At 65.4% G+C, this 230,686-nt stretch carries 195 protein-coding genes, 2 tRNA genes and 1 other RNA gene (2 of these 198 only partly in view); 87 read left to right on the top strand and 111 right to left on the bottom strand.

Features of this window, described 5'->3' with window-relative positions; all coding sequences use genetic code 11:
- The 8 genes from V6Z91_RS13630 to V6Z91_RS13595 form a co-directional block, all read right to left on the bottom strand.
- Nucleotides 1–1,631 carry the 5' portion of a TonB-dependent receptor gene (locus V6Z91_RS13630; protein WP_338771133.1) on the bottom strand. It extends 862 nt beyond the left edge of the window, so the window shows 1,631 of its 2,493 coding nt (coding positions 1–1,631); its start codon is at nt 1,629–1,631; its stop codon lies beyond the left edge, outside the window.
- Between the two features lie 148 nt (nt 1,632–1,779).
- Entirely contained in the window at nt 1,780–3,159 is a 1,380-nt protein-coding gene (locus tag V6Z91_RS13625; RefSeq protein ID WP_338771835.1) for a TAXI family TRAP transporter solute-binding subunit, read from the bottom strand.
- A gap of 429 nt (nt 3,160–3,588) precedes the next feature.
- Nucleotides 3,589–6,726 carry a transglycosylase domain-containing protein gene (locus V6Z91_RS13620; protein WP_338771131.1) on the bottom strand — a complete coding sequence of 1,046 codons (3,138 nt, stop codon included), beginning with the start codon at nt 6,724–6,726 and terminating at the stop codon, nt 3,589–3,591.
- Nucleotides 6,727–6,917: 191 nt separating this feature from the next.
- Nucleotides 6,918–7,721, bottom strand: a complete 804-nt coding sequence (locus V6Z91_RS13615; protein ID WP_338771129.1) for a molybdopterin-binding protein — start codon at nt 7,719–7,721, stop codon at nt 6,918–6,920.
- Nucleotides 7,718–8,545, bottom strand: coding sequence for an EI24 domain-containing protein (locus tag V6Z91_RS13610; RefSeq protein ID WP_338771127.1), 828 nt, complete (start codon nt 8,543–8,545; stop codon nt 7,718–7,720). The genes V6Z91_RS13615 and V6Z91_RS13610 overlap by 4 nt, the downstream gene beginning before the upstream one ends.
- A complete protein-coding gene (locus V6Z91_RS13605; RefSeq protein WP_338771126.1) occupies nt 8,545–9,543 on the bottom strand; it encodes a sterol desaturase family protein in 999 nt (332 codons plus the stop codon). Before V6Z91_RS13605 ends, V6Z91_RS13610 begins: the two co-directional genes overlap by 1 nt.
- Nucleotides 9,540–10,355, bottom strand: a complete 816-nt coding sequence (locus V6Z91_RS13600; protein WP_338771125.1) for a polysaccharide deacetylase family protein — start codon at nt 10,353–10,355, stop codon at nt 9,540–9,542. Before V6Z91_RS13600 ends, V6Z91_RS13605 begins: the two co-directional genes overlap by 4 nt.
- 5 nt (nt 10,356–10,360) lie before the next feature.
- A complete protein-coding gene (locus V6Z91_RS13595; protein WP_338771124.1) occupies nt 10,361–11,335 on the bottom strand; it encodes a cytochrome D1 domain-containing protein in 975 nt (324 codons plus the stop codon).
- Nucleotides 11,336–11,557: 222 nt separating this feature from the next.
- On the opposite strand from V6Z91_RS13595, the gene V6Z91_RS13590 reads away from it, so the two are divergent.
- A complete protein-coding gene (locus V6Z91_RS13590; protein ID WP_338771122.1) occupies nt 11,558–11,914 on the top strand; it encodes an FKBP-type peptidyl-prolyl cis-trans isomerase in 357 nt (118 codons plus the stop codon).
- On the top strand, nt 11,914–12,147 hold the full coding sequence (locus V6Z91_RS13585; protein WP_338771121.1) for a hypothetical protein: 234 nt from the start codon (nt 11,914–11,916) through the stop codon (nt 12,145–12,147). Before V6Z91_RS13590 ends, V6Z91_RS13585 begins: the two co-directional genes overlap by 1 nt.
- 83 nt (nt 12,148–12,230) lie before the next feature.
- Here V6Z91_RS13585 and V6Z91_RS13580 read toward each other — a convergent pair whose 3' ends face one another.
- Complete coding sequence (locus tag V6Z91_RS13580; protein WP_338771118.1) at nt 12,231–13,031, bottom strand: hypothetical protein; 801 nt, start codon at nt 13,029–13,031, stop codon at nt 12,231–12,233.
- Between the two features lie 202 nt (nt 13,032–13,233).
- Between V6Z91_RS13580 and V6Z91_RS13575 the strand changes: the two genes are divergently transcribed.
- Together V6Z91_RS13575 and V6Z91_RS13570 are read left to right on the top strand one after the other, a co-directional pair.
- Entirely contained in the window at nt 13,234–13,521 is a 288-nt protein-coding gene (locus V6Z91_RS13575) for an HU family DNA-binding protein (protein ID WP_050409188.1), read from the top strand.
- A gap of 148 nt (nt 13,522–13,669) precedes the next feature.
- Entirely contained in the window at nt 13,670–13,924 is a 255-nt protein-coding gene (locus tag V6Z91_RS13570; RefSeq protein ID WP_338771082.1) for an acyl-CoA-binding protein, read from the top strand.
- 45 nt (nt 13,925–13,969) lie between these two features.
- Here the strand turns inward: V6Z91_RS13570 and V6Z91_RS13565 are convergent, their stop codons facing one another.
- Both V6Z91_RS13565 and V6Z91_RS13560 read right to left on the bottom strand, forming a co-directional pair.
- Nucleotides 13,970–14,245 carry a polyhydroxyalkanoic acid system family protein gene (locus V6Z91_RS13565; protein WP_338771080.1) on the bottom strand — a complete coding sequence of 92 codons (276 nt, stop codon included), beginning with the start codon at nt 14,243–14,245 and terminating at the stop codon, nt 13,970–13,972.
- 38 nt (nt 14,246–14,283) lie between these two features.
- Nucleotides 14,284–15,540, bottom strand: coding sequence for a putative Na+/H+ antiporter (locus V6Z91_RS13560; protein WP_338771077.1), 1,257 nt, complete (start codon nt 15,538–15,540; stop codon nt 14,284–14,286).
- Nucleotides 15,541–15,643: 103 nt separating this feature from the next.
- On the opposite strand from V6Z91_RS13560, the gene V6Z91_RS13555 reads away from it, so the two are divergent.
- The 5 genes from V6Z91_RS13555 (at nt 15,644) to phaZ (ending at nt 19,403) form a co-directional block, all read left to right on the top strand.
- On the top strand, nt 15,644–15,844 hold the full coding sequence (locus V6Z91_RS13555) for a hypothetical protein (RefSeq protein ID WP_338771076.1): 201 nt from the start codon (nt 15,644–15,646) through the stop codon (nt 15,842–15,844).
- 110 nt (nt 15,845–15,954) lie between these two features.
- The gene (locus tag V6Z91_RS13550) at nt 15,955–16,245 is read left to right on the top strand and encodes a protealysin inhibitor emfourin (RefSeq protein WP_338771075.1); all 291 of its coding nucleotides are present in this window, start codon (nt 15,955–15,957) and stop codon (nt 16,243–16,245) included.
- A gap of 188 nt (nt 16,246–16,433) precedes the next feature.
- Nucleotides 16,434–16,757, top strand: a complete 324-nt coding sequence (gene fdxA / locus V6Z91_RS13545) for a ferredoxin FdxA (protein WP_338771074.1) — start codon at nt 16,434–16,436, stop codon at nt 16,755–16,757.
- A 99-nt stretch (nt 16,758–16,856) separates the two neighbouring features.
- Nucleotides 16,857–17,924, top strand: coding sequence for an NAD(P)/FAD-dependent oxidoreductase (locus V6Z91_RS13540; RefSeq protein ID WP_338771073.1), 1,068 nt, complete (start codon nt 16,857–16,859; stop codon nt 17,922–17,924).
- A gap of 255 nt (nt 17,925–18,179) precedes the next feature.
- A complete protein-coding gene (gene phaZ / locus V6Z91_RS13535; protein WP_338771071.1) occupies nt 18,180–19,403 on the top strand; it encodes a polyhydroxyalkanoate depolymerase in 1,224 nt (407 codons plus the stop codon).
- A gap of 135 nt (nt 19,404–19,538) precedes the next feature.
- Here the strand turns inward: phaZ and V6Z91_RS13530 are convergent, their stop codons facing one another.
- Nucleotides 19,539–20,351, bottom strand: coding sequence for a transporter substrate-binding domain-containing protein (locus V6Z91_RS13530; protein WP_338771069.1), 813 nt, complete (start codon nt 20,349–20,351; stop codon nt 19,539–19,541).
- A gap of 121 nt (nt 20,352–20,472) precedes the next feature.
- Here V6Z91_RS13530 and rsxB point away from each other — a divergent pair, with 121 nt between their 5' ends.
- Both rsxB and nth read left to right on the top strand, forming a co-directional pair.
- On the top strand, nt 20,473–21,243 hold the full coding sequence (rsxB, locus tag V6Z91_RS13525) for an electron transport complex subunit RsxB (RefSeq protein WP_338771068.1): 771 nt from the start codon (nt 20,473–20,475) through the stop codon (nt 21,241–21,243).
- Nucleotides 21,240–21,887 carry an endonuclease III gene (nth, locus tag V6Z91_RS13520; RefSeq protein ID WP_338771067.1) on the top strand — a complete coding sequence of 216 codons (648 nt, stop codon included), beginning with the start codon at nt 21,240–21,242 and terminating at the stop codon, nt 21,885–21,887. Before rsxB ends, nth begins: the two co-directional genes overlap by 4 nt.
- A gap of 316 nt (nt 21,888–22,203) precedes the next feature.
- Here the strand turns inward: nth and proB are convergent, their stop codons facing one another.
- The 4 genes from proB to rplU form a co-directional block, all read right to left on the bottom strand.
- Nucleotides 22,204–23,337, bottom strand: a complete 1,134-nt coding sequence (gene proB, locus V6Z91_RS13515) for a glutamate 5-kinase (protein ID WP_338771064.1) — start codon at nt 23,335–23,337, stop codon at nt 22,204–22,206.
- A gap of 193 nt (nt 23,338–23,530) precedes the next feature.
- Nucleotides 23,531–24,640, bottom strand: a complete 1,110-nt coding sequence (obgE, locus tag V6Z91_RS13510) for a GTPase ObgE (RefSeq protein ID WP_338771061.1) — start codon at nt 24,638–24,640, stop codon at nt 23,531–23,533.
- Nucleotides 24,641–24,741: 101 nt separating this feature from the next.
- On the bottom strand, nt 24,742–25,005 hold the full coding sequence (gene rpmA / locus V6Z91_RS13505; protein ID WP_338771059.1) for a 50S ribosomal protein L27: 264 nt from the start codon (nt 25,003–25,005) through the stop codon (nt 24,742–24,744).
- Between the two features lie 36 nt (nt 25,006–25,041).
- On the bottom strand, nt 25,042–25,353 hold the full coding sequence (rplU, locus tag V6Z91_RS13500; protein ID WP_107144413.1) for a 50S ribosomal protein L21: 312 nt from the start codon (nt 25,351–25,353) through the stop codon (nt 25,042–25,044).
- A gap of 262 nt (nt 25,354–25,615) precedes the next feature.
- Between rplU and ispB the strand changes: the two genes are divergently transcribed.
- The 4 genes from ispB (at nt 25,616) to V6Z91_RS13480 (ending at nt 30,314) form a co-directional block, all read left to right on the top strand.
- Complete coding sequence (ispB, locus tag V6Z91_RS13495; protein WP_338771833.1) at nt 25,616–26,545, top strand: octaprenyl diphosphate synthase; 930 nt, start codon at nt 25,616–25,618, stop codon at nt 26,543–26,545.
- A 138-nt stretch (nt 26,546–26,683) separates the two neighbouring features.
- Nucleotides 26,684–27,379: a FadR/GntR family transcriptional regulator gene (locus tag V6Z91_RS13490; RefSeq protein WP_338771053.1), complete on the top strand. Its 696-nt coding sequence runs from the start codon at nt 26,684–26,686 to the stop codon at nt 27,377–27,379.
- 300 nt (nt 27,380–27,679) lie between these two features.
- The gene (locus V6Z91_RS13485) at nt 27,680–29,083 is read left to right on the top strand and encodes a glycoside hydrolase family 88 protein (protein WP_338771052.1); all 1,404 of its coding nucleotides are present in this window, start codon (nt 27,680–27,682) and stop codon (nt 29,081–29,083) included.
- 10 nt (nt 29,084–29,093) lie between these two features.
- Nucleotides 29,094–30,314: a DUF4861 domain-containing protein gene (locus V6Z91_RS13480; protein WP_338771051.1), complete on the top strand. Its 1,221-nt coding sequence runs from the start codon at nt 29,094–29,096 to the stop codon at nt 30,312–30,314.
- A gap of 32 nt (nt 30,315–30,346) precedes the next feature.
- Here V6Z91_RS13480 and arsC read toward each other — a convergent pair whose 3' ends face one another.
- The gene (gene arsC, locus V6Z91_RS13475; RefSeq protein WP_338771049.1) at nt 30,347–30,694 is read right to left on the bottom strand and encodes an arsenate reductase (glutaredoxin); all 348 of its coding nucleotides are present in this window, start codon (nt 30,692–30,694) and stop codon (nt 30,347–30,349) included.
- A 125-nt stretch (nt 30,695–30,819) separates the two neighbouring features.
- On the opposite strand from arsC, the gene V6Z91_RS13470 reads away from it, so the two are divergent.
- A tRNA-Pro gene (locus V6Z91_RS13470) sits at nt 30,820–30,896 on the top strand.
- A gap of 109 nt (nt 30,897–31,005) precedes the next feature.
- Here V6Z91_RS13470 and V6Z91_RS13465 read toward each other — a convergent pair.
- Nucleotides 31,006–32,883 (bottom strand): ABC transporter ATP-binding protein/permease, encoded by a 1,878-nt coding sequence (locus tag V6Z91_RS13465; protein ID WP_338771046.1) that lies wholly within the window; start codon nt 32,881–32,883, stop codon nt 31,006–31,008.
- A 285-nt stretch (nt 32,884–33,168) separates the two neighbouring features.
- Here V6Z91_RS13465 and V6Z91_RS13460 point away from each other — a divergent pair, with 285 nt between their 5' ends.
- The gene (locus V6Z91_RS13460; RefSeq protein WP_338771044.1) at nt 33,169–34,848 is read left to right on the top strand and encodes an AMP-binding protein; all 1,680 of its coding nucleotides are present in this window, start codon (nt 33,169–33,171) and stop codon (nt 34,846–34,848) included.
- A gap of 38 nt (nt 34,849–34,886) precedes the next feature.
- On the opposite strand, the gene V6Z91_RS13455 is transcribed toward V6Z91_RS13460, so the two are convergent.
- Together V6Z91_RS13455 and V6Z91_RS13450 are read right to left on the bottom strand one after the other, a co-directional pair.
- A complete protein-coding gene (locus V6Z91_RS13455; protein WP_338771042.1) occupies nt 34,887–35,687 on the bottom strand; it encodes a hypothetical protein in 801 nt (266 codons plus the stop codon).
- Nucleotides 35,688–35,781: 94 nt separating this feature from the next.
- Nucleotides 35,782–37,539, bottom strand: coding sequence for a glycoside hydrolase family 9 protein (locus tag V6Z91_RS13450; protein ID WP_338771041.1), 1,758 nt, complete (start codon nt 37,537–37,539; stop codon nt 35,782–35,784).
- 179 nt (nt 37,540–37,718) lie between these two features.
- On the opposite strand from V6Z91_RS13450, the gene V6Z91_RS13445 reads away from it, so the two are divergent.
- Nucleotides 37,719–37,795: transfer RNA gene (locus V6Z91_RS13445), tRNA-Pro, on the top strand.
- A gap of 235 nt (nt 37,796–38,030) precedes the next feature.
- Here the strand turns inward: V6Z91_RS13445 and V6Z91_RS13440 are convergent.
- The 6 genes from V6Z91_RS13440 to V6Z91_RS13415 all read right to left on the bottom strand — a co-directional run bounded on the left by V6Z91_RS13440 (nt 38,031) and on the right by V6Z91_RS13415 (nt 44,943).
- Entirely contained in the window at nt 38,031–39,239 is a 1,209-nt protein-coding gene (locus tag V6Z91_RS13440) for a nitrite reductase (protein WP_338771039.1), read from the bottom strand.
- Between the two features lie 153 nt (nt 39,240–39,392).
- Nucleotides 39,393–40,823: a Gfo/Idh/MocA family oxidoreductase gene (locus V6Z91_RS13435; protein WP_338771038.1), complete on the bottom strand. Its 1,431-nt coding sequence runs from the start codon at nt 40,821–40,823 to the stop codon at nt 39,393–39,395.
- Nucleotides 40,802–42,097 (bottom strand): Gfo/Idh/MocA family oxidoreductase, encoded by a 1,296-nt coding sequence (locus V6Z91_RS13430; RefSeq protein ID WP_338771037.1) that lies wholly within the window; start codon nt 42,095–42,097, stop codon nt 40,802–40,804. The genes V6Z91_RS13435 and V6Z91_RS13430 overlap by 22 nt, the downstream gene beginning before the upstream one ends.
- Nucleotides 42,090–42,926, bottom strand: coding sequence for an FAD:protein FMN transferase (locus V6Z91_RS13425; protein ID WP_338771036.1), 837 nt, complete (start codon nt 42,924–42,926; stop codon nt 42,090–42,092). The genes V6Z91_RS13430 and V6Z91_RS13425 overlap by 8 nt, the downstream gene beginning before the upstream one ends.
- 13 nt (nt 42,927–42,939) lie before the next feature.
- On the bottom strand, nt 42,940–43,749 hold the full coding sequence (locus V6Z91_RS13420; protein WP_338771034.1) for a DUF1080 domain-containing protein: 810 nt from the start codon (nt 43,747–43,749) through the stop codon (nt 42,940–42,942).
- A 162-nt stretch (nt 43,750–43,911) separates the two neighbouring features.
- Nucleotides 43,912–44,943, bottom strand: coding sequence for an AraC family transcriptional regulator ligand-binding domain-containing protein (locus V6Z91_RS13415; protein WP_338771033.1), 1,032 nt, complete (start codon nt 44,941–44,943; stop codon nt 43,912–43,914).
- Nucleotides 44,944–45,141: 198 nt separating this feature from the next.
- Here V6Z91_RS13415 and fabF point away from each other — a divergent pair, with 198 nt between their 5' ends.
- The 9 genes from fabF to V6Z91_RS13370 all read left to right on the top strand — a co-directional run bounded on the left by fabF (nt 45,142) and on the right by V6Z91_RS13370 (nt 56,202).
- A complete protein-coding gene (fabF, locus tag V6Z91_RS13410; RefSeq protein WP_338771830.1) occupies nt 45,142–46,389 on the top strand; it encodes a beta-ketoacyl-ACP synthase II in 1,248 nt (415 codons plus the stop codon).
- Nucleotides 46,390–46,575: 186 nt separating this feature from the next.
- Nucleotides 46,576–47,868, top strand: a complete 1,293-nt coding sequence (locus tag V6Z91_RS13405) for an MFS transporter (RefSeq protein ID WP_338771032.1) — start codon at nt 46,576–46,578, stop codon at nt 47,866–47,868.
- A 207-nt stretch (nt 47,869–48,075) separates the two neighbouring features.
- A complete protein-coding gene (locus tag V6Z91_RS13400) occupies nt 48,076–49,854 on the top strand; it encodes a sugar-binding domain-containing protein (RefSeq protein ID WP_338771031.1) in 1,779 nt (592 codons plus the stop codon).
- Between the two features lie 274 nt (nt 49,855–50,128).
- Nucleotides 50,129–50,995 carry an STAS domain-containing protein gene (locus tag V6Z91_RS13395; protein ID WP_338771028.1) on the top strand — a complete coding sequence of 289 codons (867 nt, stop codon included), beginning with the start codon at nt 50,129–50,131 and terminating at the stop codon, nt 50,993–50,995.
- A gap of 7 nt (nt 50,996–51,002) precedes the next feature.
- Nucleotides 51,003–51,359, top strand: a complete 357-nt coding sequence (locus V6Z91_RS13390) for an STAS domain-containing protein (RefSeq protein WP_338771026.1) — start codon at nt 51,003–51,005, stop codon at nt 51,357–51,359.
- A 38-nt stretch (nt 51,360–51,397) separates the two neighbouring features.
- Complete coding sequence (locus V6Z91_RS13385) at nt 51,398–51,790, top strand: anti-sigma regulatory factor (protein ID WP_338771827.1); 393 nt, start codon at nt 51,398–51,400, stop codon at nt 51,788–51,790.
- On the top strand, nt 51,775–52,833 hold the full coding sequence (locus V6Z91_RS13380; RefSeq protein WP_338771025.1) for an ATP-binding SpoIIE family protein phosphatase: 1,059 nt from the start codon (nt 51,775–51,777) through the stop codon (nt 52,831–52,833). The genes V6Z91_RS13385 and V6Z91_RS13380 overlap by 16 nt, the downstream gene beginning before the upstream one ends.
- Before the next feature lie 82 nt (nt 52,834–52,915).
- Nucleotides 52,916–54,673 (top strand): ATP-binding protein, encoded by a 1,758-nt coding sequence (locus V6Z91_RS13375; RefSeq protein ID WP_338771022.1) that lies wholly within the window; start codon nt 52,916–52,918, stop codon nt 54,671–54,673.
- Complete coding sequence (locus V6Z91_RS13370) at nt 54,670–56,202, top strand: response regulator (RefSeq protein WP_338771020.1); 1,533 nt, start codon at nt 54,670–54,672, stop codon at nt 56,200–56,202. The genes V6Z91_RS13375 and V6Z91_RS13370 overlap by 4 nt, the downstream gene beginning before the upstream one ends.
- Nucleotides 56,203–56,371: 169 nt before the next feature.
- Here V6Z91_RS13370 and V6Z91_RS13365 read toward each other — a convergent pair whose 3' ends face one another.
- Nucleotides 56,372–57,589 carry a urate hydroxylase PuuD gene (locus V6Z91_RS13365; RefSeq protein ID WP_338771019.1) on the bottom strand — a complete coding sequence of 406 codons (1,218 nt, stop codon included), beginning with the start codon at nt 57,587–57,589 and terminating at the stop codon, nt 56,372–56,374.
- A 110-nt stretch (nt 57,590–57,699) separates the two neighbouring features.
- Here V6Z91_RS13365 and V6Z91_RS13360 point away from each other — a divergent pair, with 110 nt between their 5' ends.
- Nucleotides 57,700–58,641 (top strand): LysR substrate-binding domain-containing protein, encoded by a 942-nt coding sequence (locus tag V6Z91_RS13360; protein WP_338771016.1) that lies wholly within the window; start codon nt 57,700–57,702, stop codon nt 58,639–58,641.
- Between the two features lie 158 nt (nt 58,642–58,799).
- On the opposite strand, the gene V6Z91_RS13355 is transcribed toward V6Z91_RS13360, so the two are convergent.
- On the bottom strand, nt 58,800–59,519 hold the full coding sequence (locus V6Z91_RS13355) for a sulfite exporter TauE/SafE family protein (protein ID WP_338771014.1): 720 nt from the start codon (nt 59,517–59,519) through the stop codon (nt 58,800–58,802).
- 95 nt (nt 59,520–59,614) lie between these two features.
- On the opposite strand from V6Z91_RS13355, the gene V6Z91_RS13350 reads away from it, so the two are divergent.
- Together V6Z91_RS13350 and V6Z91_RS13345 are read left to right on the top strand one after the other, a co-directional pair.
- Nucleotides 59,615–60,532, top strand: coding sequence for a LysR substrate-binding domain-containing protein (locus V6Z91_RS13350; RefSeq protein WP_338771012.1), 918 nt, complete (start codon nt 59,615–59,617; stop codon nt 60,530–60,532).
- Nucleotides 60,533–60,542: 10 nt separating this feature from the next.
- Nucleotides 60,543–61,187, top strand: a complete 645-nt coding sequence (locus tag V6Z91_RS13345) for a CatA-like O-acetyltransferase (protein ID WP_338771010.1) — start codon at nt 60,543–60,545, stop codon at nt 61,185–61,187.
- Here V6Z91_RS13345 and V6Z91_RS13340 read toward each other — a convergent pair.
- The 8 genes from V6Z91_RS13340 to V6Z91_RS13305 form a co-directional block, all read right to left on the bottom strand.
- Nucleotides 61,184–62,446, bottom strand: coding sequence for a Zn-dependent hydrolase (locus tag V6Z91_RS13340; protein WP_338771825.1), 1,263 nt, complete (start codon nt 62,444–62,446; stop codon nt 61,184–61,186). The genes V6Z91_RS13345 and V6Z91_RS13340 overlap by 4 nt on opposite strands.
- Nucleotides 62,447–62,457: 11 nt before the next feature.
- Nucleotides 62,458–63,852, bottom strand: coding sequence for a dihydropyrimidinase (hydA, locus tag V6Z91_RS13335; protein ID WP_338771009.1), 1,395 nt, complete (start codon nt 63,850–63,852; stop codon nt 62,458–62,460).
- On the bottom strand, nt 63,849–65,342 hold the full coding sequence (locus V6Z91_RS13330; protein ID WP_338771005.1) for an NCS1 family nucleobase:cation symporter-1: 1,494 nt from the start codon (nt 65,340–65,342) through the stop codon (nt 63,849–63,851). Before V6Z91_RS13330 ends, hydA begins: the two co-directional genes overlap by 4 nt.
- A 96-nt stretch (nt 65,343–65,438) precedes the next feature.
- Nucleotides 65,439–66,740: an NAD-dependent dihydropyrimidine dehydrogenase subunit PreA gene (gene preA, locus V6Z91_RS13325; RefSeq protein WP_338771003.1), complete on the bottom strand. Its 1,302-nt coding sequence runs from the start codon at nt 66,738–66,740 to the stop codon at nt 65,439–65,441.
- Nucleotides 66,740–68,107 carry an NAD(P)-dependent oxidoreductase gene (locus V6Z91_RS13320; RefSeq protein WP_338771000.1) on the bottom strand — a complete coding sequence of 456 codons (1,368 nt, stop codon included), beginning with the start codon at nt 68,105–68,107 and terminating at the stop codon, nt 66,740–66,742. The genes preA and V6Z91_RS13320 overlap by 1 nt, the downstream gene beginning before the upstream one ends.
- Before the next feature lie 159 nt (nt 68,108–68,266).
- Complete coding sequence (locus V6Z91_RS13315) at nt 68,267–69,769, bottom strand: CoA-acylating methylmalonate-semialdehyde dehydrogenase (protein WP_338770998.1); 1,503 nt, start codon at nt 69,767–69,769, stop codon at nt 68,267–68,269.
- 29 nt (nt 69,770–69,798) lie between these two features.
- Nucleotides 69,799–70,914, bottom strand: a complete 1,116-nt coding sequence (ald, locus tag V6Z91_RS13310) for an alanine dehydrogenase (RefSeq protein WP_338770995.1) — start codon at nt 70,912–70,914, stop codon at nt 69,799–69,801.
- Between the two features lie 133 nt (nt 70,915–71,047).
- Complete coding sequence (locus tag V6Z91_RS13305) at nt 71,048–72,358, bottom strand: aspartate aminotransferase family protein (protein ID WP_338770993.1); 1,311 nt, start codon at nt 72,356–72,358, stop codon at nt 71,048–71,050.
- Between the two features lie 147 nt (nt 72,359–72,505).
- On the opposite strand from V6Z91_RS13305, the gene V6Z91_RS13300 reads away from it, so the two are divergent.
- Complete coding sequence (locus tag V6Z91_RS13300) at nt 72,506–73,978, top strand: PLP-dependent aminotransferase family protein (protein ID WP_338770990.1); 1,473 nt, start codon at nt 72,506–72,508, stop codon at nt 73,976–73,978.
- On the top strand, nt 73,975–74,643 hold the full coding sequence (locus tag V6Z91_RS13295; protein WP_338770988.1) for a TetR/AcrR family transcriptional regulator: 669 nt from the start codon (nt 73,975–73,977) through the stop codon (nt 74,641–74,643). The genes V6Z91_RS13300 and V6Z91_RS13295 overlap by 4 nt, the downstream gene beginning before the upstream one ends.
- A gap of 7 nt (nt 74,644–74,650) precedes the next feature.
- On the opposite strand, the gene V6Z91_RS13290 is transcribed toward V6Z91_RS13295, so the two are convergent.
- Nucleotides 74,651–75,871, bottom strand: a complete 1,221-nt coding sequence (locus V6Z91_RS13290) for a collagen-binding domain-containing protein (RefSeq protein WP_338770985.1) — start codon at nt 75,869–75,871, stop codon at nt 74,651–74,653.
- A 254-nt stretch (nt 75,872–76,125) separates the two neighbouring features.
- Here V6Z91_RS13290 and V6Z91_RS13285 point away from each other — a divergent pair, with 254 nt between their 5' ends.
- From V6Z91_RS13285 to V6Z91_RS13270, 4 genes are all read left to right on the top strand, one after another.
- Nucleotides 76,126–76,398, top strand: coding sequence for a hypothetical protein (locus tag V6Z91_RS13285; protein ID WP_338770982.1), 273 nt, complete (start codon nt 76,126–76,128; stop codon nt 76,396–76,398).
- Between the two features lie 7 nt (nt 76,399–76,405).
- Nucleotides 76,406–77,317, top strand: coding sequence for a histidine kinase (locus tag V6Z91_RS13280; protein ID WP_338770979.1), 912 nt, complete (start codon nt 76,406–76,408; stop codon nt 77,315–77,317).
- Nucleotides 77,314–78,072, top strand: a complete 759-nt coding sequence (locus V6Z91_RS13275; RefSeq protein ID WP_338770976.1) for a LytTR family DNA-binding domain-containing protein — start codon at nt 77,314–77,316, stop codon at nt 78,070–78,072. Before V6Z91_RS13280 ends, V6Z91_RS13275 begins: the two co-directional genes overlap by 4 nt.
- A 134-nt stretch (nt 78,073–78,206) precedes the next feature.
- Nucleotides 78,207–78,662 (top strand): VOC family protein, encoded by a 456-nt coding sequence (locus tag V6Z91_RS13270; RefSeq protein ID WP_338770973.1) that lies wholly within the window; start codon nt 78,207–78,209, stop codon nt 78,660–78,662.
- 205 nt (nt 78,663–78,867) lie between these two features.
- On the opposite strand, the gene V6Z91_RS13265 is transcribed toward V6Z91_RS13270, so the two are convergent.
- The 7 genes from V6Z91_RS13265 to xapA form a co-directional block, all read right to left on the bottom strand.
- Nucleotides 78,868–80,118, bottom strand: a complete 1,251-nt coding sequence (locus V6Z91_RS13265) for a nucleoside deaminase (RefSeq protein ID WP_338770971.1) — start codon at nt 80,116–80,118, stop codon at nt 78,868–78,870.
- Between the two features lie 22 nt (nt 80,119–80,140).
- Complete coding sequence (locus V6Z91_RS13260; protein WP_338770968.1) at nt 80,141–80,548, bottom strand: cytidine deaminase; 408 nt, start codon at nt 80,546–80,548, stop codon at nt 80,141–80,143.
- A gap of 163 nt (nt 80,549–80,711) precedes the next feature.
- On the bottom strand, nt 80,712–82,034 hold the full coding sequence (deoA, locus tag V6Z91_RS13255) for a thymidine phosphorylase (protein WP_338770966.1): 1,323 nt from the start codon (nt 82,032–82,034) through the stop codon (nt 80,712–80,714).
- A gap of 165 nt (nt 82,035–82,199) precedes the next feature.
- Nucleotides 82,200–84,578, bottom strand: coding sequence for an aldehyde dehydrogenase family protein (locus tag V6Z91_RS13250; protein ID WP_338771824.1), 2,379 nt, complete (start codon nt 84,576–84,578; stop codon nt 82,200–82,202).
- Nucleotides 84,579–84,630: 52 nt separating this feature from the next.
- Nucleotides 84,631–85,593 carry a deoxyribose-phosphate aldolase gene (gene deoC / locus V6Z91_RS13245; RefSeq protein ID WP_338770964.1) on the bottom strand — a complete coding sequence of 321 codons (963 nt, stop codon included), beginning with the start codon at nt 85,591–85,593 and terminating at the stop codon, nt 84,631–84,633.
- Nucleotides 85,590–86,783, bottom strand: coding sequence for a phosphopentomutase (locus tag V6Z91_RS13240; RefSeq protein WP_338770963.1), 1,194 nt, complete (start codon nt 86,781–86,783; stop codon nt 85,590–85,592). The genes deoC and V6Z91_RS13240 overlap by 4 nt, the downstream gene beginning before the upstream one ends.
- A gap of 51 nt (nt 86,784–86,834) precedes the next feature.
- A complete protein-coding gene (xapA, locus tag V6Z91_RS13235) occupies nt 86,835–87,665 on the bottom strand; it encodes a xanthosine phosphorylase (RefSeq protein WP_338770962.1) in 831 nt (276 codons plus the stop codon).
- A 227-nt stretch (nt 87,666–87,892) separates the two neighbouring features.
- Here xapA and V6Z91_RS13230 point away from each other — a divergent pair, with 227 nt between their 5' ends.
- From V6Z91_RS13230 to V6Z91_RS13220, 3 genes are read left to right on the top strand one after another with little or no spacing between them, the layout of a single operon-like run.
- Nucleotides 87,893–88,990: a carbohydrate kinase gene (locus V6Z91_RS13230; protein WP_338770961.1), complete on the top strand. Its 1,098-nt coding sequence runs from the start codon at nt 87,893–87,895 to the stop codon at nt 88,988–88,990.
- Nucleotides 88,991–88,992: 2 nt separating this feature from the next.
- The gene (locus tag V6Z91_RS13225) at nt 88,993–89,913 is read left to right on the top strand and encodes a pseudouridine-5'-phosphate glycosidase (RefSeq protein WP_338770960.1); all 921 of its coding nucleotides are present in this window, start codon (nt 88,993–88,995) and stop codon (nt 89,911–89,913) included.
- Between the two features lie 16 nt (nt 89,914–89,929).
- The gene (locus V6Z91_RS13220; protein WP_338770959.1) at nt 89,930–90,832 is read left to right on the top strand and encodes a LysR family transcriptional regulator; all 903 of its coding nucleotides are present in this window, start codon (nt 89,930–89,932) and stop codon (nt 90,830–90,832) included.
- A gap of 431 nt (nt 90,833–91,263) precedes the next feature.
- On the opposite strand, the gene V6Z91_RS13215 is transcribed toward V6Z91_RS13220, so the two are convergent.
- Entirely contained in the window at nt 91,264–93,516 is a 2,253-nt protein-coding gene (locus tag V6Z91_RS13215) for a TonB-dependent receptor (protein WP_338770958.1), read from the bottom strand.
- A 470-nt stretch (nt 93,517–93,986) separates the two neighbouring features.
- On the opposite strand from V6Z91_RS13215, the gene V6Z91_RS13210 reads away from it, so the two are divergent.
- The 4 genes from V6Z91_RS13210 (at nt 93,987) to V6Z91_RS13195 (ending at nt 98,647) form a co-directional block, all read left to right on the top strand.
- The gene (locus tag V6Z91_RS13210) at nt 93,987–94,982 is read left to right on the top strand and encodes a BMP family ABC transporter substrate-binding protein (protein WP_338770957.1); all 996 of its coding nucleotides are present in this window, start codon (nt 93,987–93,989) and stop codon (nt 94,980–94,982) included.
- Between the two features lie 91 nt (nt 94,983–95,073).
- Entirely contained in the window at nt 95,074–96,600 is a 1,527-nt protein-coding gene (locus V6Z91_RS13205) for an ABC transporter ATP-binding protein (protein WP_338770956.1), read from the top strand.
- Entirely contained in the window at nt 96,597–97,679 is a 1,083-nt protein-coding gene (locus tag V6Z91_RS13200; protein ID WP_338770955.1) for an ABC transporter permease, read from the top strand. Before V6Z91_RS13205 ends, V6Z91_RS13200 begins: the two co-directional genes overlap by 4 nt.
- Complete coding sequence (locus tag V6Z91_RS13195) at nt 97,676–98,647, top strand: ABC transporter permease (protein WP_338770954.1); 972 nt, start codon at nt 97,676–97,678, stop codon at nt 98,645–98,647. The genes V6Z91_RS13200 and V6Z91_RS13195 overlap by 4 nt, the downstream gene beginning before the upstream one ends.
- 72 nt (nt 98,648–98,719) lie before the next feature.
- On the opposite strand, the gene V6Z91_RS13190 is transcribed toward V6Z91_RS13195, so the two are convergent.
- Complete coding sequence (locus tag V6Z91_RS13190; protein WP_338770952.1) at nt 98,720–99,025, bottom strand: c-type cytochrome; 306 nt, start codon at nt 99,023–99,025, stop codon at nt 98,720–98,722.
- A gap of 150 nt (nt 99,026–99,175) precedes the next feature.
- Nucleotides 99,176–99,757, bottom strand: a complete 582-nt coding sequence (locus tag V6Z91_RS13185; protein WP_338770950.1) for an NUDIX domain-containing protein — start codon at nt 99,755–99,757, stop codon at nt 99,176–99,178.
- Nucleotides 99,758–99,828: 71 nt separating this feature from the next.
- Here V6Z91_RS13185 and V6Z91_RS13180 point away from each other — a divergent pair, with 71 nt between their 5' ends.
- Nucleotides 99,829–100,584: a DeoR/GlpR family DNA-binding transcription regulator gene (locus tag V6Z91_RS13180; RefSeq protein WP_338770948.1), complete on the top strand. Its 756-nt coding sequence runs from the start codon at nt 99,829–99,831 to the stop codon at nt 100,582–100,584.
- 163 nt (nt 100,585–100,747) lie between these two features.
- On the opposite strand, the gene V6Z91_RS13175 is transcribed toward V6Z91_RS13180, so the two are convergent.
- The 13 genes from V6Z91_RS13175 to V6Z91_RS13115 form a co-directional block, all read right to left on the bottom strand.
- On the bottom strand, nt 100,748–101,812 hold the full coding sequence (locus V6Z91_RS13175) for a S1/P1 nuclease (RefSeq protein ID WP_338770946.1): 1,065 nt from the start codon (nt 101,810–101,812) through the stop codon (nt 100,748–100,750).
- On the bottom strand, nt 101,809–103,035 hold the full coding sequence (locus V6Z91_RS13170) for a phospholipase D-like domain-containing protein (RefSeq protein ID WP_338770944.1): 1,227 nt from the start codon (nt 103,033–103,035) through the stop codon (nt 101,809–101,811). Before V6Z91_RS13170 ends, V6Z91_RS13175 begins: the two co-directional genes overlap by 4 nt.
- Before the next feature lie 10 nt (nt 103,036–103,045).
- On the bottom strand, nt 103,046–104,740 hold the full coding sequence (locus V6Z91_RS13165) for a bifunctional metallophosphatase/5'-nucleotidase (protein WP_338770943.1): 1,695 nt from the start codon (nt 104,738–104,740) through the stop codon (nt 103,046–103,048).
- A gap of 149 nt (nt 104,741–104,889) precedes the next feature.
- Nucleotides 104,890–108,246: a TonB-dependent receptor gene (locus V6Z91_RS13160; RefSeq protein WP_338770942.1), complete on the bottom strand. Its 3,357-nt coding sequence runs from the start codon at nt 108,244–108,246 to the stop codon at nt 104,890–104,892.
- A 732-nt stretch (nt 108,247–108,978) separates the two neighbouring features.
- Nucleotides 108,979–110,460: an adenosine deaminase gene (locus V6Z91_RS13155; RefSeq protein WP_338770941.1), complete on the bottom strand. Its 1,482-nt coding sequence runs from the start codon at nt 110,458–110,460 to the stop codon at nt 108,979–108,981.
- A gap of 29 nt (nt 110,461–110,489) precedes the next feature.
- The gene (gene guaD / locus V6Z91_RS13150; protein ID WP_338770940.1) at nt 110,490–111,800 is read right to left on the bottom strand and encodes a guanine deaminase; all 1,311 of its coding nucleotides are present in this window, start codon (nt 111,798–111,800) and stop codon (nt 110,490–110,492) included.
- 1 nt (nt 111,801) lies between these two features.
- Nucleotides 111,802–112,806 (bottom strand): xanthine dehydrogenase accessory protein XdhC, encoded by a 1,005-nt coding sequence (gene xdhC / locus V6Z91_RS13145; RefSeq protein WP_338770938.1) that lies wholly within the window; start codon nt 112,804–112,806, stop codon nt 111,802–111,804.
- A 186-nt stretch (nt 112,807–112,992) separates the two neighbouring features.
- A complete protein-coding gene (xdhB, locus tag V6Z91_RS13140) occupies nt 112,993–115,338 on the bottom strand; it encodes a xanthine dehydrogenase molybdopterin binding subunit (protein WP_338770937.1) in 2,346 nt (781 codons plus the stop codon).
- 9 nt (nt 115,339–115,347) lie between these two features.
- Nucleotides 115,348–116,808 (bottom strand): xanthine dehydrogenase small subunit, encoded by a 1,461-nt coding sequence (gene xdhA, locus V6Z91_RS13135; protein ID WP_338770935.1) that lies wholly within the window; start codon nt 116,806–116,808, stop codon nt 115,348–115,350.
- Nucleotides 116,809–116,946: 138 nt separating this feature from the next.
- Nucleotides 116,947–118,479 carry a carboxylesterase family protein gene (locus tag V6Z91_RS13130; RefSeq protein WP_338770934.1) on the bottom strand — a complete coding sequence of 511 codons (1,533 nt, stop codon included), beginning with the start codon at nt 118,477–118,479 and terminating at the stop codon, nt 116,947–116,949.
- A 19-nt stretch (nt 118,480–118,498) separates the two neighbouring features.
- Nucleotides 118,499–119,713, bottom strand: coding sequence for a glutamate carboxypeptidase (locus V6Z91_RS13125; RefSeq protein WP_338770932.1), 1,215 nt, complete (start codon nt 119,711–119,713; stop codon nt 118,499–118,501).
- Between the two features lie 111 nt (nt 119,714–119,824).
- Nucleotides 119,825–120,319 carry an NADH-quinone oxidoreductase subunit B family protein gene (locus V6Z91_RS13120; RefSeq protein WP_338770930.1) on the bottom strand — a complete coding sequence of 165 codons (495 nt, stop codon included), beginning with the start codon at nt 120,317–120,319 and terminating at the stop codon, nt 119,825–119,827.
- Nucleotides 120,320–120,399: 80 nt separating this feature from the next.
- The gene (locus V6Z91_RS13115; RefSeq protein WP_338770928.1) at nt 120,400–121,254 is read right to left on the bottom strand and encodes a helix-turn-helix domain-containing protein; all 855 of its coding nucleotides are present in this window, start codon (nt 121,252–121,254) and stop codon (nt 120,400–120,402) included.
- Nucleotides 121,255–121,535: 281 nt separating this feature from the next.
- Here V6Z91_RS13115 and pilB point away from each other — a divergent pair, with 281 nt between their 5' ends.
- Nucleotides 121,536–123,221 (top strand): type IV-A pilus assembly ATPase PilB, encoded by a 1,686-nt coding sequence (gene pilB / locus V6Z91_RS13110; protein WP_338770927.1) that lies wholly within the window; start codon nt 121,536–121,538, stop codon nt 123,219–123,221.
- 23 nt (nt 123,222–123,244) lie between these two features.
- Complete coding sequence (locus V6Z91_RS13105) at nt 123,245–124,474, top strand: type II secretion system F family protein (RefSeq protein WP_338770925.1); 1,230 nt, start codon at nt 123,245–123,247, stop codon at nt 124,472–124,474.
- A 7-nt stretch (nt 124,475–124,481) separates the two neighbouring features.
- On the opposite strand, the gene V6Z91_RS13100 is transcribed toward V6Z91_RS13105, so the two are convergent.
- The 5 genes from V6Z91_RS13100 to V6Z91_RS13080 form a co-directional block, all read right to left on the bottom strand.
- Complete coding sequence (locus tag V6Z91_RS13100) at nt 124,482–125,822, bottom strand: MFS transporter (RefSeq protein WP_338770923.1); 1,341 nt, start codon at nt 125,820–125,822, stop codon at nt 124,482–124,484.
- A gap of 42 nt (nt 125,823–125,864) precedes the next feature.
- Nucleotides 125,865–126,821, bottom strand: coding sequence for a PfkB family carbohydrate kinase (locus V6Z91_RS13095; protein WP_338770922.1), 957 nt, complete (start codon nt 126,819–126,821; stop codon nt 125,865–125,867).
- Nucleotides 126,822–126,851: 30 nt separating this feature from the next.
- Complete coding sequence (locus V6Z91_RS13090; protein ID WP_338770921.1) at nt 126,852–128,675, bottom strand: alpha-amylase family glycosyl hydrolase; 1,824 nt, start codon at nt 128,673–128,675, stop codon at nt 126,852–126,854.
- A 55-nt stretch (nt 128,676–128,730) separates the two neighbouring features.
- A complete protein-coding gene (locus V6Z91_RS13085; RefSeq protein ID WP_338770920.1) occupies nt 128,731–131,016 on the bottom strand; it encodes a TonB-dependent receptor in 2,286 nt (761 codons plus the stop codon).
- A 221-nt stretch (nt 131,017–131,237) separates the two neighbouring features.
- Nucleotides 131,238–132,323: a LacI family DNA-binding transcriptional regulator gene (locus V6Z91_RS13080; RefSeq protein WP_338770919.1), complete on the bottom strand. Its 1,086-nt coding sequence runs from the start codon at nt 132,321–132,323 to the stop codon at nt 131,238–131,240.
- Nucleotides 132,324–132,519: 196 nt separating this feature from the next.
- Here V6Z91_RS13080 and V6Z91_RS13075 point away from each other — a divergent pair, with 196 nt between their 5' ends.
- From V6Z91_RS13075 to yacG, 4 genes are all read left to right on the top strand, one after another.
- Entirely contained in the window at nt 132,520–133,395 is an 876-nt protein-coding gene (locus V6Z91_RS13075; protein WP_338770917.1) for an A24 family peptidase, read from the top strand.
- Entirely contained in the window at nt 133,392–134,024 is a 633-nt protein-coding gene (gene coaE, locus V6Z91_RS13070) for a dephospho-CoA kinase (RefSeq protein ID WP_338770915.1), read from the top strand. The genes V6Z91_RS13075 and coaE overlap by 4 nt, the downstream gene beginning before the upstream one ends.
- Before the next feature lie 73 nt (nt 134,025–134,097).
- Nucleotides 134,098–134,853, top strand: a complete 756-nt coding sequence (gene zapD, locus V6Z91_RS13065) for a cell division protein ZapD (protein ID WP_338770913.1) — start codon at nt 134,098–134,100, stop codon at nt 134,851–134,853.
- 2 nt (nt 134,854–134,855) lie between these two features.
- On the top strand, nt 134,856–135,035 hold the full coding sequence (gene yacG, locus V6Z91_RS13060) for a DNA gyrase inhibitor YacG (RefSeq protein ID WP_338770911.1): 180 nt from the start codon (nt 134,856–134,858) through the stop codon (nt 135,033–135,035).
- Nucleotides 135,036–135,333: 298 nt separating this feature from the next.
- Here the strand turns inward: yacG and mutT are convergent, their stop codons facing one another.
- From mutT to argJ, 3 genes are read right to left on the bottom strand one after another with little or no spacing between them, the layout of a single operon-like run.
- Nucleotides 135,334–135,729 carry an 8-oxo-dGTP diphosphatase MutT gene (gene mutT / locus V6Z91_RS13055; RefSeq protein ID WP_338770909.1) on the bottom strand — a complete coding sequence of 132 codons (396 nt, stop codon included), beginning with the start codon at nt 135,727–135,729 and terminating at the stop codon, nt 135,334–135,336.
- On the bottom strand, nt 135,726–136,619 hold the full coding sequence (locus V6Z91_RS13050; protein ID WP_338770907.1) for an ATP-binding protein: 894 nt from the start codon (nt 136,617–136,619) through the stop codon (nt 135,726–135,728). Before V6Z91_RS13050 ends, mutT begins: the two co-directional genes overlap by 4 nt.
- Nucleotides 136,619–137,857 (bottom strand): bifunctional glutamate N-acetyltransferase/amino-acid acetyltransferase ArgJ, encoded by a 1,239-nt coding sequence (gene argJ, locus V6Z91_RS13045; protein ID WP_338770905.1) that lies wholly within the window; start codon nt 137,855–137,857, stop codon nt 136,619–136,621. Before argJ ends, V6Z91_RS13050 begins: the two co-directional genes overlap by 1 nt.
- A 314-nt stretch (nt 137,858–138,171) precedes the next feature.
- Between argJ and V6Z91_RS13040 the strand changes: the two genes are divergently transcribed.
- A complete protein-coding gene (locus tag V6Z91_RS13040) occupies nt 138,172–139,389 on the top strand; it encodes a hypothetical protein (RefSeq protein ID WP_338770903.1) in 1,218 nt (405 codons plus the stop codon).
- 9 nt (nt 139,390–139,398) lie between these two features.
- Nucleotides 139,399–139,806, top strand: coding sequence for a hypothetical protein (locus V6Z91_RS13035; protein ID WP_338770902.1), 408 nt, complete (start codon nt 139,399–139,401; stop codon nt 139,804–139,806).
- Between the two features lie 130 nt (nt 139,807–139,936).
- Here the strand turns inward: V6Z91_RS13035 and V6Z91_RS13030 are convergent, their stop codons facing one another.
- Together V6Z91_RS13030 and secA are read right to left on the bottom strand one after the other, a co-directional pair.
- The gene (locus V6Z91_RS13030) at nt 139,937–140,806 is read right to left on the bottom strand and encodes a hypothetical protein (RefSeq protein ID WP_338770901.1); all 870 of its coding nucleotides are present in this window, start codon (nt 140,804–140,806) and stop codon (nt 139,937–139,939) included.
- Between the two features lie 48 nt (nt 140,807–140,854).
- A complete protein-coding gene (secA, locus tag V6Z91_RS13025) occupies nt 140,855–143,617 on the bottom strand; it encodes a preprotein translocase subunit SecA (RefSeq protein WP_338770899.1) in 2,763 nt (920 codons plus the stop codon).
- Between the two features lie 217 nt (nt 143,618–143,834).
- On the opposite strand from secA, the gene V6Z91_RS13020 reads away from it, so the two are divergent.
- Complete coding sequence (locus V6Z91_RS13020) at nt 143,835–144,311, top strand: DciA family protein (RefSeq protein ID WP_338770898.1); 477 nt, start codon at nt 143,835–143,837, stop codon at nt 144,309–144,311.
- A gap of 160 nt (nt 144,312–144,471) precedes the next feature.
- On the opposite strand, the gene V6Z91_RS13015 is transcribed toward V6Z91_RS13020, so the two are convergent.
- Together V6Z91_RS13015 and V6Z91_RS13010 are read right to left on the bottom strand one after the other, a co-directional pair.
- Entirely contained in the window at nt 144,472–144,945 is a 474-nt protein-coding gene (locus V6Z91_RS13015) for an AtaL-like protein (RefSeq protein WP_338770896.1), read from the bottom strand.
- A gap of 12 nt (nt 144,946–144,957) precedes the next feature.
- Nucleotides 144,958–145,821, bottom strand: coding sequence for an NmrA/HSCARG family protein (locus tag V6Z91_RS13010; RefSeq protein WP_338770895.1), 864 nt, complete (start codon nt 145,819–145,821; stop codon nt 144,958–144,960).
- Between the two features lie 104 nt (nt 145,822–145,925).
- Between V6Z91_RS13010 and V6Z91_RS13005 the strand changes: the two genes are divergently transcribed.
- Nucleotides 145,926–146,810 carry a LysR substrate-binding domain-containing protein gene (locus V6Z91_RS13005; RefSeq protein WP_338770894.1) on the top strand — a complete coding sequence of 295 codons (885 nt, stop codon included), beginning with the start codon at nt 145,926–145,928 and terminating at the stop codon, nt 146,808–146,810.
- Between the two features lie 4 nt (nt 146,811–146,814).
- On the opposite strand, the gene lpxC is transcribed toward V6Z91_RS13005, so the two are convergent.
- Nucleotides 146,815–147,750, bottom strand: coding sequence for a UDP-3-O-acyl-N-acetylglucosamine deacetylase (lpxC, locus tag V6Z91_RS13000; RefSeq protein WP_338770892.1), 936 nt, complete (start codon nt 147,748–147,750; stop codon nt 146,815–146,817).
- A 75-nt stretch (nt 147,751–147,825) separates the two neighbouring features.
- Nucleotides 147,826–148,668 (bottom strand): DMT family transporter, encoded by an 843-nt coding sequence (locus tag V6Z91_RS12995; RefSeq protein WP_338771821.1) that lies wholly within the window; start codon nt 148,666–148,668, stop codon nt 147,826–147,828.
- 135 nt (nt 148,669–148,803) lie between these two features.
- On the opposite strand from V6Z91_RS12995, the gene V6Z91_RS12990 reads away from it, so the two are divergent.
- Nucleotides 148,804–149,304 carry an SET domain-containing protein gene (locus V6Z91_RS12990; RefSeq protein ID WP_338770891.1) on the top strand — a complete coding sequence of 167 codons (501 nt, stop codon included), beginning with the start codon at nt 148,804–148,806 and terminating at the stop codon, nt 149,302–149,304.
- 103 nt (nt 149,305–149,407) lie between these two features.
- On the opposite strand, the gene V6Z91_RS12985 is transcribed toward V6Z91_RS12990, so the two are convergent.
- The gene (locus V6Z91_RS12985) at nt 149,408–152,158 is read right to left on the bottom strand and encodes a TonB-dependent receptor (RefSeq protein ID WP_338770890.1); all 2,751 of its coding nucleotides are present in this window, start codon (nt 152,156–152,158) and stop codon (nt 149,408–149,410) included.
- A 746-nt stretch (nt 152,159–152,904) separates the two neighbouring features.
- On the opposite strand from V6Z91_RS12985, the gene V6Z91_RS12980 reads away from it, so the two are divergent.
- Together V6Z91_RS12980 and V6Z91_RS12975 are read left to right on the top strand one after the other, a co-directional pair.
- Entirely contained in the window at nt 152,905–153,231 is a 327-nt protein-coding gene (locus V6Z91_RS12980; RefSeq protein WP_338770889.1) for a DUF2628 domain-containing protein, read from the top strand.
- Nucleotides 153,232–153,411: 180 nt separating this feature from the next.
- On the top strand, nt 153,412–153,852 hold the full coding sequence (locus V6Z91_RS12975) for a DUF2628 domain-containing protein (RefSeq protein ID WP_338770888.1): 441 nt from the start codon (nt 153,412–153,414) through the stop codon (nt 153,850–153,852).
- Nucleotides 153,853–153,901: 49 nt separating this feature from the next.
- Here the strand turns inward: V6Z91_RS12975 and V6Z91_RS12970 are convergent, their stop codons facing one another.
- The 16 genes from V6Z91_RS12970 to mraZ all read right to left on the bottom strand — a co-directional run bounded on the left by V6Z91_RS12970 (nt 153,902) and on the right by mraZ (nt 171,730).
- Nucleotides 153,902–154,405: a peroxiredoxin gene (locus V6Z91_RS12970; RefSeq protein WP_338770887.1), complete on the bottom strand. Its 504-nt coding sequence runs from the start codon at nt 154,403–154,405 to the stop codon at nt 153,902–153,904.
- A 178-nt stretch (nt 154,406–154,583) separates the two neighbouring features.
- Nucleotides 154,584–155,792 carry a cell division protein FtsZ gene (ftsZ, locus tag V6Z91_RS12965; RefSeq protein WP_338770886.1) on the bottom strand — a complete coding sequence of 403 codons (1,209 nt, stop codon included), beginning with the start codon at nt 155,790–155,792 and terminating at the stop codon, nt 154,584–154,586.
- Between the two features lie 120 nt (nt 155,793–155,912).
- Nucleotides 155,913–157,145 (bottom strand): cell division protein FtsA, encoded by a 1,233-nt coding sequence (ftsA, locus tag V6Z91_RS12960; RefSeq protein ID WP_131147587.1) that lies wholly within the window; start codon nt 157,143–157,145, stop codon nt 155,913–155,915.
- Between the two features lie 34 nt (nt 157,146–157,179).
- Complete coding sequence (locus tag V6Z91_RS12955; protein WP_338770885.1) at nt 157,180–157,941, bottom strand: cell division protein FtsQ/DivIB; 762 nt, start codon at nt 157,939–157,941, stop codon at nt 157,180–157,182.
- Nucleotides 157,942–157,948: 7 nt separating this feature from the next.
- The gene (locus tag V6Z91_RS12950) at nt 157,949–158,905 is read right to left on the bottom strand and encodes a D-alanine--D-alanine ligase (protein WP_338770884.1); all 957 of its coding nucleotides are present in this window, start codon (nt 158,903–158,905) and stop codon (nt 157,949–157,951) included.
- Complete coding sequence (murC, locus tag V6Z91_RS12945) at nt 158,902–160,296, bottom strand: UDP-N-acetylmuramate--L-alanine ligase (RefSeq protein WP_338770883.1); 1,395 nt, start codon at nt 160,294–160,296, stop codon at nt 158,902–158,904. The genes V6Z91_RS12950 and murC overlap by 4 nt, the downstream gene beginning before the upstream one ends.
- Nucleotides 160,297–160,312: 16 nt before the next feature.
- Nucleotides 160,313–161,380 carry an undecaprenyldiphospho-muramoylpentapeptide beta-N-acetylglucosaminyltransferase gene (gene murG, locus V6Z91_RS12940; RefSeq protein WP_338770882.1) on the bottom strand — a complete coding sequence of 356 codons (1,068 nt, stop codon included), beginning with the start codon at nt 161,378–161,380 and terminating at the stop codon, nt 160,313–160,315.
- Between the two features lie 44 nt (nt 161,381–161,424).
- On the bottom strand, nt 161,425–162,636 hold the full coding sequence (gene ftsW / locus V6Z91_RS12935; RefSeq protein ID WP_338770881.1) for a putative lipid II flippase FtsW: 1,212 nt from the start codon (nt 162,634–162,636) through the stop codon (nt 161,425–161,427).
- Nucleotides 162,636–164,150: a UDP-N-acetylmuramoyl-L-alanine--D-glutamate ligase gene (gene murD / locus V6Z91_RS12930; RefSeq protein ID WP_338770880.1), complete on the bottom strand. Its 1,515-nt coding sequence runs from the start codon at nt 164,148–164,150 to the stop codon at nt 162,636–162,638. Before murD ends, ftsW begins: the two co-directional genes overlap by 1 nt.
- Nucleotides 164,151–164,154: 4 nt before the next feature.
- Nucleotides 164,155–165,324: a phospho-N-acetylmuramoyl-pentapeptide-transferase gene (gene mraY, locus V6Z91_RS12925; protein ID WP_338770879.1), complete on the bottom strand. Its 1,170-nt coding sequence runs from the start codon at nt 165,322–165,324 to the stop codon at nt 164,155–164,157.
- Between the two features lie 2 nt (nt 165,325–165,326).
- Nucleotides 165,327–166,715: a UDP-N-acetylmuramoyl-tripeptide--D-alanyl-D-alanine ligase gene (gene murF, locus V6Z91_RS12920; RefSeq protein WP_338770878.1), complete on the bottom strand. Its 1,389-nt coding sequence runs from the start codon at nt 166,713–166,715 to the stop codon at nt 165,327–165,329.
- Nucleotides 166,715–168,268 (bottom strand): UDP-N-acetylmuramoyl-L-alanyl-D-glutamate--2,6-diaminopimelate ligase, encoded by a 1,554-nt coding sequence (locus V6Z91_RS12915; protein WP_338770877.1) that lies wholly within the window; start codon nt 168,266–168,268, stop codon nt 166,715–166,717. Before V6Z91_RS12915 ends, murF begins: the two co-directional genes overlap by 1 nt.
- Nucleotides 168,269–170,047 (bottom strand): penicillin-binding protein 2, encoded by a 1,779-nt coding sequence (locus tag V6Z91_RS12910; protein ID WP_338770876.1) that lies wholly within the window; start codon nt 170,045–170,047, stop codon nt 168,269–168,271. It lies immediately after the preceding gene.
- Nucleotides 170,044–170,316 carry a cell division protein FtsL gene (gene ftsL, locus V6Z91_RS12905; RefSeq protein ID WP_338770875.1) on the bottom strand — a complete coding sequence of 91 codons (273 nt, stop codon included), beginning with the start codon at nt 170,314–170,316 and terminating at the stop codon, nt 170,044–170,046. The genes V6Z91_RS12910 and ftsL overlap by 4 nt, the downstream gene beginning before the upstream one ends.
- Nucleotides 170,313–171,290 carry a 16S rRNA (cytosine(1402)-N(4))-methyltransferase RsmH gene (gene rsmH, locus V6Z91_RS12900; RefSeq protein WP_338770874.1) on the bottom strand — a complete coding sequence of 326 codons (978 nt, stop codon included), beginning with the start codon at nt 171,288–171,290 and terminating at the stop codon, nt 170,313–170,315. The genes ftsL and rsmH overlap by 4 nt, the downstream gene beginning before the upstream one ends.
- 11 nt (nt 171,291–171,301) lie before the next feature.
- Nucleotides 171,302–171,730 (bottom strand): division/cell wall cluster transcriptional repressor MraZ, encoded by a 429-nt coding sequence (mraZ, locus tag V6Z91_RS12895; RefSeq protein ID WP_338770873.1) that lies wholly within the window; start codon nt 171,728–171,730, stop codon nt 171,302–171,304.
- A gap of 805 nt (nt 171,731–172,535) precedes the next feature.
- Here mraZ and tssE point away from each other — a divergent pair.
- From tssE to V6Z91_RS12860, 7 genes are all read left to right on the top strand, one after another.
- Nucleotides 172,536–172,988, top strand: coding sequence for a type VI secretion system baseplate subunit TssE (tssE, locus tag V6Z91_RS12890; protein WP_338770872.1), 453 nt, complete (start codon nt 172,536–172,538; stop codon nt 172,986–172,988).
- Between the two features lie 11 nt (nt 172,989–172,999).
- Nucleotides 173,000–174,835, top strand: coding sequence for a type VI secretion system baseplate subunit TssF (tssF, locus tag V6Z91_RS12885; RefSeq protein ID WP_338770871.1), 1,836 nt, complete (start codon nt 173,000–173,002; stop codon nt 174,833–174,835).
- Nucleotides 174,799–175,785: a type VI secretion system baseplate subunit TssG gene (gene tssG, locus V6Z91_RS12880; protein ID WP_338770870.1), complete on the top strand. Its 987-nt coding sequence runs from the start codon at nt 174,799–174,801 to the stop codon at nt 175,783–175,785. The genes tssF and tssG overlap by 37 nt, the downstream gene beginning before the upstream one ends.
- Before the next feature lie 14 nt (nt 175,786–175,799).
- Nucleotides 175,800–178,553, top strand: a complete 2,754-nt coding sequence (locus V6Z91_RS12875) for a type VI secretion system Vgr family protein (protein ID WP_338770869.1) — start codon at nt 175,800–175,802, stop codon at nt 178,551–178,553.
- Between the two features lie 22 nt (nt 178,554–178,575).
- Nucleotides 178,576–180,798, top strand: a complete 2,223-nt coding sequence (locus V6Z91_RS12870) for a hypothetical protein (RefSeq protein ID WP_338770868.1) — start codon at nt 178,576–178,578, stop codon at nt 180,796–180,798.
- Between the two features lie 140 nt (nt 180,799–180,938).
- Complete coding sequence (locus V6Z91_RS12865; RefSeq protein ID WP_338770867.1) at nt 180,939–182,285, top strand: hypothetical protein; 1,347 nt, start codon at nt 180,939–180,941, stop codon at nt 182,283–182,285.
- A 9-nt stretch (nt 182,286–182,294) separates the two neighbouring features.
- Complete coding sequence (locus V6Z91_RS12860) at nt 182,295–182,558, top strand: PAAR domain-containing protein (RefSeq protein ID WP_338770866.1); 264 nt, start codon at nt 182,295–182,297, stop codon at nt 182,556–182,558.
- Nucleotides 182,559–182,573: 15 nt separating this feature from the next.
- Here the strand turns inward: V6Z91_RS12860 and glpK are convergent, their stop codons facing one another.
- The gene (gene glpK / locus V6Z91_RS12855) at nt 182,574–184,061 is read right to left on the bottom strand and encodes a glycerol kinase GlpK (protein WP_338770865.1); all 1,488 of its coding nucleotides are present in this window, start codon (nt 184,059–184,061) and stop codon (nt 182,574–182,576) included.
- A 9-nt stretch (nt 184,062–184,070) separates the two neighbouring features.
- Nucleotides 184,071–184,430: RNase P RNA component class A (rnpB, locus tag V6Z91_RS12850), an RNA gene on the bottom strand.
- A gap of 142 nt (nt 184,431–184,572) precedes the next feature.
- Between rnpB and V6Z91_RS12845 the strand changes: the two genes are divergently transcribed.
- Complete coding sequence (locus tag V6Z91_RS12845) at nt 184,573–186,273, top strand: thiamine pyrophosphate-binding protein (protein WP_338770863.1); 1,701 nt, start codon at nt 184,573–184,575, stop codon at nt 186,271–186,273.
- A gap of 3 nt (nt 186,274–186,276) precedes the next feature.
- Here V6Z91_RS12845 and V6Z91_RS12840 read toward each other — a convergent pair whose 3' ends face one another.
- The 3 genes from V6Z91_RS12840 to V6Z91_RS12830 all read right to left on the bottom strand — a co-directional run bounded on the left by V6Z91_RS12840 (nt 186,277) and on the right by V6Z91_RS12830 (nt 189,950).
- A complete protein-coding gene (locus V6Z91_RS12840; RefSeq protein WP_338770862.1) occupies nt 186,277–186,813 on the bottom strand; it encodes a hypothetical protein in 537 nt (178 codons plus the stop codon).
- 245 nt (nt 186,814–187,058) lie between these two features.
- On the bottom strand, nt 187,059–188,141 hold the full coding sequence (locus tag V6Z91_RS12835; protein ID WP_338770861.1) for a porin: 1,083 nt from the start codon (nt 188,139–188,141) through the stop codon (nt 187,059–187,061).
- A 168-nt stretch (nt 188,142–188,309) separates the two neighbouring features.
- Nucleotides 188,310–189,950 (bottom strand): methyl-accepting chemotaxis protein, encoded by a 1,641-nt coding sequence (locus V6Z91_RS12830; protein WP_338770860.1) that lies wholly within the window; start codon nt 189,948–189,950, stop codon nt 188,310–188,312.
- A 341-nt stretch (nt 189,951–190,291) separates the two neighbouring features.
- On the opposite strand from V6Z91_RS12830, the gene V6Z91_RS12825 reads away from it, so the two are divergent.
- The 11 genes from V6Z91_RS12825 to V6Z91_RS12775 all read left to right on the top strand — a co-directional run bounded on the left by V6Z91_RS12825 (nt 190,292) and on the right by V6Z91_RS12775 (nt 205,273).
- Nucleotides 190,292–191,266, top strand: a complete 975-nt coding sequence (locus tag V6Z91_RS12825; RefSeq protein ID WP_338770859.1) for a TauD/TfdA family dioxygenase — start codon at nt 190,292–190,294, stop codon at nt 191,264–191,266.
- A 22-nt stretch (nt 191,267–191,288) separates the two neighbouring features.
- Nucleotides 191,289–192,206 carry an AEC family transporter gene (locus tag V6Z91_RS12820; protein WP_338770857.1) on the top strand — a complete coding sequence of 306 codons (918 nt, stop codon included), beginning with the start codon at nt 191,289–191,291 and terminating at the stop codon, nt 192,204–192,206.
- Between the two features lie 231 nt (nt 192,207–192,437).
- Complete coding sequence (locus tag V6Z91_RS12815; RefSeq protein WP_338770856.1) at nt 192,438–193,391, top strand: MerR family transcriptional regulator; 954 nt, start codon at nt 192,438–192,440, stop codon at nt 193,389–193,391.
- Between the two features lie 314 nt (nt 193,392–193,705).
- On the top strand, nt 193,706–194,764 hold the full coding sequence (gene ftsY / locus V6Z91_RS12810) for a signal recognition particle-docking protein FtsY (protein WP_338770855.1): 1,059 nt from the start codon (nt 193,706–193,708) through the stop codon (nt 194,762–194,764).
- 15 nt (nt 194,765–194,779) lie between these two features.
- A complete protein-coding gene (locus V6Z91_RS12805) occupies nt 194,780–195,439 on the top strand; it encodes an ATP-binding cassette domain-containing protein (RefSeq protein ID WP_338770854.1) in 660 nt (219 codons plus the stop codon).
- On the top strand, nt 195,436–196,350 hold the full coding sequence (gene ftsX / locus V6Z91_RS12800) for a permease-like cell division protein FtsX (RefSeq protein WP_338770853.1): 915 nt from the start codon (nt 195,436–195,438) through the stop codon (nt 196,348–196,350). The genes V6Z91_RS12805 and ftsX overlap by 4 nt, the downstream gene beginning before the upstream one ends.
- Nucleotides 196,351–196,821: 471 nt before the next feature.
- Nucleotides 196,822–197,721, top strand: coding sequence for an RNA polymerase sigma factor RpoH (gene rpoH / locus V6Z91_RS12795; RefSeq protein ID WP_338770852.1), 900 nt, complete (start codon nt 196,822–196,824; stop codon nt 197,719–197,721).
- 474 nt (nt 197,722–198,195) lie between these two features.
- Nucleotides 198,196–200,565, top strand: coding sequence for an ATP-binding protein (locus tag V6Z91_RS12790; protein WP_338770851.1), 2,370 nt, complete (start codon nt 198,196–198,198; stop codon nt 200,563–200,565).
- A 275-nt stretch (nt 200,566–200,840) separates the two neighbouring features.
- Entirely contained in the window at nt 200,841–201,299 is a 459-nt protein-coding gene (locus tag V6Z91_RS12785; protein WP_338770850.1) for a hypothetical protein, read from the top strand.
- Nucleotides 201,296–203,041, top strand: a complete 1,746-nt coding sequence (ggt, locus tag V6Z91_RS12780) for a gamma-glutamyltransferase (protein WP_338770849.1) — start codon at nt 201,296–201,298, stop codon at nt 203,039–203,041. Before V6Z91_RS12785 ends, ggt begins: the two co-directional genes overlap by 4 nt.
- 105 nt (nt 203,042–203,146) lie before the next feature.
- A complete protein-coding gene (locus V6Z91_RS12775; RefSeq protein WP_338770848.1) occupies nt 203,147–205,273 on the top strand; it encodes a TonB-dependent siderophore receptor in 2,127 nt (708 codons plus the stop codon).
- Between the two features lie 8 nt (nt 205,274–205,281).
- On the opposite strand, the gene V6Z91_RS12770 is transcribed toward V6Z91_RS12775, so the two are convergent.
- Both V6Z91_RS12770 and V6Z91_RS12765 read right to left on the bottom strand, forming a co-directional pair.
- Nucleotides 205,282–205,626 (bottom strand): antibiotic biosynthesis monooxygenase, encoded by a 345-nt coding sequence (locus V6Z91_RS12770; RefSeq protein ID WP_338770847.1) that lies wholly within the window; start codon nt 205,624–205,626, stop codon nt 205,282–205,284.
- Nucleotides 205,623–206,678, bottom strand: a complete 1,056-nt coding sequence (locus tag V6Z91_RS12765) for a cytochrome P450 (RefSeq protein ID WP_338770846.1) — start codon at nt 206,676–206,678, stop codon at nt 205,623–205,625. Before V6Z91_RS12765 ends, V6Z91_RS12770 begins: the two co-directional genes overlap by 4 nt.
- A gap of 74 nt (nt 206,679–206,752) precedes the next feature.
- On the opposite strand from V6Z91_RS12765, the gene V6Z91_RS12760 reads away from it, so the two are divergent.
- The 5 genes from V6Z91_RS12760 to V6Z91_RS12740 are packed head-to-tail and all read left to right on the top strand — an operon-like array spanning nt 206,753 to nt 212,287.
- Nucleotides 206,753–207,493, top strand: coding sequence for a helix-turn-helix domain-containing protein (locus V6Z91_RS12760; RefSeq protein ID WP_338770845.1), 741 nt, complete (start codon nt 206,753–206,755; stop codon nt 207,491–207,493).
- 49 nt (nt 207,494–207,542) lie between these two features.
- Nucleotides 207,543–208,223: a signal peptidase I gene (gene lepB / locus V6Z91_RS12755; RefSeq protein WP_338770844.1), complete on the top strand. Its 681-nt coding sequence runs from the start codon at nt 207,543–207,545 to the stop codon at nt 208,221–208,223.
- A 34-nt stretch (nt 208,224–208,257) separates the two neighbouring features.
- Nucleotides 208,258–208,998: an ABC transporter ATP-binding protein gene (locus V6Z91_RS12750; RefSeq protein ID WP_338770843.1), complete on the top strand. Its 741-nt coding sequence runs from the start codon at nt 208,258–208,260 to the stop codon at nt 208,996–208,998.
- Nucleotides 208,995–211,310 (top strand): CPBP family intramembrane glutamic endopeptidase, encoded by a 2,316-nt coding sequence (locus V6Z91_RS12745; protein WP_338770842.1) that lies wholly within the window; start codon nt 208,995–208,997, stop codon nt 211,308–211,310. Before V6Z91_RS12750 ends, V6Z91_RS12745 begins: the two co-directional genes overlap by 4 nt.
- A gap of 47 nt (nt 211,311–211,357) precedes the next feature.
- On the top strand, nt 211,358–212,287 hold the full coding sequence (locus V6Z91_RS12740) for an alpha/beta hydrolase-fold protein (RefSeq protein WP_338770840.1): 930 nt from the start codon (nt 211,358–211,360) through the stop codon (nt 212,285–212,287).
- 27 nt (nt 212,288–212,314) lie between these two features.
- Here V6Z91_RS12740 and V6Z91_RS12735 read toward each other — a convergent pair whose 3' ends face one another.
- The 12 genes from V6Z91_RS12735 to V6Z91_RS12680 form a co-directional block, all read right to left on the bottom strand.
- On the bottom strand, nt 212,315–212,608 hold the full coding sequence (locus tag V6Z91_RS12735) for a hypothetical protein (RefSeq protein ID WP_338770838.1): 294 nt from the start codon (nt 212,606–212,608) through the stop codon (nt 212,315–212,317).
- Nucleotides 212,609–212,838: 230 nt separating this feature from the next.
- Nucleotides 212,839–213,420, bottom strand: a complete 582-nt coding sequence (locus tag V6Z91_RS12730; protein WP_338770836.1) for a TerD family protein — start codon at nt 213,418–213,420, stop codon at nt 212,839–212,841.
- A gap of 37 nt (nt 213,421–213,457) precedes the next feature.
- Nucleotides 213,458–214,156 (bottom strand): TIGR00266 family protein, encoded by a 699-nt coding sequence (locus tag V6Z91_RS12725; RefSeq protein ID WP_338770835.1) that lies wholly within the window; start codon nt 214,154–214,156, stop codon nt 213,458–213,460.
- A 3-nt stretch (nt 214,157–214,159) separates the two neighbouring features.
- Nucleotides 214,160–214,735, bottom strand: a complete 576-nt coding sequence (locus V6Z91_RS12720) for a TerD family protein (protein ID WP_338770833.1) — start codon at nt 214,733–214,735, stop codon at nt 214,160–214,162.
- Nucleotides 214,736–214,844: 109 nt separating this feature from the next.
- The gene (locus V6Z91_RS12715) at nt 214,845–215,891 is read right to left on the bottom strand and encodes a DUF475 domain-containing protein (protein ID WP_338770832.1); all 1,047 of its coding nucleotides are present in this window, start codon (nt 215,889–215,891) and stop codon (nt 214,845–214,847) included.
- Nucleotides 215,892–216,012: 121 nt separating this feature from the next.
- Nucleotides 216,013–216,921, bottom strand: a complete 909-nt coding sequence (locus V6Z91_RS12710; protein ID WP_338770830.1) for an HpcH/HpaI aldolase/citrate lyase family protein — start codon at nt 216,919–216,921, stop codon at nt 216,013–216,015.
- Complete coding sequence (locus V6Z91_RS12705; protein ID WP_338770829.1) at nt 216,914–218,014, bottom strand: cysteine protease StiP domain-containing protein; 1,101 nt, start codon at nt 218,012–218,014, stop codon at nt 216,914–216,916. Before V6Z91_RS12705 ends, V6Z91_RS12710 begins: the two co-directional genes overlap by 8 nt.
- Nucleotides 218,011–218,763, bottom strand: coding sequence for a hypothetical protein (locus V6Z91_RS12700; protein ID WP_338770827.1), 753 nt, complete (start codon nt 218,761–218,763; stop codon nt 218,011–218,013). The genes V6Z91_RS12705 and V6Z91_RS12700 overlap by 4 nt, the downstream gene beginning before the upstream one ends.
- Nucleotides 218,756–219,916, bottom strand: a complete 1,161-nt coding sequence (locus V6Z91_RS12695) for a phosphoribosyltransferase domain-containing protein (RefSeq protein ID WP_338770825.1) — start codon at nt 219,914–219,916, stop codon at nt 218,756–218,758. Before V6Z91_RS12695 ends, V6Z91_RS12700 begins: the two co-directional genes overlap by 8 nt.
- On the bottom strand, nt 219,916–220,935 hold the full coding sequence (locus tag V6Z91_RS12690; RefSeq protein WP_338770823.1) for an ATP-grasp domain-containing protein: 1,020 nt from the start codon (nt 220,933–220,935) through the stop codon (nt 219,916–219,918). The genes V6Z91_RS12695 and V6Z91_RS12690 overlap by 1 nt, the downstream gene beginning before the upstream one ends.
- A gap of 166 nt (nt 220,936–221,101) precedes the next feature.
- Nucleotides 221,102–221,683 (bottom strand): TerD family protein, encoded by a 582-nt coding sequence (locus tag V6Z91_RS12685; protein WP_338770821.1) that lies wholly within the window; start codon nt 221,681–221,683, stop codon nt 221,102–221,104.
- A 47-nt stretch (nt 221,684–221,730) separates the two neighbouring features.
- Nucleotides 221,731–222,306 (bottom strand): TerD family protein, encoded by a 576-nt coding sequence (locus V6Z91_RS12680; RefSeq protein ID WP_338770819.1) that lies wholly within the window; start codon nt 222,304–222,306, stop codon nt 221,731–221,733.
- Between the two features lie 193 nt (nt 222,307–222,499).
- On the opposite strand from V6Z91_RS12680, the gene V6Z91_RS12675 reads away from it, so the two are divergent.
- Nucleotides 222,500–223,402, top strand: coding sequence for a LysR family transcriptional regulator (locus V6Z91_RS12675; protein WP_338770817.1), 903 nt, complete (start codon nt 222,500–222,502; stop codon nt 223,400–223,402).
- 194 nt (nt 223,403–223,596) lie between these two features.
- On the opposite strand, the gene V6Z91_RS12670 is transcribed toward V6Z91_RS12675, so the two are convergent.
- Nucleotides 223,597–224,259 carry a CerR family C-terminal domain-containing protein gene (locus V6Z91_RS12670; RefSeq protein WP_338770816.1) on the bottom strand — a complete coding sequence of 221 codons (663 nt, stop codon included), beginning with the start codon at nt 224,257–224,259 and terminating at the stop codon, nt 223,597–223,599.
- A gap of 74 nt (nt 224,260–224,333) precedes the next feature.
- On the opposite strand from V6Z91_RS12670, the gene V6Z91_RS12665 reads away from it, so the two are divergent.
- The 5 genes in view from V6Z91_RS12665 to V6Z91_RS12645 are tightly spaced (at most 16 nt apart) and all read left to right on the top strand, a layout consistent with a single transcriptional unit that may run on beyond the window.
- Complete coding sequence (locus V6Z91_RS12665; RefSeq protein WP_338770814.1) at nt 224,334–225,350, top strand: HlyD family efflux transporter periplasmic adaptor subunit; 1,017 nt, start codon at nt 224,334–224,336, stop codon at nt 225,348–225,350.
- A complete protein-coding gene (locus tag V6Z91_RS12660; protein ID WP_338770812.1) occupies nt 225,347–227,065 on the top strand; it encodes an ATP-binding cassette domain-containing protein in 1,719 nt (572 codons plus the stop codon). Before V6Z91_RS12665 ends, V6Z91_RS12660 begins: the two co-directional genes overlap by 4 nt.
- The gene (locus V6Z91_RS12655) at nt 227,062–228,240 is read left to right on the top strand and encodes an ABC transporter permease (protein WP_338770810.1); all 1,179 of its coding nucleotides are present in this window, start codon (nt 227,062–227,064) and stop codon (nt 228,238–228,240) included. Before V6Z91_RS12660 ends, V6Z91_RS12655 begins: the two co-directional genes overlap by 4 nt.
- Nucleotides 228,241–228,256: 16 nt before the next feature.
- Nucleotides 228,257–229,384, top strand: a complete 1,128-nt coding sequence (locus tag V6Z91_RS12650; protein WP_338770808.1) for an ABC transporter permease — start codon at nt 228,257–228,259, stop codon at nt 229,382–229,384.
- Between the two features lie 8 nt (nt 229,385–229,392).
- Nucleotides 229,393–230,686: the 5' portion of an efflux transporter outer membrane subunit gene (locus tag V6Z91_RS12645; protein WP_338770807.1), read on the top strand. Its footprint extends 161 nt past the window's final position; 1,294 of the gene's 1,455 nt are visible here — the first part of the coding sequence; the start codon lies at nt 229,393–229,395; its stop codon lies beyond the right edge, outside the window.

Genomic DNA, 230,686 nt, shown 5'->3' with positions numbered 1-230,686 from the left:
AAGCCGTTCTGCACCGAGCCGCGCAGGCCGAAGTTCGGAGTGAAGTCGTAGCGGCCCGCGAGCTTGCCGGACCAGTTGCTGCCGAAGTCCGAGTAGTGCTCGCCACGCACCGCGAACGATGCCAGCAGGGACGGCAGCACGGTCGCCTCGAAGTCGGCAAAGACGCTGTAGGCAGTGCGGTGGCTGTCCGATTCGTCGGTGGGGCGGAAGCCGGGGAACACCTGGGAACCCGATGCCGTCGGCATGCCGTTCGGCAGCAACGCATTGCCGTTGCGCCACGAGTCCGGTTCGCCCGCCTCCAGCTTGTAGCCTTCGCGCCGCGCCTCGCCGCCCAGCGCCACGTTCAGCGGCGACGCCAGGCCGACATCGAACTGGCGCACGGCCGACAGGTTGTAGGTCAGCTGGTCATACGAGAAGCCGCCGGCCTCGAACTCGGTCTTGCTGGCCGTGCCGAGCGAACGGTTCAGCGTGTTCTTGATGGTGAAGTCCATCTTGTTCTTGCCGTAGCTGAACGAGGAATCCATGTCCCAGCCGCCCGTCGTCCAGGTGAAGCCGGCGGCCGCGGAGAAGTCGTCCACCTCCGGCGCGATGATCGGCAGGAAGCCGTTCGGGTAGATCTCGATCGTGTTGTTGTCCTGCAGGGCACGGCGGAAGAAGCCGCCCGACTCCGCCTCGCGCTTCTGGTAGCTCGCCCAGCCATACCATTTCACGTTCTCGCTGACCTGGCCGCCCGCGTTGGCGAACACGGTCGACTGCTTCAGCTCCGGCTCGCCGTACCAGGCGTTGAAACGGTTGATCGTCGCCTCGCGCGGGTCGAACTGCCCGTTCACCAGTGGGTACTGCTGGCGCGTGTCGTAGCCGCTGCGCTCCGTGTGTTCCTGGTCCTTGTACTCGGCGGCGATCGTGAGGAAGCCCGTCTCGCCCAGCGGCAGGCCCTTCCAGAGGCTGACGGTGGCGACATCGCCGTCGCGCCGCTTGCGCTCGTCCTGCGTGCCCCAGTTCGCGCCGGCCACCGGCGGCGTTACCGCGAATTCGTATTCGGTGATGCGCTTGCCGTAGCTGACGGTCGCCTCGCCGCCGCTCCTGTCATTGCGCAGGCGGATGTTGACGACGCCGGCGATGGCATCCGAACCGTATTGCGCCGAGGCGCCATCGCGCAGCACCTCGATATTCTTGACGATGCCGGTCGGGATCGTGTTCATGTCGACGGCGGCCGAGCCGCGGCCGATCGTGCCGTTCAGGTTCACCAGCGAGGACGCATGGCGTCGCTTGGAATTCACCAGCACCAGCGTCTGGTCCGGCGCCAGGCCGCGCAAGGTGGCCGGGCGGACCGTGTCGGTGCCGTCGGCCAGGCCGGGGCGCGGGAAGTTCAGCGACGGCAGCGCGACGGACAGGGCTTGCGTGATTTCCGGCACGCCCGCATTCTTGATCGTGTCGGCGGAGATCACGTCGACCGGTGCGGCCGTGTCGAGCACGGTGCGGTTCGAGACGCGCGTGCCGGTGACGACCACTGTGGCCTGGTTGTCTTCGGTGGAGGTGGCTTGCTGGGCTTGCGCGGCGGCGGAGCCGGCAAAGAGGGAGGCGATGGCGCCGGCGAGCAGCGCCCTGGCTGGTAACGTATTGCGATGCATCCTGGTCCCTTATCTGATGATGAAGTCGAATGACGGGACTCATCATCGGGGCCGGAGCGGCGGGATGTCAATTTTGTAACGCTATCGTGGGCTGATTATGTCGCAATATTTACACGGTATTATCACGTAATTGCCGCAAACAAAGTCCTTACGCGACCGGCGCCGGGTTTCCCATCAACCCCTCGATGCGCTGCCGCACGAAGTGCACGTGGCTGCGCAGGCCGTACAAATCGTCGGCGAACGACAGGGGGATCGACAGGTGGTTCACGCGGTCCTCGATTTCGTTCAGGCGTTCGAGCTGCATGGCATAGATGGCGCCCCGCTCCGCCGGGGGCACCTCCACCGCGTCCTCGATCGCGCCTTCCACGGTGCGCAGCTGGCCGTACCAGCGGTAGATGCGCGAGCGCACGCGCCATACGTACAGCGGCGGCACGATCTTCGACAGCGGCAGGATCAGCGCCGATAGCGCCAGCAGCAGCACCCACATGCGGTCCAGGAAGTTCGCCAGCCAGAAGCTCATGTAGCGCTGCAGGAAGGGCGGGCCATCCTTGTAGAACTTGGCCGCCTCGTCGGCCACGGGAATCTCCGTGTACTTCGCGGACGGGAACTGGCCCTGCTGCTGGAACCAGCCGGCGCCGCCATGGATCTTCGCCGCGGCCTGCACGAACAGTTCGATGAGGGCGGGATGCAGGTCGTCGCGCGCGACGAGCGTGGCGGTGGGCGCGATCAGGTGGTAGTCATGCGCCGGCAGGTCGCGCCCCAGGTCGACGATGCCGCGCGGGAGCGTCACGTTGGTGAGGAAAGGCAGGCGGCGCGTATAGGCTTCCGCCTGGGCGAAGTCGAACAGGTAGATGCCGGGCGTCTGCAACAGCATCTGGATCAGCGGATCGTCCGGCGCCGCCGCGAACACGAGGCCGTCGATACGGCCTTCCAGCAATTCCACCGTGGCCGGCGTGTTATCGAGTTGCGTAGTTTGCAGTTCCTCGCGCTCGATGCCGTTGACCGCCAGGATCTGCCGCACCAGCCGCGGCGTGCCGCTGCCGCGCGCGCCGATATTGATCTTCATGCCGCGCAGTTGGGTGAGCTGGGTGAGCCTTGCGCTGCCTTCCTTCTCTCGCAGGAACAGCCACACGGGTTCCGTGAACAGGCTGCCCAGCGACACGAGGCCGCGGCGCTCCGCCTCCGCCTGGTCGGTCGAGCCGCTTTGCACGAAGGCGATGTCGGCCTCCTGTTCGCCGAGGGCTTTCAGGTTGTCGCGCGAGCCGTGCGAGCCTTGCAGCGTGACGGCAATGCCCTCTCCTTTCAGGAGTTCCTGGTACTTCTTGCCGAACACGTCGTAGGCGCTGTTCTGCTGGCCGGTACCCAGCACCACCTTGCGCGGCGGTGCCGGATCGACGATCAGGTAGGCCGCGATGCACACGGCGGCGATGGCAAGGATGGTGGGGCCGGCGGAAGCCAGCAAGTCGCGCGGCGAAAAGCTGGTGAACTTCTTCAGGCGGGTCATCGTGGAGCGGAGGACTGGTTTCATCATGGGTGGCAAGATGCCAACAAATGGTGAAACCTGCAAGTGCCGGAGCTTCCCGGAGCTTCGGTGTCGTACACCATTTCGAGCTTGCTCGAAATGGTGTACGACACCGGTGCTCTCATGAGGCGCAGGCGAGCGCGGGGGAAAACCGCTGGATCAACAAATGTTTGCACTTGCAAGTGCGGGAGTTTTGGTGTCGTACACCATTTCGAGCTTGCTCGAAATGGTGTACGACACCGGTGTTCTTATGGGGCGTAGGCGAGCGCGAGGGAAAACCGGTGGCTGGACAGGGGTTTCGCGGAGCATGCTCCGCGCCTGTCCAGCGGCGATGGCTTGCAAGCCATCGCTCTTTTCGTACACTTTTTCCGGAAGAGGCACCCGGAAAAAATGTCCGACACCTGTGCGGGCCGGTGGGTCTCTAAGTCAAGGAACTCACCCGCCGCAGGCTTTCAGGGGGGCGCCCAGCGCCGCGGCGGCGGCGGCGACGGAGGAGTCGGCGGGCAGCGCGGCCTGGTTCGGCTCGATCAGCGGCATCAGGCTGGGGGCCAGCACCGTGAGCAGTTGCACGGGCAGCGCGCTGGTGAAGTCGTAGTTCTTCGACTCAGGGCCGCGCACATAGGCCGTCATGCTGCCGAAGAAGCGCTCGCCGATATTGAACACGAACGTGGCCGAGCGGTTCACGTAGCGCGATTCGATCAGCCGGCCGCCGGCCGCATACACGTCGAAGCGCTGGTCGCCGGTACCGGTCTTGCCGCCCACCGCGATGTTGGTGCCGTCGGCGGCCACGAAGGCGGTCTTGGCGCGCTTGGCGGTACCGTCGGACACCACGCCGCGAATTTCATCGGCCACCACGCGCGCCACTTCCGGCGACAGCACCTGTTCCGCGCCGACCTTGGCGGCGCGCGCCACCTTCGTGTCGTACGGCGTGCCGGCCGCGAAGTGCAGCGATTCCACGCGTTCGGTCGGCTTGCGCACGCCGCCGTTGACGATGATGCCCATCATCTCGGCCAGCGCGGCCGGCCGGTCGGCCGAGGCGCCCAGCGTGGTCGCGTACGACGGTACCAGGGAGCCGAACGGATACCCCATCTTCTTCCACTGGTTGTGGATGCCGATGAAGGCTTCCATCTCCAGCAGGCCGGCAATGCGGCGGTCCTGCGCGTGCTTGCGGTGCGTCTTGAACAGCCACTGGTAGACTTCCTGGCGCTCCTTCTCGGAAGCGGCCACGATCTGCGAATACGTGGCGCCCTCGTGCTGGCGCAGGTAGGCCACCAGCCACAGTTCCAGCGGGTGCACATTGGCCAGGTAGCCGCGGTCGGCCAGGTTCCACTTGTCCATCGCGTACTGCTCGTACATCTTTTCCAGGCGTTCCTGCGGCACTTCGCTCTGCTCCGTCAGGTTGCCGTTCACGAACTTCGAGAACTCGGCAAGCGTGGCCTTCGGGAACACCGTGCGGTGGATATTGGCCAGGCGCAGCGGCGTCGGGCGGATGCTGTCGACCAGGATCCTGTCCAGCTCCTTCCTTGGCTTGCCCTTGTACTTGGCATAGAAGCGGGCCAGGAATTCCTTGCCTTCCTTGTCCGCGAAGCGGGCCAGGTACTGGGCGCGGCGCGGGTCGTCGGCATCGGCCAGCAGGCTGGCCGAGGAACCCGGCATCTGGAACATGTAGTACTTCACCACGTCGCGCATCAGCCGCACGAACAGCAGGTTCGTGGAGCGGCGCAGGCCTTCGCGCACGGTCAGGATGCGGCCATTGTCTTCCTTGGAGAAGTTGCCGAAGTAATGCAGGCCGCCGCCCGTGAAGAAGCCCTCGCCCGGGTTGCCGGAATAGGTGCGCTCCATCGCCGCGTGGAGGATCGCCGTCAGGTCGCGCTTGTCCATCGGCGTGATCGACAGCCATTCGATGGCCCAGGCCGTGAGCCGGTCCTTCGGATCGAATTGCACCTTGCCCAGTTCATCGGCGCTCATGCGGCCGTACTTCTTGTACAGCTGGTCGATGATGTCGAGGTAGGTCACCAGCGTGCGCAGCTTCGCCGTCGAGCCCAGGTCAAGCTTGGCGCCGTCGTTGATGTCCAGCGGCTGGTCGTAGTTATCGGTCTGCACGCGCAGGTAGTTCACCTTGTCGCCCCGCTCCAGCAGGGTGAAGCTGTAGACGACGTTGGCCGGGTCGCCGTTGCCCAGCATGCCCTTGCCCGTCAGGCCCGCCTGCTCGGCGACGCTGGCATCCTTCAGGTCGCGCAGCATGGCGGTCACGGCGCGCTGCGCGTTCGCGTCCAGCGTGCTGACCACCGAAAGGTCGAGGCGGTCCACGTTGTACATGCGGTTGTCGCCAAGCAGGCTGGCCAGGTGCACGCGCACCACATTGGCGGCCTTCTTCGTGACGTAGCTGACCGGCGGCGCCGCCTGCAGGCCGTTGCCCTTGGCCGGCCGCAGTTTTTCCTTCAGCGCGGCGTCGCGCAATGCCGGCGTGATGACGCCGGCCTGCGCCAGCAGTCGCAGGTGGCTGTTGGCCAGTTCTTCCAGGTCCTGGTCGCCGTCGCCCAGGTAATACGTGGGACGGCGCTGGGCGATCAGCAGCGATAGCGCTTCCTTGAACACGAGCGCGCTGCCCGGCTGGTCCATGCGGCCGGACAGCAGGCGGTTGACTTCGTTGAAGTCGCGGCCGTACCAGACCCACATACCGTCGCCGATGCCGTTCACCTCGCCATAGCCGGGCTTGGCCGAGAGCGGCACCGTGTTCAGGTAATCGACCACGATCTGGCGGCGCACCCCCGTCGTGTCCTCGCCCTGCTGGTAGGCACGCAGCGTGGCCGAAACCATCTGCTGCAGCTTGTCCTTCATCGAGCCGGTGCGGCCTTCCGGCGAGTGGCGGTACTTCTCGATCTGCGTGGCCAGCGTGCTGCCGCCGGCGGCGCGGCTACTGCCCAGGCCCACGGCGCTGGCGGATTTTTCCAGGATCGCCTTCGACAGGCGGTCCCACTCCACGGCCGGGTTGCGCTTTGGATAAGTGTTATCCAGCAGCTCGCGGTTCTCGATGAACAGCAGGCTGTGCACCAGTGCCGCCGGCGCCTGCTCGAAGCCCGGATAGATGCGTTCCGGGTAGCTGGCCGAGAACAGCGGCTGGGCGCGGCAATCGTAGATCGTCAGGCCAGTGCGGGTCTTTTCGCGGTACGTGGTGAACACGCCCATGTCCGCCAGCTGCACCATCTTCGGCGAGAAGCGCGACTGCGCCAGCACCTGGTAATCGCGCTGCTTCAGGCGTTCCAGGTAGTCGGGGATATTGGCGTAGCCGAGGCGCTCGTCGTACGGGCTGTCCTGCGGGAAGCGGATGGCCTTGCTGGGCCCCGGCTCGACCTTGTAGTGGAGCTGCTTGACGACGCCGGTGAAATACTTCGCCTGCATCGTGGAGGTTCGCGATTCGTGGATCATCCACCAGATAGCCAGCGACAACAGCACCAGCATCAGCACGATGAACGCGTTTCGGGAGCGCTTGCCCTTGGGCTCCGAGGGCGGCGGCGTGGCCGCCTGCTCGTCGTCCAGGCCTTGCCTTTCTTGATCGTATTGGGAAGACATAATTTGCTATCTTTACTGCATTGCTTTACACCGCCGGCGCGAGACTGCGCAGCTTATTGCCATTGCACCACATCGCGTGCATGCGCACGGGTCAGCCGGGCGAATAAATGATGTGGGGGCGAGATTTTCGCAAAAAAACAACGAGTCTGATCTGCAAGCAATAGGCGGCCCCCGGCGCCGTCATGCACTTGTCACACGATCCGCTCGTATTCGGCCTGTTGTTCGTCCAGCCCGGCACACAGGCGCTCGAACGCCGCCGCCACCTGCTCCGGCTCGCCCTTCACGCCCAGCTCGATATGCCGGCGCGTTTGCGCATCCCCCACGCTGGGCAGGCTGAACACTTTCACGCCCGGCCACGCGGCTTCGATTTCTTCCATCAGCGGCGTCAGCGCCGCCTCGGCGCCGTCGAACACGAGCACGGCCTGTTCCGCGTGCTGCTGGCGGTTGAACAGGTGCGCGTAATGCGTGTCGAGCACCCATTCGATCATCGGCCAGGCCATCACGGGAAAGCCCGGCACGAAGTGATGCGTGCCGAGGGAAAAGCCCGCCACGTTGTTGTACGGGTTCGGGATCAGCTCGGCACCTTCGGCGAATTCCGCCATCTTCAGGCGCTGCAGGTTGTCCGGCGCGTTCAGGTCCGCCTCGCGGCCTTCCTCGCGCGCCACCTGCAACACGCGCTGGCGGATGTTTTCCGCACCCTGCGGATGCAGCACCAGCGGCCGGCCGAGCGCGGCCGCGGCGGCCTGGCGCGTGTGGTCGTCCGGCGTAGCGCCGATGCCGCCGGTCGAGAACACGATATCGCCGCCGGCGAAGGTGCGCTTCAGCGTGGCCGCGATACGCTCGGGATCGTCGCCGATATACTCGGCCCAGGCGAGCTGCAGGCCGCGCGCGGCCAGCAGCTGCACCACTTTCGGCAAGTGCGCATCGGTGCGCTTGCCCGACAGGATCTCATCGCCGACGACGATCAGGCCGATCTTCTTCTCATCTGTGCTCATGTCTGTTCCAACTCCTGGATGGGTGCGCTGCGCCCGCGCAGCTGCGCCAAGGCTTCGAGACAATAATACTGGAACCACAAGCCGGTAAAAATGAAGATCAGGACATAGATCCACACGGCCGCGGCCAGCAGGAACGGGAACAGCACGACCGACAGCGCGGCCCCGCCGATCCACACGATCGCCGGCAGCGAGCCGGCCGCGCCGGACGCCACGCCGATCGCCAGCAAACCCCATTTCTTCTCGCGCTGGATGGCCTCGATCTCCTCGGCGCTGGCGTGCTCGGACAGCGCGTCGTAGCTCATCACGCGCGAGGTGAGCCAGCCCCACAGCAGCGCCGACGCCATGATGGCCAGCGGCGGTATCGCATACAGCGGCAGCAGGCACACCCAGATGACGACGAATACGAGGAACAGCGAGATCGCCTTGCCGATGCCCTTGACCAGGCTGCCGCCCTGCCGCTTTTCCAGATGCGGGTAGTGGCGGTCGCCCACGTGCTTCACGATGGCCGGCACGGCCGCCACGCCGATGAAGATCAGCGCCGTGAGGATCATCAGCGGCAGCAGCAGGAGCATGGCGAACAGCGGCACCACCACCGTCTTCAGCACGGCAAGCCCGATGGTCTCCAGCCAGGCGCTCGAGTACTCGTACAGTTCGAATTCGAAGAAGTGGCCCGTCAGCCAGTCGAGCAGCGGCTGCAGCGTGAAGAACAGCACCACGCCCCAGACGGCGACGGACAGCAGGAACGGCACCGCCGACAGGATCAGCATGCGCCCGTGCAGCTGCGACAGCACCGCACGGCCATAGGCATTCAATACGCCACGCATCAGTTGGCCCTCCGGCTGCGCGAGAATTCGACCATGCGCCGCATGCCCAGCCACTGCTGGCGCCAGAAGCCGCGGCCATAGTCGCGGCCCGGCACCTCGGTGCCGTCGGCACGGGTGCGCGGCAGCTGGTCGCGCACGCCGGTGCGGGCGTACGCGGGCGTGAAATTGGCGGTGCCGAACAGCATGTCCCACACGGGGAGGATCACGGCGAAATTGCAGCCGCCCAGGGAACCCTTGCCGTGCGATTCATGGCCAATACCGGCCGCATGGTGCAGCCGGTGGTAGCGCGGCGACACCAGCAGCCGCTCGCCCAGCGATCCGAAATGGATGCGCACGTTGGCGTGCTGCAGGCTTTGCAGGATGCGCGAGGCCGACACCAGCAGCACGTACTGGCCCGGCGGCACGCCGATCGCCAGCGCGATCAGCGCCAGCCAGAAGTCGCGCAGCAGGTCGTCCAGCACGTGGTTGCGGTCGTCGCTCCACAGGTTCATGTCCTGCTGGCTGTGGTGCAGGCTGTGCAAGCCCCACCACCAGCCGAAGCCGTGCTGGGCGCGGTGGAACCAGTAATCGCAGAAATCCAGTACCACGAAGTACACGAGGAAGCTGGCCAGCGGGTGCATGTCCGTGACCAGGTTTTCCAGGTTGAACGGGCTCACGTTCTCCAGCCTCAGCCAGCCCGCCGCCGTGTCCATCATGGGGTCGAGCGTGAAGAAGACCAGCAGCGGAAACAGGCCGATGCGGTGCAGGAAGGTGTAGGTGAAGTCGTTCCAGCGCGCGCGCCGGTCGGAGAAGGCATGCACGGGAATGGCCGCTTCCAGCGGCCGCAGCACGAGGAACACCAGCGCCATCTCGAGGATGCCGATGAGGAACCATTCGGTGCCTTCGAAGGCGTCTTCGAGCAGGTCGCCGAAGCCGGCCTGGTACATCACGGGTTCGATGGCGGCCTGGAACAGCCAGCCCTGCGCCTGGGCGAACCAGTCGGTCAATAATTGGATCATTTCTTTATTTTATTCGAGTGATCGTGCAAATAAGCAGGATGCTCCGGCACCGTGCCGAAGCAGAAACCCTTGCGCTCCAGTCCCGCGATCAGCGGTTCCAGGTTGGCCGGCGCCCACGGATCCTTGCGCGACCAGATCCCCATGTGGGCCATGAAGATGTCGCCATCCTTCAGGCCCGCCAGCGATTGCTGGAGCAATAACGCATTCGGGTAGCGGCTGGAGGACAGCTCGTCGCCGGAAAATCCGGCCGGCGACCAGCCCACGTGCGCATAGCCGCACTCCCGCGCCGCCGCCAGCGTGCGCGGCGACGTCTTGCCGCCCGGCGCGCGCCAGATGGAGTCGAGGCGCCGGCCCGTCAGCGCCATGAAACGTTCGTCGACACGGCGCAGCTCGTCGCAAAACTGCGCAGCGCTCCAGCTGGCCTGCTTGCCGGCGCCGGCGCCGAACTGCGGCTTCACCACGATCGCGCCTCCGGCGCCATCCTTCACGTAGTACACGTGGTCGAAGGTGTGCGACCCGAAGGCGTGGCCTTCGGCCACGCGCGCGCGCCAGAACGGCGCCCACGAAGGGTCGAGCGACCAGTCGCCGCGCACCGTCTTCTCGTTGGCGAGGAAGAACGTGGCGCGGATGCCGTGGCGCTTGAGCGTCTGCGCGATCAGTTCGGCCTGCGACTGGCTGCCGGTATCGAAGGTGAGGTAGATGGTGCCGCGGCATGCCGGCGCGCCCGTTGATGGTGCATCGGTTGCCGATCCGACGGCGGCCGGCAGCAAGGCCGCCAGCGCCGCGGCGGCCAATAGCGAAGCGGGCGACATGCGCTCTACAGGCGGTTGGAGGAATTGGCGAAGAATACGCCGTGCGGCGAGCGGCCCACCGGGATCATCTTGACCACCTTGCGGCTGGCCAGGTCGATCACGGCCACCTTCTTGATCCAGCGCAGCGTGACCCACATGGTCTTGCCGTCGGCCGTGATTTCCATGCAATCGGGCCCGCCGGGCACATTGATCTGGCCGACGTTCTCCAGCGTCTTCTGGTCGATGATGTTGATCGAATTGGCCACCCGGTTCGACACATAGGTGTACCGGCCGTCGCCCTGTGCGCGGAAGTTGTGCGCGCCGGCACCGGCCTTGATGCGCTTGACCGTCTTGCGCGCGCGCCAGTCGATCACTTCCACGTAGTCGCTGCCCATGATGCCGACCAGCAGGTAGCGGTCGTCCGGCGTCATGGCGATGCCGGCCGGCAGCTTGCCGACGGGGAGCGTCCAGCGCACGGTGCCGCTGGCCAGGTCGATCGCGCTGACCTGGTCGCTGCCCTGCTGCGTCACGAAGGCCGTGGTGCTCTTGGCATCGAAGGCCACGTGGCTCGGCAGCTTCGGCAGCGGGATGCGCCGGGCCAGCGTGAAGTCGCGGCCGTTGTAGCGGTACAGGTCCACGTGGTCCAGGCGCAGGGCTGTCGAGACGAAATACTTCTGGTCCGGCGTGAAACCGATCTGGTACGGGTCGAGGATATCCTTGATGCGGCGCTGCACCTGGCCCGTCTTCGGGTCGAGGAACACCAGCTCGTTGCCCATCGAGCTGGCCACGATCAGCGATTTGTTGTCCGGCGTGGCCATCAGGTGGTGCGGTTCCTTCCCGACCGGGAAGGTCTGCAGGCTCTTGTGGGAACCCTGGTCGAGCAGCTGCACGGTGGCGTCGCGCGAATTGAGCACGACCACGACATTCGCGTGGGCGGCTTCCGTGACGGCCAGCATGCCGATCAGGCCGGTTGCAAGGAGGCGGCGGATACTGCGGAACATGGAGACTCGCGGCACAGTGATAAAGGCTTTATTCTACGGCCATTGCCGCGCTCGCCGAGAGACCCGCCCATTTGCATGGGCATTCATTGCTTCCTGTGAGGAAGGAAAACAACGGCTTTACAGAACGTCATTGCCGGGTTGGCCACGCACCTTAACAACTAGCTTATGGACGGCGCCTTGCACTACAATCGTCAGCCCGAACCAACATGTAAAGGAACGCCCATGTCCATCACCACCACTCCTTCCGGCCTGCAGTACGACGACGTCAAGGTCGGCGACGGTGCCGAGGCCAAAGCCGGCCAGAACGTCACCGTGCACTACACCGGCTGGCTGCAGAACGCCGACGGCAGCAAGGGCGCCAAGTTCGACTCCAGCAAGGACCGCAACGACCCGTTCGAATTCGCGCTCGGCGCCGGCATGGTCATCCGCGGCTGGGATGAAGGCGTGCAGGGCATGAAGGTCGGCGGCACCCGCCAGCTGATCATCCCGGCCGACCTGGGCTACGGCGCGCGCGGCGCGGGCGGCGTGATCCCGCCGAACGCCACGCTGATCTTCGACGTCGAACTGCTGGGCGTGTAATGCGCCTGCCGGTATCGACACGCTGGCCGCTGCTGGCGGCCGCCCTGCTGATGGCGGCGGCGCTGTCCGGCTGCGCCGTGGTGGCCGTCGGCTCGGCCGTCGTGGGCGCCGGCGTGACTGTCGCCTCGACCGCGGTCGACGTGGGTGTCGCTGCCGGCAAAGGCGTCGTCTACGTGGGCAAGGCTGCCCTCGGCTCGGACGATGACGAGGAAGACGAGGAAAAGAAGAAGTAAGAAAGAAGTACGGAAGAATCCGTCACGAAGCCCGGCGACCGCCGGTACGGCAAAGGCGTCCTCGCGGCGCCTTTTTTTTATCGTTAGCGCTGCCAGCCGCGCTGCATGGCTTCCTGCTCCGCCTTCGCATCGAGCGGATCGCCGGAAATGCGCTGCTCGATGGCCGTTTCCACCGGCGGCGCGATCTCGCCGGCCGGCTCGGAAGCGGCGCCGGCGCGCGCCGGCCGCGGGTTCTGCATGACCAGCGGCAGGCGCCATTCCTGGCCGACCTTGCAGGCCAGGCCGTCGATCTCGACCGTGCCGATGCCGCTGGCAAAGCTGCGGCAGTAGCTGCCATCGGCCGAGACGAACGACATGCCGATCCGCACCGCGCCGGCCGCCCGCGCCGCCGCGTTGGTGGCCACGCCGGCGGCGCCGGACGGCGCCGATGCCTGCTGCTCGAGCGCGGTAACGAGCCGGCCCTGCGCGACCAGCGTGCCGTCGCGGCTCGCGACCAGGTCGACCGGGCCTTCGTCCGCCTGGAAATACGACAGCCCGAACGTGCCGGCCAGCACGCCCACGACGAGCACCCCGCCCAGCGCCGTCCATTCCGGCCACGACCAGCGCCGCTCGCGCGTGGCCTTGCGCGCTGCCAGCTGCACCGCTTCGCGCCGGGCCCGCACCGCATCCAGGCTCACGATCGTGGCCTGGCGCGCCGGGCGCACCCGCTGTCCTTCGTCGCCCGTGGCGAAGCCGGCGAAGACATTGCTGCGCCGCGTTTTATAGTAGGCAACGCGCCGGGCCAGCGCCAGGTCCGTGGAACACGCCTGTTCCACCGCGCGGCGCGTAGCCGCGTCCAGTTCGCCATCGGCATATGCCATCAGGGTTTCGTCGGAAAAGCTCATGATGTGGCCCGCCTGTGTTCAAGCAACGATGCTTCATATTAGCACCGGGCCGCGCAGGCCCAGCGTCCGCCTCGAACCGCCGCGCCGCCGGCACGCCAGCGGCGCGGCAACCCAGCATCCATATGGGTTCCTGTTGTTCCAAAGGATTACTTTCGGCAAATATTGTGCTAATCTGCGGCCTCTATTAACCACGGAGGTAGTAATGAAAAAAGGCGAACTGATTGCAGAATTTGCGAAGCGGACCGAAATGTCCGGTGCCGCCGCCAACGACGCAGTGAACACCCTGATTGCCATCGTTACCGAACGCCTGAAAAAGGGCGACACGGTCGGCATCACCGGCTTCGGCACCTTCTCGGTTGCCAAGCGCGCTGCTCGCAAAGGCCGCAATCCTGCAACCGGCGAAGCGATCAAGATCGCCGCGTCCAAGACGCCGAAATTCTCGGCCGGCGCGACGCTGAAGGCGGCAGTGAATCCGACCAAGAAGAAGTAACACCCGATCACGCCAAAACGGCGGGCAGGATCCGGTCGCCTCGGATCCTGCCCGCCGTTTCCGCTTTTGGAGGGGGTGCTCTACAGTTTCCCCTTCCGGCCGGCCGCGGGTTTTGTATGATGCGCCATCTCAACCCAACGAGGACACCATGAGCTTGCAAGAACAGTTCGACCAGGCGGTCGCCGATTCGAAGAACCTGCCGGAACGCCCGGACAATATGACCCTGCTGAAGATCTATGCCCTGTTCAAGCAGGCTTCCGCCGGCGATGTGACTGGCGAGCGCCCGGGCATGACCGATTTCGTCAACCGCGCCAAGTACGACGCCTGGGCTGCCCTGCAAGGCACCGCGCAGGATGACGCAAAGCAGCAGTACATCGACCTGATCGAGGAATTGAAAGGCTGATACCGGCCTGATGTTTCCTGGGCCGGCAGGCGCCGGCCCTTCCCGTCATTCCGGCGCAAACACCTTGCGCATCTTCTCGGCGACCTTGCTCTGGATCGCCGGCGCGAACGCGCCATACAAGAATCCCAACTTGATCTGCATGTGCGCCTGGTTGTCCAGCAGCGTGAGCGTGCCTTCCACGCCGCTCTTGCCGAAGCGCAGCACGTCGCCCTGCCACTGGCAGGAAAGGTCCAGTTCGCGGGCGAGCTTGTCCGCCACCTGCTGGGCGGCGGCGCGCGCCGCTTCCGGCGGCAGGTTGTGGGGTTGGGTGATATTGATCATTCTTGCGCCCGGCAAAAAGGCGCCATCATGCCATAACGCTACAGCAGGCGGAAGGCGGCGACCGCCACGGCGGTGGGCAAGGCCGCCGCGAGGAACAGGGGCAACGCGGCCACCGTCTGCAGCGCGAAGTGTTCCTTCAGGATCGACATGCCCGCCGGGTTCGGCGCGTTGGCGATCACCGTGAGCCCGCCACCGGCCACGGCGCCCGTCACCAGCGCGTACTTGAACTCGTCGGTCAACCCTTCCACCAGCGAACCCAGGTAGGTGAGCGCGGCATTGTCGGTGATCGCCGTGAGCGCCGTCGCGCCATAGAACACGGCTTCGCTGCTCATGCTCATCAACACCGGCTGCAGCCACCACTGCTGCTGGCCGCCGAGCACGACGAGCCCTGCCAGGAAGAATGCGACCAGCAGGCCCTCGCGCAGGATCAGCCGGTCCTGGAAGCGTTCATAGGCATGGGCCACGCCGAGGAAGAACAGGAACAGGCCCATGAATGCCGCCGGATGGTGGGCGAACACCACCACGCCGGCCAGGAACGCCAGGTGGACGAGCACCAGGGGCAGCGGTACCGGTGCGGCCGGGGCGCCCGGAGCGGGCCGGTGCGCCGCCAGTTCGCGGGCGAACAGCAAGGTGGCGCCGGCGGCATTCACGAAGACGGCCAGCGCCGCCTTCCAGCCGATGTGGGCCAGCATGAATGGCAGGTCCCAGCCCCATTTCGCCGCGACCATCAGCACGGGCGGCGCTGCATAGGGCGTGAGCGTGCCGCCGATCGACACGTTGACGAACAACACGCCCAGGGTGGCGTATTTCAACCGTTCCGAAATGCCACCCGCGAAGATGCGCTCCGAGAGAATCAGCGCGGCCAGCGTCATCGCGGCCGGTTCCGTGATGAACGAACCCAGCAACGGCACCACGGCCAGCACGATGAAGTACGTGGCCATGCTGCCGGGCAGCGGCAGCGCGCGCGCCAGCAGCGCCACCGCGGCCTTCGTGCTCTGCAGGATGGGCCGCGTGGCGGCAATCACCATGATCACGAAGACGAACATGGGCTCGGTGAAGTTGCGGCTGTCCAGGTAGGCCACCGCCTCGCCGCGCCCGGCCGCGGCGGCCATGAAGCCCACCAGTACCAGCGCCCAGAAGCCGAACACCACTTCCACTTCGCCCAGCAGGTGCCAGACGCCCGCGTGCGCGGGGAAGCGGTACGCCAGCCGTTCGAAAACCTTGGCCGTGAACGTGTGGACGATGGCGGCGGCGAATAGGACCGCGCCTGCGATCTCGATGGTGCTGGGCGTCATGCAGGGCTCCGAAAAGACGATCTCGACATTGTAAGCGGGCAAGGAATGCGTGACTGTCACGTCCGAAGTTTGAGCCGGATCAAACTTACGGCGTTCGCACGGGATGACCATCATTTCTCAGGTGGCGATGCAGGACCGCCGTGCCTGCTGCGGCACGCTGAACAATGCCCAGTATTTCGACCTGGAGGATGTGCTGGAAGTGGAACGGCAGGCGCTGGCGCGATGGTGCCAGGGGTATGCGGCAAGGCACAGCACCATCCATCGGCGGCCGGCGCGGCGGCGGGTGGGGATGAGCTGGCGGTGAACAAGTAGCGCCCTTCGTTCCACTCGCGGACTGATCACATCGACTGCAACCGTTGGCCGGCGAACACCGGTCGGCGGCCAATACAAGCTGCGCCACGCATCGGAGACCCCATGAAAATCATCGCGACCAAAAGTGGCGGCTTCGCCGGCCTTACCCAGACCCATGAAGTCGACACGGCCACCAGCCCGGCCGGCCAGGCGCTGGAGGCGGAACTCGCCTCCAGCGCCTTGTTCAGCACCATGCGCGGCGCCGCCGAGGAACCGGTCGGCGCCGACATTCCCCGCTGGACCATCACGCTCGAAGGCCGCGACGGCGAACGGCGCAGCGTGAGTTTCGCCGAGGATGGCAGCCCGGCGAGCGCGCGCTGGCGGCCCTTGCTGGACCGTATCCTGGCCGCCTGATCCGCGCCCCGATCCCGCGATTCGAGCGGCTCGCGCCGCGCCCCGGCAACGGCGCGCGGCGCATTTGCTTATATGTATTGTGTCTAAGCCTGAATTGTGAGAAAGGGCGAATTGCCCTAAAATACAGTGCTTTGCTGAAGTTGGGATTGTGTCATCGACCGCTTCACACCAACATTGATAGGACTGCTATGACCCACGTTGTCACCGAATCTTGCATCGCCTGCCGGTATACGGACTGCGTCGATGTTTGCCCGGTAGATTGTTTCCGCGAAGGCCCGAATTTCCTGGCAATTGATCCCGACGAATGCATCGACTGCGCCGTGTGCGTGGCCGAGTGCCCGGTCAACGCCATTTTCGCGGAAGAAGATGTGCCGTCCGACCAGCAGCAGTACATCAAGCTCAATGCGGACCTTTCCCGCAACTGGCCTTCGATCACGAAGACCAAGCCAGCCCTGCCGGAAGCCGAGCAGTTCAAGGACGTCAAGGAAAAGCTCCACCTGCTGGTGCGCTAAACGGCAGCCTCCGGCACCTTGCGCCGGGTCGCCCTACCCTGGAGCCGACCTTCGGTTTCGCGAGCGTGCCGCATTTGAATTCACAGGATAGAAATCGTCATGAATATCGTCAGCACCCCTCCCGGTGGCTTCCATGAAACGGATGCCGTCATCATCGGCGCCGGTCCGGTCGGCCTGTTCCAGGTCTTCGAACTCGGCCTGCTGGAAATCAAGGCCCACGTGATCGATTCGCTGGCTGCCGTGGGCGGCCAGTGCGTGGAACTGTATCCGGACAAGCCGATCTACGATATTCCCGCGATCCCCTCCTGCACTGGCCAGGAATTGACCGACGGCCTGCTCAAGCAGATCGAACCGTTCGGCCCCACGTTCCACCTGGGCCAGGAAGTGACCGTCGTGCAGAAGCGCGAAGACGGCCGCTTCGACGTGGAAACCAGCCTGGGCACGAAGTTCATCACGAAGACCATCTTCATCGCGGCCGGCGTGGGTTCGTTCCAGCCGCGCACGATGAAGGTCGACGGCATCGAACAGTTCGAAGGTTCGCAGGTGTTCTACCGCGTGAAGGATCCTTCGCAGTTCGAAGGCAAGAACATCGTCGTCTGTGGCGGCGGCGACTCGGCGCTGGATTGGGCGCTGAACTTCGTCGGCAAGGCCGAATCCGTGGTGCTGCTGCACCGCCGCGAGGACTTCCGTGCCGCCCCGGCTTCCGTGGCGAAGATGAAGCAGCTGTGCGAAGACTACGAGATGCAGCTGATCATCGGCCAGGTGTCGGGCATCGAGCAGAAGGATGGCAAGCTGTCCGAACTGCGCGTGACGGGCGCCGACGGCGTGACCCGCCGCGTGCCGCTGGACATGCTGCTGGTGTTCTATGGCCTGTCGCCGAAGCTGGGCCCGATCGCCGAGTGGGGCCTGGACATCGAGCGCAAGCAGCTGAAAGTGGTGTCCACCGAGAAATTCGAAACGAATGTGCCGGGCATCTTTGCCGTCGGCGACATCAACACCTATCCGGGCAAGAAAAAGCTGATCCTGTCGGGCTTCCACGAAGCCGCGCTGGCCGCCTTCGGCGCCGCGCCATACATCTTCCCGGACAAGAAGATCCACATGCAATACACCACCACGTCGCCGAAGCTGCACAAGGTGCTGGGCGTGGAAACGCCGGTCTTCGACTGATAGAGCCGTCTTACCTGGTCTTCGGACCTGTCCTACAGAAAAGCAGCGGAAACGCTGCTTTTTTTGTTTCAGCGGCACTATTATCGTAGGTACCAGAGGCTTAGATCCGGCGTTTTGTTGCTTTTCTGCCCGTTTCTCGGGGCACCAGAAAAATGCTTTACGTCAAGAAGAAACGGCCTATAATGGGCTAATGATTTCCGCGCTGCACGCTTCGCCTCGGCGTTCAGACGCAGCGCACATGACCCGGGAACACCTATGCTTTACCAACTCCACGAGATGCAACGGACCTTCCTGAACCCGCTCATGCAGTGGGCCGAAGCGTCCTCGAAACTGTTCAGCAACCCGGTATCGCCATTGGCGCACACGCCGTTCTCGCAGCGGATCGCCGCCGGGTACGAGCTGCTGTACCGCCTGGGCAAGGATTATGAAAAGCCGGCCTTCGGCATCGACACCACCACCGTCGACGGCAAGCCGGTATCGATCATCGAGCACGCGACAGTCACGAAACCGTTCTGCCGCCTGATCCATTTCCGCAAGGACGTGCGCGAACCGCTGAAGCAGCCTACCGTGCTGCTGGTGGCGCCGCTTTCCGGGCACCATTCCACGCTGCTGCGCGATACCGTGCGCGGCCTGTTGCCGGAACACGACGTCTACATCACCGACTGGACCGATGCGCGCATGGTGCCGCTGTCCGAAGGCCCGTTCCATCTCGACGACTATATTTTCTACGTGCAAGATTTCATCCGCCACCTGGGGCCGGATGTGCACGTGATCTCCGTCTGCCAGCCGACGGTGCCGGTGCTGGCCGCGATCTCGCTGATGGCGACCAATAACGACCCGAAACTGCCGAAGACGATGACGATGATGGGCGGTCCGATCGATCCCCGCAAATCGCCGACGGCCGTCAACAACCTGGCCACCGAGAAGCCGTTCTCGTGGTTCGAGAACACCGTGATCTACCCGGTGCCGCCGAACTACCCGGGCTTCGGTCGCAAGGTCTACCCCGGTTTCCTGCAGCATGCCGGCTTCATCGCGATGAATCCGGGCCGCCACGCGCAATCGCACCGTGAGTTCTACATGCACCTGGTGCGCGGCGACGACGAGTCGGCGGAAAGCCACCGCAAGTTCTACGACGAATACAACGCCGTGCTGGACATGCCGGCCGAGTACTACCTGGACACGATCAAGACCGTGTTCCAGGAACACCGCCTGCCGAACGGCACGTGGGAAGTGGGCGGCCAGCTGGTGCGCCCGCAAGATATCAAGACCGTGGCGCTGCTGACGGTCGAGGGCGAGCTGGACGATATTTCCGGCGCCGGCCAGACGCAGGCCGCGCACGACCTGTGCAGCGGCATCCCGGCCGACATGCAGGAAGACTACGTGGTGCCGCAGGCCGGCCACTACGGCATCTTTTCCGGCCGCCGCTGGCGTGAACTGGTGTGCCCGAAGATCACCTCGTTCATCCGGCAGCATTCCTGAACCGATATCTCCTCGAAGATTAGCCGCCCACCCGGGCGGCTTTTTTTTCGTGCTTGCCGGGGAAACAGGCGCTGAAGCATATGGTGTCGTACCCTATTTTCCTCCGGAAAATAGTGTACGACACCGGTTTTCCCTTCAATCCCCTGCTACCCCCACCTCGCCGATCCTTTTCCAGTACTCCCGCTCCACCGCCCCGAAATCCACCCCCTTGGCCGCGTCATTGAACGCCCGCTGCTGCACCAGTCCGGCCTGTGTGCGCTTGAAGCAGATGTGCACCGTGCGACCGGCGAACAGCCTTTCGTTGACGGCGATGCGCTCGCGGTCCTCCGTCTTGAACCGGGTCGTCAGCAGGTGCCGCAGCACGCGCCGCTCCACCAGGACCGCCGGATAACGCCGGGCCAGCAGCTTGCGCAGGTTGGTCTCGTCGTTGACGCCCTCTTCCACGCTGAGCCCGCCCTGCCGCACCAGCGTGTCGAACGCCTCGCCGTTCGAAAAACCGGACACGGTGCCGATGCGCACGCCGCGCAACTCGGCCAGTTGCGTGGCGCGCACGGGCTTGTCCTTCAGATAGGCCAGCACGATGCGCGTGTCGCCGACCGGTGTCGAAAAATGGCACAGTTTTTCCCGCTCGGGCGTGCGCCAGACGGCCAGGAAGCCGGCATAGCGACTGTCGTGCAAGCCCAGTTCCATCGCGCGCTTCCACGGGAAATAATCGATGCGGGCGGTATAGCCGAGGCGGTCGAGCACGGCGCGCAGCAGGGCGCCGGACAGGCCATCGTCGGGCAGCCCATCGCTGACGAACGGCGGCCACTCCTCCGCGGCGAAACGGATCGTTAGCGGCGTTTGCGCATGCGCCGGCGCACTGCCGACTGCCCAGCACAGCGCGCAGATTAATGTCCGGTGAAATGCGCGACGGAACGCGCGGCCCAGCAGGCGGCGCGCGCTCATGCCGGCACGGTCTCCATGACGATAGGATTGTCTTCCATGATGCAATGCTCCCACAAGGCGGCGGCAAAGCCAAGCGTGGGCGGCCATGACGCCGATGACGATACAGTACGAATGAAGGATAATGCGTCTTTGCCGCCGCGCCTTTTGCTTCCACTTCGCCGTGACCGCCACCTTGACCGAACCGAAAACCCTCGCCGACCGCATCGAAAATGTCTTGCCGCAAACGCAATGCACGAAATGCGGCTATGCCGGCTGCCGGCCCTATGCCGAGGCGATCGCGGCGGGCGAGGCGCGCATCAACCAGTGTCCGCCCGGCGGCCACGAGGGCATCGCGCGGCTGTCCGCCGTCACTGGCTACCCTGTCATTCCCTTGAATCCCGAGAACGGCCTGGAGCGCCCGCGCGCTCTCGCCTACATCGACGAGGCGCTGTGCATCGGCTGCACGTTGTGCATCCAGGCTTGCCCGGTCGACGCGATCATGGGCGCGGCCAAGCAGATGCACACGATCCTGCCCGAGCTGTGCACGGGTTGCGACCTGTGCGTGAAGCCCTGCCCCGTCGACTGCATCGTCATGTACCCGGTGACGGAAACCACCGGCTGGGATGCCTGGTCGCAGGAGGCCGCCGACGCGGCGCGCAGCCGCCATGATTTCCGCATCGCCCGCCTGAAGCGGGAACGGGAAGAAAACGATGCGCGGCTGGCCGCCAAGGCGCAGGCCAAGCTGGAAGCGGTGAACAACCTCGCGCCGGAGAATGCCGCGGAACTGGCCGAGAAGGAACGCAAGCGGGCGATCATCGCCGCCGCGATGGAGCGGGCACGCTTGAAGGCCGAGGCGGCCAAGGCGGCCGCGGCCGCCCAGAGCAAGGACGAGAACACCAAGCCCGAACAATGAACGCAGCCAAACGCTACGAAATCTTTCGCCGACTGCGCGAAGCCAATCCGCACCCCACCACCGAACTCGAATACACGACCCCGTTCGAATTGCTGATCGCCGTGCTGCTGTCGGCGCAGGCCACGGACGTGGGCGTGAACAAGGCCACCCGCAAACTCTACCCGGTGGCGAACACGCCGCAGGCGATCCTCGACCTGGGGCTGGAAAAGCTCGTTACGTACATCCAGACCATCGGCCTGTTCAACACCAAGGCCAAGAACGTGATGGCCACTTGCAAAATCCTGGTCGAGCAGTACGGCGGCGAAGTGCCGCGCGACCGCGAGGCGCTCGAAGCACTGCCCGGCGTGGGCCGCAAGACGGCCAACGTGGTACTCAATACCGCGTTCGGCGAGCCGACGATCGCCGTCGACACGCACATCTTCCGCGTGTCGAACCGTACCAATATCGCACCTGGCAAGACCGTCGATATCGTGGAACAGAAGCTGCTGAAGTTCGTGCCGAAGGAATTCCTGCAGGATGCGCACCACTGGCTGATCCTGCACGGGCGCTACACATGCGTGGCGCGCAAGCCGCAGTGCTGGAACTGCATGATCGTGGATTTGTGCGAGTACAAGCAGAAGACGCCGGCACCGGCGGTTGTGTGATGGGCCGGCATTTGCAGGCGCTGATCGAAGCAGGTAGCGTTTGAGCAGCAGGGGTCTGTCCCCGGTAAGTGTGAACTTCTGCGCTTGCCGCTTGCTCGTCGAGGGGACCGACCCCGGTTTTTCGCAATGCCGCTGGGGCGCTGGCAAAAAAGGGGTCAGTCCCCTCGATCCATGCTGGCGTCTGCGTTCATTGCCTACAACTGGCGGGGACAGACCCCTATGCTGGCGACTGGCGGCGAGGAAAACCGGTGTCGGACACTATTTCCCGCTCGCGGGAAATAGTGTCCGACACCAGAGGCAAAGGCCAGCGCTGCCTTTACAGCAGCACCAGGTTATCCCGATGAATCAACTCCGGCCCCTCGACAAACCCGAGGATGCCTTCGATCTCCGCTGACGGCTTGCGCAGGATGCGCCGCGCTTCGCCGCTCGTGTAGTTGGTCAGCCCGCGGGCGATCGGCACTCCCTTCTCGCTGATGCAGGTGATGACGGCGCCGCGGCCGAATTCGCCGCGCACTTCGAGCACGCCGATCGGCAGCAGCGACTTGCCTTCGCGCGACAGCTTCTCCACCGCCCCCGCGTCGATCACGACCTGGCCCGCCGTGTGCAGGTGGTCGGCCATCCACTGCTTGCGGGCCGTGAGGTGGCCGGTCTGCGCCTGCAGTTCGGTGCCGATCGCCTCGCCCTCGGCCAGGCGCGTAAGCACGTCCGGCTCGCGGCCGAAGGCGATCACGGTGTGCGCGCCGGATTTCGCGGCGCGCTTGGCGGCCAGGATTTTCGTCAGCATGCCGCCGCGGCCCAGGCTCGAGCCGGCGCCGCCGGCCATCGCTTCCAGTTGCGGATCGCCGGAGATGGCGTTCGTGATCAGGAAGGCCGCCGGGTCCTTGCGCGGGTCGGCCGAGAACAGGCCGCGCTGGTCGGTCAGGATGATCAGCGCGTCCGCTTCGATCAGGTTGGCGACGAGCGCGCCCAGCGTGTCGTTGTCGCCGAACTTGATTTCATCGGTGACCACCGTGTCGTTCTCGTTGATGATCGGGACCACGCCCATCGACAGCAGGGTCGTGAGGGTGGAGCGCGCGTTCAGGTAGCGTTCGCGATCGGCCAGGTCGGCATGCGTGAGCAGCACCTGTGCCGTGCCGATGCCGTGCGCGCGGAAGCTCGTTTCATAGATCTGCGCAAGGCCCATCTGGCCGACGGCGGCGCAAGCCTGGAGTTCATGCACGTCGGTGGGGCGATGCTCGAAACCCAGGCGCAGCATGCCTTCGGCAATCGCGCCGGAGCTGACCAGCACGACCTGCTTGCCCAGGCCGCGCAGCGCGGAAATCTGGGCGGCCCAACGGGCGATCGCCGCCTGGTCGAGGCCGCGGCCATCGTTGGTAACGAGCGAAGAGCCGACCTTGACGATAATGCGGCTGGCTTTCTTGATGACGGAGTGTGTGGCGCTGGAATTCATGGGCGGCAAATCGTTTCAGGAAAAATGGACTTGTTGTCGCAAGGCTGGTTGCCCTGCTTTGCCGCTGACGCTGCCCGGCCCCGGGATGGCGGGTCGAACAGGTAACAGTTGGAAGAATTTTAACCGGTAACGCCGCTCTTTACCGAATCGGATATGGAAAAGGCCCGCATGGCGGGCCTTTTGTTTAGAAACCTCAGTCGAGCACCTTGAAGCGGGGATCGTCGGGGTCGATCGAAGAGATGCCGCGCGCTTCTTCCGTCATCTGCGTTTCCTCGGCGCGCTGCTCGCTGTGGCGCTTCTCTTCCAGGTACTGGTAGATGGCCGTCACGAGTTCCTGCGTGCCCTCGCGGGACAGCGCGGAAATCTCGAACACGGGGCCTTTGAAGCCGAACTTCTTCACGAAGTCCTTCACGCGCTTGGCGCGCTCCGCTTCCGGCACCACGTCCAGCTTGTTGAGCACCAGCCAGCGCGGCTTCTCGGCCAGCGCCGGATCGTACTTCTCCAGTTCCTTCACGAGCGCCTTGGCTTCCTTCACGGGATCCACGGTCGACTCGAAGGGCGCGATGTCCACGATGTGCAGCAACAGGCCCGTGCGCGACAGGTGGCGCAGGAACTGGTGGCCCAGGCCCGCGCCTTCGGCGGCACCTTCGATCAGGCCGGGAATGTCGGCGATGACGAACGACTTTTCATGCGACACCCTCACCACGCCCAGGTTCGGGTGCAGCGTGGTGAACGGATAGTCGGCGATCTTCGGGCGCGCGTTGGACACGGCCGTGATGAACGTCGACTTGCCGGCGTTCGGCATGCCGAGCAGGCCCACATCCGCCAGCACCTTCAGTTCCAGCCGAAGTTCGCGGCGTTCGCCTTCCTTGCCGTCCGTCTTCTGGCGCGGCGCGCGATTCGTGGACGTCTTGAAGTGGATATTGCCCCAGCCGCCCTCGCCGCCCTTGGCGAGCAGTTCGACCTGGCCATGCTCGGTCATGTCGGCGAGGATCTCGCCGGTCACATCGTCGATGATGAGCGTGCCGACCGGCATGCGCAGCGTGACGTCGTCGGCACCCTTGCCGTAGCAATCGGAGCCGCGGCCGGGTTCGCCGTTCGACGCCCGGTGCATCTTGGAGTAGCGGTAATCGACGAGCGTGTTGATGTTACGGTCGGCCACGGCCCAGATGGAGCCGCCCTTGCCGCCGTCGCCGCCATCGGGACCGCCGAACGGACGGAATTTCTCGCGCCGGAAAGAGGCGCAGCCGTTGCCGCCGTCGCCAGCGATGACTTCGATACGTGCTTCGTCGATGAACTTCATGATAATCGCCCTTACTAAGGCCTGAAAATGAAAAAGGCTCCACCGTCGGCAGAGCCTTTAGTTTCGAAAGGCTTGCGCCTTAAGTCACTGTACTGTCCGGATTACTGAGCAGCCGGAACGACCGTGACGAACTTGTTGTTGCCCGCGCCCTTGGTCACGAACTTGACCACGCCGTCCACCAGTGCGAACAGGGTGTGGTCCTTGCCGGTGCCCACGCCTTCGCCTGCGCGAACCGGGGTGCCACGCTGGCGAACGATGATGCCGCCGGCGTTGATCGTTTGACCGCCGTAAACCTTAACGCCCAGGCGTTTTGATTCGGAATCGCGGCCGTTGCGGGTAGTACCGCCACCTTTTTTGTGTGCCATGTATTGCTCCTTGGATGACTAAATTCAGATCAGCGATCAGCCGTTGATCGAAACGATTTGGATTTCGGTGTAGTTCTGGCGATGGCCCTGGTGCTTCTGGTAGTGCTTACGACGGCGCATCTTGAAGATTTTCACCTTGTCGTGACGACCTTGGGAAACCACTTTCACCAGAACCTTTGCACCTTCAACCAGCGGAGCACCAAACTTGATGCTGTCGCCCGCGCCAACGGCGAGGACTTGATCGATGGTGAGTTCGGAACCAATGTCAGCCGGTATCTGTTCTACTTTGAGTTTTTCGCCAGCGACAACTTTGTATTGCTTGCCACCGGTTTTTATGACCGCGTACATGATTGAAACCTCATCAAATGTTAAGAAAATTCCCTGCCTCGACGCATCGATACGGCCATGCGGAGCTCAGGGAACCAACGATTATACATGCATGCCAAAAACACGTCAAAAAGTATTCACAAAGCCTGGCGCTCGTGGTATGTCGGCAACGGGCGGCGTGCATGTCGTATAATCGCGGCACTTCAAACCCGACCGAAGCAGGCTTGCCTTGTCCACCCCACCCACCAGCCAGAACAACATCATCAGCACCATCGCGGCCGACATGGAAGCCGTCAACGGCGTGATCCGCCAGCGACTGCACTCGGAGGTGGCGCTGGTCAACCAGATCGCTGAATACATCATCAGCGCTGGGGGCAAACGCATCCGCCCTGTCCTGGTGCTGCTGGTGGCGAACGCCTACCGGTACGAAGGCGCGGCCCACCACGAACTGGCCGCCGTGGTCGAATTCATCCACACCGCCACGCTGCTGCATGACGACGTGGTCGACGAATCCTCGCTGCGCCGCGGCCGCGCCACGGCCAATGCGCTGTTCGGCAACGCCGCCTCGGTGCTGGTGGGCGACTTCCTGTATTCCCGCGCGTTCCAGATGATGGTCTCGCTGGACAATATGCGCGTGATGCAGATCCTGTCCGACGCCACCAACGTGATCGCCGAAGGCGAAGTGCTGCAGCTGTTGAACATGCACGATCCCGATGTTTCCGAGGACAGCTACCTGAAAGTGATCCGCTCCAAGACGGCCAAGCTGTTCGAGGCGGCCGCCGAACTGGGCGCGCTCGTGGCCGGCGCCAACGACGAACTGATCGCCGCCGCCGGCGAATACGGCCGCTCGCTGGGCACGGCCTTCCAGCTGATCGACGACGTTCTGGATTACGCGGGCGACGCCACCGAGATCGGCAAGAACGTGGGCGACGACCTGCGCGAGGGCAAGCCGACGCTGCCGCTGATCTACCTGATGGAACACGGTACCGAGGAGCAGCGCCAGCTGGTGCGCTCCTGCATCGAGACGGGCGACGAACAGCATTTCGACGCCGTGCTGGCCGCCATCACCTCCAGCGGCGCGCTCGACTACACCCGCCGCGCCGCCGAAGTGCAGGCCGATCGCGCCACCGCCGCGCTGGCCACGATGCCGGAGAGCCGCTACAAGGAATCGCTGCTGCAGCTGGCCCGCTTCGCGGTGGACAGGACGCACTGAGCGCCCCTTGCCACGCCTCGCGGCCGGCGCCGCGCAAGATGGTGATCGTTTCCAATCGCGGCGGCCCAACCTGCCGGCCGCTGCCCGCATTGGCTGGAACACAACTATAATCGGCGTTCCCACAGAGGACATCCACCCATGAAAAAGAACTCCGCCAATAGCGAGACCCCCACCGCCGAACCGCGGCTGTACCGCGTCGTTGCCGAGCGCGTGCAGCAGATGATCCAGGACGACAAGATCGGCCCTGGCGAGCGCCTGCCGGCCGAGCGCGAGCTGGCCGCCCGGCTGTCCGTCAGCCGCGCCTCGCTGCGTGAAGCGTTGATCGCGCTGGAGCTGGGTGGCGTCGTCGAGGTGCGCGGCGGTTCCGGTGTCTACGTGTGCGAACAGCCCTTGCCGGCGGACGTGCCGGAAACGGGCCCGGGCCCCTTCGAGGTGCTGGCCGCGCGCCGCATGATCGAATCCGAGATCGCCGCCATCGCGGCCAAGGCCGCCACGGGCGCCGCCGTCGACGCGATCCTGCGCGCCGTCGAACAGATGGAGCGGCACCACGAGGACCGCGCCAGCAACGAGCAGGCCGACCGCAACTTCCACCTGGCGATCGCCCGCGCCACCGGCAATACGGCCCTCGTCGGCGTGGTCGAATACCTGTGGAACAACCGCGGCTCGCTGTGGCACAAGCTGAAGGAACACTACCAGACCGAGGAACTGCGCCTGCAAACGCTGCCGGACCACCGCAAGATCCTCGAAGCCATCGCCGCCCACGACCCCGCCGGCGCCCGCCACGCCATGCGCTCCCACCTCGAGCGCGTCACGCGCACGTTCTCGCGCGGCTGAAGCGGCACCACTGGCTGCTGCTCCGCTGGGGTCTGTCCCCGCCGGTTGTTGGCCGAGACCATCGTTGCCAAAGTAGATCAAGGGGACTGACCCCGGTTTTTTGCATGCCTCTCGAACGCTCACGCAAAAAACCGGGGTCAGTCCCCTTGTCGCTTGCCGCTGACTGAGCGGCATGCCCCGGACTGGCGGGGACAGACCCCAGGGGCCTCAGCCATTGTAGTGGTCGCCCACCTTGCTTAAGTGGCCAGACCAATCTAGAATGGCCTGACCAAAAGCCACGCCAACCCTGACGGAGACAAGGTGAAAAACTCGACCAAACTGCTGGCCGCCCTGGCCTGCTGCACGCTGCTGGGCGCCGCCCATGCCGAAGGCCCGTTCCGCAATCCGGACAACAAGAACCTCAAGGACCTCTCCGAGGGCACGTATCCGGTGCCGTACAAGATGCCGGTGGAGGCCGAGATCACCGAGCAGCTGAACCGCATCCGCGCGTACATGGACAAGGCGACGCCCACCCACGTGGTGAACAAGCAGACCGGCGCCGAGATCACCGACTTCAAGAATCCCGTCAAGGAAGCCGCGATCGCCGAAGCGGCGGGCGACTACGGCGTGATGGTCTACGAAATGGGCGTGGTGCACGCGGGCCTGATGAACGCGGCCGACGCCACCGGCGACAGGAACTTCACGGCGATGACGAAGCGCCACTTCGACTTCTTCGGCAAGACGCTGCCCTACTTCCGCGCCCAGGAAGCGAAATTCAAGCTGGAGCGCCAGAACAGCTTCGCGCGCTTTATCGACCCGCGCTCGCTGGACGACACCGGCTCCATGTGCGCCGCGCTGATGCGCGCCAAGGCCAGGAAGATCGGCCCGGACCTGAAGTGGATGATCGACAGCTGCAGCGACTGGGTCGCCAACAAGCAGTTCCGCCTGGCCGACGGCACGATGGCCCGCAAGCGCCCGCAAGCCGTCTCGCTGTGGGGCGACGACATGTACATGAGCATTCCCGCGCTGGCGGAGATGGGCCGCATGACGGGCGAGCGTAAATATTACGACCTGGCCGTGGCGAACGTGCTGGGCATGTCCGAGCGCCTCTACAACCCCCAGCTGAACATCTTCACGCATGGCTGGCACGAGCACGTGCCGAACTCGCCGCGCTTCTACTGGGCGCGCGCCAACGGCTGGGCCGTGCTGGCGATGAGCGACCTGCTCGACGTGCTGCCGAAGGACCACCCCGGCTACGACAAGGTGCTGAACCAGCTGAGGAGCGCAATCAAGGGCATCGCCGAGCTGCAATCGGGCACCGGCCTGTGGCACCAGATGATCGACCGGAACGACTCCTACCTGGAGACTTCCGCCTCGGCCATGTTCACCTACGTGATCGCCCACGCGATCAACCAGGGCTGGATCAGCCCCACCACCTACGGCTCGATCGCGCAGGCCGGCTGGGTGGGCGTGTCCACCAAGATCAACGCGCAGGGCCAGGTCGAGGGCACGTGCGTGGGCACCACGCTGGCGTCGGACCAGATCTACTACTACAACCGCCCGGTCAGCGTGCACGCGCTGCACGGCTACGGCCCGGTGCTGCTGGCCGGCGCCGAGATAATCAAGTTGCTGAAGAACCCGAACGTGAGCGTCGAATACAAGCTGCGCACCTATCACTACCAGCCTAAAGACGGCGGCAAGACCGACTACCGCGAACATCAATGAAAGGATGACGATGACCCGCTCGACCTTCAAACTGGCGACGATCTCCGCGCTGCTGCTGGCCGCCAACCTGTGCAGCGCGGCGAGCCTGCGCGTGATGCTGTCGCATGACCTGGACAGCGCCCGCCCGTCCGAGACGGTGACGGTACCGTGGAAGGACGTGAACGCCGCCCTGCCCGGCGCGCTGATCCAGCGCATCGTCGTCAAGGACGCGGGCGGCAATCCCGTGCCGTTCCAGGTCACGAACGTGGCGCCGCAGGCGAAGGACCCGCACAACGTGGGCGCCGCCTACGGTGAGCTGATCTTCCAGCACAGCTTCAAGGCCGGCGAGAAGAGCGCCACGTACACGGTGGAGAAATCGGACGCCATCGCGCCAGTCTTCCCCACCAGGACGACCGCGCGCTACATCCAGGAACGCCTGGACGACTTCGCGTGGGAAAACGACAAGCTGGCGCACCGCACCTACGGCCCCGCGCTGATGGCGCCGGCCGCGCCGGGCAGCGGCAAGGAAGTGCTGCAGACTTCCGGCCTGGACCTGTGGTTCAAGCGCGTGCCGTATCCGATCGTCGACCGCTGGTACAACAAGGGCCATGACCATTACCACAAGGACGAAGGCGAAGGCATGGACTTCTACAACGTCGGCAAGTCGCGCGGTGCCGGCGGCACCGGCGTGTGGGATGGCAGGACGCTGCACGTCTCCACCAACTACGCGGGCTGGAAGGTCCTGGCCAACGGCCCGGTGCGCTCGATCTTCGAGCTGCGCTACGACGCCTGGGATGCGGCGGGAACACCGGTCACGGAAGTCAAGCGCTTCACCGTCGACGCGGGCCACCAGCTCGATCGCATCGAGAGCACCTTCGAGTTCAAGGGCCCGTCCACGCTCACGGTGGCCATCGGATTGAACAAGACGCCGACCGACAAGGGAGAAAATGGCGTGGTCGACGTCAAGCGGGACAAGGATACCGGCACGCTGCTGCAATGGATCGAGCAGCGCAGCAAGGGCGCGTTCGGCACCGCCGTGATCCTGCCGACCGCGCGGGACTTCGCGGACGATGCGTTGAACAACCTGGTGCTGGCCCAGGTGAAATCCGGCGAGCCGCTGCGCTACTACGCCGGCGGCGCGTGGAGCGGCGCGGGTGAGATCACCAGCGCGGCGCAGTGGCAAGCGTATGTGGCCGATTTCGCGAAGCGCGCCGCGCATCCGGTCAAGGTGAGCGTGCAAGCGCAGCCTTGATTCGGAGGGCCGGCACATGCCGGCCCTTTCCTTTACAAGATCTCCTGCACGAGCGCCGGCGGCCGGCACAGCCGCACGCCCTTGTCCGTCACGACGAATGGCCGGTTGATCAGCGCCGGATGCGCGCTCATTGCATCGAGCAGCTGGTCGTCGGTCAGCGTTGGATCGGCGAGGTTCAGCTGTTCGTACACCTCCCCCTTGTCCCGCATGGCGCCGCGCGGCGTCAGCCCTGCACGGGCGATCAGGTCCGCCAGCTCGGCGCGCGTGGGCGGGTTCTTCAGGTAATCGATGATCACTGGCTCGATGCCCGCCTCGCGGATCAGCGCCAGCGCGCCGCGCGAGTTGCTGCACGCGTTGTTATGGTAGATGGTGACGGCCATGGATGCTCCAGCATTGTTGTTGGCAAGGCCGGATAGTAATTGAAGTCGTCGGGAATCCAAAAATTCCGGCCGGAACAGTTGCCACAGCAATCGAAATCTGGTTTAATCATGCCTCTTCACCAAATCGGGGTGTAGCTTAGCCTGGTAGAGCGCTACGTTCGGGACGTAGAGGCCGGAGGTTCGAATCCTCTCACCCCGACCAGAATTCATGAAAAACGGCGAACTCCGGTTCGCCGTTTTTCGTTCGATTCACCGTTTCTCGTTCGTTCACCGTTTCTCGTTCGGTTCGCCGCTTATCGTTCACCCGTTCTTCACGCGGCCGATTTCACACCACCCGCGGCCGCCACCACGCGCGGCTGCTGCGCCGGCTGCACACCGCTGCGCAAGGCCGTCACCGGCGCATCGAACTCGAACCCGTCCGCCTCATGCAGTTCCCACTTCCCATCGCCCAGCAAGTGCAGCACGTGCGTATGGTGCTGCAGCACCGCCGGCCGGTGGGCAATGCTGATCAGCGTGGTGCCGCTGGCGCGCAGGCGCGCGTATAGCGAGGCTTCGTTGCCGCTGTCGAGCGCGCTGGTCGCTTCATCCAGGATGACGATGCTTGGCCCGTGCACCAGCACGCGCGCGAAGGCCAGGCGCTGCTGCTCGCCCACCGACAACAGCTTGGCCCAGTCCTGCACCGCGTCCAGGCCGCCCACCCGTTCGGCCAGGCGCGGCAGGTGCACCTGGTCCAGGATCTCCAGCAGCGCATCGTCGTCCAGGTCGCACTCGGCGCTCGGATAGATCAGCTGGCTGCGCAGCGTGCCCGGTTGCAGGTAGGGTTGCTGGGGCAGGAAGAAGAATTGCTCGATGGGCGGATGGTGGATCACGCCGCTGCCCGTGTGCCACAGGCCAGCGATGGCGCGCAGCAGCGAACTCTTGCCGCAGCCGCTTTCGCCGGTGATGAGCAGCGCATCGCCGGGCTTCAAGACCAGGTTCAATTCCTTGATGAGCACCCGCTCGGATTGCGGCGGATGCAGCGTGAGCGCTTCCAGCGCCAGGTGCTCGCCGGGGCGCTTCTCGATGCGCGGACGCGGCTTGTCGGTGGCGGCCTTCGGCTCCGCGTCGGGCAGCAGCAGGTTCGACAGCGCTTGCAAGCGGCCGATGCCCGCCACGAAGCGGCTCAGGCTCTCGAAGTTGTCGACGATGATGCCCACCGCCGTCAGCACGGCCGTGAAGGCGCCGGCCGCCTGGACTGCCCGCCCCACTTCCAGCTCGCCCGACAGCACGCCCTTGGCCAGGATGACGAAGGGCAGCACCAGCGTCAGCTGGCTGAACGTGCGCTGGAACAGGTTGAGCGAACGCTGCTTCTTGATCAGGCGTGAGAAATTGTGGATGACCTTCTCGAACCTGCCATCGATGTGCGCGCGTTCCTGTGCCTCGCCCCGGTAGAAGGCGATCGATTCGGCGTTTTCGCGCAGGCGCATGAGGCTGAAGCGGAAATCGGCCTCGCGCCGCAATTGCCAGAAATTCAGGTGGATCAGCGGCGTGCCGAAGATCCACAGGGCGATCACGGTTCCGGCCAGCGCGTACACCGCCAGCACGGCGACCAGCACATGGGAGATCGACCACAGCACGGCGGAAAACGCCACCAGTTGCATGATCGAGCCCAGGAAGATCAGCAGGAAGTGGGTAGACCGGCCCGTGAAGGTGTTGATGTCTTCGCTGATGCGCTGGTCGGGATTGTCGATCTCGCTGTCGTAGCCCAGCTTGTAGTACTTACGCCCTTTCAGGTAGCCGTCGAGGAAGCGGCCGGTGAGCCAGCGCCGCCACTGGTTGGCGAACAGGTCGCGCATGTAGTAATAGAAGGCGTAGACCGGCACCGCCACCGCCAGGATATACAGGCAGGCGCGCACCGACGTCCAGAAGCGGTCGCCATCCCTGCCGGCCAGCGCCGACGTCATCTCGCCTGCCTGGTCGTTCAGCATCACGGCGAGCTGGGTCTCCACCAGCATCAGCACGATCAGCAGCAGGAGCAGGGCCCAGGCCTGCTTCTTCTGGTCTTCCTGCCAGTAGGGCTTGGCCACGCCCACGAATTGTTTCCAGGCCGCGAGCGACAGGCGCGGCACGCGCGGCCGCTTCTTCGGCGCGGGGGTGTCATCGACCACGGGCTTGGCCCGCTTGACGGAATCGAGGGTAGGCTTGGTCATGATCGTATTTCCAGTAAACGGCTCGGTTCGAACTCGTGGGTTCGCTTTATTGTTGCTTTTTTGACCAGTTCAGCCTGGTGGTTGCAAAGATTTCGTTGCCCCGGCAGGCCAGGCAAGCCGGGACCACGCTTTCAGCTTAAAAGCAGTCATGGAACCGTTCAGTGCGGAAACGGACATAACGCCGCTGCTGATCCATAAAGCCCGGGCGGGCTGCCTACGAGGTCCCATATCGCCGTGAGTTCTTTACAATGGCCCAGGCATAGACCACAACGACATGGAGACAACATGCAGCAAAGCCTGAGCTATGTACACGGAGCACACGACGTTCCGCTCATCGGTGAAACCATCGGTTCCTTCCTCGCCGGCGTGGCCGCGCGGTACGCCGACAACGAAGCGCTCGTCGTGCCCCATCAGGGCGTGCGCTGGACCTACTCGGAACTCGACGAGCGCGTCACGCGCCTGGCCATCGGCCTGCTCGAGCTGGGCTTGCGCCCCGGCGACCGGGTCGGCATCTGGTCCCAGAATTGCGCGGAATGGGTGCTCGTGCAGTTCGCCACGGCGCGCGCGGGCCTGGTGATGGTGAACATCAACCCGGCCTACCGCCGCGCCGAACTCGAATACGTGCTGGACAAGGTGCAGTGCGCCGCCCTGGTCCTGTCGCCGGCATTCAAGTCGAGCGACTACCTGGCGATCCTGGGCGACGTGGTGCCGGAGCTGCGCGTTAGCGTCCCCGGCAAACTGCGATCAGGGAAGCTGCCGCACTTGCGGCACGTGATCCGGCTCGGCGCGGACAAGACGCCGGGCATGCACAATTTCGATGATCTGCTGCCGGAACCCGATGCAGCGGCGCGCGCAAACCTCGCGGACATCGCGGCCGCGCTGCAATTCGACGAGCCGGTCAACATCCAGTTCACATCGGGCACCACCGGTTCGCCGAAAGGCGCCACGCTCACGCACCACAATATCCTGAACAACGGCTTCTTCGTCGGCGAAGCGATGCGCCTCACGAGCGGCGACCGGCTGTGCATTCCGGTGCCCCTGTACCACTGCTTCGGCATGGTGCTGGGCAACCTGGCCTGCGTGACGCATGGCGCGGCGATGGTGTTTCCGGGCGAAAGCTTCGAACCGAAGTCGGTGCTGGAAACCGTGCAGGCCGAGCGCTGCACGGGCCTGCACGGCGTGCCCACGATGTTCATCAGCCTCCTCGACCATCCGGATTTCGGCCACTACGACCTGTCCACGCTGCGCACCGGCATCATGGCCGGCTCGCCCTGCCCGGCCGAGGTGATGAGCCGCGTCATCGACAAGATGCACCTGGCCGAGATCACGATCGCCTACGGCATGACGGAGACGTCGCCGGTCAGCTTCCAGAGTTCCGTGGACGATCCGGTGCCGCTGCGCGTCTCGACCATCGGCCGCGTGCACCCGCACCTGGAGGTGAAGATCGTCGATGCCGAAGGCAGGATCGTGCCGCGCGGCGTGAAGGGCGAACTGCTCACGCGCGGCTATTCGGTGATGCTCGGCTACTGGGGCGACGAGGAAAAGACCCGCGAGGCCATCGACGCGGCGGGCTGGATGCATACGGGCGACCTGGCGGTGATCGACGAACAGGGTTTCGCCGCCATCGTGGGTCGCGCCAAGGACATGGTGATACGGGGCGGCGAGAACATCTACCCGCGCGAGATCGAGGAATTCCTGTATCGCCACCCGAAGGTGCTGGACGTGCAGTGCGTGGGCGTGCCGGACGCAAAGTACGGCGAGGAGCTGTGCGCCTGCATCGTGCTGCGCCCCGGCATGGAAGCGGCGGAAGACGAGATCCGCGAATTCTGCCGCGGGCAGATCGCCCACTACAAGATACCCCGCTACGTGCGCTTCGTGGAGGGCTTCCCGATGACGGTCACCGGGAAGATCCAGAAGTACGTGCTGCGCCGGCAGGTGGCGACGGACCTCGGCCTGGCAGAGTAAGGTGGCGGGACAGGGCGTGGCCGCGTCCCGCTTCGCGATCAGCCGCGCCTGGAACGCAGCGCGCCGGCCAGCAGCAACAGGCCACCAGCCAGCATCGCCCACTGGCCGGGTTCCGGCACGGCGGGCAGCGGCCCGATCGCCTCCGTGTACACGGTCAGCACGGGGTTGGCGTAATGGATCTCGGCATTGCCCCAGGTCTTGCCCTCCAGCGGGAAAGGCTCGCTCGGATCGGGGTTGGTGGTATAGACGAAGGTCGATTCCACACGGGAGGAGCCGAATACGTCGAGGCCGAAGTCGAACACGCTCAGGCCCTGCGTATTGTGCACGATACCGCCCAGCGCAACGGGTGCCGAGACCTGGGTCGTGCTGTAGAGCTGCGTGGGCTGCTGGGTGGCACCGGCCGGCGAAATGCCCGCGTAGGCATGGGCGTAGTTCAGGGAATCCCCATAGTCCACGGCGATGACGTCGGGCCCGCTGACATCGGGCAGTTCCAGCACGCCGTTCACGGTGGCGGAAAACGAAATACCGGTGATCCGATACCCGCTTGCCGCCTCGAAGCGGATCGTGGATGCCACCTCGGCCACGCCCGGAGCCGACCCCAGGCTCTTCGTGTGCAGCAGCTGTTCGAAGCTGTCCAGGCTGATGACGGTCGACGTCGCGCTGGCGGACACCAGGCCGATCGCGGCAGGCGCGGCCGCGTCGCCATAGACGATGGAATAATCCGTGAACTGGAGCGAGAACGTGGGCACGGACAGTGAAGGCAGCGACTTGGCCTGGACGGCGGGTACGGCAAAGAACACTGCCGCCATGACGGCGGCGACGGATGTGGGACGGGGCATGGCGTTCCTTTCGACTGTTGACAAGAAGATCATTATTCGTCGTTTCGCGACGAACCGCCATGCGGATTCACGGGCACGCAACACTAGCGGATCGCTAGTGTTGCGTACTAGCCCCGCCCGGTGTCAGCGCCTGTATCGCGGCGGTGACGTACACCAGCGGCGCATTCCAGTTGATGGCCACCTCGTTGCTGGCATACGAACAGCCGTGATCCAGCCACGATTTCGCCGGCAGCGCCGAGAGGTACGCCACCGGGCAATCGTTCTTGTCCTGCTGCCCGGGCTGCGGACCGCCGACCAGCCAGCCCGGCACCGGCGCCGCGATGCCGTCGGCTTCCGATGGCCGGTGATGCGGGTGCAGCGGCAACTTCGTGCCAAAGCCGGTAACGAACGAGGTGCCGAGCGCATTGCGCCCCAGCGCATAGTCGAGCCCCGCCTGCGCTGCGTCGAGGTATTCGCGCTTGCCGGTCAGGCGATAACCGTGCGCCAGCACCATCGCCTGGTTCAGCGCCACGGCACTGCTGCCCCAGACGTAGTCCGCCGGCTGCATCGTGATCCCGTAGGCCGACGCCTTCCAGCCCCTGGCCAGGCTGGCGGACAGCGTATCGATGCGATTCGCCACCAGCGCCTGGTCCACCGCGGAGCCGAGCGTCTTGCGATGCCGCGCCAGCGACATCCACGCCAGGCCGTCGACCTGCGCCCAGGACGGCACGGTGGCCTTCAGCGCTGGCGCCTTCATCGCCCCGTAATAGGCGGGGTCCTTCGTGGTGATGAACAGCTCCGCCGCGGCCCAGCCGAATTCGTCGCTCACATCCTTGTCGCCGTATTCGCCGGTGGCCACGTCCTTCGGCTGCTGGTAGTAGACGCCCGGGTTGGCCCGCGCCCACTGCCACGCGGCCTTGGCCGCGGCGAGCATCTTCGCGGACAGGCCCGGCACGTGCTGTTCATAGGGTGCGAACACGCGGCTGGCAGTCGCCATCACGGCGGCGAAATTCAATGCCGCGGCCGTGGTCTTCTGCACCACGTAGCGCGGCTCCCTGGCCTGGTCCGGCATCACCATGCCGTCGAACTTCAGGTTGGTCAGCTTGTGGTACACGCCGCCGTCCGCGGGGTCCTGCATCGTCAGCATCCACTCCAGGTTCCACAGTGCCTCGTCGAGCAGGTCCGGCAGCGCATTGCCGCTTTCCGGAATGTTCAGGTCCTGCCCCTTGAACAACTCGGGAAAGTCCTCGAAGGCCGCCAGCAGCGTGTACGTGGTGATGCCGGAATTGACGATGTACTTGTTGTAGTCGCCCGCGTCGTACCAGCCCTTGGGGCTGGAGATCACGGTGCCCGCCGGCCGCGCGGGCGAGGCGGCCGATGCGTGAACCAGTACCCGCGTGTCCGGATGGCCCGCCGCGCGGGCGTACGCGCCCGCGTGCTTTTCATCCAGCGCGGTGCTGTTCCGGTTGAAGTAGAAAGCCTTGATCGCGGCCGCGTTCACGGGCTGGAAAACGGCCGGGCCGATGTCGAACGGCGGCGAGTCGGGCAAGCCGGCCACGCGCACCTGGTAGCGGCCCGGCGTGGCCAGGCCCGTGAAGTCGGCCAGCCGCACCTTGTCGCCGGCTTCGGGCGCTGCCTTGCCCGGCGCCAGCGTGCCGGTCTTGACCACCGTATCGGTGCCCGCCTGGACGACCGTGAAGCTGGCCGCCTTGCCGTCGGGGACGACGGCGAATTTCGCGGCCCCAGGCAGGAAGCCGAGCTGGTTGACCTTGATCGTGGCGCTTGCCGCCTGGGGCGCCGCCGCCCATGCCGCGCAGGGCAAGGCCAGGCAGGCGAGCGGCAGCAGCGACTTCAGGGAACGTCGTGGTGTCATATTGTCTCCGGTTGTGAAATCGTTTTCATTTTTTATTCCGCCATAGTGGCGCAATTCGGCCGGAAGATCAATGCATGAGCTTGCCGGGGTCGCAACGAGCGGCCGCGCGCGGCCGGGATGGCCTAACTCGACGGGAAATGCTAGAATCGCCGGCTGTGTGCTGTCGAGCACACGCACCGCGGGGTGTAGCTTAGCCTGGTAGAGCGCTACGTTCGGGACGTAGAGGCCGGAGGTTCGAATCCTCTCACCCCGACCAGTCTTAACGACCGATTCTCCTTGTTGGGCTTCCGCTTTCCTCCCTGCCGACATTTCGACGGGACTAGAAGCGCCCGAGAGAGCCTTCATGGCTGTGTTGCAGCGCCTCGCTGTACAGTCGTACCATCCGCGACGCCGCGCCTTACCCTGAAGGTTCGGTCAGACCTTCGATCCCTGCAAAAGGTGGGAATTTCCCTGTCCGGCCACTGCTTGACAGCGTTCGCCACGGACTGTGACTACGGCTGCTCGTCGGTGCACAGGGCACGCTCATCACCATCGAGGAGGATTCTCACGATGCTTCCGTGGTCGAAGAACGGAACCTCCGGGCAATAATGCGTTTGTCCACCGTCCAGTACCGGCCGCCAGTGAACCGTTTCCGTGCGCGCGATGCGCAAAGCGCCGCCAGGACCGCGCTGCCAGATATCGATGCGTGTGTCCCGAGCGATCCCGTAGGATTCCTCGCAGGCGCCGACGTCGGCAACGGTGAACGCCAGGCGTCCTTCGCGCTCCTCGACGCGGTCCTTGAAGACGATCTGCCCGTCGATATACGAGGGCGATGAATAGCAGTAACGGCGTTTGCCGTCGTCGGCCAGCACCGGGAGCGCATGGCTCTGCAAGGTCTGATCCTCGACGAGCGTGCTTCCGTGCCAGCGGTACGTCGTCACGCCGTGCGAGCAGCAGCCGTCGCGCCAGAAGGACGCAATCATCTTGTGCTCGTAATCGTACTCGGGCGAGGTGATTTCCTGGAGCAGCTCCGGGCCTGGTGCGAACCGCCGCGTGCGCGGGTCGAACAGCCAGGTCTGGTGGGGAATATTCGGCGATGCAGGCAGGAACAGCGGGATCGTGATGTCAGGTCTGCCGTCGAAGTTCGCGTCGATGGCCCGGGGCAGGAAAACTTGGCAGGTACCCTGGGAATCAGTCGCGAGCCGCTGCACAAGGCGGCGCCCACGATACAGCTTGATCGCCACGACACGCGGCTGCGTCTCGCATGTGTGGTCGTTCGCCGGGCGGCTGTCCGCGACCAGTGTCATCTCGTAAGGCAGGGGCCGCGTGTCGGCGAGGCTGAAGCGCTGCGCCGCGCCGCTGTCCGGGTGCGCCCTGCTGCCGACCATGTGGCCGTCACGAAGCCTTGCGTGCCAGGATGCCTGCCGCACCCGCGTGCCGCGCTCGCCCAAGCGAAGCTCGGACAACCGGATCCGGTCGCCTTTAACCGTGCCCTGCATCTGGATCCGGTCCTGGCCATCGCGCGCGCATGGCGCAAAGCAATAGCTGCCCTCCACGCGGGCATCGACACGGGTCAGTGCGACCTCGACCTGCCTGCCGTCGAGATTGCCGGCATATGTACGCGACCATGCAGGAAATTCGACCATGACCGGCCCGGGCTCGCCGGCATGCGCTACCTGCACCGTCGACAGGAACCACAAGCTCCACACCGACATCACCATGGGCAATCCGTGCCGCGTGCGTTGGAGGGAGGAAGTTCGGGTCCTCCCCGTTTTGTCTGGCATTGCTTTGTGCATGTGCGTGTCTTGGGTCCCGTCGCCTTGGCAGGCAACAGTTTGGCTCGGCAATATACTGCATGATAACTGCCGATCGAATTACAGCCTGTAATACTGCTCCCAGCCCTTGCGCGGCGCGGGACCTTCCAGCAGGGCGTTCGCCTCCTTATGGTTGGTAATCTTCCTGGCAGCCGGATCGAAAGCGAGCTTGGCATTGAGTCGTTGCGCGATGATGCCGAGCGCCATCGCCTGGCATAAGGGACCGGCCACTGCGAAACTCGAGCGGCAGGTTTCCTCCCCTTTGCAAGCCTTCAGGAAGTTCGCGAAATGGTTCGACGGGCTTTTCGGCACCGGCGGCAGGATATCCTTGCCGGCGCTGCCGATGATGCTCAACTCACTACCGTGCGTGCCGCCCTTGAAGGTCAGCTCGTCACCGTAGATGACCTTCCCGGGCGGCAGCGCAATCGACTGATTGCTGCCCTTCGATGGCGGTGGAATATTCGGGTCGACGATGGCTGCGCCATAATCCTTCGGCAAAGGCGGCAGGTTGTTCAACCCGTCATACCAGGTCAATTCCAGTGGCGGCAAGGTGCCGCGCTGCGGAAAGCGGAAGGCCAGGGTCGACGCCTGCGGGAAGATGAACGGGCTGTGGCCATCCAGTCGGACTGCCTCGACTTCGGTGGGAAGGCCGAGGTGCAGGAATTCATGGGCCGTATCGAAAATGTGCGCGCCCCAGTCGCCCAGGGCGCCGTTGCCATAGTCGTACCAAGAACGCCAGTCGCCGTTGATATAGCCGGGATTGTAGGGGTGGGGCACGGCGGTCGATGTCCAGCCGTCCCAGTCCAGTGTCGCCGGCACCGACTGTGCCGGCAGGTAGCCGGACACTTTCATGCCATGCCAGCGGCGCGGGTTGTTCATGTGCGCCGTAATGGCACGCACATTCCTGATGATTCCCGCATCGACCCATGCCTTGAACTGGAAATAATTCGCCTCCGAATGGCCCTGGTTGCCCATCTGCGCGGCCACCTTGTATTTGCGCTCGGCGGCCATCATGAGTTCGATCTGGCGGAAGCTCTGGCCCATCGGCTTTTCGCAGTAGATGTGCTTGCCCTGTGACATGGCCAGCATGGCGATCGGAAAGTGCGAGAAATCGGGTGTGCCGATGCTCACCGCGTCGAAGCCATTGCCCATCTTGTCGAACATCTGGCGGAAGTCACTGAAACGCGGCACATCCGGGAACATTTTCAGGATCTCAACCGTATGCGGCGCGCCCATGTCCGTATCGCACAGGGCGACGATCTGCGCCAATCCCGTTGCATGCAATTCCTTGATGATCTGCGCGGCGCGGTTGCCGATGCCGCAGCAAGCCAGCCTTACTTTGTCGGCCGACGTACCCGCGAAGGCCAGGTGCGGCACGGCCAGGGTGGCCAGGGCACCTTGCATGAATTGCCGGCGGCCTGTTTTGGTGCTTGGGTTTGCCATCATGTCTCCATCATTATGATCAATCGTTAACTGTAGTCGCCCGGCCACGCGATCTCCCTGCCCTGGTCCATCGCGGCCTGCCCCATCAGCACGGCGATGGCGGAACGGTAGGCGTGATCGATCATCTGGGGAGTTTTCTGGTTCAGGCGGATCGCGTTGGCGAACGCGGCCATCGAAATGGCTGTGCCGTCGTCGCCGCCGAGGTCGCGCCGCAATGCCTGCCCGGCGGTGGCTTGCTTGCTGTCCGGCTTCCAGGTCGGCCCGCCGATGGGGATCGTTTCGACAGTGGATTTCTCCAGCTGGTCGATGAGCCGCACGATGCCGGGTGCCGGCGGCGGCTGTTCGAAGTAAACCTTGCCGCTCTCGCCTTCGATCGTTCCCTTCGGCCCCATGATCTGGATTTCCAGGCCGTGGTAGCGATTGCTCGTGAGCGAGTCGTACAGCAGCGTGACGCCGTCGCGGTAGCGGAACAGCACGTTGACGTTGTCGTGCACTTCCCGGTCATCCTTCCAGTGATTGATGCTGCCGTATCCGACGCAGGATAGCGGCGCGGCGTCGAGGAACCAGTTGGCAATCTGCAGATGGTGCGAGGCCAACTCCGCCATCAGGCCGGCCGAACTGGCCCGATACAGCCGCCAGTTCAGCTTGCGTTCCAGCTCGGGGCGCGGCACCGGGCGCCGCCAATCGTTATTGCGGTGCCAGCTGGCACGAATCTGCGTGATGTTGCCGATCTGGCCGGAGGCCACCATCTCGTGCGCGTGCAGGAAGGAAGCACTGAACAGGCGCTGGTGGCCGATCTGGAATACGCGACGGCTCCCATGCGCCGCACGCGCCACGGCCTTGCACTCCTCCACCGTCAAGGCCAGGCTCTTCTCGCAGAAGACATGTTTGTCGGCAGCGAATGCATCGAGGCACATCGGCGCATGCTCGTGCAAGGGCGTGGCGATCAGCACGCCATCGAGACCGTTCATGTCGAGCAGCCTGCGATGATCGGTGAACGCCACCGGCTTGTTGCCCGCAACCGCCAGTGCGGCCTGGAGATGCGGCGGATAATCGTCGCACAATGCCACCACCTCGACGCCAGGCGTACGCAACAGGTGCTTGAGCAACAGGGTGCCGCGCGAGCCGGTGCCGATCACGGCGACGCGCACGCGATCCGATGGCGCGCGGCCGGCCGGCTGCGCACGCAACGGTGCCATCCAGGGAAGAGCGCTCAACAATGTCGAGCTGGCCACGACGCCAGCCAGTCGCTGGAGGAAGCGGCGCCGCGCGACGATATCGTCGCCGGCGTCGTCGGTATCCGGGGGGAAATCCTTACTCATACAGCCAATCCTTTTCGCCAGTCCATCTTCCATTGCTCTTCCGATAGACGATATGCACTGCCTGGACGCCTGCATAATGTCGCAGGATGGCAGCACGACGAGGAGCCGGAACCACCAGCAATGCGGTCGACAGCACCTCCGCATCGGTCGCGCTGGCGCAGGCAACGGTCATGGTTTCGCAACCGGTCACGAGGCAGCCGCTGGACGGATCGACGATATGCGCCTGTCCTTCGCGGTTGCCGGATGTCGACATGGAAGAGTCACGCAAGTCGAAGCGATGCAGCGAGCGGCCTGGTTCGAAGAGGTCTTCCACGCCAACGGGCCAGCAGTCGCCCGCGGGATGGGTTCCGATGACGCCGACGGAACTTTCACCAAAGCTGAGGAATGCGTGGCCGACGCCACGATCGAGCAACAGTTGCCTGACACGATCGAGTGCAATGCCCTTGCCGATGCCGCCCAGGTCCAGCTGCATGCCTGGTGCCGTGAACTGCAAGGTGCGCGCCACCGGATCGAAGTGCACCATCTGCATCCGGTGACCGCCCCGTTGCGAACCCTGGGCGATATCGAATGCACCATCGGTCAATTCATGATGCCGCCTGCAGGTCTGCAGGACATCCCACAGGCCGTCCGGCACCGGAACCGGCCCGCCGGCGGCGTCGCGATTCACCGTCGCCAGGTCGCCGTGCGCGACGAAGCGGCTCATCATCCGCTCCTGCTCGACGAGCACGGCTTCCGCCTCGCGTGCGAATCGCCTACCCGCGCGCGCTTCGGTTTCCGGCAATACCATGCTGAACCGCGTGTTCATCGCGGCGAACGTATGGTGAAACATACTGCGCGCCCGCTCAGCTGCGGCTCAGGTCACGAATACGTATGTTTCGGAATGACACTTTATCGCCATGGTCCTGCAGCAGGATGTGACCGTCGGGCCATTCCCCGAATGCGGAAATGTCCTTGAACTTGCTCCCTGCGACGGCGGCGCGAAACTCGTCCGAGCCGCGTTCGAACTCCACTGTCTTCTTGCCGTTCAGCCAGAACGAGACGAGCTTCCCCTTCGACACGATGCGGACCCTGTTCCATTGCTCGACCGGGGACGGGCTCTTGTCCATTGCTGCCGGAATCAGGTCATACAGGGAGCCGATGGTGCGGTTGCCATCTATTCCGAGTTTCGCATCCGGATGGCGATCATCGTCCAGGACCTGGAACTCCAATCCGATCGCGGAGCCTACGGTTGCCGGCTTGCCGGTCAGCCGGTCGATCGGCTTGAGATCCGGCTGCGTGAAGATCTTGACCCCGCTGTTGGCACCAGGGGCAATCATGACGTCGAGCTCCAGTTCGAAATCGCGATAGCGCTTGCGGGTGATGATGTCGCCCCCGCTGCGGGATTCTTCCCCACCCTTGCCCATGACAGTCAGGATGCCATCGCATGTCTGCCATCCTTGTGCGGGAAAAGCATCGGACCGGACGCTACGCCATGCCGCCGTGGAGGAACCATCCCACAGCATGGTCCAGCCCTGCAGCTTCTCTTCCCCGGTGAGCGGCGCGGTTGCCGAGACCAGGGAAGCATTGCACTTGCCGCTGGCAGCCGTGGCCTGCAGGGGCACCACTGCCATGGCAGCGACAAGCGCTGCCGAGGAAAACGACCGAAACCGCATATTGTCTCCATGTTTGTCTTAGGTTTTTAGGCGAAACGTTTCCGTAGCAAGAATGTAAGGTAGAAGACTACCCGGCACCAATGCAAAATTGGGATCGATCGATTCAATATTTAAATTGAATTCAACGATGCGCCATGCCGCTGCTTTTCCCTGGGCGTCCCCTTACTCCCCCTGCCGCGCCCCTTTCCGATAATCCCCCGGACTGCTCCCCGTCCAACCCTTGAACGCCCGGCAAAACCCCGTCGCATCGGCAAACCCCAGGTCATTGGCCAGCACGGCCACGCCGGTGTTCGAATTGGCCAGCCGGTGCACGGCGATATCGCGCCGCAGCCCATCCTTCACCAGCTGGAAATGCGTGCCCTCCTCCGCGAAGCGGCGGTTGAGCGTGCGCACGGAGGTATGCAGGGCCCCGGCGAGATCCTGGATGGTCACCGGCCCGGACAGGCGGTGCTCGAGGTATTCGCGCGTCTTCGCCGTCAGGGAGCCACGATGGATGGCGCTGAAGGTCCAGTCCTCGGGGGCACGTTTCAGGAACGCCCACAGCTCGTGCTTCTCGCGCCGGAACTGCTCCGCGCAATCGGCGTAGAAGAAGTCGATGGCGGTCGCCCCGGCATCGAAGCGCACCTCGCCGGGGTACAGGAAGGCGTAATCGCGCACGTGCCTGGGGCGGCCGAAGTTGAACGCGATGCGCTGCAGGCCGATCTCCCTGCCCAGCAGCCACGAGGCGATACCGTGGATCAGCTTCATCATCAATTCATGCGCGAGCGGCGTGACAGGCGTGCCGGCCATTCTTTCGACCAGGGCGATTCGCACCACTACGTTCTTCGTGGAGATCTGCAGGCGGTAGTCGTCGAGCAGCAGGTTCCAGAAGCGCACGAAGCGGTTCAGCGCCACCAGCACGGTCGGGGCGTCAAGCAGGCTGAGCATCAGGTACTTCAGCGTGCCGCCGCGGATCGGCCGCGACCACAGTCCCAGCATCTCGTCATCGAGCGTGGCCGCGATCGTGCGATACAGGGCCACGTATTGCTGGCGCGTCAGCCGCGCATCGGGCTGCGCCAGCAGGGACGGCGCAATCGCGGCGGTGGCAAGGGCCTGGAACGCTGCTTCCTCGCCGTGGCGCGTGCGCAGGGCGTGCAGCATGCCCTGCAAGAAGTGGGCGGATACGGTGAGCGCGTTTTGCCAGGACTGGTTCATGGCGCCATTATGGCGCACTTTGCACATCGATTGGCGTGATGTGACTGCTTGCCCCACCGGCGCTCCCTATACTGGCCGGAAAACGCTGCGGTGCCTGGCTTTCGCCATAGGCGCCGTCTGGCGTATTCTGCCCATCAGTATGATAGACACCGAGCGAAGGAGCATGGCTTGAAGACGAGACGCATAGTCGTGACCGGAATGGGGATCGTGTCCCCGTTGGGATGCGGAGCCGACGCCGCATGGAAGCATCTGCTGGAAGGCCGTTCCGGCCTGGCCCGCTTGCCCGACGGCGTCACGGAAGGCATCGCGGCCAAGGTCGGCGGCGTGGTGCCGCCGTTGACGCCGGCCAGCCCATGGGGCTTCGATCCTGACCGCGTGGTGGAGCCGAAGGACCAGAAGAAGATGGACCGCTTCACGCTGTTCGCCCTGGCTGCCACCCAGGAAGCCTTGCAGCAGGCGCGCTGGCAGCCGGGAACGGACGGCGAGCGGGAAAGGACGGCGACGATCGTGGCTTCCGGCGTGGGCGGCTTCGGCGCCATCGTCGATGCCGTCAGGACCACCGACGGGCGCGGGCCGCGCCGCCTGTCGCCTTTCACGGTACCGAACTTCCTGGCCAATATGGCGGCCGGCCACATCTCGATCCGCCACGGCCTGCGCGGCCCGTTGGGCGCTCCGGTCACCGCCTGTGCCGCGAGCGCCCAGGCGATCGGCGACGCGGCGCGGCTGATCCGCGCGGGCGAAGCCGATATCGCCGTATGCGGCGGGGCCGAGGCTTGCATCGACCGCGTCAGCCTCGGTTCGTTCGCCGCCGCGCGCACGATGGCGACGAACTTCAACGACGAACCCACGCAGGCATCGCGCCCGTTCGACGTGGCGCGCGATGGCTTCGTGATGGGCGAAGGCGCCGGCATCCTCGTGATAGAGGAACTGGAGCATGCGTTGCAGCGCGGCGCCACGCCGATCGCGGAGCTGCTCGGCTATGGCACGAGCGCCGATGCTTATCACCTGACGTCGCCGCCCGAGGACGGCGCCGGCGGCCGCCGGGCGATGGAGCTGGCGATCCGGCAGGCCGGCATCGCCCCCGAGGCGATCGGGCACCTGAATGCCCACGCGACGTCCACCCCGGTGGGCGACGCCAGCGAGCTCGCGGCCATTCGCGCCGTCTTCGGCGCCGGCCGGGGCCCCGCGGTGTCGGCCACCAAGTCGTCCACCGGCCACCTGCTGGGGGCCGCCGGCGGCGTGGAGGCGATCTTCACCCTATTGGCGCTGCGCGACCGGATGGCGCCGCCCACGCTGAACCTGGCGACAGCCGATCCGGCGGCCGAAGGCATCGACATCGTCAGCGGCACGGCCCGGCCGATCGAGACGGAGTATGCGATCTCGAACGGCTTCGGTTTCGGCGGCGTCAACGCCAGCCTCGTATTCGGCCGCTTCCCGGCGGCGTGAGGGCGTGGGCGGCTGAACTATAATCGCCTACCCCAACCAGTATCTGGAGCCAGGTTCATGCCTTCGTTGTAATGCCGTTCACTTAACACTTCGGCCGAGTGCCGAAGATGATGCATTCACCCCGGATTTTGCATCCGGGGTTGGCTTATCTGAACGGCATGACTGCCTTGACCGGCTCCTTTCATTATGCACAGCACACCGGCCACCGCCGTCCCTCCCCGCATCCGCCACCGCCAGGTCATTTCACTCGCGCTGCTGCTGGTGAGCGGCGTGATCAACTACCTCGACCGCGCCACGCTGGCCGTGGCCAACGAATACATCCGCGCCGACCTGGGGCTGTCGCTGGGCGAGATGGGCCTGCTGCTGTCGGCGTTCGCGTGGAGCTATGCGATCTGCCAGTTGCCGGTCGGCGCGCTGGTCGACAAGATCGGACCACGCTGGCTGCTGGGCATGGGTCTCGTGGTGTGGTCGCTGGCCCAGGCTGCCGGCGGGCTGGTGTCGACCTTCGGCTGGTTCGTGATTGCCCGCATCGCACTCGGCATCGGCGAGGCGCCGCAGTTCCCCGCGGCGGCGCGGGTCGTCAGCAACTGGTTCCCGGCGCGCTCGCGCGGCACGCCCACCGGCGTCTTCAACTCGGCTTCGCCGCTCGGCGTGGCGCTGGCGCCGTTGCTGCTGCCGCCGCTGATCGCGGCCACGAGCTGGCACTGGGCATTCTTCGCCACCGGCGCACTGGGCCTGGTGATGGCCATCGTGTGGATCGCCCTGTATCGCGATCCCGTGCGCGGTGAGCTCGACAATGCGGAACGGGCCTATCTCGAGATCGACGGGGCCGAAGCGGGCGGCAAGGCGGCGCCGGCCGCGGGCTTCGCCGCCTGGCGCAGCCTGTTCCGGCACCGCACCACGTGGGGCATGATGCTGGGCTTTTTTGGCTCGGTCTATCTGAACTGGGTATTCCTGACGTGGCTGCCGGGCTACCTGCGCACCGAGCGCCACATGGAGCTGGCCCAGGCCGGCATCGCGGCCTCGGTGCCCTTCCTCTGCGGCTTCGCCGGCGCCCTAATCGCCGGGTGGGCGTCCGACCGCGTGGCCCGCCACGCGGCATCGCCGGTCGCCGGCCGGCGCAACGCGGTCGTCGTGGCCACGCTGGGCATGGTGGCCTTCACGATCCCGGCTGCCCTCGTCGAAAGCAATACCGTCGCCGTGGCGTGCATCGCAGTGGTGATCTTCCTCGCGAACGCTTCCTCCGCCTGCGCCTGGTCGCTCGCCACGGTGGCCGCGCCGCCGAGCCACGTCGCCTCGCTGGGGGCGCTGCAGAATTTCGGCGGCTTCCTGGGCAGCGCGCTCGCGCCCATCCTCACCGGCTACATCGCGCAAGCCTCGTCGTTCGTACCGGCCCTGCTCACCGGTGCGGGCATCGCGTTCCTGGGGGCCATGTGCTACCTGTTCCTGGTAGTGCGGCCGATACCGGAACAATATTGAAGCACCGGCACAAACGCCTCTTTGCCGTCTCGCTCGGCCGGGCGCAAGCGGTAGTAGTCTGACAACGATGGAGATTGCTCCGCGCGGCGATTCGAGGTCTGCCTGGGGTTCTCAACACGGTAACTGGTGCGGCCGGCCGTTGCGTATCCCCCGCGTCCGATTGAATCCGTGCGTCGGCCCATGCGCGTATCGCGCTACCATGCCGCGATGACTACGACCGACATCCTCCATCCCCGCCCCCAACTGACCCGTACCCAGTGGGCCAGCCTGGACGGCACCTGGGAATTCGCCTTCGACGACGACGACCAGGGCCGCAACCAGGGCTGGCACGACGGCCGCGCGTTGCCGCGGTCGATCGAGGTGCCGTTCCCCTACCAGAGCGAACGCTCCGGCATCGGCGCGAAGGACGTGCATGAAATCGTATGGTATGCCCGTACCTTCGACGTGCCGGCCGAGTGGCGCGAGCAAGACCTGTTGCTGCACTTCGGCGCCGTCGACTACAGCACCGAGGTCTGGGTCAACGGCAAGCTGGCTGGCCGCAACCGCGGCGGCCATGTGCCGTTCTCGTTCAATATCGCCCCCTTCCTGCACGACGGGCCGAACCGCGTCACCTTGCGCGTGGAAGACCGGCAGGACATGCACCAGCCGCGCGGCAAGCAATCGTCGTCCGGCAAGCCGGTGCGCATCTATTACTGGTGCACGACGGGCATCTGGCAGAGCGTGTGGCTGGAGCCCGCGCCGCCCGTGCGCGTCGATGCGCTGCGCTTCCTGCAAACCGAGCCGGATGGGCGGCTGGCGGTCGAGGTGCACCTGCACGCGCCTTCCGGCCCCTGGACCGTCGAGATGGACGTGCTGGATGAAACCGGCGAGCGCGTCGTCTTCGCGCAGGCGGAAACGCGCTTCGCCAACGCCACGCTGCATGCGCGCATCGACGCGGCGCAGCCTTGGTCACCCGACACGCCCTACCTGTACGGCCTGCGCGTGCGCCTGATCGCCGACGGGCGGGTGCTCGACGAAATCGGCTCCTACTGCGGCCTGCGGCGCTTCGAGGCGCACGATGCCCACTTTCACCTGAACGGCCGGCGTACCTTCCTGCTGATGGTGCTCGACCAGGGCTACTGGCCCGATACCAACTTGGCCGCGCCCTCGGCCGATGCCCTGCGCGAGGATGCGCAGTGGATCAAGCGCCTCGGCTTCAATGCCGTGCGCAAGCACCAGAAGATCGAAGACGAGCGCTGGCTGTACTGGTGCGACCGGCTCGGCATCCTCGTGTGGGAAGAGATGCCGAACACGCGCAGCTGGTCGCTCGAGGCGGAAGAGGCGCTGCTGTCGGAATGGGAACGCGCCGTGGAGCGCGACGCGGGACACCCCTGCATCGTGGCCTGGGTGCCGCTGGTGGAGAGCTTCGGCTTCCCGGCCCTGTACCGCCATCCGGGCCAGCAAGCCTTCATCGAAAAGCTGGTGATGCGCACCCGGCGGCTCGATCCGGGGCGCCTGGTCGTCGACAACGACGGCTGGGAGCACACCGACCTGACCGACATCTGCTCGATCCACGACTACACGCAGCCCGGCGACAAGCTGGCCGCGCGCTATGCCGAAACGGTGAAGTCCCTGCAGCCGCCGTCGAAGGGCTGGTACAAGGACAAGCCGCTGTTCCTGCCCGGCGGGCAGTACCGCGGGCAGCCGATCGTGCTGTCGGAAGTGGGCGGTTTTCTCAGCGAACCCGAGGCGCCGGACGCCCCGCGCGACCGGCTGTTCGATTACTACGGCACCGTGCGCTCCGGCGCCGAGCTGCTGGCGCGCTACCGCGACCTGATCGAGGCGCTGGGCACACTGCCCTTCCTGGCCGGCGCCTGCTACACGCAATTTACCGACGTCGAACACGAAAAGAACGGCCTGCTCACGTTCGACCGCCAACCGAAAATCGACCCCGAGGAAGTCGCCGCCCTGCACCGCGCGTTGCTGCAGCGTTATCAAGACGGTTGAGCACGTGTCATGGTGCCAGGCACCATGACACGTGCTCAGCCAATACGCTCGCTCTGCATGCAGCCGGCCGCTGGCGAAAATTTTGTCAACGGGCCGTAAGAATAGCTGTCGAGCCCGTGTCACAGTGCCTGACCCCATGACACGAGCTCAGCCATTCGGGACCGCTTGCTACACCAATTTTCATATCGTGCGGCAAGGAAATGTTTCAAATCGTATCATTGCGCGCAATGCCGAGCTGTTACACTAGCTTGTTACACATTTTTTCGGAGAGCGCATGAGCATGGCAACGACGGGCCGCCTGGCCAAGGTCCTTGGCGAGAACCAGGAAGCACTGATTGAAGGCTGGCTGGGCGGGATGTTGTCCCGCGTGGTACGCCGTGACAAGGCGGCCGAGGGCGAGATCCGCCAGCAGGCCGGCCGCTTCATTCCGCTCGTCGCCCGGGCCGTCGAGAAGGGGCAGAACTACGATTTCGATGCCCCGGCCTGGCAGGAAGTGCGCCAGCTGCTGGCCGAGATGTCCGCCGCGCGCGTGCGCCAGGGCTTCTCGCCGACCGAGACGGCCACCTTCATCTTCTCCCTGAAGGAGCCGGTATTCACGCTGCTGCGCCAGGAGCTGGCGGCGGACCCGGCGGCACTGGCTACCGAGGTAACCGAGGCTGGCACGCTGTTCGACCGCATGGGCCTGTTCACGATCGAGGAATACCAGAAAGGCCGCGAAAGCGTGATCATGCGCCAGCAGCAGGAATTGCTGGAGCTCTCCACCCCCGTCGTGCAACTGTGGAAGGACGTGCTGGCGCTGCCGCTGATCGGCACGCTGGACAGCGCCCGCACCCAGGTGGTGATGGAAAACCTGCTGCAGAAGATCATCGAAACGGGCGCCTCGATCGCCATCATCGACATCACCGGCGTGCCGACGGTGGACACGCTGGTGGCCCAGCACCTGCTGAAGACGGTCGCCGCGGCCCGCCTGATGGGCGCCGACTGCATCATCAGCGGCATCCGCCCGCAGATCGCGCAAACCATCGTGCACCTGGGCGTGAACCTGGAGGACGTGCTGACGAAGGCCACCCTGGCCGATGCATTCGTGGTGGCGCTGAAACGCGTGGGCGCCACCGTGGTGCGCAACGAAGCGGCGGCCTGAGGCGGACATGGAGCGCATCCCCATTCTGAAGATGGGCGACCTGCTGCTGGTCACGATCCAGGTCGACATGCACGACCGGCTCGCGATGACCTTGCAGGACGACCTGACCGCGCGCATCGTGAAGGACCGCGCGCGCGGCGTGCTGATCGACATTTCCGCGCTGGACATCGTCGATTCCTTCATCGGCCGCATGATCAGCAACACGGCGGCGATGGCGCGCATTCTCGACGCCCGCACCGTGCTGGTGGGCATGCAGCCCGCCGTCGCCATCACGCTCGTGGAACTCGGCCTCACGCTGCACGGCGTGCAGACCGCGTTGAACGTCGAAAAAGGCGTCAAGCTCCTCCAGCAACGCACTGACTAACCGGAAAGGCGATCTTGAGCAATAACGACGTCGATGCGATGGTGCTGCCGATTCGTTCCGACGAGGATGTCGTGCGGCTGCGGCAATCCGTGCGCGAACAGATGATCGCCGCCGGCTTTTCGCTGATCGACCAGACCAAGATGATCACGGCCGCCAGCGAGCTGGCGCGCAATACGCTGCGCTACGGCGGCGGCGGCGAGGCGCACCTGCAAAAGCTGCTGCAGGGCGTCCGCAAGGGCATCGGCCTCACGTTCATCGACCATGGGCCCGGCATCCCCGACATCGCGCGGGCGCTGACGGACGGCTACACGACCGGCGGCGGCATGGGGCTCGGCCTGTCCGGCGCGAAGCGGCTGGCGGACGAATTCGACATCGAATCGGCGCCCGGCCAGGGCACCACGGTCAGAATCTGCAAATGGAAACCATACTAGCCGCGGAACACCGCCAGAGCTGCCATCCGCTCGCGGAGGCCAGCCAGGTCGCGGCGGTGCGCCGTGCCGCCGTGAACCTGTGCACGCAGCTGGGCTTCGATGAAACGGCGGCCGGCGAGGTGGCGATCGCCGTCACCGAGGCTGCCACCAATATCCTCAAGCATGCAGGCCATGGCGAGATCCTGCTGCGCCCGCTCGTGCGGGCCGGTATCCACGGCCTTGAAATCCTCGCCCTGGACAACGGCCCGGGGATCGCCAACCTGCATGCCAGCATGGCCGATGGCCACTCCACGGCGGGCAGCTATGGGGTAGGCCTGGGCGCCATGCGGCGCCTGGCCACCGAATTCGACATCTACAGCACCGCCGGCCGCGGCACCGCCGTGATGATGACGCTGTGGCCGCGCCCGTACACGTCGATGACGCCGGCCGAGGCGGCGCGCACCGCGCCCTCCCTGCACTGGGGCGCCGTATGCCTGCCGATGCACGGCGAGCACATGTCGGGCGACAGCTGGGCGCTGGCGCACGACGCCACGTCGGCCACGGTGATGGTGGCCGACGGCCTCGGCCACGGCCCGCTGGCGGCGCAGGCTTCCGAACTGGCGGCCACGACGCTGGCCCGCAATCCCGCCCTGCCGGCCGGCACGCTGCTCGAAGACATGCACGCGGCACTGCGTGCCACGCGCGGCGCGGCGGCCGCCGTCGTCCGCATCGACATGCTGGCCGACACGCTGACCTTCGCCGGCGTGGGCAATATCGCCGCCCACGTGTTCAACGGCAGCGAGCGGCGCCAGATGGTGTCGCACAACGGCATCGTGGGCAGCAACGTGCGCAAGGTGCAGGAATTCGACGCGTCCTGGACCGACGCTTCGCTGCTGATCCTGCATTCGGACGGCATCAATTCGCGCTGGAACCTGCCCGATTATCCGGGCCTGGCCGCCTGCCATCCGGCACTGATCGCCGGCGTGCTGTACCGCGACTGCAGCCGGGGACGCGATGACGTCACCGTGCTCGCGATCCGTGACCGACAGGGATGGCAATCATGAGCATCCGCATCGCCGGCCTGCGCATGGAGCAGGGACTCGACGTCACCGTGCTGGTGGTCCGTGACCGACAGGGGTGGCAATCATGAGCATCCGCATCCTCAGCCTGCGCATCGACCAGGAACTCGACGTGGTGGCCTCGCGGCAGCGCGCGCGCCAGATCGCCTCGCTGTGCGGCTTCAACACGCAGGACCAGGCGCGCATCGGCACCGCCGTGTCGGAACTGGCGCGCAATGTCTACAACTATGCCGGCACGGGCCGCGTGGAATTCGCCATCGAGGGCTCCACCGCGCCGCAGCTGCTGGTGATCCGCATCGAGGACAAGGGCCCCGGCATACCGCACCTCGACGTAGTGCTGTCGGGCCGCTACCAGTCACGTACCGGCATGGGCATGGGCATCCTGGGCGCGCGCCGCCTGATGGACCAGTTCGACATACAGACAGAGCCCGGCGCCGGCACCACCATCACACTAAAGAAGCTGCTGCCGCACGGCGCCCTGCTCATCACGCCCGCCACGGTCGGCGAGATGGGCGCGCAATTCTCGGCGCTGGCGGCGGACGTGTCGATTGCCGAGGTACAGCAGCAGAACAAGGAACTGCTGGCCACGCTGGCCGAGCTGAAGGCGCGGCAGGATGAACTGATGCAGCTCACCCGCGAGCTGGAAGACACCAACCGCGGCGTGGTCGCCCTGTACGCCGAACTGGACGAGAAGGCCGACCACCTGCGCCGCGCCGACGAGATGAAGACGCGCTTCCTCTCCAACATGAGCCACGAGTTCAGGACGCCGCTCTCCTCGATCCGCGCGCTGACCCGGCTGCTGCTGGAACGCGTGGACGGCGACCTGACGCCGGAGCAGGAAAAGCAGGTGCGCTTCATCCTGAAGGGCGCCGAGTCGCTGACCGAACTGGTGGACGACCTGCTCGACCTGGCCAAGATCGAGGCCGGCAAGATCGACGTGCGCGCCGCGCCGTTCGAGGTGACGGAAATGTTCTCGGCGCTGCGTGGCATGCTGCGCCCACTGCTCGTTTCCAGTACCGTGGACCTGCTGTTCGAGGAACCGGAACAGCCGATCACGATGATGACGGACGAAGCGAAACTGTCGCAAATCCTGCGCAACTTCATCTCCAACGCCCTGAAATTCACCGAGGCCGGCCACGTGCGCGTGTCCGCCGCGCTGCTGGCAAAAGGCGACGCGGTGCGCTTCGACGTGGAAGATACCGGCATCGGCATCGCACCGGAGCACCAGCAGATCATCTTCGAGGAATTCTCGCAGGTGGAAAACCGGCTGCAGCACCGCGTGAAGGGCACCGGCCTGGGCCTGCCGCTGTGCCGCAGGCTGGCCGGGCTGCTGGGCGGCTCCGTGTCGCTGAAGAGCACTCCGGGCGCCGGCTCCGTCTTCTCCGCCGTAATCCCGCTGTATCATGACGAGATGCCCGAGCCGCACGTGTTCCGCCCGGATGCGCCGGATGCCGCCGGCATCCCCGTGCTCGTGGTGGAAGACGACCGCTCGACCCAGCTGCTGTACCGCAGCTACTTCCGCAACACGCCCTACCGGGCCGTCGCCGTGCGCAGCGTATGGGAAGCGGAACAGGCGTGGAGCGTGGAGAAGCCGGCCGCCATCATCCTCGACCTGTACCTGAACGGTGGCGACAGCTGGCGCTGGCTTGCGCAGATCAAGGACGATGAACGCCGCAAGAACGTACCGGTGATCATCGCCTCTGAAGTGGCCGACCGCCAGAAAGCGTTCTCGCTGGGGGCGGACGCCTATTTCAGCAAGCCCGTCGCACGCGACGAACTGTTGGCACAGTTGAACGCCCTCTGCCACCAAGAGAGACCATCATGAAGGCATCCCCGCTCGACCCCGTGATCCTGAACGTCGACGACACCGACGCCGCGCGCTATGCCAAGACCCGCATCCTGCAGCGCGCCGGCTTTCGCGTGATCGAAGCCGGCAGCGGTGCCCAGGCGCTGGAACTGGCCCGGGAACAGACGCCCGACCTGGTGCTGCTCGACACCAAGCTGCCGGACATTAACGGCTTCGAAGTCTGCCGCAAGATCAAGCAGAGCCCCGACACCTCGATGGTACTGGTGCTGCAGACTTCCGCTTCCTACCTGTCTTCACCGGACAAGGTGCGTGCGCTCGACAGCGGTGCCGACAACTACCTGTTCGAGCCGATCGAGCCGGAAGAACTGGTGGCCAATGTCCGCGCGCTGTTGCGCCTGGGTCGGGTGGAACGCGAGCTGCGCGACATGGATCGCCGCAAGGATGAATTTCTGGCGATCCTGGCCCACGAGCTGCGCAATCCGCTGGGGCCGATCCGCAACGCGGTGGAACTGCTGCGCAGCCTCGATCCGCACTCCTCGCCCGCGCAGGAAAACGCGCGCCGCGTGATCCTGCGCCAGACCGACCACATGGTGCGGCTGGTGGACGACCTGCTGGACGTTTCGCGCATCTCGCAGGGGAAGATCGCGCTGCGCCGCGCCCCGATCGAGCTGTGCGGCCTGCTGAAAAGCGCGGTCGAAACGGCCGACCCGAACATCGCCGCGCGCCAGCACATCCTCGCGGTGAAATTGCCGGACCACGATATCTGGGTCGACGGCGACAGTGTGCGCCTCACGCAGGTGGTGGGCAATCTGCTGAACAACGCAGCCAAGTTTACGGCACCCGGCGGGCGCATCGCGCTGACCGCCTGCCTGGAAGGCACCGAGGCGGCGATCCGCGTGACCGACAACGGCATCGGCATCACGCAAGAGCAGGCCGAGCACATCTTCGACCTGTTCGCCCAGGCTGGCCATTCGCCGGACCGGGTGCAGGATGGGCTGGGCATCGGCCTGTCGCTGGTGCGCACGCTGGTGAACCTGCATGGCGGCGAGGTGCGCGTGCACAGCGAGGGGCCGGGGCTCGGCAGCACGTTCGAGGTGCGCCTGCCCACGCTCGCCACCACGCCGGCGGCCGATGCCACCGATTGCGATCCGGCAGCGGCGCCGGATCGGCCGGCCAATACGTACCGCATTCTCGTCGTGGACGACAACGTCGATTCGGCGGAGATCGTGTCCGCCCTGCTGCAATTCGCCGGCCACGAGGTGCACATGGCGCACGACGGCGCCGGCGCCATCGAGGCGGCGCTGCGCCTGAAACCGGACGTGGTGTTCCTCGACATCGGCCTGCCCGACATGAGTGGCGTCGACGTGGCCGCGACGCTGCGCGGCTACCCGGAACTGGCAAAGACGGTGCTGATCGCGCTGACCGGCTATGGGCAGGACAAGGACCGCATGGGCGCGATGGCGGCGGGCTTCAACCACCACCTGACCAAGCCCGTCAACATGGAAACCTTGAACGACACGGTGCGCACGTTCATGAAGCGGCAGTGATGGCGGCCGGCGTGAGCGTCCCCTGAAGCAATTTTTCCGCAACCCCGGTGACAGGCACCCGGTTTCTAGAAACATTTCCTTGGAAGCGGTGACAGGCTCCGGTTCTTGGGAAACGTTTCTGGAATCTCGGAGCCTGTCACCGGTGCTAGTCACCGGTGCAAAGGCAATTTCACCTGGCGCCGGCAGCGACCCAGGCGGCCAGTTCCGCCCTCTCCCCTTCCGTCATATTGGTCAGGTTCCCGATCGGCATGACCTTCAATTCCACGGCCTGCTTGTGGATGGCCGCGGCTTGTCGCGTCACCTGTTCCGGCGTATCGAACACGATGCCCGCCGGTGCGGTGGCGAAGCCCGGCTGCGTGGGATGCGCGGAGTGGCAGGATACGCAGCGCTGGTCGACGATCGCCTTTACCCGCGCGAACTGCGCCGCGGGATCGGAGGCCCGTGCCACGGCCGCGGGCCTGGGCGGCGCGATCATCACCGCGACCGCCAGCAGCAGCGCGATGCCGATGGCCGGGTAGCGCCACTCCACGCGCCCCTTGTGCCGCAGGTTGAAGAAGTGGCGGATGAAGACGCCGGACGCCATGATGAGCGCCAGCACCAGCCAGGCCTGCGCGTGCCGGTACGTCATCGCATAGTGGTTGCTGATCATGATGAACAGCACGGGCAGCGTGAAGTAATTGTTATGCACGCTGCGCTGCTTGGCGCGGATGCCGTGGATGGGGTCCGGCTTGCCGCCGGCGCGCATGGCCGCGACCATCCGGCGCTGGCCGGGAATGATCAGCATCGCCACGTTGGCCACCATGATCGTGCCGATGATCGCACCCACGTGGATGTAGGCGGCGCGGCCGGACAGCAGGTGCGTCAACGCATACGCGGCGCCGACCAGCAGCAGGAATACCACGACGCCGAACCACAGGTCGTGCCTGCCCAGCGGCGAGCGGCACAGTAGGTCGTACACGATCCAGCCCGCGACGAGGGAGCCCAGGCCGACGCCGACCGACTGCCAGGCGGTGAGATCGGCCACCGTGCGGTCGATCATCATCGCCTGCGCATTCAGGTAATACGCGACCGTGAGCAGCGCGAAGCCGGACAGCCACGTGGAATACGCCTCCCACTTGAACCAGTGAAGCTCCTTCGGCAGCTCGGCGGGCGCCACCAGGTATTTCTGCGGGTTGTAGAAACCGCCGCCGTGCACCGCCCACAGCTCGCCCATCACGCCCTTCTTCGCCAGCTCCGAACCGGGCGCCGGCGGGCGGATCGAGTTATCGAGCCAGACGAAATAGAACGAGGCGCCGATCCACGCGATGCCCGTGATGATGTGCAGCCAGCGCAGCAGCATGTTCAGCCATTCGAGGCCGTAGGGGAAAAGATAACTGATCGCTTCCATGTGTTGTGCCCTGGCATCTATCTACAGTCGATACCCCGATTGTCATGCACCCAGCATGAAAGTTCACGTATATTTGACATATTCGTATCCATATAGACACAGCCTTTGCCATGTCCGCACTGCCGCAACATCTAGACATCCACCTGATCCGGATCCTGTACCTGCTCCTGGTGGAGAAAAACGTGTCGCGCGTGGCGCTGAAGCTGAACCAGCCGCAGCCTTCGATCTCGGCCTCGCTGCGCAAGCTGCGCGAGCTGACGGGCGATCCGCTGCTGGTGCGCGGCGCGCGCGGCATGGTGCCCACGCAGCACGGCGAGAGCCTGCTCAAGCCCGCCAAGCGCATCCTCGACGAAACCGAGAACCTGTTCGTCAAGAAGACGCCCTTCGCGCCTCAGGAAGAAGCGCGCACCTTCAATATCGCGGCCCCGGACTACCTGGACAGCCAGTTCCTGCCGAGCGTCGTCGCCCTGCTGCGGCGCGGCTCGCCGAAGAGCCGGGTGGTCATCCACAGCCTGGGGCCCGGGGTGGACTACGTGCGCATGCTCTCGGACGGCGACATGGACCTGGTGATCGCCAACTGGGACGAACCGCCGCAACACCTGCATATCTCGAAGCTTTTCGAAGACCCGATCGTATGCGCGATGCACGCAACCAGCCCGTACGCGAAGCGCACCGCCGAGGATGCGATGACCCTGCACGAATACCTCACGCTGCCGCACGTGGCGCCATCGCAGATGGTGCAGGGTTCCGTTGGCGTGATCGACGCCTTCCTCGAACGCCAGGGCCTGCAGCGCAACGTGGCGGTGGAATCGGCGTACTTCGGCCTGATCCCCTACATGCTGATGCAATCGGACCTGGTGCTGACCACAGGCCGCCAGTTCGTGCAGTTCTACGAAAAGACGCTGCCGCTGAAGATCTTCACCATCCCCGTGAAATTTCCGCCGATGCGCTTCTACCAGTTGTGGCACGAGCGCGTGCACCAATCGCCCGAGCACAAGTGGCTGCGCGACCAGGTCACCACCGCCGCCAAGGCATTGCAAAAAAACCGGTAGCATTATGAGGAATTCGCGGAGCATGCTCCGCGCCCATAATGCGGTGATGGCATGCATGCCATCACTCCTTCCAGGCACCAGCTTTCCTGCAACATTTCCCGAACCCCGGTGACAGGCACCGGGATTTCCCGTACTCCGGTGACAGGCACCGGGTTTGCCTATGCCAGGGCCATGTGCCCGCCCAGCAAGAGCAACGTCACGAAGAAGTACCGCCGGAATATTTGGGGCTGCAGGCGCAGCCGCAGCCAGCTTCCCAGCGCCAGGCCCAGCAGTGCCGGCAATTGGGCGAGCAGGGACATTCCCGCGTTGCCGGGCTCCCAGGCGCCGTGCCCCGTCAGCATGACGGCCAAGGCCAGGGTCGAGACGGTGAATGACAGGCCCATCGCCTGCACCAGTTCATCGCGCTCCAGCCGCAGCGCCTGCAGGTAGGGTACAGCGGGCAGCACGAATACACCGGTGACCGCGGTCAGCACGCCCGTCGCGACGCCGACCGCCGGGCCGAGCCACCACTCGTGCTCGGCGCGCACCTGCCACTGCCATGCCGCCAATCCGAGCAGCGCATACAGCACCAGCGCGACGCCGAGCACTGCCTTGCCGTCGCCGCTGGAAAAAAAGGCACCACCGATGAGCGTGCCGGCGCACACACCCAGCAGCATCGGCCGCAGCCGAAGCCATAGCGGGTACAGCCCCTGCCGCTCCAGCATCTGCCATACATTCGTCAAAAGCGAAGGCACAACGAGGATTGCGGCGGCCTGCAACGGCGGCATCACGAGGCCGAGCAGCGCCATCGCCACCGTCGGCAGGCCCATGCCCGTCACGCCCTTCACCGCGCCCGCGAGAACGAACACCACGCAGATGTAAAAGAGATCATTTTCCATGGCCGCAGTATGCCGCCCGCCCCAGGCCCCGGAAATGTGGAATATACCGCCCCAGCCTTCGGCTTATCCATAGGCACATCACAAGCAGGCATGCCATGCGATTCGACCTTACTGACCTGAAACTGTTCCTGCGCGTGGTGGAAACCGGCAGCATTACGGCCGGCGCGGCCCAGGCGCACCTTGCCCTCGCCTCGGCCAGCGCACGCGTGCGAGGCATGGAAGACGCGCTCGGCGTGCCGCTCCTGCGACGCAGCCGCCGCGGCGTCGAACCCACCGCTGCCGGCCGCACGCTGCTGCATCACGCGCGGCTGATCACGCAGCAGATGGAAAAGATGCGCGCCGACCTGGGCGAATACGCCAGCGGCCTGAAGGGCCACGTGCGCCTGCTGTGCAATACCTCGGCGCTGACGGAATTCCTGCCCGATGTGCTCGCCGCCTTCATGGCCAGCCATCCGCAAGTAAACGTCGACCTCGAGGAGCGCCTGTCCAGCGACATCGTGCAGGCAATGCGCGACGACCTGGCGGACGTGGGCATCGTCACCGATTCCGTGGACAGCAGCGGCCTCGAAACGCGGCTGTTCTGCGAGGACAGGCTGGTGCTGGCGCTGCATCCGGCCCACCCGCTCGGCAAGGGTCTGCGCCGCAACGCGGCGCTTCCCTTCGCCGCCGCGGTGGAACACGACTTCATCGGCCTGGCCGGCGACAGCGCCTTGCAACTCTACCTGGGCGAGCAGGCCACGAAGCTGGGCAAGCGGCTGCGCTACCGGGTGCGGGTGCGCAGCTTCGATGCCGTGTGCCGCATGGTGGCCAGTGGCGCCGGCCTTGCCGTGCTGCCGGAATCGGCGGTGGTGCGCTCGCGCGACGCGGCCAACCTGAAGGTGGTGAAACTGGCGGACGCGTGGACGAAGCGCCGCCTGCTGCTGTGCACCCGCAGCTATGCCGACCTGCCGGGCTATGCGCGCGAACTGGTCGATGCGCTGGCGGCCCATGCGACAATACCGCTCCCCGACTGAAAGACGCGATATGGACAATTTCGAACGGCGGCGCGACCGCTTCGACCTTTTCGACGGCATGGACAGCCCGGCCGTCAACCTTTCGTTCACGCTGGAGCTGCCGGACTTCCGGCCGTGGTGCAAGGCGAATGCACTGCCGCCCTTCCACGTATTCCTGTGCGCCGTGCACCGCGCAGTCATGAAGATCGAAAACTTCCGCTGGCGTATCCACCAGGGCGAAGTGTTCACGATCGACCGCCTGATCCCGTCGTTCACCGTGATCAACCAGCACAACGACCTGAACTTCGCGATGTTCGAATGGTCCGACGACCTGCGCACCTATGTCGCGCGCAGCAAGGCCGCCGGTACGGCGGCGGCGAACATGGTGGAGCTCAATGTCCAGTATCGCCACTTGTCGCCCCGCGAGGCAAAGCACCAGGTATTCGTCACCTGCATCCCCTGGCTCAACCTCACCTCGATCCAGCATCCCACCGCGGCGCTGGATTGCCCGGACATCCCGTCGCTCGCCTGGGGCAAGTTCCGCGACGGCGCGCCGGGCGAATTGGTGCTGCCGTTTTCCGTGCAGGCCCACCACGGGTTCGTGGACGGCTTCCACATCCACCAGCTGGCGCAACAGATCGCTACCGAGCTGGCGGAGATGATGGCTGCAACCTAGACGACCTTGGCCCGCTCCAGCATCGCATGCAGCAGTACATTGCAACCCGCTTCCAGGTGCCCCGGCTGGGCATCCTCGATCTCGTTGTGGCTGATGCCATCCTTGCAGGGCACGAAGATCATGCCCGATGGCGCAAGGCGGGCGGCGTAGATCGCGTCGTGACCGGCGCCTGATACCACGTCCATCGTCGAGTAACCCAGTTTCGCCGTGGCGCTGCGCACTGCGCCAACCACGTCCGGGTGGAACGGGCATGGCGGGTAGTAGGATACCCGTTCCAGCTGGATGTCCAGCCCGGAGTCGGCCGCCGTCTTTTGCACGAATGCCGTGATCTCCTCGTGCATCCTGTTCAGCAGGTCGTCGTTCACATTGCGCAGGTCGATCGAGAACTTTACCTGGCCGGGAATCACGTTGCGGCTGTTCGGGAACACCTGCATCATGCCCACGGTGCCGCGGCCGTACGGCGGATAGCGGTCGGCGATCGCCACCACCTCGGGGATGATCCTGGCGGCCACCTGCATCGCGTCGCGCCGCAGGTGCATGGGCGTCGGCCCCGCATGCGCTTCCATGCCCGTCACCGTGCAGTCGTACCACGACAGGCCCATCACCGCCGGCACCACGCCGATCACCTTGTCCGCGTCTTCCAGCACGGGGCCCTGCTCGATATGCGTCTCGAAGTAGGCGCCGATCGGGTGCGCGCCCGGCACCTGTTCGCCCTTGTAGCCGATGCGTTCCAGCTCCTCGCCTACCGTCTTGCCGTCCACATCCTTCGCCGCATACGCATGTTCGAGCGTAAAGGCACCGCAGAACACGCCGGAACCCATCATCACCGGCACGAAGCGCGAGCCTTCCTCGTTGGTCCAGAACGCGACCTCGATGGGCGCTTCCGTGCGGATGCCGTGGTCGTTCAGCGTGCGCACCACTTCCAGCCCGGCCAGCACGCCATAGTTGCCGTCGAACTTGCCGCCGGTCGGCTGGGTGTCGATGTGGCTGCCGGTCATCACGGGCGGCAGCGCGTCGTTCGTGCCGGCGCGGCGCATGAACACATTGCCGATCTGGTCGACGGTGACCGTCATGCCGGCCGCCTTGGCCCAGCCGACGACGAGGTCGCGGCCCTGCCGGTCCAGGTCCGTCAGCGCCAGGCGCTTCACACCGCCCTTCTCGGTCGCGCCGATGCGCGCCAGTTCCATCAGCGAATCCCACAGCCGCTGGCCGTCGATGCGCAATGCCTCGATCGTTACTGCTTCGGTCATGTCGTTCATCATGCGTCCTTTCACACTGCGCTGACTGGTTTGAATGCGGGCCGGTCCACGTGGCGCCCCGCGCCCTCGACGGCCATCAGCTCGCCGCGGTGGAACACCACCTTGCCAGCGGCCACCGTGGTGCTGGGAATGCCCTTCACGGTGCGGCCTTCGAACACGTTGAAGCCGCCCTTCGCGAACTGCGTCTTCGCCGAGATGGTGCGGGTGCCGGTGGGGTCCCACACGAGAACGTCCGCATCGGCGCCCGCCGCGACGAGGCCCTTGCGCGGGTAAATATTGAAGATCTGCGCCGCGTTGGCGGACGTCACCTTCACGAATTCGGAAGGCGTCAGCAAGCCGCTGTTCACGCCCTCGTCCCAGATGACGGCCATGCGGTCCTCGACGCCGCCGCAGCCGTTCGGGATCTTCGAAAAGTCGTTCCGACCGGCCGCCTTCTGCTCGGCGCAGAACGTGCAGTGGTCGGTGGCCGTCGTGTGCAGGTTGCCGCCCCGCAGGCCCTGCCACAGGGCGCGCTGGTGTTCCTTGCTGCGGAACGGCGGGCTCATCACGTGCCCGGCCGCGAAGTCGAAGTCGGGATTCTGGTAAACGCTGTCGTCGATGATCAGGTGCCCGGCCAGCGCCTCACCGTACACGCGCTGGCCGGCGGCGCGGGCGCGCGTGATCGCATCCAGCGATTCCTTGCACGACACGTGCACGATGTACAGCGGCGTTTCCAGCACGCCGGCGATCGCGATCGCGCGGTTGGCCGCTTCGGCCTCCACGGCGGGAGGGCGCGACAGCGGATGCGATGCAGGCCCCGTCATGCCCTTGGCCAGCAGGTCGCGCTGCAATTGATACACCAGCTCGCCGTTTTCCGCATGCACGGTCGGGATGGCGCCCAGTTCCAGCGAACGGCGGAAGCTCTTCACCAGCGTTTCATCGTCCGCCATGATCGCGTTCTTGTAGGCCATGAAGTGCTTGAAGCTGTTCACGCCATGGTCGCGCACCAGCACGCCCATTTCCTCGTGCACGAGGTCGGACCACCAGGTGATCGCCACGTGGAAGGTGTAGTCGCCCGCCGCCTTGGCGGCCCAGCCGCGCCACTGGTGGTAAGCCTCCAGCAGCGATTGCTGCGGGTTCGGGATCACGAAGTCGATGATGGTCGTGGTGCCGCCGGCCAGGCCGGCTGCCGTGCCGGTGTAGAAGTCGTCCGCCGTCACCGTGCCCATGAACGGCAGGTTCATGTGCGTATGCGGGTCGATCCCGCCCGGCATCACATACTGGCCGCCGGCATCGATGACTTGCGCGCCGGCCGGTACATCGAGGTCGGTCCCGACGGCGACGATCCTGTCGCCCTCGCATAGCACGTCGGCACGGAAGGCGCGGTCCGCGTTGACGACGGTACCGCCTCGGATAATCAGGCTCATTTGGTGTCTCCGTTCAGGATCGGGGTGGCCGGGTGAAACGCGGGCGCACGCATCAGCGCGCCGTACACCACGGCAGCGATGGCGATGCCCACGAACCACGCATAGGTGTAGAGGGTCTTGAAGGTGTCGCCCACGTCGGGGAAGGCGCTGGGGAAGGCCGCGTTGAGGAAGCCCGGGATATTGGGCAGCACGCCGGCCACGAAGGCGATGACGGCGGCCGTGTTCCAGCCGTTGCGGTACGAGTAGATGCCGTTCTCGCGATACAGTTCGGGTACCTTGAGTTCCGTCTTGCGCACCAGGTAGTAGTCGACGATCAGCACGCCGGCGATGGGGCCCAGCAGCGCGGAATAGCCGATCAGCCACGTAAAGATATAGCCCTGCGTGGTTTCCAGCAGCTTCCACGGCATCATCGCCAGCGCGATGCCCGCCGTGATGTAGCCGCCCGTGCGATACGAGATCTGCTTCGGCGCCAGCGCGGAAAAATCATACGCGGGGCCAACGAGGTTGGCGGCCAGGTTGACGCTGACGGTATCGATCAGCAGCACGATCAGGGCGATCAGCACGGCGGCGCCGGTCATGCGCGCGGCCAGGTCGACGGGGTCCCACAACGCCTTGCCGTACAGGACGACGGTGGCCGAGGTGACGATGACGGCCAGCGCGGCCAGCAATCCCATCGGCACCGGAAGGCCGACGGACTGGCCCACGATCTGGTCCTTCTGCGACCTGGCGAAGCGCGTGAAGTCGGGAATGTTCAGCGCCAGCGTGGCCCAGAAGCCGACCATGGCCGTCAGCGAAGGCCAGAAAGCGCTCCAGAACTGCCCTTCCCTTGGCTGGCCCATCGCGAACTGCGAAGGCTTGTCCAGCAGCGGGCCGAAGCCGCCCGCCTTGTCGTAAACCCACCACAGCAGCGCGAAGCAGATCAGGATCTTCAGCGGCGCCGTATAGGTTTCCAGCTTGCGGATCGAATCCATGCCATGCACGATGTAGTACATCTGGATCGCCCAGAACGCCAGGAAGCACGCCAGTTCCGCCCCGTTGATGCCGAGCCAGGCGATCTTGTCGCCGCCGATCGGGGCCCCCAGCAGCACGCCCAGCAGGGTATAGATCATGTGGCCGCCGAACCAGGTCTGGATGCCGTACCAGCCGCAGGCCACGATGGCCCGCAACAGCGCCGGCAGCTTGGCACCGGCGGTGCCGAACGAAGCGCGCGCCAGCACGGCATACGGAATGCCGTACTTCGTGCCGGCGTGGCCGATGGCCAGCATCGGCACGAGCACGATCGTATTGGCCAGCAGCACGATGAACACGGCCTGCCAGGCGGACATGCCGCCCTCGACGAGGCTGGCAGACAGCGTATAGGCGGGGATGCACATCACCATGCCGACCCACAGCGCCGCGAAGTGGTACCAGAGCCAGGTACGCTGGGCGGCGGTGGTCGGAGCGAGGTCTTCGTTCCACAGGTGGGGGGTGGCGAGGGGGTCTTCTTTCACGGGGCTCTCCTGGGTTGCGATCCTGTATGGTGTCCGGCGCCGTTTCGGGTCGTGGTCCGGAAAGGCGCCGGACACCGGTCTTCTTATGAGGCTACCTCAAGCGGCCGTCGGCACCTGCTCCGCCCGCGGATTGCGCGGATCCTGCGTCCAGTTCATGTACGCCTTGCCGGTCTGCTGCGGCACCATCGTGATGCAGTTCTGCACGGGGCAGGTGATCTCGCACAGGTTGCAGCCCACGCATTCGCTGTCGATGACCTCGTAGGTGCGCTTGCCGGTCGCCTCGTCCACGAGCCGCGCGATGGCCTGGTGCGACGTGTCCTCGCAGGCCACGTGACAGCGCCCGCAGCCGATACAGTCGGCCTGGCTGATCTGCGCGATGACCTTGTAGTTCATGTCCAGGTATTTCCAGTCCGTGGTGTTGGGCACGGCCCGGCCGCGGAATTCCTCGATCGTGCGGTAGCCCTGCGCATCCATCCAGCGCGACAGGCCATCCTTCATCTCCTCGACGATGCGGAAGCCGTGCAGCATCGCCGCCGTGCATACCTGCACGCAGCCGGCGCCGAGCGCGATGAACTCGGCCGCGTCGCGCCAGTTGTTGATGCCGCCGATGCCGGAAATCGGCAGGCCGCGCGTCTCGGGATCGCGCGCGATCTCGGCCACCATGTTCAAGGCGATCGGTTTCACGGCCGTGCCGCAGTAGCCGCCGTGCGTGCTCGCGCCGCCGACCGTGGGCAGCGCCACCATGCGATCGAGGTCGATCGACGTGATGGAATTGATCGTGTTGATCAGCGACACCGCGTCCGCCCCGCCGTTCTTCGCCGCGCGGGCCGGGTGGCGGATGTCGGTGATGTTCGGCGTGAGCTTCACGATCACCGGCAGCCTGCTGTGCTTCTTGCACCAGGCCGTGACCATCTGCACGTACTCCGGCACCTGGCCCACGGCGGCGCCCATGCCGCGCTCGGGCATGCCATGCGGGCAGCCGAAGTTCAGTTCGATGCCGTCGGCGCCGGTGGCTTCCACCTGCGGCAGGATATCGGCCCAGTAGTGCTCTTCGCACGGCAGCATCAGCGACACGACGATGGCACGGTCCGGCCACGCCTCCTTGACGGCGGTGATTTCGCGCAGGTTGATGTCCAGCGAACGGTCGGTGATCAGCTCGATGTTGTTGAAGCCGATGACTTCGCGGTTCTTGCCGTAGATGGCGGAGTAGCGCGACGACACATTGACGGCGGGCGGATCTTCGCCGAGCGTCTTCCACACCACGCCGCCCCACCCCGCCTCGAAGGCGCGGATCACGTTGTAGGCCTTGTCGGTGGGCGGCGCGGAGGCCAGCCAGAACGGGTTCGGCGCCTTGATGCCGCAGAAGTCGATGGCGAGGTTGCTGAATGCGTCGCTCATTATGCTGCCTCCAGTTTCGATTGAAGTTCGGCGTGGATCGCCATCGCCGCCAGCTTGCCGTGCTGGACGGCCTGCACCGTCAGGTCCTGTCCCGGCGCGACGCAGTCGCCGCCCGCGTAGATACCCGGCAGCACGGTGCGGAAGTGTTCGTCGACGTGGATGCGGTCGCCGTCGCGCTTGAGCAGGGTCGCCAGCGGGTCGGCCAGCGACTCGTCGGCCATGGTCTGGCCGATCGCCTTGAACACGGCGTCGGCCGCGATCTCGAACGTCTCGCCGGTGCCCACGAGGCGGCTGCCCTCCAGGCGCGTGCGCTCGAAGCGCATGCCGCGCACGCGGCCTGCTTCGTCCAGCAGCACCTGCTGCGGCTGCGCCCAGGTGCGCATGATCACCTGGTTCGCCTTGGCGATTTCCTGTTCGTGGTGGGTGGCGCTCATCGCATCGAAACCGCGGCGGTACACCAGCGTCACCTCTTCCGCGCCCAGGCGCTGGATCTGCACGGCCATGTCGATCGCCGTATTGCCCGCGCCGATCACGATCGCGCGGCGCGGCACCGGCAGCGCCGTCAGGTCCTCCGCCTGGCGCAGCTCGGCGATGTAGTCGACGGCTGCGAGCAGGCCCGGCGCATCCTCGCCCGTCAGGCCCAGCTGGCGGCTGGCGCCCAGGCCCAGTGCGAGGAACACGGCGTCGTACTCCGCGTGCAGGTCCTTCAGGTGGAGGTTGGCGCCCAGCTTCTGGCCCAGGCGGATTTCGATGCCGCCGATCCCCAGCAGGAAGTCGACTTCCTGCTGCGCGTAGTCGTTGGTGAGCTTGTACCTGGCGATGCCGTACTCGTTCAGGCCACCGGCCTTGTCCTGCGCCTCGAACACGACGACGTCGTTGCCCAGCATGGCGAGCCGGTGCGCGCACGACAGGCCGGCGGGACCGGCGCCCACGACGGCGACCCTGCGGCCGGTGGACCTGGCGCGCTGGAACGGGTGCGCGGTAAAGCTCATGTTGTCGATGGCATAGCGCTGCAGCAGCGCGATCTTCACGGGCTGGCCTTCGGCATCGTGGTTGCGCACGCAGGCGTCCTCGCACAGGATCTCGGTGGGGCAAACGCGCGAGCAGCTGCCGCCGAGGATGTTCTGCTTGAGGATGCCAAGCGCGGCACCGTCGACATTGCGGTCATGGATGTTGCGGATGAAGCTGGCCACGTCGATCTCCGACGGACAGATGCGCGTGCACGGCGCGTCGTAGCAGTACAGGCAGCGCGCCGCTTCGATGGCCGCCTGGCGGGCATTCAGCGGCGGGGCAAGATCGGTGAAGTGGGAAGCCAGCTCGCTGTTCGAGGAGCTGGGGTGGGGAATGTAGTTGAGTGAGTCGAGCATGGTTCGCGTTCCTGGCTGGGCTGGGTTGGATCCGGACTTCACTGCGTGGGCTGCCGAAAACCGGTGTCACGCACCGCCGACATGGCGCGGATGCTGCCCGCGCCGCGCGATGGCGGTGCCTGACACCAGGGTTCAATGGCCGCTGGCGAAAACGCCTGCTTACTTCATCTGTGGGAATGCAAATTCCGCGCCAGCGGTGGCTGTGTTGGGCCACCGCTGCATCACCGCCTTGTGCCGCGTATAGAAGCGCACGCCCTCGGGGCCGTACGCGTGGTGGTCGCCGAACAGGCTGCGCTTCCAGCCGCCGAAGCTGTTGAAGGCCATCGGCACCGGCAGCGGCACGTTTACACCCACCATGCCCACCTGGATCTGCCGCACGAATTCACGCGCCACGCCGCCGTCGCGCGTGAACACGGCCACGCCGTTGCCGTATTCGTTGCGGTTGATGAGTTCCACGGCGCTGCCGACGTCGGGCAGGCGCATCACGCACAGCACGGGGCCGAAGATTTCTTCCTTGTAGATCGTCATGTCCGGCGTGACGTGGTCGAACAGGGTGCCGCCGACGAAGAAGCCGTTGGGCCGTTCCGGCACCTGGTAGTTGCGGCCATCGACGACGAGCCTGGCGCCCTGCTCCACGCCCTCGCCGATCAGGCGCTCGATGCGCTGCTTCGCCGCGAGCGTGACGACGGGCCCCATTTCGGCATCGTGCGCCATGCCGTCGCGTACTTTCAGTGCGGCCGTGCGCCGTTCCAGTGCGCTCACCAATGCATCGCCCGCATCGCCGATCGCGACGACGACGGAGATCGCCATGCAGCGCTCGCCGGCCGAGCCGTAGGCGGCGCCCATCAGGGCGTCGACGGCCATGTCCATGTCCGCATCGGGCATCACCACCGCGTGGTTCTTCGCGCCGCCCAGCGCCTGCACGCGCTTGCCGTTCGCGCTGCCTTTCGCGTAGATGTATTCAGCGATCGGCGTGGAGCCGACGAAGCTGATCGCCTGTACCTGCGGGTGTTCCAGCAAGGCGTCCACGGCGAGCTTGTCGCCCTGCACGACGTTGAACACGCCATCGGGCAGGCCTGCCTTCTTCAGCAGTTCGGCATGCAGCAGCGAGGGCGAAGGATCGCGTTCGGATGGTTTCAGTACGAAGGTATTGCCGCATGCGAGGGCCACGGGGAACATCCACATCGGCACCATCACGGGGAAGTTGAACGGCGTGATGCCGGCCACCACGCCGAGCGGCTGGCGCATCGACCACGCATCGATGCCGCGCGAGATCTGGTCGGTGAATTCGCCCTTCAGCAATTGCGGGATGCCGAGCGCGAACTCGACGACCTCGATGCCGCGCGCCACTTCGCCGCGCGCGTCGGCCAGAGTCTTGCCGTGCTCGCGCGTGATGAATAGGGCAAAGTCGTCAGTGTGCTGCTGGCACAGTTGCAGGTATTTCGCCAGCACCCGGGCACGCGCCAGCGGTGGCGTGTCCGCCCAGGCCGGGAAGGCCGCGTGCGCGGCCTGGACGGCGGCATCCACTTCTTCAAAGGTGCCCAGCGCCACGCGGGCGACCGGTTCGCCGACGGCGGGGTTGAACACGTCGGCATAGCGGCCGCTGCGGGTGTCGGCCTTCTCGCCGTTGATGTAATGGGTGATCGTGTCTATGTCGCTCATGGAGGTCTCGTTCAGGTGAGGTGCGGTTCTTAAGCCAGGAGAGTGTCGGCCGGCACGTAGTCGTAGCCGAGGTCGCGGGCGACGGCTTCGTACGTGACCTTGCCCAGGCAGACGTTCAATCCGTTCTTCAAATGCGGGTTCGCCTGCAGGGCCTTGCGCCAGCCCTTGTCGGCGAGCGCCAGCGCGTGCGTGATGGTGGCGTTGTTCAGGGCGAACGTGGACGTGCGCGCCACGGCGCCCGGCATGTTCGCCACGCAGTAATGCACCACGCCGTCGACGACGAACGTGGGGTTTTCATGCGTGGTGGGGCGCGACGTTTCGAAGCAGCCGCCCTGGTCGATTGCCACGTCGACGACGACCGCGCCCCCCTTCATCTTCGCCACCATCTGGCGCGTGACGAGCTTCGGTGCCGCGGCGCCCGGTACCAGCACGCCGCCGATCACGAGGTCGGCGCCCAGCACCGCTTCCTCGATCGTGTGGGCGTTCGAGTACATGGTCTGCACGCGGTTGCCGAACACGAGGTCGAGCTGGCGCAGCCGGTCCACGCTCTTGTCCAGCACCGTCACGCGCGCGCCCATGCCCACGGCGATCTGCAGGGCATTCGTGCCCACCACGCCGGCGCCGATGATGGCCACGTGCCCGGGTGCCACGCCGGGTACGCCGCCCAGCAGCAGGCCCATGCCGCCCTTCGAGCGTTCCAGGTGCGCGGCGCCGGCCTGCACGGCCATGCGCCCCGCCACCTCGCTCATCGGCGCCAGCAGCGGCAGCCCGCCATTCGGGCCGGTGATGGTTTCATAGGCGATGCAGACGGCCTTCGATTCGACCAGCGCCTTCGTTTGCGCGGGGTCGGGCGCCAGGTGCAGGTAGGTGTAGAGGATCTGCCCTTCGCGCAGCATCGCGCATTCCTGCGGCTGCGGTTCCTTGACCTTGACGATCATTTCCGCGCGCCCGAAGATTTCCGTCGCCGTGTCGACCAGCGTGGCGCCGGAAGCTTCGTACATTGCGTCGGTCAGGCCGATGGCCGCGCCGGCATTGCGTTCGACGAGCACGGGATGGCCGCGCAATGTCAGTTCCTTCACGCTGGCCGGGGTGAGGCCGACGCGGGATTCCTGGTTCTTGATTTCCTTGGGTACGCCTATGAGCATGGTATGTCTCCTGGTAGGCTTTTTGGGATAGGCGCATGCCTGGTGCGGCGCTCGCCTTGTGGTGTTGGCAGGACACCGGTGTTCAGCGGCCAACGACTGCCGCTTGTGGCGACCGGTTTGCAAGCAGAGGAAGCTATTCCAGCTCTTTCAAGATCTTCGCCAGCTTGCCGAACAACTCATCGATATGCCGCTTCTCGAACACCAGCGGCGGCGACAGCGCGATGATGTCGCCCGTCACGCGGATGAGCAGGCCATCGGCAAAGGCTTTCTTGAAGGCCGTGTAGGCGCGCACGCCGGGCTTGCCGGGAATGGACGCCAGTTCGATGCCGGCGATCAGCCCGATGCAGCGCAGGTCGATCACGTTCGGCAAGCCTTTCAGCGAATACACCGCATCGGCCCAGTAATCCTGCAAGCCTTTCGCGTGTTCGAGGATGTTCTGTTCCTCGAACACTTCCAGCGTGGCGAGCGAGGCCGCGCAGGCCAGCGGGTGGCCGGAATAGGTATAGCCGTGGAACAGTTCGATGCCGGCCGGCGAATCCATGAACGCATCGTGCACGAAGGCTTTCGTGAACACGGCGCCCATCGGTACCGTGCCGTTGGTGAGGCCCTTCGCCGTCGTCATCATGTCGGGCTCGACGTCGAAGTAGTCGGCCGCGAACGGCGTGGTCATGCGGCCGAAGCCGGTGATCACCTCGTCGAAGATCAAGAGGATGCCGTGCTTCGTGCACAGCTCGCGCAGGCGCTTCAGGTAACCCTTGGGCGGGATCAGCACGCCGGTGGAGCCGGCCACCGGTTCCACGATCACGGCGGCGATGGTGGAAGCGTCGTGCAGCGCGACGATGCGTTCCAGTTCGTCGGCCAGGTGCGCGCCATATTCCGGCTCGCCGCGCGTAAAGGCGTTCTTCTCAAGGTTGTGCGTGTGCGGCAGGTGGTCCACGCCGGGCAGCAGCGTGCCGTATGGCTTGCGGTTGGCGGCGATGCCGCCGACGGAGATGCCGCCGAAGCCCACGCCGTGATACGCCCGCTCGCGGCCGATGAAGCGCGTGCGCGAGGCTTCGCCGCGCGCCCTGTGGTAAGCGAGGGCCATCTTCAGCGCCGTGTCCACCGCCTCCGACCCGGAATTCGTGTAGAACACGTGGCCGAAGCGATGGTTCGTGTAGGCCATCAGCTTCTCGGCCAGCTCGAAGGCGGCCGGGTGGCCCATCTGGAACGTGGGCGCGAAATCGAGCTGCCCCACCATCTCGCGCACCGCGGCCACGATCTTCGGCTGCGCGTGGCCGCACGGCACGCACCACAGGCCGGCGGTACCGTCGAGCACCTCGTTGCCGTCGACGTCCTTGTAGTGCACGCCGGCGGCCGAGGCGAGCAGACGCGGGCTGGCCTTGAAGTCGCGGTTATTCGTAAAAGGCATCCAGAAGGCGGCCAGGGAATCCGGGCGATTCATGCAATCTCCTCAGGGCGAAAGCCCATAAATTTTTTACCAGTTGGCAAAATGATGATGCAATAATAGACACGCTGATCACTATGTCACATATACACAATCGGCAAAGTGTTCCAACCGTACTGGTGTCGAAAACAATACAGTTCAACGATGGCAAGCAGGCGAAATCCCGAGCTGCGCAGTGTGCAGGAACCCGACTCCGGCGCGGGGTGGCCGGGCATCGCCATCGAGCGGGCGAGCAAGGGCAGCCTGGTGGAAAAGATCGTGGCCGTGCTGACGGCCATGATCTCGGGCAAGGAGCTGCGGATCGGCACGAAAATGCCTTCCGTGCGGCAATTCGCGAAGTGTAATGGCGTAAGTACCTTTACAGTCGTCGAGGCCTACGACCGGCTGGTGAACCTGGGCCTGTTGTCGTCGCGCCGCGGTTCCGGCTATTACGTGGCGCGGCACGACATCGCCGCGCAACTGCCGCCAGCGATCGCCGCCGGGCCGGCAACGGTCGATGCACTGACTTCCGACCTGTACTCCGGCGTCTCGGAGGCGCTGCCCGTGGGCGCCGGCTGGCTGCCGCCCGAATGGTATGGCGAAGACACGATCCTGGACGCGGTGCGTCACGCGATGCGCATCCCCGCCAACCGCCTGCGCGGCTACGGGCACCCGCTGGGCTTTCCCGCGCTGCGCCAGCACGTGGCGGCGATGCTGACGGACGAGCTCTTCCCCGTCGAGGCGGAGCAGGTGCTGCTGACGCACGGCGCCACCCATGCCTTCGACCTGATCCTGCGCACCCTCACGCGCCCCGGCGACACGGTATTCGTCGAAGACCCCGGCTACAGCAACCTGCTGTCGCTGATCCGCCACCACGGCTGCAATGCCGTCGGCATCCCGCGCGGCGAACATGGACTGGACCTGGAAGCGCTGGCCGCCGAGGCCAGGAGCGCGCAACCGAAACTCATGTTCGTCAACACCGTGCTGCAGAATCCCCTGGGCACCTCGCTGACGCAGGCGCAGGCGCACCGGCTGCTGGCGATGGCCGAGCAATTCGACTTCTGGCTGGTGGAAGACGATATCTACCGCGACCTGGCGGGCCGCGGCGAAGCCTCGCTGGCCGCCATGGATGGCCTGCGCCGCGTGATCCGCGTGGGCAGCTTTTCCAAGGCCTTGTCGCCGGTGCTGCGCGTCGGCTCGATCTGCGCTTCCGGCTCGCTGATGCCGGAGCTGGTGCGGGTGAAGATGCTGACTGGCCTCACCACTTCCGAGGTGAACGAGCGCGCCGTCTACCATGCGGTCACGGCCCGCGCCTACCGGCGCATGGTCGACAGGCTCGTGGCCCAGCTGGATGCCGGTCGAGAACGCACGATCGAGGCGCTGGCTGAGGTGGGCATGGAACCGGTGGCGCGGCCGCGCGGCGGCATGTTCGTTTCCGCCGGCTGGAACATGCCGCCCACCGCGGACCATAACGCGCGCACGATCGCGGATACGGCGCTGCGCGCCGGCATCCTGCTGTCGCCGGACGAATTCTTCCTGCTGCGGCCCAGCACCACGATATGGTTCCGCTTCAACGTGGCCTACGCGCACGATCCCGTGCTGCGCGCCTTCCTGCTTTCCACGAGAGGTCAGCAATGAGCGACAAGAACGCCGGACGCGTGGCCGCGGCCTCGCGCCGCATGCACAATCGCGACCGGCTGGAAGCGGACATCGCCGCGGTGGCCGTGCGCGTGTTCGCCGAAAGCGGCTACGAAGGCGCGTCGGTGGCAGCCATCGCGGAAGGCGCCGGGCTGTCGAAGCAGAACCTGATGTACTACTTTCCCACCAAGCAGGAGCTGTACCGCCGCGTGCTGGACGACGTGCTGGACGACTGGCTGGAGCGCATGTCCAGCCTGGCCGAGGCGGCCGAGGACGACGCGCCGGCCGACGTGCTGCGCGCCTATGTGCAGGCCAAGCTGAGGTTCTCGCGCGAACAGCCGTACGCGTCGCGCGTGTACGCGATGGAAGTGATCGGCGGCGCCCAGCTGTACGGCGAGCAGATCCGGGAACGGGTGGTACCCGTGTTCAGGCGCGACATCGAGGTGTTCGAACGCTGGATCGCGGCCGGGCGCATCGCGCCCGTCAACGCCACCCACCTGCTGTTCGCGATCTGGGCGATGACACAATCCTATGCGGACTTCGCCGCCCAGATGGCACTGGTACTGGACCGCCCCCGGTTGCTGAAGAAGGATTACCAGGAGGCCGAGGAAACCATCGTCGGCCTCGTGCTGGCGCTGGCGCTGTCCCAGGCGCGCGGCGCCTGAGGCGGCATCACTCGCGGAAGCGTTCTTCGCGGCGGCGGCGCATGCCGCCCACGCCGAACACGGCCAGGCCGGCCATGATCATGGCGACCGCGCTCGGTTCGGGTACCGGCGACAGCATGTCGACATTGCCCGTGAACGGCTGCACGTGGACCTGCGCCTGCAGGTTCAGTTCGCGGGCGAACAGCCCGCCCTCGATGTCGCGCGTGTTCGTCACCAGCGCGTCGGTGGCGAGCACGGCGCCGCCGAACTGCGTATTGATGGCCACGCTGGTGGCGTCGTAGAAGTTCCAGACCACCCTGCCGCCGATCCCCTGCGCGCTGCCGCCCAGGAAGTTGGCGTGGATCGCCGCCGTGGTGACGTCCGTGTTCATGATCACGGTGCTCGCACCATTCAGGTTGAACTGGAATTCGTTCAGGGCGAACAGCGTCTCGTCGATACCGGTCAGGTCGAACACGGCCACCCCGCCGGCATCCGCCTGCGCGTTGAACGTGGCCTTCGAGCCGCTGATGTCGACGGTACTGCCGGTCGACTTCAGCAGCGACAGCGAATCGGACAGGCCGTTCAGCACCGCCCCGAAGTCGGTCGACGTGGCGGCCGCGGCGGGCGTGGCGAAGTCCGCCGTCAGCCCCCGGAACGCGCCGCCGTTGGCGTTGGTGTTCGCCACCGCGCCCATGATCGTGGCGCCGCCATTGATATTGGAGTTGGCGGCGCTGCCGCCCACGTAGGCGCCGCCGTTCACATTCGAGTTGCCAAGGCTGCCGCCGACGATGGCGCCACCGTTGAAGGTGGTGTTCGACACGCTGCCGGCAACCTGCGACGCCCGGTTCAGCGTGGAATTGGCCACATTGCCGCCCACGACATTCGTGCCTTCGTTGACCGTCACGCCGTCGATGGAGCCCTGGGCGACCAGCCCGCCACGGTTGACGGTGACGCGGTTCGTGTTGCCCCAGGCATCCTTGGCCGCGGTAACGCTGCCCGCGGTCAGGCCCGCATAGGCCGACGCCGGCGCCTTCTCGAGCTGATTTCCGTATTCGCCGCCGCTCACCGTGCCCGCGGCCCAGGTGCGGCCGTGCACGTGGCCCGACGAACTGGCGGTGACGTTCGTCAGCGACACGGCGTTCATCTGGTTCAGCACCTGCGTGGCAGTCAGCGGCGCGGAGGCCGGCGCTGCCTGCGCGGCAGCGGCAGACATGGCGGATAGCAGGATGGCGAGACTGGTGCGCAGCATGGGTTCCCTTCGTGGAGAATTTGTTTTTTTGCAACATGTGTTTCATATAGGATACCACGAGAACAGATGCCGATTGACGAAGTTCAAGGAAGTTGCAAGTTCCCGCACTGTTTTCCGCGCTTTCGTGTTGCGTTTCCCCCCATTCGTCGGCCGCGGCCGCAGGCCGGGCCCCGAAACCGCCCGTTCGTCGGATCGCCATTCCCTCCTCCTGGCCGGCCCGCTACAGTGGCAGCAACGACACTGGAGGATTCGCGATGAAAACGATCAACAAGACCTGTACCGAAACGCTGCGCGAAGCCTGGGACGGCACCACGCGGATCGTGCGGCACGCGCTGCGCCGCCTGGAGCGGATGCCCTGGCCTTCCCTGCTGGTGGTGTGCGTGATGCTGGCGCTGCTGGTCACCGTGCTGCCGCTGGCGCTGACCCTGTTCGTGCTGTTCCTGCTCGTGAAGCTGGTGGCCGGCGCGCTGGGCGGCAGCCGCCACCGGCCGCAGCGGCCCGACCACGCCCACCAGAATGGACAATGAGGGCCCGATGAAGTCGACCGCGGCAGGCGCGCGCGGCGCCGTGGGATTCGTGCGCGAGCTGGGCGAAACGGCCAGCTCGCTGTGGTGGCAGTTCTTCGACTGGCTGGCCCAGGTGCCGATGCGCCAGCTGGTGGTGACGTGGGTGCTGGCCACGCTGCTGGCTTGCACGCCGGCGATCCACCCCGAGCAGGCCGTGGCATTCATCTTCCTGTCGCTGGGGCTGAAGGTGCTGGCGGGCGGCAAGCGCAAGGCCGAGATCGAGGCGCGCCGCGCGTCCGAGCAGGCCGGCACGGAGGAGCTGGAACGCCGCCTGGTCGAGGCGCGCATGGCCGCCTTGCAGGCCCAGGTGGAACCGCACTTCCTGTTCAATACGCTGGCGCTGATCGGCCAGCTGATCGAGACCGATCCGCCGCAGGCGGCGCGCATCCACCAGCACCTGATCGACTACCTGCGCTCCACGCTGCCGCAGATGCGCTCGCGCGGCAATGGCACGCTGGGCCGCCAGATAGCGCTGTCGCGTTCCTACCTGGCGATCATGCAGGCGCGCATGAAGGCGCGGCTGGCCGTGTCGATCGACGTGCCGCCAGGGCTGGACAGCGCCACCTTCCCGCCGATGATGCTGCAGATCCTGATCGAGAACGCCATCAAGCACGGCCTGGAATCGAAGATCGAGGGCGGCCGGATCGATATCCGCGCCGCCAGCGACGGCAAGGTGCTGCAGGTGGACGTGCAGGACGACGGCGTGGGCTTCTCGCGCTACGCTGGCGACGGCGTGGGCCTGGCCAATGTGCGCGAGCGCCTGAAGCTGATGTACGGCACGCGCGCGCAATTGCAGATCGAGACGCCGCCGGAGGGTGGTTGCCGCGCCTCGATCAGCGTGCCGTTCGCGCCCGACATCTTTGCGGGGAAGAACCCATGAGCACACCGACCGCGCTGATCGCGGACGACGAGGAACCCATGCGCGACATGCTGCGCAACCGGCTGCGCGAATGCTGGCCGGAGTTGTCGATCGCGGCCGAGGCGGCCAACGGCGTGGAAGCGATCGCGCTGGCCGGGCAGCACCAGCCGGACGTGGTGTTCCTCGACATCCGCATGCCCGGCATGTCGGGCATCGAGGCGGCGCGCATGCTGTTCAACCGCTGCCATATCGTGTTCGTCACGGCCTATGACCAGTATGCGATCGAAGCCTTCGAACAGGGTGCGCTGGACTACCTGCTGAAACCCGTCGGCGGCGAACGGCTGCAAACCACGTGCGCGCGGCTGAAGGCCCGCATCGGGCGCCAGCCGGACGATATCGCCGCCCAATTGTCCCGCCTGCTCGACGGGCGCGCCGGCGGTGAACGGCGCGAGTACCTGCACTGGATCCAGGCGCAGGTGGGCAACAGCCTGCGCATGATCAGCACGCGCGAGATCCTGTTCTTCCAGGCCGACGAGAAGTACACGCGCGTGCAGACGGCGCAGGGCGAAGTCCTGATCCGCAAGACGCTGAAGGAATTGGCGGACGAGCTGGACCCGGACGAGTTCTGGCGCATCCACCGCTCCACCCTCGTGCGCGTGGATGCGATCGCCGAAGTCACGCGCGACCTGCGCGGTCGCCAGATGGTGCGCGTGAAGAACTGCGCGGAGCAGCTCGAGGTCAGTCGCGGAAACACCCATTTATTCCAGCAAATGTAAGGTGTTGCGCGCCGCCCCCATGCGGCTTGCAAGGCCCCGTGTAAAGCGCCTGACTTCGCTTGCCCCGCCTCCTGTGCTGGTCTATATTGGGGTTTCGCCTACCAGAAACCCTCAACAGAACAGGGAGAAGCGTAATGACGACGACACGGAATACGATTCCCAAGCACACCCGCGCCACGATCATGCCTTGCCTGCGTTACCGCGATGCCCCCGCCGCCATCGAATGGCTGTGCAGTACACTGGGGTTCGAAGCCACTCTGGTGGTGCGCAACGAAGACGGCACGGTAGCCCACGCCCAGCTCTCCTATGGCAACGGCATGATCATGCTGGGATCGATATTCGATACCGACTATGGCCGCCTGCTGAAGCAACCGTCGGAAACGGGAGGGTGCGTCACTCAGGGTTCCTACCTCGTCGTCAACGATGCCGACCGCGTGCACGAGCGGGTGATGGATGCGGGCGGCGAAGTGGTGCTGCCCTTGCAGGATGAAGACTACGGCGGCCGCGGCTTCACCTGCCGCGACCCCGAAGGCCATGTATGGAGCATCGGCACCTATGACCCTTGGGCCGAGGCCGAACGCGCCCACTGAGCGTGGGGCAGTGGCCGCTGCGTGCTTCCGCAGTGCCTGCTTGGTGCCTGCTTAGCGCCTGCATAGTGTCTGCTTAGTGTCTGCTTAGTGTCTGCTGAGTGCCTGCTCAGTGCTTGATCAGTGCCTGCTGAGTGCTTGCTCAATGCCTGCTCAGTGCCTGCTGAGTGCTTGCTCAATGCCTGCTCAGTGCTTAATCAGTGCTCGTTCACTGCCGGCCCGGTGCCGGCTCGCCGTTTGCCTGGTGCCCGCCCAGTTCCCGTATGAGTGCCTCATCCGCAACCTGGACTGGATCAATCCCGATCAGATCGCGGTACAGCGGCGGCAGGCTTGCGCACAGCTTGCGCAGCGCCTCGGGCGGCATGCCTGCCTGCACGTACTGGAACTGCGTCGGGTTATCGGAAGGCAGCGCGCCTTCCATGGTCGAGCCATAGGCGCCCAGCTCCATGAAGCTGAGCGCATCGCCGGCCGGCCCCACGGCATGCACGAAGGTGCCATCCTTCGGGTGGCCGAGATAGCGGCGCACTTCGCGCTGGCGTTCCGCGTCGGCGCCCGCCATCAATTTGTAGCGCAACTGTGCGTAAGCCCGCGTGCACTCCATGAACGCGGTGCGGATGCCGGACTGCGTGCGCCGCCCATGGCAGCACAGCAGCAGGTTGCCGAACGCATCGAGGAACGCCACGGCATTCCCGGCGCCGCCCTGCGCACGGTCGCGCTCCATCGCATGCAGCAGGTAGGGGGCCAGGCCGGCGTCGGGCCGGTGCGGCGTGGCGCGGTAGGTCAGCGCGTCCGGGCATGCGCGCTTCAGGGCGCGCACGATCGCGTGGTCTTCCGGCAGCGTGGCCGGATCGAGCAGGCCGGCGCGTGGCGGATCGATGTTGAACAGGTCCATCACGGCTTCCGTGGTGGCCTCGAACACCAGCGAGCACAGCGCCTGCGTGGGTTCGGCGATCGTCTTCCCGATGAAGAACGGCGGTGGCGCGCCGGTGGCGCCGCGCGCATAGGACGATGTGCCCAGCACGGCCGGGTAGGCAAAGGTTTCGCGCGCGCGCGGGCGCAGCGCTTCGGGCAATGCGGGGAAGGTGCCACTGCCGTCGTGGTTGATGCCCGCGTTACGATCGTTGGCCGCGACGACCACGTTGAAGCCCGCCGCGAGGATCGCCCCGGCGCACATGCAGCAGGGGTCGAGTGATGTGACGATCGTGATCTCGTGCGGCGGCGGCAGCGCCCTGCCCTTCGCGGTTTCCGCGTAATACCAGTCGACCAGCTGGCGTTCGCCGTGCGCGGTCGGGTCCCAGATCACCCCGTCGCGGATCACCTGGTTGTGCACCGCCTGCAGCACGTTGCCGAAGGCATCGAGCATCACGCCGCCGACGCCGAAGGTGCCTTGCGCCTTCGCCGCGATCGCCTCGAGCGAGGCGATGGTGACGGCGGCCTGGACGTCGATCGTCTTCTTCACGGGCGGCGCATTTTCGTATCGATCATTTGCGCTTGAGGTCTTGCCCGCCGAACGCGTTCGGCAGCTGGGCCGCGGCTGTGGTCTCGAACACGTCGCCCTTCAGGTTCGTGAGCACCACGGGCAGGTCGTTGCCGCCCAACTCCAGGATCACCTGCCGGCACGCGCCGCAGGGCGCGATCGGGCCATCGGTCTCGCCGACCACCACGAGCTTGTCGAACTCGCCCGGCTGGTAGCCGTGCGCGAACGCCGAAAAGAACGCGGTACGCTCCGCACAATTGCACAGGCCGTACGCCGCGTTTTCCACATTACAGCCGTGGAACACCTTGCCATCCCGCGTCAACAGCGCCGCACCCACCTTGAAATTCGAATACGGCGTATAAGCCTTCAGGCGCGCCACCTTCGCTTCTTCGATCAATCGATCAGTATCCATCAGCAATGTTTCCTAACTTCGGGGACAGTCCCCTGTTGTAAAACCACCGAATGCAGCTTATTACCCGCCACCGTGCGCGGAATATCAAGCACTTAGCCTATAGGGACTGTCCCTATGGGGACAGTCCCCTGTTGTAAAGCGACCAGCTCGGCGGTGGAGTGCCTTACGGGCGGATCGTGCGGTAGACGATCGGGTTGGCGGCTGGGACCGTGTCGGCGATCGTGTACGCCGCCTGCACGTCGGCGATCGCGCGCTGCGCGGCGGCTTCGGTGCGGGCGTGGACGAAGGCCAGCGGTTGGCCGGCTTCGATGCGCTCGCCAAGCTCGGCCAGGCCGGTCAGGCCGACGGCGAAGTCAATCGCGTCCTGCGGGCGGGTGCGGCCGCCGCCGAGGGCGACCACGGCCAGGCCCAGGTCGCGGCAGTTCGTCGTGGCGGCGAAGCCGGCGCGCGGCGCGGGAACGGGCACGATGATCGGCGCCTTGTCCAGGTACTTGTCCGGGTTTTGCAGCAGGTCGGCCGGGCCGCCCAGGGCAGTGACCATGCGCGCAAAGCGTTCGGCGGCTTCGCCGGAGTCGAGCGACGCTTGCAGCTTGGCGCGCGCCTCTTCTTCGTTGGCGGCCAGCTTGCCCAGCACCAGCATCTCGGCGCACAGCGCCAGCGTGACTTCATGCAGGCGCGCCGGGCGCGACTTGCCGGTCAGGTAGTCGATCGCGCAGCGCACTTCCACGGCATTGCCGGCGGCAGGTGCCAGCGATTCGTTCATGTCCGTCAGCAGCGCCGAGGTCAGCGTGCCGGCGCCATTGCCGACGTTGACGATCGACTCGGCCAGCTCCACCGATTTCTCGTACGTGGGCATGAACGCGCCGCTGCCGGCCTTCACGTCCATCGCCAGCACGTCCAGCCCGGCGGCCAGCTTCTTCGACAGGATCGAACCGGTGATCATGGCCACCGATTCCACGGTGCCCGTCACGTCGCGGATGCCGTAGAAGCGCTTGTCGGCCGGCGCCAGCGAGGCGGTCTGGCCGATGATGGCCACGCCCACTTCCTTGACGACCTTGCGGAACAGTTCATTGTCCGGCACCGTCGTGTAGCCGGGGATGGAGTCGAACTTGTCCAGCGTGCCACCGGTGTGGCCCAGGCCGCGGCCCGAGATCATCGGCACGAAGCCGCCGCACGCGGCGATCATGGGGCCAAGCAGCAGGGAGACGAGATCGCCCACGCCGCCCGTGGAATGCTTGTCCATCACGGGGCCGGGCAGGTTCAGCGATTTCCACTCCAGCACGTCGCCGGAGTCGCGCATGGCGAGGGTGAAGGCCACGCGCTCGTCCATCGTCATGTCGTTGAAGTAGACGGCCATCGCCAGCGCGGCGATCTGGCCTTCGGTCGTTTCACCGGTGGTGATGCCCTTGACGAAGAAGCGGATTTCGTCGGGGGTCAGGGTGCCTTTGTCGCGCTTCTTGCGGATGATTTCCTGGGGGAGGTACATGTTCTGTTCTTTCTTTGAGTTGCGTTCTCGTGGGTAGACCGATGTCGGAGAACGCGCCACCAGCGCGTGGGAGAACCGGTGTCGGACACAATTTCCGGATGAACCTTCCGGAAATTGTGTCCGACACCAGGAGCTCAAGCGCGGCGGCGACTTCAGCCTGTAGCGTCAGACCCCGTACGGGATCCAGATATTCTTCACCTGCGTGGCATGCTGCAGCACGGTGCGGCCGGCGGCCTGCTGCACGCTGAACCAGTCGCGCCCTTTCGCGCCGCCGGTCCACGTGCGCTTCAGCGAGCCGGCCGACAGGCGCTCCACTTCGGCGCAGCCCTCGGCCGAGCCGTCGTGGCGCCACACGGCGTCGATGTCCGAGTGCGTGGCCAGGGTGCGCGCCAGCTCGTCGGCGCTGCCGGTGACGATGTTGACCACGCCGCCCGGCAGGTCCGAGGTGTCGAACACCTGGTACAGGTCCGTCGCGGACAGCGGGTGCGCCTCGGAAGGCACGGCGATCACGCGGTTGCCCACGGCGATCGCGGGCGCCACCAGCGAGATGAAGCCCAGCAGCGGGTTCTCGTTCGGGCAGACGATGCCGATCACGCCGATCGCCTCGTTCAGCGCCACCGTGATGCCGTGCATCGGCGGCTGGTGCGCCGCGCCGTCGTACTTGTCGGCCCAGGCGGCCCAGTAGAACAGCCGCTCGATCGATGCCTGCACTTCCTTCTCGGCCGAATTTGCACCACCCTGGGAGCCCGTTTGCGCGGCGATGCGGTCGGCGAACTCGCGGCCGCGGGCGGCCAGGTTCTCGGCGATGTAGTACAGCACCTGCGCGCGGTTATGCGCCGTGGCCTTCGTCCAGCCCCCGGCCTTGTGCGCCGCCTCGACGGCATTGCGGATGTCCTTGCGGCTGCCTTCGCCGATCTCGCCGAGGAACGCGCCGTCGGCACCGTGGATGGCACGGCTGTACGCGCCATCCGGGCGGGCCTGCTTGCCGCCGATGTACAGCTTGGCCGTGCGGTCGATGGCGAACGGATCGGCCGATGGTGCGGCAGGCTTGAACGCGGCTGGCTTGGCCACCGCCGGCAGGGCCGGACGCGCATCCTCGCTCACCGGCACCAGGTATTCATACAAGCCTTCGCGGCCACCCTCGCGGCCATAGCCGGATTCCTTGTAGCCGCCGAAGCCGCATGCGGCATCGAACTGGTTCGCCGTATTGATCCAGACTACGCCGGCCTTGATCGCCGGCGCCACGTCGAGCGCGAGGCTGATGTTCTCGGACCACACGCAGGCGGCCAGGCCGTACACGGTATTGTTCGCCAGCTGCACCGCCTCGGCCGGCGTGCGGAAGCTCATCGCCACCAGCACCGGGCCAAAGATTTCGGCCTGCGCCACGGCCGCGGACGTCGACGCGCCCGTGATCAGCGTGGGCGGGAACCATGAGCCGTCGGCCGGAATCTCGCATGCCGATGGCTGGTAGATCTCGCAGCCTTCCGAGCGTGCCGCTTCCACCAGGCCGTGGATGCGCTGGCGCTGGATCGGATCGACCAGCGCGCCAATATCCATCGATTTATCCAGCGGCGAACCGAGGCGCAGGTTATCCATGCGGCTTTTCAGCTTTTTCAGGAAGCGCTCTTCCACGGACTCCTGCACCAGCAGCCGCGAACCGGCGCAGCACACCTGCCCCTGGTTGAACCAGATCGAATCGACGAGGCCTTCCACGGCCGCGTCCAGGTCCGCATCGTCGAACACGATGTACGGCGACTTGCCGCCCAGTTCCAGCGACAGCTTCTTGCCGCTGCCTGCCGTGGCTTCGCGGATCAGGCGCCCCACTTCGGTGGAGCCGGTGAACGCCAGCTTGTCGATGCCCTCGTGCTTCACGATCGCTTCGCCCGTGCGGCCATCGCCGGTGACGATGTTGACGACACCGGCCGGCACGCCGGCCTGCACGCAGATCTCGGCGAACAGCAGCGCGCTCAAAGGCGTGAACTCGGCCGGCTTGAACACGACCGTGTTGCCGGCCGCCAGCGCCGGAGCGATCTTCCACGCCAGCATCAGCATCGGGAAGTTCCACGGCACGATCTGGCCCACGACACCCACCGGGCGGTGGTTGGGGAATTCCTCGTCCAGCAGTTGCGCCCAGCCGGCGTGGTGATAGAAGTGGCGTGCCACCAGCGGCAGGTCGGCATCGCGCGTTTCGCGGATCGTCTTGCCATTGTCCAGCGTTTCCAGCACGGCGAACAGGCGCGCGTGCTTTTGCATCAGGCGCGCGATCGCGTACAGGACCTTGGCGCGGCCGTGGCCACCCAGCTTGGCCCATGCCGGCTGCGCGCGGCGTGCCGCTTCGACGGCGCGGTTCACGTCGCCGGGCGTCGCCTGCGTCACTTCGGCCAGCGGCTTGCCGTCGGCGGGGTTGGTCGAGGCGAACAGCTCATTTTCGTCACCTTCCGGGTCCGACCATTGGCCATCGATGAACAGGCCGAACTTGCGACCGCGCTGCTCCAGCCACGCTTGCGCTTCTTTCTGGCTCTCGGGTGCGGGGCCGTATTCCATGGTGTTGAGGATCTCGTTGATAGTTGGCATGGCAATAATGTTGAAGATGCGTTTATGGTTGCGCGTGGCGGTGGGCGGCGGAGTAATTGCCGGTCACGTAGTGTTCCAGTTGGCGCTCGATGTCGGTCAACAGGCTCGATGCGCCGATGCGGAACAGGTGTGGTTCCAGCCACTCGTTGCCCAGCTCTTCCTTCATCACTGTCATGTACTGCAATGCCGCCTTGGCGGTCGACACGCCGCCGGCCGGCTTGTAGCCGACCTTGAAGCCCGTGCGCTCGTAGTATTCGCGGATCGCCCGCACCATCACCAGCGACACGGGGATGGTGGCGTTAACGCCCTCCTTGCCGGTCGAAGTCTTGATGAAGTCCGCGCCGGCCATCATGCACACCCACGAAGCCTTCGCCACGTTTTCCAGCGTGACCAGGTCGCCCGTCGCCAGGATCGCCTTCACGTGCGCTTCGCCGCAAGCCTGGCGGTAAGCCACCATCTCGTCGTACAGTGCCTGCCAGTTCCCCGTCAGCACGTGCTGGCGGGTGATGACGATGTCGATCTCCTGCGCGCCGTCGGCAACCGACAATTCGATCTCGCGCACCTTCGTTTCCATGTTCGTCAGGCCGGCCGGGAAGCCGGTCGACACGGCGGCGATCGGCAGGCGCCCCTTCAATACCTTGTCCGCGTGGCGGATCATCTCGTGGTACACGCACACGGCGCCCGTCTTCAGGTTACGGTCCTGCAGGCCCATGGCATCGATGAGGTCCTGGCGCAGCGGGCGCAGCGCCTTCATGCACAAGCGCTCCACGCGGCCCGGCGTGTCGTCGCCGGAAAGGGTCGTCAGGTCGATCAGCTCGATCGCCTTGACCAGCCACGCGGCCTGGTATTCCTTCTTCACGGTGCGGCGGTTCGCCAGCGATGCCGCGCGGCGGTCGGCGGCCGCCTTGTTGACGTGGATGTGATTCAGCCAGCCCAGGTCGAGGCCCGTGGCCTCGTTGCGCTTGAAGTCTTGCGGATTGCTCATAACAGGTTGGTTCCGTTGGAAAGGGGTTTCACGCCGAGGTGATGCGCGATGGTCTGGCCGATGTCGGAGAACGTTTCCGAGATGCCCAGCGCGCGGCCCTGCACATTCGGGCCGAAGAAGATCATCGGGATATGCTCGCGCGTGTGATCGGAACCGGGCGAAGTGGGGTCGCAGCCATGGTCTGCGGTGATCACGACCAGGTCGCCGTCCTTCAGCTTGGCCGTAAATTCGGGCAGGCGCGCATCCAGCTCGTGCAGCGCCTGCGAGTAACCCTGCACATCGCGGCGGTGGCCGAAATGCATGTCGAAGTCGACGAAGTTCACGAAGGTCAGCGACTTGTCGCCCGCCTCGTCCTGCACTTCGAGCAGGCGGTCGAACAGGGCCATATTGTCCGGGCCCTTCACCACCCGCGAGACGCCTTGGCCGGCATAGATGTCGCTGATCTTGCCGAGCGCGATCACTTCACCGCCGGCATCCTTCACGTGGTCCAGCAGCGTGGGCGCCGAAGGCGGCACCGCGTAGTCGTGGCGATTGGCCGTGCGCTTGTAGTTGCCGGCGCTGCCCAGGAACGGGCGGGCGATCACGCGGCCGATGTTGTAGGGCTTGACCAGCTCGTAGGCCTTCTCGCACATCTCGTACAGGCGCTCCAGGCCGAAGCTTTCCTCGTGCGCGGCGATCTGCAGCACCGAGTCGGCGGACGTGTACAGGATCGGCTTGCCGGTGGCCACGTGCTCGTCGCCCAGCTCGGCGATGATCGTGGTGCCCGAGGCGTGGCAGTTGCCGAGGAAGCCCGGCACGCCGGTCAGTTCCTGCAGCTTGTCCGTCAACTCTTTCGGGAACGACGGTACCGTCTTCGGAAAATAGCCCCAGTCGAACAGCACGGGCACGCCGGCGATTTCCCAGTGGCCGCTCTGCGTATCCTTGCCCGTCGACTGTTCGCGCGCGGCGCCGTAGGCCGCCGTGAAACCTTCGCGCTGGTCGAAGCCCGGAGCCCAGGTGCCGCAAGCCGTGTGTGCCGCGGCGGCGAGGCCCAGCTTTTCCAGCGCGGGCAGCGACATGGGCTTGCCCTGTTCAGCAGCCCACTTGGCGATGTGGCCGAAGGTGTTGGTGGCGGCGTCGCCGTACTTGTCGGCATCCGGCGTGGCGCCGAGGCCGAACGAATCGAGCAGGAGGATGAATGCGCGTGACATGATGGTATCCCTGAAAAATCCAAGGGCGGCCAAGGCCGCCCTTTTGATGCATTACGCTTTAGCGAGGTTCGTGAAGAACGCCTGGATCAGCTTCACCAGGCTTTCCGCGCCCACGGCCGCGTATTTCAGCGTCTGTTCGTGGGACAGCGGGAATGGCGACAGGCCCTCGGCGAGATTGGTGACGACGGACACGCCGATCACCTTCAGGCCGCAGTGCCGCGCCGGCACCACTTCCGGCACCACCGACATGCCCACCACGTCGGCACCCAGGCGAGAGAAGGCGCGGATCTCGGCCGGCGTTTCGAAGCTCGGGCCCGAGCACGACAGGTACACGCCTTCGTGCAGCGTGATGTTCTGCTGCGCAGCCGTGTCCTGCAATTGCTTGCGCAGGTCCGCGTCGTAGGCATTGGCCATGCTGAAGAAGCGCGGGCCGAAGCGCTCGTCGTTCGGGCCGATCATCGGCGAGCCGGGCAGCAGGTTGATGTGGTCGTTCAGCGCCACCAGCGAGCCGGCGTCCACCTCCACGCGCAGCGAGCCTGCCGCGTTCGTGACGAACACGAATTCGCAACCCAGCAGCTTCAAGGTGCGCACGGCACTCGTCATCACGCCCAGGCCATAGCCTTCGTAGAAGTGGCCGCGGCCTTTCAGGCACACGACCGGCACGCCGGACAGGTTACCCAGCACCATCTGGCCCGCGTGGCCATGCACCGTACTGATCGGGAAGCCCGGCAGTTCGTCGAAGCCGATCGTGACCGTATCGGTCATCTGGTCGGCCAGCACGCCAAGGCCGGAGCCCAGGATCAGCGCGGCGCGCGGCGCGAAGCCTGCGGGCATGCGGGCACGCACGAGAGCGGCGGCCTGGAAGGGGAAATTGTTCGACATGAAGGTTCTCGCAGTGATCTGTGTAGTGAGCCGTATTTCGCGCCGAAGCGATTTTATTCGTGGCGCTCCGAGCTAGGCGACACTATGCAGCATCGGCGATATGTATGACAAATACCATTTTTCTTTGGCATTTATACTCAGTACATATAAATTACTGTCTATTATAGCCGTTTGACAGTGGACAAACATGTGTTTACGATGATCGACAAATGTTTGCAAGGACTGCCTTGAGCAAGAAAGAACAACTGTACGCGCTGATTCGGGCCAATCCATTCATTTCCCAGCAGGAAATGGCGGAAGCGCTCGGCCTGTCCCGCTCCGCCGTGGCCGGGCACGTGGCGAGCCTGATCCGCGAGCGGCGGCTGGTGGGCCGCGCCTACGTGCTGCCCCAAGAGCGCTCCGTGCTGTGCATCGGCGCCGCGAATCTCGACCGCAAGCTGCGCACCATCGAACCACTGCAGCTGGGCACGTCGAACCCGGCCACCGCCGCCGAAACCTTCGGCGGCGTAGCCCGCAACATCGCGGAAAACCTGGCCCGCCTCGGCACGCCCTGCGCGCTGCTGACGGCCCTGGGCGAGGATAGCGCGGGCCAGGCCTTGCGGGCGCACGCGCAGCACTGCGGCATCGACATGACGGCCACGCCCGTGCTGCCCGGTGCCGCCACCGGCACCTACACGGCCGTGCTGGATGCCGACGGCGAGATGGCCGTGGCGCTGGCGGACATGGCGCTGTACGAACAGATGACGCCCGATTTCCTCGCCAGCCGGCAGGCGCAGCGCCACGCGGCGTCGTTGGTGATCGCGGACCTGAACCTGCCGCAGGACGCGGTCGCGCTGCTGCTGGCCGAGGCGCGGCGCGACGGCATCCCGCTGGCGGTCGTGGCCGTGTCGCAGCCGAAGATGGCGCGGCTGCCGCGCGACCTGTCCGGCCTGCGCCTGCTGATCCTGAACCGCGGCGAACTGGAAACCCGCGCCGGCCGTCTCCTGCCGACCGAGGCCGCCGTGCGCGACGCCTGCCGCGCCGTGCAGGCGGATGGCGCGCGGGACGTGATCGTCACCTGCGGCGCGGCCGGCGTCTACCACACCACGGCGGACGACCTGCAATGGCTGCCGGCCCACGAAGTGGACGTCGTCGACGTCACGGGCGCCGGCGACGCCTTCTCGGCCGCCGTCTGCTGGACACTGGCGCAGGGCGAAGACGACCTGGCCCTGGCGTGCATGCGCGGGCTGCGCGCCGCCGCGCTGACCGTGCAAAGCCCCCACACCGTATCACCCGCGCTGACGGCCGATCTCTTCAGCGCGCCCTCCCCCATCGAACAGGAATGACCATGCAACACTACCTCTCCTTCTCGCCCGAAGTGGCGAACGCGCGCGCCGCCGGCAAGCCGATCGTGGCGCTCGAATCGACGATCATCTCGCATGGCATGCCGTATCCGCAGAACGTGCAGACCGCGCGCGAAGTCGAGCAGATCATCCGCGACGGCGGCGCCGTGCCCGCCACCATCGCCATCATCGGGGGCAAGATCTGCATCGGCCTCACGCCCGAACAGCTTGAATTGCTGGGCAAGTCGCCGGAAGCAATGAAGGTCAGCCGCCGCGACCTGGCCTATGCGCTGTCGCAGGACAAGCTGGGCGCCACCACGGTGGCGGCCACGATGATCTGCGCGCAGCTGGCCGGCATTCCCGTCTTCGTCACCGGCGGCATCGGCGGCGTGCACCGCGGCGCCGAAACGAGCTTCGATATTTCGGCCGACCTGCAGGAGCTGGCGCGGACGAATGTGGCCGTGGTGTGCGCGGGCGTGAAATCGATCCTCGACATCGGCCTCACGCTGGAATACCTGGAGACGCATGGCGTGCCGGTGGTGAGCGTCGGCCAGGAAGGCTTCCCGGCATTCTTCACGCGCGAAAGCGGCTTCAATGCCGACTTCCATCTCGACACGGCGGCCGAGCAGGCGGCGTTCATCCGCACGAAGTGGGCATTGGGCCTGGATGGCGGCGTGGTGGTCGCGGCGCCCGTGCCCGAAAGCGAGGCCATGCCGAAGGAAGAGATCGACACCATCACGGTGCAGGCCCTGCAGGAAGCGCAAGAAAACGGCGTGACGGGCAAGAAGGTCACGCCCTTCCTGCTGGCGCGCATCAAGACGCTGACCGGAGGGCGCAGCCTGGCCACCAATATCGCACTTGTGAAGAACAATGCCCGCGTGGGCGCCGCGCTGGCGCGCGCACTGCTGGAACAGCCCACCGCATAACTTTTCAGCCGCCGCCATGTCGATCGACCTGAAGCAACTGAAGTACTTCCTCGCCGTCGCCGAGGAAAAGAGCTTTTCGCGTGCCGCCGAGCGGCTGCACATTTCGCAGCCGCCGCTGTCGCAGCAGATCATGAAGCTGGAGGCGGAGCTGGGCGTGAAGCTGTTCGCCCGCACCACGCGCAGCTTCGAGCTGACGGTGGCGGGCCGCGCCCTGATGAACGAGGCGGCCGACCTGCTGGCCAGGATGCGCATGACGATCGACACCGTGCGCCAGATCGACCGCGGCGAAGTGGGCCGGCTGCGCGTGGGCATCGTCGGTTCGGCAATGTGGGGACCGATTCCCAGCCTGCTGGAGGAATTCCAGAGCAAGTACCCGCGCGTGACGTGGACCATCCACGAACTGGGGCCCACGGTGCAGTACGAGGCGCTGCGCGCCAAGCAGATCGACGTGGGGTTCTGGCGCGAGCCGAAGCTCGATGAGGGCGACCTGCGCAACGACAACCTGCGGCAGGAACTATGCTTCCGCGAAGATGTGTGCGTGGCCGTCAACGAACACCACCCGCTGGCGAAGAAGGATGCGATCGAGCTGACCGACATCGCCAGCGAACCGATACTCACGCTGGCCCTGGACAAGTCGGCCTTCCCGCGCTACCTGCTCCAGTGCTGCGTGGATGCGGGCTTCCAGCCGATGATCTTCCAGGAAGCGAACGAGCCGCAGACCTTGCTGGCCATGGTCGGCGCGGGGCTGGGAGTGACGTTGATGCCGGAGACGACCAGCCGCATCGGCTGGCCCGGCGTGGTGTTCCTGCCGATCCGCACGAATCCGCCGTCGGCCAATCTGTACATCACGTACACGACCACCGACGACGCGCCGGTGGTGCGGGCATTCCTGAATATCCTGCGGCCGCCGGAGAGGTAAGAAGTCGGAGCGGATGTGCCGCGGGGGGCTGTGTGGCGGAAGGGGTCTGTGTGCCGGCAGGGGACTGTCTGCCGCAGGGGTCTGTCCCCGGTAAGTGTCGGCTTTCGCGCTTGCAGCCGGCGTAGTCAGGGGACTGACCCCGGAAGTGTTGGCTTTCGCGCCGCAGGGGTCTGTCCCCGGCAAGTGTCGGTTTTTTTGCCTGCGAACCTGCAGCGCCAGCAAAAACCGGGGTCAGTCCCCTTGATCCCGGCCGACGGCAAAGTTCGACGCAACGGACCGGCGGGGACAGACCCCTGTGACGCGGCCGCCATCCGCGACATCGAGCGCGGGCGACCTCAACCGATCAGCGCTAGCAAAACCCGCGACAGACCCCTGTGACGCCGCCGCCATCTGCGGCATCAGGCGCGGAAACCGGGGTCAGACCCCGATTCTCAGAAATTCACCCGGAACTGCACGCCATAAGTGCGCGGCTCATTCAGGATGCCCGTCATGTTGTTGAAGTCGATCGCGCCCACCGATTGCACTTCATCGGTGATATTGCGGCCATACAGCGCCAGGTCGTATTTGCCGTCGCCCCACTTGTATCCCACGCGCAGGCCGCCTTCCAGCAGGTCCTTGGCCTTGTACTCCACCGCTTCATACAGGAAGAAGTTGTACGAGGAGCGGTACGACCAGTCGGTGAACGCGTACACCTCGCCATTGGCAACCGGCGCGGCGTACTTCAGTGTGAAGTTGTGCTGCCACTTCGGCGCGCGCGGCATCGGGTTGCCGTTGATGAGGGCGACGCGGCTGCCGTTCACGAAGGAGATCGGGTTCGTCACCGTGCAGCCGCTGCCGCAAGGGAGTACGAACAGGCTGCCGTCCTTGATCTCGGTGTCGTTGTAGCTGGTGCCGAACGTGGCGGAGAAATTCTGCGACAGGTTCGCCTGCAGGTCCAGTTCCACGCCCTGGCCGATCGCCTTGTCGGCATTGATCAGCTGGTTCATGTTGATGGAACCGCTGCCGGCCGTGAGCTGCTTGTCCTTCACCTCATAGCGGAACACGGTGGCGGCCAGGCGCGCGCGGCGGTTGAACAGGTCCTGCTTCACGCCAGCTTCGACCGATAGCACCTTCTCGGCGCCGGCCATCGACGGCTTGCTGGACAGGTCGTTCAGGCGGCCCTGCATCGACGGCGCGCGGTAGCCCGTCGCCACGCGCGCGAACACATTGGTGTCGCGGTTGAGCACATACGTGCCGGAGACATCCCAGCTCACGTTGCTCGATTCGTCGGACAGCGGCAGGTACGTGCGGCCGGTCGTTTCGATGCGCTGGGCCACGAAGTCCTTCTTGTCGTTCGTGTAGCGCAGGCCGCCGCGCAGCTTCAGGCGGTCGTTCACCGCGTAGTTGACCGAGCCGAACACCGCCCACGATTTCGCGTTCTGCGTCTGCGTCGCGTAATTCGGCACTTGCGGGTTGCCCGGTGCCAGCGAGTTGAACGCGATACTGTCGATCGTGATGTCTTCCTTGAAGTAGAACACGCCGCCGATCCATTGCAGCGGGCCGGCGCCGGTGGACTCGGCGCGGAATTCCTGCGAGATCTGCTTGTGGTCCGGGATCAGGTCGGCCGTCTCGACGACGAACGGGATGTTGCCCGGGCCATACGGCGGCGCATACACGGCGCCGTAGCCGCCATCGACGTCGGCGCGGCTGTAGAACTCGAGCTTTTCATAGCCGGTGATCGAGTGCAGCGTCACGCCCGGCAGATCCCAGCGCAGGCGCACGTTGCCGCCCTTGTTCTTCAGGTGCTGCTCGTTCACGCCATCGGTCGGGTAGCTGTCGTAGTCGAAGCCGTCCACCAGGTCGTTGGTGCCCTTCTTGAGGATATTGGCGCGGAACAGCGTGGCCGTGCCATCCATGTCGCGGCCGTGCGCATTGAACAGCGCCGAGAAATTGGCCGTCGGCTTGTAGAGCACCTGCAGGCGCGCGGCATTGTCCTTGTAGCCTTCGAATTCGCGGGTGCCGGTCGCACGAGGGTTGTCGACGCGGTCGCCGCGGTGCTGCGACGAGCCGGCGAAGCGGATCGCCACCGTGTCGCTGACGGGGATGTTGTACGCACCATCGACATTGCGCACGCGGTCCTTGCCGAAGCCGGCCGCCAGGTAGCCTTCCTGCTTGAACACGGGCTTGGCGGAATCGAACTTGATCACGCCGGCCGGCGAGTTACGGCCGAACAGCGTGCCCTGCGGGCCGCGCAGCACTTCGACCTGGTCCACGTCGAACACGGGGAAGCCCTTGAGCATCGGGTTTTCCTGCACGATGTCATCCATCACCAGGCCGACCGGCTGCGAGGCGTTCAGGTCGAAGTCGGTATTACCCAGGCCGCGGATGTAAAAGCGCGGGAAGGTGCGGCCATAGTCGGATTCGATGCTCACCGACGGCGAGCGGCCGGACAGGAAGCGGATGTCCTGCCCGCCGGACGTGAGCACGTCCAGCTTCTCGCCCTTCACGGTGGCGATCGACATGGGCACGTCCTTGATGTTCTCGGCGCGGCGCTGGGCCGTCACGATAACGGTTTCCAGCTGGCCCGGCTGGGTGGCTTCGGCGGTCGTGGCTGCCGGTTGAGTTTCCTGCGCGGAAGCGAGGGGAAACGCGGCCGCGATGGCGAGCGCTATCATCGTCTGGTGGGTTCGACGGGGTACATGCATGGGCCAGTTCCTTATTGTTAAGTATCGAATGGTGGCAAATCGGAAATATTCGCCGATGCTACACGATCGAAACTCGCCGTCACAACAACCTTATTGAGATGTTTTCAATATAAATTCTCAAGAAAAAAGGTATTTGTCATACATATGACGAGCATGCAATAGTGTGCGGTCAGCCCAGTCCCGGCCGCGTCAATGGCCCAGGGGAAGCGATCATTTCGGGGACTTTTTTCGCACCGCCAGAAGTGGAGCGAATACAACGCATGCCGAGGATTGGGCCCTACCAGCGATGTTGTGCGATTCCAACAGGGAGAACCCTATTGTGGAGAAAAGAACAAGAAATGGAAAACTGGACGGGAAGACAAATGCCGAGCAAAGCTTCTAAACGCGCCGCTTTCGCGGGGAGTCGCCTCAGCAAGATACATGTTTTGCTCGCAAAAACTATACAATAGCGGACTTCCAGGAGCCATTTCATGAAAATCAAACAACTTTCCATGATGATCGCCGCAGTTGCGGTTTCGGCGAGCGCGTTCGCGGCCAATCCGAAACTGGGCATCGTCTACGACGCGGGCGGCAAGTTCGACAAGTCGTTCAATCAATCCGCTTTCGAAGGTGCTTCGCGCTTCAAGAAAGAAACCGGCATCAATTTCATCGAAGTGCAGGCTTCTTCCGATACGCAAGCCGAGCAGGTCATGCGTGGACTGGCTCGCAAGAAACTCGACCTGATCGCCGCCGTCGGCTTCTCGCAAACCCAGGCCGTGCAGAAAGTGGCGAAGGAATTCCCCAACGTGCGCTTCGTGCTGATCGACGGCGTCGCGCAGGGCAATAACGTCAATTCCATCACGTTCAAGGAAGAGGAAGGCTCCTACCTCGTTGGCGTGGCGGCAGCCATGGCGTCCAAGTCGAAGAAGCTGGGCTTCATCGGCGGCATCGACATTCCGCTGATCCGCACCTTCGCCTGCGGCTACGCGCAAGGCGCGAAATCCGTGGACAAGAAATCCGAAGTCGTGCAGAACATGGTCGGCACCACCGCCGCGGCCTGGAACGACCCGGCCAAGGGCGGCGAGCTGGCCCGCTCGCAATTCGAGCGCGGCGTGGACGTGGTGTTCGCCGTGGCCGGCGGTTCCGGCCTGGGCACGCTGCAGATGGCCAAGGAAAAGGGCAAGCTGGCGATCGGCGTGGATTCGAACCAGAACCACCTGTACCCCGGCACCGTGCTGACCTCGATGGTCAAGCGCGTGGACAATGCCGTGTACGACAGCTTCATGCAGATGAAGAACGGCAGCTGGAAGGCCGGCCTTACCGCCAAGGGCGTCAAGGAAGGCGGCGTCGATTGGGCACTCGATGCCAACAACCGCAAGCTGATCACGCCGGAGATCGAAAAGCGCGTACTCGGTGCCCGCAAGGACATCATCGACGGCAAGACGAAGGTCATCGACATCCGCTCGGGCGCTGCCTGCCCGGCCTGACCTGCCAGCATTACCATAGCAATTCGTGAAACGCGCCGCGGAGCCCTGCTCCGCGGCGCGTTTTTCAGTAAAACACGACCTGAAAAATCCTATGCAGCCAGCTGTTGAATTCCGCGGCATCTCCAAGCATTTCGGAGCCGTGAAGGCGAATACGGACGTCAGCTTCTCGATCGCCAAGGGCGCCATCCATGGCCTCGTGGGAGAGAACGGGGCCGGCAAGTCCACGCTGATGAGCATCCTGTACGGCTACTACCATGCCGACAGCGGCGATATCCTGCTCGACGGCCAGGTGCGCCAGATCCGCTCCAGCCAGGAAGCGATCCGCCTCGGCATCGGCATGGTGCACCAGCACTTCATGCTGGTCGATAACATGACGGTGCTCGACAACGTGATGCTCGGCACCGAAGGCGGCTTCCGCCTGGCCGCTCACCGCGCCGAAGCGGAAAAGAAGCTGCGCGAGATCTGCGCGCGCTACCGTCTGGACGTGGACCCGCTGGCCACGATCCACGATTTGTCCGTGGGCGCCCAGCAGCGCGTGGAGATCCTCAAGCAGATCTACCGCAGCGCCAACATCCTGATCCTGGACGAGCCGACGGCCGTGCTGACCGCGCAGGAGACGGAATCGCTATTCGAGATCCTGCGGCTGTTCAAGGAACAGGGCAAGACCATCATCCTCATCACGCACAAGCTGCAGGAGATCATGGACGTCACCGACACGGTGACCGTCATGCGCGGCGGCCGCGTGGTCGGCGCCGTACGCACGGCGGACACCTCGAAGGAAGCGCTGGCCAATATGATGGTCGGCCGCCCCATCGAGAACAACCTGCCGCGCGCACCCTACAAGCCCGGCGCGACCGTGCTGGATGTGAAAGGCCTGCAACTGAAGGACAGCGCCGGCGTCTCCCTGCTGGAGGACATCGACTTCACCCTGCGTGCCGGCGAGATCGTGGCGATCGCGGGCGTGTCGGGCAATGGCCAGAGCGAGCTGATGGAGATCCTCTCCGGCATGCGCCTGCCCACCGGCGGCTCGGCCGATTTCGAAGGCAGCCCCCTGCCCTTCAAGCGCCACGATGCCGACGGCCTGCCGCGCGTGTTCCGCGACCTGGGCATCGCCCACGTGCCGGAAGACCGCCTGCGCGACGGCGTGGTGAAGAATTTCAGCGTGATGCACAATACCTTCTTCGGCTACCAGGACCACGTAAAGGGCCGCTGGGGCCTGATCGACTTCAAGCACATGGCCGCGCGCTGCGCCGACCTGCTGAAACAGTTCGACGTGCGCCCGCCGAACCCGGACCTGCGCATCGGCCTGCTCTCCGGCGGGAACCAGCAGAAGGTGGTAATCGCGCGCGAAGTGCTGGCCAGGCCGAAGCTGATGCTGGTGGGCCAGCCCACCCGCGGCGTGGATATCGGCACCATCGAGGCGATCCACGCGCAGTTGCTGGCATTGCGCGATGCCGGCGTGGCGATCCTGCTCGTTTCCGTGGAGCTGGAAGAAGTACGCGCGCTGGCCGACCGCATCCTCGTGATGTGCGGCGGCCGCATCACCGGCGAACTGCCGATCAATGAATTCGACACCACGCGCATCGGCTTGCTGATGGGCGGCATGCATAAATCATGACAACCAACGAATTGCCACGCTGGGCCACCGGCATCGTCCTGCCCATCCTGAACCTGCTGTCCGCGCTGCTGGTCACCGCGCTCGTCATCCACCTGCTGGGCGAGAACCCGGCCGAGTCGATGCAGATCCTCGTCAACAGCGCCATCGTCAATCCGGAAGGCCTGGCCTACACGCTGTTCTACGCCTCCACGTTCGTGTTCACCGGCCTTGCCGTGTCGATCGCGATGCAGGCGGGCCTGTTCAATATCGGCGCCGAAGGGCAGATGTACCTGGGCGGCCTGGGGCTGACCGTGGCCATGCTGGCGTTCGACGCCACGCTGCCGTGGTACCTCCTGATCCCGGCCGGCATGATCGGCGCGGCGCTGTTCGGCGCGCTGTGGGCGTTCATCCCCGGCTACCTGCAGGCGAAACGGGGCAGCCACATCGTGGTGACGACGATCATGTTCAACTTCATCGCCTCGTCGCTGATGAACTTCGTGATCGTCAAGTACCTGATTCCGCCCGGCGAACAGAACACCGCCAGCCGCGTGTTCTCGACCGACGCCGAGCTGCCGCGCCTGTCCGACTGGTTCCCCATCCTGGGCGATACGCCGCTGAACGTGAGCCTCTTCCTGGCCATCATCGCGCTGGTGATCTATGGCGTGATGGTGAGCCGCTCCTCCTGGGGCTACAAGGTGCGCGCCACGGGCTTGAACCGGCACGCCGCGCACTACGCCGGCGTGAAGATCTCCGCGATGATCATCGTGACGATGCTGATCTCCGGCGCGCTCGCCGGCCTGGGCGCCGTCAACTCGATCATGGGTTCCACGCATTACCTGTCGCTGAATTTCGTGGGCGGCGCCGGCTTCATCGGCATCGCGATCGCGCTGATGGGCCGGCAGCAGCCGATCGGCATCTTCCTGTCGGCCGTGCTGTTCGGCGCGCTCACGCAGGGCGGCTTCGACCTGTCGCTGGAAAAGCCGAACATTCCGCCCGAGATGGTCATCGTCATCCAGGGCCTGATCATCCTGTTCTGTGGCGCGATGGAAAACCTGTACGCCCCCGCGCTGGCCAAACTGCTCAAGGGTAAACAAGCATGACTTTCGAAGACCTCCACCTCGGCAGCATCGTCGTGTCCACCGTGCGCAATGCGCCGGTGCTGCTGTTCGCCGCGATGGCCGGCCTGTTCGCGGAACGCTCGGGCGTGATCGACATCGGCCTGGAAGGCAAGATCCTCGCCTCGGCCTTCGTGTCGGCCGCCGTCGCCTTCACCACGCAGAATCCCTGGTACGGCATCCTGGCCGGCATCGCCATCTCCGTGGTGCTGGCGCTGCTGCAAGGCGCCATCGCCATCACGCAAAAGGGCAACCAGCTGGTGGCCGGCATCGCCATCAATATCGCCATGAGCGGGCTGACGTTCGTGGTGGCGCAGTACTTCTTCCAGCAGGGCGGCCGCACGCCGGGGCTGGGCGATGCGCGCCTTTCCGAGATCGTGCTGCCGGGCAGCGCGGCCGTGGCGGACGTGCCCGTGATCGGCTGGATCTGGACGCAGCTCCTCGGCGGACACACGATCCTCGTCTACCTGGCGTTCGCGCTGGTGCCGCTGGTGCACTGGGTGCTGTACCACACCCGCTTCGGCCTGCGCCTGCGCGCCTGCGGCGAGAACCCGCACGCGGCCGATGCGGCCGGCGTGTCCGTCGAAGGCACGCGCTATGGCGCGATGCTGATCGCCGGCATCCTGTGCTCGTTTTCCGGCGCGTATCTCGCGATCGTGCAGAGCGGCTTCTTCTTGCGCGACATGTCGGCCGGTGCCGGCTACCTGGCACTGACGGCCATGGTGTTCGGCAACTGGCGCCCGTTCTACACGTTCCTGGGCTGCCTGATGTTCGGCTTCTTCGGCGCCGTGCAGATTCAGCTCGAAGGTGTCGACCTGCCGGTGGTGGGCCGCATCCCGGGCGCGCTGATCCAGATGGTGCCGTATGTCGTGACCGTGATCGTGCTGGCCGGCCTCATGGCCAAGTCGGTGGCGCCGAAGGCGATCGGCGTGCCGTTCGTGAAGTCGCGCTGACAGCGGCGTCTTCAGCAAGAAAGCCCGCTTGCGCGGGCTTTCTTGCTTTCTGGCGGCGGCTGGCCGCGCCGTTCATTTCTGCGCCAGGATCCATTTCACCAGCGTGTGCGCGTCCGCATCGCTCACGGCGTTCGGCGGCATCGGCACCGGGCCCCACACGCCCGCGCCGCCCTTCAGTACCTTTTGCACCAGTTTATCCTCGGCATCCTTCTGCCCCTTGTACTTGGCGGCCACGTCCTTGTAGGACGGGCCGACCAGCTTGGTGGCCACGGCGTGGCAAGCCATGCAGTTCTTGGCCTTGGCCAATTGCTCCGGCGTGGCCGCGCCCGCGGCCGAGGCGGCCAGTGCCAGCAGGCCTGCTGCGACGACATACTTCATTGCTTCCTCCCTTTATTGATCGTGGTTCGATTCTAGGGCAATCGATCCCGCGCCCGCGCCGCGGACGACACCGGGGACAGTCCCCGAAATTTCGCAACAGTCATGTGTTGTAAAAATTCGGGGACAGTCCCTGGTGTGGGAAAACAACGGTCAGCGAGGGGCGAACAACGACAGGGCGGCGTGCTGCAGCAGCATGATGGTCTTGCCGTCCTCGATGCGGCCGTCCGCGACCATGGAGAGGGCTTCGTCGATGTCCAGCTCCAGCACTTCGATATCCTCGCCTTCAGCTGCCACGCCGCCGCCGTCGCCGGCGCGCTGGCCCGATTCGTATTCGGCCACGAAGAAGTGCAGCCGCTCGGTGACGGAGCCCGGGCTCATGAACGCGTCGAACACGCGCTGCACGTGCTCGACGCGAAAGCCCGTTTCCTCGGCGACCTCGGCGCGGATGCGTTCCTCCGGCGATGCGGCATCCAGCAGGCCGGCCGGCGCCTCGATCAGGAAGCCGTCGTGCCTGCCGCCGTAGCCGTAGGCGGGAAAGCGGAACTGGCGCACCAGCACGACGGTGCGGCGGGCCAGGTTGTACAGCAGGATCACGGCGCCATGGCCGCGGTCGTAGGTCTCGCGGGACATCGTCTGCCAGTTGCCGTCGCGCCGGCGGTAGTCGAACGTGGTTTTCTTCAGCAGGTACCAGTCGTCGGACAGCGTTTCAACGTCGCGGATGCGTACGTGCATGATGACTCCTGTCGTTTATCTCTTTTCCAGGTTATCATGCGATATCGTGCAATTTCAAGGAAAATCGTGCAATGCTGACCCGCCAGCGCAAGGAGCTGCTGCTCCGCATCCTGAAGGAAGAAGGACAGATCGTGGCCAAGACCCTGAGCGAATCGCTGGGGCTGTCCGAGGACACCATCCGCCGTGACCTGCGCGAGCTGGCCAGGGACGGCTTGCTGCAGCGCGTGCATGGCGGCGCCCTGCCCGTTTCGCCGGCCGTCGGCAACTTCGCCGTGCGCGAAAAACTGTCGGCCGACGCCAAGCCGGCGATTGCGCGTGCAGCGGCCGCGATGATCCAGCCCGGCCAGGTGGTGTTCATCGACGGCGGCACCACCGCCGTGCAGCTGGCGCGCGCCCTGCCCCGCGACCTGCGCGCCACCGTGATCACGCACAGCCCCTCCGTGGCGGTGGAACTGGTGGAGCACGAGCACGTGGACGTCATCATCATCGGCGGGCGCCTGTTCAAGCACTCGATCGTGGCGATGGGCGCCGCGGCCGTGGAAGCGGTGAGCCAGTTCCGCGCCGACCTGTTCTTCATGGGCGTGTGCAGCCTTCACCCGGAAGCCGGCATCACCACCGGCGATTTCGACGAGGCCGCCATGAAGCGCGCGCTCTCCGCACACGCGCAGCGCACAGTGGTGCTGGCGTCGCCGGAAAAACTGGGGACCGCCGCGCCGTTCCAGATCGCGCCGCTGGCGACCGTGGATCACATCGTCGTCAACCGGGAGGTGGACGATGCGCTGCTGGCGCCGTATCGGGAGATGGGAATCGAGGTGACGCTGGCGTAACAGCCAGTGGCTTGATACCGGTGGCAGGCACCGATGTTCTGGAAATGTTGCAAAAAAACCGGTGACAGGCACCGGTCTCAAAGAAACGTTTCAAAAAACCGGGTGCCTGTCACCGGGGCTGAAGAAATGTTTCGAAAACGACGGTGCCTGTCACCGGTTTTGCTTAGGCCTCGGGCCAGATTTCCTTCAGCAGGGCGGCGAGGTTGTAGCCGCCCTTGATCAGTTGCTGCCGCGCCAGCGCGGACGATGGCACCGGATAGTCGTCCGGCACGTTCAGCGCCCACACGGTGTAGGTCTCGCCGCTGCTCTTCGAGGTTTGCTTGCTGGCGGTGCCCAGGGTTACGTCCATGTGCGCCAGCTTGGAGACGGCCAGCGAATCGTTGGCCCACTGGTAGGGCCAGGTGGCGACGTCGCCCGTGTTGACTGGCACCGCAGGCTTTTTGTCGATCGCATAGTCAGCGAACTGGTCCGGCGTGCGGGTGCTGGAGCGGCGGAAGGCGTAGTCCACTACCGTGGTGTCCCAGTACGAGTGGAACGGCTTCGTCTTCGGCGAGTTGGCCGCCGTTTTCGGCACGGCGGCGGGTGGAATGTGGCGGTTGCCGATCGCCGTGATCACGGCATCGTCCAGCAGCAGGTTATTGCCGCCGCGCGAGTCGAAGACGTTCAGTTCATCGATCTCCGCGTGCGTCTTCGGCACCACGAAGCGGCCATCCTTGCTGACGAAAGCGGCGCCCACGTGCAGTGGCTGGTGGATGTCGCCGGCCAGGTGGGCGACGACCAGCAGTGCCTGGCGCGGCGTGAACTTGTGCGGGTTGTTCTCGGGCGTGGCCTTGCCCTGCAGGACGAGGATGGCGGACTTCAGCGTCTGCACGATATCGTCCTCGAACGTGCCCGGCGCGTGGTCGTGGTAGGCGCCCAGCTGGAACGGCACGTCCGTGTAGTGGTACTCGGAGTGCTTCGGGTTGGCGGCCACGTAGGCCTGCATCTCCGGCGTCTGCGGGCCGCACCAGGTGCCCTTCACGCAATCGGCCCACACCGCGATCGATTCCAGCGTTTCGCCTGGCAGCAGCAGCGCGGCGATGCGCTTCTCGGCGACCGAGCCCTTCAACAGCTTGGCAGCGATGGCGCCCACGGCGCGATGGCCCTCATTGCCCCACGCCAGCGCGCTCGATGGCAGGGTGGTGGCGAAGGCGCCGGCCAGGGCCAGCATGCATGCGAGTCGTTTCATTGTTCTGAAGCTTTCTGTGGTTTCGGGTAGTTCTTGTTGATGTCGAGCGGCTGCGCGTACGGCGAGCTCCACACCTGTTCCTGCAGCGCGGCCAGCCGCCGCGCCATCTGCTCGTTGCGCATCACGATCTCGAGGTTGCGCGACAGGTCGAAGTAGCCGCCGGCCCAGTTGCTGGTGCCCACCCAGGCCAGCTTGCCGTCGATAACCATCGTCTTCGAATGCATCACGCGGGCGAACGGGATAAAGCCGGTGGACGCCTTCGGCAAGGTGACGACGCGGATCTCCACGTTCGGCAGCACGGCCAGGCTTTTCAGGTACGGCAGCATGACAGGCTCGAGGTTCCAGTTCGATACCATCAGCTTGATCTTCACGCCGCGGTTCGCGGCGGCGCGCACGGCGTTGTCGATCACGGCGTAGTACGGCCGCGTGCCGTTCGGGCCATACGACAGCGGTGCATAGTCCAGCATTTGCACGCGCACTTCCTCCTTCGCCTGCGCCAGCAGGGCCGGCAGCCCGGTCTCCGAATCGCCCACGCCTGGCGGGTTGTAGCTTGCCGGGCTGGCGAGCAGGTAGGACGGCTGCGCCAGCACGGCCGCCGGCGCCATGGCCGACTTCTGCTGCAACGGTGCCACCGCACGGCCCTGCGCCAGCTGCGCCTGCGCATTCCAGTCCTGCTCGAAAATCGCGCGGATCTGTGCCACGATCGTGGCGTCGTCGACCAGCAGCCCCGTTTCATGGATGTGCGTGAAGGCGCGCCAGTCGAAGTTCTGGCTGCCCACGAAGGCGCGCTTGCCGTCAGCGATCACATACTTGGCATGGATGATGCCGTTGCCCGTCAGCTGGCCGAAATCGAGCACGCGCATCTCCAGGTTCGGGATCGCGCGCAAGCGCTCCAGCGTGGCCGCCTCCGACAGGTTGATGCCCTTCCTGTCGAGCAGGAAGCGGATCTTCACCCCGCGTGCGCCGGCGGCCGCCAGGCGGTCGATCACCTTCTCGAACGGCGCGCCCGGCTTGCTGGCCGCATAGAACTGCCCGATCGCGATATCGGTCTTCGCGTTGTCGAACAATTCGCACCACACCGTGATCGGGTCGCGCAGGTCGGGGTTGGCCAGCGTGGTTTCCACCGGCGCCGTCTGCACCAGTTCGAAGCCAGGGATACGGAAGTCGGCATAGGCGCTGCCGAAGCAGGCGGCCAGCACACCAGCAAGAATGAGGCGTCGCATGGGAACTCCTTTACTTGACGCGCACGATGCGCGGTTGCGCCGGCGCCGCGCCGACAGGTTGGCCCTGCCGTTCGGCGTTCGCCAGGTAATCGGTCAGCGTGTCGATATCGCGGATGCCCGTCTCGGCACGGTTGGTGCCCTTGGCGAAGACGGGGAAGGCGTCATTGCCGCCCGCCAGGAAATTGTTGACGGCGACGCGATAGGTGGCGCCGTCGTCCAGCGGCGCTCCGTTCACGGTCACGTCCAGCACGCGCGCGCCCTCGGGCTTGCGCAGGTCATAGCGGTAGGTGAAGCCTTCGGACACCTGCAACAGCCCGCGCACCTCGACCTTGTCGCCCACCCACTGCTGCTCGAGCAGCGTGCGCAGCTGCGCGCCCGTCAGGTCCATCACCACCAGCGTGTTCGCGAACGGCAGCGTGGCCAGGGCCTGGCCCTTCGACACCACATTGCCCGGTCCCGTTTCCAGGTTCTGGCGGATGCCGCCCCGATTCATGAAGGCGATCTGCGCGCCGAACGGCCGGCCCGCCTGCAGGGTGGCATCGGCGATCAGGTTGCCGAGGGCCGATTCATCGGCGCCGTCGGCATCCCGCGAGACAACGGGCGCGGCGATGCGCGCCACAGGCCTGGCCAGCTCGCGGTTGCTGCGCTCGCGCACGTCGGCCAGGTAGGCGGCCATCTTCGGTTCGGCCGGATACGCGCCCTGCTCGATCACGATGTTGCGGGCATCGACGTCCACGATCTTGCCGGTGGCCTTGTCCACCATCAGCTTGATGCGCGACAGCATGTGGCCGCCCATCTGGGCCTGCGTCACGACCTTGCCGTCCACCTTGCACAGGTAACCCTTGTGCGAGTGGCCGCTGATCACGAGCTTCACGGCAGGGTCGAGGCGCTTCACGACCGGCAGGATGTCGCCCTCGAGGTTGTCGCAATAGCGCTTGTCGAATGCCGATTCGGTACGGCCACCCTGGTGGATCAGCACGACGAAGGCGCCCACGCCCTGCTTGCGCAGCTCCGGCAGCAGGCGGTTCACGGCATCGGCTTCGTCGAGGAATTGCAGGCCGGCGATGCCGGAGGCGGCGACGACTTCCGCCGTGTCCTTCAGCACGGCACCGATGAAGGCGATCTTCACACCCTTCGCTTCCAGTATGCGGTAGGGCGGCAGCAGAGTCTTCGCGCTGCCCGCCTCCACCACGTTGGCGGCCAGGTAGCCGAAATTCGCGCCGCCGTATTGCGGCGCGAACTGGCAAGCCTTCTCGGGCCGCGGCGAGTCGCAGCCGCCGTGCTGCTGGCGCAGCAGTTCCTTGCGGCCCTGGTCGAATTCATGGTTGCCGGCCGACGTTACCGTGAGCCCCAGCATGTCCAGCGCGGCGATGGTCGGTTCGTCGGCCCACATGGCCGACAGCGCCGGGCTGGCGCCCACCATGTCGCCGGCGCCGACCAGCAGCAGTTCGCCGTCTTCCTTGCGCCATTGCTGCAGGGCGCCGGCGATCGTGTCGATGCCGCCGGCCATCACCGTGCGCGGCTTCGCATCGCCCGTGCCCGTGTAGGTGAATTTTGTCGCTTCGAGGTTGCCGTGCAGGTCGTTGATTGCGACCAGGTTGATCTCCGCCGCCGTGGCACCGGTGGGTTGCGATGGCGGCGTGGCGCAGCCGGCCAGCGCGGTCAGCGCGGCGGCCAGGGCCAGGGTGTGCAGTGAAGATTTCATGGGAAAGATGTGAGACGTGACCGTGTATTGTACCGGTGCCTGCCGAGCGAAAACAGCGCCGGCGGCACGCTGATACCTTGTGTTACAGACGTGAAAAAAGCCGGCACTTGCGTGCCGGCTTCCGGTGTCAGGCTAAGCCGATACGAACCTTAGAATTCGTACTTGACGGTAGCCTGCAGGGCCCACTGCGATTCGCCCTTTTCCTGGCGCACGGTCAGGTCTTCCACCTTGTCGCGCATCGCGTAGATGTACTTGCCGCCTTCGAGGCCGACGACGTCCACGAAGGAGCGTGCCTGCGCCCCGTTGGCCTGGAACGCCACCTCGTTGATGCGGCCCCACTTCTTGTTCAGCAGGTTGCCGAAGTTCAGAATGTCCAGCGTGAACACGCCCTTGTGGCCTTGCCACAGGCCCGGAATCTCCTGCGACACGCGCACGTCGAAGTTGTTGGTCCAGTTCGAGAAGCTGTTGTTACGCTTCACCACGCCGCCCGTCGAATTGCGCAGGCCGCGGTACTGGTTCACGATGGCCCAGAAACGCTCTTCGTTGGCATGGTTGGTGGCAGTGTCGCCACGGAACACGACTTCGCCGGAACCGAAGGCCGTCGGGATGTACATCAGGTCGTTGCCGGCCAGGCCGTCGCCGTTGGCGTCGTTGTTGAAGGTCCAGCTGAACGGCTTGCCCGAACGGCCTTCATAGAACGTGCCGAAGGTGGTGCGGTAGGTGCCGAAGAAGCGCTTCTGGAAGCTCAGCGAGGCGCTGATGCGGTCCTTCACCAGGTAGCTGGAATTGGCTTCCACTTCCTCGTTCGGGTTGAATACGGAACGGCCCGACCAGTTCGAGTTCGACGTGGACGACGTCAGCGGCGACACTTCCTTCGACTCGGTGTAGGTGTAGGCCGCGTTCCATGCCCAGCCGCCGCTCATCGGACGGCTCAGCTGCAGCGTGGCCACGTTGCTGCCGCCCTTCTTCGTATTGGTGGCGACCAGCACGTTGTTGAAGCCGCGGTTCGACAGGGAGCGCGAGCGCAGGCTGCTGCAGTTGCCGGTCGTGATGCTGTTGCCGCTGGCGTCCCAGCACTGGCGGTCGTAACCCGCGGTCGTGTAGTACAGCTCACGCCCGTCGGAGCCGACAGCGGTCGGCGCGCCGATGTTCAGGTTGCGGTAGTAGATGGCGTCGCGCGCGTTCGTCTTCAGGAATTCCGCGCCCACGGTGATGCCGTACCAAGGCAGCTCGTGATCCACAGCAAGGTTCATCTTCCAGACGGCAGGCTGGCGCAGGCCGGCGGCCAGTACGTCCACGGACGAGGCGGACGGCGTGCCCGGGAAGCGCGGCTGGTTGTTAATGTCCGCGCTGTACGTCCCGCCACCGGTCGGGCAGTTCTCAAAGCCGCTGATACCGCAACCGATCGTCGCCGTGGCCACGCCGGCGTTCTGGAACGGGTTACCCAGCCAGACGCTCATCGCGGCGCCCTGGAACAGGCCGGCGCCACCGCGGATCTGCGTGCGGCGTGCGGTGTCGAAGTTGTAGTTGAAGCCCACGCGCGGCTGCCACAGCTTCTGGCCATCCAGCGTGTTGGTGTTGTCGATGCCGAAACCGCCGGTGACACGGCCGTTCACGACCGGGCCGGGCGCGGCAGCGAGAGAGGCATTGGCCAGCGGACGCTCTGGCACATCGATCTTGTCCACACGTACACCAGCCATCACGGTCAGGCGCGGGGTCACGGTCCAGGTATCCTGCACAAACACACCGGTGTTCTTCATCGTGAAACGGGCTACCGCGTCTTCCAGCGAGTAACCGGCATTGGCCACCTGGTACTGGTAGGACAGCGGGCGGCCGCGGCGGAAGTTTTCCAGCACGGCTTGCTGCATCTGGGTCGGGTTATTGCAGCCGCCATTGACAGTGCCGCCGTTGGTCGTGCTGGTAAGCACGGTATTGCCGAGGAACTCGTAGCTCAAGCCTGTCTGACATGCAAACGTGTAGTTGCCATACACGTTCTGCAGGAACGCGTTGTAGATCTCGTTCTTCTGGTAGTCGGCGCCGAACTTCACTTCATGGTCGCCCAGCAGCCAGTTGGCACCCACGTAGACGTCGTCGGTCTTGGTGCCGAGCACGTTGCGCTGGCGGCTGTTGTCGGTACCGAAGTTGATGAAGCGGTTGCTGGTGCCCAGGCTGGCGGGTGCACCCGCCGGCAAGGTGCCGGAGAAGCGCAGGCCCACGGTCGGCAGTTGCGCATTCACGGTCGGCACGCTGTCATAGTCGCGCGTGGAGAATTTCACTTCGGTCGAGAACGTCGGCGTCCAGTCCGAGGTCAGTTGCGCGACCTTGGTCTCGATGACCTTGTTCTGCTGGTACCACTGCGAGTTCAGCGAGATGCCGGTCGAGGTCAGGCCGGCGAAGAACGGCTCGCTTTGCTCGGTCTTGGACCAGCGGAACATGGCGCGATGGTCGTCGCTGATGTTCCAGTCGAGCTTCAGCAGCTTGTCGGTCACGGACAGCATCGTGCCGCCCGGTACCTGCGAGCTGCCGATGTCGATGCCATAGCGCGCCTGGGCGATCGAGCGCGCCTGGTCGATCGCTTCCTGCGTCACGCCCACGTTGGTCATCGAGCTGCCGATCGGGCCGTAGGTCGGCGCGGAGCGGGTCGATTCCAGCTTTTCGTAGTTGGCGAAGATGAACAGCTTGTCCTTGATCAGCGGGCCGCCCACGGTCGCGCCCTTGGTCGTTTCCTTGAACTTGGCCGGATCGTAGTAGGTGCCGTCGGTGGCGTTGAAGCGCTCGCCGGCCGTCTTGTCGTTACGGAAGACGTAGTAGACGCTGCCGCGCACATCGTTGGTGCCGGACTTGGTCACGGCGTTGATGTTGCCGCCCGTGTAGCCCTTCTGCGTGACGTCGTAGTTGGCCACGTTCACCTGCACCGACTGGATCGCTTCGATCGAGATCGGCTGCTTGGCGGTCGGGGAGCCGGAAGCTTCCAGGCCGAACGTGTCGGAGACGGCCACGCCGTCGATGGTCAGCGAGTTGTAGCGGCTGTTCTGGCCGGCCACGGAGATTTCGCCGCGCTCCTTGTCGGTCTGCGACACGCGGGGGTCGGTACGTGCGTAGTCCTGCAGGTTGCGCTGGATCGATGCCTGGATCGCCAGTTCCGTCGGGCCGATATTGGTGCCCGTGCCCATCGCCGTCTTCGAGAAGCGGTCGTTGCGCACATTGGTGCCCGTCACGGTCACGGTCTGCATCGCCTGGCCCAGCTGCGCGTCCACGCTCGCCGTTTCCGCCAGGGCGATGAACACGCCTTCACGCTTTTCGGTCACGCCATTTTTCGTGATCGTGATGGTGTACGGACCGCCTACGCGCAGGCCGCGCGCGACGTAGCGGCCTTCCGCATCGGTCGTGACATTGCTGACGGAACCGGATTCCACGTGCACGATGGTGACCTGTGCGCCGGCGGCAGGGGTACCGTCAGGGCTCGAGATACGGCCGCCAATGGCGGACGTCGTATTCTGAGCCATGGCCGGTGCCGCAGCCAGTGCGATAGACAGGCTCAGCGCGATCTGCGTAAGCCGGAGCCGTTTGTGATTCATCATTGTTTAACCCCAAAATGGACGAATTTATTGGCGGTTCGATGAGGATCGGGTGGACCCGCACCTGCCGCCACGCTTTACTTTGTGATGCAAACTGCTTAGCCGACCCGAAAGTTTAGCTGTATACAATTTCACAGCCGTGACACCTTTATGACACGTTGATGACACCGGAAACATGGGGTGGCATTAATATGTCATAGCTTCCAATCAACTATGCATGAGCGACAAAATCGTGACAAATTCGATTTTGCAAGCGCATTTATTCGCGCTCGATATAAGTCGAGCGTTGGAATGCTGTGAAAGTGAGGTTTCTCTCGGGGGGAGCTGACGGGCGGATTATAAATGCGGCACGGTTGAGTGAAATTATTTCATTTGGAAATAACTAAAACGGTGCGTGCGTACTACAAAAATGTAGCGCAAAGGCCACACAGTTGGCAGGAAGTTTAGCCAATTGTGCAAGACCTTGATGGGTGCGTAAGAGTTGCCCTGGTGTCGTACATCTTTTCCGAAGGAAAAGGTGTACGACACCGATTCTTCTCGGCTGACATCGTTGCTTCGAGAGAAAACCGGTGTCGTACACTATTTTCCGAAGGAAAATAGTGTACGACACCAGGCCCGGTGAAGCCGCTGGCCGGCGCCGGCGTGGGGCCGGGGATATCCCTACGTGCCAGCCGCGTTGGCCGCCGCCGCAATCTCCGCCTCGAACTTCGCGAACCGCTCATCAAGCTGCTTCAAGAGCCGCTTGCGATCGCCCTCCGCCAGGAAGGCGTAGCGGATGCTGTCGTACGACAGCTTTTTCACTTCCGCGTAGTCGGTCTTGTAGCGCGTGGCGAACAGCACGTATTCGTTCGACAGGCTGTGGCGGGTGACGCCGGCATCGTCGGTGGAGATCACGAATGGCACGCCATAGCGGCGGTACAGCTCGACCGGATGCTCCTCGTTCTTCACGCCCAGGATGAATTCGTTGCTGGTGAGGTTCACTTCGACCGGGATGCGCCGCTCGCGCATCGTCTTCATGAGCGCCAGCGCGTTCTTCTCGTGCGCGATGTCGATGCCGTGCCCGATGCGATTGGCGCCGGCGACATTCACTGCCTCGCCGATGTGGAAGGTCAGCCCTTCCGGCGGCACGATGCCGAGGCGCAGCTCGCCGGCGTGCAGCGCCGTCTTCACCTCCGGATACTTCGCCTTCAGGAAGCGGAACATGCGCATATGCATGCTGTAGTCGCGCATCGAGACATGCAGGCTTTCCTGGCCCACGATATTCACGCCCACGATCAAAGGGTTCGCCTGCGCGAGCTTGAAGCTGGCCAGCATCTGCGAGAACACGGCGGACGGCGACAGGAAACGCAACACATACGGCTGGTAGCGCATGGTGAAGCGCTCGTCGTCGATGCCGGCGGCGCTCTTTTCCACATTGGCGATGTAGTCGGTGATGCCGCGCGCGAAGGAGGGATTGGATTCCAGCTGGGCGGTGAACTTCGCCAATGCGGCGTCGAACTGCGCCGGCTGCATGCCCGGAGCGGAAACGAGCTTGTCGAACGCTTCGTCCGGCGTCATCGGCGCCAGCTCGAAGATCGTTTCGATGTACGACAGGTTCTCGGCGATCGCGCGCGCCTTCAGCGTGCGCAGTCCTTCGTTGGTATTGGTGGAGGCCACGGGGCCGAAGTAGCCGAACGTGTCGAAGAACGTCTGGTCAGGGGGTGCCTGGTCGGCGCCGTGGTTATGGAAGTCCAGCGTCGACCACTTCTGCAGCAGCTTGCGGTAGGTATCGTTGTCCGCCACCAGGTCGGCACCGGAGACGCAGGTGCGCAGCGGTGCGGGCTTGGCGCGCTCCGCATCGAGCGTGGCCTTGTCGCTACTGATGCGGAAGTTGGTCTTGTTGACGCAGTAGCCCTGCTTGTCCACCCACTCCAGGTATTGCTCGGCGTAGATCGCGCCCGAGTAATGGTGGTGCAGGTCGCCGCCCTTCGGCATCATCGTCATGAACATCGTCAGTTCGGCCGTTTTCGCCGGGCTGGCGACCAGCGTGGCGAAATGGCGCTTGACGATGTCTTCATTGCCGCCCCTGGCGTGGGCGCCGCAGGCAAAAGCCGCCACGAGGGCGGCGGCGAGGATGCGCGGGGTGGTGACTGCTTTGTGCATGGGACTCTCTCTCAAAGGAAGTGAGAAAGTCAGCCCTCCCGCGTGTGCACCAGCTTGCCGGCCGAGTACGTGGCTGCGATCGCGCGGTCGTCACCCAGCAGGGCCAGCGCGAACAGCATCTCTTCGAGGCTTTCCGTGCGGCCCGTGCGGCGCGCCAACAGGGGCGTCGCTTGCGGGTCGAGCACGATGAAGTCGGCCTCGTTGCCGGCGGCCAGGCTGCCGACCTTGTCCTCGAGGTGCAGGCTGCGCGCCGCGCCCAGCGTGGACAGGTAGAACATGCGCAACGCGGGCAGGTAGCTGCCTTTCAAGCGCGCTACTTTATAGGCTTCATTCATCGTTTGCAACATCGAGAACGACGTGCCCGCGCCCACGTCCGTGGCCAGCGCCATCAGCATGCCGTGCTTGTCGGCCTGTTCGAAGTCGAACAGGCCGCTGCCCAGGAACAGGTTCGACGTGGGGCAGACGGCGGCCGCCGATTTCGTTTCGGCCATGCGCTCGCGGTCACGCTCGTCGAGCCAGATGCAGTGGCCGAACACGGCGCGCGGGCGCATCATGCCGTAGTGGTCGTACACGTCGAGGTAGCTGCGCGCGTTCGGATACAGCTGCTGCACCCACTTGCACTCGTCCTCGTTTTCCGACACGTGGGTTTGCAGGTAGGTATCCGGGTACTTGCGGGCCAGCGCGCCGGTGACTTCCATCTGGGCTTCGGTGGACGTCGGCGCGAAGCGCGGCGTGATCGCATACAGCGAGCGGTCGTGGTTGTGCCAGCGCCCGATCAGCTCTTCCGTCTCGCGGCCGCCCTGCTCGGCCGTGTCGCACAGGAAGTCCGGGCAGTGGCGGTCCATCATCACCTTGCCGGCGATCATGCGCAGGCCGCGCGCTTCGCTGGCGGTGAAGAACGCATCGACCGATTGCGGATGCACGGTGCAGTAGACCAGCGCCGTGGTGGTGCCCTGGCGCAGCAGCTCGTCGAGGAAGAACTCGGCCACGCCGGCGGCGTGAGCCGGATCGGCGAACGCGCGCTCGGTCGGGAACGTGTACTGTTCCAGCCATGGCAGCAGGCCCGGCGCCGGCGACGCGATCATGTCCGTTTGCGGGTAATGAATGTGCGTGTCGATGAAGCCGGCGCTGATGATCTTGCCGCGGTAATCCGTCACCGGCGTTCCCGGCGGCAGCGTGCCCTGGAGGTTGGCCCAGTCGCCGGCCGCCTGGATCTTGCCGTTGGCGACGATCAGCAGGCCATCCTCGTGCCAGGAATAGGCGCGCTCGCTGAAGGCGGGGTCGGCATGGAAGGTCAGCAGGCCGGCGCGGTAGGCTTGCACATTCGGGGTCGTTTGCATATCAGTTCTCTTGCAGGGCGGGCTGGCGCGGCATCGCGGCGGCGGCCGTGGCTTGCGCTTCCCAGGTCATCAATAATTGCGCGGCCACGGAGACTGCGATGGCGGCCGGCGCCTTGTCGGTAATGCCGGGCAGGCCGATCGGGCAGACCATGGACGCAATCCGGTCGGCAGGCAGGCCACGCGTGGCCAGGCGGCGTTCGAACAGCACGCGTTTCGTCTTCGAGCCGATCAGGCCGAACCAGCCCACGTTGTCGCGGGCGAGGATGGCGGCGGACAGCCGCTCGTCGAGCGCGTGGCTGTGCGTCAGCACGAGGTAGCTGGCGCCGTCCGGCGCGGCATCCACCACGGCTTCGGGCGTGTCGGTAGCTTCCACGATCACGTTGGCGGGAACGTCGGGCGGAAACATCTCGTCCCGCTCGTCGACCCACGTAATGATGCACGGCAGTTCGGCCAGGGCACGCACGATGGCGGCACCCACGTGCCCGGCGCCGAACAGCACGAGGTGCGCGGCCGGCGCGGCGATCGGGTCGACCAGCCAGCCGTCCGGCAGCACGATCGCGCTGCTGGTGCGGGGGAAGTGCCGGGGCACGTCCGCTTCGCCGGCCACCAGCGCGCCGTGGGCATCGAACACCGCGTTACGGGGCCGGCCGGCGATCGACGACACGCGCCAGAAGTCGCCGGTGCGGTTGGTCCGCAACAAGGTGAGGGTTTCGGCGACGGAATCCGTCACCGGTTCGAACAGCAGCCAGACGACACCGCCGCAGCACTGGCCCAGACTCGGGCCCAGGCCGAAGCGCTCGTACCGCACCTCGGGCGCCCCGGCAGCGAGCATCTCGCGGGCGATCTCCACTGCCCGCAACTCCAGATGCCCGCCGCCGATCGTGTCGTGCAGCGTGCGCTGGGTCACGAGGAACTTCGCGCCCGGCTCGCGCGGCGCCGATCCCTCGACCCGCGCCACCGTTACCAGCACCGCCGGAGCGGTGGTTGTCGTCAGCCATTCGTTCATGATTCAAAACCTTTATTGCAGTGTTACCGGCAGCTGGTGTCGAACACCTTTTCCGGGCGATCTCTCCGGAAAAGGTGTGCGACACCGGTTTTCCTGCGCGCTCGCCAGTGCCTCTCGAGAAAACCGGTGTCGTACACCTTTACGAGCAAGCTCGTAAAGGTGTACGACACCAGGGCCTCGGAGGCCTCAGGCGGCCGCCTTCGCGGTCACGGCATCGATCGCCCGCAGGATTTCCTCGCTGGTCGCCGGCGCGTTCAGCGGCGGGTTCACCTTGTGGCCGCCCACGGCGGAGATGGCGTCGCGGATCGCGAAGAACACCGAGAACGGCAGCAGCAGCGGCGGTTCGCCGACGGCTTTCGAGCGGTGGATGCTGTCGGCCACGTTCGGCTGGTCGAACAGGTTCACGCGGAAGTCCTGCGGGCAGTCGGAAATGCCCGGGATCTTGTACGTGGACGGGGCATGCGTCATCAGCTTGCCGTTGGCGTTCCACCACAGCTGCTCGGTGGTCAGCCAGCCCATGCCCTGGATGAACGCGCCTTCGACCTGGCCGATGTCGATGGCCGGGTTCAGCGAATTGCCCGCGTCGTACAGCGCGTCGGCGCGCACCAGGCGCCATTCGCCGGTCAGCGTGTCGACGACGACTTCCGACACCGCCGCGCCGTAGGCGAAGTACGAGAACGGCGTGCCGTTCATCGTCTTCGGGTCCCACGACAGGTGCGGGGTGGCGTAGAAACCGTCGGACCACAGCTGCACGCGCTTCAGGTAGGCCTGGCCCACCAGCACGTGCCAGCGGATCGATTGGCCGTTCACGTGCACGTGATCGTCCGCGAAGCGCACCGACTCGATGTCGCCGCCATGCTGCTCGACGGCGAACTTCGCCAGGCGTTCCTTGATCTGGCGCGCCGCGTCCTGCGCCGCCTTGCCGTTCAGGTCCGCACCCGTCGATGCCGCGGTGGCCGACGTGTTGGCGACCTTGCTGGTATCGGTGGCGGTGATGCGCACATGGCACAGGTCCAGCCCCAGTTCATGCGCGACAACCTGCATGACCTTGGTGTTGACGCCCTGCCCCATCTCGGTGCCGCCGTGGTTGACGAGCACGGAGCCGTCCACGTACACGTGCACCAGCGCGCCGGCCTGGTTCAGGTGGGTAACGTTGAACGCGATGCCGAACTTCAGGGGCGTGAACGCCAGGCCCTTCTTCAGCACCGGGCTCTTCGCGTTGAACTCTTCCACGGCCTTGCGGCGCGCGCGGTATTCGCTCGTTTCTTCCAGCCGCGCGGTCAGGGCCGGCAGCACGTTGCCTGCCACGACCTGGCCATAAGGCGTGACGTTGCGGTCTTCGGTGCCGTAGAAGTTCAGGCGGCGGATGTCCAGCGCGTCCTTGCCCAGGTTGCGGGCAATCTCGTCGATGATGTATTCCATGGCGATCGCGCCCTGCGGGCCGCCGAAGCCGCGGAACGCGGTGTTCGACTGGGTATTGGTCTTGCCGCACGCGGCGCGGATATCGGCGTCCGACAGGTAGTAGCAGTTGTCGAAGTGGCAGATGGCGCGGGTGGCGACGGGGCCGGACAGGTCGGCCGAGAAGCCGGCGCGCGACGTCATGTCCACCTTGGCGGCGACGATGCGGCCGTCGTCGTCGTAGCCGACCTCGTACTCGTAGAAGAAGCAGTGCCGCTTGCCGGTGACGATCATGTCGTCGTCGCGGTCGGCGCGCAGCTTGACGGGCACCTTCAGCTTGAACGCGGCCAGCGAGGCGCAGATCGCCCACAGGGCGGACTGCGATTCCTTGCCGCCGAAGCCGCCGCCCATGCGGCGGCACTCCACCTGCACGTTGTGCGAGTGCAGGCCCAGCGCATGCGCGACCAGGTGCAGCATCTCGCTCGGGTGCTGCGTGGAGCACTGCACGAACATGCCGCGGTTCTCTTTCGGGATCGCGTAGGAGATCTGGCCTTCCAGGTAGAACTGCTCCTGGCCGCCGACGAAGAGTTCTCCCTTCACCTTGCGCGGTGCGCGCTCGAACGCGGCCTGCGGATCGCCCTTCTGCAGCTTCATCGGCGGCAGCACGTAGGAACCGGCGGCTTTCGCCTGCTGCGGCGTGAAGATGGCCGGCAGCTCGTCGTACGTGATCACGGCCTTGCGGGCGGCGCGGCGGGCATTGGTGTGCGTGTCGGCGACGACGACGAAGATCGGCTGGCCCACGTATTGCACCAGGCCGTCGGCCAGGACCGGATCGTCGTGGATGATCGGGCCGCAGTCGTTCACGCCCGGAATGTCCTTGGCGGTGAACACGGCGACCACGCCCGGCGAATTCTTCACCGGTTCCAGGTCCATGGCCACGATATTGGCGTGCGCCTTCAACGACAGGCCCAGCGCCGCATGCAGCGTGCCTTGCAGCTCGGGGATATCGTCCGTGTAGGTGGCCTGGCCCAGCACGTGCAGCTCGGCCGATTCATGCTTGCGCGACAGGCCCACACCGGACCAATTCGCGGCCAAGGAGGCAGCCTTCAATTCAGGGATGGCGGGATGGTTCATGGTGTCTCCTCAGGCGGCAAAGGCGTTCACGTCGGTGTTCGCCAGCGGCGCGTCGATACGGGTTTCGAGCCAGAAGCGGCGCAGCAGGTTTTGCGCGGTGCGCATGCGGTAGGTGGCGGACGCCCGCATGTCGGTCAGCGGCGCGTAGTCCTGGGCCAGCGCGGCGATCGCGTCGAGCAGCGCTTCCTCGTCCCACACGCGGCCGTTCAGCGCCGCTTCGGCTTGCGCGGCGCGCTTCGGGGTGCCGGCCATGCCGCCGTAGCAGATGCGCGCGTTCTTGACCTTGTCGCCGTCCAGTTCGAAGGCGTAGGCGGCGCACACGGCGGAGATATCCTGGTCGAAGCGCTTGGCCAGCTTGTAGGTGCGGAACACCACGTTGGCGCGCGGCAGCGGCACGCGCATGGCGCGCACGAATTCGCCCGGGCGCATGTCCTTCTTCATGTAGTCGAGGTAGAACGCGTCCATCGGCAGCACGCGGTCGCCCGCTTCGCTGTGCAGCACGACTTCGCTGCCCACGGCGATCATCCACGGCATCGAGTCGCCGATCGGCGAACCGTTGGCCACGTTGCCGCCCAAGGTGCCGGCATTGCGGATGGGCTTCGAGGCGAAGCGCTGGCGCAGCTCGGAGAGCTCGGCCGGATAGTATTCGCACAGTTTGGCGTAGGCCTCGTCCAGCGCCACGCCGGCGCCGATTTCCACCATGCCGCCATCGACCTTCATGTACTGCATTTCCTCGACGTGGCCGAGGTAGATGATGTCCGTCAGCACGCGCATCTGCTTGGTGATCCACAGGCCCACGTCGGTGGAGCCGGCCAGCAGGGTGGCGGCCGGGTATTCGGCGCGCAGCTGCGACAGCTCGGCCAGCGTGCGCGGCGCGTAGAACGTCTGGCCGTTGGCGGCATACACGGCGAGCTTGTCGCGCTTGAGGGCCTGCAGCTGATCAGCCAGCCCGGTGGTGTCGAAGCTGACGGCCGGCAGTTCCACCATGCGTTTCGCGGCATCGATGATGGGGCGGTAGCCGGTGCAGCGGCACAGGTTGCCGGACAGGCAATCGTCGATTTCCTTGCGCTCCGGCGTGCGGCCTTCCACTTTCAGGTACATGCCCCACAGCGACATGGCGAAACCCGGCGTACAGAAGCCGCATTGCGAGCCATGGCATTCCACCAGCGCCTGCTGCACCGGGTGCAGGTCGCCGTTCGGCTGCTGCAGGTCTTCCACGGTGAACAGGGCCTTGCCGTCCAGCGTGGGCGTCAGCTGGATGCAGGAATTGACGGCTTTGAGCTCGACCTTGCCATCGACAAGGGAGCCGACGACCACGGTGCAGGCACCGCAGTCGCCTTCGGCACAACCTTCTTTCGTGCCGGTGCAATGCAAATCTTCGCGCAGGTGCTGGAGCACCGTTTGCGTGGTATCGGCACCTTGCACTTCGTGCACGGCGCCGCGGAAGTAGAAGCGGATCGGTTCGGACATGTTGGCCTCGCGGTAGTATCAGTTCGTAAGACTATCATCGGCCAACCATCCCCCTATAACATATTGCTGATGAGCCTTATCAGCATAAGTGCATGAAGAAACTTTCTGGCTCTGCTGCAATCATTGCCCTACGGCCTTTCATGGCTTGGCGAATTGCCGGTCGTGGAATTCGAACCGCGCCCGGTCCTTCGGGTCGAAGGCGCCCGACTGCGCGTCGATCCGCATCACGTTCGCTCCCGGCGCCGTCACTTTCGGCCAGGCGGGCAGGCCAGGCCCGTTCGGGTCGCCGTGCTGGATGAAGTTGGCAAAATAGCCCTGCATCGTGCGCGAGACGGCGCGATCTTCTTCCGTCCACGCATAGACCTTGTTTCCGTCCAGGTTGCCCATCGCGTATTCGATCTCGGCCGAGTGGGCGGCGCCGGTGGCAGCCGGCTTGCCGTCGAGCGTGGCCGGGCGCGGGCGCGAATAGTAGTAGCGCCAGCTTGGCGCCGCCTTCGCGTGCAGGTCGATCCATTTCCACGTGCCGTGGACGATCCAGCGGTCGCTCGACAGGTCGCGCGCCGCCTCGGCCACGTCATAACCGTACACGCGCGCCGCCTCGGCGGCGTCGTCGCCGTACAATTTTTTCAACGCGGCCTGGAAGCGCTCGGGCGTCGGCTCCTGGTTGTCGAGGATCGCCCGGGCGTGCGATTCCTCGGAATTCCAGCCGGCCAGCAGCGGCACCTTCGCCTGGCGGCCCTGCGCGTAGCTGTCCAGCGGCGCGCGGTCGATCACGTGGCCGTCGGTGGCGATGCCGAACCATGGCGCACCCGGCTTGCCCTGCGCTTGCAGCAGCGTCTCGGCGCTCGCCGCGCGCAGCTCCTTGAGCGTGGCGAAACCGGCACCGCTGGCGAATTCGGCGCCCTGCTTTTCCGCCTCGGCCAGCGGCGGCGCGCCGCGCCGGCCCAGCACCGAGCCGCTCTCGCCGATCGCCCGCGCGAACAGCCCCTTCGACATGGGCATGATCATCTGCGCGCTGACCGAATACGAGCCGGCCGATTCGCCGGCGATCGTCACCTGGTCCGGGTCGCCGCCGAAGGCCGCGATATTCTTCCTTACCCAGGCAAGGGCGGCCGCCTGATCCATCAGGCCGTAGTTGCCGGAAGCCTTGTGCCGGCTCTCGGCCGTCAGTTCGGGATGGGCGAGGAAGCCGAACACGCCGAGGCGGTAATTGATGGTCAGCGCCACGATGCCCTGCTTCGCCATCGCCGCGCCCTCGTAGCGCGGCTCGGAACCGTCGCCGGCGGCCAGGCCGCCGCCATGGATGTACACGAGCACCGGCAGTTTCTTCGCGCCCGCCCCGGCGGGTGCCCACACGTTCAGGTACAGGCAATCCTCGGACGGGGCGGGCGAGCGGAACACCATGTCGGAAAACAGCGGCAGCTGCATGCAGCGGTTGCCGAACGCCGTCGCCTGCCGCACGCCCTGCCACGGTTTCACCGGGCGCGGCGCCTGCCAGCGCAGGTCGCCGACCGGCGGCGCCGCGAACGGGATGCCCTTGAACGCGCGCACGCCATCCTCGATGCGGCCCTGGACCTGGCCACCCTCGACGGTGACGACCGGCCGGGGCGACAGGGCATGGGCGGCGCTTGCCGCGGCGGCCAGCAGGATGCCGGCGGATGCTCTCTTCATCGTATTGTCTCCTTCGTGGTTATTTCGTTATCGCCGGCCGGCGGCCGTATTCCTGGATCAGCCGGGCCAGCAGGTAGATGCGGGGCGCGATGCTGTCCACCTCGGCGTATTCATCGGCCGTGTGGATGCCGCCGCCGACGATGCCCAAGCCATCCAGGGTAGGCACGCCGGCCGCGAACATCAGGCTCGCGTCAGCTGCGCCGCCCGTGCTTTCCAGGGTCAGCTTGCGGCCGATCTCGGCATAGATGGACGCGGCCCTGGCCGCCAGCCCATCGGTGACGGCACTGGGCGGCATCGGCGGAAATCCGCGGGTCAATGATAGCGCTATCTGAGCCTCGGGTACCAGCTTCTTCGCAGCGATGCTGCGCATGTCGCGCTCCACGCGATCGAATTCCTCCGGCGTCTTCACCCGCACGTCCGCCGTTGCCCTTGCATGGTCCGGGATCACGTTGCTGCGCTCGCCGCCATGGATGACGGTCCAGCTGACCGTGGTTTCCTTGGCATCGTCGCCCAGGCGGGACAGCTGCACGACCTGGTGCGCCGCTTCCAGCGCCGCGTTGACGCCCTGCTTCGGCGCCACGCCGGCATGCGAAGCCTTGCCCGTCACTTCCAGCTCGATCTCGCCGCTGCCCTTGCGGGCCACCACCAGGCCGTCGGCCGCGCGGCCCGGCTCCAGGTTGAAGGCGACGTCGTGCCCGCGCACCAGCTTGTCGATCAGGGCGCGCGTGCCTTCCGAGCCCGTTTCCTCGTTCGTGTTGAGCAGGATGGTGAGCTTGCCGAAGTCTTTGTCGCCCAGCAGCCGGGCTGCCTGGACGGCGATGACGATGCCGCCCTTGTCGTCCATGATGCCCGGGCCATAGGCACGTCTGCCTTCGATGCGGAACGGGCGCTTCGCCGCCGTGCCGTCCGGGAACACGGTATCCATGTGGGCGACCAGCAGCACCCTGCCCTTGCCGGAACCGGTGCGCGTGGCCACGATGTTGTGGCCTGCCGCCGGGGTGGCCGGTGTCTTCTCGACGCTGAAACCCTGCTGCGCCAGTTCGGCCGCGGCAATCGCCCCGACCGCGTCCAACCCCTTCGCATTGAAGGTGCCGGAATCAATGTTGACGAGCTTTTCCAGCAGCGCCAGCGCCGCCGCCTGCCGCTCTTGTGCCGCCTTCAAGAGTGCGGGTTCGGCCGATGCCGCCCCCGCTGCCGCCCATGCCAGCATGACGCCGGCCACCAGCTTGCGCATATGATGCCTCCCCGATAACACCTCATCATAGCCCAGTGTGCTGAACGATGGCGTGACTGTCGAGCTCGTGTCATGGTGCCTGCCCCATGACACGCGCTCGACCTTGGGTGTTTAGCGGGCCAGCTCGGGATGTGCCGCCTCCGCTCCGTTCAGGGCGATCTTGCGTTGCAATTGCAGCAAGCCGTACAGCAGCGCCTCGGCGGTGGGCGGGCAACCGGGGATGTAGATATCGACGGGCACGATGCGGTCGCAGCCGCGCACCACGGAGTAGCTGTAGTGGTAATAGCCGCCGCCGTTGGCGCAGGAACCCATCGAAATCACGTACTTCGGCTCGGGCATCTGGTCATAGACCTTGCGCATGGCGCGCGCCATCTTGTTGGTCAACGTCCCCGCCACGATCATCAGGTCCGCATGCCGCGGCGAGGCTCGCGGCACCATGCCGAAGCGGTCCATGTCGTAGCGGGCCGACGCGCATTCCATCATCTCGACGGCGCAGCATGCCAGGCCGAACGTGAGGTACCACAGGCTGTCCTTGCGGGCGGCATCGAACAGGGCCGCTGCCGACGTGACGAGGAAACCGTCGTGTTGCTCGATTGCTCTCTCCATCGCTCTCTCCTTCGCTATCCGAAGGCGGCACGATAGCGGCGCGGGCGCTGGAAAAATTGTACGGAGCCGACATGGCTTGCTCAAGCCCGCGTGACGATGGCCCGGTGCGGCGTGTCGTAGCGGTACATGCGGTGCAGGCGGTCGTCGCCGTCCGCATACCAGGCGCCAGGCGGGCGGCCGGTGTACGCGGTAAAGTCCCGGATCATGTGGGCCTGGTCGTGATAGCCAGCATCCATCGCCACCCGCGTGAGCAGGCCCGGGCGCGGCGGAAGGTGCATCAGCATGCCAAGCGCCCGGGTATAGCGCAGCATCTGGCGCATCGCCCGCATGCTCTGGCCATAACTGGCCTGGAAGCGACGCTCCAGCTGTCGCTCGCCGATGCCATAGCGCCGCGCGATCTCGGGAGCCGGCAAGTCGAGCAGCGCGGCAGGCAACACGAATGGCGCGGCACGTCCTCCCCGGCGGGCGAGCACCTGCAACAGCCAGGATTGCAGCGCACCGACCCAGCGGGCGATGTCGCGCGTGCCCGCCACTGCCTCCGCCAGCGCCCTCGCAGGCACGCACGGTTCGGCATCGGCCAACGCCACGGGAGTGTCGCGCAAGGCGCCGGGGCTCATGCCAAACAAGGTTGCGAAGCTGGCAGGTTCGATCAGCGCGCTGATGAAGGACGTGTTCTGCTGCCACAGCACAGGCATGGCCGCGGTAACGGGTCCGCACAGCATTGGCTCGCGGAACAGCGCCAGCCGGCCGCCGGTCGAAGGCACCAGGGAACCGCCGGCGGCGAAGAACGTTGCCATCGGATAGGGAGAAGCCGGCACGATGGCCGGGCCGGCGCTGTCCCACTCCACGTGGAAATAGCGCACGATCCCCGCCAGTGCCGGCGGTGGCATCAGCGCGAGGCGGCGCCCGATGGCGGATGTTGGCGGATCGTCCATGCCTCATTATAGGCAGCGCATGGGCCGGCTTGCGCCAGGCCTAAACTTTTCGCTCGACAGTCCGAAAACGGTAAGGGAGCCGTTGCCGCATCCACGCGCGGATGACAAGTGCACCAAGGTCGTTGATCGCACGGCATCAGTCGTGAAATCGGCACGGATTCGTTACAAAACAAGGCTTTACAATTATGATGCCCACAGGCATCATCCCTTGATTGCCTCCAATTTCATCAACCGTTTCATCTATGGCAGCAGTCCAACCCACGACGGCATCAGGCACTCCCATGCCGGGATTGGCGCGGGCGCTGGTGCAGGCCGGTCGCCTGACGGCCGCCCAGGCGGACGCGCTGGTGAAACGCTCGGCCGCCGACAAGCAGCCGTTCATCGACGTGCTGCTGGCCGGCGGCGCCATTGGCGCGCGCGACCTCGCCGCCTTCTGCTCCGAGACCTTCGCCTACCCGATGATGGACTTGCACGCCCTCAGCGTTGCGGCCCTGCCCGAGAAGATCATCGATGAAAAGCTGATGCAGGCGCAGCGCGTGGTGGCGCTGGCCAAGCGGGGCAACAAGATGTCGGTGGCGATTTCCGATCCCACCAACATGCAGGCGCTGGACCAGATCAAGTTCCAGACCGAGTCGCTGGTCGAACCCGTGATCGTGGCGCACGATGCGCTGCTGCGGCTGCTGCACGAGCTCGGCAAGAGCAGCGCCCAGCTGATCGACGAGCTGGCCGGCGCCGAAGGTTCCATCGCCTTTGCCGAAGAGCAGGAAGCGGCGGCCGCCGAAGCGCCGTCCACCGATATCGAGGATGCGCCCATCGTGCGCTTCCTGAACAAGATGCTGATGGATGCCGTGAACATGGGCGCCTCGGACCTGCACTTCGAACCGTTCGAGAAGTTCTACAGGATCAGGTTCCGGGTCGATGGCGTGCTGGTCGAGCACGCGCAGCCGCCGGTGGCCATCAAGGACAAGCTGGTCTCGCGCATCAAGGTACTGGCCCGGCTCGACATCTCCGAAAAGCGCGTGCCGCAGGATGGCCGCATGCGGTTGATCGTGTCGCCGACCCGGACGCTGGACCTGCGTGTCTCCACGCTGCCCACGCTGTTCGGCGAAAAGACCGTCATGCGTATCCTCGACGCGACGCAGGCGCAGATGGGCATCGACGCGCTGGGCTACGAGCCGGAACAGAAGGCGCTGATGCTGGACGCGATTGCCCGGCCGTACGGCATGGTGCTCGTCACCGGTCCCACGGGTTCCGGCAAGACCGTGTCGCTGTACACCTGCCTGAACATCCTGAACAAGCCGGGCATCAATATCTCGACGGCCGAAGACCCGGCCGAGATCAACCTGCCCGGCGTGAACCAGGTGAACGTGAACGACAAGGCGGGACTGACCTTCCCCGTCGCGCTGAAGTCCTTCCTGCGCCAGGACCCGGACATCATCATGGTCGGCGAGATCCGCGACCTGGAAACGGCCGATATCGCGATCAAGGCGGCGCAGACGGGCCACATGGTGTTCTCCACGCTGCACACGAACGACGCGCCCTCGACGCTGACACGCCTGATGAACATGGGCGTGGCGCCGTTCAACATCGCCTCGTCCGTGATCCTGATCACGGCCCAGCGCCTGGCGCGGCGCCTGTGCGGCTGCAAGAAGCCGCTCGATATCGCGCCGGACAAGCTGGTGAGCGCGGGCTTCAAGCCAGAGGAGCTCGATGGCAGCTGGAAGTCGTACGGCCCGGTCGGCTGCGAACGCTGCAACGGCTCCGGCTACAAGGGGCGCGTGGGCATCTACCAGATCATGCCGATCACGCCGGCGATCGAGGCGCTGATCCTCGCGCACGGCAACTCGATGCAGATCGCCGCCCAGGCCCAGGCCGAGGGCGTGAAATCGCTGCGCCAGTCGGGCCTCGTGAAGGTGAAGGCCGGCCTGACGAGCCTCGAGGAAGTGCTGGGCTGCACGAACGAATAGAACATACGACGGGACGGATAGCGATGGCATACGCGCCGAACAGGACCAGGGATAACCAGGTCAAGGAATCGATCTTCGCCTGGGAAGGCAAGGACAAGACGGGCAAGACCGTGCGCGGCGAATTGCGCGCCGGCGGCGAAGCCGTGGTGAACGTGACCCTGCGCCGCCAGGGCATCATGGTCACCAAGGTGAAGAAGAAGGTGTACCGCTCCGGCAAGAAGGTCACGGACAAGGACATCACCCTCTTCACCCGCCAGCTGGCGACGATGATGAAGGCCGGCGTGCCCCTGCTGCAATCGTTCGATATCGTGGGCAAGGGCCACGCCAACCCGTCGGTCTCGAAGCTGGTGATGGACCTGCGCGCCGACATCGAAACGGGCACCAGCCTGAATGGCGCGTTCCGCAAGTTCCCGCTGTACTTCGACCCGCTGTTCTGCAACCTGGTGGGCGCCGGCGAACAGGCCGGCATCCTGGAAGACCTGCTCACGCGCCTGGCCCTGTACAAGGAAAAGACGCTGGCCATGAAGGCCAAGATCAAGTCCGCCCTCACCTACCCGATCGCCATCCTGGCGGTGGCCTTCATCGTCACGGCCGTGATCATGATCTGGGTGGTACCCGCGTTCAAGGAAGTGTTCACCAGCTTCGGTGCCGACCTGCCGGCGCCCACGCTGTTCGTGATGGCGATGTCGGAATTCTTCGTGAACTGGTGGTACGTGATCTTCGGCGGCCTGTTCGCCGGCATCTATTTCTTCTTCCAGGCGTGGCGGCGCTCGCCGCCGATGCAGCAGGCCATGGACCGGCTGCTGTTGAAGGTGCCCGTGTTCGGCGATGTGGTCCGCAAGGCAACGATCGCGCGCTGGACCCGCACGCTGGCGACGATGTTCGCGGCCGGCGTGCCGCTCGTCGAAGCGCTCGACTCGGTCGGCGGTGCCTCCGGCAACGCCGTCTATATCGATGCCACGCGCACGATCCAGAAGGACGTGTCCACCGGCGTGAGCCTGACGGTGGCGATGCAGAACGTGGAAGTGTTCCCCAATATGGTCACGCAGATGGTCGCCATCGGCGAGGAATCCGGCGCGCTGGACGGCATGCTGGGCAAGGTGGCCGACTTCTACGAGCAGGAAGTGGACGAGGCGGTCGCTTCGCTGTCGTCGCTGATGGAGCCGGCGATCATGGTGATCCTCGGCGTGCTGATCGGCGGGCTGGTGGTGGCCATGTATTTGCCGATCTTCAAGCTGGGCTCCGTCGTCTGATCCCTCGTCAGTGCGGGGCCGGCGCCGGGATCGCTCCCGCGCCCGCCCCGCCCGGCCGCAGCTTCACCCTCAGCACCGCCACCGCCGCGCACAGCATCAGCACCCCGGCCAGCCGGATCACGTTCTCCGGATTCCCGCCCAGGCCCGCCTGGTAGAACAGTGGCAGCGTAAAGATCTGGATGATCATCGGGATCACGATGAACATATTGAAGATGCCCATGTACACGCCGTTGCGCTCGGGCGGGATGCAGCCGGCCAGCATCACGTAGGGGTTGCCCATCATGCTGGCCCATGCCAGGCCGATGCCGACCATCGGGATGAACAGCAGCGCCGGTTCGCGGATCAGCGGGATGCACAGCATGCACGCGCCGGCCAGGGCCACGCAGAGCGCATGCATGCGCTTGGGCCCGTAGCGCCGCGTGAACGGCACCAGCGCGAACGCGGCCAGGAAGGCAATGAAGTTGTAGAACGCGCCCACCTGGCCGTTGAGCAGGCCGGCATCGCGGAAGCCTTCGCTGGCCGGGTCGGTGGTGCCGTAGATCGACTGCGCCAGCGCCAGCATGATGTATTGCCAGTAGCAGAACATCGCGTACCACTGGAACAGCTTGACGAGCGCCAGCTGGCGCATCGTCTGCGGCATCTCGCGCACCGCCGCGGCGATGTCGGCGAGCATCGCACGCAGGCCGGGCCGGTGCGCCTTCATGTGTTCCAGCTGCGCCGCGTCCAGCGGCAGCTCGGGCGTGGTACGGATCGACCACAGCACGCTGGTGATCGACATGACCGCGCCGATCATGAAGGCGGCCACCACCACCTGCGGGATATGGCTGCCGTTGGTCGCGTCCTTGTCCATGCCCATGAATACCAGCAGCGACGGTGTCAGGTAGGCCAGTGTCTGCCCCAGTCCCGTGAAGGCGCTCTGCGTGAGGAAGCCGAGCGAATGCTGGCGCGGCGCCAGCCGGTCGCTGACGAACGCGCGGTAAGGCTCCATCGTGACGTTGTTGGCGGCGTCGAGGATCCATAGCAGGCTCGCGGCCATCCACAGCGTGGGGCTGAACGGCATGAACAACAAGCCGAGGCTGCACAGGATCGCCCCCACCAGGAAATATGGCGTGCGCCGCCCCCAGCGCGTGACGGTGCGGTCGCTCATGGCGCCCACCAGCGGCTGCACGAGCAGGCCGGTGACGGGGCCGGCCAGCCACAGCAGCGGCAAGGTCGCCTCGTCGGCGCCCAGGTATTTGTAGATCGGGCTCATGCTGCTCTGCTGCAGCCCGAAGCTGAACTGGATGCCGAAGAATCCCACGTTCATGTTGACGACCTGCCGGAACGACAGGTGAGGTTGATGATTCATCGCAAGGTCTCCGTTATCGTTATTGTCGTCGTTCGCGGGGAATCAGTAGGCCCGACAGCGGGCCTGCCAGCGGGCCAGCCAGCCGGCATGGAAGGCCGGGTCGGGCGGCACCGCGCCGCGCACCCCGCAGATCGCCGCCGCGAACGCGTTGGCCCGCTCCAGCGTCGTGTCCAGTGGCCAGCCTAGCCGGTCGCCCAGCAGGAATACGGCGGAGAAGGCGTCGCCCGCCCCCACCGTGTCCACGATCTCGATGGCATCCGGTGCCGCGGCGTGCAGCCGCGTGCCGTCCGCACCCAGCCACAGCGCGCCACGCGGTCCCAGGGTGACGATCATGCCGCGCAGGCCGAACGCGTCGATCAGGGCGTTGGCTGCCGCTGCCGCCGCCGCGTCGAGCACGTCCTCGCCCGCCGGGCGGGGCAGGCCGCGCGCCGCGTGTACCCACTGCAATTCCTCTTCATTGACCTTCAGGATATGCGCCTGGCCGATCGCCTCGAGCACGTGCCGCGCCGGCACCTGCCCGTCGCGCAGGTTCAGGTCGAGATAGCGTGGCGCGGCGGCCGCCGCGATCATGCTGCCGAGGGCGGCGCGCGATACGTCGCCGCGTTGGGCCAGCGTGCCGAAGTACAGCATGCCCGGTGCGGCCATCCCCGGCGCCGCCAGCGCGGCCAGTGCCTCGTCGGCATCGATGTGGTCGTAGGCCTGGTCGGGCAGGATGTCGAAACGGTGGCCGTGTTCATCCTGCTCGACCACCACCCGGCCGGTCGGGCGCCGGGGATCGGTTTGCAGGCCCGCTTCAAGCATGCCGAAGCGGGAAAATTGCGCGCGCACCGCCGCGCCGTTCGCATCGGCGCCGATGCGGGTGATCATCAGCGCGGGCACGCCGAAGCCGGCAAGGTGGCGCGCCACGTTGAAGGGCGCACCGCCGACAACCTGGGTGGTGCCGAAATCGTCGACCAGCGCTTCGCCGAAGACGGCGATGGCCTGCATGTCTCGTGTCATGGATAGTCTTTCCTGTCGTGGAGCGGTCTTTTAGCGGCGCAGCCAGAGCATGGCCCACGGAGCCAGCTCGATTACGTCACCGTGGCCGGGCCAGGCGCCGGCACCCAGCGCCGTCAGCGAAACGGCCAGCGTGCGCTCCGAGAAATTGAACAATGCCAGGAAATGGTCGCCTCGTGCCAGCGCCAGCAGGGCATCGTCCGCCGTGGGCAGGACGGCGCGCGGCACGTCGGCGGCGAGCGCGGGGCAGCCGCGCCGCTCGCTCACGAGGGCGCGCAGGGCGCGGAACACCTGCCCTGCCCAGCTGTCCGGATCGTCGCGCCGGGCCAGCCCCTCCTCGTCGAACACCGGGCGCTGTACCCAGCGCGTGTCGTGCGCGCGCTGCGGATCGTCGCGGTAGCCGTGGTCGTTGCCCATGCCCAGCTCGTCGCCCATGTACAGCACGGGCATGCCGCCGAACGCGAGCGCCACCCCATGCACCAGCAGCAGGCGGCGCAGGGCCAGCTCGCGCGCTCGCGGCCCTTCGGCCGTTTCAAAGCCCGTCAATGCCGCGGCCATGCCGTTGGTGGCAAGGCCCGACTGGAACGGCACGCCGGCGGCATAGCTGCCGCCTTCGCCATGGAAGAAGCGCGCCACGGCAGCGAGCCGGCCGGTATCGCCCTGCGCTTCATCCAGCAGGATCTTCCAGCCGATATCGTCGTGGCAGCGCACATAGGTCAGCCAGCTGGCGCCGGGTGGCGCCGCTGGCGTGCCTTCGATCACGGCGCGCAGCAGGCCCGTATCCTGCTCGGCCAGCGCGGCCCAGCCGGCGGCCATCAGGGTGCTGTGGTAGGCCAGGTGGCATTCCGGCGTGCCGGGGCCACCCAGGTAGGCCGGCAGCTCGCGGGTGGGCACGATGGCTTCGGCCTTCAGCAGCACGCCCGGCGCGGCGATCGCCACGATGGCGCGCAGCGCCTGGAGCAGCGCGTGCACCTCCGGCTGGTTCATGCAGGGCGTGCCCTCGCGCTTCCACAGGAACGCCGTGGAATCGAGGCGGAACACTTCCACGCCCCGGTTCGCCAGCCGCAGCAGGGCCGCGGCGATTTCGCCGAGCACTTCGGGGTTGGCGTAGTTCAGGTCCCACTGGAACGGGTAGAACGTGGTCCATACCCAGCCTTCCATGGCCGGCACGTGGGTGAAATTGCCCGGCGCGGCGGCCGGGAAGACCTGGCCCAGCGTGCGCTCGTAGCGCTCCGGCATCGCGCGGTCCGGGAACACGTGGAAGAAGCGGCGCAGCCGCGCATCGCCGGCCATGGCGCCGCGCGCCCAGGCATGGTCGTCCGCCACGTGGTTCAGCACGAAGTCGGCGCACAGGCTGATGCCCGCCTCGCGCAGCTGCCCGCACAGCGCTTCCAGGTCGGCCATGCTGCCGAGGGCGGGATCGACTTCGTCGAAGCTGGACACGGCGAAGCCGCCGTCGTTCTCGCCGGCGCGGGCGCGCAGGAATGGCAGCAGGTGCAGGTAGGTGACGCCCAGCGTGCGCAGGTGCTCGATGCGCCCGGCGATGCCGGGAAGGTCGCCGCCGAAGCGCGACGCGTAGGCGCAGTAGCCCAGCATGTCCTGGCGCAGGAACCAGTCCGGCTCGGCGGCGCGCCGCACATCCTGCGCCAGCAGGCCGGCGGGCCGGACGGCCATCAGGCTGCCGATCGTCGCCAGCAGTGCCGCGTACCATTGCTCGAAGCCGGGTTGTTCGCCATACACGGCAGCGAGGCGCCCGTACAGCAGCGGCCCGTGCTCGGCGTAGCGGCGCGCCGCGGCGGCACGCAGCGACGAAGGAAGCGCCGCCAGCAGCGGCTCGGGAGAGGGAAAGTCGGTCATGGAATGCCAAGTAAAATGCCGGCGCCGTGGCGGGCGCCGGCTGGGTCGGTGACGCTCAGAACGAGTAGCGCACGCTGGCCTTGATGGAGCGGCCGCTGACCGACCGCGCGGCGTGGCCGTCGCTTTCGGCTTCGGTGAAACCGGTCTCGTTGAACAGGTTGTTGGCCGACAGCGCCAGCATGATGCGTTCGTTGATGCGGTAGTTCACGAAGGCGCTGACGGTGCGGTAGGCCGGCAGCTCGATGGTGTTCGCGTCGTCCGCCCACGAGCGGCCGGTGCCCACCATGCTGGCGCCCACCTTGGCGGGGCCGAAGTCGTAGCTGGCGGCCAGCTGGTACACGGCGCGCGCCTGGCGCCGCGGCGTATTGCCCACCAGCGCTTCGGAACCCGGCGCGGCGGCGCTGATCTCGGCATCAGTCAAGGTGAGGCCGCCGTTGACCTGGAAGCCGCCGTTGCGCCAGGCCGCCTCGATCTCCACGCCCTTGGCGTCATAGCTGTTGGCCGTGCTAGTCTGCGTGGTGACTTCGTAGTTGGTCTCGCGCGTTTTCGCATGGAAGGCCGTGACGAAGGCGCTCAGCGGCCCGCTGCGCCACTTCACGCCGCCCTCGAGCTGGCGCACCGTGTTGATGCTGATGGGCGCGCTGCCGTCGAGCGGGGCGCCGAACAGGATGCGGTCGGCATTGAAGGCCACGCCTTCGCTGCTGCGCGCAAACACGGCCAGGCCGCTGGAGAGCCGGTAGTTCGCCCCCACCGAATACGAGTTTCGGCTGAGGTCATAGTCGACCCGCTGCGCGGTGGCCGGATCGTAGCGCAGCGCGCCGGTGGCGATGTTGGCCGAGCCGCCGGCGCTTTGCCGGTCGTGGCGCACGCTGGCATCCACGTTCAGCGGCCCCGCCTCGTAGCCCAGGTTGACGTACGGCGAGCGGTAGCGGTACTGCACGTCCACGGCGCGCGAGCAGCAGGCACCGAAGGCCGGGCCTACCAGGCCCGGGGTGGCGCTGGCAGTTTGCAGCAAGGCCGGCCTGTCACCGGTCGCCTGCATCAGGTACTCGTTGAAGTTCCACGTCAGGCCCAGGTCCTGGTTGGCGACGTAGACGCCGCCGGTGGCCGTCAGGCGGCGGCCGTCGGCCAGCTGGAAGGTGCGCGCCAGCTTGGTGTCGCTCATCACCGAATCGGCATCGTCGATCGAGGTATTGAATACCACGGCGGCGAAGGCCCGGCCGCGGTAGGCCTGGCCGGCCTGCGGTCCGGTGGCGAACACGTACTCGCCTTCCGTGCCGCTGTTGCCCGCGAAGACACCGATGAAGCGGCCGCTGTTGTTCGACTTGCGCAGGCGCTCGGTCAGCGTCCAGCCGTTGCCGAGGTCGAACTGGCCTTCCAGGCCGACGGTATCGCTGCGCACGCGCATGCCGTCGTTGACGTCGTGCGCCACGCGGCGGTTGGCCTTGTCGAGCGTGACATCCGGCACCCAGTAAGGCGAGTAGAAGCTGGCCGTGCGCGGGTCGATGCCGTCGATGGCTTCGACCTTGCCGTTGACGACGCGCGTCGGTACCGGCAGCGCCGTGGGCGTGCGGTCGTCCAGGTGCTTGACGGACAGGCGCAGGTAGCCGCGATCGAATTCGTGCGTGATGTTGGCGCGCAGCTGGCCGCCCTGCTCGCTGGTGAGCGCCGTTTCGCGCACACCTTCACCGATGCGGTAGAATCCGCCGACGAAGAAGCGGGTGCGCTTGCCGAGCGCGCCGCCGTAGTCGGCATCGATGCGGGAGGAACGGTGGTCCACGCCCTGCGTGAGGCCGATGCTGCCGCCCTCCTGCTCGCCCGTCTTGCCGATGAAGTTGATGATGCCGCCCGGCGCGTTGGTCGCGAGCGTGGAGGCGGAACCACCGCGCACCACCTCGAGGTGGGACAGGCTCCCGTCGATGCGCACGAAAGCGTCCGGCGTGGCGAAGTTGAAGTCGCCCGACTGCAATACTGGCAGGCCGTCCTCCTGCATCTGCACATAGCGCGAACCGCCCGCGGAGATGGGCACGCCGCGCACGGTCATGTTGGCGTTGCCTTCGCCGCCGGAGGATTCTGAACGCACGCCGGGCACGGAGCGCAGCACGTCTGCGGCGCTGGTGGGCACGGCCTGCGCGATCGTATCCGCCTCCAGCGTGCTGACCGAGACGCTCGATTTCATTTTCGACGTGCCGGCGGCCGTGCCGGTCACGACCACGCGGTTCATCTGCAGGGCGTCGTCGGCCGGCGCCGCCGCGGCGGGCGCTTCCTGGGCCAGGGCGCCGCTCATCTGCAACAGGGCGAGCGATACCGCCGCCCCCATGCGGGTGCAAGGGAAAGTCATAGTCTCCTCCAATGTTTTATCGATCGCGCCGGCGCACTGCCGCGCCAGCGCTGTTTGGTGATCAGATTATCAGCACTTTTCGCTTGCATTGCAATCGATTGCAATATGAATTTTTGCGTGTTCGTGTGGTTAAAACAACGACATTCAGACACCTACGACCGGATTACTGCAATCGATTACAAGATGTTTCGCAGGTATCAGTCATGGAGCAGTGAGCAATTTCAGCGGGGCGACCGGCCCGGTTCTTCGCCGGCGCTGGCACGCACGACGAGTTCGGTGGGCAGCTGGATCGATGGCGCGGGTTTGCCGTCGATGAGCGCCAGCAGCGAGGCCACGAGGGCGCGGCCGGCGGCGTCGACCGGCTGGCGCACGGTCGTCAACCGTGGGTGGAAATATGCGGACTGGCCGATATCGTCATAGCCGACGACGGCCACGTCTTCCGGCACGCGCCGGCCGTGGGCGCGCAGGCTGTCGATGGCCGTCATCGCCAGCAGGTCGCTGGCGGCAAACACGGCGTCATAGGCGACGCCGCGCGCCTGCAAGGTGTCGACGGCATCCTTGCCGCCGCGCGGCAGGAACGGGCACGACACCTGCAGTTGCGGGTCGGCCGCAATGCCGTGCCTTGCCAGGGCCTCGCAGAGGCCGCGGTAGCGTTGCGCCGGCTCCGGCAGTTCGACGTCGCCGAGGAAGGCGATGCGCCTGCGCCCGTGGGCAATGAGGTGTTCGGTGGCGAGCATTCCGCCGCTGACATTGTCGCTGCCCACGCAGCAATACAGCTGCCGCGGCAGCTGGGCACCCCACACGACGACCGGTACCTTGCGGGCGGCCAGCTCGTTGAGTTCCTCGTGCCGGCCCCACTGCCCCACGAGGATGATGCCGACCACGCGCCCCGAATCGTAAGGAGCGGAAGCAGCCGCGCCCAGCTCCTCGATGGGAATGCGCGAGAACAGCATGTCGAAGCCCTGCTCGGTGAGCGCATCGGCCAGGCTGCCCAGCATCGTCAGCAGGAAGGGATCGGTCAGGTTCTGGTGGCTCTTGCGGTCGAAAGGAATCAGCACGCTGACCGTGCGGTTCTGCTTCAGGCGCAGGTTTTGCGCGCCGATATTGATCGAGTACTTCAGCGAAGCGGCCAGTTCGAGGATACGGCCGCGCGTCTCGGCATTGACGAGCGGGCTGTTGTTCAGCGCCCGCGACACGGTGGCCGTGGAGACGCCCGCCAGCCGCGCGATATCGGCCATCTGCAGGCGCCGCTGCGCGCTGTCGCTCGTGGAATCGCTGGTGGAGTCGTCTTGCCGTGCTTTCGCCATCTGTGTCTTCCGCAGTGCCCCGGGGCAGGAGCGGCGATTGTATGACACGGGGGCGGAGGTGGAAAGCAACACTGCCGGCAGCGCGCCCAGCAATCGCGCCACGGTGGTGTAAGCTCTCGTTTCAAACGGTTGGGGCGTGCGCCCCGCCGGCAACCGCTATTGCCCGGGCCACGCCCCGGCCCACGGAATTCGCGCCATGCTCCAGGATCTCTTTCTTTTCTCGCCTCCCGCCACCGTTCCCGCCGCCGTCATCGCCGCCATCTTCGGCCTGCTGGTCGGCAGCTTCCTGAATGTCGTCATCTACCGCATGCCGAAGATGATGCAGCGCGAGTCCGACAATTACGTTGCCAGCGAATCGGGCTTGCCGCTGCCGCACACGGACCGGTTCAACCTGATGGTGCCGCGGTCAAACTGCACGCATTGCGGGCACCAGATCCGCGCGATCGAGAACATCCCGGTGTTCAGCTGGCTCGTACTACGCGGCAAATGCAGCAGCTGCGGCACGCCGATCTCGGCGCGCTACCCCATCATCGAGGCACTGACGGCGGCGCTCTCCGCCGCGCTGGTGTGGCAGTTCGGCAGCGGCTGGACGGGCCTGGCCACCCTGCTGTTCGCCTACCTGCTCATCGCGATGACCTTCATCGACTACGACACCAAGCTGTTGCCGGACGATCTCACCTACCCGCTGCTGTGGGCCGGCCTGCTCGTGAACCTGAACGGCACCTTCGTGCCGTTGGCGGACGCGGTGATCGGCGCGGCGGCCGGCTACCTGGTGCTGTGGGCCGTCTACTGGCTGTTCAAGCTGTTGACCGGGAAGGAAGGCATGGGCTACGGCGACTTCAAGCTGCTGGCCGCGCTGGGCGCGTGGCTGGGCTGGATGATGCTGCCGACGATTATCCTGCTGTCCTCCCTGGTGGGCGCCGTGGTCGGCATCTGCCTGATCGTGTTCGCGAAACGGGGCCGCGACAATCCGATCCCGTTCGGGCCCTACCTGGCCACGGCTGGCCTGATCGCGCTGCTGTTCGGGCCGGAGATCTCCGCCTTCACGAGCGGCTTCCTGGGCGGCGCATGAGCGATGTGAAGCGGCGTTTTACTGTCGGGCTGACGGGCGGCATCGGCAGCGGCAAGAGCGCGGTCGCCCGGCTGTTCGCCCAGCGGGGCGTAGACATCGTGGACACCGACCAGATCGCCCGCAACCTCACGGGCCCGCACGGCGCCGCGATGCCGGCGCTGCTGGCCGAGTTCGGCGCCGACTTTGCCGACGCGCAGGGCGCCCTCGACCGCGCCAGGATGCGCGCGCTCGTGTTCACGGTGCCGGATGCGAAGCGCCGCCTGGAAGGCATCCTGCACCCCATGATCCGCGATGCCGTGTTCGCCGAAAGCCTGCTGGGCACGGGGCCCTACGTGATCTTCGACATTCCGCTGCTCGTCGAGTCGGGCACGTGGAAGGAGCGCGTGGGGCGTGTGCTCGTCGTGGATTGCCCGGAAGAGGTGCAGCTCGCGCGGGTGGTGGCGCGCAACGGCCTGCCGCAAGCCCAGGTGCGCGCGATCATGGCCGCGCAGGTACCGCGGCAGGTGCGGCTCGCGGCCGCCGACGATGTCATCGACAACGGCGGCGCGCTCGACGCGCTGGCTCCTCAGGTGGACCGCTTGCATGCAATTTACTTAACGATGGCTGAAGAAGAAGTCAGAAACAATTAACAACGTTTGTATTTTTGCCTCGCATGGTTCAGAATCACGGGCATATTTCAGGTCCACCCACGAGGGATTCACTTTGATCGTTTATGAATATCCTTTCACCGAGCGCATTCGCACGCTGTTGCGCCTGGAGGACCTGTACGAGAAGTTCAAGTTTTTCCTGAACCAGGAACACCCGCTGCAGCACCATGTGGCGCTCGCCACGATCTTCGACATGCTCGAAGTGGCTGGCCGCGCCGACTTGAAATCGGACCTGCTGCAGGAAATCGAGCGCCAGAAGCAGACCTTGCTGGGCTACCGATCCAACCCCGCCGTGCAAACCGAGATGCTCGACGCGATCCTCGAGGAGCTCGACAGCGTGTCGGCCGCGCTGGTCGCGTCGCAGGGCAAGACGGGCCAGAACGTGCGCGAGAATGAATGGCTGATGAGCATTCGCGGCCGCACGATCATTCCCGGCGGCGCCTGCGAATTCGACCTGCCCTCGTATTACGCCTGGCAGCAGCGCCCGTTCGAGCAGCGCTATGCCGACATCGCCAACTGGTTCGGCCCGCTCGTGCCCCTGTTCGACGCGCTGGGCCTCGTGCTGCGCCTGCTGCGCAATTCCGGCGCGCCGAAGAAGATGATCGCCAATGCCGGCAGCTACCAGCAGATGCTGCAGGGTAAGGTGTACCAGATGCTGCGGCTGACCGTCGACGAATCGCTGGGTGCAATCCCGGAAATCTCGGCCAACAAATACATGCTGTGGGTACGCTTCACCACGCAAGGCGGCGACTGCAAGCCCAAGCCGCTGGAAGACGACGTGCCCTTCGAACTGACCCTCTGTAATTTCTGAACATGCCAACCGTTGTCGACTGCCCCACCTGCGGCAAGAAAGTGGAGTGGAGCGAGAAAAACAAGTACCGCCCCTTCTGTTCCGAACGCTGCAAGCAAATCGACCTGGGCGCCTGGGCCGAGGAAAAATATACGATCCCCGGCAACGTTCCTACCGACCCGCTCGAAGAAGACAAGCAGTAGAGATGCCTGGTGCCAGATGCCTGGTGTCAGACACTTTTTCGCCTGCGAAAAAGTGTCTGACACCGGTTTTCCAATGAGGCACCTCGGGAGAAAACCGGTGTCGCACACGTTTTTCCGCGGTGAGGCCGCGGAAAAACATGTTCGACACCATGCCCCGATAGCCCCTCTCAGCCGGCCAGCAAAGTTGCCTCAAAAATGGGGACAGACCCCATTTTCTGAGAAACGTTTCCTGGAAAATGGGGTACGTCCCCATTTTCCAGGAAACATTTCCAGCAAATCGGAGCGTGTCACCGGTTTTTCAGCAACGGTCGATCCACTGGAGCAAAGGGATCGTGGCAGGCAGTAAAGGTTCCACACCGACTTCTCCCTGCCATGCGAAGGCCTGGCCCTCGAGGCTTTGCGGTTCGCCGCGCCATTCGCGGCTGATGAAGAAGTGCAGCCGCACGTGCGCGTGTTCGTACACGTGCTCCACGCCGCACCACTCTTCGGCGCTGATCACCTCGATGCCCAGCTCTTCCATGAACTCGCGTTGCAGCGCCTGGAAAATGGTCTCGCCCGGGTCCACTTTCCCGCCGGGGAATTCCCAGTAGCCCGCGTACGGCTTGCCCGCCGGGCGCTGGCCCAGCAGCACGTCGCCGTTCGGTTTCATCAGGATGCCGACCGCCACGTCGATCGGCTTCTTTACTTCCGTCATGCCGGAGTTCCGCTCATCTTGCCGGCGTGGTCGCGGGCGAACTGCCATGCCACGCGGCCCGAGCGGGACCCGCGTTGCAGCGCCCAGCGCAGCGCGTCGCCGCGCGCTTCCTCGATCTGCGCCGGCGTGCAGCCGAAGGTGGACAGCCAGTGCGCCACGATGGCCAGGTAATCGTCCTGCTTGAACGGGTAGAACGACAGCCACAGCCCGAAGCGCTCGGACAGCGAAATCTTTTCCTCGACCGTTTCGCCCGGATGCAGGTCGCCATCCTCGTCGTGGCGATAGCTGGTGTTGTCGGACATGCGCTCGGGCAGCAGGTGCCGGCGGTTCGACGTGGCGTAGATGAGCACATTGTCCGACTGCGCGGTGACGGAACCGTCCAGCGCCACTTTCAGTGCCTTGTAGCCGCTCTCGCCCTCCTCGAACGACAGGTCGTCGCAGAACACCACGAAGCGCTCGGGGCGGCCCGCCACCAGGTCGATGATGTCGGGCAGGTCGGCGAGATCGGCCTTGTCCACCTCGATCAGCCGCAGCCCACGGTCGGCGAAGCCGTTCAGGCAAGCCTTGATCAGCGACGATTTTCCCGTGCCGCGCGCGCCCGTCAGCAGCACGTTGTTGGCCGGGCGGCCTTCCACGAACTGCCGCGTGTTCTGCTCGATCGCGGCCTTCTGGTTCGCCACGTTATGCAAATCGTCCAGCGTGATCTTCGATGCGTGAGCGACCGGTTGCAGCCAACCGGCGCTGTAGCCACCGAAGCCGCCGCCGCGCTTGCGCCAGCGGAAAGCGAATGCCGCGTTCCAGTCCGGCGCCGGCACGGCCGGCGGCAGCAATGCTTCCACGCGGGCCAGCACGCTTTCGGCCCGCTGCAGGAATTCTTCCAGGCCCGCCATCAGGAACGATAATCCGCGTTGATCGACACGTAGTCGTGCGACAGGTCGCAGGTATACACGGTGGCGGCAGCATCGCCGCGCGCCAGCTTTACGCGCACCGTGATCTCGCTCTGCTTCATCACGCGCTGGCCGTCTTCTTCCTTGTAGTCCGGGTTGCGCCCGCCGTCCTTGGCCACCCACACGTCGTCCAGCCACAGGTTGATCTTCGATACGTCCAGGTCGTCCACGCCGGCGTAGCCGATGGCGGCCAGGATGCGGCCCAGGTTCGGGTCGGAGGCGAAGAACGCCGTCTTCACCAGCGGCGAGTGGCCGATCGAGTAGGCGATCTTGCGGCACTCCTCCGTGGAATTGCCCTCTTCCACCGTGATGGTGATGAACTTCGTGGCGCCCTCGCCGTCACGGATGATGGCCTGGGCCAGGAACACGGACAGTTCCGTAACGGCAGCCGCCAGCTCGCGGTATTCCGGCGAGTCCACCGAGTTCACTTCCAGCGTGCCCGCGCCGGTGGCGACCAGCATGAACGAGTCGTTGGTCGAGGTGTCGCCATCGATCGTGATGCAGTTGAACGACTTGTCGGCCGCTTCCTTCACCAGCACGTCCAGCACCGGCTGGGCCACCTTGGCATCGAATGCCAGGTAGCCCAGCATCGTGGCCATGTTCGGCTTGATCATGCCGGCGCCCTTGCTGATGCCGGTCAGCGTGACCGTGTGGCCGGCAATGGTGACGGTGCGCGAGCCTGCCTTCGGCTGCGTATCGGTCGTCATGATCGCTTCGGCCGCGTTGAACCAGTTGTCGGCCTTCAGGTTCTGTACGGCGGCGGGCAGGCCGGCCTTGATCTTCGCGACCGGCAGCGGTTCAAGGATCACGCCGGTGGAGAACGGCAGCACCTGCTGGGCGTCGATGCCGAGTTCGGCCGCCAGCGCCTCGCAAGTGGCGCGGGCGTTGGCCATGCCGGCCTCGCCGGTACCGGCATTGGCATTGCCCGTGTTGACGAGCAGCGCGCGAATCGGCTTGCCGCCGGCCTTCACGGCGGTGAGGTTTTCCTTGGAGATTTGCACGGGTGCCGCGCAGAAACGGTTCAGCGTGAACACGCCGGACACCGTGGCCCCCTCGGCCAGCTTCATCACCAGCACATCCTTGCGGTTCGGTTTCTTGATCCCGGCTTGGGCGTAGCCGATTTCGATACCGGCGACGGGTTTCAGGTCAGCGGCGACAGGAATGGGGGAATTGACGGCCATGTGTTGTTCTCGTGCGGGTTGATGAAATCACTATTGTAATCCCTGTCGCAACAAGGCATCGCCCGGGGCGAAAACCTTTTGCGCACTGGCAAACATGTCTTTCTCGCACAAAAAATGTCCCGGTCGTTCACAAAAAGCGACAGTAACTTTCATGTTTAGTATCTTTCGGGAAATAAAACTTGTTCCTGATCGGCAATATCCCATAAGGTAGACACCGCATGCACATGCCGTGCGTCAACCGCTCCCCCACCTTCGCAGCGGTCCGCGGCCTGCACCCCTACACAACATTCGGATTGGATTCCTCGAGCATGAAAATGAAACTGTCAGCAGCAACCGTGCTGGGCGCCCTGTGCCTGATGCAGGCAAGCGCCGCCAATGCCGTCACGATCGGTGACGGCAACCTCAACATCACCGGCTTCGGCACCCTGGCCGCCGCCAAGAGCAACACGGAAGACGCGCGCTTCACCCGCGCCAACCAGCGCGAAGGCACGGCCGGCACGAGCACGATCGGCCTCGACTCGAACCTGGGCCTGCAGGCAACCTATACGTTCTCGGACAAGCTCTCCGCCACTACGCAGATCCTGTCGCGCAAGTCGACCGGCGACAGCTTCACGACCGAACTGGCATGGGCATTCGTCAAGTACAAGGTCAGCGATGAAGTGGCAGTGCGCGTCGGCCGCGTGGCGGTACCCGGCTTCCTGATCTCCGACTACCAGAACGTCGGCTACGCGAATACGATGATGCGCCCGCCGGTGGAAATGTACGGCCAGATGATCATCGATAACGTCGACGGCCTGGACGTGAACTGGCAGCACAGCTTCGGCGACACCAACGTGACGGCACAAGCGTTCGGCGGCATCTCGCGCGGCAAGTCCTACGTGTCGGCAGACCGTTCGGACCCGCGCTACCAGGCACCCTCCGCCGGCTTCGCGATCGCTGCCGAGCATGGCCCTGTCACCGTGCGCTTCGCCCACATGCAGGGCAAGCTGAAGGCCACCGACGTCAAGCCGATCAACACGCTGACCAAGACGCTGACCACGGTGGGCTTCGGCCAGCTGGCCAACGACATCACGATCGCCGACTACAAGCGCGTTGCGTTCACCTCGGTGGGCCTGCTGGCCGACTGGAACAATATCGTGGTGCAGTCCGAATTCGGCATGCGCCGCGCCAAGGAGCCGGTCTACCTGGCTGACGGCAATGCCTGGTACACGATGGTGGGCTACCGCTTCGGCAAGGTGCTGCCGTACTTCGCCCACGCCAAGTATGACGGCAAGGGTTCGAACGTTTCCGCGCCGGCCACCCTGGCACGCATCCCGACGCTGAATGCCACCGTGAAGAACATCCTCGCCCCGAGCAGCCAGTCGTCCGACCTGATCGGCGTGCGCTGGGACTTCGCCAAGTCCGCCGCGCTGAAGGTGCAGGTCGACCGCGTGAAGCCGGGTGCCAAGAACGGCTACCTGTCCGACGTGACCCCGGCCGGCGTCGGCAAGAAAGTCACCGTCATCGCCGCAGGCGTGGACTTCGTGTTCTAAGGAGCGACCATGAAAAAAGTACTGTCTTCCCTGATCTTCGCCGCCTTCGCGACGGCAACCGCCTCGGCATCGGCCGAGATCGTGGTGATCGTCAGCGCCAAGAACCCGGCCACGCGCATGTTCTCCGAACAGGCGGCCCAGTTCTTCCTCGGCAAATCGACGATGTTCACGCCGATCGACCAGGCCGACGGCTCGGCGATCCGCAACGACTTCTACAAGAAGGTGGCGGACAAGGACGCGGCCCAGGTGAAAGCGATCTGGTCGAAGCTGGTCTTCACCGGCAAGGCCCAGGCACCGAAGGAATTCAAGACGAGCGCCGAGGTGAAGAAAGCCGTTGCGGACGATCCGAAGGCCATCAGCTACATCGACAAGTCGGCCGTGGACGATACCGTCAAGGTTATCCTGACGCTGCAGTAAGCTGCTTTACGCGGCAACGCGAAGCCCGGCCAGGTGCCGGGCTTTTTATTGCCTGGAAAATGGGGACGTACCCCATTTTCCAGGCAATATTTCATAGTATCAAGAGTTGGGTCAGGACGTGCCGCGCCGGTCAATCGATGGCAAGCGACTCGAAGAACCGGCCTTTGCGGGCCATCGATTTTGCCTCGCTCTTCCTGGAAGTGACTATGCCGAGCATGAAGGTCCCGCCGGGTATTCGCACCAGCATCGAGTGAAAGATCATGCCACCCGGCTGCACGCTTCGCGTGTAAACAGCCGGCCTTCCCTTGAAATCCAGTTTCTCGCAATCGGGCCTCGCGATGGTTTCGTCGAAGGTGCCGAACATCGATGCGTTCGTACCGAACGGCTCGAAGACGGCCATGAATGTCGAACCCAGGCTATCGGCCGAGCGCAACATCGCACCTCGCGCTCCGGCACCGCCTTCGGTGGCGCTGACGTAGGGACCTGGCATGTCGACCGAAAATCCGCCATCGATGGAATGGGCACGATGCCAGCCGTCGCCGAGCGGCTTTTCGCCGGTCGATCCGGTGATTTCCAACTGCTTGGGCTGTGGCAACTGCGGCAGCGGCGATTCGACCGGTTCGACAAAGAAAATACGCCGTGCCGGCGATACCGCGTGCCAGGAACCATAGAAACGCAGCCGCTTTCCTTCCACCTTGCCGCCTTGCGCCAGCTTGACGACGGAGGGATGCGGGCAACTGTCCAGTGGCAGCGTAGCCGTCCTGTAAAGCTTGGCCGGAACCTTTTCGCTCACGAGCGCGGTGTTCTCGACAACGAAGAGGGGTTCGCGGTTGCCGGACATGAGTGCCACCACGCGCACATCCGCCTCGATGATCCAGTCTGCCTTTTGCGCCGCCGTTGGCGCATCGGTTACCTGCCCTATGCAGCCCTTGGACGCAGCAGCAGTACTGCCCGCACTGCAAGCCAGCAGCAGCGCGAGGATGCTTATTTGATTGAACATGACGATCGGTAGTAAGAAAAAAAACCGGGGCAGCGCCCCGGTTCTTCATCAAGCCAGCTTGCCGTGGCAAGCCTTGTACTTTTTGCCGCTGCCGCATGGGCACGGATCGTTGCGGCCGACCTTCGGCCCGATCTGCACCGTCGCTTCCGGCATGCCGGCCGGCTGGGCGGTCGGTGCCAGCAGTTCTTCCGGCGCCGCGTTCGGGTTGAAGTCGGCGTGCTGGTAGTGGACGTTCTCCACGTGCGTGGCGGCCAGCGCGGCTTCGGCCGCTTCGACTTCCTCGCGCGACTGGATGCGCACCGTCATCACCTGGCGCACCACCTCGTTCTTGATCAGGTCCAGCATCTGGGCGAACAGTTCGAACGCCTCGCGCTTGTATTCCTGCTTCGGGTTCTTCTGCGCGTAGCCGCGCAGGTGAATGCCCTGGCGCAGGTGATCCAGCGCGGCCAGGTGTTCGCGCCAGTGGCTGTCCACGCTTTGCAGCATCACGCTGCGCTCGAAGCCGCCGAACGCTTCCTTGCCGACGATGGCGATCTTGGCGTTGTATTGCTCGTCCGCCGCGGCGAGCACGCGCTCGACCAGGTCTTCGTCGGTGAGGTTCGATTCCTTCTCCAGCATCTCCGTCAGCGGCAGGTTGATCTGCCACTCGGCGGCCAGCGTGGCCTGCAGGGCCGGCACATCCCACTGCTCTTCGACGGATTCCTGCGGCACGTACTGGCGCACCAGCTCGGTGAACACGCCGTGGCGCAGGTTCTGGATCATTTCCGAAATCTCGGTCGCTTCCAGCAGCTCGTTACGCTGCTGGTAGATCACCTTGCGCTGGTCGTTGGCCACGTCGTCGTATTCGAGCAGCTGCTTGCGGATGTCGAAGTTGCGGGCCTCGACCTTGCGCTGCGCCGATTCGATCGAGCGGGTGACGATGCCCGCCTCGATCGGCTCGCCTTCCGGCATCTTCAGGCGGTCCATGATCGCGCGCACGCGGTCGCCGGCGAAGATGCGCAGCAGCGGATCGTCCAGCGACAGGTAGAAGCGCGAGGAGCCCGGGTCGCCCTGGCGGCCGGAACGGCCACGCAGCTGGTTGTCCACCCGGCGCGATTCATGGCGCTCGGTGCCGATGATGTGCAGGCCGCCGGCCGCCACCACCTGCTCGTGCAGCGCCTGCCAGCCGTCGCGCAGTTTCTGCGCCTGGGCCGCCTTTTCCGCGTCGGAGAGGTTCGGGTCCGCCTCCACGAACTGGATCTGCTTCTCGACATTGCCGCCCAGGACGATATCGGTACCACGGCCCGCCATGTTGGTGGCGATCGTGATCGCCTTCGGCGATCCCGCCTGGGCGATGATTTCCGCTTCGCGGGCGTGCTGTTTCGCGTTCAGCACGTTGTGCGGCAGCTTGGCCTTGTCGAGGATCGATGCCAGCAGCTCGGAGTTCTCGATCGACGTGGTACCCACCAGCACCGGCTGGCCGCGCTCGTAGCAGTCGCGGATGTCGGTCACCATCGCCTGGTATTTTTCCTGCGCCGACTTGTATACCTGGTCCTGGCGGTCCTTGCGCTGGGACGGGCGGTTCGGCGGGATCACCACGGTCTCGAGGCCGTAGATTTCCTGGAATTCGAATGCTTCCGTATCGGCGGTACCGGTCATGCCGGCCAGCTTGCCGTACATGCGGAAGTAGTTCTGGAACGTGATCGAGGCCAGCGTCTGGTTCTCGTTCTGGATCTTCACGCCTTCCTTCGCTTCCACGGCCTGGTGCAGGCCGTCGGACCAGCGGCGGCCCGTCATCATGCGGCCCGTGAATTCGTCGACGATCACCACTTCGCCGTTCTGCACCACGTAGTGCTGGTCCTTGTGGTACAGCGCGTGCGCGCGCAGCGCGGCATACAGGTGGTGCACCAGCGTGATGTTGGCGGAGTCGTACAGCGAGGCGCCTTCCGGCAGCAGGCCCATCTTCGTGAGGATGGCCTCGGCCTTTTCATGGCCGGCTTCCGTCAGCAGCACCTGGTGCGACTTCTCGTCCTTCGTGTAGTCGCCCGGCACTTCGACCTTGCCCTTGCCGTCCGGCTTGTCCTCGCCGATCTGCAGCGTCAGCAGCTTGGGCACTTCATTGATCTTGTGGTACAGGTCCGTATGGTTCTCGGCCTGGCCGGAAATGATGAGCGGGGTGCGCGCTTCGTCGATCAGGATCGAGTCCACTTCGTCGACGATCGCGTAGTTCAGGCCGCGCTGCACGCGATCGCGGATATCGAACACCATGTTGTCGCGCAGGTAGTCGAAGCCGAACTCGTTGTTGGTGCCGTAAGTGATGTCGGCCGCGTAGGCCTGCTGCTTGATCGAATGCTCCATCTGCCCCAGGTTGACGCCCGTGGTCAGGCCCAGCCAGCGGTACAGCTTGCCCATCGTCTCGGCGTCGCGCTGGGCCAGGTAATCGTTGACGGTCACGATGTGCACGCCCTTGCCGGACAGCGCGTTCAGGTAGGCCGGCAAGGTTGCCGTCAGCGTCTTGCCCTCGCCGGTGCGCATCTCGGCGATTTTCCCGTAATGCAGCACCATGCCGCCAAGCAGCTGCACGTCGAAATGGCGCATCTTGAAGACGCGCTTCGAGGCTTCGCGGCACACCGCGAAGGCTTCGACCAGCAGATCGTCCAACGCCTCGCCGTTCGCGACGCGTTCCTTGAAGGCGGGCGTTTTCGCCTGCAATTCGGCGTCCGAGAGCTTTTCGTACTCGGGTTCGAGAGCGTTGATCGCTTTGACGGTTTTTTGGTATTGCTTGAGCAGCCGTTGGTTACGGCTGCCGAAAATCGCGGTCAGTAAGGACATGCTTGAATTCTTGAATAAACGCCGTTAAAAAAAGCTCGCTTCGCGACCTCGCCCAAAGCCTATGGCAAAAGACCATGATTTTAGCACGGGGGTACATTGGGATGGCCGCGGGTAAGACAATAGCCGGAAGGGAAATATTAACATTTGGCAGCATTCTGCCTCGCGCCGCACCTCCGGCAATGCTGCGCGCAAGGCGCGGCTATGCTATGTTTCGCGCATGCGATCCAACTCCTTCGACTACACTCGCCAGAGCCGGACGGCCGTCGAAGCCACCGACTTCCTGCGCCGTCATGACCGCCTCGCGGCGCTGTTGCCGGCCGTGCAACGCATGGCGAGGCTGCAACAGGATTGCGCCAAGGTTTTACCGACAGCCTTCAAGTTTTGCGACATCATTTCCTTCGAGGCCGGCCAACTCGTGCTGTCGACACCGAACGCATCGGTCGCCGCCAAGCTTAAACAGCAATTGCCAAAACTGCAAGAAGCACTCGCCCAAAAAGGGTGGCAGATCGACAACATCCGCCTGAAGGTGCAGATGATGAAGGCGATGTCCACGCCGCCCGTCGAGCGGCGCCAGCTGGTCATTCCCGACGTGGGCGTGGAATCTTTCGCCCAGCTGTCCGAAACACTCGAACAGACCAAGCAGAATGCGCCGCTGATCGCGGCGCTGAAGAACCTCGTGGCGCACCGCCGCTAGGGCAGCGCCGATTCATGCAAGGCAGCGCCGATTCATGCAAGGCAGCGCCGATTCATTTGCCGTGGATGCGAGTAGTCCACCAAACGCTGGCACGTTTTCGCCGGCTAGGCATCGCCGCCGCGAACAGATCGGCGCTTCCTGAACCATTACGCGGTTCCGATCAGAGCCGCCCCTCCTCCAGCAAGGCACGGGTGCGCTTCAATGTCGACAGCAACGCCGTGCGGTAGCCGCCGTCGCTATCCATCCAGGCCTGTTCGGCCTGCTCCTCGGACCCGCCCGGCGCCTTGCCGCGCAAGCCAAGGTAGCAGTAGAAGCGCAGGTGCAGCTCCCCCGCCTCATTCTCGAACAATTCATTGACGATCACGCCTTCGCGCGGGCCGGCGACCTGGAAGAACGATACCTTGCGTTCCGGTTCGAAGCTGATGATTTCGCGCAGTGCATCGCCGGCGATGGTGGCGTCGCGCACGATGTGCGTGGCGCTTTCCTCCACCACGTCGCATTGCGCGCACAGGCCCGGCGGCAGGAACAGCCGGGCGTCGCGCGCCTTCATCACGAGGCCGGCCCAGGCCTGGGCGCGGGTCAATGGAACTTCTCCCGCCGGGTTCACCGGCACGGTTGCGGTCGAATAGATCATGGCATGCTCCTTTCAGGCCGCGGCGGTTGCCGCGAATTCACGGTAGGTGGTCAGCTCGCGGCCCAGCAGCCCGGTAAGGCGCTCCACGTCGCCCGGCTCGGGAAGCATGCCGTCGCCCTGGAAGCGCTCGCTCATCAGGCGCATGTCGTAGGCCATCCAGCCCGGCATCACGTAGCGCAGGTTGTGTTCGAAGGGGCCGGTGTCATCGCCGCCGTAGGCCACCGGCCGCCCCAGCACTTCCGACCAGATGGCGGCCACCTGCGTGCCGGCCAGCGTGTCGGGGCCGACGAGATTGATGCGCTCGAGCGGCAGTGGGCCGGCGGCCAGCTCGCGGCGCAGCAGCTCGATGGCGGCGATTTCACCGATGTCGCGTGCCGCGATCATCGCCAGCCCACGGCTGCCGATCGGCATCGGGTACACGCCGTGTTCGAGGATCGTCGCCCTGATCGCGGCATCGTTATCCATGAAATAGGCGGGCCGCAGGATCGTGGCGGAAAAACCCATTCGCTCGATCATGCGCTCCACGCCGTACTTGCCGGCGAAGTGCGGCACGTTCACGTACAGGTCGCTGTGGATCACGGACAGGTAGACAACGCGTTCGACGCCCGCCTCGCGCGCCACGTTCAGCGCTACCAGCGCCTGGGTGAATTCGTCCGGCACGACGGCATTGAGCAGGAACAGCGTGGACACGCCGTCGAAGGCGCGGCGCAGCGCGTCGACATCGAGCAGGTCGCCCTGCGCGATGTCCACCCCTGCGGGGAAAGCGGCCTTGGCGGGGTCGCGGACGAGCGCGCGCACGTCGGCGTGGCGCTGGACGAGTTGTTTGACGACGTGGCGGCCGATGGTGCCGGTGGCACCGGTAACGAGGATGGTCATGTTGGATACTCCGTAGTGGTTGGAAGACAGGACCATGGTAGATGTCCCATCGTCGACCCGATAGACGGTATATTTAGACTCACCGTCTCACTAATGGAACACTTATGGATATCCTGGCTTTGATCGATTTCAACCTCGTGGCCCGGCACGGCGGGTTCGGCCGCGCGGCGCGGGCCAGTGGCCGGCCGAAAGCAACCCTGTCGCGCCGCGTGGCGGAACTGGAAGCGAACCTGGGCTTGCGCCTTTTCGAGCGGGGCGCGCGGCTGCCCAAGCTCACGCAGGAAGGCCGGGCGCTGCACGAGCGCACGGCGGCGCTGCTGACCGAGATCGATGAAACGGCGGCGGCGCTCGCCTCCGGCGGCGAACGGCCGCGCGGCCGGCTGCGCATCAGCGCCCCGCTGCTGTTCTCTCAGACGGCGATGGGCAAGCTGGCGGCAGGCTTCGCGCTGAGGCATCCGGAAGTGCGGCTCGAGGTGACGACGGAAGACCGGCCGGTGGACATGGTCGAGGAAGGCTACGACCTGGTGATCCGGGTAAATCCAGCGCCCGACGCGGGGCTGGTGGGCCGCATCTTCCTGCGCGACCGCATGGTCATCGTGGCCGGCCCGGCGCAGGCGCGGCCCATGGATGGTACCCCGGTGCCGGCCGTGGTGCGCGGACCGGGCGGCGGGCCCGAGACCTGGCCGATGAAGGAGGCAGCGCCGCTCACGGCGGTGCCGGTGCTGTCGCTATCGACGCTGGTGATGGTGCGCGACGCCGTGCGGGCGGGCGCCGGCGCGGCGCGGCTGCCGGTGTCGCTGGTCGGCCATGACCTGGCTGCCGGCAGGCTGGTGCAATGGGGCGAGGTGGGGGGGCCGGAGATCGCGCTGTGGGCGCTGTATCCGTCGCGCAGGTTGTTGAGCGCGCGCGTGTTGGCCTTCCTCGACTACCTTCGCGAAGCGTTTCCGAACGGGACGCCGGACGAACTGGCGGCCCACCTGAACGCCTGAAACGTCAGTTGTACGCCCACTCCTGCTCGAGCTGGCGCGCATAGGATGGCGGCGCCTCTTCGAGGGAGTCGTAGGTGACGTATTCGTACGCGTCGGGATTGGCCTGCAATTCGCGCAGCAGCTTGTTGTTCAGCGCATGGCCGGACTTGTGCGCCTCGTACGCGCAGATCAGCGGGTGGCCGATCACGTACAGGTCGCCGATCGCATCGAGGATCTTGTGGCGCACGAATTCGTCATCGTAGCGCAGGCCGTCGGGATTCAGGATGCGGTATTCGTCCATCACGATCGCGTTTTCCAGCGAGCCGCCGCGCGCCAGGCCGATCCCGCGCAGCATCTCGACGTCCTGCATGAAGCCGAACGTGCGCGCGCGCGCCACGGCCTGGATATACGACTGGCTGCCGAAATCGATCTGCGCGCGCTGCGCGGTACCGTCCACCGCGGGGTGGTTGAATTCGATGAAGAAGTCCAGCTTGAAACCGTTGTGCGGTACCAGCCGCGCCCACTTCTCGTTGGCGCCCTGCCCTTCGCGCACCTCGATCTGCTTCTTGATGCGGATAAATTTCTTCGGCGCGTTCTGCTCTTCGAGGCCGGCCTGCTGCAGCAGGAAGACGAACGACGACGCCGAACCGTCCATGATCGGGATTTCCTCGGCCGTCACGTCGATATACAGGTTGTCGATGCCCAAACCAGCGCAGGCGGACATCAGGTGCTCGATCGTCGACACGCGTGCGCCGTCGCGGATCATCACGGTGGCCATGCGGGTATCGCCGATTTCCAGAGGGCCGACGGGGAAGACGACCGGCGGCTTCAGGTCGACGCGCGAAAAAATGATGCCCGTGTCGGGCGGGGCCGGGCGCAGGGTCAGTTCGACCTTGGTGCCGGAGTGCACGCCGACACCCGTGGTGCGGACTTGTTCTTTGATGGTACGTTGTTTCAGCATTTCACGATTATATCGGCTTTCCCGGGCCCGCGTTCCCTCTGCAAAAAGGGATAAAACCAAGACAACATGCGGGTTTCAGGGGTGTTCCGCCTCGCTGTGCACCGCCTCGCGGCGCACCAGGTAGATGCCGCTGCCGATGATGATCGCAGCCCCTACCAGGGTCCACTGGTCGGGCAGCGTATTCCACAGCACCCAGTCGATCGCCACGCCCCAGGCCAGCGCCGTGTATTCGAACGGCGCCACGATCGAAGCCTTGCCCATGCTGAACGCCTTGGTGATCGCCAGCTGGCCGAGGAAGCCGGAGAAGGCCAGCGTGACGATCACGCCCCAGTCGTCCCAGCGCAGCGGCACCCACCCCGGCCACGCCAGCGGCAGCGCGCCCCCGCCGATCATCACGAGCATCCAGAACATGATCTGCTCGCTCGAGTCGGTGCGCGACAGGATGCGGCTCGCGATGGCGGACACTGCATAGCAGGCGGCCGAGCCAAGGATCGCCAGGCCTGCAACGGAAATGAAGCTGGTGCCCTCGGGCCGCAGCACGACCAGCACGCCGACGAGGCCCACGCCGATCGCCAGCCACTGCATGCCGTCGACCTTCTCCTTCAGGATGAATACCGACAGCGCCGTGATCAGCGCGGGAGCGATGAAGAACACCGAGTAGGTTTCCGCCAGCGGCAGCGACTTCAAGCCGTAGGCGAACAAGGTCAGCATGCCGATGCCCAGCGCCCCGCGCAGCAGGTGCAGCGGCCAGCTCACCTTGAAGATGCCGCGAAAGGCGCCGCGGTACGCGACGTAGGCGCAGACCAGCGGCATCGATGAAAAGGCGCGCAATACCGTCACCTGCATGGCCGGGTAATGGGCCGAGAGCAGCTTCATGGCGGTATCCATGATGGAAAACATCGCCACGGCGATGACCATCGCGTAAATGCTGTGCAGGTTTTCCTTGGCTGGCTGTTTCAAGGCGGGCTCTTGTCTGCGGTATTGTCGGGCGCATATTGTATCCGCCTCGCCAGCGTTGAACCGTGCGCGTGAACGGCGGGGTATGATATTCGAATGACCACGCCCGCCGCCAAATCCAAATCCCCTCCCCTCTTCGAAGTGCATGATTCGCCCATCCACGGCAAGGGCGTTTTTGCCCGCCGGAAGATCGCGGCCGGTACCCGCATCATCGAGTACACCGGCGAAATCGTCGACTGGGATGAAACCTGCCGCCGCACCGCCGCGAAGGGCGGGCCGATCAACCATACATTCTTTTTCACGCTGAACAACGGCTTGCTGATCGACGGCGGTGCCGGCGGCAACGAGTCGCGCTTCATCAACCATTCGTGCGACCCGAACTGCGAAGCGATCGAGGAAGACGACCGCGTGTACATCCACGCGTCGCGCGATATCGATAAAGGCGAGGAATTGCGCTACAACTATGGCCTCATCTACGACGAGCGCCATACCCCTGCCGTGAAAAAAGCCTTTGCCTGCCACTGCGGCGCGCCTGAATGCACGGGCATCATGCTGGCGCCCAAGAAGCGCAGCCGCGCGAAGAAATCCGCGGCGTAGGCGTTTTGCGGAAACAACCAAAAACGGCCCGGCGGGGGATAGCCCGCAGGGCCAAAAAACCGGCGCTGTTGCGCCGGTCCCCTTGGCCTGATGGGGCTTGCGGTCAGAACTTGTAGTTCACGCCGAACAGTACGGTGCGGCCATACTTCGCGTATTCCAGCTGGCGATCCTTGCGGTTCGCATAGGTTTCATACGCGGCATTGTTCAGGTTATTCACCTGCAGCAGCACACCGAGACCCTTGAAGCGGCCCTCGTTGAAGGTGTAACCCACCTGCGCGTCGAACGTGGGCGCATCGTGCACGAAGCGCAGCTGGCGATCGCCGGCGAAATTGCCGATCTCGCCCACATAGTCGGAGCGGCGCCGGCCGCTGACGCGCGTCGAGAAGCCCGCCTTTTCATAATAGAGCGTGACGTTCGAGACATTGCGGGACAAGCCCGGCAGCTGGATCTTGCCGATCGCGGAATTGACTTCCTTGATGTCGATGCCGCTTTCCGTCCAGGACGAGCTGGCCAGCACGCCGAAGCCATCCAGCGCCGGCGTCAGCAGCTCCAGCGGCACCGACACGGTCAGCTCGACACCCTTCAGGATACCGCCATCGCCGTTGTACGACGTGGTGTACTGCCCGAAGTTGGAAATGGCGTTGGTGCCGGGCGTGAACTCCGAAAAGTCGCGCGTTTCCGAGAAGGTGTAGATGTACGTGTCCAGCTTCTTGTAGAAACCGGCCAGTGCCACATAGCCCTTCTTGTCGAAGTACTTTTCATAGGAAATATCGAATGCCTTGGCGCGCCATGGATCGAGCTTGCTGTTGCCGCCGCTGCCGTTCGGCAGCCGGGTACCGCTGGCCACGCTGAAGTTGAAGCCCGCGTTGAGCTGGTCCACGCGCGGGCGGGCGATCTGCTTCGCCAGCGAGAGGCGCAGGGTCTGGCTGTCGTCCAGGCCAATGGCGAGGTTCATGCTCGGCAGCACGTCGGTGTACTTCTTGCCGCTTTCGATCGGGTGGGCGACGCCTGCCGCGTCGGCATACAGCGATTCCGACGACTGGTCGGTGCGGATGACCTGCACGCCGATATTGCCGCGCACGGAATAGCCTTTGATGTCGCTGTCGATATTGGCGCGGGCGAAGGCCGTGGTGATCTTCTCGGTGACGTCCCACGCCCGGCTGATCGTGCCGGCATTGTTCGCCAGGCTGTAGTTGATCGGGTCGAAGTATTTGGCGATCACGGCTGGCACATTCCACGACGGCACAATGCCCGCGCCGGCGAACCCAAGGTCGACCGGGGCATACAGCAGATCGCTGGAGATCGTCGGCGTTCCCTTGGCGAACAGCTGGCCTTCGGGCTGGCGCTTGGTCTTGGTGCGGTCGCTGTAGTTGACGCCGACATCGAAGCCGCCCAGGTAGTTCTCCAGCGCTGCCGGTGCCGGCAGGGTTGCGGCAACCTTCAGGCTCGCCAGCCGGTCCTTCAGGTGCGGCGAATAGGTCTTGCCATAGCCATAGATCGAATTGCCCGTATGCAGGATGGCCGGGTTGCTGTAGTCGAGCTGGCCGGACAGATGTGCGAACTGCCCGGTGCGCCACCCCACCGTCATCAGCGGATCGTTGAACGCGCCACCGTCGGCGGTCTGCAGTTGCAGGTTGTTCTCCAGGTACGTCTCGTCGCGCCTGGCCTGCGAATAGTTGGCGTCCACGACCAGCGACCAGTCGCCGAAGTTGAACCGGTTGCCCCAGCCGGCCGTGCGGATGCGGTCTTCGCGGTGGTTGTTCTGGCCGCGCACCAGCGGGTAGGCGCCCGTGGCGGTACCGCCGATCAGCGTGTTGTCGACGATCGTGGTGCTCGTGTAGTTGAAGCCCGCAGGGTTGTTGGAGCCGTTGTAGCCGCCGAGATTGACTTCGAACTGGTTGTTCGTGTCGACCTGCTTGAAGTTCGACGCGAAGACATCGAGGGTACTGGTCCACATGCGGCTCGGGCGGTACTCCAGCACGCCGATCACGCCGGTGCGGGTCAGCCGGCCGCTTTTCGCCAGCGCCTTGACCCCGGCCGTGACATAGGTGCCCGCCGGCACGCCGGAAATGCGCGTCTGGTCGAACGGCTCGTAGGTGCCCGTTTCATTGTCCAGGATCGGCGATTCCAGGTGCGCCACGCCCAGCGCCACGCCGATCGTGCGGTTGGCGAATTGGTCGATGTAGCTGGCACTGACGCGATGGCCATGGTCTTTCGCATTGGCGATCTTGCCCAGCGAGTTTTTCTCGCCCCGCACATTGAATGAAATGGTGCGGCCGGGGAACGACAGGGGCCGCACGGTCTGCATGTCGATCGTGCCGGACAGGCCCTGGCCCACCAGCCCCGCATCGGGTGTCTTGTGCACGGTGACCGCGCTCAACAGCTCCGACGGGTACTGGTCGAATTCCACGCTGCGGTTGTCACCGGTGCTCACCTGCTCGCGGCCATTGAGCAGCGTGGTGGCGAAGTCCGGCGACAGGCCGCGCACGCTGATCACCTGTGCCCGCCCGGCCACGCGCTGGGCGGCCAGGCCCGGCAGGCGCGCGATCGATTCGGCGATGCTCGTGTCGGGCAGCTTGCCGATATCTTCGGCAGAAATGGACTCCACGATGGACGTGGAATCCTTTTTTACGGATATGGCGTCTTCGATGCCGCGGCGGATGCCCGATACCTTCACCTGGGCAATGGTGCCCTCGGCAGTGCTGGTTGTGGTGGACGTGGCGGCGGCCGAAGCAGCCGCATCCTGGCCCAGCGCGGGAGCGCTCAGTATCGACAGGAGCACCGCGCAGGCGGTGGCAATGGGGTGCAGCGGGAAGGAAGGGTATGGAATGCGTGGTGGTGCCTGGACGTGCATTGATTGTCTCCAATGGTGAGCGAAAAGAGTCGCCGTGGCCACGCTCTGTCGGCGTTTTAACCGTTTTGTAGCAAAACTAGATTTTGCTTGACGAAACTGTATCAAAAATAAAGCTCATGTACGCAAAAAAGCGCGTCGTTTTTCCCTTGGAGTCGTGGTAGTTGTATTTTGGCTACGAAAAAAGAAACATCTGGTGTACCCCGACTACATTCTGTCTTGTAGTCATACGCGGTGCCTAGCTGAGTGTGACCATGGCGTGCTTGGCGCGCGCCGTGGTCGACGGGAGAAGCCCTGTCGCTCCAATAGCGGATGGGCTGGAGGATGCGGAACTGCGCACTGCCCAGATCCGATCTTGGGGGCGCAACGGCCGAGGGTGGCCTTACCGCCCGGCAGACGCAGCGCCTGTCATGGGCGCGCGATCGTAGCAGGCGCGGCGGCCATCTCGGCTGAGCGTGCACAACGCGCGGTGGCCCGGATTGGACGAGGTGCTCTAGAACTCCGCAGGGAAAATTGGCACTGCGCAAACTACAGTACCTTCTTGACAATTGCCGTATTGATAACTGGACGCGATCGATATAGTCGCGCCGTCATCAAGATCAATTCACGGAGGATTTATGTCGATTTGCCAGCACTGCGGCACGCATTTCATCACGAGTGCACTGTGCACCACTTGCCGTCCCACCCCCGCCGTCCCGCTCGAATATGCCGCGCCGCAGAAACTGCCGCTTGTCTGGCGAGACAAATTCATGGCGATCGACCGGGCCGGCGGCGTCGAACTGCCGAAGCTGGACCAGCTGCCCGTCATCGCCCGCATTCGCATCCGTTGCAATGTGTTTGCACTGCTGTTCGGATTCGTCTACTACCTTTGCAAAGGCATGGTAAAGCGTGGCATCGCGCTGACCGCCCTGCTCGTCGCCATGACGCTCGTATTCCTGTGGTGCGCCGAACGGTTGAATGTGCCGCCTGAGCTGGCCCAGAACATGGCCGCGGCCCTCTCCGCGATCGTGTATGCGTGGCGCGCGAATCTGGATTACTACAAGCATGCCGTGCTCGGCGACGACAGCTGGTGGTAGACCGCGCATTGTCCCTGTTTTCCCCCTTTTCCCCGGTGCGGCCGGGGCTTTTTTGCTTTGTGTCTCATACCAGCATGGAATCGAGCGAGGAATTGCATCAGCGCAATATCCATGGTGCGCAAGACCTTATCCTGTATGTCGAAGCGTCGAGCTGGTCGGCGCGAACGTCGGGAGCCTTCCATGCATGCCTGCGAAAATTGCGGTATCTCGGCAGACCACGTCTCCGGTTGCTTCAGCTGTAATCACAAGTTGCCCCCGTCGCTCGACGAACTGCCTTTGGTCTGGAAAAACCGCTTCGCTCTGATCGAACGGGCAGGCGGCTCCACGCGAGCCAACATGCTTATTCTTCCGTTCGATGACAGATTGAGGGCGGGCTTCAACATCTGGGCGTTTCTGTTCGGGGCACTCTACTTTCTGGCAAAGGGAATGTGGCGGCGCGCATTATCGTATACGCTCACTGTGGTGGCGATTTCGATAATTTTCACCGTGTATTTTGGGTCTAATGAAGTAGGTAAACGGCGGCCAAACCCTGTGAACCTTGGAGGAGCAGTCTTTTTCTCCATCATGGCAAATCGGTCCTACTACAAACACAAGGTCCTCAATGACCGCGGCTGGTGGTAACCAATAAAAAAGCCGCGCAATGCGCGGCCTTGCCTTCGACTCAGTCTGCTTACAGCTGGCCCAGCAGCGTCTCCGCGTTCGACACCTCGAACTTGCCGCCCTGCTCGATGTTCAGCTGCTTGACGACACCATCCTCGACCAGCATCGAGTAGCGCTGCGAGCGGGTACCCATGCCGAATTTCGAGAAATCGGCATCCAGGCCCAGCGCCTTCGTGAAGGCGGCGTTACCGTCGGCCATCATGCGCACGATGCCGGTGGACTTCTGTTCGCGGCCCCAGGCGCCCATCACGAACGCGTCGTTCACGGCGATGCACCAGATCTCGTCCACGCCCTTGGCCTTGAACTCTTCCGCGTGCTGCACGAAGCCGGGCACGTGCTTGGCCGAGCAGGTGGGCGTGTAGGCGCCCGGCAGGCCGAAGATCGCGATCTTCTTGCCCTTGACGAGGTCTTGCACGTTGAACGTGTTGGGGCCCAGCGAGCAGGCTTCGGTTTCGACTTCGATGTATTCGGACAGCGTGCCTTCCGGCAGGGTATCGCCGATTTTGATGGTCATGTTCGTACTCCTCACTCAAGCAGAAAAACTAGGCGAAAAAAAACCGCCGCGGGCAGCTACCCGAGGCGGCAGCTCCGGCAGTATGCCAGAGCGCGAGCGAACCCGCTCGAAAGCGCCGGCCCCTCTCACGTAGGCCGGCGAAGACGGAGCCCGCGAGGACTCCGCGAATCCAATCCGATCAGTCGGCCTGCTTGCGCAGGAAGGCCGGGATGTCGTAGGTTTCCATGCCGTTCTTTTCCATCGCGCGCACCTGCTCGGAAGCCGATTCGCGGCGCCATACGGCCGGCGCCTTCATGCCTTCGAACGAGTGGCCGCCGGCCACGCCCGCGCCCATCGTCACGGAACCGGTGGCACCGGCCAGGCCAGCCTGCGGGTTCAAAGGGTTGTTGTGGGTGCCCGTGCGCAGCATCTGCTGCGGCACCAACTGCACGTGCTTCTTGTTCTTGCCCAGGCCCGTGGCCACCACGGTGACGCGGATCGCATCGCCCATCGAATCGTCGTAAGCGATGCCCTGTGCGATCGATGCGTCCGGCGCGGCGAAGGCGCGCACGGCAGCCATGACTTCCTTGATTTCCTTGCCCTTCAGGCCACGGCTCGCGGTCACGTTGACCAGCACGCCGCGCGCGCCGGACAGGTCGATGCCGTCCAGCAGCGGCGATGCCACGGCCTGTTCCGCGGCGATGCGCGCGCGGTCCACGCCGGAAGCGACGGCGGTGCCCATCATGGCCTTGCCCTGCTCGCCCATGATCGTCTTCACGTCGTTGAAGTCGACGTTGATGTGGCCCGGCACGTTGATGATCTCGGCGATGCCGGCGACCGCGTTGTTCAGCACGTCGTCGGCATGCTGCAGCCATTCGATCAGCGATTCATCCTCGTAGATCTCTTCGAGCTTCTCGTTCAGGATCACGATCAGCGAGTCGACGTTCTGCGACAGCTGCTCCAGGCCTTCTTCGGCGATCTCCATGCACTTCTGGCCTTCGTGCGAGAACGGCTTGGAGACCACGGCCACGGTCAGCGCGCCCAGCGACTTCGCCACTTCCGCGACGATCGGGGCGGCGCCGGTGCCGGTGCCGCCGCCCATGCCGGCGGCGATGAACACCATGTGCGCACCGCGCAGCGCATCCTCGATGCGGTTGCGCGATTCCTCGGCCAGCTTGCGGCCGACGTCGGGCTTCATGCCCGCGCCCAGGCCGGTCTCGCCGATCTGGATGATGTTGTCGGCCTTGGAAGCCGACAACGCCTGGGCATCCGTATTGGCGGCGATGAATTCCACGCCGCTCATGCCCTTGTTGATCATGTGCTGCACCGCGTTACCGCCCGCGCCGCCCACACCGACCACTTTGATCACCGTTCCCAGTGATGCGTTATCGACCATATCGAACTCCATGATGTGCTCCTAGAAGAAGAATGCGCCCTTCAATTGCCAGCCCTTGCTTATCGGTAGAAGGACCGGGCTTGACGACCGCGAATATTTTAAAATTACTCGACCCTGGTTTCTACTGTGTCCTCAGAAATTCCCGAGGAACCATTCCTTCATGCGTTGCCAGACCGCCTTCACGGACCCGTCCTGGCGCGTCACGATGTGCCCGCGCAGATACTGCTTCTTCGCCTCCAGCAGCAGGCCGAGCACGGTGGCGTAGCGGGGGCTGCGCACCACGTCGGCCAGCTGGCCGCGATAGTCCGGCGTGCCGAGGCGCGCCGGTTTCAGGAAGATGTCCTCCGCCATTTCGACCATGCCTGGCATGATCGAGGAGCCGCCGGTCAGCACGATGCCGGACGAGAGCACGCCCTCGTATCCGGACTCGCGCACCACCTGGTGCACCATGGCGAACAGTTCCTCCACGCGCGGCTCGATGACGGCAGCCAGCGCCTGGCGGGACAGGTTGCGGGGGCCGCGGTCGCCCAGGCCCGGCACTTCCAGGTGTTCACCCGGATCCGCCAGTACCTGCTTTGCCACGCCGTAGCGGATCTTAATTTCCTCCGCTTCGGACGTGGGCGTCCGCAAGGCCATCGCGATGTCGTTGGTGATCTGGTCACCGGCGATCGGGATCACTGCCGTATGGCGGATCGCGCCGTCCGAGAACACTGCAACGTCGGTGGTGCCGCCGCCGATATCGATCAGCACTACACCCAATTCCTTTTCGTCCGGCGTGAGCACGGCATCCGCGGATGCCATCGGCTGCAGGATCAGGTCCGAGACCTCGAGCCCGCAGCGCCGCACGCACTTGACGATGTTTTGCACGGCGCTCACCGCGCCCGTGACGATATGTACTTTCACCTCCAGCCGGATGCCGCTCATGCCGATCGGCTCGCGCACGTCTTCCTGGCTGTCCACGATGAATTCCTGCGGCACGGTGTGCAGCAGCTGCTGATCAGTGGGGATGTTAACCGCCTTGGCCGTTTCGATGACGCGCGCCACGTCGGTGGCCGTGACCTCCTTTTCCTTGATCGCCACCATGCCGCTCGAATTGAAGCTGCGGATATGGCTGCCCGCGATGCCCGCATACACATTGCGGATCTTGCAGTCGGCCATCAGCTCCGCTTCCTCGAGGGCACGCTGGATGGATTCCACGGTCGCTTCGATGTTCACCACCACGCCCTTCTTGAGGCCCTTCGATTCGTGCTGTCCCAGCCCGATCACTTCGTGGCGGCCATCGCCCATCACCTCGGCCACCACGGCCACCACCTTCGAGGTGCCGATGTCGAGGCCGACGATCAGGTTTTTCGCGTCTTTTGTCATTATCTGCTCGTATGTATTCGTTGTACTACTTGGCCTACTTCTTCTTTTCGGCCGGTATCTTCAATCCAGTTGCCGACAGCGCCAGGCCGTTCTGGTAGCGCATATCGATCGTTTCGATATCGGGCACGCGCGCAGCCAGCTGCGGCCACACCGACACCAGGCGCGCCACGCGCTCCTTCAGCATCGTGGGCGTCTGCTCGCGGCCCAGCGCCACCACGGCACCGTTGTCCAGCGTGACCGTCCACGCATAGCGGCCCGACAGGGCCAGCCCCGCCGGCACCAGCTTCGCCGGCGCGAACCACTTGCGCAGCTCGGCATAGCGCGACAGCACTTCCTTCTCGCTGCCATCCGGTCCGGAGAACTGCGGCAGCTCGTGATCCTCTTCGGCCTCGGCCAGGTTGGCCGTAAACACATCGCCCTTCACCGACAGCAGCCGGCCATCCTCGCCCCAGGTACCCAGCGCCTCGTGCTCTTCCACTTCCACGATCAGCTGGTTCGGCCATTCGCGCCGCACCGTGGCGCGGCGCACCCACGGCACCGCCTCGAACACCTGGCGCACCTGTTCCAGGTTCGCCGTGAAGAAGTTGCCGCGGATGCGCCCCTGCGTGCCGTTCCTCAGCGTGAGCAGGTTTACGTGCCGCAGTTCGGCGCGCTCCATCGCTTCCACGCGGATCGTGCGCAGGTCGAAGATCGGCCGGTGCGCGATCCACCAGATGCCGGCGGCGACGCAAACGCCAAACACCAGCGCGAAGATCGTGCTGGCGGTTGCGTTCAAGGCTTTCGCGTCGTGCCACATTGCTGTCTTATCCCTTGGTCTTGAGCCGCGCCGAGCGCAGGATTTCCACGCACAGCGCCTCGTACGACATGCCTTCCGCGCGAGCGGCCATCGGCACCAGCGAGTGGCTCGTCATACCGGGCGAGGTGTTCGCCTCCAGCAGGAACGGGCGGTTGTCGCTCTCGCGCAGCAGCACGTCGATGCGCGCCCAGCCTTCGCAGTCCAGCGTGCGATAGGCTTCCACGGCGATGCGGCGCATCTCGGCCTGGATCGCCTCGTCGAGCTGCGGTGGGCAGAAGTACTGGACGTCGTCGGTGAAGTACTTGTTCTGGTAATCGTAGTTGCCCTTCGGCGCCACGATCTCCACCACCGGCAGCGCGCGGGCGCCGGCACCCGTGCCCAGCACGGCCACGGTGAATTCGCGGCCTGCCACGAACGACTCGGCCAGCACGGAATCGTCCAGCGGCGCGCACTTGGCATATGCGCCCGCGAATTCTTCCAGCGCTTCCACTTTCGAGAAACCGATCGACGAACCTTCGTGCGGCGGCTTGACGATCAGCGGCAGGCCCAGCTTCGCGGCAACCGCCGCCAGGTCGCTGTCGTCATGCAGCACCGCGTATTCGGGCGTGGGCAAGCCTGCCTTCAGCCACAGGATCTTGGTGGTGATCTTGTCCATCGCCATCGCGCTGGCCATCACGCCGCTGCCCGTGTAGGGAATGCCCAGCAGTTCCAGCGCGCCCTGCAGCGTGCCATCCTCGCCGTAGCGGCCGTGCAGCGCGATGAACACGCGGTCGAACTTCTCGGCCGCCAGTTCGGCCAGCGAGCGCTGGCCCGGATCGAACGCGTGGGCGTCGATGCCCTGGCTTTGCAGCGCCTGCAGCACGCCTGTGCCGGACATGATGGAGACGTCGCGCTCGGCGGAGCGGCCGCCGAACAGCACGCCGACCTTGCCGAACGATTGCGCTTCTTCCTTCGCGATGCTCATGCCGATGCTCCGTAATGAATGAGTTTGCCCGGAACGCCGCTGATTGCGCCAGCGCCCATCGTGAGCACGACGTCGCCGTCGCGCACCACGTTCATGATCGTTTCCGGCACCTCGCCGATCGTTTCGACGAACACCGGTTCCGTCTTGCCGCGCGCGCGGATCGCGCGCACCAGGGAGCGGCCGTCGGCACCGACGATCGGCGCCTCGCCTGCCGGGTACACCTCGACCAGCACCAGCACGTCCACCACCGACAGCACGCGGGCGAAGTCCTCGAACAGGTCGCGCGTGCGGGTGTAGCGGTGCGGCTGGAACGCCAGCACGAGGCGGCGGCCGGGATAGGCGGCGCGCGCGGCGGCCAGCGTTACTTCCGTCTCGACAGGGTGGTGGCCGAAGTCGTCCACCAGCGTGAAGGTTCCGCCGCCCGGAATGGCCACGTCACCGTACTTCGTGAAGCGGCGGCCCACGCCGGCAAAGCCGGCCAGGCCGGCCTGCGTGGCGCTGTCCTCGACGCCGATCTCCCGCGCGATCGCCACGGCCGAGCAGGCGTTCTGCACATTGTGCATGCCGGGCTGGTTCAGCACGATGTCCAGGTCGGGGAAGCCTTCCTGCAGCACCGTGAAGTGCATCTGCGTGCCGACCGCACGCGCGTTCACCGCGCGCACTTCGGCGTCGTCGGCGAAGCCGTAGGTGGTGACGGGCTTGGTCACCTGCGGCAGGATGCTGCGCACGTGCGGATCGTCGATGCACAGCATGGCGCGGCCATAGAACGGCAGGCGGTGCGTGAAGTGCACGAATGCCTGTTTCAGCTTTTCGAAATCGTGCTCGTAGGTGTCCATGTGGTCGGCATCGATGTTCGTGATCACCTCGATCATCGGCGCCAGGTTCAGGAACGACGCGTCCGATTCATCCGCCTCGGCCACCAGGTACTCGCCCGAGCCCAGCTTGGCGTTGGCGCCGGCCGCGGTGAGCCGGCCGCCGATCACGAACGTGGGATCGAGGCCGCCCTGGTACAGCACGGAAGCGACCAGCGACGTGGTCGTGGTCTTGCCGTGCGTGCCGGCGATGGCGATGCCGCGCTTCAGGCGCATCAGCTCACCCAGCATGACGGCGCGCGGCACGATCGGGATCTTTTTCGCGCGGGCGGCCAGCACTTCCGGGTTGTCGGCGGCGACAGCGGTGGACGTGACCACCGCGTCGGCTTCGCCGATGTATTCGGCCGCGTGGCCCTGGAATACCTTTGCGCCCATGTCCGCCAGGCGCTGGGTGACCGCATTGCTGCCCAGGTCGGAGCCGCTGACGTTGTAGCCGAGCGTGACCAGCACCTCGGCGATGCCGCTCATGCCGCTGCCGCCGATGCCGACGAAGTGAATGTTCTTTACCTTGTGTTGCATTGTTATATTGGTTCGTCTATGCCAGTTGTTCGAGTACTTGTGCGATCGCGTCGTTCGCGTCGCGCTTGCCCACCGCGTGCGCCGCCACCGCCATCGAACGGCAGCGCTCGCGCGTGAGCGTTTGCAGCAGCGCCGCCATGCTCTGCGCGCTCAGTTCGCTCTGCGGCAGGTGGATCGCCGCGTTCTGTTTCGCCATCCATTGCGCGTTGTCGCGCTGGTGGCTCGTCGTCGATGCCACCAGCGGCACCAGCACGCTGGCAACGCCGGCCGCCGTCAGTTCGGAAACCGTGATCGCGCCGGCGCGGCAGATCACCACGTCGGCCTGCGCGTAGGCGCCCGCCATGTCGTCGATGAAGTCGACCACGTTCGCCTGCACGCCCGCCTGCGCGTAGCCGGCGCGCAGGGCATCGATGTTCTTCTTGCCCGACTGGTGCGTCACCAGGGGGCGTTCGGCAGCCGGGAGCAGGGCCAGCGCGGCCGGCAGCGCATCGTTCAGCGCCTTGGCACCCAGGCTGCCACCCACGACGAGCACGCGCAGCGGGCCTTCGCGGCCGGCGAAGCGCTGCTCCGGTGCCGGCAGGTCGAGGATTTCCTTGCGCACCGGGTTGCCGGTCACGACAGCCTTGCCGGCGGCGCGGCCGAAGTCGGCCGGGAAGCCGAAGCACACTTTCGAGGCCACCGGCGCCAGGGTCTTGTTCGACAGCAGCAGCGCCGCGTCGGCATTGACGAGCACCAGCGGCACGTTGCGCAGCTTCGTCATCATCCCGCCGGGCACCGTCACGTAGCCGCCCATGCCCAGCACGGCGTCGGGCTTGCGGCGCTTCAGTATCCCGTAACAGTCCCGGAACGCCTTGAGCATCTTGAACGCGCCGGAAATCGTGTGGCCGAGGCCCTTGCCGCGCATGCCGGAGAAATGGATCACGTCCATCATCACCCCGGCCTTGGGCACCAGGTCGCCTTCCATGCCATGCGACGTGCCCAGCCAGCTCACTTCCCAGCCGCGCGCGCGCATCGTCTGCGCGATCGCGAGGCCGGGGAAGATGTGGCCGCCCGTGCCGGCCGCCATGATCACGAGCCTCTTCATTTTCGCGCCCGTTTGCGCGGTAGCTTGCGCGGTCGTTTGCATATTCATACTCGTCCGCCCCGCATCAGGACCCGGTTCTCGTAATCGATCCGCAGCAGGATCGCGAGGCCGAGGCAGTTCACGAGCACACCCGTGCCGCCGTAGCTCATCAGCGGCAAGGTCAATCCCTTGGTGGGCAACAGGCCCAAATTCACTCCCATGTTGATGAACGTCTGGATGCCGATCCAGATACCGATGCCCTTGGCGACGAGGCCGGCGAAGGTCTGGTCGATGGCGATCGCCTGGCGGCCGATCTCGAAAGCGCGTTTAACGATCCAGTAGAACATTCCGATGACAACCAGCACGCCGATCAGGCCCAGTTCCTCGCCGATCACGGCCAGCAGGAAGTCGGTATGCGCTTCCGGCAGGTAGTGCAGCTTTTCCACGCTGCCGCCCAGGCCCACGCCGAAGATCTCGCCGCGGCCGAAGGCGATCAGCGAGTGCGTGAGCTGGTAAGCCTTGTTCAGGGCATTCTCTTCTTCCCACGGATTCAGGTAGGCGAAGAAGCGGTCGCGCCGGAACTTCGACAGCGCGATGATCGACACGAAGATCGTGACCAGCATGCCGGCGATGCCGCCGAACCAGATCGCGTTCACGCCGCCCAGGAACAGGATGCCCATGGCGATACAGACGATCACGCCGAAGGCGCCCAGGTCGGGCTCGAGCAGCAGCAGCAGGCCGACCACGCTGACGGCGATCGCCATCGGCATGAAGCCCTTTGTCAGCTTGTGCATGAACTGCTGCTTGCGCACCGTGTAGTCGGCCGCGTACAGCACGATGAACAGCTTCATCAGCTCGGAAGGCTGCAGGTTGTAGAACTTGAGCGACAGCCAGCGCCGGCCGCCGTTGACGACAACGCCAATGCCGGGAATCAGCACGAGCACCAGCAGGAACAAGGTGCCGATGAACAGGTAAGGCGCCCAGCGCTGCCAGGTGGCGATGGGAATGCGGAACGCCAGCAGCGCCATCACCGCCGAAATGGCGATGAAGGTGGCCTGCCGCGTCAGGAAATACGAATTCGAGTACGAAGCGTACTTGCGCGAATCGGGCAAGGCGATCGATGCCGAATACACCATCACCATTCCCGTCAACAGCAGCAGGATGATCACCCACAGCAGCGGCTTGTCGTACTCCATCATGCGCGACTGGCGCGCGCGGATATCGATCGGAGTGACCGATCCGCCGCCGGAGAACTTGAATGGCAGCTGGAAAGCCATCAGATCTCCTGTCCCGCATCCAGCGCGATCTCGCGCACGGTGTCGATGAACACCTGGGCGCGATGCGCGTAGTTCTTGAACATGTCCAGGCTGGCGCAGGCGGGCGACAGCAGCACGGCGTCACCGGCATGGGCCAGCGCGGCCGCGCGTTTGGTCGCTTCTTCCAGCGTCGCGAAGTCTTCCAGCTGCACGCCGGTGCCGGCCAGCACGGCGCGGATGGCCGGCGCATCGCGGCCGATCAGCACCACGGCGCGCACGTAGCGCGACACCGGGCCGGCGAGCGGATCGAATTCCTGGCCCTTGCCGTCGCCGCCGGCGATCAGCACGATCTTCTGCGATTCGCCGCCGAAGCTCTTGCCCAGGCCATCGATGGCGGCCACGGTGGCACCCACGTTGGTGCCCTTGCTGTCGTCGTAGAAGTCGACGCCGTTGATCGACGCCACCAGTTCCACGCGGTGCGGCTGGCCTTTGTAGTCGCGCAGCCCGTGCAGCAGCGGCGCGAACGGCAGGCCGATCGCGCGGCACAGTGCCAGCGCGGCCAGCGCGTTGGTGGCGTTGTGCGTGCCGCGGATCTGCAACGCGTCGGCCGGCATCAATTTCTTGACATAGGTTTCGACGGCCGGCACGGGTTCGTTCTTGCGGCGTTTCCGGGCAGGTTCGGCGTCGTCCGCCGGCTCGGCCGTGGCCAGCCACCAGATGCCGCGCTCGTTCACGAGGCCGAAGCTGTTCAGCCCCTCCGGTTCGCCGGTGCCGAAGGTCGCATTCGTGCCGATCGGGTTGGCCATGCGCATGGTCCAGGCATCGTCGCGGTTCAGCACGCGCACGGTGTGCTCGCCGAAGATGCGGGCCTTGTCGTCCGCATAGGCTTGCATCGAGCCGTGCCAGTCCAGGTGGTCCTGCGTCAGGTTCAGCACCGTGGCGGCGTCGGCCTGCAGCGAATACGTGGTGTGCAGCTGGAAGCTGGACAGTTCCAGCACCCAGGCCTGCGGCAACGAGTTTTCCGACTGCGCCGCATCCATCGCTTCGCGCAGCACGTCCAGCGCGGCGGGACTGATATTGCCGGCCACCTTCACGGACAGGCCGGCGCGCTCGCACAGCTGGCCCGTCAGCGTGGTGACGGTGGTCTTGCCGTTGGTTCCCGTGATGGCGATGACCTTCGGCGCATAGGCGCGATCGGTCTTCAGCCAGGCCAGCGCCTGGGCGAAGAGTTCGATCTCGCCCCAGACGGGAATGTTCTTCTGCTGCGCGGCCGGCAGGATGTCGGCCAGTTCGCGGTTCGGTGCCAGGCCCGGGCTGACGGCGACGAAGTCCACGCCGTCGAGCAGCGCGGCATCGAACGGGCCGGAAATGAACTGCGTGCCCGGCACCGCCTCGCGCAGGGCGGGCAGCCGGTCCGGCACGGCGCGCGTGTCGGCCACGCGCAGCAGCGCGCCGCAGCGGGCCAGCCACTGCGCCATCGCCAGCCCCGATTCGCCGAGGCCCAGTACCAACGCGATTTTGCCGGTGTAGATCATGGTATCAACGCAGTTTCAGGGTGGAGAGGCCGACCAGGACGAGCATCATCGTCACGATCCAGAAGCGGACCACGACCTGCGTTTCCTTCCAGCCCTTCTGTTCGAAATGATGGTGCAGCGGCGCCATCAGGAACACGCGGCGGCCCTGGCCATAGCGCTTCTTCGTATACTTGAACCAGCCCACCTGGATGATCACGGACACGGTTTCGGCGACGAAGATGCCGCCCATGATGAACAGCACGATTTCCTGGCGCACGATGACGGCGATGGTGCCGAGCGCGCCGCCCAGCGCGAGCGCGCCGACGTCGCCCATGAACACCTGCGCGGGATGCGTGTTATACCAGAGAAAAGCCAGGCCAGCGCCGGCCATGGCGCCCACGAAGATGATCAATTCGCCCGCGCCGGGAATATGCGGGATGAACAGGTACTTCGAGTACGTGGCGCTGCCGGTGAGATAGGCGAACAGGCCCAGGGCCGAACCGACCATCACGGTCGGCATGATGGCCAGGCCGTCCAGGCCGTCCGTGAAGTTGACCGCGTTCGAGGAACCGACGATCACGCAATAGGTCAGCGCGATGAAGCCCCACACGCCCAGCGGGTAGCTGATCGTCTTGAAGAACGGCACGATCAGGTCGGCCTTCGGCGGCAGGTCCATCGAGAAGCCGGACTGCACCCAGTTGAAGAACAGCTTGAACACTTCGGCCGGCGTGGGTGCCGACACGGAGAACGCCAGGTACAGCGCGGCGGCCACGCCGACCAGCGACTGCCAGAAGTATTTTTCGGCCGAGCGCATGCCTTCGGGGTCCTGGCGCACCACCTTGCGGTAGTCGTCGACCCAGCCCACGGCGCCGAAGCCGATCGTTACCACGATGACCGGCCAGATCAGCCGGTTCGACCAGTCGCACCACAGCAGCGTGGAAACGCCGATCGCGATCAGGACCAGCACGCCGCCCATCGTGGGCGTGCCGTGTTTTTTCAGATGCGTTTGCGGGCCGTCGGTGCGCACGGCCTGGCCGTACTTCATGGCCGTGAGCTTGCGGATGACGGCGGGACCGGCGACAAGGCCGATCACGAGTGCCGTGATCGTGGCGAACACGGCGCGGAATGTAATGAAGTTAAAGACGCGGAAGGCGCCGATATCGTCCTGCAGGTACTGTGCGAGCCAGAGCAGCATGATCAGTGGTTTTCCTTGTTAGCTTGTTGCGATCCAATCAAATGCTGCACGACCCGCTCCATCTTCATGAAACGGGAGCCCTTGATCAAAACTGTTGCGTGCGGCGTCGCGGCGGCATCGACTGCCGCCAGCAACGCGTCGAACTCCTTGAAATGGTGGGCATGGCCGGACATATGCTGCGCCAGTTCGCCCGTGACGAGCACCTGTTCGATGCCCTTGCCCGCCGCATAGGCGGCAATCTCTTCGTGGAATTCCTTCCCCTGGGCCCCCACCTCGCCCATATCGCCCAGCACCAGCACGCGCGGCGCCGGGCTGTTCGCCAGCACGTCGATCGCGGCGCGCACCGAATCCGGGTTGGCGTTGTACGTATCGTCGATGACCACGGCGCCGTTGGCGGCCTGCTTGCGTTGCAGGCGGCCGCTCACGGGCGCGAAGTTGTCCAGCCCCGCCTTGATGCGATCGAGCGGAATGCCGGCGGCGTAGGTGCAGGCCACGGCGGCCAGCGCGTTGCGCACATTGTGTTCGCCGGCGGCCTGCATGCCGGCATAGAACTGGTCGAACGCGCCGTCCGCGCGGCGGATCGACACGAACATCTGGGAGCCGAAATCGGCCGGGCGGAAGGAGCAGCTCACGTCCGCTTCCTTGCTCAGGCCGAAGGTCAGCGTGCGCCGCGCGCCGGCCAGCTCGCGCCAGATCGGCGTGAACTCGTCGTGCGACGGGAATACCGCCACGCCATCGGCCGGCAGCGCGGCCAGCACTGCACCGTTTTCACGTGCCACCGCTTCCACCGTGTGCATGAATTCCTGGTGCTCGCGCTGCGCGTTGTTCACCAGGCCGATCGTGGGCGCGGCGATCTTCGCCAGGCGGCCGATCTCGCCGGGATGGTTCATGCCCAGTTCAATGACGGCGGAGGAATGGTGCGGGGCCAGGCGGAACAGCGTGAGCGGCACGCCGATCTCGTTATTCAGGTTGCCGCGGGTCGCCAGCCGGTCTTCTTCGCCGTGCGCGGCAGCCAGGATGGCCGCGATCATTTCCTTCACGGTCGTCTTGCCGTTGCTGCCGGTGACGCCGATGACGGGCAGGTCGAACTGATTGCGCCACCAGCGGGCGATCTCGCCGAGGGCGACCAGCGTGTCCGGCACCACGATGGCTGGCGAGGTGCAGCCATCGGGCAGTTTCTCGACCACGACGGCGGCGGCCTTCTGCACCACCTGAGGCAGGAAATCGTGCGCATCGAAGGTTTCGCCGCGCAGCGCGACGAACAGCGCGCCGGGGTTCACGGTGCGGCTGTCGGTCGACACCCCATCGAAGGCGATCGCATCGCCGCCGAGGTTGCCTGCAATGCGTGCGCCGGTCAGCGCGCCCAGGATCTGGTCCACCGTTGCGCGCATCAGTTCGGCCTCATCATCGTCAGTCGAGCTGTCAATGCCAGTTGGGCGTGGTCGGCATCGGAGAACGGCAGTTTCTTGCCCTTGATCTCCTGGTAGGGTTCGTGGCCCTTGCCGGCCACCAGGATCACGTCGTTCTTCGCGGCGTGCTTGACGGCGGAGAGGATCGCGGCGGCCCGGTCCTCGATGGTCTGCGCGGGGCGGCCGGCATCCATGCCGGCCACGATCTGCGCGATGATCGCGTGCGGGTCTTCGCTGCGCGGGTTGTCGCTGGTGACGAGCACGTGGTCCGCCGCCTGGGCGATGCGGCCCATCTGCGGGCGCTTGCCCGGATCGCGGTCGCCGCCGCAGCCGAACACGCACCACAGCTGGCCGCCCCGGTCAGTGGCCACGGGGCGCAGCGCTTCCAGCGTTTTTTCCAGCGCATCGGGCGTGTGCGCGTAGTCGATCACGACCATCGGCGCATCGTTGCCGCCCACCAGCTGCATGCGGCCCGGCGCGGGCGTGAGCGCCTCGATCGCGTCGACGGCGGCGCGCAGGGGCATGCCTTTCGCCAGCAGGGCGCCCAGCACGCCGAGCGCATTGCTGACGTTGAACGCGCCGACCAGGCGCGTCTTCACCTGTGCCGAACCGTAGGGCGAGTCGAGGTGGAATTCGGTGCCCGCGCTGCGGCTCTTGACCTGGCTGGCGCGCAGCACGGCCATGCCCGGCATGGCCGGCACGTCGCTGTCAGGCTTGAGCGTGTAGCCGATCACCTGGGCGCCATTCACCAGGGCGGCGATGCGCACGCCGGCCGGATCGTCCAGGTTGATCACGGCCGCCTTCAGGCCGGGCCACGCGAACAGCTTCTGCTTGGCCGCCTCGTAGGCTTGCATCGAGCCGTGGAAATCGAGGTGGTCGCGCGTGAGGTTGGTAAACAGCGCCACGTCGAAGTGCATGCCCGACACGCGGCCCTGTTCCAGGCCGATGGACGAAACTTCGATCGCCAGCGAGCGCGCGCCGGCGGCGCGGCATTCGTCCAGCGTGCGGGCCAGCAGCACCTGGTCCGGCGTGGTGTAGCCGGTGGAGGTGAATTCGGGTTCGGTGCGGCCGTAGGTGGAGCTGTGAAACAGGCCGACGCCCAGCGTGCCGATCACGGCGGCGGTCTCGCCGGCGCGCGACAGCGCGTGCCCCAGCCACACGGCGGACGAGGTCTTGCCGTTCGTGCCCGTGATGCCGACCGTGAACATGCCGGCATCCGGCATGCCGTACACGGCGTGCGCGATCGGGCCCGCGGTGCGCTTCAGGTCCGGCACGGCCCGGCCGGCCACCTGCCATTCGGCTTTCCACTGGAAATCCTGCGGGTCGTACAGCACGGCGGCGGCGCCCTGCTCGATGGCCCGTTCTATATAGTTGCGGCCGTCGCCGGCGTCGCCCGCGCTGTTGTTGGGATATGCGAAAAATACATCGCCGGACTTGATCCGGCGCGAGTCGGATGCCAGCTGGCCGCCCGGCGCGGCCTGCCTGATCCAGGCAGCAATGGTGTTGATGTCGTCGTTATTATTCATGTTCGTCATTTACATGGCCTCCCCTTCGTTGCCCGTCGGCGCCACGATTTCCGTGACGGTGGAGTCGGGAGGCACGTTCATGGCGCGCAGCGCGTTCTCTGCGACTTTGGCGAAAGTGGGGGCGGCCACCTGGCCGCCGTAGTGGCCGCCCTGCGTGGGCTCGTCGATCATCACCGCGATCACGAAGCGCGGTGCCGACAACGGCACAATGCCCACGAAGGAGCCGATGTACTTGCGCGGGATCGCATAGCGGCCGTTTTCCACCTTGTAGGCGGTGCCCGTCTTGCCGCCCACGCGATAGCCCGGGATCTGGGCCTGCTTGGCGGTGCCGTCCTTGCCGGAGACGACCATTTCCAGCATTTCGCGCATCTGCCGCGCGGTTTCCGGCTTGATGACCTGCTGGCCCTGCGGCATGTCGTGGCTCTTTTCGAAGGTGAGCGGAATCAGGTCGCCGTCGCGCGCGAACATCAGGTAGGAACGAGCCAGCTGGATCAGCGATACCGAAATGCCGTTACCGTAGCTCATGGTGGCCTGCTCGACCGGGCGCCAGTTCTTGTACGGGCGCACGCGACCGGCCACGGCGCCGGGGAAGCCCCACTTCGGCTGCTGGCCGAAGCCAACCTTGGTGAACATCTCCCACATCTCCTGCGGCTGCATCGACAGGGCGATCTTGGAGGTGCCGATGTTCGACGACATCTCGACGATCTGCTGCACATTGATCACGTGGTGCGCCTTGGTGTCGCTGATCGTGCGGTCCTTGATCGTGTAGCGGCCGTTGCCGGTATCGATGTTGGTGTGCGGCTTGACGATGCCCTTGTCCAGCGCCAGCGCCACGGTGATGGGCTTGAGCGTGGAACCCGGCTCGAAGGAATCGGTCATCACGCGGTTGCGCAGCTGGGCGCCGGTGAGCTTGCGGCGATCGTTCGGGTCGTAGCTGGGGTAGTTGGCCAGCGCCAGCACCTCGCCCGTGTGCACGTCCAGCACCACGGCCGCGCCGGCCTTGGCGGAGAACTTCTCGACCGCGGCCTTCAGCTGGGTGAAGGCGATGTACTGGATCTTCGAATCGACCGACAGCACCAGGTCCTTGCCGTCGTGCGGTTCGTGCTTGGCGCCGATGTCCTCGACGATATGGCCCAGCCGGTCCTTGATGACGCGGCGCGTGCCGGTCTGGCCGACCAGCGTCTTCTGGTGCGCCAGCTCCATCGATTCCTGGCCGACGTCTTCCACGTTGGTGAAGCCCACCACGTGTGTCATCACTTCGCCCTGCGGGTAGAAGCGCTTGTATTCCTTGCGAGTGTCGATGCCGTCGATCTTCAGCGCGGCGATCTTGTCGGAGACGTCCTGCTCGACCTGGCGTTTCAGGTAGACGAAATTGCGGTCCGAGTCGAGCTTCTTGCGCAGCTCGGCCTCGCTCATGTCCAGCAGGCCCGCCAGGGCGCGCAGTTTTTCCGGCGGCGCCTGCAGCACGTCGTCCGGGATCGCCCAGATGGCTTTCACGGGAATCGACGACGCCAGCACCTGGCCGTTGCGGTCCATGATCTTGCCGCGCGTGGCCGGCAGTTCGATCGTGCGGGCGTAGCGGATCTCGCCCTGCTTCTGCAGGAACTGGGTGGACAGGCCTTGCAGCCATACGGCGCGCACGGCCAGGGCCGTGAAGGCCGCGAACAGCACGAACAGCACCACGCGCGAGCGCCAGGTGGGCAGGCGCACGGCGAGCACGGGGCTCTTCGAGAACGACACGCCCTTCGAGGCGGCCACGCGCGAGCCGGCGGCGTTCGAGCGGCTCATTCCTCGCCCTCCGTCAGGTACTGGGTGCGCGCCGGCGTCAGCTGCGTCATGCCCAGGTCCTTGTGCGCGATTTCCTCGATGCGGGCGTGCTTGCCCAGCGTGGACTGGTCCAGCTGGAGCTGCGACCATTCGATGTCGAGCTGGCGCGACTTGGCCTGCGCCCGTTCCAGTTCGATGAACAGGTGGCGCGCCCGGTATTGCGCGTTAACGAGCGACAGCGCGCAGCCCACGAGCAGCGCGGCCAGCACGGCGGCGAGCTTGCCGCTCATGCCGGCTTCTCCACGGGATTGCCACTGCGCGGCAGGCGCATCGCCACGCGCAGCACGGCGGAGCGGGCGCGCGGGTTCTCGTCCACTTCGCGATCGGAAGGCTTGATCTTGGCCAGCAGCTTGACCTCGGGCTGCGGCAGGTCGGCCGCGCGGATCGGCAGGCGGCGGTCCGGCTGCGGCACGTTGGCGCGCTCGGCGAAGAAGCGCTTGACCATGCGGTCTTCCAGCGAGTGGAAGCTGATCACGGCCATGATGCCGCCCGGCGCCAGCGCGTCGTAGGCTTGCCTCAGTCCTGCCTCGAGGTCCTCAAGCTCTTGATTGATGAAAATCCGGATAGCCTGAAAGGTGCGTGTGGCCGGATCCTTGCCCTTCTCCCGGGTTTTGACCGCGCCTGCCACGATGCCGGCAAGCTGTCGTGTGCTTGAAATTGGCTCGACTGCCCGGCGAGCAACAATCGCCTTTGCAATCTGAAAAGCAAACCGTTCTTCCCCATAATCCCTGATCACCTTTTCAAGAGTCTGTTCCGATTCCGTGGCCAGCCATTCGGCCGCGGAGATGCCGCGTGTCGTGTCCATCCGCATGTCGAGCGGACCGTCGTTGCGGAATGAGAAGCCGCGCGCGGCATCGTCGACCTGCGGCGAGGAGATGCCCAGGTCGAGCAGCACGCCATCGACCTGTCCGATGCCGCGCTCGGCCAGGGCGGATGCCATCGTGGCAAAACTGTCGTGCACGATCGCAAAGCGCGGATCGGCGATCTGCAGGGCGGTGGCGATCGCCTGCGGATCCTTGTCGAAGGCGACCAGGCGGCCATTGGCGCCCAGGCGCGAGAGCAGCAGGCGGCTGTGGCCGCCGCGGCCGAAGGTGCCGTCGACGTAGATGCCGTCGGCGCGCGCGCCGGCGATGGCGAGCGCGTCGACCGCTTCGTCTAGCAGCACCGTACGATGCTGGAATTCTGGCACCGCTGTGTTCGTCATGGGGCGGGACCTCAGAAGGAGAAATCGGACAAGGTGTCCGGCATGCCGACGTCGATCGTGGCTTGCTCGTTTTCGGCGCGTTTGACCGGATCCCAGATTTCGAAATGCGTCACCATGCCCGACAGCACGACTTCGCGGCCAAGCCCGGCAGCGGCGCGCAATTCCGGCGCCACCAGGATCCGGCCCGCCGAATCCATTTCCACATCGCTGGCATTGCCCAGCAGGATGCGCTGCCAGCCGCGGGCCGACATGGGCCACGAAGCGATCTGGTCGCGCTTTGCTTCCCATACAGGGCGCGGGTACATCAGCAGGCAGCCGTCCGGGTGCTTGGTCAGCGTGAGGCGACCTTCGCACTGGATCATCAGCGCGTCACGATGCTTGGCGGGAATGGACATCCTGCCTTTCGCATCGAGATTGATCGCGGAAGCGCCCTGGAACACGGCTGTACTTTCTCTTTAGAACCTGAGTTTTGGAAAATCTGTTGTTGATTTTGGGTGGCGCCGTCTCCGCCCCGGAATCCCACAAAACGACACTTTTTGACACAGGTGCCCACTTTAAAGGGCGACACGACAGTGGTCAAGCGATTTCCGAGCGGCAAATGGCCATTTTTACTAATGAAATTAAGGACTTAGCGCGTATCGTTCAAGCAGCCTCAAGACAGAAAACGTCGCAAAATCAGGTACCTAGGCAATTTAATGCATGTGCTACCTCATCTACGGCGAGGTACCAAAGGCTTCTATTAAGCAAAAATTAAAATTTGAGAAAAATATAATGTTGCCCAAGTACAACGGCTGAGTAGCGGCGGGACAACGCTGCCGGAGGGCCGGAAATGGATGGGTGTGTCGCCGTTTCCCGACACTGTCACCGCATCAGTACACCGTTGTAGACGCAGTGAGCGCTTCCGGGGGCGCTAGCGAAGGGGCAACACTTTTGGTGAGCATTCGGTAACCGGAGTGCTCTGAATAATTCCTTGCGGAAACGACATGTATATACAACTTTGCGGGAATTTTTGGTGTGGATCAGGGTGGGATTATACGCAGGTCTTTACTTGCAATATGAAATTGACTGATAAGTCTCCAATACACATCCGTGCGGCTTGCAGACGGAGCGAGTACTCATCTACATAACATCCTGCAAAGTAGCGCGTCACTGCCGAAGACCCGGCGTTCAACGAATTGCGATAACGCAACTCCCTTTCCCATCCCTCCCCCGACAATCTCCTTCCAGCTCTCCCAGGAGGAATCGATGAGACAAGCGGGCAGTACTTTTACCCCCAGCGTATGGCAGCGCCTCACCGCGCCGGCCACTGCCGCCACGCTGACGCTGGACCAGCACAAGCGTGCCATCACGCGCGATCTCGAAAACCTGCTCAATACCCGCACCGCCATTCCGGAAGACGACCTGCTCGGCCGGCCCCTGTGCCGTCGCTCGATCTTGAACTTCGGCCTGGCCGACTTTGCGCAGTTGTCCCTTTCCAGCAGCGCCGACCGCAAGGATGTGTGCGACCAGCTCGAAACGGCCATCGCCCGGCATGAACCTCGCCTTTGCGGCGCGCGTGTGCACCTGGTGCACGAACCGGGTGTCGTCAACCGGCTCAGTTTCGTGGTCACCGCCCAGTTGCGCATGCAGGATGCCGGTGAGCGTGTGCGCTTCGACGTGATGCTGGAGCCTTCCACCCTGCATTACTCGATTCGCTGACGGAGGACCGGATGAAGAAACGACGCGAATACTTCGAACGCGCACTGGGCACCCTGCAAGGTTATGCGCATGAATTCGCCGCCGAATACCCGGCCCAGGCAATGCGACTGGGAATGGCAAACGGCGCCAGCGACGACCCGCACATCGAGCGGCTGCTCCAGGGTACTGCCTTCCTGACGGGCCGCATCGAGCAGATGATCGAGGAGAACGACAACAAGGTCACCGAAGCGATCCTGAGCGTGAATTACCGGCAGTACCTGCTGCCGTTCCCTTCCACCGCGATCGTGCACGTCGACCCCGGCCAGGCAATCCACGGCATGAGCGACGCCACGCGTCTGCCGCGCGGCGCCATGCTGAACAGCCGGTCGGACGACGGGGTGACATGCCGGTTCCGCACCGTGCAGGACGTGTACATCGCTCCGATCGTCATCACGGACGTGGCTTTCCGCTCCGTGTTCCACGCGCCGCAGGCGCTGGCCCGCCCCGTGGAAGTACTCACGGCGATCAGCATCGGCATCGAATGTCTTGCGCCGCACGCGGCCGGCATCGATCTCGCTGCCGTGCGCACCATGATCGCCGGCGAGCCATCGCTGTGCGCGACTTTGCGCGACGCGCTGTTCCTGCACACGAAGGCCGCCTATGTGGAGCTGCCCGGGAGCCAGTGGCATGCGCTCGACGGGGTTCCGCTGGCAGCAGCCGGCTTCGACGCCGCCGACGCGGTGCTGCCCTGCCCGCCCACGTCCCACCCCGCATTCAGGCTGCTCACCGAGTATTTCGCATTCCCGGAGCGCTTCAATTTCATCGATATCGCCTGGCCACCCCTGGCGCGGCACATCAAGCCGGAGTGCACCCGCCTGACGTTGCACCTTGGCCTCGACATCCGGCATGACGCCCCGGCCGCGCGCCGCCTGGCGGCGCTGTCGCCCGCCAACCTGCTGCTGAACTGCACGCCGGTGGTCAACCTGTTCCCGCACAGTGCCTGCCCGATCGACCTGGATTATGCGCAGCCTGACTACCCTTTGCTGCCGGAAGGGAGCCCGGCCGCAGCGTACGACATCTACAGCGTGGACAAGGTTTGCGCACTTCGCGGACCCGCGCACGGCGAAGCGCGCAAGCAGGAGCTGACGGAATTCCGCCCCTATTACTCGCTGCGGCACGGCGAGCAGCACGGCAAGGGCGCCTATTACCTGCTGAGGCGCGATGCGGAACGCGCCATCACGCAGCCGGGCCACGAGACGCGCATCTCCCTCATCGACCGGGGACTCGATCCGCTCGACATGCCGAATGCCAGCGTCTCCATCGACCTGACGTGCACCAACCGCGACCTGCCGGCCCGATTGCGCCATGGCGCGCCGGACGGCGATCTGCAACTGGAACAGGCGGGCGCGGACTGGACGCTGCGCTTCCTAAACCGCCCCGCCCCGCAATACCGCTTCAGCGGCGACATCCAGTGGCGCCTGGTCTCGCAACTGGCACTCAGCCACACGGCGCTGGTGCAGCAAGGGGTAGATGGCCTGCGCGAAGCCCTGGCGCTCTACGACCTGCGCCAGTCGGCCGTGACCCAGCACCAGATCCGCGCCATCGCGGCGCTGGAGCGGCGCCAGGCACGCACCTGGTTTCGCGACGAAAAGGGCCGCACACCGGTATACGGCATTGAAATCCGGCTCACGGTCGACGAAGAGGCGTTCGTCGGCACCGGCCTGCACCTGTTCGCCCAGGTACTGGATCACTTCTTTGGCTTGTGCGTGCACATCAACAGCTTCAGCCAGCTGACCATCATCTCTCTCGCGAATGGAAAGGAACTCCTGCGATGCAAACCACGACATGGCGAGATCGAACTGGCCTGATCCGGCAAGTGCTCGACCAGCCGCACCGCTACGACTTTTTCCAGGCCGTGCATCTGCTGGACCGGTGGCTGCAGGGCCAGCCGGGCCAGCACACGCTCGACAGCACGCTGCGCTTCAGGAACAGCATTTCACTGGCCTTCCCGCCCAGCCAGGTCGAAGCCCTGGCCGTGAGCGAGGGCCGCGTGCACATCACGCCCGCATTCATCGGTTTCCTCGGCGTGAAGGGCGCGCTGCCCTATTGCTATACCGAGACCATCGCCGCGCAGGTACATGGCGACAAGGATGACAGCGGGCGTGCCTTCCTGGACTGCTTTTCGCAGCGCGCCGTCTTGCTGTTCTACCGCGCCTGGGAAAAATGCCGCGTCGAATACCGGTTCAGGCGCGACGGCAGGGATGATTTCCTCGACATGCAGCTGGCATTGGCCGGCCATGCGGGGCGCAACAAGGAAGCCATCATTCCGGCCGAGGCGGTCGCGCACTACGCGGCCCTGCTGCGCCAGCGGCCGGTCTCGGCGGCGCTGCTGTCCGCCGTGCTGAACGATTACTTTGGCGTGCCGATCCGGATCGAACCGTTCGTGGCCGCGTGGGAGATACTGCGGCCGGACGAGCTGTCGGTACTCGGCAAGCCCCAGCAATGCCGGCTCGGCACGATGATCGTCGGCCGGCGCTATCGCACCCGCACTACCTGGGTACGCCTGTGGATCGGGCCTCTCACCGAGCAGCAATACGATCATTTCCTGCGCGATGGCGAAGGGGGCAAGGCACTGAAAGCCATGCTGGCGTTGTTCGCCATTCCCGAACTGCGCTTCGAAGTGCGGCCGATCCTGCGTGCGCAGGATGTGAAACCTTTCATCCTGGGCAAGGCCCGCCTGGGGCGGGCAGCCATCCTGTCCAGGCGACCGGCCACCCGCGATCACGACAAAACCCGCTACCTGATCGAGCCCTTCTGAAAAACGGAGCCCACATGGATCACGACCAATTCGACGATACCGACCCGCTGGAACAGTACCTCACGGCGCGCAACCGGCCGATCCAGATGCGGCTCGTCCTCGCGGACGGCCTGTCGGACACCGTGCTGCTGCCGCAGCGCGTTTCGGGCACGGAAGCGATCTGCGTCGGCATCGAGCTGCGCGTGTATTGCGTGTCGCTGGACGTACACCTGCCCTTGAAAGAACTGATCGGCGTGGCGGCCGAGGTGCAAATCGTCACCGATGAAGGCAAATTGCGCAGCCTCTGCGGCATCGTGGCCGAAGCGGCGCAGGGCGAAAGCGACGGTGGCCTGGCCACCTACCAGCTCGTGGTGCGCGACGCCCTGGCGATCCTCGACCTTGCCGTCAACACGCGCGTATTCCTCGACAAGACGGAACTGGAAGTAGTGCAGGCGGTCCTCACCGAGGCCCGCCGCAACAACCCCGCGCTCGCGGCGGCATTCGAATTCGAGGTGGACGCCGCGCTCGGCATGCGGCGCTACCCGCCCCGCAAGCAGATCGTTCAATACAATGAAGGCACCGGCGCCTTCGTGAAGCGCCTCCTGCGGCGGCGCGGCATCAGCTGGTTCTTCCGGCCCAAGCCCCGCGACGAAGACAGCCGGGCGGCAGCCCCCGTGCACACGCTGGTGCTGTTTCGCGATACCAAGCGGCTCAAGCAAGCCCCCGCCGGGTGCGTGCGCTTTCACCGCAACAGCGCCACCGAGCAGCGCGACACCATCACGGCCTGGAGCGGCGTTCGTACCCTGCGGCCCGGCAGCGTGACGCACTTCAGCTGGGATTACGCCAACCCGCGCGGCACCGGCTTCATGACTGCGCATGCCGACACCATGGCCGACCAGGGCGCGAAGGGCAACAAGCTGGCCGCGCAGCTCGACCGCTACCTCGTCGAGGCGCCCCATGTGCGAGACAACGCCGAAGACCTGGGGGCGCTGGCACAGCAGGCGATGGCCCGCTCCGATTTCGAATCGAAGTGCTACCACGCCGAAGGCGGCCTGCGCTCCTGCGCCGCCGGGGAGTATTTCAGGCTGGACGGCCACCCGGACCTGGCCGAGCACACGGAAGAGGAGCGCGATTTCGTCATCCTGTCGCTGCAATTCATCGCCCAGAGCAACCTGCCGAAGGCATTCGATGCGCGCGTGGAACGCCTGTTCGCGCGCAACCGCTGGACGGCCGACATGGCCGACATCCCACTGGCTGCCCGCAACTGGTTCGACGCTGGCGAAATGCGCTTCTTCATGCGCATGACTTGCGTGCGGCGCGACACCCGCTTCGTGCCGGCCTGGGACCCGCGCACCGACCAGCCGCGTGCCGGGATGCAGAGCGCCATCGTCGTCGGCCCCGCCGGCGAGGAAGTGCACTGCGACACGCACGGCCGCATCAAGGTGCGCTTCGGCGCCATGCGCGAACGCGACCACGCCGATGGAGGCGCTTCCGGCACCGATGCCGACTCGGCCTGGGTGCGTGTCGCCACCAACTGGGCCGGCACCGCGGCCGGTCCGGGGTCCCACTTCGGCGCACTCTCGCTGCCACGCGCCGGCACCGAAGTCCTGATCGCCTTCCTGGGTGGCGACCCGGACAAGCCCGTGGTGATCGGGCAGCTCTACAACACCGCCGCCCGCCCTCCCCACCTGGGCACTGACGGCCTGCCCGGCAACCGCTACGTCTCGGGCATCCGGAGCCGCGAGATCAAGGGCACGCGCGTGAACCAGCTGCGCCTCGACGACACGCCCGGCCAGATCAGCGCGCAACTGGCCAGCGACCATGGCCGCAGCGAACTGAATCTGGGCGCGCTGACGCAGCCGCGCACCAACGGCACCGGCGCGCCGCGCGGCGAAGGCGCCGAGCTGACCACCGACAAGCACCTCGCGCTGCGCGGCGCTAAGGGCATGCTGCTCTCTACTTGGCAGCGGCTGGGCAGCGGCGGCAAGCAGCTCGACCGCACGGAATACCTGGCGCTGATGCAGGAATGCGTGGAGTTGTTCCGGTCGCTGGGCGAATATGCCGCCACGCACGAAGGCTTGCCGGTCGACGATGCGGCCCAGGGCGAACTGCAATCCGGCGTCAAGGACTGGGACAAGGCCGGCGCCGCCGCCATCGGCATGACCGCGCCGGACGGCATCAGCTTCGCCACATCGAAGGCCGTCGTCACCTATGCCGCCACCAACGTCGACACGGTGGCGCAACAGCACCTGCAACTGACGGCCGGCCAGCGCTTCAACGTCAACGCCGGCAAGGGCATCTCGCTGTTCTCGCACGCGAACGGCCTGCACGCCGTCGCGCATCATGGGCCGCTGCTGATGCAGAGCCAGCACGACACCACCCAGATCGATTCGGGCAAGGACGTGAAGATCAGCGCCAAGGGGCGCGTGATCATCATGGCCGAGGAGATCGTGCTGGTGAACACGGCCGGGGCGTACCTCGCCTTGAAGGGTGGCGGGCCGGAGATCGGCGGGCCAGGGACGATGACGATCAAGACGGATGGGCATCACTGGAATGGGCCGGCCAGTCAGAAGGCGGAGTTGCCGAAGTTCGCAGAGGGCGAATTTTGTCGGACGCCGCGTGCAATCCGGCCAAGCGACGGCGAGCCCGTCGAGGGGGTGAAGCTGAACTTGGAGGTGGATGGCGGCACCCCGATTGCCATCACGACCGACAGCGCCGGCGAGGGCGGAAAGATCACGGGTGACACCGTTCAATGGCTGCATGCCTACCTTGGTGACGACGAGGCATGAACACGCTCGAAAGGAGATACAGATGACAAGTAATGCCAAGCGCAATGCAAGTTCCGCTCAAGCGCGTTTTCGCGAGTCCGATGTCAGCCGTCTATCCGCCATCGAGGGTGTCAGTGGCGTTACCGTGCTGCGCGACTCTTACCTCGATGTGCTCATGCAAATGCCGCTGCCGGGGATCGTGATCTTTGTCCACGGCGTGAATTCGGATGGGGAATGGTATGACCAGACAGAAGCGGGCCTCTGTGCTGGCCTGAATCAACGCTTGAAGCGCTGCGACGAGCACCTGGCTCATCCGACGCCGGCGGGAGGGCAGCTGACACCGGCCGTTTATACTCCGGAACTCACGGATGACGGCTTTATCAATCCCAAGCGAGATGAGACCACGTTCATTCGGGACGCCAACCATTTCAGTCCGGTGATCCGCTTCCGTTGGGGGTACAAGGCCAGCCTCAACGAACTGCAGGAATTCGGCGATGGCATCTACCTCAACGAACGCGATTACTGGGGCGGCGGCCCGTTCGCCAACGGTTGCACGGCCCTGCCCGATCTGTGGAGCCAGGGCTTGTCGGATGCCCTGTTCCTGTGGATGAACGTCCAGCACATCAATCCCGTGCGCGGCCGACACGTGTTTGCGTGCCCTCCCCGCCCCTACTTTGTCGTGGCCGCTCTGCGGCTGGCAAAGCTGATCAAATCGATTCGCGAACTTCAAGTTGACGTCCCAATCACGATCGTCTGCCATAGCCAGGGCAATATGATCGGCATGGCAGCCGCGTTCCTCGGCGACCGTATGCCAGCTGTTAAGAACAGTGCTGGTGTGGAGGGCCGCTGTGTGGCCGATACCTATGTGTTGTGCAACCCACCCTACAGCGTGCTCAAGTCGAATTTCCTGCAGACCTGGAGCGAATTGCACATGAAGGACCGCCATGGCGGTACCGGGAGGCAAACCGAGCAGGCACGGATACAAACGCTGCGAGCGTTCTTCGACATCATTCGCACTCCGGCATCACCGCAACAGAGCGTCGAAACCATCGACAAATACATGGCCAATCGCGCGCAGGGATTCGATGCCGAAACCGACCGCAAGGCATGCGGGTACGGCCCACGCCAGAGTTCATGCGGTCGTGTCACTTTGTACTGTAACCCGCATGACCAGGTCATCTCGGCCACGTCGATACAAGGCATCGGATGGCGGGGGATGAGCCAGGAAGAGATTACCGCCAGCGGTGGCACGGGAGTGTTCAGTCAGCGAGTCTTTGCCCAAGGCTTTATGGTCGGAATCAAAAAGAGCTATCACTACTGGAACGATCGCCATAACAAGACCGCGAAGTCGGGCAGCAGGAGTTTCTGGGTGCCGGAGTCGCCGAAGGTGAAATATTCGGTCTCCCAGGGCGTCAGTTCAAACAAGGACTGGTTCGGGAAGGTTATGACCTTTGTTACCACGCCGGTCATTGTCCCTGTCACCGAAGTGGCCGGCATGGCTGGCGCCCGCATCAATGCAGAACCCGACAAGAATTGGTCGATTCCGATCGACGCTCCTGAATTGCCGGTGCCGTTCGAACCGCAGGGCCTGCGCTTCGGCAAGACCGGTGAATTCGACGAGTACTACGACGCGCCGGGACAAGACCGCGACCCCGGCCGCGTTCGCGCTCCAGACGATCCCTATACGGGGGACCGGCCCATCAAGCAACGTGCGGGCGAACCTGAGCGCGATCGTACCGACGCCGGCAAGGGCAATCGCGACAGCGAAGCGTCGCGACGCTATGAGGACCATGCCCGTCTGCGCATGCTGGCCAGACGCGAAAAGATGGTGAAACCGGGCGAACCCGTAACGGGCGAGGACAAGCCGGAGGCAGCCGACGACGAATACAAAATCTGGCGTACCAAGGAAATCAAGCGCTACCTGTCCGAGAACATCGACAGCAATGCCACCGATCATTCGACCATCATGACCAATCCGATGCATGCGGAGAAGGCGCTCGCGTATGACGTGGCTGTCGGGATGTGCCGTATTCGGGCTACCGACCTGCAAGATCTGAGAATCGCCGCGGATTGGCGCCTATGGAACAGCATGGAGGATGCTAGTCCGCAAAAGGCTCTTGCGGAATATTTTCAAACCGGGCAGATGGATGGAAAGACCGTTTTCACTTGGGCGAATGAAAAAAGCAGTGCGGGCAACATGCCAGAGAAAATTGAAGACCGCCGTGAATACCCGCCTCCTCCACCATACCGCCCTCCCGGAGATTAACTATGCATGTACTAATCGCAACGCGTACTCGTAGGCTGTGCTGGTCTGCACTGGTTTTTATAACCGTCGCGGCAGCGACAATATTTTCTTCAGAGCTAACGATAACTGACCCAAACGACGGTTTGACAAACGGAGATGTGATGAAACACTTTGTGATTTTTCCCGTACTCGCCGCTGCCGCGACATTGAGCCTGCTCACGGGATGTACAAGCACCCCCAAACCGGACACTAGTGCAAGCCTACAAACGTCCCCTGCCACTTCAAAGTCGGCTAGGCCGTATATTGCACAGGTTGTTGGCGTGCAATGGTTGAATCCACTGCAGCGCCGGGATTATCCGACAGAATGGCAATTGCTGTGGACACTGGGCCAGGCAAAACCGAACATAGATGACGATATGGTGCGCACGGACCCCGAAGGCTTTTCAACGCTAAAGGTCGTAAGCTCTATTGCAAGCAGTGTTAATGGAAAGGAAACTTTTAAAGGTTATCACCATAGATACTTTGAATCTTTGATAGTACCATTTCATCATAGCTATTTCTCCTATTCGACGTATTTCTATAACGCACATTCGCCAAAAGACAAGAAGAATTGGCGGGAGCTGGCCGGAATTCACGTCGAATACGCATTACCAGACTATAAATTAGAGACAGCCGAGGCCTCAAGCTTTGCAAGCAATTGCATTCGACGAGTTTTCGCAATCGGAAACACTTACTTTCCGACCGCTTGGACTCGGAGTACTCCACCCGATGTGCGCGTGACGATGGGCGGCCCCAACGCCGGCTTCACGTCGCTGTCAGCAGCGCTCGCCCACCTCCAGACCCATCCGAGCGAAACCGTCTGGGCGATGAACTGGGATGCGCCGAGCTATCCTCCCAAGGACAGGCAGATGAATGAGAACATGGTGCTGCTCGTCCTTGCTGGCCCCGATTACAAGACCGAGCGCGAACCGCTTGCCTGGATCGGCTACCCCGCCAGCCACAGCGTTGCCGACTTCGAAAAAAAGTCAGATCAACCACCCCGCGTAATGCAAGCGTGGAAAGCAACACTCGACAAGGCAGCCAGGAACGCCGGAAAGCTACCCATCGACATCGGCTACGTCATCCACGACGCCAACAATACGCATGCGGACTCATCAGAACGCATTGGCAACCTTGCGCACATCACGTCGACGGAGATCGCCGAGTTCGACTTCATGAAGCAGTCGTTCAACACCTCGGCGCTGCTGGGCGAAATGGGCGCCGGCACGGCGCTGACCAATGTCGCGCTCGGCATTGCATATGCCAACCACATGGGCAAGAACGTACTGGTTGCGGGGACAACCGAGCTCGACAAGCCGACAGCGGTCGTCGTTGTGCCACCCGCAAAGGTACGCCCGATCGACCACGACAAGCCCTGGTTCCGCGCGCGTGGCGAAAACAACGCCTACCTGATGTGGTGGGGCCTGCGCCACGATGCCAAGCCGGGCATGCAAGGGTACTCAAAGTAAGGAGCGATCATGAAAGCTGTCATCCGTCTGAACGACCCCACGAGCCACGGCGGCCGCGTCATCGCCGCTGCGCCGAAAACGAAGGTGATGGGCAAGGCGGTCGCCCGCAAGGGCGACCGCTGCATGTGCCCGATCCAGGGCCACACCGTGTGCGTGATCGCGGAAGGCGATCCGAAGGTGCTGATCGACGGCGTGCCGGTCGCGTTCGAAGGCCACAAGACGACCTGCGGTGCCTCGCTGATCAGCACCGTGCCGAAGAGCGGCAAAGGCTGATCAGCGAAAAGCCCGTCAGTCCACCTCCCACCCGCGCGAGCGCTCGACCGCCCTTCCCCACCGGGCCAGCAAGGCGCCGCGCCGGTCTTCCGACATCCCCGGCTCGAAGCGCCGCTCGCACTGCCACTGCGCGGCGATTTCCTCCTTCGACGCCCAGAAGTGCACGGCCAGGCCGGCCAGGTAGGCGGCCCCCAGCGCCGTGGTCTCCGTCACGCGCGGACGCACCACAGGCACGCCGAGCAGGTCGGCCTGGAACTGCATCAGCATGTCGTTGCGCGCGGCGCCGCCATCGGCACGCACTTCGACCACCGGGTGCGCGGCGTCGCGCTGCATGGCGGCCAGCAGCTCGGCGCTCTGGTAGGCGATCGCCTCGACGGCGGCGCGCGCGATGTGCGCGGCGGTGCTGCCGCGCGTGAGGCCCACGATGGTGCCGCGCGCGTACTGGTCCCAGTGCGGCGCGCCGAGGCCGACGAAGGCGGGAACCAGCAGCACGCCGCCGCTGTCGGGCACGGATGACGCCAGCGCTTCCACGTCGGCCGAAGCCTTGATGATGCCCAGGCCGTCGCGCAGCCATTGCACGGTGGCGCCGCCCATGAACACGCTGCCTTCGAGCAGGTAGCAAGGGCCGTCATTCAGGCGCCAGCCGACCGTCGACAAGAGGCGCTGGTGCGACACGGCCGGGTGGCTGCCCGCATGCATCAGCATGAAGCAACCGGTGCCGTAGGTATTCTTGACCATGCCGGGCTGGTGGCAGGCCTGGCCGAACGTGGCGGCCTGCTGGTCGCCGGCGATGCCCGCTACCGGGATCGGGCTGCCGAAAAGATCAGGGCGCGTGGTACGGATCTCGCCGCTGGACGACACGATCTCCGGCAGCACCGCCTCCGGGATGCCGAACAGCGCCAGCAGGTCGGCATCCCACCGCATCAGGTGGATATTGAACAGCATCGTGCGCGAGGCGTTGCTCACGTCCGTCACGTGGGCGCCGCACAGCTGGAACACGAGCCAGCTGTCGACGGTGCCGAAGCACAGTTCACCGCGCTCGGCCCGTTCGCGCGCGCCGGGCACGTGCTCGAGCAGCCAGGCCAGCTTGGTGGCGGAAAAATAGGCGTCCAGTTCCAGGCCGGTGCGGTCGCGGATCGCTTCCGCCTTGCCCGCCGCGCGCAGCGCGTCGCAGTGGTCCGCCGTGCGGCGGTCCTGCCACACGATGGCGGGCGCCACGGGGCGGCCGGTGGCGCGCTCCCACAGCACGGTCGTCTCGCGCTGGTTGGCGATGCCGATTGCGCGCACCTGGGCGGGGCGCACGTTCGCCTCGCGCAGCACCTGGCGGGCGACGGCGAGCTGGCTGCTCCAGATATCGTTCGCGTCGTGCTCGACCCAGCCGGGCCGGGGGAAGTGCTGGGGGAATTCCTGCGCGGCGCAGCCGCACAGCCGGCCCTCGTGATCGAACAGGATGGCGCGGGAACTGGTGGTGCCCTGGTCGAGGGCGAGAATGTAGTTCTTCATGACCGAATAAAGTGAAGCAAGCCGATAGGCCGGATTCTGTTACGGCGCCGGCAAGCCGGCGCTATGACAGCCATTCCTCTAGGCGACGGATTACTCCGCCGCTCAAGCTTTCTACCCGCACGCTCCGCGAGCAACATCATCGCGTGCCTATTTGAAATTGCACCAGGTGGAGGTTACCGCGTTTCACCGTAACTTAATACGCTCGTCTCTGTGGCCCTATTCCTCGCCTTATACCCCCCTCCAGTGTACAAGTACGCTGGAGGGGGGCTTTCGGCGGACGGCCGTTAACCGTCACCCCGCTCTGTGGAGTCCGGACCTTCCTCCCGCCAACGCATTGCTGCGCCGGCCAGCGGCTGTCTGGCTTGCTTCGGGCGCTATTGTAACCGATCGCGCATGGATGACTGAGTGGTGCCGCCGCAAAACGGAAATCGATGTCGCCATTTCAAAAGCCCGCCACCATGCCTCGCTCTAGAATGCCGCATCCCACATGAGAGATGCACAAGAGACCCACATGACCCATCCTTCCCGTTCCGGCGGCCAGATCCTGGTCGATGCATTGAAGATCCACGGTGTCGACACCGCCTTCGGCGTGCCCGGCGAAAGCTACCTCGACGTGCTCGACGCGCTGCACGAATCGGGCATTCGCTTCGTCATCAACCGCCAGGAAGGCGGCGCAGCCTTCATGGCCGATGCCTACGGCAAGATGACGGGCAAGCCCGGCATCTGTTTCGTTACGCGCGGACCGGGCGCCACCAATGCCTCGATCGGCGTGCACACGGCCTACCAGGATTCCACGCCCATGATCCTGTTCATCGGTCAGGTGGGCGGCGATTTCATGGACCGCGAAGCGTTCCAGGAAGTGGACTACCGCCGCATGTACGGGCAGATGGCGAAGTGGGTGGCGCAGATCGACCGCGCCGAGCGCATTCCCGAATATATCGCGCGGGCTTTCCAGGTCGCCACCAGCGGGCGCCAGGGTCCCGTGGTGCTGGCGCTGCCGGAAGACATGCTGGTGACGCAGGCTGCCGTGGCGGACACGCGCCGCTACCAGCCTGTACAGGCCAGCCCTTCGCAGGCGCAGATCGACACGCTGCGCGCCATGCTGGCCGACGCGCGGCGCCCGTTGCTGCTGCTGGGCGGCAGCGGCTGGACGGAGCAGGCCTGCGCGGACATCGCCCGCTTCGCCGAGGCGAACCATCTGCCGGTGGCCTGCGCGTTCCGCTTCCAGGATCTGCTCGACAACGACCACCCGCACTACATCGGCGACGTGGGCATCGGCATCAACCCGAAGCTGGCCACGCGCGTGCGCGAGGCGGACGTGCTGATCGCGCTGGGGCCGCGCCTGGGCGAGATGACGACCGGCGGCTACACCGTCATCGAGGCGCCGGTGCCGCGCCAGCGGCTCGTGCACATCCACGCCAGCATGGAGGAACTGGGCAGCGTGTACCAGGCCGAGCTGATGATCGCCAGCGGCATGCCGCAGGCGGCGGCCATGCTGGCGGCGATGGCCCCGGTCGAGGCGCCAGCATGGGCGGGCAGCGTGGCCGAAGCGAAGGCAGAGCTGCGCGCATGGCAGCAAAGGCCGGCCATCTTCCAGGACGGCCAGGCGCCGCTGGACCTGTGGCAGGTGGTGCAGGAGATCGACACGCTGGCGCCGCACGACGTGATCATCACGAATGGCGCCGGCAACTATGCCACGTGGGCGCACCGCTTCCACCGTTACGGCGGCATGCGCACGCAGCTCGCGCCCACCAGCGGCGCGATGGGCTACAGCGTGCCGGCGGGCGTGGCGGCCAAGATCGTCGATCCGGGTCGCACGGTGATCACCTTTGCCGGCGACGGTGAATTCATGATGAACGGCCAGGAACTGGCGACGGCCGTGCAGTATGGCGCGGGCGTGGTCGTCATCGTGTTCAACAACCGCATGTTCGGCACGATCCGCATGCACCAGGAACGCGAGTATCCGGGCCGGGTGTCCGGCACGGACCTGGAGAATCCCGATTTCGCCGCGCTGGCGCAAGCCTATGGCGGTCATGGCGAAACGGTGGAGCGCACCGGAGAGTTCGTGCCCGCGCTGCAGCGCGCCCTCGCCTTCACGCGCGAGAAGAACCTGCCGGCGGTAATCGAGCTGCGCTACGACGGCAACCTGATCACGCCTGGGGCGACGCTCGAGGCCATTCGCTCGAACGCGCAGGCGGCGAAGGCAAGGTAGAAGTCAGCCCTGCGATGGCGGCGCTGGTTCCCACTTCGGCGCCGCCGGCTCGGCGTCCGGCGCCTTCTTCGGGGCCGGGCAGGCGCGACAGGCCTTCGGCTTCTGGGCGAAGTCGCGCACCTTCTGCAAGGTCATCGACTGCGACTCGTCGGCGCAGTAGCCGCCTTCCAGCGTCAGCGTCGCGCCATCATTGGAAAACTTGCCGCTGATCGTGCGCTCCGCCTCATCCGGCGGCTGCACCGTGAAATACATCATCCTGCCGCGCGGGTCGATGTTGACGTCGCTGGCCACCACGGGCCAGGACAGGCCGCCCGCCGTGTATTCATAGATCACCGTATCGACTTCGGCAAAGCGCTGGAACGTGATGCGCTGGCCGCCGAACTCGCCGCCGGGCTGCACGCACAGGTCGGAATACACGGCCATGCCGTAGCGCGGCAAACCGCCTTTGTCGGCTGCGGATTTCTTCGCCCCCTGCGGAGCCGCCACGGCGGTGGCACAGGCGAACAGCAAGGCAATAGCGACACGGGCTCTTGTTTCCATTGGGCGGGTCGGCAAAGTGAAATTGGCGTCATTCTAACGCAGGCAAAAAATCGGGCTCGCGAGGCGGGTCCGCGAGGGCCGGCGTTGGCGTCCGTTTTCTCGGCCGAAGCCGGCAAGATCTGGCGAAAACCAGTGTCGGACACCAACGCGAACGCTGCTTGCTGACCCGGCTTGGAGCAATCAGGGGGGGCGAAAAAAAACCGGCCCTTGCGGGCCGGTCTTGCATGCACTGCTAAGCGTAAAGCTTAGAAGGAGTGACGCACACCCACGTTGAACGCGCTGTCGCCCGTACCGACTTCGGTGTTGCCACCAACGGTGTACGAAGCGCCGTTCTTGTTGTCGATGCGAGCGTACGACACGTAGCCGGTCGTGCGCTTGGAGATGTCGTGCATGTAGCCGATCGCCCACTGCTTGGCGTCGCGGTTGACGGCTTCGCGGTCATCCTTGTAGATGAAGGAAGCGATCACCTTGCCAGCGCCAGCCACCGGCACTTGCACGCCGACCAGGCCGTCGCGGCTGTCTTGCGACGCCGGCACGGCAACCGTCGTGTACGCGGTCGCGTTCGGGTAAGCGACGCTGTTCAGGCCCTTGTTGCGGCCATACGAGAAGAACGCCTTGGCAACGGTGAAGTCATAGTTCACGGCCAGCAGGCTGTTGCGGCCGATGCCACGCTCGATGGTCGGAGCAATGCCGGTTGCCTGGTCGTTGTTGCGGTTGTTGTACGCAACGCGCGCGTTCAGCGGGCCGTTGGTGTACGACAGGGCGGCGCTGACTTGGCGGCCAGCGTCGGACTCGGACTGCTCGCCGAAGCCGTAGAACACTTCACCGGAGAAGCCGTTGAACACCGGGGTCTGGTACACGACAGCGTTGCTGTTACGCACGTTAACGCCGCCTGCCGGGAACAGGTTCTTCGCCGAGCCAGCCAGGCCGGCGGCGAACGGGTCACCCACTTGTGCCAGGGCGTTGTACCACGGGGTGTACTGACGACCGACGGTCAGCGTGCCCGCTTCTTTCGAACGCAGGCCAACGAAGGCCTGGCGGTTGAACAGCGCGTTGCTGGTGTTGTCCAGCGTGCCGTCGTCGACCTTGTAGCCGGTTTCCAGGGTGAAGATCGCGGACAGGCCGCCACCCAGGTCTTCCGTGCCGCGGAAGCCGATGCGCGACGCATTGGCGGTGCCGGAGGAGACCTTGGTCACGTTGCCGGCCTTGCCGCCGCGCTCGTTGACGATGCTGGCGTCAACGATACCGTAGATCGTTACATTCGACTGTGCAAAAGCGGCGCTGCTCACGGCGCCCAGGACTGCAACGGAGATTAGAGTTTTTTTCATTACATTTCCTTCAGTTGTGTTGCATCTAAAAAAGTAAGGCAACGGCTAAATTCGGTCTTGCGATGCCTGGAGTGGAGTCATGGCCCCGATGCTCCGGATCGCTTATGGTGAGGGCAAACCCCGATTTGCCACTGTGCCGCGACCTTCGGTAAAGGTGCGGCGTTCACTTTATTGTCGCGGCCGATTCAATCGCGCCGTCTTGTTATCAGTGCGCTGGGCACTGGAGGCGGCACTATACTGATGGTTTGGTAATCCATCAAGTGTAAAGATGCTCACGAGCTGGGCCAGGCCTGCGGCCTGATCCTGCATGCTGTGCGACGCGGCGGTCGCTTCTTCCACCAGTGCCGCATTCTGCTGCGTTACAGCGTCCATCTGTGCGATGGCTTCGTTCACCTGCACAATGCCGGCACTCTGTTGTTGTCCCGCAACAGTGATCTCGCCCATGATGTCGGTCACGCGGCGCACGCTCACCACCACTTCTTCCATCGTGCTGCCGGCCTGGTTGACCAGGCGCGTACCCGCTTCCACCTGGTCGACAGAGTCGCCGATCAATTCCTTGATCTCGCGCGCCGCCGCGGCGGAACGCTGTGCCAGGTTACGCACTTCCGACGCAACCACGGCAAAGCCGCGGCCCTGTTCGCCGGCACGGGCAGCTTCCACTGCCGCGTTCAATGCCAGGATATTGGTCTGGAACGCGATGCCGTCGATCACCCCGGTGATGTCGGAAATCTTCTTTGCCGACTCGTTGATCGAACCCATCTTGTCCACCACCTGCGACACCACCTGGCCGCCCTGCTCCGCAATCGCCGATGCGTTCACGGCCAGCTCGTTCGCCTGGCGCGCGCTGTCGGAATTGTGGCGCACTGCCGACGTCAGCTCATCCATCGACGCCGCCGTTTCCTCCAGCGAGCTCGCCTGCGATTCGGTACGGGACGACAGATCCAGATTACCGGCCACCACCTGCTGGGCCGCGCTCGCGATCGTGTCGGTTGCATGGCGTACCTGGCCGACGATATTGGCCAGGCTGTCGCGCATCGACTTCATCGCGAACAGCAGGCTGCCATTGTCGCCCGGACGGGTGCGCACTTCCACATTCAACTCGCCCGCCGCGATCCGGTTGGCCAGCTCCACCGCGTATTGCGGCTCGCCGCCCAGCGTCTTCACGAGCCAGCGGGTAATCAGCAACGCACCCAGTGCGCCAAGGGCCACGGAGATGACAAGCAAGCTCATGATCCAGGCGCGCGAAGCATTGTATACCTGATCACCAAAATCTGCCGCCTGCTTGCCACCTTCACCGTAGTATTTAACCAACTTGTCCACCTGACCGCGCAAGGCAACGATCAATTTATTCGATTCGCCCCGGATCAGTTGCTTGGCCAGCGGCATGTCGCCGGCACGCACGGCGGCGCGCAACTTGGCATCCTCGGCCATGTAGCGATCCCACAGTGCCAGGAATTCGTCGTACAGCGCCTGCTCTTCCGGGGTCTTGATCAACGTTACGTATTCGTCCTGCATCTTCTTCAGGTCGACCAGGTCGTTGGCGATTACCTTGTCGTACTTGTCCAGCTCGGAGACCTGCTCCGAGATGATGTATTGCAGTTCACGCGTGCGCACGCGGGCGATCTGGGCCTTGATGTCCTGGATCACGCGCATGGCGGGCATCCAGCGTGTCGACAAGCCGCTGGCCGTTTCGTTCACCTTGGCCAGTTGATTGATCGAGAAAATGCCGACGATGGCCGTCAGCAAAAGAACTGACGCAAAAGCCAGTCCCAACTTGGTGGAGAGCTTGCGCTCGGTAAGCCAATTCATGTGTTTCCCTTGTGCGTAAGATAGGCGAATTGCCGTGTGGCAAAATTCTATCCCAATGTCACGGGGCTTGCCTGCAACCGTTATATGAACGTCCAGAACAAATATGCGATGTGTCGTTTTTCCGTCAGTAAAAAAGTCACAAGGACGACTGGCAGTTACTCCTTACGGAATAGATAACTACGCCGCCACTCTAGGGGTTCATGCCTGAATCTTTTACGGATAAAGTAACTTTTGGTTGGCAAGTCATGATGCGCCGCACAAAAAGATGCTTGAACATTCTGCTGAAGTTGCTCACAATGCCGTTCATATTGCCGTACGGCAAGTTCAATTCAGGAGCTCCCATGTTTTCGTCTATCGAGCAATCTGGCAACATCGCTGTCGTCCAAACCAATTTTTCCTGGGGCGATGACCTGCCCCGCATCATCGCCATCGTCGAACGTCATTTCGATGACTTCAACGGCAATGGTTTCTATCCGCATCCCGACGAGCAGGCGCTGCAGCGCGAGCTGCTCGACGTGCCGACGCTGCGCGATTTCGCCGCGCACATCGCCAGCCGCAAGGCACGCGGCCTGGCCATCACGGGCCTGGGCCTGGCGGGCCTGTCCGAGGCGCACCGCAACGCGGTGCTGTACGCGATCGCGCTGACGCAAGGCTTCCCCACGTCCACGGACCAGCGCACCAAGCGCGTGGCATGGGATGTGCGCGCCCGCCCCGGCAGCCAGTCCAAGTTCGTCACGTTCTCCGAGCGCACGGGCAATGCCGACATGCACACGGATTCGTCGTTCTACCCGATGCCGGAAGAACAGTTCTTGCTGTACGTTGTCGCCTCGGCTCGCTGCAATGGCGGCGAATCGCTGCTGATCGACGTCGAAGACATCGTGGCCGAGCTGGACAAGACCCCGGAAGGCCGTGCCGCCTACGCGCTGCTGCGCACGGCGCAAGTGCCGTTTCGCGTGCCGTCCGTGTATGCCGCCGGCGACGATCAGATTGAATTATTCTACGCACCGGTATTCCATGCCGACGGCCTGGCGATGCGGTGGCGCTACGATTCGATTGAAAAAGGGCTTGCAGCCCGGCCGGATCTGGCCACGCCGGAACTCGTGACCGCCCTGCGCCTGTTGAACGAAATCATCGAGGAGCACGCGCCCCGCTTCGTGCGTCAGTTGCCGGACGACACGCTGCTGTGGGCCGACAACCACCGCACGCTGCACGGCCGTGCCATGTACACGGACCCGGGCCGCCACCTGATCCGCATCCGTATTTCCTCCACGCCGAACGCGCAGCGAATCGGCCCGTCGGGAATTTCCGCGGACTGAGCCTATTTATTAGAATCGCACCATGCTTGCTTCCATCATTCCCGTCTTCCTGATCATCCTGCTGGGCGTGGCGATCCGCCGCTTCGGCTGGATGCCGGCCGAGTTCTTCCCGTCGATCGAGAAGTTCTCGTACAACGTCGCGTTTCCCGCCATGCTGTTCGCCGGCACCGCGCGGCTGTCGTTCCAGGGAGGCCAGGTCGGCGAACTGGCGCTGGCCACGCTGCTCCCCACGTTCGCCGTGGTGGTGCTCACCCTGGGCGCGCTGCTGCTGCTGCCGGCGCTGCCCGGTGCCAGCCGCTCGTCCGTGATGCAGGGTGCGATGCGCCCGAACACCTACTTCGGCCTGGCCGTGGCCGCGCTGTTCTTTCCTTCGGAAACGGCGTCGCTGGTGATGCTGGCGCTGGCGCTTTGCCTGCCGGTGGTGAACGCACTGTCCGTGGTGGCGCTGGCGTGGTGGAGCGGCAACAAGCCGAACATGGGGACCGTTGGCAAGACGCTGGCACGCAATCCGATCATCCAGGCCACGCTTGCCGGCGTGGTCGTCAGCGTGCTCGGCATTTCGCTGCCGAAAGAGCTGATGAACACACTGGACATCCTCGGCAAGGCCGCCACCGCCCTGGGCCTGCTGTGTGTGGGCGGTGGCCTGGTGTTCTCGCTGGAAGGCGCGCGCCCGGCGGCATTGACGGTGACATCCGTGCTGAAACTGCTTGTGATGCCCCTGCTGGCCGCCTGGGTGTGCCTGCAACTGAACGTCTCGACGGAGGCGGCGCTGGCAGCCTGCTTCTATTGCGCGCTACCCACCGCACCGAACGCCTATATCATGGCGAAACAACTGGGGGGCGATGCCCGCCTGATGGCATCGCTGATCACCTTGCAGACCTTGCTTGCCGTGGTCACCGTGCCGCTGAGCCGCCAGTTCATGCCCTGGCTGGGCGCCTGACAGCGGCATTTACAGCACTAATAGTTGTAAATATTTTTTTCAGAGCGTTTGCCCAGGACAAGTCGCGCGGAAGACGGTAAATAAAATGCATCGATGCAACCTGCCGGTACATGTCATGGACAAGTCGGGCAGGCCGTTTTTTCACCCTTGTCCTTGCGGGAAGAGCAGTCATTCTCCCGCAATAAAAGGCATTAGAATGCTGCACGCACAATGCAGGAGTACCCCGCGCAGATGAACAACCCGATGCCTTTCACGCCCATGCCATGCACGATCAGCGACGTCGAGCGTGATACCGGCGTGGCCAAGGAAACGCTGCGTGTCTGGGAACGGCGCTATGCGTTCCCGCGGCCGGAGCGCGATCCGTTCGGCGAGCGCCTTTACCCGATCGAGCAGGTGCACAAGCTGCGCCTGGTCAAGCGGCTGATCGACCTGGGCTTCCGGCCCGGCAAGGTCATCGGCTTTTCGGCGCAGGAATTGCAGGCGCTGGCCGAGAAAACCGCCGCCGGCAACCGGCCGCGCGCGCGCAGCGCGGAAACCGATCTGCAACTTTATATCGACCTGTGCCGTGCCCCCGACAGCGAGGGCCTGCGCCGCATGCTGTCGCAGGCGCTGCTGGTGATGGGCTTGCGCAATTTCGTCATCGACCTGATGGCGCCGCTGACGGCAGCCATCGGCGACGCCTGGGCTTGCGGCGACCTGGGCGTGTGGCAGGAACACCTGATCACGGAAACGCTGCAGACGGTGCTGCGCAGCGCGATCTTCTCGATGCCGCCGGCCACTTCCCTGAACGGTACGCGGCAGCCGCGCATCCTGCTCACGACCACGCCGCAGGAAAGGCATGGGCTGGGCCTCCTGATGTCCGAGGCGCTGATGGTGGCCGAAGGGGCCTGCTGTTACTCGCTGGGCCCGCAAACGCCGCTGCCGGACATCGTCGACGCCGCCGCCGCCTTGCAGGTGGACGTGGTGACGCTGTCGTTCTCCACGTCGATGAACACCCGCCACGTGCTGGACGCGCTGAAGGAATTGCGGGCGCGCCTGCCGGAGCCGGTCGCATTGTGGGCGGGCGGCGGCAATCCCGCCCTGCGCCGGCGCTCGCCTCCTTATGTGCAGGTGCTCACCCTGCCGGACGTGGGCCGGGCGCTGGCCGACTGGCGCCGCGCGCAGCGGACGATCAACGTGGCCTGAACCCGTGTGCCAACACGGGAAATACCTTTCCAGCAAGGGAAGTGCTGATTTATTGCTGGTGGATGAGATTGGTCCTGAAAAACGTGTCCAGCAAGACGCAAATGGCCCGTCATACTGGGGGCACGGCCGCCGATATGGCGGGCCATTTGTGCCGCAGCTGGGCGCGTTTTCTCAGGGCCAAGATCGCCGCCCTGAATAAATTAGCACTTCCCAAGGTTCGGGGGACCGCTCTGGTAGAATAGCGGGCGCAAGAAACCATTCTTAGCGTGTTACCGGCCCTGGTGAGCCTGCCTGGGCCGCATCCTCCACGACACATGTTCAGCTTCTTCAAGAAAAAAACCGTCACGCCCGACGTGCCGCCTGCCGCGCCTGCCGAGCAGGCCGTCGTGGCATCAGCCACCCCCGCCGTGGCCCCCGAGAACCAGGCCGCCGAGCCGCTCGCTTTCGAAGTCGAGACGGCGCCGCGCCCGGAACCAAAACAATCCTGGATGAGCCGGCTGAAAGCCGGGCTGTCGAAAACATCGGCGAACCTGTCGCTGCTGTTCGTCGGCGCGCGCATCGACGACGACCTGTACGACGAGCTGGAAGCGGCGCTCCTGATGTCCGACGCCGGCATCGAAGCCACCAGCTACCTGCTCGATGCCTTGAAGCGCAAGGTCAAGGACGACAAGCTGACCGACGCGGCGGACGTGAAGACGGCGCTCAAGGAATTGATGATCGACCTCCTGCGCCCGCTCGAGAAACCCTTCGTGCTGGGCCGCCACCAACCTACCGTGATGATGATTTCCGGCGTCAATGGCGCCGGCAAGACCACCACGATCGGCAAGCTTGCCAAGCACATGCAGGCGCACGGCCAATCCGTGCTGCTGGCCGCCGGCGACACGTTCCGCGCCGCCGCCCGCGAACAGCTGATGATCTGGGGCCAGCGCAACAACGTGACGGTGATCTCCCAGGAATCGGGCGATCCGGCCGCCGTGTCGTACGACGCGGTGCAGTCCGGCAAGGCGAAAGGCACCAATGTGGTGATGATCGACACGGCCGGCCGCCTGCCCACCCAGCTGCACCTGATGAACGAGCTGCAGAAGATCAAGCGCGTGATCGGCAAGGGCATGGATGGCGCGCCGCATGAAACGCTGCTCGTCATCGACGGCAACACGGGGCAGAACGCGCTGACGCAGGTGAAGGCCTTCGACGATGCCTTGCAACTTTCCGGCCTGATCATCACCAAGCTCGACGGTACTGCCAAGGGTGGCGTGCTGGCCGCGATCGCGCGTGTGCGCCCGGTACCGGTGTACTTCATCGGCATCGGCGAAAAGATCGAAGACCTGCAACCGTTCGACGCCGAGGAATTCGTCGAAGCCCTGCTCGCTTGAGGCTGAACAGCGGCCATGATCGAATTCGCCAACGTCACCAAACAATACACGTCCGACACCACCGCCCTGCGCGGGGTCACGCTGACCATCGCGAAGGGCGAGCTCGTCTATCTGGCGGGCCCGTCCGGTGCCGGCAAGTCCACGCTGCTCAAGCTGATTGCGGCGATGGAGAGACCCACGTCCGGCAAGGTGACCGTGAACGGCACCGATATCGGCCGGCTGAAGAGCGCGGGCGTACCGTTCCTGCGCCGTAACCTCGGGCTGATCTTCCAGCAGCAGCGGCTGCTGACCGACCGCACCGTGCTGGCCAATGTGATGATGCCGATGCTCGTTACCGGCCTGCCGCGCGGCCAGGCGGAAGAACGCGCCCGCGCGGCGCTGGACAAGGTGGGCCTGCTCGAGCGCGCGTCCGCCAGCCCGCTCGCGCTGTCCGGCGGCGAGCAGCAGCGCGTGTCGATCGCCCGCGCGATCGTCAACCGCCCGCAGATCATCCTGGCGGACGAACCGACGGCGAACCTGGACCGCGCCAGCGCCAACAAGGTGTTCGACGCGCTGCGCGCCTTCAACAAGGCGGGCGTGACGTGCCTGATTTCCACCCACGACGAACTGGTGCTGGACAGCGCCAGCCGCGTGATCCACCTGAAGCAGGGTGAACTGATGACGGAGGCCGCATGAGCGCGTGGCTGCGTCAGCATGGTTATGCGCTGGGCTCGGCGCTGGTGCACTTGCGCCGTGCGCCCGGATCCTTCTTCTTCAATATATTGGTAGTGGCGATCGCGCTGGCCCTGCCGTTCGCGGGCGTGACGGTGCTGGACAATATCCGGCCGATGTCGGAACAGTTGGCCGTCGACCCCGAGCTTTCCGTATTCCTGAAGCAAGACCTGCCGCGCGAACACACGCAAGGCATGGCCGGCTCGCTGCGCGCCGTGGCGAAGGACGCGAAAATCGTGTTCGTGCCGCGCGAAACGGCGCTCGAGGACTTGCAGGAAAAGAATGGCGTGGCAGGCGTGATCGACACGCTGGGCGAGAACCCGCTGCCGGACAGCTATATCGTGCGGCTGAACGCCTTCCAGAGCGCGGCCGAAAGCGCCCACGTGGACGAGATCGCCGAGCGCCTCCGCGCGATTCCCGGCGTGGAATCCGTGCAGGTCGACTCGGAATGGGTGAAGCGGCTGGGTGCGCTGCTCGGCGTGCTGCGCGTGGGCCTACTGCTGCTGGCGGCCACGCTGGGCACCGTCGTGGTGGCGGTCGTGTTCAATACGATCCGCTTGCAGGTGCTCACGCAGCGCGAGGAAATCCTCGTCTCGCGGCTGATCGGCGCCACCGATACGTACATCCAGCGGCCGTTCTACTACACGGGAGCCCTGCTGGGGCTGTGCGCCGGCGCCGTCGCACTGGGCGCCGTGGCCCTGTCGCTGCGGCCGCTGAACGAAGCGATCGCCGAGTTCGCGCGGCTGTATGCCTCGGAGTTCCAACTGGCCCCGCTCGCCCCGACGGCGATGGCGCTGTTGCTGGCGCTGTCCGCCGGGCTCGGCCTGATGGGTGCCGCGCTGTCGGTACGCCGGCAGCTCAAGCGCCTGAACTGAGCTTTTTCCGAGCGGCGCGCCCTTGCAATCCGGCGCGCCGCCCTTATCTGTTTGTTCACACCCTCCTGCCGGCGTACAAAATCGTTGGCTGCACTCCTACATGCCTGCCCGAACGATCGTGCGTTCACGCACAGAGCGCCGCATGCCCCACCGATAATCTTGTTCTAAATCCTTTGATCCAGCTCAAATTCTGGCCAGTAACAACTGGCGGGCGAGCCGTGTCCCAGGGCTAACGGTTAGTATCGAGCCATAGTAATTAGGCTATCGGAGCCATAGAATTGGGGTGATTGGCACTCGCCGATGGAGAGTGCTAATATATGTTCAAACGCAACGTTGAACTGTAAAAATCTTGACACAGAACACTTGTCAGTGGTTAAGACCGGATTAAGTTCGACACTGCATGCTGTAAGCAAACGTCGTGCCGCAATCCCGCGGCGTGACCATGCAATACCCTTCAAGCGAGGAATGAAAATGAATATGATGTCCGCACCTTCCGCCCTGGTTCCGACCGGCAGCAGTGCACTGGGACTCGGGTTCAGCGGCAACCTGGGTAACCTGGACGCCTACATTTCCGCTGTGAACCGCCTGCCGATGCTGACGCACGAGGAAGAGGTATCGCTGGGCCGCCGCCTGAAGGAAAAGAATGACCTGAAAGCGGCGGAAAAGCTGGTGCTGTCCCACCTGCGCCTGGTGGTGTCGATCGCCCGAGGCTACCTGGGCTATGGCTTGCCGCACGCCGACCTGATCCAGGAAGGCAATATCGGCCTGATGAAGGCCGTGAAGCGCTTCGACCCTGACCAGAACGTGCGTCTCGTGTCGTACGCGATGCACTGGATCAAGGCCGAGATGCACGAGTACATCCTGAAGAACTGGCGCCTGGTGAAAGTGGCGACGACGAAGGCACAGCGCAAGCTGTTCTTCAACCTGCGCAGCCACAAGCAAGGCCTGGATGCGATGACGCCCGACCAGATCGACCAGCTGGCCAAGACGCTGGACGTGAAGCGCGAGGAAGTGATCGAGATGGAAACCCGCCTGTCCGGCCGCGACATCGCGCTCGAAGCGCCGACCGACGACGAAGACGACAAGTTCTCGCCGATCGCCTACCTGTCTTCCGACCTGTCGGAACCGACCAAGGTGCTCGAAGCGGAACAGGTGACGCGCCTGCAATCGGAAGGCCTGGAAACGGCCCTGGGCAAGCTGGACCCGCGCTCGCGCCGCATCGTCGAAGCGCGCTGGCTCGCCAACGACGACGGCTCCGGTGCCACGCTGCACACGCTCGCCGACGAGTTCGGCGTCTCCGCCGAGCGCATCCGCCAGATCGAAGCCGCCGCGCTGAAGAAAATGAAAGGCGCCCTGGCCGCGTACGTGTAACGCCGTCCACCGCTCCAATAAGAACCCGGCCCCGCGCCGGGTTTTTTGTTTCCTGAAACCACACCGGTGACAGGCACCGCGTTTTTTGGGACATTTCCTTAAAAGCACACCGGCACCGGCTTTCTGCAACATTTCCCAGGCATCGGTGCCTGTCACCGAGTTTTCGGTATTGTGGACGAGCAATAGCGTATGAAGGAGAATGCCGTCGACAGCAACGAACAAGGAAGCATCATCATCTCCGCCTCCCACACGATCGCAGGACCACGACCGCCGGCGCCGCCCGGGTCTTTCCGTCGCCAAAGCCACGGGTCTCGCCTGCCATGCGGCTCCTGAAGGGATTGGTGGTGACTGGCACGTTCGTGCTTCGCCTGTGCCTTTCGCTCTGCCTGCTGGCGACAGGCGCGACCGGCGCGCTCGCCGTGGCCGCCGCGACGCTCGCGCCGGGCCGGCTCCGGTGCGTACTCGTTTACCAGGGTGCTCGACCAGCCGGACGTCGACGGCGGCGAACTGTGGCCGGATGGCCGGGTGCTGATCAACAGCGCGGCACATGGCCTGCAGCTGTTCGACGCGGCCAGCGGCACCATGGCCGAATTCGAACTGGACATCGGCGGCTTGCCGATGAATACCTACACGGTCGATCATCGCGGCCGCCTGTGGATCAACACCGGGGATGCGCTGCAGTTGCTCGACGACGCGCGCAAGCCCCTGCAACAGTTCATGCCGGCCAACGGTTTTTCCGGCAAGTACATGACCACTTCCCTCACCGACCGTGAGGGCAATCTCTGGTTCTCTACCGAAAACGGCGTCAACCGCGTGCGCGAACCGCGGCTGGCGACGATCGCCCTGCCCCCGGGCCTTACCGGTCCGCCAGGCGTCGTCGCCGGCGACGATGGCGCGGTGTGGGTCATCAATTTCCATCATGCGAATGCCTACAAGGTGCCGACCTTCATCGCCGACCGCCACGGCAGGCGCCACGACACCGACATCCACCGGGTCAGCGCCAGCCACCGCCAGCCAGACGGCACCGTCTGGTTCGCCGGCGATGGCGGCTTGCGGCGCGTGCACGAGGGCAAGACGACGCGATTCGCGCTACCGTCCGGGCTGGCCGACCGCACCGTGCAGGCAATGACCATCGGCCCGGACGGCGTGCTCTGGATCTCGGTATTGGGCAAGGGCATCCATGCGTTGAAGGATGGCGTCTGGAGCGCCGGCGGCGGCTACCCGGAACTGGCCATGCCGACCGCCATTTCCCTGTCAACGGACCGCGCGGGGCGGACCTGGTTCGGTTATCCGGACAACCGTATCGCCATGCTGGAAAAAGGCGTCATCCGCGAGTTCGGCGAGAAGGACGGCCTGGGTGTCGGCAATACGCTGGCGATCGTGGAGGGACGCGACCGCATGTGGATCGGCGGCGACCGCGGTCTGGCCTGGTTCGATGGCAAGCGTTTCCTCCCGCTCGGCGAACGCGGGCGCGGAGCTTTCTACGGCGTCTCGGGCATCGTCGAGCGGCAGGATGGCGAACTCTGGCTGCACGATACCAGCGGGCTGGCGCGAATGGAGGCCGCGGCAATCGCCACCGCGGCGGGCGCCCGCCTGCCCGACGTCGTCGCCGAGCGGTTCGACCACCTCGATGGCCACCAGGGGATGCCTGCCCAGATCAGGCCGCTGCCGTCCCTGATCCAGGCCACGGATGGGCGCCTGTGGTACGCGACCTCGAACAGCGTGGGGCATATCGACCCGGCCGCGATCCGCCGCAACCCGCGCCCACCGACAGTATTGATCGGCGCCATCCGCACGGACGAACGCGTTTATCCCGCCCAGCCCGGCCTGGTACTGCCGGCGCGCACATCGAGGCTGGAGATCGAATTCACCGCCACGGCGCTGTCGATGCCCGAGCGGGTGCGATTCCGCTATCGCCTCGCCGGCCAGGACAGCGGCTGGCGCGATTCCGGTGGCGCGCGCCAGGCGGTCTATACGAATCTCGGGCCGGGAGCCTACATCTTCGAGGTCAGTGCCGCCGACGAGGACGGCGTATGGAGCCCGCGGCCCGCGCGGCTGGCCCTGTCCATCCAGGCCGCCTTTACCCAGACATGGTGGTTCAAGCTGGCGTGCGCCGTCGTCGCCCTAGCAGCCGCCTGGCTGCTGCACCGCTGGCGGCTGGCCCTCGTGGCGGCGGGGCTGCACAAGGACCTCAGGGTACGCCTGCTCGAACGGGAACGCATCGCCCGCACGCTGCACGACACCTTCCTGCAGAGCGTGCAGGCGCTGATCATGCGCATGCACGTCATGATGCACAAGCTGCCGGGCGATAGCGGCATGCGCGCGGAAATCGAAGGTGTGCTGGCGCGCGCCGAGAGTGTGATGGACGAAGGCCGCGACCGGGTGCGGCAGTTGCGGGAACCGGCGATGCCCGAGGGAAGGCTGGCCCAGGCATTGGCGGAAGCCGGCCGCGAGCTGGCGCTGTCCTCCAACGTCGATTTCGCCGTGCACGACAATGGGATACCGCCGGAGCTGCCGCCCGATGTCGAGGACGAGCTGTTCACCATCGGCCGCGAGGCGCTTTCCAACGCCTTCCGCCACGCCGGTGCCACCGAGGTCGCGCTGCGGCTCGACTACCGTGCCGGCGTGCTTCGCCTGGCCGTGGCCGACAACGGCCGCGGCATCCCGCGCGAGATCCTCGCGCGCGGCGCTCGCGCGGGGCACTGGGGCTTGCCCGGCATGCGCGAGCGTGCCCAGCTCGCCGGTGGCAGCCTCGACATCGACAGCACGCCCGACGGCACCACCGTCCATGTTACCGTGCCGATCACAGCCATTGCCAACGCACGCGCAGCCGATCGCGCCTGACGGAGGCAATGTCAGTACCACAGCGCCTTCTCGCCGGCAACGTTTCGCCAAAAGAAAAATGGGGACGTACCCCATATTCCAGGAAAGATTGCCGTGTAGATGGGATCTGTCCCATCTTTGAGGAAACATTGCTTGGAAAATGGGGTCTGTCCCCATTTTCTTGGCAACTTTATTTCCCGAATGGTTGATTTCCTGGCATCTACTGCTCAGCAGTGCGCCAGCATTCGTAGCATATTGATAACATCGCCCTTCAGCCTTTGCCGCATGGAGGAGTTATGCAAGCCAGGCTCATCGGAACGATCGGCTGTCTTCTGACGGCCGGCGTCGTGGCCGCGTGCTCGATCGACAGCACGCAGGCGGAAAACAACGACAAGCCCCGCAAGACCAGCGCCAGCTATGCGCTGCGCCAGGGGGAGAGCGTGATGCTGGCGCCCGGCACCACGTTGAAGCTCGAGCGCATCAATGACAGCCGCTGCCGCAAGGGCGCCGTGTGCGTGTGGGCAGGCTATATCAGCTATTCCTTCGCGCTGACCAGCCGCCTCGGCACGCGCAGTTTCGTGCTGGCCGAGAACATGCCGAACGCGCAGCCGGCCATCACGCAGGATGGCCTGACGTTTGCCCTCGAAAAACTGGAGCCGCCCGAACCGCCGCCGCTGCACGCGCCGGCGCCCGACTATAAGGTAAGCTTGCGGGTAACGATCAATCAACAGCGCGCCCAGCCCGCCAAGACATGACCACACGCCTCGTCGCCACCATCATCCTGACCGCCATCGGCACGGTCGCCATCGCCAAGACGCCCGTTGCCACCGGAACCGGCGGCGCGGTGGCGACGATCAGCGAACAGGCTTCGCAATCGGCGCTGGCAATCCTGGACCGGGGTGGCAACGCGGTTGACGCGGCCGTGGCGGCGGCGGCCACCTTGGGCGTGACGGACCCGTTCAGCTGCGGCATCGGCGGGGGCGGCTTCATGGTCGTGTACCTGGCCAAGGACAAACGCGTGATTACGATCGACCACCGCGAAACGGCACCGGCCGCGTTCACCCCCGCCGTATTCCTCGACAACGGCAAGGAGATGGATTTCGAGACGGTGGTGGCCAGCGGCCAGTCGGTCGGCGTGCCCGGCACCGTGCGCGGCTGGGACGAGGCGCTGCGCCGCTACGGCACCATGTCCTTCAAGCAGGTGCTGGCGCCGGCGATCGACGTGGCCAGCAAGGGCTTCCCCGTCAACGACAATTTTTCCCGCCTGGTCGGCGAGAACACCGAAAAATTCCGCCGCTTCCCCGCCACGGCCGCGCTGTACCTGAAGGATGGCAAGGCGCTGCCGGCCGGCGCGCGCCTGAAGAACCCCGACCTCGCGCGCGCCTATCGCACCTTGGCCCAGGGCGGTGTGAAGGCCTTTTACGAAGGCCCGATGGCGCGCGCGATCGTGGATGCCGTCAACCGCCCCGCCACCGCGCCCGGCGTTTCCGCGCGCGGCGGCTCCATGACCCTGGCCGACCTGGCAAACTACGAAGCGCGCATCCGCCAGCCCGTGCGCACCACCTACCGCGGCTACGAGCTGTATGGCATGCCACTGCCCAGCAGCGGCGGCGTGACCGTCTTCGAAGCCTTGAACATCCTCGAAGGCTGGGACCTGAAGGCGCTGCCGCGGCCGCAAGCCGAGCACCTGTACCTGGAAGCGAGCCGCCTCGCCTTCGCCGACCGCAACGCCTACCTGGCCGACCCGGAATACATCGACGCGCCCGTGGCCGGCTTGCTCAGCAAGGAATACGCGGCGCAGCGCCGCCAGCTGGTCGACATGCGCCGCGCCGCCGCCGGCCCCGTCCCCGCCGGCGATCCTTACCCGTTCCAGCAGGATGCCAGCGTGCCGCTGCGCCCCGCCGCGTCGGCAAAGCTGCGGCAGGAAAGCGCGCACACGACCCACCTCACCGTCTCGGACAAGGATGGCAACGTGGTGTCCTACACCTTCACGATCGAGTCGTGGGGTGGCAGCGGCATCGTGGTGCCCGGCTACGGCTTCCTGCTCAATAACGAGATGACGGACTTCGACTTCACGGGCCCGGCGCCGAACGTGCCGGAAGCGGGCAAGCGCCCGCGCAGCAGCATGGCACCCACCATCGCGCTGAAGGATGGCAAGCCCGCCTTCACGATCGGCAGCCCGGGCGGCGCCACGATCATCACTACGGTCTTGCAGACGATCGTCAACCACGTCGACCTGGGCATGCCGATGGACCAGGCGGTCGCCGCGCCCCGTCTCTCCGAGCGCAACGGCGCGGCCACGGACGTGGAACCGGGCTTTCCCGCCAGCGGGCAAGCCGTGGCGCTCAAACCGTTCGGCCAGCGCTGGTCCGACAAGCCGGAGGAAATCGGCGCGGCCAATGCGCTCGTGTTCAATCCCGACGGCACGGTGACTGCCGTTAGCGAGAGCCGCCGCCACGGTGTCGGCAGCGCCCTGGTGCAGCGGCGCGGGCATTAACGGCAGGACACAGCTCTTAACATGCTTTTACCTATCCGGCGCGGCCGGATAGGTGGCCCAGGCTTGACATTGGATATAATGCGAATCATTCTCATTCAAATTCCAATGTCAAACATGCTGCCGTCCACTTTCACGCTGCGCCCCACGCCCTCCGCCCTTGCCGCCGCCCTCCTCTGCGGCGCGGCCCATGCCGCTCCAGACGCTCCGGCGCCCGAGGAAGCCGAGCAACAGATGCAGACGGTGGTCGTGCAGGGCACGGCCGCGCAGGAAAGCTATACGGCGAAAACCAGCGCCGGCTCCGCCCGCCTCGAGCTGCCGCTGCGCGAGACGCCGCAATCCGTGTCGGTAGTCACGCGCGCCAAGCTGGACGACTTCCAGCTCGATTCCGTCAACGACATGCTGGAAACCGTCACCGGCGTCTCCGTCGAGCGCGTGGAAAACGACCGCACGTACTACACGTCGCGCGGCTTCGACATCACCAACTTCCAGTACGACGGCGTCGGCACCCCGTTCGTGTTCGGCCTGGTGATGGGCGACATGGACACGGTGTTGTACGACCGCATCGACGTGGTGCGCGGCGCCAACGGCCTGACGTCCGCCACCGGTAATCCGTCGGCCACCGTGAACTTCATCCGCAAGCGCCCGACGATTCCGTTCCAGGCCTCGGCCAATGTGACGCTCGGCTCCTGGGAAAAGAAGCGCGTGGAAGCCGACATTTCCGGCGCCCTGAACGACGCCGGCACGGTCTCCGGCCGCGTCGTCGCCGCGTACGAGGATGGGGATTCTTACCTCGACCGTTATTCGAAGGAAAAGAAGGTGTTCTATGGCGTGGTGGAAGCGAAGCTGACGAACGACACCACGCTCACCGTCGGCCACTCCAGCCAGATCACCGATACCAAGGGCGCCATGTGGGGCGCGCTGCCGCTGTACTACACGGACAACACGCCGACCGACCTGCCGACCGGTTACTCGACCGCCGCCGACTGGACGCGCAACCACGTGAGCGACCAGCGCACGTTCGCGGAACTCGTCCACCAGCTCGGCAACGGCTGGAAGGCGCAGCTGACGGCCACGCGCACCACCACCGAAACGAACGGCAAGCTGTTCTACACCTACGGCACGCCGGTCCGCGAAACGGGCCTGGGCTTGCGAGCCTACCCGTCGCTGTACGCATCGGACCTGAAGCAGAACCTCGTCGACGCTTCCGCCACCGGCCAGTTCACGCTGGGTAGCCGCAAGCACGACCTCACGTTCGGCGCCAACTGGTCGCGCTCGACCTTGGGCGATATCTCGCACTACGGCCAGGGCATCGACACCGCGCTGGTGGCGCTCGAACAGTGGACCGGCGCCTATCCGGAACCGACGTTCGATTTCGCGACGGATGGCAGCGCCTATGTCGACAAGCGCAAGTCCGCCTACGTCGCGGCGCGCTTTTCGATCACCGACCCGCTGCACCTGATCACCGGCGTCACGCACACCAAGGCCGACAGCACCGGCACCGCCTACGGCGTCACGCGCTTCAAGTCGGCGTCGAAAACGACGCCCTACGTGGGCCTGACGTATGACCTCACGCCGTCGCTGACCGCCTATACGAGCTACACGGAAATCTTCAACCCGCAGAGCGAGACGGACTTCAACGGCGTCACGCTCGATCCGATCGAAGGCAAGACCACGGAAGCGGGCATCAAGGGCGAATGGTTCGGCGGCAGGCTGAACGCCGCCGCGTCGGTCTACAAGACGAAGCAGCTCAACACCGCCGAGCAGGCCGGCATGAACGCCACCAAGGCTTACTATCGCGGCATCGACGCGGAATCCAAGGGCGTGGAATTGGACCTGTCCGGCGAGCTGGCGAAAGGCTTGCAGGCCAGCGCCGGCTTCACGGTGATGAACCTGGAAGACGAACAGGGCAACGCGGCCAAGACCTATATGCCGCGCCGCCTGCTGCGCCTCTCCGCCACCTACCAGCTACCGTCCCTGCCGCAATTGCGCGTGGGCGCCACCGCCAACTGGCAGGACGATATCTACCGCAACGAAGGCGGCGGGGTCGTGATCCGCCAGCCTTCCTACGCCACGCTCGGCCTGATGGGCCGCTACGACATCAACCAGCAGCTCTCTGTCGCCGTCAACGTCAACAACGTGACGGACAAGAAGTACCTCACGAGCCTGTACTGGAGCCAGAGCTACTACGCGGCGCCGCGCAATGCGAGCGTGACGCTGAACTGGAAGTACTGACCGCCCGCTCAACCGTTGTGCGCCCGCAGGTCGGCGGGCGCTTCCTCGCGATCGAGCAAGCCATAGTCGCGGATCACCGTCGCCACGCGCAACCGGTAATCCGCGAACAGGCCGCCGCGCCCGGCCTGCTGGGCAGCGCGGTGCGCCTCGCGGCTGCGCCATTGCAGCACCGCCGCTTCATCGCGGAACATGGACAGCGACAGCAGCTTGCCCGGGTTCGCCAGGCTCTGGAAGCGCTCGACGGAGATGAAGCCGTCGATCGTTTCCAGCAGCGGGCGCAGCGCGGCGGCGTGGTCGAGATAAGCCTGCTTGTGGTCCGGATGGGGAATCACTTCGAAGATCACGGCAATCATTCTTCACTCTCCTTCATGAAAATGGGCAGGCGGGCATTCACGGATGGCCGATAGCGCCAGCCGACGCCCGGCAGCGGCCCCAACGCGGCCAATGCCTCCGTCACGATGCACTGCGCCATGGCCTGCCCCGGGCAGGCATGCCGGCCGTGCCCGAACCCGGCCGTGCCGGCCAATACCAGCAACAGCACCTGTCCCGCCGGCACGCGCGTGCCGCCCACTTCGATCTCCGCCGCCGTGAACCGACGCGTGTTGTGGATCGCCGGATCGTGCTCCATCACGCGGGCGACCAGGCCCACGGGCGCGCTCCCATCGCCGAGCAGCCGGGCCACGATGCAATTGCCGAGCAGGCCCGCCGTGGCTTCGAACGTCTGAGTCATGAGGCCGGCCAGGTTGGCCAGCAGCGTGTGCTCGTCCGGCCACGCGGCCGCCACGACGTCGGCAAGCAAGCCCCGCTCCGGTGCCTGCCGCACGAGGCCGCGCAGGGCGTCCCGCAGCGCATCGGCCGCCTCGTGCGCCTGCGCGATCTCGCCCGGGGAAGCCAGCGGCGACAGGCATGCCACGTAGCGTGCAACCAGTGCCGCCACCTGGGGCAACGCTTCGTCCGCGAAGCCCAGCAGGCTGGCGACCGACTGCATCGGAACGCCGCTGGCAAAGGCATTCAGCGTGGCGGCGTCGCGAACGGCGGCTGCCAGCCGTGCCGCGACCGAGGCCGCACGCTCCGACACGCGCGCCGGCGGCAACGCGGCAAGCGCCTGTTGCAACGCCGCCTTCGGCGCTGCGTGCCGCTCGCCATCGTTCATCCGCACGAGGGCGCCGAACAAGTGCCCTGCGGGACCGGCAAGCGCCACCGGAACCGGTTCATGCACCGGCCGCACGCGGCAGTCCGGGTGCGCCAGCACGTCGCGCACCGTGGCGGGATGGGCCACGATCCACAGCCGCAGCCGTTCATCGTGCCGGGGTGCGCGCTGCGCCGCCAGCGCCGCATAGTAAGGATAGGGATCGTCGTGCGTGACGGCGGCCACCGCGTCGGCGGGCCAGTGATCGGTGTGCATGCTGCTCCTTTGCGTGAGGGGTTCGATGCAGTATTCTGCAAAGCGCGCTTCAACACTTCGATGGAGGACGAACCATGGATGCAGCTTCAGGGAATGCGGCTTCAACGGATGCAGCTTCGGCGGATACGCCAGCCGATGCCGACGGCAGGCTGGCCCGCATCGCCGCCGCCATCGCCGAACCGGCCCGCGCGCGCATGTTGTGCAGCCTGCTGGACGGTCACGCGCGCACCAGCACCGAGCTGTCCGTCGTCGGCGGCGTGAGTCCGTCGACCGCCAGCGCGCACCTGGCCCGCCTGCAGGAAGACGGCCTGCTGCGGCAACTCGCGCAGGGCCGGCACCGCTACTACAGCCTGGCCGGCGGCGACGTGGCCGCCGCGCTGGAAGCGCTGCTCGTCGTGGCCGGTGTGCAGCGCGCGCCCTTCGTGCCGGCCACGCCGAGCCGCCTGCGCGCGGCGCGCACCTGCTACGACCACATGGCGGGCGCCCTCGCCGTCACCCTCCACGAGCATTTCATCGGGGCCGGCTGGCTTGCGCAGGCCGGCGACGGGTACGCATTGACGGGCGAAGGCGAACACCGCTTCGCCGCGCTGGGGCTCGACCTTGCCGCGCTGCGCGCGCAGCGCCGCCGCTTTGCCTGCCCCTGCCTGGACTGGAGCGAACGGCGGCCCCACCTGGGCGGCGCGCTGGGCGCGGCGCTGCTGCGGCTGGCCTTGCAAAAGGGCTGGGTCGAGCAAGACCTGGACAGCCGCGCGCTTGCCGCTTCGCCGCAAGGCCGACGGCGCATGGCGGCCGCGCTGGGAATAAGTCTGGATTAAGGTACCCGCCCGATGATGAGGTTTTACCAACACTTATCGGGAGATCCGCATGAAAGAAGCCATCCGCGCCAACAAGGGTTTCATCGCCTTCCTGCTGCTGTTCGGGATCTTCCGCACCGCCGTGGCGGACTGGAACCCGATTCCTTCGGCGTCGATGCGCCCGAACCTGCTCGAAGGCGACGTGGTCTTCGTCAACCGCCTCGCCTACGACGTGAAGATCCCGCTCACCGACATCTCGCTGGCCCGTACCGGCGAGCCGCGCCGCGGCGACATCGTCACATTCTCCTCGCCCAAGGATGGCACGCGCCTGATCAAGCGCATCGCCGCGCTGCCCGGCGATACCGTCGAGATGCGCGGCGAGCGGCTGCTGATCAATGGCCGGCAGGCCGACTACACGGTGCTGGGCAATGGCGTGGAACGGGTGGAACCGCTGGGCGAGCTCACGGCGCTGCACCTGCGCGAACACAGCGGCGACGCCGACTACCGCATTCAGGTACTGCCCCAGGTACGGGCGATGCGCGACTTCGGGCCCGTGACGGTGCCGCGGGACAGTTACCTGATGCTGGGCGATAACCGCGACAACAGCGGCGACTCGCGCGTGTTCGGCACCGTGCCGCGCGCGCTGCTGATCGGCCGCGCCGAACGCATTCTCGTCTCCGCCGACATCCAGGGCGACTGGATGCCGCGCACGGAGCGCATCGGCATGAACCTGCGCGGCACCGCGCAGTGATAAGATCGGCGCTCCCCATCCGAACCGGAGCGCCATGATCGAATTCGACGGCCTGGCCAAGCGCTATGGCGACTATCAGGCGGTAAGCCCCCTGAACCTGGCCGTGCGGCGCGGCGAGGTGTTCGGCTTCCTGGGCCCGAACGGCGCCGGCAAGACGACCACGATCCGCATGATGATGGGCATTCTCGTGCCCAGCGCCGGCCGCGTGCTGGTCGACGGCCTCGATTGCCACGCCCAAGCGGCCGAGGTGAAGCGCCACGTGGGCTACCTGCCCGACAACCCGATCTTCTACGACTACCTGCGCGGGCGCGAGATCCTGCAATTCGTGGGCGAGATGCATGGCCTGTCGCGCCGTGCCGCGGCGGCCCGCGCCGACACGCTGCTGGCCGAATTCGGGCTCGATGATGTGTCCGAGGAATTCGCCGTCAACTATTCGATGGGCATGAAAAAGAAGCTGGGCCTGGCCTGCGCGCTGGTGCACGACCCGGCCGTGCTAATCCTGGACGAGCCGATCAACGGGCTCGATCCGCGCGCCGCCCGCGACGTGCAGGAATTGCTGGTGGGCCGCGCGGCCGCCGGCAAGACCATCTTCGTCTCCACCCACCTGCTGGACATGGCGCAACGCATGTGCGACCGCGTGGGCATCATCCACCGCGGTGCCCTGGTCGCCACGGGAGCGCTGGACGAGCTGCGCGACGATGCCGGCACGTCGCTCGAGGAAGTGTTCCTGCGCCTCACGGACGAGACGGCCAGGGACAGCGTGGCGCCAGGATGAACGGCGCATCGCATATCGGCACGGCACGCGCCGGCTGGCTGCTGGCGCGGCTGCGGCTGCGCCGCCTGCTGAACATGGCCACCCTGTCGATGTGGCGCAAGCGGGCCACCGGCCGGGCCGCCACCGCCGGCAAGCGCCGCGGGCGCTGGCTGGTGCCGCTCGTGATGGGACTGCTGATGACGCTGGCGTTTTCCCACATGGCGCACCAGGTGGTGGTGAACCTGCATTGCGAGCTGACGCCGCATAACGCCTGCGCCGGCCAGGCCAGCCCCGACGCCCGCCTCGATGCGGCGGCCGGGGAATTGCGCGACGGGCCATTCAGCCCGCCGCTGCTGCGCGGCCTGGCGATGCAACTGTGGCTGCTGTGGCTCGTGGCGCTGCTCGTGCCGCTCGGCAGCCGCGAACTGGCGCAGCCGGACTGGGACCTGGAATGGCTCGTCACGCTCCCGGTCGCGCGCACGGGCCTGTTGTGGGCACGCGTGCTGGAACGCACGGTCGCCAACCCCACCGGCTGGCTCGTGCTGTGGCCGGCCGCATTGATGACTGGCTGGCATGCGGGGCTGCGCTGGTCGGCGCCCCTGGCCGCCACGGCCGCCGCACTGGCCCTGCTGGCGCTGGCCGCCGTTGTGCGCACGCTGGCCGATACGGGGTTGCGGCTGTCCATGCCGCCCTCGCAGTTGCGCAACCTGCAGGCGGCGATCTCGGTGGCGGCGATGCCGCTGATCTATCTCGTCATCGCCCTCTCCACGGGCCGCGGCGGCATCACGATGGACTGGGCGCGCGCGTGGCCGGCATGGACGCTGTGGACGCCGCCCGGCCTCGTCGCGCAATGGCTAGATGCCCGTTCCATGCCCGCTGCCCTGGGCCTTGCCGCGTTGCTGGCGCTGCAGGTGGCCCTGCTGCTGTGGGCCGGCATCGCGCTGCTGGCGCGGCAGCTGGCCGCCGGCGTGGTCGCGGCCAGCTCACGCGAAACGGCACGTACCCACCGCCCGCCGGCGGCGGCGCTGAAGGAGCTGCCCGGCACCGCCCTGCAGCGCCGCGAGCTGCGCCTGCTTGGCCGCGACCGCACCTTCCTCGTGCAAAGCCTGGTCGTGCCGCTGGTGATCATCGGCAGCCAGATGTTCTTCACGGGCCGCATCGACGCGATGGCGCAGCTGGGAACGGACCAGGCGCTGCTCGCCTCCATCGCCTTCGGCCTGGGCAGCTATGTGCTGTTGCTGTCGGCCTTCCAGACCATCAATACCGAAGGCCAGGCGCTGTGGCTGCTGTACACCTTCCCCGGCACGCTGGAGCGCATGCTGCTGGAAAAGGCGCGGCTGTGGGCGGTGCTGGCGCTCGTCTACCCGGCCGCCGTGTTCGCGATCGGCATTGGCTTCGCGCCGCAGGTCGACGAGCACCTGCTCGCGCGCATCGTCCTGGTGGCGCTCGGCATCCCCGTGTTCGCGCTGATCGCCGTGGCGCTGGGGGTATGGGCATCCGACCCGCTGGCGCAGGAAGCGGCGGCGCGCATCCGGCCCACCTATGTGTACCTGTATTCGATCCTCGCCGCGCTGTATGGCTTCGCGCTGTACACGGACACGTGGGCGCACCGCGTGGCCGTCGTGGTGCTGCTGGCCGCGCTGGCGCTGGCGTTGTGGCAGAAGGCGCGCGACCACCTGCCCTACCTGCTCGACCCGGCGGCTACACCGCCGCCGCGCGTGTCCGCTGCGGACGGCATGGTGGCCGCGCTGCTGTTCTTCGCCGCGCAGGCGATCGCGCTGGCCATCATCCACGAGGGCGAGAAACCTCCCGCACTGGCCGAGCTGGCGCTCGCGCTGGCGATCGGCGGCGCCATTGTCTGGGCCCTGGCGCGCTTCGTGTACTGGCGCATGCGCACCAGCGGCGTGCCGCGGCTGCGACAGGGGCCCGCGCTGCCCGCCGTGCTGGCGGGCGCCGCCTGGGCCCTGCCCGCCATCGCGGCCGGCGTGCTGTGGCTGATGGCGATGCGGCACTTCGGCATCGCCCTGCCGCGCCCGGAAGGCGCGATCGCGCTGCCATTGCTGCTCGCGCTGGCGTGCGTGGCCGCGCCGCTGTCGGAGGAATTCATCTTCCGCGGCCTGCTGTTCGGCGGGCTGCGGCGCTCGCTGGCCGCCGCGCCGGCCATCGCCGTCAGCGCGGCGCTGTTCGCCGTGGTGCACCCGCCGCTGTCGATGATGCCGGTGTTCGTGCTGGGGCTTTGCACGGCATGCGCGTATGCGCGCAACGGCAGCCTGCTGGCGCCGGTGATCACGCACGCGGTGTATAACGGGGCAATGGTCATGATCCAGGCGTGATCCCGGTCGCTGAGTTAGAATGAGAATTATTCTCATCTGATTCGACCATGACGTCTGCTTACCCTTCGCGCCGCTGCCTGCTGGCTGCCGGTGGCGCTCTCCTCGGTTCCACCTTCGTACCAAGCCTGGCCCGTGCCGCCGATGCATGGCAGCCCGTCGCGCTGCCACAGGCGCGCCAGCGCGAGCTGGCTTCCACGACCACGGGGCAGCGTTACCGGATATTCACCAGCGTGCCGGACGTGCCGGCGCCCGCCGCAGGCCACCCCGTGCTGTATGCGCTCGATGGCAACGCGTCGTTCCCGATGCTGGCGCAGATGGCCCGCACGGCAGCGCGGCGCGGCAAGGCGACGGGGCAGGCAGCGCCCGTCATCGTGGGCATCGGCTATGTGACGGACGACGATTACCACCCGGCCCGCGGGCGCGACTACACGCCGCCGACCGCCGGTGCACCGGCGACGGAAGGCGGCGCCGACCGCTTCCTCGATTTCATCGAGCAGGAATTGAAGCCGCTGGTACGCTCGCTGGCGCCCATCGATCCGCGGCGGCAGGCCTTGTACGGCCACTCGTACGGCGGCCTGTGCGCGCTGCACGCGCTGTTCACGCGGCCGGCGATGTTCCACACGTATATCGCCGCCAGCCCGTCGATCTGGTACGGCGAGCGTGCCGTGCTCACGGGCCTGGCCGGCTTCGACAGGCGCGCTGGCGCGCTGGCCGTGAAGCCGTCCGTGCTGCTCTCGGCCGGGGAACTGGAACAGCCGTCTGGCGTTGGTGCCGCTCCAGGTTCGCGGGAAGCGATCGCGGCGCAGCGGCGGATGATCGACGAGGCGCGCGAGCTGTCGGTGAAACTGGCGGCGATGAACGGCGCTGTATCGCGGGCGGACTTCATGCTGTTCGCAAGGGAAAATCACGGCTCCGCCGCCTTCCCCGCCATGGCGCGGGGCATGGAATTCTTCCTGAAAAATATTTCCTCGCCGTGAGGCGTGAATGTGTCGTTACTGCGCTGATCAGAGCAGCCGCGCCGGGCAGAGCGCGCGCATTACCCACAACACCGCCGCGCCGAGCGCGCTGGTGGCGATCGTCGTTATCACGATCAGCGTCGGCAGCGCGTGTTGGCCATACTCATCGGCCAGCACGATGGTCCCCAGCGAAACGATCAACTGCGCCGGCACGATGACGCGCAGCCAGCGCAGCGCGCCCGGATACCCGCGCCGATTGAGCTTGCGCGCGGCAAGCACCACCGGCCCGCACAGCACGGCAAGGAAAACGGCGACGAACAGGATCAATTGCAGGATGCGCATCGGTATTCATTCCACTATGAGGCGGCCAGCATACCGCAAAGGCCAACTCTGTTGTGCTTTCACCACGGGGACTGTCCCCGAAAAAAAACAACACCTGGTGTTGTAAAAAATCGGGGACTGTCCCCGTGGTGGGCGAACAACAAAAAAAGCGGTGGCCGGGAGACCGGACCACCGCGAAGGGAAGCGCGCCATGGGGCTGGCGCTGGTGAAACACGGTACGTCTGCTGGTCTTATAGATGCTGCGCGATCTGCGGCAGCAGTTCCTCGAAGGTGCGGCCGGTGCCGTTCTCGCCGATCGCGTGCATCTTCCATTCGCCGTTGTGGCGGTACAGCTTGGCCATGATCTGGGCGCTGTGCGAGCCCTGCACGGAAAGGTCGAAGCGCGCCACTTCCTTGCCGTTGTTGGCGTTGATCAGCCGGCAGTAGGCGTTCTGCACCTGGGCGAAGCTCTGGCCCGTGAAGCTGTTCACGGTAAAGACGATGCTCTTCACATTGGCCGGCACCTGGTTCAGGCTCACGCTGATCTGCTCGTCATCGCCATCGCCCGCGCCCGTGCGGTTGTCGCCGGAGTGCATCACGCTGCCGTCGCGGCTCTTCAGCTGCCGGAACCACACCACGTCGACGGGCTTGTTGGCATCGTCGAACAGCAGGCACGAGGCATCAAGGTCGATGTCGGCGCTCTTGCCGCCGAAGCCGAGGAAGCCCTTGCTCTTGACGGCATCCCAGCCCAGGCCCATCGACACGTGCGTGAGCGCGCTGCCCGCTTCCTTGTCCAGCGAGATCTTCTGGCCCTTCGTCAAATTCACTGACATGACATCCTCCTCAGGTTACGCGATGACCGCAGCGCGATTACTGCGGCTTGGTACTCGACAGCCAGGACAGGAATGCCGCGCGGCTGCGCGAGCAGACCACCACCTTGCCGGTCCCGGAGAAACGCAACACCATCCCTTCGCCGCTCGTCACGCTGTTGACCAGGTTGCCGAGGAAGCCGCTGCTGCGGCTCGTCGACACCGACATCTCGTAGCGCAGCGAGCTGTCCCAGCACACCACGTGGGAATTGTCGATGACGATATCCTTGCCCGCTTCCACGTCCAGCGTGGCCACCGAGCCGAAGCCCGATACCACCAACTGGCCGCTTCCCGACGTTTCGGTGATGAAGAAGCCGCCCGTCTGGCCGAACAGCGCCGTGCCCACGTTCTGCGTGCGCACGTTCAGGTTCACGCTCGACGATGCCGCCACAAAGGCGCCATCGCTGATCATGTACTGGCGCTGCCCCACGTCCAGCACCTGCATGGCGCCCGGCAGCGTGGGCGACAGCAGGCAGTCGCCATCGCCCTTGACCGCCTCGATGTGCTGCTGGAAGAACGACTCGCCGTTGGCGAACGTGCGCATCAGCGCCGCGCCCAAGCCACCGTTCATCTTGCCCTTCAGCTCGAGGTTGGACTCCATCATGACCATGGCGTTCGCTTCGCAATAGATCTTTTCGCCATGGCGCAGCGTTACGTGCAGGAAGGGATCTTCTTCCCCGGTAATCGTAAAGACTGGCATGGCTTACACCGACACGCCGTAGTTCTTGGCCAGCGCGGCCAGGCCGCCGGCGTAACCCTGGCCCACGGCGCGGAATTTCCAGTCGGCGCCGTTGCGATAGATTTCGCCGAACACCATCGCCGTTTCCGTCGAGCTGTCCTCGGACAGGTCGTAGCGGGCGATTTCCTGGTTGTTGGCGCTGTTCACGCAGCGCACGAAGGCCTTCTGCACCTGGCCGAAATTCTGGCGGCGCGCGTCGGCATCGTGGATCGTCACGCAGACGGCGATCTTGTCCACGTCGGCCGGTACCTTGGCAAGGTCGATCTTGACGGTTTCGTCATCGCCCTCGCCCGCGCCGGTGCGGTTGTCGCCCGAGTGCTGCACCGCGCCGTCGGCCGATTTCAAATTGTTGTAGAAGATGAAGTCCAGGTCGCCGCGTACCTTGCCGTCCGTCTTCAGCAGGAAGGCCGAGCTGTCGATGTCGAAGGCGGCGCCGTCGGTGGAGCGCACATCCCAGCCCAGGCCCACCGTCAATTGCGACAGGCCGGGGGCTTCCTTGGAGAGGTTGACGTTACCGCCTTTTTGCAGACTGATTGCCATGATCGATTACTCCTTCAATGGTTGAGACACCTTGCTTCCATCACGGCGCGCCGGTGTCGTGTGGCGCGCCATGTTCTTCTTATTTTTACCAACGATTCTTAAGATTTCCTCAAGCCATCGCAAGTGCTTCCTGGCGCTTCCGGTACCGCACGGAAGACCACACGGAAGCCGCGATGAATGCCACGCCGATCAGGCCGGTGAAGATTTCGGGCACGTGGAACTTCATGCTTGCCAGCATGATCGCCGCCAGGATACCGATCGCATAGTGTGCGCCATGTTCCAGGTACACGTAAGCGTCCAGCGTGCCTTTTTCCACCAGGTACACCGTCATCGAACGCACGAACATCGCGCCGATCGCCAGGCCCACCATGATGATCACCACGTCCTTGGTGATGGCGAACGCGCCGATCACGCCGTCGAAGCTGAACGATGCGTCCAGCACTTCCAGGTACAGGAAGCCGCCGATACCGCCGCGCTTGACCAGTTCGCCCACGCCGCTGTCGCCCTCTTCTTCCTTCTCCAGGAAGTTCGACAGCGCATCCACGCCCACGTAGATCAGCAGGCCCCACAGCCCGGAGAGCAGCACCGCCAGCTTCTGGCCTTCGCCGACCAGCGACATGCAGCCCAGCAGCGTGCCCAGGGCAACGATGATCGAGATCGAAGAAATCTTGCCCAGCGAGCCCAGTTTCTGCTCGAAATTGCCCAGCCAGTGCGTTTCCTTTTCCGGGTCCAGGATAAAGTTCAGGAACACCATCAGCAGGAAGATGCCGCCGAACGCCGCCACTTCGGCATGGTGGTCGGTCAGGTGGCGCGAATATTCATCGGGATTGTTCAGCGCCAGCGTCCAGACGTCGGTCAGGCCGATATCGGCCGCCACGGCCACGATCACCAGCGGGAACAGCAGCCGCATGCCGAATACCGCGATGATGATGCCCAGCCCGAGGAACAGCTTGCGCCAGAAGTCGTCCCATGTCTTCAGCACCGAGGCGTTGACCACCGCGTTGTCGAACGACAGCGAGACTTCCATCACGCCCAGAATCATGGCAATGCCCAGCGCCGACAGGGCGCCCGTGACGCCCCCGGTCCGGTAACCCCACCACCCTGCGATCACCAGGCAGACGGCCGTGACCAGGAACGAAATCCTGAAGTGTTTCATCGTATGTTTCCCCTTATTTGCTTAGTTATGTATGCGTGCCGATAGTGTAGAGAAAACATTGCGATGTAAAAATAGTAGATATTGTGAACCTCACTTCGGGAAAACCGAAGCGTCGACGGATTTACGCAGGTACTTCGTCGCCCGCCCCCGGCCTGGCATGCGTGCCGAAGCGGCTGGCACGGGCAATGACGGCGTTGGCCCAGGCACGGTGGGTGGCCACCTCGCACATGGAATCGTCGAGCTTGAACACGGCCGGCGCATCGCGGTCCAGGATGCGCAGCGCCATCGCCACCTCCTTCGGCTGCACGCGGAAGTGCTGTTCGATCAGTTCGATCTGCGCCGGATGGATGGCGGTCTTGCCTACCATGCCGTAGGCAATGTCCTGCTGCACTTCCTGCGCCATCAGCGCCGGGCAATCCAGGTGCTCGAACACCGGCGACGTGAGGCGGAAGCCGTGCGGCCGGAAGGTCGTCACCAGGCTGGCTATCACGGGGCCGAGCGGCGACTGGTAGATCGTCATGTCGCGCGGCCGGCGCAGGCCCAGGAGAGCCAGCAGGTCGTTGCCGCCGATGCGCAAGGCGAGGATGCGGTGCGCGATGTCCGGCTCCTGCAGGCGCAGGCGCAGCGCGCGCATTTCCATCGGATCGAACACCTCGGTTGTTTCCAGCGTGGGCATCAGGAGGTGCCGCGTGCCGGCCAGCGGCCGCAGGTAGTCGCCGAGGTTCTCGCGCGTGGCCTTCGGGATCACGAAGCCGGTCAGCTTGTCGGCACCACGCATGGCCAGCACGCGCGCCAGCACTGTGGCATTGCGCACGCGGACGAAACGGTCGAGTCGACCATCGGCCCGCATCGCGGCCAGCGTGCCGGCCAGGCTGGCCAGCGCGTCTTCCAGCTCGCGCTCGGCCACCGCGTCCTCGGTGCAGAAAATCACCGAGCGCAGCGTGGCGAGCCGTTCGCCGTTGGCGATGGCAAGCAGGTGCTTGTGGGTCGCGGGCACGTAAAGCGAGGCACCCAATGGTTTGTCATGCATCGCCTTTCCTCCTGATCAAAGAAACGCCCTGGTAGGGCAATGTGGGATCGACTACGACCGGAACATCCTTTTCCCGCGCCAGCAGCCGCAAATGCGCCACGTCGGCCGCGTCGGCGTCACGCAGCAGCAGGAGCCGAGGCACGCGCCGCAGCAGCACGCGCGTGGCCTCGCCGATGCCCGGCTTGATGAGGTTGACATCGGCAATGCCGTACCGCTGCGCGATCGTGCGCAGGCATTCGCGCGAGGTAGCCGCGGAGCGCTCCCTGTCGATCGCGGCCGGCGCCGGCGTGCCGGCCGCGGCAAGTTCCAGCGCGGCGGCGGCGATGTCGTCCGCAAAGGTGCGGGAGCGGTCGTGCGCGGCGAATTCGTCATACACGAGGCAGCCGTGGAAATCGTCCGGCCCCATGTCGCGCTCGGCCACGGTACGGCTCACCAGCCCGGACACGGTGGCATTCAGTATGCTCGACGGAATCAGGTAATCGGCATCGGAGGCGGCGTGCGCGGCGGCGCCGGCCAGGTCGGACAACACGAACAAGCCGGGATCGATCCGCACATGGTGCCGCATATTGAAGCGCTCCACCGACATTTCCAGCTCGCGCGCGATCACGCCCTTGCCCGTCCAGCCGTCGACGAAGGCGATCGAAGCCGGCACATGATGCGCCAGGATGGCGCGCAGCGCCGCCTCGTCGATGCCGCGGTCGCGCACGATCGATACCGCGTAGTGCACCACGTGGCGGTGGAACACCCGCTGGAGCAAACGCTTGACGATCACGCCCACCGGCGTGCCGGCCCGGGCCAGCGACACCAGCGTGATCTGGCCCGCGCGGCGTGCGGCGAGCAGGTGGGCAAGGCGCAGGCAGTCAGCCGCCATGCGCGCCCGGTTGGCCTCGCACGCGGCGTCGAACAGTTCCAGGTGCCGGGCCGACGGCAAGGCCTCCGCCGACAGCATCTCGCTGTAGTGGTGGCGCCCGGACTGGATCAGCGCCTCCTTGTCCTCCACCGAGACGAACGCCTGCCCGTGCAGGCGCCTGAGCAGGAATTGCACGTCGTCCGGCGCGTAGCTGCCCGAGAAGGTCGACAGGGCGTTATTCATAGCGCACCCAGGGCCAGGTTCGAGAGCTGGGTGCCGCGCGGGATGATCGCGTAGTCGCAGGCGGCCATGAACGCGGCATCGGTGCGGCTGTCGCCCATGCCGAAGGTCATGATCTCGCCATGCTCGTCGCGCAGGCGCGCCTGCACGTACTCGACCGCGCGCGCCTTGTTCAGGCGCTTGGGCAGCACGGCTAGGTTATTGCCGTTACGGTGCAGGCAGAAGTCGCGCCCTTCCATGGCAAGCCAGGGTGCCACGGCCTCGCGCTCGATGGCGTCGAGCCGCGCCATGTCCTTGTCCGGGTCCTTCACGTTCACGTAGAACGGCAGGCCCAGGTCTTCCACCAGCCGGGCGCGCGCGGGGATGCCGGCCAGCCGGGCATAGTCCTCGACCACGGCAAGGGCGCGCTGCAAGCCAGGCAGGGCCTGCGCCATGTCGTCTTGCATGCGTGCTTGCCACACCGGGTCCGGCGTACCGTCCGGCGCCAGGATGATGCCGCCGAAATCGATGATGCGGTAATGTTCGAACGGGTAATCGACGCGCGCCAGTCCCGCGCGGTCGCGCGCCGTGGTCGGGATCAGCGTCATCCCTTCGCTTGCCAGGGCGAGAAAGGCGCGCTGCCGGGCATTCGTGTACGAATTGGCCGAGCCATCCTTCAGGAAGGCGATCGGCCGCAGCTCGCCTTGCGGATCGCACTTGGCCAGCGAATGGAACAGCGTGTCGTCCAGGTCGACGAAGAGGAATTTACGCAATGTCGTCCTCCGAACGGAAATGCACGAGCCGGCCGCCGACCTGGCGCGCCACATCGTGCAGTGCGGCATTCGCCGGGGTTTCATGGCAGACCAGCACATGCGCATACTGGCCTGGCCGCACGTTGTAGAGGTAATTGGCGATGCCTTCGCCGTAATTGTCGGCGAACGCCAGCCGGCTGCCGATCGCGCCCCATTCGAGGATCGGCGAGCGGGTCGTCGACTGCACGCGCACGTCGACGCCGCGCGCCTCCAGCGCGCAGGCCAGCAGGAATGGCGCATGCATGAATTCGCCCGTGCCCAGCACCAGGGCGCTCTCGCCGGCCGCCATGGGAGCAGCCAGCACGTCCACCACGGCGGGCGGTATCGCCAGGGGCCGCGCCAGGCCCGTACGACCGAACGCGCCGTCTACCGGCACGCCACCGGCCGCGCCGACCACCTGGGCCGGCGCCGCTTCCGGAAAGCTGGCGCCAGCGGCGAACGAGAAGGTGCCGCGCAACGCCGCACCATGCGTGACAGGCAGGCCGATGCCGGCGGCCAGCGCGTCGTTCGCCTGCGGACCCATGAAATCGGTCAGCGTTGCCAGGTGCACGTGCGCCAGCGCGGGGTTGAGCGCGCGGCAGGCGTTGGCCAGATTGCGGAACGTGGTGCCGGTGCTCGCCTCGTCGTCGACCAGCACCAGCGAGCCGGCGCGCATGAACAGGGCGTGCAGCGCGGGATCTTCCGGCAGGTGCAGGAACTGGCGTGGCGCGTGGCTGTGCGGTTCGGCGAATTCGACGAGTTCGGCGCCATCGATGCGGTAGCGCGTCGTGTGCAGGAACAGTGCCTCGCTGCGGGGCTCCCGGCGCAGCCATGCTTCGAACACGCCCTGCCCCAGGCCGATCGCCGTCTCCGCCAGCGCGATGAACACGACGGGCCCCGGCAGCGCGGCGGGCAATTGCGCGGCGAGCGCATCGTGCAAGCCACGCATGGCCGCAGGACGCGACGGCCAGTGCTTGCCCAGCACCTTGCTGACGAACAGGAAGCCCCGCTTCGCATTGGCGCGGGCGCCGAAGCCGACCAGGTCGTCGATCGCATACGGGCCAGGCTCGGCGCGAACCGCCAGCACACCCGTCGGCATGGCGATCTCGCGGCTGTCGATCTCGCGATGTCCCATCAGCTTTCTCCCAGTTCGATGGCATGCTGCCATTCGCCGACGCGTACGCCGGCACGCACGGCGGGGATCTCCAGGCGCCCGTAGCCGCGGTCGAAGCCGGCTAGCGCCAGCCACGGCAGCGCCGGGCCGGCCATGCAGGCCATGCCGATCCCGCCGGACATGCGCGGGTTGATCTCCAGCAGCCGCACCCGATCGCCGCTTTCGCGGAACTGCACATTGAACACGCCGTTCAGGCGGTAGGCCGCGGCCAGTTGCGCGGTGGCCTGCAGGATGACCGGTTGCGGGTCGATGAGCTGGCCCATGCCCGGCTTGACGAGCTTGCGGCGCGGCACGGCGCATACCAGGCGGCCATCGTCGGCCACACAGTCGACACTGTATTCGAGTCCTTCAAGAAACTCCATCAGCAGCATGGTGCGGAATTCGCCGAGCCCCGCCAGGCCAGCACGGAAGTCCTGCAAGCCCACCTGGTACTGGTCGCCGGACATCAATATCTGCGCCGTGCTGCGCGCTTCGTCCAGCAGGGCGAAGCCCAGGCCGTACACGGACTTGGCCGGCTTCACGCACAGCTGCGGGTATTTCGCCCGCAAGGCCGCATGGCCGGCATCGAATTGTTCCGCGGTGTGGAACGGCACGGTCTCGGGCGGCGCCGCCATGGGCAGGTCCACCGTGGCGTAGAAACGCGCCTTGTCATGCAGCAGGGCCAGTACCTCGGGGCTGGCCACGGCCAGCACGCGCGCGCCGATCGCGGCGAAGCGCTCGCGCGCCCCGCTGATCAGGGCTGCCTCGCGGTGGGGCACGAAGATGCCGATATCCTGGCGCCGGCAAAAGTCCAGGCACCATTCCAGGTAGTCATTGCCCTTGAGTGGCGGCTCCAGCTCGAACTGGTGGGCCGCATGGGCGGCCACCGTCCGGCTGCTTGCCGTATAGATGAGGTGATAGCGCCCGGCGCCGTCATGCTGCCGGATCAGCGTCATCGCGTTGTAGATCGATGAGTAGGTTTGGTTGTACCAGACTCGCATGGGTCCTCGCTCGGGCAGTTCGGCAGCAAAAAAAGCGGTGGCCGGTTGACCGGACCACCGCGAAGGGAAGCGCGCCATGGGGCAGGCGCAGGTGAAACACAGTACTTACTACACAGCGTTACAGCTCATCCTTTGCGCGGCGGCGCAAGCGCCGCCGCGACTTGCATTACAGGTGTTGCGCCACTTGCGGCAGCAATTCCTCGAAGGTGCGGCCGGTGCCGTTCTCGCCGATCGCGTGCATCTTCCATTCGCCGTTATGGCGATACAGCTTGGCCATGATCTGGGCGCTGTGGGAACCCTGCACGGAGAGGTCGAAGCGCGCCACTTCCTTGCCGTCCTTGGCATTGATCAGGCGGCAGTAGGCATTCTGCACCTGGGCGAAGCTCTGGCCCGTAAAACTGTTCACCGTGAACACGATGCTCTTCACGTTCGCCGGCACCTGGTCCAGGCTCACGCTGATCTGCTCATCGTCGCCGTCGCCGGCGCCCGTGCGGTTGTCGCCCGAGTGCTGCACGCTGCCGTCACGGCTCTTCAGCTGGCGGAACCACACCACGTCGACCGGCTTGTTCGCCTCGTCGAACAGCAGGCACGAGGCATCGAGGTCGATGTCGGCGCTCTTGCCGCCAAAGCCGAGGAAACCCTTGCTCTTCACGGCATCCCAGCCCAGGCCCATGGCGACGCGCGTGAGGGCGCTGCCGGCTTCCTTGTCCAGAGAGATCTTCTGGCCCTTGCTCAAATTCACTGACATGTCTGACTCCTAGATTCGCCGGCGGCTCCTGCCGCCGGCATGCGTGCTTACACCGATACGCCGTAGCTCGTTGCCAGGGAGGCCAGGCCGCCGGCAAAGCCCTGGCCCACGGCGCGGAACTTCCAGTCGGCGCCGTTACGATACAGTTCGCCGAACACCATCGCCGTTTCCGTCGAGCTGTCTTCGGACAGGTCGTAGCGCGCCACTTCCTGGTTGTTGGCGCTGTTCACGCAGCGCACGAAGGCCTTCTGCACCTGGCCGAAGTTCTGGCGGCGGGCGTCGGCATCGTGGATCGTCACGCAGACGGCGATGCGGTCCACGTCGGCCGGCACCTTCGACAGGTCGACGCTCACGGTCTCGTCGTCGCCCTCGCCCACGCCGGTGCGGTTGTCGCCCGAGTGCTGCACGGCGCCGTCGGCCGATTTCAGGTTGTTGTAGAAGATGAAGTCCGCATCGCTGCGCACCTTGCCGTCGGCTTTCAGGATGAATGCCGAGCTGTCGATGTCGAATGCTGCGCCGTCGGTGGAGCGCACATCCCAGCCCAGGCCGATCTTCAGCTGGGTCAGGCCGGGAGCTTCCTTGGAGAGATTGACGTTACCGCCTTTTTGCAGACTGATTGCCATGTTCGATTACTCCTTCAGTTGGTAAGACACCCTTGTTGCACATCCGGCGCGGCTGGTGTCGTGTAGCGCGCCGAGATTCCTTGGCAGCCTGTCGCTTTGCGTGGCTGCTTGTTCAATGTCATGCAGTTTATAGAAAAGACACCAATTGAAAAATAGAAGATAATTTGAACATTACTGCGTAAAAAGCGAACTCATGAAAACCAGTGGAATCAATTTCCGCCACCTGTACTTCTTCCGCGTGGTGGCCGCGGAAGGCAGTGTCACGCGCGCGGCCGAGAGGCTGGGCCTGGCCATCCAGACCATCAGTGCGCAGCTCTCGGCACTGGAACAATCGGTCGGCAAGCAGCTGCTCACGCAGCAGGGGCGCCGCCTCGTGCCGACGGAAGCGGGCCGCGTGGCCCTCACGTATGCGGAGCAGATCTTCGAGCTGGGCGACCGCATGCAGGAAGCATTGAACGAGGCCGACGCCGGCCGCATGCGCCTCACCGTCGGCATCTCCGACTCGTTGCCGAAGCTGATCGCCTACCGCCTGCTGCGCACTGCCTTCGAGATGAAGTCGCCCGTGAAGCTCGTTTGCGTGGAGCGTGAGTTCGAGTCGCTGCTCGCCGACCTGGCGCTGCACAAGCTGGACGTGGTGCTGACGGACCGCTCGGTGCGCGCCTCGGCCAGCCTGCGCGTGTACAACCACCTGCTGGGGGAAAGCGAGATGCTGCTGTTCGGCAGCCCGGCCCTCGTGCGCAAGCACGGGCGCAACTTCCCCCGCAACCTGCAGCATGCGCCGATGCTGCTGCCGACGCGAAACAATGCCCTGCGCGGCCGTATCGACGAATGGCTGCTCAAGCACGACGTGCGGCCCGACGTGGTGGGCGAGTTCGAGGACAATGCCATGCTGACCACCTTCGCCCGCGACGGCCTGGGCCTGTTCTTCGCCCCCGCCGGCCTGGAAATCGACATCAAGACGCAATACGGCGCCATCCCCGCCGGCGCCGCCACCGAACTGCGCGAACAGTTCTACGCGATCTCCAGCGAACGGCGCATCCGGCACCCCGCGGTCGAGGCGATCATGGCAGCGAACACGGGGCTGTTCACGGTGTAAACCCTGGCGACGGCGCTACACCGGTGACAGGCACCGGCTTTTTTGAAACTTTTCCCGAACGCGGGTGACAGGCACCGGGTTTCCGGAAACATTTCCTGAAGACCGGTGACAGGCACCGGGTTTGCAGAAACATTTCTCGAAGACCGGTGCCTGTCACGGGGTTTAAAGAAACATTTCTCGAGTGCCGGTGCCTGTCACCGGTTTTGCGGACCGTGGCGACGGGCGATGGCGGAGAGCCCGGCTTCCACGTAGGCCAGCATGTCTTCGACAAGGCCGTCAGTGTCGTCGCCGAGGGCGGGGAAGACGTCCTTGCGCAGGCCGCGCGGGGCGACCAGCAGCGCAAGGCAGGGGGCCATCAGCAAAAACAGGCCGCGCTGCACGCCGGGGTTGTCCGGCGCCAGCCCGAGGACCTGGGCGACGATGCCCAGCATCACGCGCGCCTTCGGTTCGATCGCCCTGTGTACCAGCGTGGGCGCGAAGGCGGTGGGCGACAGCAGCTCGCGGATCACCACGCGCGTGCCCCAGTGCGCGTCGCGCGACGTGGCACGCCGCACGATGCCGCCCAGGATCACGCGCAGCTTCTCCAGCGGGGTGCCATCCATCGCCGCGGCGTGCTGCATTTCTTCCAGCGTCACAAGGTGCTGGTGGGCTTCCACCAGCACGGCCTCGTACAGCGGGTCGCGGCCGCCGAAGTGATAGTTGACGGCTGCGATATTGGTACCGGCGCGGGTACAGATCTCCTTGCTCGTGGCATCGGCATAGCCCTTTTCGGCAAATACCTGGCCTGCCACGTCGAGCAGTTGCTGGCGGGTTGCATCGCCATGCGGGCGCGCCGCACGGCCGGACTTCGTATTCATCGGCGTATTGTAATTCAAATTTGAATTTGATATAAAGTGAAACATCACTGCCGTTTTACCCGAAGAGGCCGCAAATGAACAGGAAACGCATTGCCGCCGTTGCCGTCGTGCTTGCCGTGATCGGTGCCGGTGCCTGGTACCTGGGCCGCCCGAAGCCCGATGACGGCACCCTGGTCCTGTACGGCAACGTGGACTTGCGCCAGGTGGCGCTCGCGTTCAATGGCAGCGAGCGTATCGCCCGGCTGCTGGTGGATGAGGGCCAGCGGGTGCGCGCCGGCCAGGTGCTGGGCGAGCTCGACACGCGCACGCTGGCGTTGCAGTTGGCGCAGGCGCGCGCCCAGGCCGAGGCGCAGCGGCAGATCCTGCGCCGGCTGCGCGCCGGCAGCCGGCCGGAGGAGCTGGCCCAGGCGCGTGCGGACACGGCCGCCATGCAGGCCGAGGCGGAGCTGGCGCAGCGCCAGCTCGAGCGCCTGCGCGCCGCGGCCGAGGAGTCGAACGGCCGCGCCGTGAGCCGGCAGGACATCGACAATGCCGCGGCCAGGCTGCAAACGGCGCAGGCAAGGCTGAAGAGTTCGCGCGAAGCGCAGCGGCTCGTGCACGCCGGCCCGCGCACCGAAGAGATCGCGCAAGCCCAGGCCCAGTTCGAGGCGGCCCAGGCCGACATCGCCCTGATCGAACATCAGCTCGCACAGGCGCGCCTCACGGCACCGGTCGACGCGGTGGTGCGCGCCCGCTTGATGGAACCGGGCGACATGGCATCGCCGCAGCGCCCGGTCTACACGCTGGCCCTGGCCGATCCGAAGTGGGTGCGCGCCTGGGTAACGGAAGCGGACCTGGGCCGCATCCGGCCCGGCATGGCCGCATCCATCGCCATCGACAGCCGGCCGCGCCAGCCGCTGCCGGGCAAGGTGGGCTACATCTCGTCGGTGGCCGAGTTTACGCCGAAGACGGTGCAGACGGAGGAATTGCGCACCGCCCTCGTCTACGAGGTGCGCGTGCTGGCCGACGACCATGCCGACCTGCTGCGCATGGGCATGCCCGCCACCGTGCGCATCGCCGCCGCGCGGGGAACTGCCGAGAGCCGGCCATGAGCGACGCCCTGGTCGCCGCCGGCCTGCACAAGCGCTTTCCCGAACAGGGTGCGCAGGCCCTGGCGGACGTGTCGCTGGCCGTTCCCGCCGCGGCGCTGACGGCCCTCGTGGGTCCGGATGGCGCCGGCAAGACCACGCTGCTGCGCCTCGCGGCCGGCCTGCTGCGCCCGACGGCCGGCACCTTGCACGTGCTGGGCATCGACGTGGCCGCGACGCCGCAGCGCGTGCAGGACCGCATCGGCTATATGCCGCAGCGCTTCGGCCTGTACGAAGACCTGTCGGTGCAGGAAAACCTCGATTTGTACGCCGACCTGCACGGCGTGCCGCGCGAGACGCGCAGCACCCGCTTCGCGCGCCTGCTGGAGATGACGGACCTGGGCCGCTTCACGGCCCGGCCGGCAGGCAAGCTCTCCGGCGGCATGAAGCAGAAGCTGGGGCTGGCCTGCACGCTGGTGCGCTCGCCCGACCTGCTGCTGCTGGACGAGCCGACCGTCGGCGTCGACCCGCTGTCGCGCCGCGAACTGTGGCGCATCGTGCAGGAACTCGTCGACGCGGACGGCTTGACGGTCCTGGCCAGCACCTCGTACCTGGACGAGGCGGAACGGTGTGCGCTCGTGCACGTGCTGCACGAGGGCCGCCTGCTCGTTTCCGGCAGCCCGGAAGCGATCCGCGCCAAAGCCGACGGCCTGGCATTTCGTGCCCTGCCCGCGCGCGGCAGCGCGCGCGCACTGCAAGCCACGCTGCTCGATGCCTCCGCCGTCATCGCCGATGCGGTGCCCGAAGGCGGCCATGTGCGCTTCGTCCGTCACGCCAATGGCGCGGCCGCGGCAGTGGAACCGTTGCTGGACGGCGCCAGCGTCGAGGCGGTGGCGCCCCGGCTGGAAGACGGCTTCATGCTGATCCTGCGCGGGCAATACGCACCGCCCTCGCCTCCTTCGTCCTCGCTGGCCGTGAACGCGGCACCTGCCGATGGCGATAGCCCCGCGATCGAGGTGCGCGACCTCGTGCGCCGCTTCGGCGACTTCACGGCCGTGGCCAGCACCAGCTTCGCGGTGCGCCGCGGCGAGATCTTCGGCCTGCTGGGCCCGAACGGCGCAGGCAAGACCACCACGTTCCGCATGCTGTGCGGCCTGCTGCCGGCCAGCTGCGGCTACCTGCGCGTGGCCGGCGTCGACCTGCGGCATGCGCGGGCGCAGGCGCGGCGCAGCATCGGCTACGTGGCGCAGAAGTTCGCGCTGTACGGCAACCTGACCGTGGCGGAAAACCTGGCGTTCTTCGGCGGCGCGTACGGCCTGCACGGCGAGCGCCTGCGGGGGCGCACGGCGGCGATGCTCGACGGGTTCGGCCTGCGCGAGCACGGCGACGTTCCCAGCGGCCAGCTGCCCGGCGGATTCCGCCAGCGGCTGGCCATGGCGGCCGCGCTGCTGCACCAGCCGGACATCCTGTTCCTCGACGAACCCACCAGCGGCGCCGACCCGCTGGCCCGCCGCGAGTTCTGGCGGCGCATCACGGCACTGGCGCAGGCCGGCGTCACCGTGGTCGTCACCACGCACTTCATGGAGGAGGCGGAATACTGCGACCGTATCGTGATCCAGGATGCCGGCCGCGTGCTCGCCCTGGGCACGCCGCGCGCCGTGCGCGAGCAGGCCGGCAATGCCGCCACGATGGAAGATGCGTTCATCGCCATCGTCGAGCGCCACAGGAGCGCCGCATGAAGCGCGACCGGCTCGACCCCGTGCGCGAGACGGCGGCCGGCGGCGGCTTCCTGCGCCGGGTGGCCGCGCTGACGCGCAAGGAGTTCCGGCAACTGCTGCGCGACTGGGCCAACCTGGCCATCGGCATCGTGCTGCCGATGGTGCTGATCCTGATCTTCGGCTACGGCCTGTCGCTGGACGTGAAGGATGCGCCGGTGGCGATCGTGCTGGACGATGCCTCGCCCGTGGCGCACGAGGCCGTGGCGGGCCTGTACCTGTCCGGCGCGTTCTCGCCGATCCCCGTCGCATCGATGCGCGACGCGGAAACCCTGATGCGCGAGCGCCACGCCGATGCGATCGTGCGCATCCCCGCCGATTTCACGGCGCGGGTGGCGGCCGGCACCGCTCCCGTTCAGGTGATCGTGCACGGTGCCGAGGCGAGCCGCGCCTCGATCATCCTGAACTACGTGACGGGCGCGCTGGAAGGCTGGCACGCCCGGCGCGTGGAGCGGGCCGGGGGCACGGCTGGCGCGCAGCTGCCCGCCGCGGGCAGCGTGGCGGTCGAGCCGCGCATGTGGTTCAACGCGGCCAACACCAGCACCTGGTACCTGGTGCCCGGCCTGGTGGTGCTGATCATGACGCTGGTGGGCGCCTTCCTGACGGCGCTCGTGATGGCGCGCGAATGGGAACGCGGCACGCTGGAGGCACTGTTCGTCACGCCCGTGCGGCCGGTCGAGATCCTGCTGGCCAAGATCATTCCCTACTTTGCAGTCGGCCTGGGCGGCCTGGCCTTGTGCCTGCTTGCGGCACGCTTCCTGTTCCACGTGCCGATGCAGGGGTCGCTGGCGCTGATCCTGCTGGGGTCGATGCTGTACCTGTTCGTGGCGGTGGGCCTGGGCCTCCTGATCTCGTCCGTCACGAAGAACCAGTTCATCGCCAGCCAGGTCGCACTGCTGGCCAGCTTCATGCCGTCGCTGATGCTGTCCGGCTTCCTGTTCGACCTGCGCAATGTGCCGCTCGTGGTGCGCATGATCGGCAATGCGCTGCCGGCCACCTACTTCATGGAGCTGATCCGCACCTTGTTCCTGGCCGGGAACGTGTGGCCGCTCGTCCTGCGCGACTGCGCCGTGCTGGCCGGCTATAGCGTGCTGCTGCTGGGCGCGGCCCGGCTGGTGACGAAGAAACGGCTGGACTGACATGGAAGACCGTAATATGGCAGACTTCATTGCCCTGCTGCGCCGCGTGGCGAACCTGTGCCGCAAGGAGTTCCTGGCCATCCTGAAGGATCCGAAGAGCCGGGCGATCCTCGTGGTGCCGGCCCTCGTGCAAAGCATGGTGTTCGGCTACGCCGCCACCTACGACCTCGCCGACGTGCCATACGCCCTGCTGGACCAGAGCCGCGGCGGCGCCGCGCACGAGCTGGCGGCCCGGCTGGACGGCACGGGCGTGTTCCGGCGCGTCGCCAACCTCGCCACGCAGGAAGAGATGCGAAGCGCGATCGACACCCAGCGCGTGCTTCTCGTGCTGCACATCCCGCCGGACTTCGAGCGCCGCCTGCATGCGGGCGAGCCCGCACCCGTGCAGGTGATCCTCGACGGCCGCAACTCGAACACTGCCGGCTCCGCCGCGGCCTACGTGAACGCCGTGGTGGCGGGTTTCAACCGTCAATGGCGCGGCCGGCATGGCGCAAGCCCTTCGCCATTGGACATCCGCTCGCGCGCCTGGTTCAACCCCAACCTGGAAACGCGCTGGAATTTGATGCCGGGCCTGATCGCGGCGCTGTCCATGCTGCAGACGCTGCTGCTGACGGCGCTGTCGGTGGCGCGCGAACGGGAACAGGGCACGTTCGACCAGTTGCTCGTGACGCCGATGACGCCGGCCGAGATCATGGTGGGCAAGGCCCTGCCGCCCATTTGCATCGGCTTGCTGCAATCGACGCTCATCCTGCTGGTCACGCGCTTCTGGTTCGGCGTGCCGATGGCGGGTTCGGCATGGCAGCTGTACGCCGCGCTGGCGCTGTTCACGGTGGCCTGCGTGGGCATCGGCCTGTCGATTTCCGCCGTGGCCGCCAATATGCAGCAGGCCATGCTGTACACCTTCGTGCTGGTGATGCCGATGATGCTGCTCTCCGGCCTCACGACACCGGTGCGCAACATGCCCGAGCTGCTGCAGGTGCTCACCTGGGCCAACCCGCTGCGTTTCGGCATCGACATGGTGCAGCGTATCTACCTGGAAGGCGTGGGCCTGGCCGTCGTGTGGCGCGACACCATCCCGCTCATCGTCATCGCCGCGCTGGCGCTGCCGCTGGCCGCGTGGCTGTTCCGTAACCGGCTCGTATGAGGTTGCCCATGAAACCGTATCTGCTGCTGTTGTTGCTGGCCGGCTGCGCCGCGGTCGGTCCCGATCATCGCGAACCGCCGACGCCAGCGCCGGCGCGGCTCGGCGACTGGCATGGCGGCGCACCGGAACTGCGCGATACCGGTCTGCCCGTCGATTCCGCTCAAAGCTATGCGCGCTTCGACGATCCCGTGCTGGCCGGCCTGCTGCGCCAGGCGGCGAGCGCGAACCACGACCTGAAGATGGCCGCACTGCGTTTCGCGCAGAGCCGGCTGCAGCGCGACGTGGTGGCGGGCCGGTTGGCGCCGCGCGCCGATGCCCGCACCGGCGTGGCGCGCCAGCGCCAGAGCGAAAGCGGCACGGCGACGCGCATGGTCGATGCGCTGGCGCCGGCCAACCGCGCCGGCTTGATCGACGTGCTCAGTTCCCCGTTCGACGCGTGGCAGGCCGGCTTCGACGCCACGTGGGAAATCGACCTGTGGGGCCGGGTGCGCCGCGCCGTGGAGGCGGCGGACGCGGAAGTTGCGCGCATGGCAGCGCTGGAACGGGGCGTACAGCTGGGCATTGCCGTCGAGGTGGCACGCAATTACCACGAGCTGCTGGCCGCCCGCCGGCAGCTGCGCATCGCCCGCGCCGACATCGCGGCCGGCGAAGACGTGCTGCAGCTGATGCGCTCGCGCGGCGGCGCGGGGCTGGCCCCGGAACTGGACGTGGTGCGCCAGGAAGGCTTGCTCGCCGAGCAGCGCGGTCACATTCCGGCCCTGCTGGAAGAGGAAGCGCAGGCGGCCAACCGGCTCGCACTCCTGCTCGGCGCGGTACCCGGCGCGCTGCCGCAGTTGCCCGGCGATGGCGCCGGGGACGCGCCGCCCGGTCGCGCGCCGGACCTGGCGCTGGGGCTGCCGGGCGAGATCGTCGCGCATCGGCCCGACATCCAGGCGGCCGCCGAACGGCTGCACGCGGCCACGGCATCGATTGGCATCGCCACGGCCGACCTGTACCCGCGCGTCACGCTGGGCGCCTCCTTCGGCTTCGAATCGGTGGGGGCGGGCCGCCTCGGCGAATGGGGCAGCCGGCAATGGTCGGTCGGCCCCAGCCTCGTGCTGCCGCTGTTCGACAACGGCATCCGCCGCGCCACCGTGCAGTTGCGCGGCCTCGAACAGCAGGAGGCGGCGGTGGCCTACCAGCAGGCCGTGCTGAAGGCGTGGCACGAGGTGGACGACGCCCTCTCCGCCTACGCGGCGGAGCGCTTGCGGGTGGCCCAGTGGCGCCTGCGCGAGGAGGCCGGCCGTACCGCGCTGGAACTCG

The organism is Massilia sp. METH4 (assembly GCF_037094685.1).
Classification (GTDB): Bacteria; Pseudomonadota; Gammaproteobacteria; order Burkholderiales; family Burkholderiaceae_D; genus Rugamonas.
This window is presented reverse-complemented; position numbering and strand designations above follow the sequence as displayed.

Coding starts and splice junctions, on each gene's coding strand:
- V6Z91_RS13625 (WP_338771835.1), bottom strand. CDS start 3,159: ATGAAACCAGTCCTCCGCTCCACGATGACCCGCCTGAAGAAGTTCACC.
- V6Z91_RS13620 (WP_338771131.1), bottom strand. CDS start 6,726: ATGTCTTCCCAATACGATCAAGAAAGGCAAGGCCTGGACGACGAGCAG.
- V6Z91_RS13615 (WP_338771129.1), bottom strand. CDS start 7,721: ATGAGCACAGATGAGAAGAAGATCGGCCTGATCGTCGTCGGCGATGAG.
- V6Z91_RS13610 (WP_338771127.1), bottom strand. CDS start 8,545: ATGCGTGGCGTATTGAATGCCTATGGCCGTGCGGTGCTGTCGCAGCTG.
- V6Z91_RS13605 (WP_338771126.1), bottom strand. CDS start 9,543: ATGATCCAATTATTGACCGACTGGTTCGCCCAGGCGCAGGGCTGGCTG.
- V6Z91_RS13600 (WP_338771125.1), bottom strand. CDS start 10,355: ATGTCGCCCGCTTCGCTATTGGCCGCCGCGGCGCTGGCGGCCTTGCTG.
- V6Z91_RS13595 (WP_338771124.1), bottom strand. CDS start 11,335: ATGTTCCGCAGTATCCGCCGCCTCCTTGCAACCGGCCTGATCGGCATG.
- V6Z91_RS13590 (WP_338771122.1), top strand. CDS start 11,558: ATGTCCATCACCACCACTCCTTCCGGCCTGCAGTACGACGACGTCAAG.
- V6Z91_RS13585 (WP_338771121.1), top strand. CDS start 11,914: ATGCGCCTGCCGGTATCGACACGCTGGCCGCTGCTGGCGGCCGCCCTG.
- V6Z91_RS13580 (WP_338771118.1), bottom strand. CDS start 13,031: ATGAGCTTTTCCGACGAAACCCTGATGGCATATGCCGATGGCGAACTG.
- V6Z91_RS13575 (WP_050409188.1), top strand. CDS start 13,234: ATGAAAAAAGGCGAACTGATTGCAGAATTTGCGAAGCGGACCGAAATG.
- V6Z91_RS13570 (WP_338771082.1), top strand. CDS start 13,670: ATGAGCTTGCAAGAACAGTTCGACCAGGCGGTCGCCGATTCGAAGAAC.
- V6Z91_RS13565 (WP_338771080.1), bottom strand. CDS start 14,245: ATGATCAATATCACCCAACCCCACAACCTGCCGCCGGAAGCGGCGCGC.
- V6Z91_RS13560 (WP_338771077.1), bottom strand. CDS start 15,540: ATGACGCCCAGCACCATCGAGATCGCAGGCGCGGTCCTATTCGCCGCC.
- V6Z91_RS13555 (WP_338771076.1), top strand. CDS start 15,644: ATGACCATCATTTCTCAGGTGGCGATGCAGGACCGCCGTGCCTGCTGC.
- V6Z91_RS13550 (WP_338771075.1), top strand. CDS start 15,955: ATGAAAATCATCGCGACCAAAAGTGGCGGCTTCGCCGGCCTTACCCAG.
- fdxA (WP_338771074.1), top strand. CDS start 16,434: ATGACCCACGTTGTCACCGAATCTTGCATCGCCTGCCGGTATACGGAC.
- V6Z91_RS13540 (WP_338771073.1), top strand. CDS start 16,857: ATGAATATCGTCAGCACCCCTCCCGGTGGCTTCCATGAAACGGATGCC.
- phaZ (WP_338771071.1), top strand. CDS start 18,180: ATGCTTTACCAACTCCACGAGATGCAACGGACCTTCCTGAACCCGCTC.
- V6Z91_RS13530 (WP_338771069.1), bottom strand. CDS start 20,351: ATGAGCGCGCGCCGCCTGCTGGGCCGCGCGTTCCGTCGCGCATTTCAC.
- rsxB (WP_338771068.1), top strand. CDS start 20,473: ATGCGTCTTTGCCGCCGCGCCTTTTGCTTCCACTTCGCCGTGACCGCC.
- nth (WP_338771067.1), top strand. CDS start 21,240: ATGAACGCAGCCAAACGCTACGAAATCTTTCGCCGACTGCGCGAAGCC.
- proB (WP_338771064.1), bottom strand. CDS start 23,337: ATGAATTCCAGCGCCACACACTCCGTCATCAAGAAAGCCAGCCGCATT.
- obgE (WP_338771061.1), bottom strand. CDS start 24,640: ATGAAGTTCATCGACGAAGCACGTATCGAAGTCATCGCTGGCGACGGC.
- rpmA (WP_338771059.1), bottom strand. CDS start 25,005: ATGGCACACAAAAAAGGTGGCGGTACTACCCGCAACGGCCGCGATTCC.
- rplU (WP_107144413.1), bottom strand. CDS start 25,353: ATGTACGCGGTCATAAAAACCGGTGGCAAGCAATACAAAGTTGTCGCT.
- ispB (WP_338771833.1), top strand. CDS start 25,616: ATGGAAGCCGTCAACGGCGTGATCCGCCAGCGACTGCACTCGGAGGTG.
- V6Z91_RS13490 (WP_338771053.1), top strand. CDS start 26,684: ATGAAAAAGAACTCCGCCAATAGCGAGACCCCCACCGCCGAACCGCGG.
- V6Z91_RS13480 (WP_338771051.1), top strand. CDS start 29,094: ATGACCCGCTCGACCTTCAAACTGGCGACGATCTCCGCGCTGCTGCTG.
- arsC (WP_338771049.1), bottom strand. CDS start 30,694: ATGGCCGTCACCATCTACCATAACAACGCGTGCAGCAACTCGCGCGGC.
- V6Z91_RS13465 (WP_338771046.1), bottom strand. CDS start 32,883: ATGACCAAGCCTACCCTCGATTCCGTCAAGCGGGCCAAGCCCGTGGTC.
- V6Z91_RS13460 (WP_338771044.1), top strand. CDS start 33,169: ATGCAGCAAAGCCTGAGCTATGTACACGGAGCACACGACGTTCCGCTC.
- V6Z91_RS13455 (WP_338771042.1), bottom strand. CDS start 35,687: ATGCCCCGTCCCACATCCGTCGCCGCCGTCATGGCGGCAGTGTTCTTT.
- V6Z91_RS13450 (WP_338771041.1), bottom strand. CDS start 37,539: ATGACACCACGACGTTCCCTGAAGTCGCTGCTGCCGCTCGCCTGCCTG.
- V6Z91_RS13440 (WP_338771039.1), bottom strand. CDS start 39,239: ATGGTGATGTCGGTGTGGAGCTTGTGGTTCCTGTCGACGGTGCAGGTA.
- V6Z91_RS13430 (WP_338771037.1), bottom strand. CDS start 42,097: ATGAGTAAGGATTTCCCCCCGGATACCGACGACGCCGGCGACGATATC.
- V6Z91_RS13425 (WP_338771036.1), bottom strand. CDS start 42,926: ATGTTTCACCATACGTTCGCCGCGATGAACACGCGGTTCAGCATGGTA.
- V6Z91_RS13420 (WP_338771034.1), bottom strand. CDS start 43,749: ATGCGGTTTCGGTCGTTTTCCTCGGCAGCGCTTGTCGCTGCCATGGCA.
- V6Z91_RS13415 (WP_338771033.1), bottom strand. CDS start 44,943: ATGAACCAGTCCTGGCAAAACGCGCTCACCGTATCCGCCCACTTCTTG.
- fabF (WP_338771830.1), top strand. CDS start 45,142: ATGGGGATCGTGTCCCCGTTGGGATGCGGAGCCGACGCCGCATGGAAG.
- V6Z91_RS13405 (WP_338771032.1), top strand. CDS start 46,576: ATGCACAGCACACCGGCCACCGCCGTCCCTCCCCGCATCCGCCACCGC.
- V6Z91_RS13400 (WP_338771031.1), top strand. CDS start 48,076: ATGACTACGACCGACATCCTCCATCCCCGCCCCCAACTGACCCGTACC.
- V6Z91_RS13395 (WP_338771028.1), top strand. CDS start 50,129: ATGAGCATGGCAACGACGGGCCGCCTGGCCAAGGTCCTTGGCGAGAAC.
- V6Z91_RS13390 (WP_338771026.1), top strand. CDS start 51,003: ATGGAGCGCATCCCCATTCTGAAGATGGGCGACCTGCTGCTGGTCACG.
- V6Z91_RS13385 (WP_338771827.1), top strand. CDS start 51,398: ATGGTGCTGCCGATTCGTTCCGACGAGGATGTCGTGCGGCTGCGGCAA.
- V6Z91_RS13380 (WP_338771025.1), top strand. CDS start 51,775: ATGGAAACCATACTAGCCGCGGAACACCGCCAGAGCTGCCATCCGCTC.
- V6Z91_RS13375 (WP_338771022.1), top strand. CDS start 52,916: ATGAGCATCCGCATCCTCAGCCTGCGCATCGACCAGGAACTCGACGTG.
- V6Z91_RS13370 (WP_338771020.1), top strand. CDS start 54,670: ATGAAGGCATCCCCGCTCGACCCCGTGATCCTGAACGTCGACGACACC.
- V6Z91_RS13365 (WP_338771019.1), bottom strand. CDS start 57,589: ATGGAAGCGATCAGTTATCTTTTCCCCTACGGCCTCGAATGGCTGAAC.
- V6Z91_RS13360 (WP_338771016.1), top strand. CDS start 57,700: ATGTCCGCACTGCCGCAACATCTAGACATCCACCTGATCCGGATCCTG.
- V6Z91_RS13355 (WP_338771014.1), bottom strand. CDS start 59,519: ATGGAAAATGATCTCTTTTACATCTGCGTGGTGTTCGTTCTCGCGGGC.
- V6Z91_RS13350 (WP_338771012.1), top strand. CDS start 59,615: ATGCGATTCGACCTTACTGACCTGAAACTGTTCCTGCGCGTGGTGGAA.
- V6Z91_RS13345 (WP_338771010.1), top strand. CDS start 60,543: ATGGACAATTTCGAACGGCGGCGCGACCGCTTCGACCTTTTCGACGGC.
- V6Z91_RS13340 (WP_338771825.1), bottom strand. CDS start 62,446: ATGAACGACATGACCGAAGCAGTAACGATCGAGGCATTGCGCATCGAC.
- hydA (WP_338771009.1), bottom strand. CDS start 63,852: ATGAGCCTGATTATCCGAGGCGGTACCGTCGTCAACGCGGACCGCGCC.
- preA (WP_338771003.1), bottom strand. CDS start 66,740: ATGAGCGACGCATTCAGCAACCTCGCCATCGACTTCTGCGGCATCAAG.
- V6Z91_RS13320 (WP_338771000.1), bottom strand. CDS start 68,107: ATGCTCGACTCACTCAACTACATTCCCCACCCCAGCTCCTCGAACAGC.
- V6Z91_RS13315 (WP_338770998.1), bottom strand. CDS start 69,769: ATGAGCGACATAGACACGATCACCCATTACATCAACGGCGAGAAGGCC.
- ald (WP_338770995.1), bottom strand. CDS start 70,914: ATGCTCATAGGCGTACCCAAGGAAATCAAGAACCAGGAATCCCGCGTC.
- V6Z91_RS13305 (WP_338770993.1), bottom strand. CDS start 72,358: ATGAATCGCCCGGATTCCCTGGCCGCCTTCTGGATGCCTTTTACGAAT.
- V6Z91_RS13300 (WP_338770990.1), top strand. CDS start 72,506: ATGGCAAGCAGGCGAAATCCCGAGCTGCGCAGTGTGCAGGAACCCGAC.
- V6Z91_RS13295 (WP_338770988.1), top strand. CDS start 73,975: ATGAGCGACAAGAACGCCGGACGCGTGGCCGCGGCCTCGCGCCGCATG.
- V6Z91_RS13290 (WP_338770985.1), bottom strand. CDS start 75,871: ATGCTGCGCACCAGTCTCGCCATCCTGCTATCCGCCATGTCTGCCGCT.
- V6Z91_RS13285 (WP_338770982.1), top strand. CDS start 76,126: ATGAAAACGATCAACAAGACCTGTACCGAAACGCTGCGCGAAGCCTGG.
- V6Z91_RS13280 (WP_338770979.1), top strand. CDS start 76,406: ATGAAGTCGACCGCGGCAGGCGCGCGCGGCGCCGTGGGATTCGTGCGC.
- V6Z91_RS13275 (WP_338770976.1), top strand. CDS start 77,314: ATGAGCACACCGACCGCGCTGATCGCGGACGACGAGGAACCCATGCGC.
- V6Z91_RS13270 (WP_338770973.1), top strand. CDS start 78,207: ATGACGACGACACGGAATACGATTCCCAAGCACACCCGCGCCACGATC.
- V6Z91_RS13260 (WP_338770968.1), bottom strand. CDS start 80,548: ATGGATACTGATCGATTGATCGAAGAAGCGAAGGTGGCGCGCCTGAAG.
- deoA (WP_338770966.1), bottom strand. CDS start 82,034: ATGTACCTCCCCCAGGAAATCATCCGCAAGAAGCGCGACAAAGGCACC.
- V6Z91_RS13250 (WP_338771824.1), bottom strand. CDS start 84,578: ATGGAATACGGCCCCGCACCCGAGAGCCAGAAAGAAGCGCAAGCGTGG.
- deoC (WP_338770964.1), bottom strand. CDS start 85,593: ATGAGCAATCCGCAAGACTTCAAGCGCAACGAGGCCACGGGCCTCGAC.
- V6Z91_RS13240 (WP_338770963.1), bottom strand. CDS start 86,783: ATGTCACGCGCATTCATCCTCCTGCTCGATTCGTTCGGCCTCGGCGCC.
- xapA (WP_338770962.1), bottom strand. CDS start 87,665: ATGTCGAACAATTTCCCCTTCCAGGCCGCCGCTCTCGTGCGTGCCCGC.
- V6Z91_RS13225 (WP_338770960.1), top strand. CDS start 88,993: ATGCAACACTACCTCTCCTTCTCGCCCGAAGTGGCGAACGCGCGCGCC.
- V6Z91_RS13220 (WP_338770959.1), top strand. CDS start 89,930: ATGTCGATCGACCTGAAGCAACTGAAGTACTTCCTCGCCGTCGCCGAG.
- V6Z91_RS13215 (WP_338770958.1), bottom strand. CDS start 93,516: ATGCATGTACCCCGTCGAACCCACCAGACGATGATAGCGCTCGCCATC.
- V6Z91_RS13210 (WP_338770957.1), top strand. CDS start 93,987: ATGAAAATCAAACAACTTTCCATGATGATCGCCGCAGTTGCGGTTTCG.
- V6Z91_RS13205 (WP_338770956.1), top strand. CDS start 95,074: ATGCAGCCAGCTGTTGAATTCCGCGGCATCTCCAAGCATTTCGGAGCC.
- V6Z91_RS13200 (WP_338770955.1), top strand. CDS start 96,597: ATGACAACCAACGAATTGCCACGCTGGGCCACCGGCATCGTCCTGCCC.
- V6Z91_RS13195 (WP_338770954.1), top strand. CDS start 97,676: ATGACTTTCGAAGACCTCCACCTCGGCAGCATCGTCGTGTCCACCGTG.
- V6Z91_RS13190 (WP_338770952.1), bottom strand. CDS start 99,025: ATGAAGTATGTCGTCGCAGCAGGCCTGCTGGCACTGGCCGCCTCGGCC.
- V6Z91_RS13185 (WP_338770950.1), bottom strand. CDS start 99,757: ATGCACGTACGCATCCGCGACGTTGAAACGCTGTCCGACGACTGGTAC.
- V6Z91_RS13180 (WP_338770948.1), top strand. CDS start 99,829: ATGCTGACCCGCCAGCGCAAGGAGCTGCTGCTCCGCATCCTGAAGGAA.
- V6Z91_RS13175 (WP_338770946.1), bottom strand. CDS start 101,812: ATGAAACGACTCGCATGCATGCTGGCCCTGGCCGGCGCCTTCGCCACC.
- V6Z91_RS13170 (WP_338770944.1), bottom strand. CDS start 103,035: ATGCGACGCCTCATTCTTGCTGGTGTGCTGGCCGCCTGCTTCGGCAGC.
- V6Z91_RS13165 (WP_338770943.1), bottom strand. CDS start 104,740: ATGAAATCTTCACTGCACACCCTGGCCCTGGCCGCCGCGCTGACCGCG.
- V6Z91_RS13160 (WP_338770942.1), bottom strand. CDS start 108,246: ATGGCTCAGAATACGACGTCCGCCATTGGCGGCCGTATCTCGAGCCCT.
- V6Z91_RS13155 (WP_338770941.1), bottom strand. CDS start 110,460: ATGCACAAAGCAGTCACCACCCCGCGCATCCTCGCCGCCGCCCTCGTG.
- guaD (WP_338770940.1), bottom strand. CDS start 111,800: ATGCAAACGACCCCGAATGTGCAAGCCTACCGCGCCGGCCTGCTGACC.
- xdhC (WP_338770938.1), bottom strand. CDS start 112,806: ATGAACGAATGGCTGACGACAACCACCGCTCCGGCGGTGCTGGTAACG.
- xdhB (WP_338770937.1), bottom strand. CDS start 115,338: ATGAACCATCCCGCCATCCCTGAATTGAAGGCTGCCTCCTTGGCCGCG.
- xdhA (WP_338770935.1), bottom strand. CDS start 116,808: ATGTCCGAACCGATCCGCTTCTACTTCCGCGGCGCCGTGCACGAAGTG.
- V6Z91_RS13130 (WP_338770934.1), bottom strand. CDS start 118,479: ATGAAGAGAGCATCCGCCGGCATCCTGCTGGCCGCCGCGGCAAGCGCC.
- V6Z91_RS13125 (WP_338770932.1), bottom strand. CDS start 119,713: ATGCGCAAGCTGGTGGCCGGCGTCATGCTGGCATGGGCGGCAGCGGGG.
- V6Z91_RS13120 (WP_338770930.1), bottom strand. CDS start 120,319: ATGGAGAGAGCAATCGAGCAACACGACGGTTTCCTCGTCACGTCGGCA.
- V6Z91_RS13115 (WP_338770928.1), bottom strand. CDS start 121,254: ATGGACGATCCGCCAACATCCGCCATCGGGCGCCGCCTCGCGCTGATG.
- pilB (WP_338770927.1), top strand. CDS start 121,536: ATGCCGGGATTGGCGCGGGCGCTGGTGCAGGCCGGTCGCCTGACGGCC.
- V6Z91_RS13105 (WP_338770925.1), top strand. CDS start 123,245: ATGGCATACGCGCCGAACAGGACCAGGGATAACCAGGTCAAGGAATCG.
- V6Z91_RS13100 (WP_338770923.1), bottom strand. CDS start 125,822: ATGAATCATCAACCTCACCTGTCGTTCCGGCAGGTCGTCAACATGAAC.
- V6Z91_RS13095 (WP_338770922.1), bottom strand. CDS start 126,821: ATGACACGAGACATGCAGGCCATCGCCGTCTTCGGCGAAGCGCTGGTC.
- V6Z91_RS13090 (WP_338770921.1), bottom strand. CDS start 128,675: ATGACCGACTTTCCCTCTCCCGAGCCGCTGCTGGCGGCGCTTCCTTCG.
- V6Z91_RS13085 (WP_338770920.1), bottom strand. CDS start 131,016: ATGACTTTCCCTTGCACCCGCATGGGGGCGGCGGTATCGCTCGCCCTG.
- V6Z91_RS13080 (WP_338770919.1), bottom strand. CDS start 132,323: ATGGCGAAAGCACGGCAAGACGACTCCACCAGCGATTCCACGAGCGAC.
- V6Z91_RS13075 (WP_338770917.1), top strand. CDS start 132,520: ATGCTCCAGGATCTCTTTCTTTTCTCGCCTCCCGCCACCGTTCCCGCC.
- coaE (WP_338770915.1), top strand. CDS start 133,392: ATGAGCGATGTGAAGCGGCGTTTTACTGTCGGGCTGACGGGCGGCATC.
- yacG (WP_338770911.1), top strand. CDS start 134,856: ATGCCAACCGTTGTCGACTGCCCCACCTGCGGCAAGAAAGTGGAGTGG.
- mutT (WP_338770909.1), bottom strand. CDS start 135,729: ATGACGGAAGTAAAGAAGCCGATCGACGTGGCGGTCGGCATCCTGATG.
- V6Z91_RS13050 (WP_338770907.1), bottom strand. CDS start 136,619: ATGGCGGGCCTGGAAGAATTCCTGCAGCGGGCCGAAAGCGTGCTGGCC.
- argJ (WP_338770905.1), bottom strand. CDS start 137,857: ATGGCCGTCAATTCCCCCATTCCTGTCGCCGCTGACCTGAAACCCGTC.
- V6Z91_RS13040 (WP_338770903.1), top strand. CDS start 138,172: ATGAAACTGTCAGCAGCAACCGTGCTGGGCGCCCTGTGCCTGATGCAG.
- V6Z91_RS13035 (WP_338770902.1), top strand. CDS start 139,399: ATGAAAAAAGTACTGTCTTCCCTGATCTTCGCCGCCTTCGCGACGGCA.
- V6Z91_RS13030 (WP_338770901.1), bottom strand. CDS start 140,806: ATGTTCAATCAAATAAGCATCCTCGCGCTGCTGCTGGCTTGCAGTGCG.
- secA (WP_338770899.1), bottom strand. CDS start 143,617: ATGTCCTTACTGACCGCGATTTTCGGCAGCCGTAACCAACGGCTGCTC.
- V6Z91_RS13020 (WP_338770898.1), top strand. CDS start 143,835: ATGCGATCCAACTCCTTCGACTACACTCGCCAGAGCCGGACGGCCGTC.
- V6Z91_RS13015 (WP_338770896.1), bottom strand. CDS start 144,945: ATGATCTATTCGACCGCAACCGTGCCGGTGAACCCGGCGGGAGAAGTT.
- V6Z91_RS13010 (WP_338770895.1), bottom strand. CDS start 145,821: ATGACCATCCTCGTTACCGGTGCCACCGGCACCATCGGCCGCCACGTC.
- V6Z91_RS13005 (WP_338770894.1), top strand. CDS start 145,926: ATGGATATCCTGGCTTTGATCGATTTCAACCTCGTGGCCCGGCACGGC.
- lpxC (WP_338770892.1), bottom strand. CDS start 147,750: ATGCTGAAACAACGTACCATCAAAGAACAAGTCCGCACCACGGGTGTC.
- V6Z91_RS12995 (WP_338771821.1), bottom strand. CDS start 148,668: ATGGTCATCGCCGTGGCGATGTTTTCCATCATGGATACCGCCATGAAG.
- V6Z91_RS12990 (WP_338770891.1), top strand. CDS start 148,804: ATGACCACGCCCGCCGCCAAATCCAAATCCCCTCCCCTCTTCGAAGTG.
- V6Z91_RS12985 (WP_338770890.1), bottom strand. CDS start 152,158: ATGCACGTCCAGGCACCACCACGCATTCCATACCCTTCCTTCCCGCTG.
- V6Z91_RS12980 (WP_338770889.1), top strand. CDS start 152,905: ATGGCGATCGACCGGGCCGGCGGCGTCGAACTGCCGAAGCTGGACCAG.
- V6Z91_RS12975 (WP_338770888.1), top strand. CDS start 153,412: ATGCATGCCTGCGAAAATTGCGGTATCTCGGCAGACCACGTCTCCGGT.
- V6Z91_RS12970 (WP_338770887.1), bottom strand. CDS start 154,405: ATGACCATCAAAATCGGCGATACCCTGCCGGAAGGCACGCTGTCCGAA.
- ftsZ (WP_338770886.1), bottom strand. CDS start 155,792: ATGGAGTTCGATATGGTCGATAACGCATCACTGGGAACGGTGATCAAA.
- ftsA (WP_131147587.1), bottom strand. CDS start 157,145: ATGACAAAAGACGCGAAAAACCTGATCGTCGGCCTCGACATCGGCACC.
- V6Z91_RS12955 (WP_338770885.1), bottom strand. CDS start 157,941: ATGTGGCACGACGCGAAAGCCTTGAACGCAACCGCCAGCACGATCTTC.
- V6Z91_RS12950 (WP_338770884.1), bottom strand. CDS start 158,905: ATGAGCATCGCGAAGGAAGAAGCGCAATCGTTCGGCAAGGTCGGCGTG.
- murC (WP_338770883.1), bottom strand. CDS start 160,296: ATGCAACACAAGGTAAAGAACATTCACTTCGTCGGCATCGGCGGCAGC.
- murG (WP_338770882.1), bottom strand. CDS start 161,380: ATGAAGAGGCTCGTGATCATGGCGGCCGGCACGGGCGGCCACATCTTC.
- ftsW (WP_338770881.1), bottom strand. CDS start 162,636: ATGGCTTTCCAGCTGCCATTCAAGTTCTCCGGCGGCGGATCGGTCACT.
- murD (WP_338770880.1), bottom strand. CDS start 164,150: ATGATCTACACCGGCAAAATCGCGTTGGTACTGGGCCTCGGCGAATCG.
- mraY (WP_338770879.1), bottom strand. CDS start 165,324: ATGCTGCTCTGGCTCGCACAGTACCTGCAGGACGATATCGGCGCCTTC.
- murF (WP_338770878.1), bottom strand. CDS start 166,715: ATGCGCGCAACGGTGGACCAGATCCTGGGCGCGCTGACCGGCGCACGC.
- V6Z91_RS12915 (WP_338770877.1), bottom strand. CDS start 168,268: ATGACGAACATGAATAATAACGACGACATCAACACCATTGCTGCCTGG.
- V6Z91_RS12910 (WP_338770876.1), bottom strand. CDS start 170,047: ATGAGCCGCTCGAACGCCGCCGGCTCGCGCGTGGCCGCCTCGAAGGGC.
- ftsL (WP_338770875.1), bottom strand. CDS start 170,316: ATGAGCGGCAAGCTCGCCGCCGTGCTGGCCGCGCTGCTCGTGGGCTGC.
- rsmH (WP_338770874.1), bottom strand. CDS start 171,290: ATGACGAACACAGCGGTGCCAGAATTCCAGCATCGTACGGTGCTGCTA.
- tssE (WP_338770872.1), top strand. CDS start 172,536: ATGAGACAAGCGGGCAGTACTTTTACCCCCAGCGTATGGCAGCGCCTC.
- tssF (WP_338770871.1), top strand. CDS start 173,000: ATGAAGAAACGACGCGAATACTTCGAACGCGCACTGGGCACCCTGCAA.
- tssG (WP_338770870.1), top strand. CDS start 174,799: ATGCAAACCACGACATGGCGAGATCGAACTGGCCTGATCCGGCAAGTG.
- V6Z91_RS12875 (WP_338770869.1), top strand. CDS start 175,800: ATGGATCACGACCAATTCGACGATACCGACCCGCTGGAACAGTACCTC.
- V6Z91_RS12870 (WP_338770868.1), top strand. CDS start 178,576: ATGACAAGTAATGCCAAGCGCAATGCAAGTTCCGCTCAAGCGCGTTTT.
- V6Z91_RS12865 (WP_338770867.1), top strand. CDS start 180,939: ATGAAACACTTTGTGATTTTTCCCGTACTCGCCGCTGCCGCGACATTG.
- V6Z91_RS12860 (WP_338770866.1), top strand. CDS start 182,295: ATGAAAGCTGTCATCCGTCTGAACGACCCCACGAGCCACGGCGGCCGC.
- glpK (WP_338770865.1), bottom strand. CDS start 184,061: ATGAAGAACTACATTCTCGCCCTCGACCAGGGCACCACCAGTTCCCGC.
- V6Z91_RS12845 (WP_338770863.1), top strand. CDS start 184,573: ATGACCCATCCTTCCCGTTCCGGCGGCCAGATCCTGGTCGATGCATTG.
- V6Z91_RS12840 (WP_338770862.1), bottom strand. CDS start 186,813: ATGGAAACAAGAGCCCGTGTCGCTATTGCCTTGCTGTTCGCCTGTGCC.
- V6Z91_RS12835 (WP_338770861.1), bottom strand. CDS start 188,141: ATGAAAAAAACTCTAATCTCCGTTGCAGTCCTGGGCGCCGTGAGCAGC.
- V6Z91_RS12830 (WP_338770860.1), bottom strand. CDS start 189,950: ATGAATTGGCTTACCGAGCGCAAGCTCTCCACCAAGTTGGGACTGGCT.
- V6Z91_RS12825 (WP_338770859.1), top strand. CDS start 190,292: ATGTTTTCGTCTATCGAGCAATCTGGCAACATCGCTGTCGTCCAAACC.
- V6Z91_RS12820 (WP_338770857.1), top strand. CDS start 191,289: ATGCTTGCTTCCATCATTCCCGTCTTCCTGATCATCCTGCTGGGCGTG.
- V6Z91_RS12815 (WP_338770856.1), top strand. CDS start 192,438: ATGAACAACCCGATGCCTTTCACGCCCATGCCATGCACGATCAGCGAC.
- ftsY (WP_338770855.1), top strand. CDS start 193,706: ATGTTCAGCTTCTTCAAGAAAAAAACCGTCACGCCCGACGTGCCGCCT.
- V6Z91_RS12805 (WP_338770854.1), top strand. CDS start 194,780: ATGATCGAATTCGCCAACGTCACCAAACAATACACGTCCGACACCACC.
- ftsX (WP_338770853.1), top strand. CDS start 195,436: ATGAGCGCGTGGCTGCGTCAGCATGGTTATGCGCTGGGCTCGGCGCTG.
- rpoH (WP_338770852.1), top strand. CDS start 196,822: ATGAATATGATGTCCGCACCTTCCGCCCTGGTTCCGACCGGCAGCAGT.
- V6Z91_RS12785 (WP_338770850.1), top strand. CDS start 200,841: ATGCAAGCCAGGCTCATCGGAACGATCGGCTGTCTTCTGACGGCCGGC.
- ggt (WP_338770849.1), top strand. CDS start 201,296: ATGACCACACGCCTCGTCGCCACCATCATCCTGACCGCCATCGGCACG.
- V6Z91_RS12775 (WP_338770848.1), top strand. CDS start 203,147: ATGTCAAACATGCTGCCGTCCACTTTCACGCTGCGCCCCACGCCCTCC.
- V6Z91_RS12770 (WP_338770847.1), bottom strand. CDS start 205,626: ATGATTGCCGTGATCTTCGAAGTGATTCCCCATCCGGACCACAAGCAG.
- V6Z91_RS12765 (WP_338770846.1), bottom strand. CDS start 206,678: ATGCACACCGATCACTGGCCCGCCGACGCGGTGGCCGCCGTCACGCAC.
- V6Z91_RS12760 (WP_338770845.1), top strand. CDS start 206,753: ATGGATGCAGCTTCAGGGAATGCGGCTTCAACGGATGCAGCTTCGGCG.
- lepB (WP_338770844.1), top strand. CDS start 207,543: ATGAAAGAAGCCATCCGCGCCAACAAGGGTTTCATCGCCTTCCTGCTG.
- V6Z91_RS12750 (WP_338770843.1), top strand. CDS start 208,258: ATGATCGAATTCGACGGCCTGGCCAAGCGCTATGGCGACTATCAGGCG.
- V6Z91_RS12745 (WP_338770842.1), top strand. CDS start 208,995: ATGAACGGCGCATCGCATATCGGCACGGCACGCGCCGGCTGGCTGCTG.
- V6Z91_RS12740 (WP_338770840.1), top strand. CDS start 211,358: ATGACGTCTGCTTACCCTTCGCGCCGCTGCCTGCTGGCTGCCGGTGGC.
- V6Z91_RS12735 (WP_338770838.1), bottom strand. CDS start 212,608: ATGCGCATCCTGCAATTGATCCTGTTCGTCGCCGTTTTCCTTGCCGTG.
- V6Z91_RS12730 (WP_338770836.1), bottom strand. CDS start 213,420: ATGTCAGTGAATTTGACGAAGGGCCAGAAGATCTCGCTGGACAAGGAA.
- V6Z91_RS12725 (WP_338770835.1), bottom strand. CDS start 214,156: ATGCCAGTCTTTACGATTACCGGGGAAGAAGATCCCTTCCTGCACGTA.
- V6Z91_RS12720 (WP_338770833.1), bottom strand. CDS start 214,735: ATGGCAATCAGTCTGCAAAAAGGCGGTAACGTCAACCTCTCCAAGGAA.
- V6Z91_RS12715 (WP_338770832.1), bottom strand. CDS start 215,891: ATGAAACACTTCAGGATTTCGTTCCTGGTCACGGCCGTCTGCCTGGTG.
- V6Z91_RS12710 (WP_338770830.1), bottom strand. CDS start 216,921: ATGCATGACAAACCATTGGGTGCCTCGCTTTACGTGCCCGCGACCCAC.
- V6Z91_RS12705 (WP_338770829.1), bottom strand. CDS start 218,014: ATGAATAACGCCCTGTCGACCTTCTCGGGCAGCTACGCGCCGGACGAC.
- V6Z91_RS12695 (WP_338770825.1), bottom strand. CDS start 219,916: ATGGGACATCGCGAGATCGACAGCCGCGAGATCGCCATGCCGACGGGT.
- V6Z91_RS12690 (WP_338770823.1), bottom strand. CDS start 220,935: ATGCGAGTCTGGTACAACCAAACCTACTCATCGATCTACAACGCGATG.
- V6Z91_RS12685 (WP_338770821.1), bottom strand. CDS start 221,683: ATGTCAGTGAATTTGAGCAAGGGCCAGAAGATCTCTCTGGACAAGGAA.
- V6Z91_RS12680 (WP_338770819.1), bottom strand. CDS start 222,306: ATGGCAATCAGTCTGCAAAAAGGCGGTAACGTCAATCTCTCCAAGGAA.
- V6Z91_RS12675 (WP_338770817.1), top strand. CDS start 222,500: ATGAAAACCAGTGGAATCAATTTCCGCCACCTGTACTTCTTCCGCGTG.
- V6Z91_RS12670 (WP_338770816.1), bottom strand. CDS start 224,259: ATGAATACGAAGTCCGGCCGTGCGGCGCGCCCGCATGGCGATGCAACC.
- V6Z91_RS12665 (WP_338770814.1), top strand. CDS start 224,334: ATGAACAGGAAACGCATTGCCGCCGTTGCCGTCGTGCTTGCCGTGATC.
- V6Z91_RS12660 (WP_338770812.1), top strand. CDS start 225,347: ATGAGCGACGCCCTGGTCGCCGCCGGCCTGCACAAGCGCTTTCCCGAA.
- V6Z91_RS12655 (WP_338770810.1), top strand. CDS start 227,062: ATGAAGCGCGACCGGCTCGACCCCGTGCGCGAGACGGCGGCCGGCGGC.
- V6Z91_RS12650 (WP_338770808.1), top strand. CDS start 228,257: ATGGCAGACTTCATTGCCCTGCTGCGCCGCGTGGCGAACCTGTGCCGC.